The following is a 227,402-nucleotide window of genomic DNA, read 5'->3' on the forward strand; positions in this document are numbered from 1 at the left end:
GCCGCTGTTCCACCTGCTCGGCTTGCAGACCAACGTCAACGCGGCAATCTTCAACGGTGCCACCATCGTGCTGATGTCGCGTTGGGAGCGCGAAACCGCGGCGGAACTGATCGAGCGCCATGGCGTGACCTTCTGGGCGGCGCTACCGACCATGCTGGTGGACTTCTTCGCCCAGCCGGGCATCGAGCAGCGCGACCTGTCCAGCCTGAACATCATCACCGGTGGCGGCGCGGCAACGCCGCAGCACATCAACGACCTGTTGAAGCAGCGTTACGGGCTGGACTACATCGAGGGCTACGGCCTGACCGAGACTGCCTCGTTCCTCTGCACCAACCCGCTGTTCAAGCCCAAGCGTGGTTGCCTGGGCATTCCGACCTACGGCGTCGACCTGCGCCTGCTCGACCCGGAAACCCTGGAACCGGTGGCACCAGGTGAGGTCGGCGAAATCGTCGCCCACGCCGCGCAAGTGATGCTTGGCTACTGGAACAACCCCAAGGCCAATGCCGAGACCTTCATTGCCATCGACGGCAAGCGTTTCCTGCGTACCGGCGACCTGGCGAGCATGGATGAGGACGGTTATCTGTTCATGCGTGACCGCCTCAAACGCATGATCAACGCCTCTGGCTTCAAGGTCTGGCCGGCCGAGATCGAAGCCATGCTGCATGCTCACCCGGCCATCTCGGAAGCCTGTGTGATCGCCGCGCCTGATCCGCACCGGGGCGAAACCGTCAAGGCGGTAGTCACCCTCAAGCCAGGCGCAATGTTGGACAGCGAACAACTACTCGCCTGGTGCCGCGAACACATGGCCACCTACAAGGCTCCGCGCCTGGCGGAAATAGTCGAAAGCCTGCCGAAGAACGCTACCGGCAAGATCGCCTGGCGCGAACTGCAGGAGCAGGAGATGGCGCGCGCGTCCTGACGTCGCCGCCGTCGATTCCAGATAACAACAATTCCAAGGAGTTTCAGCATGTACCTCACTCAAGGACTGCAGCGCTCGCTGCAACAAACGCCTGACAAGATCGTCACTGTCTTCGGCGCTCGCCGCCGCACCTTCCGCGAATTCGGCGAACGCGTGGCGCGCCTGGCCGGTGCCTTGCAACAACTGGGCATGGTTGCCGACGACCGGGTCAGCATGCTCGCGTTGAACTCTGATCGTTACCTGGAATACATACAAGGCACCTGGTGGGGCGGCGGTGTGCTCAATCCGATCAATATCCGCTGGGCAGTACCGGAAGTGGTGTACTCCCTGGACGACTGCAATACCCGTTTCCTGCTGGTGGACGACTATTTCCTGCCGATGGTCGAGGGTATCCGCGCCCAGGTGCGCAATGCGCCGATATTCATTTACGCCGGCGAGAAAAGCGCACCCGAAGGCATGCTCGACTACGAGATACTGCTGGCAGCTGCCGAGCCGGTGGCCAATGCCGGTCGCGGCGGCGAAGACCTTGCCTGCATCATGTACACCGGCGGCACCACCGGCTTCCCCAAGGGGGTGATGCAGACTCATCTCAATCTGTGGTCCGGCTGCATCCAGCGCATGGCGGAAATCCATATGAGCGCCGATGAGCGCAATCTGCATGTGATGCCATTGTTCCATGTTGCCGGTCTGGCCCGGTCAATCTGCTGTTTCATCGCCGGAAGCACCCATGTGGTGACGTCCACCTTCGAGGCTGGCGAGATCCTGGCGTTGATGGAACGCGAAGTGATCACCGACAGCATTCTGGTCCCGACCATGATCCTGGCCCTGCTCAACCACCCGGACTTCCAGGTGCGCGACTTGAGCCAGTTCAAGCGGCTGAGCTATGGCGCATCGCCCACCGCCGGCGAGATGATCGAACAGGTCATGGCCAAGCTACCGCAACTGGAGTTATCGCACTCCTATGGTCTGACCGAGGCGTGCCCGATCGTCTCCACCAACCCGCCGGAGAACCATGGCCTGGAGGCCCGCAAGACAGGGCTGATCCGTTCCGTGGGCCGCGCCGGACTGGGGGTCAACGTGATGATCGTCGATGAGCAGGGGGTGGAAGTGCCGCGCGGCACCGTAGGTGAAATCATCGTGCGTGGCCCGAACATCATGCAGGGCTACTGGAACAAGCCGGAAGAGACTGCCAAGACACTGCGCAACGGCTGGCTGTATACCGGCGACGGCGCCTACATGGATGAACAGGGCTATCTGTTCATCGTAGACCGCCTGAAGGACATGATTGTCAGCGGTGGCGAGAACGTGTACTCGGCCGAAGTCGAGAACATCGTCGCTCGCCACCCTGAGGTGCTGATGTGCGCCGTGATCGGCATTCCTCACGCGCAATGGGGCGAAGCCGTGCACGCCATAGTGGTGCGCAAGCCGGGCGCCAAGGTGACCGAAGACGAACTGCGGGCCTACTGCCGGGAGTACATCGCTGGCTACAAGTGCCCGAAATCGCTGGAGTTCCGCGAGACTTTGCCGATGACCGGTGCGGGGAAAATCCTCAAGCGCGACCTGCGTGAGCCCTTCTGGGCAGGCAAGAGCCGGGCGGTCAACTGATGAGTGTCAGCCAAGCGATGAACTCGGCGGTTCCAGCCGGCTTTTCGGTGCTGCCGACGCCTCCGGGCTTCGTGCGCTACTGTGGTGGTTTCCACTTCCATGACGAACTGCCCATTGTCGGCGTGAGAGTGGAAGGGCATCTGCTCAACTCGGTGCGAATCGTTCACGGCGGCTTTCTCGCGACACTGGCGGACACTGCGTTCGGTGTGGTGTTCAAACGTCAGTTCGGCCTGGAGGTACCGCCGATCACGGTCAGCCTGCACCTGGATTATCTGGGGGCGGTACGCGAAGGCGATTGGCTGGAGGCGCACGTGCAGGTACTGAAATTCGGCAGCAGCTTCGCCAATGCCGATTGTCTGCTGAAGGTGGACGAGCGGACGGTACTGCGTGCCACCGGCATCTTCACCGTCTGGAAGGGCAAGAGCGGCACGTAGGACTGATTCCTTCCCGAAAATGACAACGCCCGCATCGGATATCCAATGCGGGCGTTGTCATTTTATGGAAGGTAAATTCCTCTGGGAGTCTCGCCTGAAATTTCCTGTGTTGCCCAGGCTAGACGCCTTCCTCTACAGCCGCTCAGCAGCGTATCGAATCGATGTAACCCTTGGTAACGCTACAGACGTAATGCCTTGGAGGGCAGAGTAAAGTCGATCTGAAAACGTCTGAAAGAATTACCCGATCGGGTGATAAGTCCTCGATGCAGCCTCGCTAGCATCAAGGTACCAACACACGCATCACGCCATCGGAGCGTCGAATGAAAACAACAAAAAAGCGCGGTGTCTTTCAGCCGCATCTACTGGCGGCAGCTGTCGCTGTCGGCGTCTGCGGACAGGCAGGCGCAGTGGATTTCAATATCGGGGAAATCGAGGGCAAGTTCGACTCCTCGCTGACTTTGGGGGGCAGTTGGGCGACCAAGAACCCGAGCAAGAAATTTATTTCCAATGGCAATAGCCAGGGAGTGGTCGGCGGCAAGGCGTCGTCGCGCACGGTCGACGACAACCGCTTGAACTTCAAGGCAGGCGAGAACTTCTCGACGCTGTTCAAGGGTATTCACGATCTTGAGCTGAAGTACGGTGACAGCGGCGCCTTCCTGCGCGGCAAGTACTGGTACGACTTCGAGCTCAAGGACGGCCACCAGCATTTCTACGACATCGACGACCATGGTCGTGAACAGGCCGCCAAATCCTCCGGCGCGATGTTCCTCGATGCCTTCGTCTATCACAACTACAACCTGGGCGACCTGCCGGGCAACGTACGCTTTGGCCGGCAGGTGGTGAGCTGGGGTGAGAGCACCTTCATCCAGAACGGCATCAACGTCGCCAACCCGATCGACGTGGCGGCGATTCGTCGTCCAGGCGCCGAGGTGAAGGAAGGCCTGATCCCGGTCAACATGTTCTACGTGTCCCAGGGTTTGGCGGACAACCTGACCGCCGAGGGCTTCTACCAGCTCGAATGGCGTAAATCCATCGTCGATAACTGCGGTACCTTCTTTGGTAACGATGGCATCCCGGCGGGTTGTTACGATCGTCTGGTTACATCCGGACCTGACTTTGCGCCTGGTGATCCGCGTGCTAATGCAGGCGGCATTCTCACTCCGGCGACTGCCCTTGCCGGCTTGACGGCGCTGCAGAGGGGGCAGAGCAATGCCTACATTCCCCGCGTAAAGGACAATGATGCCCGTGACAGTGGGCAATTCGGCTTGGCATTACGTTGGTTCCTGCCGGAGCTCAATGATACCGAGTTGGGTTTCTACACAATGAACTATCACAGTCGCAGCCCGTACCTGAGTACCTTGCGCTCGACCTCCGCACTGGCTCCGGCCACCGCTCCAGCAACGATGCAGACCCTGGCCCAGGTCAATGCGGTTCGTAACTCTCGCTACTTCATCGACTATCCGGAAGACATCCGGCTCTATGGCGTGAGCTTCCAGACCAACGTCGGTGGTACCTCGCTGGGTGGCGAACTCAGCTACCGTCCGAACATGCCCCTGCAGATCAACACTCCCGATCTGCAGAACGCGACTATCGGCAATCCTGCCTCGCCGTTGGTGGTTTCCGGTTACAGCACGGGTGTCGCGGGTGGGGATCCTATCAACGGTTATGTACGCATGCCGGTATTGCAAGCGCAGATGACCGCCACCAGCTTCTTTGATCAGGTCATGGGCGCTGAACGCCTGACCTTGGTGGGGGAGGTGGGCTACAACCGCATCAATGGACTGGGGAGTGCCCATGGCGATGACTTGCGCTTTGGCCGCAGCCCAGGATGGGGGCCGGGTATTTATGCTTCACCTTATGGGCTGAAGAGTTGCCAGGGCACCAACATAGGCTTGCCCAACGCCAGCAACCCGGCGCAGAAGTGCAATGCCGACGGCTTCTACACCAGCTCCTCCTGGGGCTACCGCGCCCGCGCCAAGCTGGACTACGCCGACGTCTTCGCCGGTGTGAACCTCTCGCCGAACCTGGCCTGGTCCCATGACGTACAGGGCTGGGGGCCGAACTTCGAGGAAGGCAACAAGGCGGTCAGCATCGGTCTGGATGCCGAGTACCGCAACACCTACACCGCAAGCCTCAGTTACACGGACTTCTTCGGTGGCAGCTACAACACCAATACCGACCGCGACTATGTGTCGCTCAGTGTCGGTGTGAACTTCTGATCGTCGACAGGAAAGAAGCAGCATGAAAACCAAACTGATTCTACAAACCGGAACTCTTGCCCTGTCGCTGCTGGCTGGCAGTGTCATGGCTGCGGTTTCCGCGGATGAAGCTGCCAAGCTGGGCGCTTCCCTGACGCCGCTGGGCGGCGAGAAAGCGGGTAATGCCGATGGCAGCATCCCTGCCTGGAACGGTGGCTTGAAGCCGGGTGCGGCGCCAGTGGATGCCAATGGTTTCCTGGGCAACCCGTATGCCAGTGACAAGCCTTTGTTCGTGATAACCAGTGCCAACGTCGATCAGTACAAGGACAAACTCAGCGCCGGCCAGCAGGCGATGTTCAAGCGGTATCCGGATACCTACAAGATTCCGGTGTACCCAACCCGCCGCAGTGCTTCGGCGCCGGATGTGGCCTACGAGGCGGCGAAAAAGAGCGCCACCACCACTCAGCTGATTAATGACGGCAATGGTCTGAGCAACTTCACCAGCCATTACTACGCTTTCCCGATTCCCAAGAGTGGCGTGGAAGTTGTGTGGAACCATGAAACACGCTATCGCGGTACCAACTACACCCAGGACATCGCTCAAGCCACACCGCAGGTGAATGGCGACTTCACCATCGTCGAAATGCGCCAGGATGCCGCGTTCCCACAGTACGTTTCAGACGCCAAGCTGGACATGAACAACTACCTGTTCTTCTTCAAGCAGGAGGTAACCGCTCCATCGCGTTTGGCCGGTAACGTACTGCTGGCCTACGAAACCCTGGACCAGCTCAAGGATCCACGCCAGGCCTGGTCCTACAACGCTGGGCAGCGCCGCGTGCGCCGTGCGCCGCAGGTAGCCTACGACGGCCCGGGCACTGCCGCCGACGGTCTGCGCGTCGCCGACAACTCGGATATGTACAACGGCTCGCCCGATCGCTACGACTGGAAGCTGATTGGCAAGAAGGAAATGTACATTCCCTACAACAACTACAAGTTATGGTCGCCGTCACTGAAGTACGCCGACATGCTCAAGCCAGGGCACATCAACCAGGACCTTGCGCGTTACGAACTGCACCGCGTGTGGGAAGTGGAGGGCACTCTGAAGCCAGGCCAGCGGCATATCTATGCCAAGCGTCATATGTATTTCGATGAGGATACCTGGGCGCTGGTTGAGGTCGATCATTACGATGGCCGCGGCCAATTCTGGCGCGTCGGTGAGGGCTACCAGGTCAGCGACTATCAGCACGGCGCCAGTACCTATGCGGTACAGGCACTGTACGACCTGATCGCGGGGCGTTACATCGCGCTGGGTATGACCAACGAGTCGAAGAAGGCTACCCAGTTCGACCAGAAGTTCAACATGAACGACTTCACTCCTGCGGCTCTGCGCAACGCCGGCATCCGCTGATATAGCCTCTCCAGGGCGGTGTGTGGTGGTCCATCGCCGCCCTTTTTGCCGGGGCAAATTGCTCCTGCCCCGGCCTTGTTTACCTCAGCCCCTTTCCATAGATCAATATCCCCTTGATGCCACCTGACTTGGGTGGTTCCTTTCTCCTCGGCCTTTTGCAGCATCGTTCCAGACTCAGCGAACTCCCGTGCGTCTGCACCGACCGCTGTCCCCGAAGTACCGTGGATCGAGGCTCATCATGCAAGGTCTGGGTGTCAGTTCGAACTGGGCGCATACGCCCATCGCCATTGCTCCTCGGTTACCGACGCACCATGTGGTACGCCCGCTGCTGGTGGCTGGTCTGCGGGACAGTCGGCAACGTCTGATATTGCTGTGCGCGCCGGCCGGATATGGCAAGAGCGTGCTGCTCGCCGAGAGTTTCGGTGCTCCTTTGCCGGGCGAAGAGTTGCTCTGGCTCAACTGCCGTGGGCAGGTGCCTACGCTGATAGATTTCTGTGCAAGGATTGCGACGGCCATCGGGGTTCCGGCCCAGGCCGCTCCGACAGCGCTGTTGCGCCAGTTCGGCGTGCCCGGTCGGCGGCTGCGCTTGGTGCTGGACGATCTGCCAGGTGAGCTATCCATTGAGTTGAACAACTGGTTCGAACAACTCCTCGTGCTGCCGCAAAGCCGTGTGCGTCTGGTGCTCAGTTGCCGCCAGCGGCCAGCCTGGGACTTGCCCTCGCTGCTGCTGCGCGGCGAGCTCCTGGAGTTGGGGCGCGCGCAGTTGGAGATGTCGCGCGGCGATCTTGAGCGGGTCTGCCTGCACTTTGGAGAGAACCCCAGGGCCGGATGGCTGGATGATATCTGGGACCAGGCCGGCGGCTGGTGGGGTGGCGCCTGCCTGCTACTCGCCGGCGGCGTGCAGGGGAAGGTACTGCTGCGCGACTACCTGGAACGCGAGGTGCTCGCTCGCATGACGGATGACGAGCGCCGGCTATTCCGAGGGATGTGCAATCTTCCGCGATTTTCCGCCGAGCTCTGCGCCCAGTTGTGGGAAGGTGGCACAGGTGCGCAGATGCTGCACGGGCTGTTACAGCAGCAAGCCTTTCTCCAGCCGCTGGACGGCGAGCCTGCCTGGTACCGTGTGCAGCCGCTGGTTGCCGGGCTGCTGCAGGACTCGGTGGAGCCGGCAGAGCTGGCGCGTTTGCGCCTGCATGCCTGTCGTCTGCTGAGTCTGGCCGGTCACCTACACGATGCCATCGACCAGGCACTGCGTGCTCATCAGCCGGAGGTGGCAGCCACCTATATCGAGCGCCTGAAACCTAGCTGGCAATTGGCCGACCGGCATTTGAAACAGGTGCTGGAATGGCGCCGACAATTGCCTTCACAGCTCATGGAGGGTACGCCACGATTAGTCTATCTCAGCACCCTCGCGTTGCTGCTCAGCGGCCGGGTTGGCGAGGCGCAGTGCAGTCTGCAGGGCCTGTCGCGCTTCCTGCCTGCGGGCGATGATTCGGGTAACCGCTTGCTGCTCGCACACTGGCAAGCCCTGAACGGTGCAATCAAGGCCTTTCGCGGAGAACTGCCGGAAGCTGAGCGGGACTGTTGCGAGGCGCTTGCCCATTTCGATGAGAGTCCCAGGGATTGGATATCGCAATTGCTTTGCTATTTCGTCCTTGGGCGGATACTGCTCTCCACCGGGCGCGCCGACGAAGCACAGACCCTCTGGTGCACTGCCTTGGAGCAGGCCCGTCGGCAAGGCTGCCAGGACAGCGAGGCGCTGCTGCAGAACGAGCGGCTGTATGCGCTGACGCTCGATGGTCGCGGCGAACTGGCTGACCTGCTGCTGGAGGATTGTCTCGGCAGGCGTGCTGCCAACGGTTTGGCGTGGGACCCGGTGCTGGGGCGGCTGATGCTGCTGCGGGCCGACCTTCTCATGCAACAGGGGAAGGCGGATGCCAGTGAGGCGGTCCTGCAGGCCGCGCAACCGCATCTGCGCGACTGCTCGGCTCCCTTTGTCCTGTCCGGCCATCTCGGACTTGCCGAGATAGCCGGCCGGCGCGGCAGTCAGGCGTTGGCTCAGGCCCAACTGCAGCGGGGCGAGCGTGCCATGCAGTGCGCGCAGGTCGACAAGGGTTGCTACCAACCGCTACTGGAGTTGCAGCAGTTGAAGTTGCTGGCGCATGCGGCGGACTGGAGCGCAGTGCTCGATGCAGCTCGTCGCCTGGCGCTCGATCATCCCGTTGGAGGAACTCTGTCGGTAGTGCTTCCGCCGGCCTTGCCGCACGAAGTGCAGTGGTTCATCGCTCAGGCGGAGTTCAACCTGGGGCGCCGTGAACAGGCTCGGGCGCGCCTGCTGATGCTTGTGGAGCATTGCGCGATCTTCGGTCTGCGCCACTTGCGCTCGGAGGTAATGGACTTCCTGCGTCGGCACGATGAACACGATGCGGAGGAGGTCGCTGCTGGCTCCAGCTATCAGGAAGGACTGACTTCCAGAGAGGCCGCGGTGCTCGAGCTGCTGGCCAAGGGGTTATCGAACCAGGGGATCGCCGATGCCTTGTTCCTTTCGGTGAACACCGTCAAGTACCACGCCAAGAACATTAACGCGAAGCTCGGCGCCAATCGGCGAACCGAAGCGATCGCCTGCGCCAAGGCGCGAGGTCTCCTTGCCTGATTCGCGGGGCGGGAAATGCCACCTGATCCGGGTGGCGTCTTCCTACAGAGCAAACCTCAACCATTGCAGGCACTCCCGGCGCTGGCCGCCGGCCAGATGACGAACAAGAGGAGCCTCTGCAATGAGCGTCACCCCGTATCAGGATGAAGCTGCAATTCGAGCGATCATCGAGCGCCAGCGTGCAGCATTTCTTGCCAGCGCGCCGCCGAGCGCCGAGCAGCGCGGCGAACTGATCGACCGCGCCATCGAGCTGCTGGTGCGCTATGAGCAGCCCCTGATCGAAGCGCTCAATGCCGACTTCGGCCAGCGCAGCCCGACCTTCTCCCGGCACAGCGACGTGTTGTCGCCCTTGGCGACCCTCAAACAGACCCGCGCCGAACTGGCCGGGTGGATGCAGCCCGAGCGCCGCCCGGCACCCCGTGGCGAGGCCTGGGTGGAATACCAGCCGTTGGGCGTGGTGGGTATCGTCACCGCCTGGAACGTACCGGCCAACATGGTCTTCAAGGGCCTCGCAGGCGCTCTGGCGGCGGGCAACCGGGTAATGATCAAACCGTCGGAACTCAACCCACAGACTTCGACGCTGATTGCGCAGATGATCGGTGAGGCCTACGCCCAGGACGAAGTGGCGGTCGTCACCGGCCCCGCGGAAGTCGGCCAGGCATTCTGCCGGCAACCCTTCGACCACCTGATGTTCACCGGGGCAGCGAGCATCGGCCGCCACGTGCTTCGGGCCGCGGCCGAAAACCTGGTTCCGGTGACCCTGGAGCTGGGCGGCAAGTCGCCGACCATCATTTCCCGTTCGGCGGACCTGAAGACCGCAGTGAGCAAGATCATCCTCGGCAAACTGATGAACGCCGGCCAGCTGTGCGTCGCACCGGACTACGTATTCGTCCCCGAAGAGTCGATGGATGCTTTCGTCGAGATCGCCCGTGCGGTAGTGGGCAAGGTGTTCCCCACCCTGGCCGGCAACCCCGAGTACACCGCGATCCTTAACGACCGCCACTATCAGCGCCTGCAAGGGTATCTGGATGAGGCGCGTGCCGCAGGCGTCGACGTGGTCGAGCTGAACCCGGCCGGCGAAGTGCTCGACCCTGCACGCCGCCTGATCGCTCCGACCCTGCTGCGCAATCCGGACGATCGATTGCAGGTCATGCAGAACGAGATATTCGGCCCGCTGCTGCCGATCAGGCTCTACCGCGACTTCGCCGAGGTCATTGCCTGCATCAACGCGGGCCCGCGCCCGCTCGGTCTGTATTGGTTCGGCAGCGATGCCGACGAGGAGCGCCAGGTGCTCGAGCGCACCTGCTCCGGTGGCGTGACGCTCAACGAGGTGATGCACCACGCCGGCCTGGAAAGCCTGCCCTTCGGTGGCGTCGGCCCCAGTGGCATGGGTGCCTATCACGGCATCGACGGCTTCCGCACCTTCAGCCATGCCAAGGCCATCTATCGCGCTGGCTGATGCCTGGCCGAACCTTTCACTGTCGAGAGTTCAATCATGAAAGCAGCTGTATTCCATCAGGTCGGCGCGCCGCTGAGCATCGAGGATATCGGCATCAGCAAACCCGGCCCACGCGAGGTGCTGATTCGCACTGCGGCAGTCGGTGTCTGCCATTCCGATCTTCACGTGATCGAGGGCTCCTATCCGTACCCGGGCCCGCTGGTATTGGGCCACGAGGCGGCCGGTATCGTCGAACAGGTGGGTTCCGAGGTCCGTACGGTCAAGCCAGGCGACCATGTGGTGACCTGCCTGACGGTGTTCTGCGGCCATTGCCCGCATTGTGTCACGGGGCATCTGTCGCTTTGCGTATCACCAGAAACCAGGCGTGGAAAAGGTGAAGAGTCTCGTTTGACCTACGCGCACAAGCCCATGCCGCAGTTTGTCAACCTCTCCGGCTTCGCCGAGCAGATGCTGGTGCACGAGAACGCTTGCGTGGCGATCCGCCGTGACATGCCGCTGGACCGTGCTGCGTTGCTGGGCTGCGCGGTTACTACCGGCACGGGCGCGGTATTCAATACCGCCAAGGTTCGGCCGGGTGAAACGGTTGCGGTGATCGGTTGCGGCGGCATCGGTCTTGCCGCCATCAACGGCGCGGCACTGGCTGGAGCAGGGCGGATCATCGCCATCGACATGCTCGATTCCAAGCTGGAGCTGGCCCGCCAGTTCGGCGCCACCGACGTGGTCAATGCGAAGTCGGGCGATGCGGTGAAACAGGTGCAGGAGCTTACCCGTGGCGGGGTCCAGCATTCCTTCGAGTGCATCGGCCTCAAGCAGACCGCCGAGCAGGCCTTCGCCATGCTGGCACGCGGCGGCACCGCCACCATCATCGGCATGATCAAGCCGGGGCTGAAGATCGAAGTCGACCCGTATCAGTTGCTCCATGAGCGGCGCTTGCAGGGCTCGCTGATGGGCTCGAACCGCTTCCCCGTCGACCTGCCGGCGCTGGTGGACTTCTACATGGCCGGCCGCCTCAAGCTCGACGAAATGATCTCCCAGCGTATCCGCCTGGAGCAGATCAACGACGCCTTCGACGAATTGCGGCGCGGCGAGCTGGCGCGCTCGGTGATCGTCTTCGACCAATGAGATCCACACGGGCCGCCCCAAGCGGGCGATCCCCTGCCAGGAGTTAGCTGATGGATATCCATTTCACGCCTGAAGAACAGGCTTTCCGCGAGGAGGCGCGAGCCTTCCTGCGTGCCGAGCTGCCCGAGCGGCTGGCGAGCCGCATCCTCCAGGGCAAGCGTCTGAGCAAGCAGGACCAGGTGCTGTGGATGCGCAAACTGAACGCACGTGGCTGGCTCGCGCCTGGCTGGCCGGCCGAGTACGGCGGCCCCGGCTGGAGTGCCGTGGAGAAGCATATCTTCGAGGAGGAGTGCTTCGCCGCCGGGGCGCCGCGAGTGGTCGCCTTCGGAGTGAAAATGGTGGCGCCGGTGCTGATTCGGTTCGGCACGCCCGAGCAGAAGGCGCGTTTCCTGCCGCGCATCCTCGACAGCTCCGACTGGTGGTGCCAGGGCTACTCCGAGCCGGGGGCAGGCTCCGACCTGGCATCGCTGAAGACTCGCGCGGTGCGTGAGGGTGACCACTATGTGGTGAACGGCCAGAAGATCTGGACCACCCTGGCGCATTACGCCGACTGGATGTTCTGCCTGGTGCGTACCGATCCGGATGCTGCGCAGCAACGCGGCATCAGCTTCCTGCTCATCGACATGAAGACGCCGGGCATCACCGTGCGGCCGATCATCACCCTGGATGGCGAGCACGAGGTCAACGAGGTGTTCTTCGACAATGTGCGCGTGCCGGCGGAAAACCTGGTGGGCCGCGAAAACGAAGGCTGGACCTGCGCCAAGTACCTGCTCACCCACGAGCGCACCAGCATCGGCGGCATCAACCAGACCAAGGTGTTGCTGCGCAAGCTCAAGCAGGTGGCCGGACAGGAGTTGCGCAATGGTCGGCCACTGATCGAGGACCCGCTGTTCCGAGCTCAGGTCGCTGCCGTGGAGATGCAACTGATGGCCGCTGATATGAGCAACCTGCGCGCGCTGGTAGCCGCCCGCGATGGCGGGGTGCCCGGTGCGGAAAGCTCGATCCTCAAGATCAAGGGCACCGAGGTGCGCCAGCAGATCGTCTATCTGCTGACCAAGGCGGTGGGCACCTATGCGCTGCCGTTCCTGGAGGATGAGCTGGGCTTCGAGGCATCGCAGGAACCGGTGCTGCACAGCGCCGACAGCGCCACTGCCACCTACCAGTACCTGGATTCGCGCAAGGCTTCGATCTATGGCGGCTCCAACGAAATCCAGAAGAACATCATCGCCAAGATGATCCTCGAGCTGTAAGGAGCCCACCGCATGGACTTCAAATTGACCGAAGAGCAGCAGATGCTGCAGGATACCGCAGCCCGCCTGGTGCGTGACAACTATGCTTTCGAGCAGCGCGAGGCCTATCGGCGCGAGCCTGGCGGTTTCAGCCGGGCATTCTGGGACCGGCTTGGCGAGCTGGGCTTGTGCGCGGTGCCGTTCGAGGAGGCCCATGGCGGCTTCGGCGGCCAGGGTGTGGAAATGGGCCTGATCTGCGCCGAGCTTGGTCGTGGCCTTTGCCTGGAGCCGTACCTGCAGTCGGTGATTTTCGGCGGCGGCCTGCTGGCGCAATTGGGCAGCGCCGCGCAGCGTGATGAGCTGCTGACTCGTGTGGCCGCAGGCGAGTTGCAACTGGCGGTCGCCCTGGAGGAGCCGCAAAGCCACTATCAGTTGCACGATGTTTGCTGCACCGCGAGCCCGGCCGCCGGCGGCTGGTTGCTGGAGGGGCGCAAGAGCGTGGTGTTCGGTGGCCAGAGCGCCGGGTTGATCCTGCTGTCCGCGCGCACCGCCGGCGGCGCCCGGGACGAGCAGGGCATCAGCCTGTTCCTGGTCGATCCGGCCAGCGCGGGCATCGTCCGGCGCGAATTTCCCACGCTCGACGGGCGCATGGCCTGCGAGCTTTACCTGGACCAGGTGTTCGTCCCGCGTGCCGCGCTGCTGTGCCTCGAGGGCGGGGCGCTGCCGGCGTTGCGCTACCAGCAGGGCCGGGCCATCGCGGCGCAGTGCGCCGAGGCGGTCGGCAGCATGGAAGCCGCCTGCGCGCTGACGCTCGATTATCTCAAGACCCGCCAGCAGTTCGGCAGCGTCATCGGCAAGTTCCAGGCGCTGCAGCATCGCATGGTGGATATGCGAATCGAACTGGACCAGGCCAGCTCCATGGCACTGCTCGCGGCCTGCATGGCGGACGAGCCCGACAGCGATGAGCGCAGCCGGGCGCTGGCCGCGGCGAAGTACATCGTCAGCCGCGCCGCGCGCCTGATCGCCGACGAAAGCGTGCAGCTGCACGGGGGCATCGGCCTGACCTGGGAGTACCAGCTATCGCACCACGCCAAGCACCTGTGGATGGTGGCGCGTCAGTTCGGCGACGATGATCATCACCTTCAGGTCTTCAGCGAACTGATGGCGCCGGCAGACTGAGGCAAGCGTCCAGACGTCCCTTCTCGGGCCACCGCGGGTGGCCCTTTTTTCAGGGTGTCGGGGTGGAGGTCATCGCCCAGGTGATGAAGCCGGCATTGAAGCCGGTGAACACCAGTGCGAACAGGAACACCGCATCGGCGATGTGCATCATTCGCCGGCCGCGCAGGGTACGGTGGGTGCGCAGGCTCCAGTAGGAGCAGAAGGCCGAGACCACATAGAACATCATGTTGACGGCCACCATGTCATCGATGATCAGGTCTTCCCGGCGCAGGGTGAGGATCACCCGTATGATCCCGATCACGGTCAGGCACACGCCCACCATGGTGGCCGAGACGGAGAAGATGTGGACGCAGATGTCGTCGTCCAGGGAGGGCGTTTCCGGCTCGTTCATGACGCGCGCTCGCTGTCGTGGAAGGTGTGGAAAGCGTAGTTCCGATTCAACCAGGGCTTGAGTCGCTCGCCCAAGGAGCCTACTGTCAGCGGCTGCCCCAGGCCCGGATATGAAACGCCCCATGATCGACTTCAACAACGTCACCGCCTACCAGCAGCAGACCCGCGTGCTCGATGGTTTTTCCCTGCATATCGGCGAAGGCGAGAAGGTCGCCATCCTCGGCCCCAACGGCGCCGGCAAGAGCACGCTGCTCAAACTGATCAGCCGCGAACTCTACCCGGTGGATCGCCCGGACAGCTCGCTGAACCTGTTCGGTCTGCAGAACGTCACCCTGTGGGACCTGCGCAGCCGCATCGGCTTCGTCTCCCAGGACCTGCAGGAAGACTACACACCCTTCACCCAGGCGCTGGACGTGGTGATCTCCGGTTTCTTCGGCGCCATCGGCAGCCACGGTCACCTGCAGCCAACGCCGGAACAGGCGGAGAAGGCGCGCGAGATGCTGGGCCAGGTGGAGATGGACGGCTACGCCGAGCGCATGTTCCAGCGCCTGTCGACCGGGCAGAAGCGCCGCCTGCTGCTGGCCCGCGCGCTTATCCACGAACCCCGCGCGCTGATTCTCGACGAGCCGGCCAATGGCCTGGACATGGGCGCCAGCCTGCAGATGCTCACCCTGCTTCGACGCTTCTGCGGCCCGGAGCACGCGATGATCATCACTACCCATCACCTCGACGAGATCATTCCGGAAATCGAACGGGTGGTGCTGCTCGCCAACGGCAAGGTCGTGGCCGACGGGCCGAAGGCGGAGATTCTCACCAGCGAAAACCTGTCGGCGCTGTACCAGGCTCCGCTGAAAGTGACCGAGCAGGATGGCTGGTATCGCTGCTGGCATGCGTGATTCGATGCTGGCCTTCTGAGCCAGACCAACCCTATCGCGGACGGAGTCCGCTCCCACGCTCATGGAGGCTCCTGTAGGAGCGGAAGCTGGCCGCGATGGATGCCCCGTGTGCCGATCGGTGATCGGACTATTTGTCCAGCGCCCGCCGCTGGGCCCGCATCGAGCGAATGCGCTCCTGCAACCGTGCCCGTTCGGCCTCCGGCAGGCCCGCCCACCATTGGCTCACCGCGCGGTTGCTGTAGGGCGTCAGCCAGTCGGCATACGGCGCCATTTGCGCCTGCGGGAAGTTGTTGTCGCGGCCGCGCAGGTAGTGGTCGAAGAAGCCCAGCACCAGCGTCGCGGGAGCTTCGATCAGCACGTCGGTGGGTGCGCTGCCGATCAGCCTGTCACGCAGTGGCCGGCGCAGGTACAGCGCATTGTCGGTGAGGCCGGCGTGCAACGCATCGCGCATGACCAGACGATGGATGCGCGGGTTCTGCCCGGCGTGCTCGATACGTTCGTAGGAGAAGTCGTTGAAGCTGCGAGGTTGTGCCGGTGGTGTGAGCCCCAGCATGCGATAGAACAGCGACAAGTCCGAATGCAGCATCAACAGCGGCACCGGCAGGTCTTCGTCGAACGGTGTGAAGTCGAAATCGCCGCCATCGAGGTTCACCGCCGCGGCGCAGCGCGTGTCGACCATACACACGGCGCCGGTGGTCGAGCCGCCGAAGGACATGCCCATCTCGCCGACGTGGCTGAAATCGCTGGCGGCTACCAGGTCGGCCACGTTTGGCGGCACTTCCCCGGCCTGCAGGCGATCGTGGACGAACAACCGGTCGGCCAGCCAGATCGGCGCGCTGAGGTGGATGGCGCGGTCCGCCGGTGGCTTGAGCTCGGTGGCGAAGCGCAACTGGCCGTCCAGGCGACGAGCCAGGTCGTCTTCGCCGTAGCCTTGTAGCAGGAGCGGGGAGAATCCGTGTTCGAAGGCATCGCGCAGGTGGTCGTAGAGTGCCGGGTCGGTCGGTGCCGCTTCACCGTTGGGGAACAGCGTGGGCGAGGCGTCGCCGGTGTGCTGCACGGAATAAACCGCATAACCGTGGCTGGCGAGTTCCTCCATGATCCGCCCGTTCATGCCGGCAAAGGAGCCATAGCCATGGCTGTAGAGCACGACCGGCAAGCGCCCTGGGGCGGGGCGCAGCGGGGCATTCTCATAGGAATTGGTGCGCAGGTGGCGGAGGTGCGTGAGCAACGGCGGGAAATGCAACAGCTCGCCGAAACCGCGTGCGGTGCTGCGGCTTTCGGCGTCGCTGAAGTAGTTGCGGGGCTGTGCGCCCATGGTCGGTCTGGCCGGGTACCAGGCGCGCACCAGGAGCCGGCGCGCCTTGCCGGCGGGGGCGCCGAGCAGGCCGGTGCGGCTGGGGTCGATCAGCTCGAAGTCACGCACGCCCACCGGATAGGGCCCGCTGGGCTTGGGCATCGGCGACACCGGGAAGAAATACAGGGCGGTGACGGCCACACCCACCAGCAGGGTGAAGAATATCCCTGACCAGACCGGTACCCGAACCGGGCGCTTTCTCCGCAACAGCAGCCCGAGAACCAGCAGCAGGGCGGTGGCGGCTGCCATGCCGGCTTGCCAGCGATCATCCCAGACGTCATAGAGCGCCACGAGTAGCGCCAGCAGGCCAGAGCCGAGCGCCAGCGGGCGGCGGCGCAGCCACCAACCCAGTAGGGCGACGGCGAGCAGCACCAGCAGCAGGCCGTCGGTGATCGTCATGCAACGGTGCCCTTGCGCGGCAGCACGGTCCAGGCCACGCCCAGGACCAGCAGCACGGCAATCAGCACATAAGGCGCGCGGCTATCGACCTGGTGCAGCAGAGTGCCCAGCAGCGGGCCGGTGATCATGCCCAGGCCGTGCACGGCGACCAGGCTGCCGGCGGCGGCGCCCTGTTCGTCGGCTTCCACGGCGTTGGCGTTGAGCGCCGAGACGGCGGGGAAGACCCAGCCCATGCCGGCAGCAGCGACGAAGCACGATGCGTAGAGCATCCACGGTGCGACGGCGATGCATACCGAGGCAAAGCCCAGTGCCGAAATCACGCCGCCCACGCCGATCAGCCGCAGCGGTGCCCAGTTCAGCTTGCGTACCAGCATCTGCGCGCAGATCAGCGCCACCCCCACCGAGGTCAAGGCGATGCCGGCGACGCGGGCGGCATCGGCGGGCGGCAGTTGCAGGCGGTCGAGGGCGAAGAAGCCGACGGTCATCTGCGCAACGGTGACGCAGACCATGGCGATGAAGCCCAGGGTCAGCGAGCGGCGCAGGCGCCGGTCGGTGATCGCCAGTGCCGGGCCCTTGCGCTCGCTGAGGCGTTGGCTGTCGGGCAGCCACTTCCACAGTACGGCCAGGGCCAGCAATGGCAGCAGGCAGGTGAGCAGCAGCGGCAGGGCCAGGCCGAGCATGGCCAGCAGGCCGGCGAAGCTCGGCCCGACCACCATGCCCACGGCGCTCGCCGCGCCAAGCCCGGCCATGGCGGAGGCGCGTTTGTCGGCGCTCACATGGTCAGCCACCAGTGCCGCCGAGCAGGCTGGCACGGCGGCGTAGAAACCGCCTGCCAACCCTCGCAGTGCAACGATGCCGATGAATGCTGGCAGCGGTGACATCGAGGTGTTCAGCGCCAGGGCCATGAAGGCGCAGAGCAGGGCGTAGGTCAGCGCAAAGCCGGCCAGGCCGCTGAGCAGCACGCGGCGGCGGCCCAGGCGATCACTGGCGATGCCCCAGACGCGGGCCATGAGCATCCAGGCGATGCCGCCGACGGTCACCGTCATGCCCGCCTGCCAGGGCGCCAGGCCCAGGGTGCGCGCCACCGGGCCGATCAGCGCGACGAAGGACATCACGGCCACCGTGCAGACGAAAGTCTCGAACATCAGCGGACGCAGGTTCAGGGGCGGCGCCTGGGGTGGCATGGCGGTCATTTCAGCGGGGCTCCTTGGGTCGACGGGGCATTCTCATCCCTACAAAGACGATCAGCAGCAGCGGAACACCAAGGGAAATCCACGACAGCACGTCGAAAACCCCATCGCCGAGCAGCGCGGAGAGCAGCCCGAAGGCGCTCAGCACGGCCAGCGCGAGGGGCCAGCGGAAGATCATCCAGAGTCCGCGTCTCATGCCTTGATCTCCGTGTTCAGGCCGCCGGAATCCAGTTCCGCCAGGCGTTTCTCGATGGGCGTGCGGCGCCGACCGAGCCACAGGTACAGGCCGCTGGCGAGGATGACGATGCTGACGATGTCCAGCAGCGCCCAGACGATCTTCAGCGGCATGCCGCCGTAGTCGCCGAAGTGCAGCGGCTGGGACAGCAGCAGCGTCTTCACGTACAGCGGCATCTCGCGCATGTCGGTCAGCTCGCCGGTTTCGGCATCCACCAGCGCGGGCTTGAGCAGGCGTTCGGTGAGCGGCGTGTTGCCGCGCATGAACACGGCGTAGTGGTGCTTGCTGCTGAACTGCGTGCCGGGGAAGCCGACGAAGCTGACCTCCATGTCCGGCGCGGCCTGGCGGGCGGTGTCGATGGCCTTGTGCAGCGAGCCGAGGCGTTCCAGCGGCGGCGCGTCCTTGTAGGGCGCGGTCATCTCGGCCAGCTGGCCGCCTTGCCAGAGCATCAGGATCGGCAGTGCGAGCGTGTTGATCACTCCGGTGACGCCGACCACCAGCACCCAGGCGAGGGTGACGATGCCCAGCACGTTGTGCAGGTCCAGCCACTTCAACCGCGAGCTGCGCTGGGAGCGCACGGTGGCGAAGTCCAGCTTGCGCATGAATGGCGTGTAGACCACCACGCCGGAGACCAGTGACGCCACCAGCAGCAAACCCATGAAGCCGAGGAACAGGTAGCCGGGCAAGCCCATGAACAGGTCGGTGTGCAGCTTCAACATGATGTGCATGAAGCCGCCCGGCGGCGGCAGCGGATCGAAGAACTCCCCGGTGCGGGCGTCGAAGGGCTGGATGTGGCCATCCTCCGGCGGCGGCACCAGCGTCGGAGCCGTGAGGACCGCGCCCAGCGGATCGTCCTGTTCCCAGAACACGAAGCGCACCACTTCGCCGGGCCGCTTCGCCAGGGCGCGGGCCACCACGTCGTCGTAGTCGATCTTCGGCGACTGCTCGGTGAGCGGCTTGAGCTCCGGGTGCGGTTCGAAGGTGTGCTCGATCTCTTCATGGAAGATCAGCGGCAATCCCGTGAGGCAGAGCATCAGCAGGAATACCGTGGAGATCAGGCTGGTCCACTTGTGCACCAGGTACCAGGTGCGAAGGGCTTTGGCGGTCATCGTCAGGCTCGTTCTTTTCGTTAGAAGTCCACGCTCGCGGACAACTGCAGGGTGCGCCCCTCGCCCAGGTACAGGTACCCGGCGGTGGAGGTGCCCCAGTAGTCCTTGTCGAACGCGTTATCCAGGTTGGCGCGCAGCACCACCGGCTTGCCGAGGGTCTCGAAGCGGTAGCGCGCGCCCAGATCCAGGCGCCACCAGTCGGGGATGCTCAGGCTGTTGGCCTGGTCCACGTACTGCTCGCTGGTGTAGATGGTCCGCGCGGTCACCGTCAGGCCCGGCACCTGGGCGATGTCGTACTCACCGCCGAGGTTCAGTTGCCGGCGCGGCACGCCAATGCCGTTGTTACCGTCGTACTGGCCGTCCTGGGTTCTGGTCAGCTTGGCCTGGGTGTAGGAGGCGCCACCGAGCAGGCGTGCCCCTTCGGCCAACTCGCCGAACAGGCTCAGCTCCAGGCCACGGTTGCGCTGCTCGCCACCCCGGGTGAAGCGGCCATTGTCGTTCACGCTGCTCGGGCGCTTGATCTCGAAGGCGGCGAAGGTGGCGCCGAAGCCGTCCCATTCGCCCTTGATGCCGACTTCCTTCTGCTTGGAGACATAGGGAGAGAGCATTTCCCCGGCGTTGGCAGTGCCGATGGGCGCGGTTTCGCCCGGGCTCAGGCCTTCGATGTAGTTGGCGTAGAGCGAGATGTTCTCCCACGGCTTGACCACGACGCCGGCCATCGGGGTGGTCTCTTCCTCGTCGTAGCCGGCGCTGGCCGGGGTGCCGACGTTCATCTCGTAGTTCTGCGACTCCACTCGCTGCTTGCGCGCACCGACGGTCAGTTCGACGCGGCCGTCGAGAATCGACAGGGTGTCGGCCAGCGCGTAGCTGGTGAGCGTGGCAGCGGTGTACTTCTGCACGTTCTTCGGATAGTCGTCGGTGCTCGGCGTGCCCGAGTAGATCGGGTTGTACAGGTTCGACGCCCGCGACGGGAAGGCGGTGTAGAGGAAGAAGATGTCCGAGTTCTGCACCACGCGGGTCGCGCCGAAATTCAGCTTGTGTTCTACCGGGCCAGTGTTGAAGGTGCTGCGCAGGCCGGCTTCGGCAGAGTGCGAACCGACGTCGTAGACCTGCCAGGCCGGGGAGGAGACAAAGTCGCCGTCGTTGTCCGTCAGCACCGGGTTGCCGGCCAGGGCGTCCATCTCGCTGCGGCGGTCGCCGTAACCGGCATAGCCAGTGAGCCAGTCGGCGATGTCGTATTCGCCGCGTACGACCAGGGTCCGATCGGTCATCTCCGAATCGCCGTAGCCGGGGTAGTTCAGGTCGTTGTCCGGGGCGTGGGGGATCTTCGTCACGCCAGGGCCTGCGGTGAACTGGCGCACGACGTTGGTGATGTCCTCGCGCTGGTGGATGTAGTCGGCAGACAGGCGCAGGCGCTCGCCGGTGTAGTCCAGGCCGAGGGAGCCAAGGCTGTCTTCGAGTTCCTGCTTGTCCACCGTGGTATCGCCGTTGCGGTAAACGCCGTTGAAGCGCACGCCGAACTCCTTGCCCTCGCCAATGCGGCGGCCGATGTCCAGGTGGGTGCCGAACACCGAGTCGGAGAGGTAGTCCACGGTCACGCGGTTCAGCGGCTCATCCCCAGCGCGCTTGGTCACCAGGTTCACCGCGCCGCCGACGTTGCCGCTGGGCGGCATACCGTTGAGCATGGTGCTGGGCCCCTTGACCACTTCCACGCGCTCGGCCATTTCCACCGGCACGCGGAAGAACGGCGCCAGGCCGTACATGCCGTTGAGCGCGACATCGGCGCTGACCACCGGGAAGCCGCGCAGGGAGAAGTCCTCGTTGAGATTGGTGCGGGCGCTGCCGATCTGCGCCGAAGGCTCGTTGCTCAGCACGTCGGCGACGCTGCGCGCCTGCTGGTCCCGGATGGTCTTCTCGGTGTAGCTGGTGATGCTGAAGGGCGCGTCCATCAGGTCGGTATTGCCCAGCAGGCCCAGGCGGCCACCGCGCGCCACCTGGCCGCCGGCGTACTCGGCCGGCAGGTCCTCCGGGCCGGCGGCCTGGCCGGTGATCAGCGAGGGCTGCATCTGCAACGCATCGGGGCTGGGCGAACGGATCAGGGTAAAGGTGCCGTCGCCGCGCTGCTCCAGTTCCAGGCCACTGCCTTGCAACAGGTGGTCCAGGGCTCCCTGGGTCGAGTAGTTGCCACTCAGGCCCGGGCTCTGCAGGCCGTCGGTGAGGGTCGGTTCGAAGGAGAGGCGCACGCCGGTCTCGGCAGCGAACGACGCGAGGGCGCGGCCGAGCGGGCCGGGGGCGATGCTGTAGCTGCGCACTTCACCGGGGGCTGGTGCGGCCATTACCGCCGGAGCGGCGACGGCAACCGCCAGGGAGAAGAGGGCGGTGCGCACCGCCAGGGAAAGCGAAGAGGGCTGGACGTGTCTGCTGCTGGACATGGACGGGGTACCTTCGGGCCTCTACGGGCTTCGTGTCGGGAGATGTTCCCCTGTTGCCAGTTGAAGTGAGAAAAAGTCTCACTTCTTTTTGAAAATATTTTGCATCAACGCCCGGCGCCTGTCTTCAGGCTGCTGCGAGGGTGATCCAGAAGTCCGTCACCCGGCGGATTCGCAGGGAGTAGGTGGACTGCAGCATCGATAGCGCGAGGTTGCTGTCCAGCAGCGGGAAAGCCCCGGAAACCGCCAAATGCGCCACCGCCGGATCACAGCGCAGCACGCCGCGGCGGTAGCGGCCCAATTCGCTCAGCAGCGCCTGCAAGGGCATGCGGTCGGCCATCAGCATGCCGTGGGTCCAGGCGTCCGGGGCCGGCGAGGGGGCGACCGAGGTGATGCCGAGTGCCGACAGCAGCACGGACTCCCCGGCGCCCAGCCATTGGCCGGCTCCGTGCGACGGCACTACTTCGACGCGGCCCCGGAGAACGGCAACGCGGGTCGCCCCCTCGTCCTGGCGCACATTGAAGCGCGCTTCGCGGGTGTGCATGCTGCCTTCGCGGCTAGTGACCAGGAAAGGTCGGCTGTCCACGCGCGCATCGAGGAAGATCTCCCCCCGCAACAGGCGCACCAGGCGCTGCGCCGGAGTGAAGGCGATGTCCACGGCGCTGTCGGTATTGAGCGTCAGCAGGCTGCCATCGGGCAGCGGCCATCTGCGCTGCTCGCCGACGCCGGTGTGTTGGTCCGCGCTCCAGTCCTGCCAGGGCTGCGTACGCCAGGCGGCCAGGCCGACCGGCGCGACGGCCAATAGCAGGGCAAGCTGCTTGAGCGCACGGCGGCGGTCGAACTGGCGTTCACGGCCCAGGGTCGGCATGGCCAGTGCTGGCGGCAGGCTGCCGAGATGCCCCATCAGGCGCTCGGCACGATCCCAGGCGCGGGCGTGCTGGGGGCTCTGGCGTTGCCAGTCGGCACAGGCGCGGCGGGTTTCCTCGCTGGTGTCCTGATGCAGGCGCACCAGCCAGTCGGCCGCTTCGTCGAGGATGCGCGGAGCGATGGGCTCTGCGGCGCTCATTCCATCAACTCCAGGCAATGGCGGAATGCCTGCTGCATATAGCGCTTCACCGATCCCAGGGAAACACCGAGGCGCTCGGCGATGGCCTCGTACTTCAGCCCCTCGACCTGTGCCAGCAGGAAGGCCTGGCGCACCGGGTCGGGCAAGCGCGAAAGCAGGGTGTCGATCTCGTGCAGGGTTTCCAGCACCAGGTAGCGCTGCTCCGGCGAAGGCGCGAGTTCTTCGGGGATGCTGGCGAGGGCTTCGAGGTAGGCGCGCTCCAGCGACTGGCGCTGGAACCAGTTGATCATCAGCCCCTTGGCCACCGTGGTGAGATAGGCTCGCGGCTCGCGAGCCTCCAGCACACGGCGTGAACCAAGCAGGCGGGTAAACGTGTCCTGGGCCAGGTCCGCCGCCTGTTCGTGGCAGCCCAGGCGGCGACGCAGCCAGCCCTGCAGCCAGCCGTGATGGTGCTGGTAGAGGTCACTGACAGCAGCGTGGAGCGGAGCGTCGACCGGGGACATGGCAGAACTTTTATCATTTGAGAATACTTCTCATGATAGAGGTTGCCAAGGCCTGCTCACAAGCCCCCGGAAGGAGGCGCGTTTGTGGCAGTTGCTCAGGATATTCGGCTGGCGAGGTCGAGCATTGCCAGGTGGGAGTCTGAAAGGCTCAGTCGGGTCGCTCGCACCAGACTGGCTAGCTGGTGTTCGCTGGTGGCGCTGGCGATGGGGGCGGTGATGCCCGGCTGTTGGCGCAGCCAGGCGAGGGCGACCTCGGCCGGCGACGAATGGGTTTCCTCGGAGACCTGGTCAAGCGTCGCGAGAATCTTCAATCCTCGAACATCGAAGTAGCCCTCCAGGTCTTCGCCACGAGCACTTCCAGTGAGGTCGCTGGGGGCGCGGTACTTACCGGTGAGAAAGCCCGAGGCGAGGCTGAAGTAGGTCACCACGACGTCTCCGTGCTCGGCGGCGAAGGTGGCGGTTTCCGTTTCGTGGCCCGTGCGGTCGTAGAGGTTGTACTGGACTTGCAGTGCGGAGTACGCGGGGAGGTCGTTACTGCGCGCAGTTTCCGCGGCCGCCTCCAGTTGGTTTCGGCTGAAATTGGACGCACCGATGGCGCGCACTTTTCCCGAGGCGATCAACTCTTCGTAGGTACGCAGGGTTTCCTCGTGGGGCGTGCTGTCATCCGGGTAATGACTGAAGTACAGGTCGATGTAGTCGGTGCCCAGGCGCCGAAGGGAGTCCTCGACTCCCTGCAGAATCCATCGGCGCGACAGGCCGCGCCGCTGTATCGAAAGTTCGGCGCCGATCTTGGTGCATAGCGTCACCTCGGTGCGCCGGCCTGGTTGGCTGGCGAGCCAGCGGCCGATGATGGCCTCCGACTCGCCACCCTCGTGACCCGGCACCCAGACTGAGTACATATCCGCGGTGTCGATACTGCTCAGCCCCGCGTCGAACGCCGCGTCCAGTAGGCGTCGAGAAATGGCTTCGTCCACCGTCCAGCCGAACACGTTGCCGCCCAGTATCAGTGGCGAAAGGTTGAGGTCACGAGCATGCATGGCTTTCTCCTCAGCACACCGCGATATGCGAATCCGCGCGCGGTTCAGTGCCGCCGCAGAGCACGCCGGTCTGCGGGTCGCGGACGATGATCTGGCCGCGGCCGTAGTCGGTGAGGTCGCAGGCAATCTCCACCTCGTGGCCGCGTCGCGCCAGGCCGAAGGCGAGATCGCGGTTGGCGTGCTGCTCGATGCCGACCTTCATGCCACCCAGCCATTGCCAGCGCGGGGCGTCCAGCGCAGCCTGCGGGTTGAGGCCGAAGTCGACCAGGTTCATCACCATCTGCACGTGGCCCTGGGGCTGCATGTAGCCGCCCATCACGCCGAACGGGCCGACGGCCACGCCATCCTTGCTGAGGAAGCCGGGGATGATGGTGTGGAAGGTCTTCTTGCCCGGCGCCAGGGCGTTGGAGTGCGCGGCGTCGAGGCTGAACTCCGAGCCACGGTTCTGCAGGCCGATGCCGCTGTCGGGCAGTACCACGCCGGAGCCGAAGCCGTGGTAGGCGCTCTGGATGAAGGAGACCATGTTGCCTTCGCCGTCGGCGGTGGCGATGTACACGGTGCCGCTGGAGTGCGGGTCACCATGCCTGGGTTCGGCGGCGTGCTCGCCAATCTCGGCGCGACGGCGTGCGGCATAGTCATCGGAGAGCAGCGCGGCGGTGCTGACCCGCATGTGCTCGGCGTCGGTGATGTAGTGCAGGCCGTCGGCGTAGGCCTTCTTCATCGCTTCGAGCTGACGGTGCCAGGTGAGCTGGCTGTCGCGCTGGTCGAAGTCATAGCCCTGGAGGATATTCAGGGTCATCAGGGCGATCAGGCCCTGGCCGGCGGGTGGGATTTCCCAGACGTCATAGCCGCGGTAGTTGGTCTTGATCGGCTCGACCCACTTGGGCTTGTAGCCGGCCAGGTCAGCGGCGCTCAGCTCGCCACCGGTGGCGGCAGAGTGCGCGGCCAGGTGCTGGGCGAGGGCGCCACGGTAGAAGCTTTCGCACTTCGTCTCGGCCAGCTCGGCGAGGGTTTTCGCCTGGGCCGGGTTGCGGAACAGCTGGCCGGCGCGCGGCGCTTCGCCGTTGACGGTGAAGGTGTCGAACCAGGCTTCCAGGGCCGGCACGGCGGCGCGGCTTTCCTGGTATTCGCGGCGGGCGATTTCCCATTGGTGGGCGACCACCGGGGACACCGGGAAACCGTCGCGGGCGAGGGCGATGGCCGGTTGCAGAAGGTCGGCGAAGGGCAGCTTGCCGAAGCGTGCGGACAGCTCGGCCCAGGCCGAGGGAATGCCCGGCACGGTGACTGGCAGCCAGCCGTGAACGGGCATCTTGTCGTGGCCGGCGGCTTTCACCTTGTCGATGGAAATGGACGCCGGCGCGTGGCCGCTGGCGTCCAGGCCGTGCAACTGGTCCTTGACCCAGACCAGGGCAAAGGCGTCGCCGCCGATGGCGCAACCGGTGGGTTCGACCACGGTCAGCGCGGCGGCGGTAGCGATGGCGGCGTCGATGGCGTTGCCGCCGGCACGCAGCATGGCGATGCCGGCCTCGGCAGCCAGGGGCTGCGAGGCGGCGACCATGCCGTTACGGGCGAACACGCTCTGGCGCTGGGAAGCGTAGGGGTACTCGTGGGCAGAGAAGCTCAGCATGGAAAACTCTCTTCGGTTCAGCGGTCAGTCTTGATACGGGTCCATTCGCGGGTGATCACGCGCTGGATTTTCGGCGGCAGGTCGGCGGAGACGTAGAGCTTTTCGATCACCGCATCGCTGGGGTAGATGCCGGGGTTGTCACGCACTTTCGGATCGAGCAGCGGTGTGGCGTCCGGGTTGGGGTTGGCGTAGCCGACGTAATCGCTCACCGGGGCGATCACTTCCGGGCGCAGCAGGTAGTTCACCAGCTCGTGGGCGCCCTTGGGGTTCTTCGAGTCTCGCGGGATGGCGAGCATGTCGAACCACAGGTTGGCGCCTTCCTTGGGAATCACGTAGCGCACGTCGATCTTCTTGCCGGCTTCCTGGGCGCGGGTCTGCGCCTGCATGACGTCGCCCGAGTAGCCGACGGCCACGCAGATGTCGCCGTTGGCGAGGTCGGTGGTGTACTTCGAGGAGTTGAAGTAGGTGATCGACGGGCGCAGCTTCTGCAGCAGCGCGGAGGCCTTGGTGTAGTCCTCGGGATTCGTGCTGTTCGGGTCCAGGCCCAGGTAGTGCAGGGCCTGCGGGATGATCTTCACCGGTGCGTCGAGGAAGGCCACGCCACAGCCGTGCAGCTTGGCGAGGTTTTCCGGCTTGAAGATCAGGTCCCAGGAATCCAGCGGCGCGTTGTCGCCGAGGGCGGCCTTGACCTTGTCATAGTTGTAGCCGATGCCCACGGTGCCCCACATGTAGGGCACGGCGTACTGGTTGCCCGGGTCGGCGGCTTCCAGGCGCTTCATCAGGCGCGGGTCGAGGTGCTTCCAGTTGGGCAACTGCGCGCGATCGAGCTTCTGGTAGACGCCGGCGTTGATCTGCTTGGTGAGGAACTGGCTGGACGGTACCACCAGATCGTAGCCCGAGTGCCCGGAGAGCAGCTTGGCCTCGAGCATCTCGTTGGTGTCGAAGACGTCGTACTGGACCTTGATGCCGGTGTCCTTCTCGAAGTTCTTCAGGGTGTCCGGGCCCATGTAGTCGGACCAGTTGTAGAAGCGCACCAGCTTGTCGTCGGCTTGCGCGGCGGTGGCGCAGGCGAGAAGGGTGAACAGCAGAACTCCATTACGCATGAGCTTTCCTTTCTTCATTAGTCAGAGAACACGGCTGAGGAATTCCCGCGTACGCGGGTGGTGCGGATTGCCGAAGACCTGCGCGGGCGGGCCTTCTTCGATGAGTTCGCCCTGGTGCAGGACCACCACGCGGTCGGCCACTTCGCGGGCGAAGCCCATTTCGTGGGTGACCACCACCATGGTCATGCCTTCGTCGGCCAGCTCCTTCATCACCTGCAGCACTTCGCCGACGGTTTCCGGGTCGAGGGCGCTGGTGGGTTCGTCGAAGAGCATCGCCTGGGGCTTCATCGCCAGGGCGCGGGCGATGGCCACGCGCTGCTGCTGGCCGCCGGAAAGCTGGCCGGGATAGTGCTCGGCCTTGTCCGACAGGCGCACGCGGGCGAGCAGCCGGCGCGCCTGCTCCAGCGCTTCGCCCCTGGACACGCCGAGCACCTGGGTCGGCGCCTCGATGATGTTTTCCAGCACGGTCATGTGCGGGAACAGGTTGAAGCGCTGGAACACCATGCCGATGTCGCGGCGACGGCGGGCGATGTTGCTTTCCGAGTCACGCACCAGCTTGCCGTCGGGACGCTCGCGGTAGCCCATCAGCTCGCCGTTGACGCGGATGCTGCCGCCCTGGATGTCTTCCAGGTGGTTCATGCAGCGGATGAAGGTGGTCTTGCCCGAGCCGGAGGCGCCGATCAGCACCACCACTTCGCCGCGGTGCACTTCCAGGGAAACACCCTTGAGGATTTCCAGCTCGCCGAAGGCCTTGTGCACGTCGCGGGCCTGGATCACCACGTCTTTCATGTCCGGGATCATCTCAACGCCCCCTCAGCAGTTTCATGGCCTGGCGGCCGAACATGCGGTTCGGTGCGGCGGCCTGGCCGTCGGATTTGCCGAAGCGCACTTCCAGCCAGCGCTGGAAGAAGCCCCACAGGGTGGTCAGGGCGAGGAAGTAGATCGCCACGACCAGGTACAGCTCGAACACGCGGAAGGTCGCGGAGGTGACCATCTGGGTGCTCAGCAGCAGTTCCTGCACACCGATCACGCTGACCAGCGTGGTGTTCTTCAGCATCACGTTGAACTCGTTGCCCAGCGGCGGAACGATCACCCGGAAGGCCTGGGGCAGCACGATGCGACGCATCAGCCTGGGGAAGGTCATGCCGAGGGATTTGCCGGCTTCGTACTGGCCCTTGTCCACCGCGCCGATGCCGGCGCGGATGATCTCGGCCATGTACGCGCCTTCGTTGAGGCCCAGAGCGATGATCGCCGCCTGGATGTTGCCGGGCAGGATGAACAATCCCAGGTCCAGGTCCTCGAAGCGGAAGAGGCCGCCGGCGGCCAGCGCGGTGTAGAGGAAGACGATCTGCACCAGCAGCGGCGTACCGCGCATCAGCCACACGTAGAAGCGCACCGGGTATTGCAGTAGCGGGTTGGTCGACAGGCGCATCAGCGCCGCCAGCAGCCCGAGCACGCAGCCCAGGAGCATGGCGCTGACGGCAATCGCGCAGGTCAGCCAGAGGCCGTAGAGGTAGATGTCGCTCGGCCGCAGCAGGTACTGCCAGAACACGTCCCAGCTGAAGTTCATATCTCGTTACCTCAGTCCAGTTTGTCGCCTTCGATGTGCCACTTGGCCAGGAGCGCGGCGTAGCTGCCGTCGGCCTGCATGTCCTCGATGATCTGGCTGACGGCTTCGCTGAGCTGCTTGTCTTCCTTGCGGATGCCCAGGCCGGTGAGGATGCGCGCGAAGGCCGGTACGCCGATCTCGAACAGGTCCGGGGCCATGCTCTGGTAGTAGCCGGCGGTTTCCACGGTGGTGCCGTAGGCGTCGGTCTGGCGGATACGCAGGGACTGGAAGGCGTCGGTGTCGGTGTTGTAGACCACCACCTTCATCGGCGGCTTGCCGGCCTTGGCCAGTTTCTCGTTGTGGGCGTCGAGCAGGGTGCGGATGGTCGAGCCATTGAGCACGGCGACCTTCTTGCCGGAGAGGTCGTCCAGGCTGCGGATGCCTTCGGGGTTGCCCTTGCCGACGACCACGGCCTGGCTGGAATACATGTAGTTGACCATGTCGATCACTTCGCGCCGCTCGGGCTTGTCGAACAGCTGGTCCACCAGCATGTCGCACTGGCCGGCGAGCAGCGCCGGGATCAGCCCGGAGAAGGGCGTGATGCGCCAGTCGATCTTCTTGTCGCCCAGGCGCTTGGCGATGGCTTCGCCGAGGTCGATGGTGACGCCGGTGAGTTTCTGGTTGGCGTCATAGAAGCCCATGGGCGGGGAGTCCATGCCGCCGCAGAAAGTGACTTTGCTGGCGTTCTGCAAGCGGTCGGGAATCTTCACTTCGGCCTGCGCCAGCGGGGCGGCCAGGCAAAGGGCGAGAAGGCACTGCGGGATCCTGCGTTCGAACATGTTGCTCTCCGGGGTGGGGTTGCCAGGGGCAGTTCAGGGACACAGAAGTACGGGTCTAGGCGCCCGTTGCTTCAAAGGACTTGCGCTTGCTCAGGAGGATTGCGCCTCAGGAGGCTTGTGCTTCAAGGAAATGGGCCAGGGAGGGGATGGTTCCCTCGATGTGGTCGCAGATCACCCGCTCGGCTTCGCGGGCATCGCCCGAGCGCAGGGCGTCGAGGATCACGGCGTGCTCCTCGCGGGCGCTCATGGGCTTGTCGACGTGCTGCAGCCACAGGCGCATGTGCGGCTCGATCACCGAATACAGGGCGGTGATCTGGCGCAGCAGGCGAGGGCGCCCGGCGAGGCTGCAGAGGTATTCATGGAAGGCGCGGTGGCGGCTGACCCACTGCGCGCTGTCGTCGCGGTAGTCGTCCATCTCGTCGAGCATGCGCTCCAGGCGAGAGATGTCGCGGTCGCTCAGTTGCGGCACGGCAATGCGGATGGCCAAGCCTTCCAGGGCGCTGCGCATTTCGAAGACTTCACGCATCTCCTCGATGTTCAGGCCGCTGACGATGGCGCCCCGATTGGGCCGCAGGGTGACCAGACCTTCGGCGTCCAGGCGCTTGAAGGCACCGCGCACGGGCATGCGGCTCATGCCGATCTCACCGGCGATGTCCTCGGCCACCAGGCGGTCGCCGGTCTTGTAGCGACCGGTGCAGATGGCCTGGAGTAGATAGTCGTAGGCCTCGTCTTCGGCGCTCATAGGCGGGCGGGCAGCGGGTACCAGGCGCATGGGATGTTTCCTTGTGGATTTTTGGATCCAATTATCCATGAATGCAAATAAGCAGATGCCGTGCCAAGGATGGCGAAGTGATTGGAAGTCGGCGGGGTAGAGCGGCGGGCGCCGGAAAGTGGCGTAGGAGTCATGGAGGGAGAAGGGGCGAAACGGTAACGGATGGGGTTGTTGGTGCGCGTTCGCGGTGCGCTTCGGTAACGTTGTGGTGCAGGGTCGAGGCAGCAAGGGCGTCGCATTTTGCAGGAGCAAGCTTGCTCGCGAAGGATTACCCGGCGGTACCGACGCTGAGGGCGGTTCGCGAGCAGGCTCGCTCCTACAGCTTCGGGTCGTGCTCCCCGTGCAACTTAAGAACACACCTACATACAAACCGGTTGGTCGATAGTTGACCAAGACGCTTGGTGAATGGTTGCGGCTTTCTATAGAATGCACAAACGTTTCAGCAGACCATGCATCCCTCCCACAACAAAAGCCAAAGCCGAAGGCTTTGCGTGTCTCTCTGCGCAGGACGTCCCTCATTCCATCAAGCAGGCCTCAGAGCCGGCGGAGGAGGGAACTGAGTCCCGACTCATCCTCGTCATCTGTCGCCTTGCCCATCGCTCGCACGCTGTGCGCCGGGGCCGGCCTTCACGCTGAATGACGCCGGTGGGGAAGGCCAAGCCCTAACGACGAGAAACCTTTCGATGATCAAGAAAGTTAGCGGGGCGCTGCTGGGCCTCGCTCTGGCAGTGAATTGCGCGCCCGCCTTTGCGGATACCAAGAAAGTCGACGTGCTGCTGATCGGCGGCGGCATCATGAGCACCACCCTGGGCGTCTGGCTCAATGAGCTGGAACCGGGTTGGTCGATGGAAATGGTCGAACGCCTCGACGGCGTCGCCCAGGAAAGCTCCAACGGCTGGAACAACGCCGGCACCGGCCATTCGGCCCTGGCCGAGCTGAACTACACGCCGGAAGACAAGGACGGCAACGTCACCATCGCCAAGGCCGTGGAGATCAACGAGTCGTTCCAGATCTCCCGTCAGTTCTGGGCCTGGCAGGTGCAGAACGGCGTGCTGAAGAACCCGCGCTCGTTCATCAACTCCACCCCGCACATGAGCTTCGTCTGGGGCGACGACAACATCGCCTTCCTCAAGAAGCGCTACGAAGCGCTGCAGGCCAGCCCGCTGTTCCGCGGCATGCAGTACTCCGAAGACCCGGCGCAGATCGCCAAGTGGGTGCCGCTGATGATGCAGGGCCGCGATCCTTCGCAGAAGATTGCCGCCACCTGGACACCCATCGGCACCGATGTGAACTTCGGCGAGATCACCCGCCAGTTCGCCGGCTACCTGCAGACCAGGCCGAACTTCAGCCTGAAGCTCTCCAGCGAAGTCGAGAACATCACCCGTAACGACGATGGCACCTGGCGCGTCGAGTACAAGAACCTCAAGGACGGCAGCGTTACCGAGACCGACGCCAAGTTCGTCTTCATCGGTGCTGGCGGCGGCGCGCTGCGTCTGTTGCAGAAGTCCGGTATCGAGGAAGCCAAGGACTACGCGGGCTTCCCGGTGGGCGGTTCGTTCCTGGTCACCGAGAACCCGACCATCGCCCAGCAGCACCTGGCCAAGGCTTACGGCAAGGCGTCGGTTGGCGCACCGCCGATGTCCGTGCCGCACCTGGACACCCGCGTGCTCGACGGCAAGCGCGTGATCCTGTTCGGGCCGTTCGCCACCTTCTCCACCAAGTTCCTCAAGGAAGGCTCGTACCTCGACCTGCTGGGCAGCACCAACGTGCATAACGTCTGGCCGATGACCCGCGTGGGCATCGACGAGTACCCGCTGGTGGAATACCTCGCCGGCCAGCTGATGCTCTCCGATGACGACCGCCTCGCCGCGCTGCGCGAATACTTCCCGGAAGCCAAGGCCGAGGACTGGCGCCTGTGGCAGGCCGGCCAGCGCGTGCAGATCATCAAGCGTGACGCGGACAAGGGCGGTGTGCTGAAGCTCGGCACCGAGATCGTCGCTTCCGCCGACGGCAGCATCGCCGGCCTGCTCGGCGCTTCGCCGGGTGCATCCACTGCGGCGCCGATCATGCTCAACGTGCTGGAGAAGGTGTTCAAGGACAAGCTCGCCACGCCCGAGTGGCAGGCCAAGGTCCACCAGATCGTCCCGAGTTACGGCACCAAGCTCAACGACAGCGCGGAGAAGACCTACGCCGAATGGAGCTACACCGCCAAGGTCCTGCAACTGGACCCGCCGCCGGCGATCGACCAGGCACCGGCCGTGCAGCCGACCGACGCCGCCCCGGCTGCGGAAAAAGCGGCCAGCGACATGGCGCTCTGACCCCCGCAAAAGAAAACCGGAGCTGATGCTCCGGTTTTCTTTTCTGCGCCTGGAAATTAGCCGCGCGAAGCTTTCCAGCGGCGGATCACCAGTTTCTCCAGTTCCACCGCGAAGAACACCGCGATGCCTATCCCCAGCGAGATCAGCCAGCCGCTGAAGGGCAGGGCGACGGTGTGGAAGGCGGTCTGCATGAAGGGCACGTAGATCACGAAGCACTGCAGCAGGATCAGCGCCAGGGTCACCGTGAGCAGAGCGCCGTTGCGCAGCAGCGCCCAGTTCAGCGAGAACTCCTCCTGCAGGCGGCAGTTGAACAGGTACGCCCACTGCGCGGTGACCAGGGTGTGCAGGATCATGGTGCGGATGTAGTCGGTATCGTGGCCGTTGCTGACCAGCCAGGCTTCCAGCAGGAAGGCCGCGGCGGTGAGCAGGCCGCCGACGTAGAGCACCCGCCAGACGGCGAAGCCGTTGAGGATCGACTCCTTCGCGTTGCGCGGCGGCCGGCGCATCATCCCCGGCTCGCCGGGCTCGAAGGCCAGGGCGAAGGACAGGGTGGTGGAGGTCGCCATGTTCATCCAGAGGATCTGCAGCGGCGCCAGCGGGATCACCGCGCCGGCGAGGATCGCCATGACGATCAGCAGGCCCTGGGCCATGTTGGTCGGCAGGATGAACAGCACGGTCTTCTTCAGGTTGTCGTAGACCCGGCGGCCCTCGCGCACGGCGCCGGCGATGGTAGAGAAGTTGTCGTCGGTGAGCACCATGTCGGCGGCTTCCTTGGTCACCTCGGTGCCCTTGATGCCCATGGCGATACCGACGTCGGCCTGCTTCAGCGCCGGGGCGTCGTTGACCCCGTCGCCGGTCATGCCGACCACTTCCTCGTTGGCCTGCAGCGCGCGCACCAGGCGCAGCTTGTGTTCGGGGCTGGTGCGGGCGAACACCGAGTACTGCAGGGCGAGGGATTTCAGCTGGGTGTCGTCGGCCTGCTCCAGTTCCTGGCCGGTCATGGCGCGCAGGTCGTTGCCCATGCCGAGCATGCCGGCGATGGCGACGGCGGTGTCCGGGTGGTCGCCGGTGATCATCTTCACCTGGATGCCGGCGCGCTTGCACAGGGCGATGGCTTCGATGGCCTCCGGGCGCGGCGGGTCGAGCAGGCCGGCGACGCCGAGGAAGATCATGCCGTCCTGCACGTCCTCATGATCGATCACGCCGTCATCGGGCTGCACCGGCTTGTAGGCGGCGGCGAGCATGCGCAGGCCTTGCCCTGCGATGAAGCCCATCTCGCGCTCCCAGTACTCGCGGTCCAGCGGCTCGGCGCCGTTGGCGCCCAGTTGCTGGTTGCACATGCGCAGCAGCACGTCCGGCGCGCCCTTGAGGTAGATCAGGCTCTGCCCGGCGACGTCACAGCGGCGCGCCATGTACTTGTAGGCGGAGTCGAAGGGGATCTTGCCGAATTTCTGGAACTCGATCTCCGGCAGGGTCGCCTTGCGTGCCAGGACCTTCAGTGCGCCCTCGGTGGGGCCGCCGACCACGCCCCAGCGGCCTTCTTCATTGAGCTGCAGGCTGCTGTCGTTGCAGATGTCCACCGCGCGGATGAAGGCTTCCAGCGAGCCGTGTTGCGACCAGTCCAGCTCGTCACTGGTGCCGCCGAAGGTGATACGGCCCTTGGGCTCGTAGCTCTGGCCCTCGACGCTGTAGAGACCCTTGGCGAGCAGCACGCTCTTCACGGTCATCTCGTTCATGGTCAGGGTGCCGGTCTTGTCCGAGCAGATCACGCTCATGGCGCCCAGCGTTTCCACGGTCGGCAGCTTGCGGATGATCGCCTTGTTCTGCGCCATGCGCTGTACGCCCAGGGAAAGGATGATCGAGACGATGGCCGGCAGGCCCTCCGGCACCGAGGCCACGGCCAGGCTGATCAGCGACAGCAGCAGCTCGCCGAACGGATAGTCATGCCAGAAGAAGCCGATGATGAAGAGCACCACCATCATGCCGACGATCAGCTGGAAGATGCGCTTGCCCAGCTCGGCGATCTGCCGCAGCAGCGGCGTTTCGCTTTCATCGACGTTGGCGATCAGTTTGTTGATGCGGCCCAGCTCGGTGTTCGCTCCGGTCTCGATTACCACGCCGCGCGCATTGCCGGCGCTGACGTTGGTGCCGGAGAACCCGAGGTTCAGGCGGTCGGCCAGCAGCGCCTCCTTGTCCAGCGCGTCGGCCTGCTTGCCGACGGTGAGGGATTCGCCGGTGAGCATGGATTCCTCGACCTGCAGGTGGTGCACGTCGAACAGGCGCACGTCGGCGGGAATCTTGTCGCCGGGGCGCAGGATGACGATGTCGCCGGGTACCAGCTGGGCGGCGTCCATCTCGATCTTCTTGCCATTGCGCACCACGTGGGCGGTGCTGCTGAGCATGCCGCGCAGCGCGGCGAGGGATTTCTCCGCCTTGTTCTCCTGGAAGAAGCCGATACCGGCGTTGATCACCGCCACCAGCAGGATGACGATGGTGTCCGTCCAGTGGCCCATCAGCGCGGTAGCCACGGCGGCGGCCAGGAGGATGTAGATCAGCACGTCGTTGAAGTGCCGGGCGAAGCGCAGCCAGAGCGGATCGACGTCCTTGGCCGGCAGCGCGTTGGGACCGACGCGCAGCAGCCGTGCGCCGGCATCGTCAGGGGAAAGGCCTTCCGCGCTGGTTTGTAGGTCGGCCATGGTCTGCTCGACGCTCTTGCGGTACCAGTCGGTGGCTTGCGGTTTGTGGTCGGTGGTTTGCGGTGCAGTCATGCTCTGACTCTCGGCTCCTGCCTGTTGGGAAAGTGGGACTGCACCCAGATTAGACGGTGGGGATTGCACCGGGCCTGTCATATCTCAAGGTTCGGCGGATCCTCGCTGAACCGTTGCTGAATAGCGTGGGATTTGTCATCAGAGGTAGGGATTGGCGTAGCAATGGGCTCAGTGCGTGTTCGGGGCAGCGTCGCTCCGGGCCGGGGTGAGGTGGGCGAAACCCTCGCGAACGGAGTCCGTTCCTGCAAGGTCGATGGCTCCAGTTCCCGCGTTCCGCCCACCCGGCTGGCTTGCCGCCAGCGGTTCGGCGTGCAGCCCACGAGCTTGCGGAAGCTGCGGCAGAAGTGCGACTGATCAGCGAAGCCGCATTCCTGCCCGACCTGGGAAATCGGCGCGTCGCCGCTGGCCAGCAGCTCGCGGGCGCGGTCGATGCGCAGGCGCAGCGCCCATTCCCGCGGCGCGAAACCGGTGGCCTGCTTGAACGCACGGGAGAAATGGCTGCGCGACAGGCCGCATTGCTCGGCGACATCGGCGATGTACAGACGGCTGAGCAGGCAGCCGGCGAGGATTTCCTTGGCCTTGCGCTCCTGCCAGGGGGCGAGGGCGAGGCGTTCGCCATCGCTGCGCGCGTCGTTGCACGGATCCGGCATGCGGTAGTGCTCCAGCAGATGCCGGCAGAGGCGCTGGCTGGCTTCGTGCACGCCTTCACCGGGGGACTGCAGTTGCTCCATGAGCTGCAGGACCAGGCGGTGTGTCGCAGGGGCGAGCATGGTCGCTACCTGGTGGGCAGGTGCGGGCATGATGTCTCTCTTCTCGTCGGCTTCCAGTGGCGGCAAAAGCCGCCTGATAAAAAGGAAAATTCAAGGTAAATCAAGGTGATCCGATGCTCAATCGAATTCGCCGGAGGCAGCGCTTTCAAGCACATCCGTCCAAGAAAAACCTCGTGGGGCATGGTCGACTGGCGCGACCCTCGTCTTGTGCCAAGATGCCCAATTACACAGCCCCGAGCGACCAGCCATGAACCGAAACGACCTGCGCCGCCTGGACATGAACCTGCTGGTGATCTTCGAATCCCTGATGCTGGAGCGGAATTTGACCCGCGTCGGCGAGAAACTGTTCATCACCCAGTCCACTGTCAGTGCTGCGCTGGCGCGCCTGCGCGACCTGTTCGACGACCCGCTGCTGGTGCGCGCCGGCCGCGCCATGGAGCCCACCAGCCGGGCGCTGCACATCTTCGAGGAGCTGCGGCCGGCGATGGATGTGATCTCCGCCGCGGTCAGCCGCGCCAAGTCCTTCGAGCCCCAGAGCAGCTGCAATATCTTCCGCCTGGGCCTGTCCGACGATGCCGAGTTCGGCCTGTTTCCCGCGCTGCTGGCGCGCTTGCAGCAGGAGGCGCCGAACATCACGGTGGTGGTGCGCCGGGCCAATTTTCTGCTGATGCCGGCACTGCTCTCGTCCGGCGAGATCACCGTTGGCGTCAGCTACACCACCGACCTGCCGGCCAACGCCAAGCGCCGCAAGCTGCGCGATATCGGCGTGAAGGTGCTGCGCGGCGACGACCGCCCCGGCCCGCTGACCCTGGACGAATACTGCTCGCGGCCGCACGTGATGGTGTCCTTCTCCGGCGACCTCAACGGCGCCATCGACCTGGACCTGGAGCGTATCGAGCGCCGCCGTCGGGTGGTGCTTGCCGTGCCGCAGTTCGGCAGCCTGCGCGCGCTGCTGCGCAACACCGAGATGATCGCCACCGTGCCGGACTACGCCGCCTGCGCCCTGGTGGAGGACAGTTGCCTGCGCGCCGAGGAGCCACCCCTGGAGATCAAGCCGGCGGAGCTGTCGATGGTCTGGAGCGCCGCCCACGACAACGACCCGGCCGAGCGCTGGTTGCGCGAGCGGATGGTGGAATACATGAGCGCGGCGGTACCCTGAATCCCGCTATCCGCTATCCGCTATCCGCTATCCGCTATCCGCTATCGGTATGCTTCCGACACAGGCGTCCAAGAATCGGGCGGGCAAAACGGAGCAGCATGGCGCCATCATCTTCCAAGGAGGCGCCCGCCATGCCGGCATCCCGCAGCAACCCTTGCTTGACGCTTTTGGCCAGCACACTGCTGGTCTCCACCGTTGCCTGGGCCGAGCCGCCGGCCGCGCCGAAGACCCAGGCGCCGGGCTATTTCCGCCTGGCCGTGGGCGATTACGAAGTCACCGCGCTGTACGACGGGTACAACGATCTGTCGCCGGGCCTGTTGCTGGGCCTGAGTCGCGAGCGCATCGGTGCTCTGCTGGCGCGCAGCGCCATGGGTGACGAGCGTGTGCAGACCAACTTCAATGCCTTCCTGGTCAATACCGGCAAGCACCTGGTGCTGGTGGACAGCGGTGCCGGCCAGTGCATCGGCGGCACCGCCGGGCACCTGCCGGAGAACATGAAGGCCGCTGGCTACGCGCCTGAACAGGTGGACAGCATCCTGCTCACCCATATGCACCTGGACCATGTCTGCGGCCTGGTGGACGGGCAGGGCCGGGCGCTGTTCGCCAACGCCACCGTCTACGCGACCCAGGCCGAGGCGGATTACTGGCTGGACGAGAAGCGCCGAGACCAGGCGCCGGAAAAGGCCCGCGAGTTCTTCCAGGTGGCGCAACAGTCGCTCGCGCCATACCGAGCCACCAATCGCCTGCGGACGTTCGTGCCACCGGCCTCGCCTTTGCCCGAGCTGCAGACCGAGGCCACCAGTGGCCATACGCCGGGCAGCACCAGCTACCGCTTCGAGTCCGGTGGAGAGGCTATCGTCTTCATCGGCGACCTGATCCACAACGTCGCCGTGCAGTTCGCCCACCCGGAGGTGGCGATCCGTTTCGACACCGACCCGAAGCAGGCGGTGAAGGCTCGCGAGGCGGAGTTCGGCGCGCTGGCGAAAAACGGCGCCTGGGTGGCCGCCGCGCACCTGCCGTTCCCTGGCATCGGCCATATCACCCGCGACGGCAAGGCGTTCAACTGGGCACCGGCGGTTTACGGCCCGTACCAGCGTGCGCAGGAGGTGCCGTTCATCCAGTGACGGGCAGGGCGAAAGCCTGTGCGATGGCATCGATCACTGCCCGCACCCGCGCCGTATGGCGCACGTCCTTGTGGGTGACCAACCACACGTCATAGGGCAAGGGCGGGCGCTCCGGCCACAGGCGGACCAGGCCGCCCGCCTCACCCATTGGCAGCGGCAGTTCGCCCACGCCGAGGCCGCAGGCCAGCGCGCGGCGGACCATGAAGCCGGAGGTGCAGGTCATGGCGATGCGCCCGCGGATGATCGGCTCGGAGGCGAGGAGCAGGTCCTTGCCGGCATCCAGATATGGCTGGTAGACCACCAGGTCGTGCCCGGCAAAGGCGGTTCCCGGCTCGGGTATGCCGCGCTCCTCGATGTACTGCGCGGAGGCGAACAGCCCGCTGCCCCAGCGCGCCAGGCGCCGTACGATCAGGTCGGGGTTCTCCGGCTGGTGGGTGCGCACGGCAATGTCGGCCTCGCGCTTGCTCAGGTTGAGCATCTGCGTGGAAGTCTGCAGCTGCACCTCGATCCCCGGCTCCTCGCGGTGCAGGGCGGCCACGGCGGGGATGATGTAGTCCGTGGCGAAGGAGTCGGTGGTGGTGACCCGCACCACGCCACTCATGCGCTCGTCCATGCCGAGGATCTGCCGTTGCAGGTCGGCGGCGGAGGACTCCATGGCCTGCGCCGCGGCCATGGCGATCTCGCCCGCGGCGGTCAGACTGTAGCCGGCCGAGGTACGCAGGAAGAGCGTTGCCTCCAGCGAGCGTTCCAGCGAGGCCAGGCGCCGGCCCACCGTCGCCTGGTCCACCGCGAGCAGACGGGCGGCGCCGCGCAGGGTCTGTTCGCGGCACAGGGCGAGAAACACCCGGGCGTCGTCCCAGTTCATCATGGTGATTTTCCTTTGATGCAGAAATGCAAACCTGGAAAGAAAACTCGCTGCATTATTTCATCTTCTCGCGACTTTATGATCTCCCCATTGTCAAGCAACGGCGCCGCCCCGACGGCGCGATAGGGGTTGTCATGAATACCGATGCTTCCCGCCTCGCCAGCCGAGGCTCCCTCTGGTTGCCGATCTGGGCCGGCCTGTGCGCCAGTCTGGTCGGCATCGGCCTGGCGCGTTTCGCCTACACGCCACTGATTCCGGCGCTGATCGAGGCGCACTGGTTCTCGGCCTCGGCCGTGGTCTACCTGGGGGCCGCCAATCTCGCCGGCTACCTGGTCGGCGCCCTGGCCGGGCGCCCGCTGGCGGCGCGTTGGTCGAGCGCCGTGGTGCTGCGCGGCATGATGCTGCTGGTCACGCTGTCGTTCTTCGCCTGCGCCTGGCCGCTGAACCAGGCGTGGTTCTTCTGCTGGCGACTGGTCTCGGGGATTTCCGGCGGGGTGATCATGGTGCTGGCCGCCAGCACCATCCTGCCGCAGGTGGTCGCCAGTCGTCGTGGATTGGCCAGCGGAGCGATCTTCCTCGGCATCGGCCTGGGCATTGCCGCCTCCGGCACGCTGGTGCCTTTGTTGCTGGCGCTGGGGCTGGTGCAGGCCTGGCTGGGCCTCGGCGCCCTGGCCCTGGCGCTCAGCCTGAGCAGTTGGTTCGGTTGGCCACGGGAGCACGCCCACGCCCAGGCGCACAATGTCGCGGCGCCGCGGGCCTCGGCAGGCGTCTACGTGCTGTTCGCCCAGTACGCATTGATGGCGTCTGCGCTGGTGGCGCCGATGATGTTCCTGGTGGACTACGTCGCCCGCGGGCTGGGCGCCGGCACTCACAGCGGCGCACTGATCTGGACACTGTATGGCGTCGGTGCCATCGTCGGGCCGGTGGTCTACGGCTTCCTTGCCGATCATCTCGGGGCGCGGGCAGCGATCCGCCTGGTGCTGGTGGCGCAATTCATCGCCCTCGGCCTGTTGCTGGAAACCGGCGACCTGCGCCTGCTGGGCGTCGCCAGTCTGGTGATCGGTTCGTTCCCGCCGGGCATTGTGCCGCTGGCCCTGGCGCGGGTGCATCAACTGGTGCCTGGCCACGCTGCGCAGAATGCCACCTGGAGCCGTGCGACCGTCTCCTTCGCCAGCTTCCAGGCCATTGCCGGCTACGCCTACTCGGCGCTCTTCACTGCGAGCCACGGGCACTACGCGTTGCTGTTCGCGGTGGCCGCCGGAGCCATCGTCCTGGCGCTGCTGATGGAATTGGCGCTGCTGTTCAAGGCATCGTCCGCAGTGGCTGAAACCGCCCATGGCTGAGTCAGAACGCGCCCTTGAGCGGATACTCGATGATCACGTAGAGGCGGTCGATATCCGCTCCGCCCTGGGCGTCGTTGGCGCGGTGCGAGACTTGCGCGAAGCTCAGGGCCAGGTCTTTGGCCGGACCGGACTGGACCACGTAGCGCAGGTCCAGGTCGCGTTCCCAGTGGCGCCCGCCGTCGCCGTAGGTCGGCTGGCAGGTGGCGCCATCCAGGGGGTTGTAGGCACCCCCGCACGGGGCATGGGTGCCGTCGATGCCACTGCCGCGTACGTAGCGCGCGGACAGAGTCAGGCCGGCAAGCCCGGCGCTGGCGCCGTCCCACTGGTAACGCGCTTGCCAGGAGTGCTCACCGGGGCCGTTGAAGTCGGCGTACTTGATGGAGTTGGCGAGGTAGATGGAGTCGCCGCCGACGAAGTCGAAGGGTGTGTCGCCGTTGACTTTCTGGTAGGCAAGGCTCAGTGCGTGGCTGCCCAGGGCGACCTTGCCCAGCAGGCTCCACGCCAGGGTGTCGATGTTGCCGGCGCGGGCGCTGCCGGTGTCGCCGGTCTTGTACAGGTTGGCGTCCACCGACCAGCGACCGACTCGGCCATTGAGGTTGGCGTAGCCCTGGCGCCAGACGTCGTCCAGTTGGCTGGCATAGAGTGCACCTCCCCAGTTCGCATCGGGTGCGCTCCAGGTGGCGCCGGCCAGGCTCAGGCCGCCGAAGCGGGTACTGGCGCCGTAGCCTTCGAATTCGCCGTGGCTGGAGCTGGAATTCTGGTTCTTGAAGGCGGTGAAGCGCCCGGCTTGCAGGCGCAGGCCCGGCAGGCTCCTGTCGTCGAGAAACCAGCCGGTGGCGTACTCGGGTTGCAGGCGCTTGTCGCCGGTGTCGAATACCGGCGTCTCCACTTCCATTTCGCCCCAGGCCAGGCTGGTTTTTTCGTGCACCAGACGCAGCGCGGCACCCGCATCGGAGTAATCGCTCTCGCTGCGGCCGTCGCTGTCCAGCGGTAGCAGGCCGGTGCCGGCGTGGCCGCGCCCGCCATCGAGCTTCAGGCCGAGGAAGGCATGGGCATCGACGCCCAGGCCGATGGTACCGGGCGTGACGTCGCTGCTGAACTTGCCGATGAAACCCTGCGCCCATTCGCGGCGCAGGCTCTGGCCGTTGGGGCCGGGGCTGCGGTAGTCGTTGTCGAGGAAGTAATTGCGCGACAGAAGCGACCAGTCGGCGGCGTGGACCGGAACGCAGGCGAACGCCAGGGCGCAGGGAAGCAGGGCGTTTCTCACGGTCCGGGCTCCGTGTGGAGGGCGCTAGGGCGGGGCAGGGCGAGGCGATAGCTTCCCGGCCCGGCAATCGCCAGACCGGCGAAAAGAATCAGCATCCACCAGGCGAACTGGCCTTCCTCCAGCGACCACTGCGGGTGCACGAACACCAGTGCCACCAGCAGCACGGCGATCACCGGCAGGCAGGCGAGGCGGGCGAACACGCCGAGGATCAGCAGGATCGGGCAGAGCACTTCGGCGAACACCGCCAGCACCAGGGTTGGCGCCGCGCCGAGGCCGAAGGGGTCTTCGATGTGCTGCAGCTCGCTTTGCCAGTGCAGCAGCTTGGGCAGCCCGTGCACCTGGAGCAGCAGCAGGGCGGCGGCAACGCGCATGAACAGCAGCGCTAGCGCGCCGGAGCGGTCGGGGGTCGGCATGGTGTCGTCAATCCTGCAAATGAAAAAGGGGCAGCAATGCCGCCCCTATCCGGTGCCCGGGCTCAGTGGCCTTCGCTGGCGTTGAACATGGTCTTGGCGTAGATCAGGCCCAGGCCGTAGGCGCCGCCATGCTCGATGGAGGTCTTCACGGTGGCATCGTAGGTCTCGCCGCGGGCCCAGTCGCGTTGCAGCTCCAGCAGGTACTGCAGGGAGGTCATCGGGCGGGCACCCAGCTGGATCATTCGTTGCAGGGCCATTTCGTGGGCCTCGGTGGAGACGTCGCCACAGGCGTCGGCGATGACGTAGACCTCGAAGCCCTGGTCAATGGCCGACAGGGCCGGGCCGACGATGCACACGGAGGTCCAGAGGCCGGCCAGGACGATCTTCTGCTTGCCGAACTTGTTCACTTCCACGGCGATGCGCGGGTCTTCCCAGGTGTTCATGCTGGTGCGGTCGATGACGTTGTGCTCGGGGAAGACCGACTTGATCTCATCGAAGATCGGGCCGGAGAAGCTCTTCTCGGCGACGGTGGTGAGGATGGTGGAAACGTCGAACTCCTTGGCCGCCTTGGCCACCAGGGCGGCGTTGTTGCGCAGGGTCACGGCGTCGATGGACTTGGTCGCGAAGGACATCTGCGACTGGTGGTCGATCATGATCAGGGTGTGGTCGGTGGGGTTGAGCAGGGTCTTGCCGGGAACGGCTTTGGCGATGGCGGTCATGGCGATGGTCCTTGTGGATGGCGTGGGTGGATGAGGTTCGAGTGATCGATGGGCCCGGACTGCCGTAGCCGGTGCCGAACCGTGGACGCATCTTTGCCGATCGGCGAAAGGCGCGGAACAGACAGCCTTGCACGGCCACTTTGCAGTTCTGCAAGGCCCGCCCGAGGGCGTTGATGGGCAGACTATGGTTCCGCCGCCCCGCCAATTATTGGACCTGTGTGCTCGGCCCACCTGGCGGAGAATGATGCAAACGTGCGATTCGCCGTCGTGGCGAATGGGTACAGTGGTTTTTTCCATACCGGGGCACGCGAGACCGCCAAGCCCCGCTTGCGTGCGAGTAGAAGAATGAAAACAGTGGCCATGGTGCTGTACGACGATGTGCTGGCGCTGGATGTAACGGGGCCGATGGAGGTGTTCTCCATGGCGAACCGCTACCTGCCGCCGGAGCAGCACTACCGGTTGCTGACGGTGGCGGCGAAGCCCGAGGCCGTGCGCGCCTCCAGCGGCCTGAAGATGAGCGCGGACCTGCCGCTGGAAGCACTGCTGGCGGGCGTCGACCTGCTGCTGGTGCCCGGCGGGCCGGGCGCCTACAACGGCCGCAACGAGGCGCTCACTGCCGGGCTGCCGGCAGCGGCGCGCGCGGCGAAACGCTATGGCGCGGTGTGCACCGGAGCCTTCCTGCTCGGCGCGGCCGGGTTGCTTGACGGCTACCGTTGCACCACCCACTGGAATTACCTGGAGCGCCTGGCACAGCTGTACCCGCGCACCCAGGTGCAGGCCGAGCGTATCTACGTCATCGACCGCAACCTGATCACTTCCGGCGGGGTCACCGCCGGCATCGACATGGCGCTGGCCGTCGTCGCCGAGGACCACGGCAAGGACATCGCGCTGGAAGTCGCCAAGGTGCTGCTGGTGGTGCTCAAGCGCCAGGGCGGGCAGACGCCGTTCGGCCCGCTGCTGGTGTCGGTGGTGCGCGACGGCTCGGTGATCGCCCGCGCACAGGCCTTCGTGGTGGACCACATCGACGAGCCGCTGACGGTGAATCGCCTGGCCGAGCAGGTGGCCATGAGCCCGCGCAACTTCGCCCGTGCCTTCCAGCGCGAGACCAGCATGACGCCCATGCAGTACGTGCAGAGCGCGCGCATCGACCACGCGCGCAAGCTGCTGGAAAGCAGCGACCTGCCACTCAAGCAGGTGGCTTGTCGCAGCGGCTTCGGCAGCCCCCGGCACATGCGCACGGTCTTCGGCGAACGCATCGGCATGACGCCGAGCCAGTACCGCGAGCAGTTCGGCTTCGCCTGATGGCAGTGCGCCGCATTTCATGCCGGTTGACCGTCCGGCGCACCCTAGTTGGCCGAATCCTTCCCCCTGCGGGAATTGCGCTGTCACACGAGGACGGGAAAATACCCTGACCACCAATCAGGGGCGCGTCACCTCGGTTCTGACCAGATCGCCTGGAGGCCTTGTTGTAGAGCGATCCGTCGGACTAAAGACGTGAGCAGGACATGAGCGAAAGCACGGAAAACCGCACCGAGACCATCCTGCAGTTCGGTCGCTTCCAGTTTCATCCCTACAAGCGCCAGCTGCTGCAGGGGGACCGCCCGGTGCGCATCGGCAGCCGGGCGCTGGACATTCTCCAGGTGCTGATCCGCCAGCCCGGTGAGATCATCGGCAAGGATACGATCATCGCCCAGGTGTGGGGCAACACCGTGGTCGAAGAGATCAACCTGCGCGTACACATCGCCGCCCTGCGTCGCGCCCTCGGCGAAGGCCGCACCGGCGAACGCTACATCGCCAACGTGCCGCTGCGTGGTTATGGCTTCGTCGGTGTGGTGGAAACCGTCACCGCCCCGGTACAGGCTGTCGCACTGCCTTGCGAGGTGCGCGCCAGCAACCTGCCGGTGCTGCTGATGGGCCTGGTCGGCCGCCAGGCGCTGCTGGAACGGGTGGTGAGGCAGCTGCCCGCGACGCGCCTGCTGACCCTGGTCGGCCCTGGGGGCATGGGCAAGACCTCGCTGGCGATCCACTGCGCCGAGTCGCTGCACAAGCATTTCAGCCAGGTGCGCTTCCTCGATCTGTCCATCGACCCGGATGGCATCTCCCTCAGCCAGAACCTCGCCGTCCTCCTGCGCGAGCCGGTGCAGGAGCCGACCCTGCTGTTGCTGGATAACTGCGAGCACCTTGCCGAGCGCTGCGCCGAGGCGGTGGAGTACCTGTTGCGCCTGCATCCGGCGCTGAGCATTCTTGCCACCAGCCGCGAGCCGTTGCGCGCGGAAGGCGAACATGTGTTGCGCCTGCCGCCGCTGGAGGTGCCCGCGCAGGACGACGCGCCCCTGGCACTGGCCATGTGCAGTTCGGCGGTTCAGCTGTTCGTGATGCGTGCGCGGGAAGTCTGCGACCGCTTCGAACTCAAGCCGGGCCAGGTGCGCGCGATCATCGATATCTGCCGGCGCCTGGACGGCATACCCCTGGCCATCGAGATGGCGGCGCGGCAGGTGGGCATCCTCGGTCTCACCGGGCTGCCGGCCCTGCTGGATACGCCCATGCAACTGCTGATGCCCGGCCGCCGTACCGCGCCGGCGCGGCAGCAGAGCCTGCGGGCGACCTATGACTGGAGCTACGGGTTGCTGGATGTTGCCGAGCAACGCTGCCTTCGCCTGCTCGCGCAACTGGACGAGGACTTCACGCTCGACGCGGCCGTGGCCTCGCTCGATGGCAATCCCCTGTGCCGCGAATGTGCATTCGCGGCGGTGCGCCAACTGGCGGACAAGTCGCTGCTATGGGTGGAGCAGGGCGAGTGCGAGGTACGCTACCGGTTGCCCCACACGGCGCGGGCGTATATGCGGCAGGTCGATGTGACCGAATTGGCTATCAGCGCCGCTTAATCGCACCTTCGATTACCCAAGCGCGGGGGCGGACTCGAAAACTCTGTCACCGCAAGGTAGCCCGCCCTGTCGGCGATAGCCCGTTCCGGGTTCGTCACCCTGGAAAAGCAAAAGCCCAACCCAGCACATGCGTCCAATAGGCCAGCCGCGACCGCAGCCATAGTGACCGGACCTCAACCCCGAGCCCGGAACACCCATGAGCGCCGAAGCCATCGATCTGAACAGCGTGGTGACGCTGGTGGTCCACCACAAGGTGCGCTGCGAAGCCCTGCCCAGCTATGAAGCCTGGCTGCGCCGCACCGTTGCCGCTGCGCGCCAGCAGCCCGGCCACCTGGGCGTGAACGTGATCCGCCCCGACGGCGAAGGCGCGATGTTCACCACCGTGGTGCGTTTCGCCCGGGCCGGCCAGCTGCAAGCCTGGATCGACTCCCGCGAGCGTGCCGAGCTGGTCGCCGAGGTCCTGCCGCTGCTGGAGGAGGGTGACCACCCGCTGATCCACAACGACGCCGAATTCTGGTTCACCCCCGAGCACGGCAACGTTCGCCAGCCACCGAAATGGAAGCAGGCGCTGCTCACCTACCTGGTGATCAGCCCGCTGACCATGGTCATTCCGCCGCTCTGGGGGCCCGCGTTCGAGCGCTTCCCTGTGCTGGCCGGCGTGGTGCCGAGCAACCTGCTGGTAACCCTGTGCATCGTCCTCCCGGTGGTCTATCTGATCATGCCCTGGGTGACCCGGCATTGCGCCGGCTGGCTCAACGCCGACTGATCTTTCCCCTGACTTTCCCCTCACGGGGCGCCCTGGCGCCCGTCCCCACATCGTCCTGCATGGCAGGCAGAGGAGTTTCCATGAGCACTTTCGTCACCCGCGACGGCACCGAGATCTATTACAAGGATTGGGGCAGCGGCAAACCCGTGCTGTTCAGCCACGGCTGGCCACTGGACGGCGACATGTGGGAATACCAGATGCAGTACCTGAGCAGCCGCGGCTACCGCACCATCGCCTTCGACCGCCGCGGTTTCGGTCGTTCCAGCCAGCCGTGGGACGGCTACGACTACGACACCTTCGCCGACGACATCGCCGGCCTGATCGAGCACCTTGACCTGCGCGAGGTCACGCTGGTGGGCTTCTCCATGGGCGGCGGCGACGTCAGCCGCTACATTGGCCGCCACGGCACCTCGCGCGTCGCCGGCCTGGTGCTGCTGGGCGCGGTTACCCCGATCTTCGGCAAGGCCGCCGACTTCCCACAGGGGGTCGACGGGGCTGTATTCGACGGTATCAAGGCCGGCCTGCTGCAGGATCGCGCGCAGTTCATCGCCGACTTCGCCGCGCCGTTCTACGGCACCAACCATGGCCAGAAAGTCTCCGACGGCGTGCTCGCCCAGACGCTGAACATCGCGCTGCTGGCCTCGCTCAAGGGCACCATCGATTGCGTCGGCGCCTTCTCCGAGACCGACTTCCGTGCCGACCTGGCCAAGGTCGACGTGCCGACCCTGGTGATCCATGGCGATGATGACCAGATCGTGCCGTTCGAGACTACCGGAAAGCTGGCTGCCGAACAGATCCAGGGTGCTGAACTGAAAGTCTACGCCGGTGCTCCCCATGGGTTCGCCGTCACTCACACGCAACAACTCAACGAAGACCTGCTGGCCTTCCTGCAACGCTGAGGGTCACGAACATGAGTAACGCAGAGCGCAATGCAGACCTGATCCTGTTCAACGGCAAGCTGCACACCGTCGATCCCGAGCGCCCGCACGCCACCGCCGTGGCCATCGCTGACGGCAAGTTTCTCGTCGTGGGCACCGACGCCCAGGCGATGGCCTATCGCGACGCCTCGACGAAACTGGTCGACCTCAATCGCCGTACCGTCATCCCCGGCCTCAACGACTCGCACCTGCACCTGATCCGCGGCGGCCTGAACTACAACCTGGAGCTGCGCTGGGAAGGCGTGCCGTCGCTGCACGACGCCCTGGAAATGCTGCGCCTGCAGGCACAGCGCACGCCGTCGCCGCAATGGGTGAGGGTGGTCGGCGGCTGGAACGAGTTCCAGTTCGCCGAGAAGCGCATGCCGACCCTCTCGGAGCTGAACCAGGCGGCGCCGGACACCCCGGTGTTCGTCCTGCACCTCTATGACCGCGCGCTGCTCAACCGCGCCGCGCTGCGCGTCGTCGGCTATACGAAGGACACGCCGAACCCGCCCGGCGGCGAGATCGTCCGCGACAGCAACGGCGAGCCCACCGGCATGCTGATTGCCCGCCCCAACGCGATGATTCTCTACGCGACCCTGGCCAAGGGGCCGAAGCTGCCGCTGGAGTACCAGGTCAACTCGACCCGCCAGTTCATGCGCGAGCTGAACCGCCTGGGCCTGACCAGCGTGATCGATGCCGGCGGCGGCTTCCAGAACTACCCGGACGACTACCAGGTGATCCAGCAGCTGGCCGACGCCGACCAGCTCACCGTACGCATCGCCTACAACCTGTTCACCCAGAAGCCCAAGGAAGAGCTGGCGGACTTCCGGAACTGGACCTCCAGCGTGACCTACGGCCAGGGCACCGACTTCCTGCGCCATAACGGTGCGGGCGAGATGCTGGTGTTCTCGGCGGCCGACTTCGAGGACTTCCTCGAACCGCGCCCGGACCTGCCCGGCACCATGGAAGCCGAGCTGGAGCCGGTGGTGCGCCACCTGGTGGAGCAGCGCTGGCCGTTCCGCCTGCATGCCACCTATGACGAGTCCATTTCGCGCATGCTCGACGTGTTCGAGAAGGTCGACCGCGATATCCCGTTCAATGGCCTGCCGTGGTTCTTCGACCATGCCGAGACCATCACGCCGAAGAACATCGAGCGGGTGAGGGCGCTGGGTGGCGGCATCGCCATCCAGGACCGCATGGCCTTCCAGGGCGAGTATTTCGTCGACCGTTATGGCAAGCAGGCCGCCGAGGCCACGCCGCCGATCAAGCGCATGCTCGCCGAAGGCGTTCCCGTCGGCGCCGGCACCGACGCCACCCGTGTCTCCAGCTACAACCCCTGGACCTCGCTGTACTGGATGGTCAGCGGCAAGACCGTGGGCGGCCTGAGCCTGTACCCGGAAGGGCTGTCGCGCGAAGTGGCGATCCAGCTGTTCACCCACGGCAGCGCCTGGTTCTCCAGCGAGCAGGGCAAGAAGGGCATGCTCAAGGCTGGCCAGCTGGCTGACCTGGCGGTGCTGTCGGAGGACTTCTTCAGCGTCGAGGAAGAGGCGATCAAGACCATCGAGTCCGTGCTCACCGTCGTCGGCGGCAAGATCGTCCATGGCGACCGCGAGTTCGACAAGCTGGCTCCGCCGAGCATCCCGGTGGTGCCGGAGTGGTCCCCGGTGGCCACGGTCCCTGGCCACTGGCGCCCGCAGGCCCCGTTGCAGCAGGCCGTGCACCAGTGCGTCGGTTCCTGCGGCGTGCATGGGCACAGCCACGAGCGTGCGCGCACGAAAGACGTGCCGGTGAGCGACTTCGCCGGCTTCTGGGGCGCGTTCGGCTGTTCCTGCTTCGCATTCTGACGGTGTGAGAGTCCGGCCCGCGAGGGCCGGATTGTAATCGTTCATCCAATGGGCGAGGTTCTTTGTAGGAGCGAGCTTGCTCGCGAGTCGCCCTGGAGCGTCACGCCTACGTGAAGCGGGTTCGCGAGCAAGCTCGCTCCTGCACCATCGATGACAACTGCGTCCGTTAACGTCTCCCGCGATGAGGCCTTTGGCCACCCTTCATCGATAGCCTTTTACCGCTTCCGCCAATCGAAAACTGCAATAGCAGCCCGCCCCGTTTGATCTATCTTCTGATGGGTTGTGCGAATACAAGGCGCCAACGATAGGCGCCCCCAAGGAGCCTGCAATGAGTGAAGAAAAGAAAGGTAGCTGCCCGTTCCACCAGACCGCTGGTGGTGGTACTTCCAACCGTGACTGGTGGCCCAACCAGCTGAGGCTGGACCTGCTGCACCAGCATTCTTCCAAGTCCAACCCCATGGGCGAGGACTTCAACTATGCCGAGGCCTTCAAGACGCTCGACCTGGAAGCGGTGAAGGCCGACCTGCGCGCCGTGATGACCGACTCCCAGGACTGGTGGCCCGCCGACTTCGGCCACTACGGCCCACTGTTCATCCGCATGGCCTGGCATGCCGCCGGCACCTACCGCATCGGCGATGGCCGTGGCGGCGCCGGTCGTGGCCAGCAACGCTTCGCTCCGCTCAACAGCTGGCCGGACAACGTCAGCCTGGACAAGGCCCGTCGGCTGATCTGGCCGATCAAGCAGAAGTACGGCGCCAAGCTGTCCTGGGCCGACCTGATCGTCCTCACCGGCAACGTCGCCCTGGAGTCCATGGGCTTCAAGACCTTCGGCTTCGCCGGCGGCCGTGAGGACGTCTGGGAACCGGACCAGGACGTGTACTGGGGCGAAGAGACCACCTGGCTGGGTGGCGACAAGCGCTACACCGGCGACCGCGACCTTGAGAACCCGCTGGCCGCGGTGCAGATGGGCCTGATCTACGTGAACCCGGAAGGCCCCAACGGCAACCCCGACCCGGTGGCTGCCGCCCGAGACATCCGCGAGACCTTCGCCCGCATGGCCATGGACGACGAGGAAACCGTCGCCCTGATCGCCGGCGGCCACACTTTCGGCAAGACCCACGGCGCGGGCCCGGCGGACAACGTCGGGGTCGACCCGGAAGCCGGCGGCCTGGAGAACCAGGGGCTGGGCTGGGTCAGCACATTCGGCACCGGCTCCGGCGGCGACGCCATCACCAGCGGCCTGGAAGTCACCTGGACGTCGACGCCGACGCGCTGGAGCAACAACTTCTTCTGGAACCTGTTCGGCTATGAGTGGGAACTGACCAAGAGCCCGGCCGGCGCGCACCAGTGGCAGCCGAAGAACGGCGCCGGCGCCGGCAGCATTCCCGATGCGCACGACAAGTCCAAGCGTCGTGCGCCGTCGATGCTCACCACCGACATCTCCCTGCGCGTGGACCCGGTCTACGAGAAGATTGCCCGGCGCTTCTACGAAGATCCCGAGGCGTTCGCCGACGCTTTCGCCCGCGCCTGGTTCAAGCTGACCCATCGCGACATGGGCCCGCTGGCCCGCTACCTGGGGCCGGAAGTACCGAAAGAGGAACTGATCTGGCAGGATCCGATCCCGCCGGTCGACCATCCGCTGGTGGACGAGAAGGACATCACTGCGCTCAAGGCCAAGGTACTGGCCTCGGGCCTGTCGATTTCCGAGCTGGTCTCCACGGCCTGGGCCTCGGCCTCCACCTTCCGTGGTTCGGACAAGCGCGGCGGCGCCAACGGCGCGCGCATTCGCCTGGCGCCGCAGAAGGACTGGCCGGTGAACCAGCCGGAGCAGCTGGCCAAGGTGCTCGGCGTGCTGGGCGAAATCCAGGCGGAATTCAACGCCTCCGCTACTGGCGGCAAGAAGATCTCCCTGGCCGACCTGATCGTGCTGGCCGGTGATGCCGCCGTGGAAGAGGCCGCGCGCAAAGGGGGGCACTCCGTCAGCGTACCCTTTGCGCCGGGCCGCATGGACGCCAGCCAGGAGCAGACCGACGTGCACTCGGTGGGCATGCTGGAACCGGTGGCCGACGGCTTCCGCAACTTCCTCAAGTCGAAGTTCGCGGTGCCGGCGGAGGCGTTGCTGATCGACAAGGCGCAACTGCTGACCCTGACCGCGCCGGAAGTCACCGTACTGATCGGCGGCCTGCGGGTGCTCGGCGCCAACACCGGCGGCTCGCAGAACGGCGTGTTCACCACGCGTCCCGGCACCCTGAGCAATGACTTCTTCGTCAACCTGCTGGACATGGCCACGGTCTGGAAACCGACCTCGGACGCCAATGAGCAGTTCGAAGGCCGTGATCGCAAGACCGGCGAAGCGAAGTGGACCGGCAGCCGCATCGACCTGCTATTGGGATCAAACTCCCAGCTGCGGGCGCTGTCGGAGGTCTATGGTTGCTCGGACGGCGAACGCAAGTTCGTCCATGACTTCGTCAAGGCCTGGACCAAGGTGATGAACCTCGACCGCTTCGACCTGCCGCGCTGATCGGGCAGCAACGAGCACAAGGCCCGCGGACGAGCGATCGTTCGCGGGCCTTGTCGTTGTTGCGGGTGCCGGCCGTCGCAAGAGTTTCACAGGCCGGCGGCAGACTGGGCCGCTAATCCGTTACCCAGCCAATGGGGGTTCGCACATGCGCCGTCGCATCATCGCTGTACTGGGCACCTTCGCGCTGGCTGCCGCCAGCTTCACCGCCAGCGCCGCGGAGTCGCCCGGCCGCGCCCTGAGCGAGGCCGCCGGCATTCCGTGGCCGACGGTGATCGCCCACCGCGGCGCCTCCCACGATGCTCCGGAGGAAACCGCACCGGCCTATCTCGCCGCCCGTGATCTGGGCGCGGACTACCTGGAAGCGGACCTGCAGCGCACCAAGGACGGGGTGCTGGTGGCGGTGCACGACGACACCCTGGAACGCACCACCAACATTGCCAAGGTATTCCCTGGCCGCGAAAAGGATCCGGTGAGCCGATTCACCCTGGCCGAACTCAAGCGCCTGGACGCCGGTAGTTGGTTCAACATGGCCTATCCCGAGCGTGCCCGCTCCAAGTACGCGGGTGCGCGCATCCTCACGCTCGATGAATTGATCGATATTGCCGAAGGCGGCGGTGAGACCCCGGGCCTTTACCTGGAAACCAAGGCACCAGGCCAGTTCCCCGGCATCGAGGAGGATCTGCGCAAGGTCCTGGAGAACCGTGGCTGGCTCAATGCTGACGGCGAGCCCCAGGGCAGAATCGTGCTGCAGACCTTCGAGAAGAGCAGCCTGGAACTGCTGCAAAAGAGCATGCCGAAGGTGCCGAAAGTGTTGTTGTTGTGGGTCGGCGACGGCTACATGGCGGCAAAGCAGTCGACCACCTTTGCCCAGTCCGGCGAGAAGATCAAAGCGGACTTCTATGCCAGGCAGGAAGTGAAGTCCAAGGAAGAGCTCTTCGCCTGGCTCGACTGGGCCAAGACCAACGGCGCCCTGGGCACCGGCCCGTCGGCGACCCTTACCGCTCGCGGCGACCAGAGCTACATGGACCTGGTGCAACCCTGGATGAACCAGGCCGCCCATGAGCGAGGCCTGTTTGTGCATGCCTACGCCGTCGACGACGCGGTGGACTTCGACAAGCTGAGCAAGGCTGGCGTGGATGGCTTCTTCACCAACCGCACCGACCAGTTGCTGATGTTCCTCGGCCGGCCACCGAGCCAGGGCGTGGACGAGGTGCTGAAGTCGGTGGGCTATTGAAAGAGGTATTGCGGGAGGGGGACTACACTCGCAGTGGTCTTTCACTTCGTGTCCTTCGTCAGGAGATTCCCATGACTACCCGCAAACTGATTCCCGCGGTCCTCGCTGTCGCACTGCTGCCCTGGTCGCTGGCCCAGGCCGCGTCCCTGGGCGATGTCGCCGGCAGCCTTGGCGGCCTGGGCAACCTTTCCTCGGTCTCTTCCAGCAGCAGTAGCAACGTCGCCGGGGTCCTGGAATTCTGTGCGAAGAACAATTACCTCAATGCCGATGCTGCGACCCAGGTGAAGGACAAACTGCTCGGCAAGCTGCCCGGCAACACCACCACCAGCGACAGCGGCTACAAGGACGGCGCCAAGGGCATACTCACCGGCAAGGACGGCAAGAGCCTCGACCTGTCCGGCAGCGGTATCAAGGAAAAGGTGACCAGGCAGGTGTGCGACAAGGTGCTCAGCCAGGGCAAGTCGCTGCTTTGAGCCGAGCGCCGAATCAGTGAGTCCGCTTCCTTAGAGGGCGACCCTTTCTAGAAGCGGACGTCGTCCGCGATCGGATCACCGGTCACCCCGCGCCTTTGCGCCGAGCGCGTTTTTTCATAACGCACATCGCGCTCATCCAGGCGCGCGGCCAACTGCCAGCCGTGCTTGCGGTAGAAGGCATTGGCGCGAATACCGTCGCCGCCATCGGTCACCAGCCAGATGTTCTCGTGTTCACGGAACAGCTGGTACTCGGCCATGCCCAGCAGTTGGCGGCCTGCGCCGTGGCCCTCGTATTCCGGGCGCACGAACAGCGCGAAGAGTTCTCCTGACGCGATATCCACCATGGCGAAGCCGACGGCCATGCCGTCGATTTCCGCGATCCAAGCACAGGCTGCTGACTGGATGGCCTCGGCCAGCACCGCCGGCGTGATACCCAGCACCGCCATCTGCTCGCGGCTCAAGTGGTTTTCCCGCACGCTGGTGCGAATGTCGAAGAGGCTGTCGATGTCGGCAACGCTGGCGAGGCGGATCGATAGGGGCATGAGGCGCAGTTCCGGATTCAGGAGGCAGAAAAACCGCTGTGGTAGGCGACCTCGCCATTGGCTTTGGAACCGTCCAGCGACAGGGCCATGAAGTACTCCGGCGGCACGCCTTGATAGTGGATCGCCGGGTCCTGACGAAAGCCGAATCGCCGGTAGTAGGCTGGTTCGCCCAGCACCACGCAGCCTTTCGCACCGAGCTTTTCAAGACGCTCCAGTCCGGCGCTGATCAGCGCCGCTCCAAGTCCCAGGCCGTGCAGGTCAGGCCGCACGGAAACCGGCCCGAGCCCGTACCAGCCGATGTCCGCGCCATCCAGGGTGACGGGAGAGAAAGCCACATGGCCTACCACTTGGTCTTCCTCCGTCGCAACCAGGGAAATCCTCAGCGCCCCCGCCGCGCGCAGGGCGTCGACGATGGCGCCTTCGGTGCCGCTGCTGTGCTCGGCCATGGCGAACGCGGCGGTGGTCACCTCGCGAATGATCGCGACGTCTTCGGGGCGTTCAGGGCGAATGGCGTAATCCATGGGACGTGTTCTCGAGTGTTCGTCGGTGGACACTGTAGCGCGTCCCGCACCACGGGATACGGTAAGCTGCGCAGTTTTCCCCAGCGTTCCATGCGGAGAACGATCCATGGAAGACCTCAACACCCTCTATTATTTCACCCAGGTGGTGGAGCAGGGTGGTTTCGCCGCCGCCGGCCGCGCGCTGGACATTCCCAAGTCCAAGCTCAGCCGGCGCATCGCCCAACTGGAGGAGCGTCTGGGCGTGCGCCTGCTGCACCGCACCAGCCGGCTCTGCTCGCTGACCGAGATCGGCCAGGAGTATTACCAGCGCTGCGTGGCCATGCGCATCGAGGCGGAAGGCGCTTCGGAGGTGATCGAGCGCAACCGTGCGGAGCCGCGCGGGCTCGTTCGGCTGGCCTGTCCGACGACGCTGCTCAACTCCTGGGTTGGCCCGATGCTCACCCGCTATATGCTCAAGTACCCGTTGGTGGAACTGTTCATCGAGAGCACCAACCGCCGCGTCGATCTGCTCCACGAGGGCTTCGACATCGCGTTGCGCGTGCGTTTCCCGCCGCTGGAGAACACCGACATGGTGATGAAGGTACTGGGCAACAGTACCCAGTGCCTGGTGGGGCGTCCGGACTTCCTCGAACGCATGGCCGGTGACAGCTCGCCCCTGGGCTTTGGGCAATTGCCCAGCCTGCACTGGGGCGGCATGCAGCGCGAGTACCAGTGGGAACTGTTCAACGACGAGGGTGAGCGCCTGCTCATCTCGCACAGGCCGCGCATGGTTACCGACGACCTGCCGGCCCTGCGCAACGCCGTCCTCGCGGGTGTCGGCATCGCCCATGTGCCGCGGGTAGCGGTGCGCGAGGACCTGTCTGCCGGCAGGCTGGTTGAACTGCTGCCGGGCTGGTCGCCCAAGTGCGGCATCGTCCATGCGATCTTCCCTTCGCGCCGTGGCCTGTTGCCCTCGGTGCGCACGCTGATCGACTTCCTGGCCGAGGAATTCAGCAACAGCGATATGGCCTGAAGCGCCGCGTCGGTGGACAGCGTTGCGTATTGCGCACCGCTGTGTTGCCGTCCCGACCGATTCTGCCCGGAAGGTTGCCGGCATAGTCTGGGGGCACTGTTTCCCGTTCAAGGATTGGTCATGAACTCCGCTTCGACTTCCCACCCGGCTGACCATGCACAGCCGACCCTCTCCTCGGCGATGGTCGCGCTGCTCGCGTTCTGCTGTGGCGCCGTGGTCGCCAACCTCTACTACGCGCAACCCATCGTCGAGCTGATCGCCCCGGCCATCGGCCTCTCCACCCAGCACGCCAGCCTGATCGTCTCGCTGACCCAGTTCGGCTACGCCATCGGCCTGCTGTTCCTGGTGCCGCTGGCGGACCTGTTGGAGAACCGCAAGCTGGTGATCGGTTTCACCCTGGCGGTGGCGCTGTGCCTGGCCGGCGCCGGGTTGGCGAGTGCGCCGTCGGTGCTGCTGGCCTGCGCCCTGCTGATCGGCCTGACCTCCGTGGCGGTGCAGATTCTCGTACCGTTGGCCGCGCATCTGGCGCCGGAGGAGGCCCGTGGCCGGGTGGTGGGCAACATCATGGGCGGCCTGCTGCTGGGTATCCTGCTGTCGCGGCCGGTGTCGAGCCTGGTGGCGGAGGTCTTCGGCTGGCGCGGGGTGTTCCTTGCCGCGTCGCTGCTGATGCTGCTGATCGCCCTGGTGATGGCGATAGCGCTGCCGCGCCGCTTGCCGGCGCACAGCGCCACCTATCCGCAACTGATCGGCTCGGTGTTCTCGCTGGCCCGGCGCTACGCCGTGCTGCGCGAACGCGCGCTCTATCAGGGGCTGCTGTTCGCTGCATTCAGCGCGTTCTGGACCATCGCGCCCATCGAACTGATCCGCCACCACGGCTTCAGCCAGACCCAGGTCGCGCTGTTTGCCCTGGTCGGTGCCGTGGGCGCCGTGGCTGCGCCCATCGCCGGGCGGCTGGCGGATGCCGGCCACACGTTCAAGGGCACCCTGGTGGCCTTGCTGCTGGCGCCATTGGCCTTGTTGCTCGGGGCGCTGCCCGGTGCCGGATGCCTCTGGCTGGTGGTCTGTGCTGTGCTGCTGGATTTCGCCGTGCAGTTGAACATGGTGCTCGGCCAGCGCGAGGTGTACGCACTCGACCCGCATAGCCGCGCACGCCTGAATGCGGTGTACATGACCAGCATCTTCGTCGGTGGCGCGCTCGGTTCGCTGGTCGCCAGCCCGCTGTACGAAACCATCAGCTGGACGCCGTTCGCCATTGGCGTGGCAGTCGTTCCGGCCGTCGCCACCTTGCTCTTCCTGCTCCGCGGCGAGCGCCACGCCTGAGAGCACAGGCGTGCAAGGCGAAGGCGGGGGCGATTGGGTAAACTCCGGGATTTCCCGTTTCCGGAGTCCCGCCATGGACAAACTGCAGGCCCTGTCGATGTTCGTCGAGACCGTCCGTTGCGGCGGCTACTCGGCGGCGGCCCGCAAGCTGGGCGTGGCGACATCCTCAGTGACTCGCCAGGTGGCGGCGCTGGAAGCGGAACTGGGTGCCGCGCTGCTCAATCGCACCACCCGTCACAGCAGCCCGACCCTTGCCGGGCAGGCCTATTACGACAAGGCCGTGGCGATCATCGAGGCGCTGGTGGAGGCCGACGGCCTGGTCAGTGACCGCGGCCGCGAGGCGAAAGGGCGACTGCGGGTCAGCGTACCGGTGGAGTTCGGCCGGCGTGTCATTGCCCCACACCTGGGGCGCCTGCTGGCGCAGTACCCGGAACTGGAGATCAGCCTGTCGCTGAACGACCAGCTCGTCGATCTCCCCAAACAGCAGATCGACCTGTCCGTGCGCCTGGGAGCGACGCTGATCAGCGACGACATCATCAGCCGGCCCATCGGCCGGTTCGATCGCTGGCTGGTGGCGAGCCCCGACTACCTGCGCGGCGCGGGCATGCCCCGGCATCCGCTGGAACTCATGGAGCATTCGTGCCTGCGCTTCGACTACGGCGGCCCGCACGCGACCTGGTCCTGCAGTGACGGCCGGGAAACCTGGGCACTGAATGTGCAGGGGCGGTTGCAGAGCAACAATGCTGACGTTCTCCGGGAAGCCGCCCTGGCCGGCGGCGGTATCGCATTGCTATCCGACTGGCTGGTCGCCGAGGACGTGCGCAGTGGCCGGCTGACGCGGCTGCTGACGGACTACAAAACCTACCCCGGCAGCACGGTGAGCAGCATCAACGCGCTCTACCCGCCGAGCCTGCGCGACTCCAGCCGCATCCGCGTGTTCGTTGCGTTCCTCGAGGAGATCCTCGCGGCTCAGTGAGCGTCCGCACTGGGCTGCGTGGGCGGGGCGATCTTGCGCATCAGCGGCACCAGCAGCAGCGTCACCGCAAAACAAGCGCCCACCAGCAGGAAGGCATCGGCGAAGGTCAGTGTCTGCGCCTCGCGCCAAGTCAGGTCCCACAGGTGTTTCAGCGCCTGTTGCGAGGGTTCGCCATTGAGGTCCATGGACGGTGCCAGCCACTGGTTGAGCGCCTCGTTGCTGCTGTTCAGGTGCTCCGCCAGGCGCAGGAAGTGCAGGTTGGCGCGGTCGTTGAGCACCGTGGCGCAGGCAGCGATGCCGATGGCGCCACCGAGGTTGCGCATCAGGTTGAACAGCCCGGAAGCGAGCTTCAGGCGTTCCGGGGGCAGCGAACCGAGCGCCAGTGTCACCGTGGGCGCCACGCAGAACTGCTGGGCCATACCGCGCAGGGCCTGCGGGAACATCAGCTGCGCCGCGCCCCAGTCGTGGGTCAGCGGGGCGAATTCGTACATCGATAGCGTGAACATCACCATCCCCAGCAGCAGGATCCAGCGCAGGTCGACGCGCCGCGCAAGGGCGGCGTAGAGCGGGATGCTCATGATCTGGAAGATCCCGGTGGAGAAGATCGCCAGGCCGATGTCCAGCGCGCCGTAGCCGCGCACACGGCCGAGGAACAGCGGCGTGAGGTAGATGGTGGCGAAGATGCCGATGCCAGTGACGAAGCTGAACAGGCAGCCGAGGGCGAAGTTGCGTTCCTTCAGGGCGCGCAGGTCGACGATGGGGTGCGCTGCGGTCAGGCTGCGGTAGATGAAGGCGATGCCGCACAGTGCGGAGATCCAGGCGGTGGCGCGGATGGTGTCGTCGCTGAACCAGTTCCAGCGCGGACCTTCCTCCATGGTGTATTCCAGGCAGCCGAGGAACAGCGCCATCAGCAGGATCGCCGGGTAGTCGGCGCCCTTGAGCAGCGACAGGTCGGGCTTGTCGATGCGCACCATGATCGGCACCACGATGGCGACGAACAACCCTGGCACCAGATTGATGTAGAACAGCCAGGGCCAGGAGGAAATATCAGTGATCCAGCCGCCGACCACCGGGCCGAGGGTCGGCGCGAGGGAGGCGATGGCGCCGATGGTGGCAGCGACAATCACCCGCTGCTTGCCGTCGAAGTAAAGGAAACCGGTGGTGAACACCATGGGGATCATCGAGCCACCGAGGAAGCCCTGCAGTGCGCGGAAGGCGATCATGCTCTGGATATTCCAGGCCATGGCGCAGAGCAGGCTGGTGAGGGTGAAGCCCAGCGCCGACGCGGCGAACAGCCAGCGTGTGGACAGCACCTTGGACAGCCAGCCGGAGAGCGGGATGACGATGATCTCGGCGATCAGGTAGCTGGTCTGCACCCAGGCCAGTTCATCGGCGCCGGCCGATAGTCCGCCACCGATGTCGCGCAGCGAAGCGGAGACGATCTGGATGTCCAGCAGGGCGATGAACATGCCCAGGCACATGCAGGCGAAGGAGATCACCTTGCGCCCGGTGGAAAGACTTTCCACCGGCACCACCTCGTTGCTCCAGAGGCTCACGGCCGGTTGCTCTGGGCGACGCGCTGGTCGGCATCGCCATGGTCATGGGCACGGGTATCCACTTCCACCAGCACGGAAAGGCCGGGGCGCAGGTTGCCGAGGCGACCGTCGGCGTCGTCCAGGTGCACGCGTACCGGCACGCGCTGGACGATCTTGGTGAAGTTGCCGGTGGCGTTCTCCGGCGGCAGGATGCTGAACTGCGCGCCAGTGGCCGGAGCGAGACTGTCCAGGTGGCCATGGAAGACCTTGCCGGGAAGGATGTCGGCCTCGATGGCCACCGCCTGGCCAGGCTGCATGCGGGCCAGTTGGTCCTCCTTGAAATTGGCATCCACCCACAGGCCCTGCGCGGGGACGACGGCCAGCAGTTGCGTACCGGCGGCGACATAGCTGCCGACCCGTGCGCGGCGGTTGCCGATGTAGCCGTCCACCGGGGCGCGCAGCTCGGTGTAGCTCAGGTTCAGGCGTGCCAGGTCGCGGGCGGCGATGGCTTGCTCCAGGGCGGCCTGGGCCTGCTGCCGCTGGCTCTGGATCACGTCGAGCTGACGGCGTGCGGCGAGCAGGCTGGCGCGAGCCTTGTCGCTGTTGGCGCGGGCGGATTTGAAGCTGGCGTCGGCGCGTTGCGCGGCTTCCACCGACACGGCATTGGTGCGCACCAGGGTGGCGTAGCGGTGCTGGTCGTCGCGGGTGCGCACTTCCTCGGCAGCGGCCGCGTCGATCTCCGCCTGGCTCTGGCGGATCAGCGCGTCCTGCAGCGAGGCCCGGGCATCGACATTGGTCAGCGCCGCTTCCTCGGCATGCACGGCGCCGTCCGCCTTGGCCAGCGCGGCGCGGTAATCGCGATCATCGATGCGCGCCAGCAGATCGCCGGCATGCACCAACTGGTTGTCGCTCACCTTCAGCTCGGCGATGTAGCCGGCGACGCGTGGGCTGATCACCGTTACGTCGCCGCCGACATAGGCATCGTCGGTTTTTTCCAGGAAGCGACCGTCGAGCCACCAGTGTCCGGCGTACGCGCCCGCGCCGAGGATGGCAGCCGCTGCGACAGCGAGCTTGAGGGCCTTGCGCGACTTCGGTCTTGCCGTGTCGACGGCCGGCGTGGCGGGAATTGTGACGGGCTGGTTCATGGCGGCCTCGCTCAGGCGTGATCGGCTTGTGGGATGTGGGCAGGGACGAGTTGGTCGCCGTCGCGGCGATGGATCTGGTGCTGCGGGCCGATGGCTTCGCCGCTGTCGGCGTCCACCAGGGCGATACGCACTGGCCGGCCCGTGCGGGTGTCCACCAGTTCGGCGGCGCTGGCCTTGCCGGCGTGGCGCTTGCCCCACTGCAACAGGGTGAGCAGCACCGGGCGCAGGTCGCGGCCACGATCGGTGAGCAGGTATTCGAAGCGCGGCGGATGGTCGTTGTACTGGCGGCGCTGCAGCAGGCCGCTGTCCACCAGTGCGCGCAGCCGACGGGTGAGGACGTTGCTGGCGATGCCCAATCGTGCGAGGAACTGGTCGAAGCGCGTGGAGCCGTAGAAGGCTTCGCGAAGGATCAGCACGTTCCAGCTGTCACCGATCAGGTCCAGCGCCTGGGCCACGGGGCAGGGGAGGTTTTCGAAGCTGGATCTGCGCATGTCGGCCTCTCTTTACATGAATATCGTCATCTAATCGGGCCGCCTTGCTACGGGCCTGGCAGGGCGTCAGGCCAAAGGCGGCTAGAAAGATTATGGTTGTAATCTAATGGGGTCGCTTGCTTTGCGCAAGTGACTTATCGACGGGAAAGGGGCGCGGGGATGAGCGGTACGCCGAGGAGATATCACCGCTGCGGAAAGAGTTGCCCAATTCTGCGGAAGTTGCCCGGAGAAATCTTGGGAAGTTGCCCTGAAACCATCTTTGGAAGAGTTTGAAATTGGCCAGGAGAATTATCCGGGAATGGCCTGGAACACTTGTTCCATAACTTTCCTGCAGGCAAAAAAAAGGCCGCCTGGGGAGGCGGCCAAACCAAAGGATGATGAAGTGGAGCAATCCTCCGGACGCTCTGGAGCGGGCATCCGGGACTCATGTTCTTCATCGGGGCGCAAGCTTAATAGCGATAGCGACAAATGCTTAATCATTCGTCTCGATATCGACTATCGACAAGGCTGGTTGGAGGGCGAGGCGGCGGATTGTTATCTCTTCGCTCGCTCTGCCTATGGCGGGGAAACATAAGAAAGTTATTCAGGATTCAATCGATACGCCTGCCAAGACAAGTCCAACAAAGGGGTAGAAGATGTCTGCTTTCCGTCTTTCCATGCTGGGGGCGATCGTCGCCGGCATTCCGTTCCAGCTGGCGCATGCCGCCGCCGTTGCCGATCAGTCCGAAGCCACCGGCTTCATCGAAGGCAGCACCGCCTCGCTGCTGATGCGCAACTACTACTACAACAGCGACCGCAAGTCCGGAGACCGGGACCGCAAGGACTGGACCCAGGGCTTCACGCTGAACTACAGCTCGGGATTCACCCAGGGTACCGTCGGTTTCGGCGTGGAAGCCTTCGGCAACTGGGGTATCCGCCTGGATGGCGGCGCCGGCACCTCCGGCACCGGCAACCTGCCAGTGCGTGACGATGATTCGCCGGAAGGCGAATACGGCCGTGCCGGGGGCGCCGTGAAGCTGCGCGTGTCCAAGACCGAGTTGCGCTGGGGCGACCTGCAGCCCACCGCGCCGGTATTCGCCGCCGGCGGCACGCGCCTGTTCCCGCAGACCGCTACCGGTTTCAACGTGCTCAGTAGCGAGATCGAGGGGCTGGACCTGGACGGCGGCCACTTCACCGGCGGCAATGGCCCGGTGACCACCAACGGCGACCATGGCATCTGGGCCTCCTATGCCAACGTCGAGGCCAGCAGCATCGACTACGTGGGCGGCAAGTACGCGGTCAACGACGCGCTGAATTTCTCGCTCTACGCCTCCAAGCTGGAGGATGTGTGGCGTCAGTACTACGGTAACGCCAACTACACGCTGCCGCTGACGGACGATCAGTCGCTGAACTTCGATTTCAACATCTACCGCACCAACGACGACGGTAGCGCCAAGGCCGGCGAGATCAGCAACACCACCTGGTCAGCCGCCGCCGCATATACATTCCTTACCGCACACACCCTGACGCTGGCTTACCAGAAGGTCCACGGCGACACGCCGTTCGACTACGTGGCCTTTGGGGTCAACGGCCCGGGCGACACCGGTGACTCGATCTTCCTCGCCAACTCCATCCAGTACTCGGACTTCAACGGTCCGGAGGAGAAGTCCTGGCAGCTGCGCTATGACCTGGCGATGGCCACCTACGGCATTCCCGGCCTGAGCTTCATGGCCCGTTACGTCAACGGCCACGGTATCGACGGCACGAAAATGGCTGCCGATAGCCAGTACCGCGGTTATGGCTACGGCGAGGATGGCAAGCACCACGAGACCAACCTGGAAGCCAGGTACGTGGTGCAGTCCGGGCCGGCGAAGGACCTGTCCCTGCGCCTGCGCGAGGCGATCCACCGTGGTAATGCCGACCAGGTGGAAGGCGACGTCAATGAGTTCCGCCTGATCGTCGACTACCCGCTGTCGATCCTGTAACGCCAGTGCGCACCTTGGAGGACACCGCGGAACATCCGTAGGGCCGCATAACGCGCCAGCGTTATCCGCCGTTAGTTGGCTGGCGGCGGATAACCTGTTCCAGGTTATGTGCCCTTCGAGTGCGGCCCACTGCAAGGCTGTGGTGCTGAAGTGAGCGGGCGGGGCGCTACAATCGGCGCTCCGTTCCCGTCCCGCGAGAAGAGTCGATGTCCGAAGAAGAGCGCCGCATGCAACTGATCGATGGCCTGGTGGGCAAGCTGCAATTGCTGATCGACCGGCCGGGTGTGCCGCCGCAGGGCATCGCGCTGATCAGCCATCCGCAGCCTTTGCTCGGTGGCAGCCCGAGGCACCGTGTGCCGCTGACCCTTTCGCGCAAGCTCTGCGGCGCCGGCTGGCTGACCGTGCGGCCGAGCTTCCGTGGCGTGGATGGCAGTGAAGGCGAGTACGCCGAAGGCATCGGCGAGGCGCAGGACATGCTGGCGGTGATCGCGCACCTGCGTGGCGAATACCCCGGCCTGCCGTTGGCGCTGGTGGGCTTTTCCTTCGGTGCCTATGTGTTCGCCCGCGTTGCCAGCGAACTGTCACCGCCTGCGCAGGCCATCGCGCTGATGGGCTTGCCGGTGGGAACGGTCCCCGGCGGCCGCGACTACGAAGCACAGGCGCTGCCGGCCGACTGCCTGCTGCTGCACGGCGAGGCGGACGAAATGGCGCCGCTGGCCAACCTGCTGGACTGGGCGCGGCCGCAGCAGCGCGAAGTGGTGCTCTATACCGGCGCCGACCATTTCTTCAAGGGCTGCCTGGAGCGCGCTGTGGAGCGGGTACTGGAGCACCTGACCCGAGCCATCAGCTGAGTGCGGACCGCCCCAGTTCACGCAGATACGACCACGGGTAGATCCCGCGGTCATGGCCGTCGTCGAACACCAATTGCACGCCGTAGCCCTGCAGGTTCAGCTGTTGCAGGACAACGCCGGCCTTCACCAGCTCGATGCGACCTTGCAGCCGCGCGGCCCGGCATTGCGAACAGGGGCAGGCGCCGCGCAGGCGGGTGAAGGCAATGCACTGCTCGACGCCGTCGTCCCAGCGGATGCGCAGTTCGCCGTCTGCGCTGGAGCGATGCAGCGCGACCGGCGTGTTCATGTGTTCTGTCCCAGTTGAGCGAGGGCGATGCGCACGGCCTTGCGGACTTCCGGATCGCCGTCCTGCTCGGCGTTGCGCAGTGCCTCGATCGCATCGCCGCTGCCCAGTTCGCCCAGGGCCAGCGCGGCTTCCTTGCGCAGGTTGCTGATGCCGTGGCCGAGCACGACCTTCAACCCTTCCAGCGCCGGCAGGTAGCGCAGCTTGCCCAGCGAACGGGCAGCGCGCAGGCGAACCTGCCAGAAGTCGTCTTCGAGTGCCTGCACCAGCGCTTCGCCGGCTTCGGGCAGGGCGAGTTTGCCGAGGGTGCCGGCGGCTTCCTCGCGCACTTGCCACGCCGGATCGGCCAGGGCGGCCTGCAAGGCCGGCAGCACGCTGGCGTCGATGGCCAGGCCAAGGGCGCCGGCGGCGGCGCGGCGGACCTCGGCGTCCGGGTCGTCGCGGGTCAGCCGGGCCAGGTGCGGCAGGGCGTCGGTGCGTTTGAGCCAGCCGAGGATGCCCACGGCTTCGCGGCGCACGCCGGCATCGCAGTCCTGCAGCGCGGCGCGTGCCGGTTCTGCAGCCGCTTCCAGGCGCAGCTCGCGCAAGGCGCGCAGGGCGCTGCGGCGGACGAAGATTTCGCTGTGCGCTGCCCAGGGCAGCAGGCGTACGCCGGCCTCGGCGGTCTTCAGCTCGCTGAGGCTCTGGGCGGCGGCTTCGCGCACGTCCTCGGCGCGGTCGGCAAGGGCCTGGCAGAGCGCGTCCACCACGTCGGGCTCTTCCCAGGCTTCCAGCAGGCGCGCGGCTTCGGCACGCACGTTGGCGGCGGCGTCATGGGTCAGCGCATGGGCGAGCCAGGGGAGGCCGTCAGGGTCTTCAAGGTCGGCCAGTTCGATCAGGGCAATGCGGCGCACGCCGGCGTCGGCATCCTGGAGACGCGGTTGCAGGTCGAGGATGTCGGGATTATCGGTAGTCAGGCTGAAGTCGGTCATATGGCGAATCGCGGTATCCGTTGTGGAGTGGGCAGCCCCAGCGGCGTCAGGCGCGGCAGCTGGCGGCCGTCTTCGTGGCGCAGCAGTTCCAGGCAGTGACGCTTGAGGCGGGAGAATTCCGGGCTGGTGAGCAGGTCGGCGTGGCGTGGGCGCGGGAAGTCGAGGCGGATGTCTTCGAGGATGCGCCCGGGGCGCGGGGTCATCACCAGGATGCGGTCGGCGAGGAACAGCGCCTCGTCGATGTCGTGGGTGATGAACAGCACGCTGGTGCGCAGGCGCGTCCAGATGTCCAGCAGCAGTTCCTGCATCATCATCCGCGTCTGCGCGTCGAGGGCGCCGAAGGGTTCGTCCATCAGCAGCAGGCGTGGCTGGTTGATCAGCACGCGGGCGATTTCCACGCGTTGCTGCATGCCGCCGGAGAGCTGCGACGGCCAGCGATTGGCGAAGCCGTTCAGACCGACCAGCTGGAGCATCTCGTCGGCCTGGCGATGGCGTTCCGCACGGGGCACGCCGCGCATCTTCAGGCCGAAGGCGACGTTGTCGCGCACGCGCCGCCAGGGCAGCAGGGTGTGGTGCTGGAACACCATGCCGCGCTCGGGCGAGGGGCCGGCGACAGGACCAGCGTCCACTTCCAGTTTGCCGGCGCTGGGCGCCAGGTGGCCGGCAAGGGCACCGAGCAGGGTGGACTTGCCGCAGCCGGACGGGCCGAGTACGCAGACGAATTCGCCGGGTTCGATGGAGAAGCTCAGGGAGTGCACGGCCTCGAAGGCGTCGCGGCCGCTGCCGAGGTGGATCGACAGGCCGTCGACGCGCACGCGCCCCGGTGCGCTGGCGGGCAGGGTCATGGCTTGCCTCCGGCCTGGCGCTGCCAGGGTGTGACGAGGCTGCCGAGCTGGCGCACCAGCAGGCTGGTGGCCATGCCGAGCACGCCGATCAGCAGCATGCCGACGACGATGTCGGGGTAGTTCTGCAAGGTGTAGGACTCCCAGGTGTAGTAGCCGATGCCCCATTGGCCGGAGATCATTTCGGCGGTCACCAGGCAGAACCACGAGGTGCCCATGCCGATGGCAAGACCGGTGACGATGCTCGGCGCGGCACCCGGCAGCACCACCTCGCGCAGCAGCGCCAGGCGTCCGGCACCGAGGCTGCGGGCGGAGGCGAGCAGGCGCGGGTCCACCGCTTCCACGCCGTGGATGGTGTTGAGCAGGATGGGGAACAGTGCGCCGGTGAAGGTGATGAAGATCATCGACAGCTCGGAGCTGGGGAACATCAGGATCGCCAGCGGAATCCACGCCACCGCGGGGATCGGCCGCAGCATTTCCAGCGGCGGCAGCAGGCTGTCGCGCGCCCAGCGGCCACGGCCGATGAGCAACCCCAGGGCGATGCCGGCGAAAGCCGCCAGCAGGTAGCCGGCGAGTACCCGCAGCAGGCTGCTGCCCAGGTGGCGGCCGAGCTTGCTCGATTGCGCCAGGTTCCAGGCCGCTTCCAGCACATCACGCGGGCCGGGCACGTTGGCGAAGGTGACCACGCCGAGGTTCACGTGGCGCGCGCTGAGCACCTGCCACAGCGCCAGGCAGACCAGCAGCGAGGCCAGGCGCAGGCTCCAGCGGGTGAGGGTGGTGGTGTTCATCATCGTTCTCCGTCGAGCCCCGGTGCGCGCGGCACCGGGGCTGCACCTCAGCGGCTGGCGACCGCCTGCTGGCTGGCAGCGGCGAAGTCGGCGACCTCCCCGCCGTGTTGGCGGGCGAAGGCGTCGGCCTGTTCGCGCAGCAGGAAGGCGTCCAGCGCGCCGTCCTTGCCACGCACGAACCAGGCCTGGCTGGCCAGCAGCTTGATGCCGCTGTCGCTGGCCTGGGCGTAGACGGCGCGGATGTCCTTGCCTTGCTGCTTCAGCTCGGCGAGTTGCCCCAGCGCTTCACTGGCGGTCGCGTAGCTGCGCACCTTCGGTTCGCCGCGCACCCAGATCTGCGCGACCTTGCGCGTATCGCTGATCGGCTTGTCGGTCAGAACGTCGTTACCCAGCAACGGCTGCTGCGCGTAGTTCTTCAGCGCGGCGTCGTAGTCGGCGCCGGAGGCCTTGAAGGCGGCGCGGATGTAGCGGTCGTCGACGAACTGCTCGACGTTCAGGCCGCGGTCGGCCTTCTTCAGCAGCTTCAGGGTGTCGATGGCGGTGGTGACGGCCTGGCGGTATTCGGGCTTCCAGGTCAGGTCGCGGGTCTGCAGGCCGAGCGGGCCGTGGAACAGGTAGTTCACTTCGGCGGGAATGCCGGCGACCTTCTCGATCAGTTCGCTGTATTTCTCCGGGTCTTTCGCCAGCAGTTGGTTGGCTTCATAGGTGGCGCGCAGGTAGGCCTCGACGATTTCCGGGTACCGCTGCGCGTAGTCGGCTTCCACCAGCGCACCGTGGAAGGTCGGCGCCTTGGCCTGGGAGCCGTCGTAGATCTTGCGGGCGATGCCACGGCTCTCGAACAACTCGGCGAAGGGCACGAAGTCGGCATGGGCGGCGATCTTGTTGGCCTGTAGCGCGGAGCCGGCGACTTCTGGCGGTTGCGCGATGATGGTGACGTCCTTCTCCGGGTCCCAGCCCTGCGCGGCGATGGCGCGCAGCAGCAGGCCGTGGGCGGTGGAGGCGAAGGGCACGGAGATGGTCTGGCCCTTGAGTTCGGCCAGCGACTGCACCTTGGACGAGGCGGGCACGACGATGCCGTTGCCGCTGCCCTCGATGCTCCCCGAGAGCACGCTGATGAACAGGCTGCGCTTTCCGGCCGCCTCGTGGGCGACGCCGTTGAGCGAGCCGGGGAAGTCGGCCATGGCGCCGAAGTCGAGCTTGCCGGCGAGCATCTCGTTGGTCAGCGGCGCGCCGCTGGTGAAGTTCTTCCACTGCACGTCGTACTGCGCGTCCTTGTACTTGCCGTCGTGCGGCAGGTACTTGTCGAGCAGGCCGAGTTCGCGGATCAACAGGCCGCCGGCGGCGCAGTTGATGGTGGTGTCCTGGGTGCCGATGGCGACGCGGATGGTCTCGCCGTGGGCGGTGATACTGGCAATGGCGAGCGCGAGGCCGGCCAGGGTAGTGCGCAAGGTCATGGGTGTTCCCCTCGAATCATGAGTGTTGGAATCGTCTCCGCCGCAGGCCTTGCGGTGGGAAACGAGGGGCGGTGCATCAGGCGTCCGGCGGTGGGGCCGGATGGCGTTTCTTATGGCTTTTGTGTAGGAGCGAGCTTGCTCGCGAACAGCCCCGCTGCAGGAGTTGGTTCGCGAGCAAGCTCGCTCCTACAGGGGAACTTCGTTGCGGGAGCTCAACGCAGGAGGTACGGAATCTCCACGCGCACCGCACCGGTCGGGCAGTCCTTCTCGCAGGGCATGCAGTACCAGCATTCGTCGAAGGCCATGTAGGCCTTCTGGGTGGCGGGGTTGATCGCCAGCAGGTCCATCGGGCAGACCTCGACGCAGACGGTGCAGCCCTTGTCGGCGATGCACTTGTCCTCGTCCACCGTCACCGGGGCGCTGGAGCGGAAGAAGATTTCCTGGGGCTGGTAGGCCATGGCACGCGGTCCTCATCGTGTTGCTTGCCGGCCGTCGTGGCGGCGGGCTGGTTATTCGGTCGAAGGTTCGGCGCGGGGCTCGGGACCCGCTCCCCAGCCCTCCCCCTGAAGGGAGAGGGGGCTTGATCATGCCGGCGGTTAGCGCTGAGCCCGCCGGGCTGCTCTTTTTCCGTTTGGTGTGGCGCAGGCTCCTGTGCGCGCAGGCTGAATCCCCAGTTGCCGCTCGCGCCGGACAGCTTCCTCTACCGCTTGCGGGAGAGGGCGGGGGGAGAGGGGCTCTGCGAGCAGCCGAAACCCCTCAAGCCGCCTCGCTCTTCACCCGTAGTTTCTCGTAAGCCTGCTGCTCGTCCTCATCGAGCGCGATCACATAGCGCTCGATGGGCTTCTTGAAGCTGGTCATCTCGCCGTCGTCGCCCTTCTTCAGGTGCGCATGGCAGAACCAGTCGGCGTCGTTGCGCAGCGGGTAGTCGACGCGGTGGTGGTACAGGCCCCAGCGGCTCTCGGTACGGAACAGCGAGGCGCGGGCGGCCATCTCGGCGCAGTCGCGGATCACGCTGACTTCCATGGCGCGCATCAGCTCGTGGGGGTTGTTGGCCTTGAGCTGGTCGAGGTCGCGGGCGATCTCGGCGAAGCGCTGCAGGCCGATCTCCATCTTCCTGGTCACCTTGGGCGGCTGCAGGTAGTCGTTGACCATGCGCCGCAGCTTGTACTCCACCTGTGCTGGCGGCAGGCCGTGCTCGCGCTTCAAAGGGGCGAAGACGCGTTCACGCTCGCGCTCCACCTGGGCGCTATCGACCTCGCTGAACTCGCGGTCGGCCACGTATTGCGCGGCATTGGCCCCGGCGAACCAGCCGTAGGTGAAGGCGCCGAGCATGTAGTTGTGCGGCACGGCAGCCATGTCGCCGGCCGAGTACAGGCCCTTGACGCTGGTCTCGGCCTTCTCGTTGACCCATACGCCCGAGGCCGAATGGCCGGAGCAGAAACCGATCTCGGAGATATGCATCTCCACCATCTGCTGGCGGTAGTCGGTGCCACGGTTGGCGTGGAACTGGCCGCGGCTGGGGCGTTCGTTGCTGTGGAGGATTTCCTCGATGGCCTGGATGGTTTCCTCGGCCAGGTGGTCGAGCTTGAGGAATACCGGGCCGTTGCCGCCTTCGAGCTCCTGGTGGAACTCCCACATCATCTGGCCGCTCCAGTAGTCGCACTCGATGAAGCGCTCGCCCTTGCTGTTGGCCGTATAGCCACCCAGCGGGCCGGTGACGTAGGCGCAGGCCGGGCCGTTGTAGTCCTTGATCAGCGGGTTGATCTGGAAGCACTCCAGGTTCGAGAGCTCCGCGCCCGCGTGATAGGCCATGGCGTAGCCGTCGCCGGCATTGGTGGGGTTCTCGTAGGTGCCCATCAGGTAGCCGGACGAGGGCAGGCCCAGGCGGCCGGCGGCGCCGCAGGCGAGGACCACGGCCTTGGCGCGGATCACCTGGAACTGCGCGGTACGGCAGTCGAAGCCGAGCAGGCCGTTGACCGCGCCTTCTTCGTCGGTGAGCAGGCGGGTCACCACCAGGCGGTTGGTGATCTCGATGCGGGCGCGCTTGAGCTGGCGGTACAGCACCTTCTTGATGTCGTGGCCCTCGGGCATGGGCAGCACGTAGGCGCCCATGTGGTGGACCTTCTTCACCGCGTAGTCGCCGACCTCGTCCTTCTCGAACTTCACGCCCCAGCGGTCCAGTTGCTGCAGGGTCTCGAAGCTGTGGGTGGCATAGGCGTAGACCGCCGCCTGGTTGACGATGCCATCGTTGGCGACGGTGATTTCCTTGGTGTACTGCTCAGGCGTGGCGTGGCCGGGAATGATGGCGTTGTTCAGCCCGTCCATGCCCATGCTGATGGCGCCGCTGCGCTTGACGTTGGCCTTGTCCACCAGCAGCACGCGCAGCTCGCGGTTGGCTTCCTTGGCCTTGATCGCCGCCATGGGGCCGGCGGTGCCGCCGCCGATCACCACGATGTCGTAGGCGAGTTCCTTGTCCTCGGGGATCTGGGAGAGATCGAACTGGGTCATTGGTGCTGTCCCTTGTGGCGGTCGATGCGCAGGCGGTACTGGAAGGCGTCGCCGCGGTAGTAAAGGTGTTCGTAGTCCAGCGGTGCGCCATCGGCGGTGTGGGTCAGGCGTTCGATGCGCATCACCGGCGAGCCTTCTTCCACCTCCAGCGCGCGGGCCAGTTCGGCATCGGCGAGGATGGCGTCGATGGCGAGGTCGGCATGGCCCAGGGGCAGGGCGCAGTCGTTTTCCAGGATCAGGAAGATGTCGCGGCTGACCAGGTCGGCCTTTTCCAGCCGCTTGCCAACGGCCTCCGGCAGCCAGGTGATTTCCAGCGACACCAGCTCGCGGTTGACCAGGCGGGCACGCTTGATCTGCACCACGTTCTCGCCCTCGGCGACTTGCAGACGGGCGGCAACCTGGGCGTTGGCGGGCACGGTCTTGAAGCTGCGCAGGCGGTTGATCACCTCGTAGCCGCGCTGGGTCATGGATTCGCCCAGGCCTTGCAGGGTGCTGACGTTCTGGAAGGCCTTGGGCTTGGCGACGAAGGTGCCCTTGCCGTGAATCTTGAAGATCAGCCCTTCCTTCTGCAGGTCGCCCAGCGCCTGGCGCACGGTAATCCGGCTGACCTCGAAGGCCTTGCCAAGCTCGGCCTCGGACGGCATGCGGCTGAGCGGCGGATAGGTGCCGTCGAGGATGCGCGTGCGGAGGATTTCCTTCAGCTGGCTGTACAGGGGAACGGGGGAGAGGGGGAGTAGTTCGGCCATAGTTCATAACTTGTTATGACGAGTTGCCGAAACTATAAAAGGAATAGCTGATTCAGGACAAGAAACGATTTCGCATAAGCATAGAAAGCGCCGTCAGCAGGGGCATCTCAGGTTATTTTGTAGGAGCGAGCTTGCTCGCGAACTGCCTGATGCCAGAGCGCCCGGGTAATCCGTTCGCGAGCAAGCTCGCTCCTACAGGGTCAAAAGCCCTTGCGCGAGATTTCCGCCCCATAGGGCGGACATAACCTCAGAACGGCCGGCTGCCAGACAGGCTGATGCGCTTCAAACGGCGCTTCTCGCTTGCCGGGAAGGCGTTGCGACCATGCAGCACGGCCTGGTTGTCCCACCAGACGATGTCGCCCACCGACCATTTGTGGCTGTAGATCAACTCGGGCTTCTGCAGGTGTTCGCGCAGCCGCTCGACCAGTGCGGCCCCTTGCACGGGATCGGCACCGGGGATTTCCACCTCGGTGTGCACGGAGAGGAACAGCACGCGCTTGCCGTTTTCCGGATGGGTGCGCACCAGTGGATGCTCGGTGCCCTGGATGGGCTCGATGTCCGGGGTGCGATAGCGCACGAAGGTGCCGTTGTAGCCGCCGCTCTTCAGGCGGATGAACGGGTTGTAGTTGATCAGGCGCAATGGGTCGATCTCGGCGCGGGTCGCCTCATCCAGTGTCTCGTAGGCGCGGGCGAGGTTGGTGAACTGGGTTTCTCCGCCGGCCCTGGGTACCTCCAGGGCGTAGAGGAAGGAGCCGGAGGAGGGCACCGGCGTCCATTGGTGGTCGACGTGGGCCGGCAGGGCGAAGTTGCCCAGTTCACCGTCCTCGGTGTTGGCCACCTTGACGATGTCCGGGGCCTTGCCGTCTGCACCGGAGGACAGCACGGGCACATCTGCCGGCGGCTGGAACACCGCGCCGAACAGCGTGGCGAAGCGCAGGTATTGCTGATCGTCCAGGTCCTGGTTCTTGAAGATCAGGATGTGGTGCTCGCGGTGGGCCTGCCTGATTGCCAGGATCTGTTCCGGGGTCAGCGGCTCGCGGGCGTCTAGACCACGCACTTCGGCGCCCAGCGGGGCATCGAGGGGGACGATGGCGAAGGGTTCGGGGGTGGGTTGTTGTACGGCGTTGGATTGGGTCATCTCGAGAATCCTGAGTTTGGGGCTTCCCTCACCCCAACCCTCTCCCGGAGGGAGAGGGGGCAGTCCGATGCAGCGGGTCATCCCGTTGCGCCGATCTACTCCCTCTCCCCCTGGGAGAGGGCGGGGGTGAGGGGCTTTGGGGAAAGGCTCAAACCTTCTTGATTGTCCGGCTGCGTTGCCCATCGATACCCACCGGCACTTCGCCGCTGAGCGTCACGCGGCGCACGATGCGCGGCTGGGTGCCGTAGTCGTCGACGGCATAGTGCTGGGTCGCGCGGTTGTCCCAGATGGCCACGTCGCCCGGCTGCCAGCGCCAGCGCACGGTGTTTTCCAGGCGGGTGACGTGGCTCTGCAGCACGGCGAACAGGTGCGCCGAGTCGTGCTGCGAGAGGCCCTTCAGGCGCTTGACGAAGTGCCCGAGCAGCAGCGTCTTCTCGCCGCTGATGGGATGCACGCGCACTACCGGGTGCTCGGTCTCGTAGACGGTGGAGGTGAACACCTTGCGGTATTCCTCCAGGCGCGCCGGGTCGACGTTCGGGCGCACGCTGGCATAGTCGTATTCGTTGCTGTGCACGGCCCAGAGCGAGTCGGCCAGCGCCTTCAGCTCCGGCGTCAGGTCGTCGTAGGCGGTGGCGGTATTGGCCCAGACGGTATCGCCGCCAGACTCCGGTGCCACCACGTTGCGCAGGATCGACGCCTTGGGATAAGCGTCGACGAAGGTCACGTCGGTGTGCCAGGAGTTGGCGCGGCGGCCCTGGGCGCCGTCCAGCTCCAGCAGGTAATGGGTGCCTTCCTGCACCGGCACGGTGGGGTGCGCCACCGGCTCGCCGAGCAGCTTGGCGAAGGCTTCCTGGCCCTGGTCGTCGAGCTGGGTCTGGCCACGGAAGAAGATCACCTTGTGCTGCACCAGCGCAGCCTGGATGGCCTCGATGGTGGCGGCGTCGAGATCGCCGGAAAGCGTCACGCCGCGAATTTCCGCGCCGATGCGGCCGGCTACCGGGTGGATGTCCAGGTGTACCAGGTCTTGCTGAATGGCTTGTGCTGCAGTGCTCATCTCATCGTCCTCTTGCTGTGGCAATAGCGCCGCGCCTGGGAGCGCGGCGGATGGGGATCAGAAGTCGTAACGGACCGACGCGCCCAGAGTCCGCGGCTGCCCCACCGAGGCGGTGTAGGAGCCGTTGATGCTGGCGAAGGCGGCCAGGTAGTAGTCCTTGTCGAAGGCGTTCTTCAGCCAGACCGAGGCGTCCAGCTGGCCGTCGCCGAGGTCCTTGCGCAGGCCGACGGAGAAGTTCGCCAGGCCGTAGCCGTCGATCTTCGAGAGGTCGGAGTTGTCCAGCGTGCCCTCGGCCTCGGAGCGGTAGGAGTAGCTGCCGGTCACGTACGGGCGGATGCCGTCGTCGAGGTTCCAGGCGTATTCGCCATTGAGGTTGGCGATCCATTTCGAGGCGCCGACCACGCGTTGCCCGGTGAGGTCGCAAGTGGCGGGCGCGCCGGGCTGGGTGGAGATTTCCGCCGGGCACGGTGCGTCCTTGAACGACAGGTAGGTGACGTCGTTGTAGGAACCGTTGAAGTTCAGCGTCAGGCCGCGAATGGGCAGTGCGGTGGCCTCGAATTCCAGGCCGCGCGAACGCACGCTGCCGGCGTTGGAGAGCACCGAGACCAGCTGGGTCGAACCCGGCGGCTGGTACAGCGTGGTCGCCTGGTAGCCATGGATGCCGGTCCAGAAGAGGTTGGTGTTGAGTTGCAGGCGGTTGTCGAACAGGGTGGTCTTGATCCCCAGTTCGGCGTCGTTGGCGCGCTCCGGGCCGACCAGCAGGGAGTCGGCGCCGGCCGTTGGCGCACTGGCCACGGCCAGGTTCACGCCCCCGGACTTCTCGCCGTGGGACAGCGAGGCATAACCGAGCAGGTCATCGGTGAACTGGTAGCTCAGGCTCAGCAGGGCCGAGGGCGCGAAGCTGTAGAGGCTGAGGTCGCCCGAGTCGTAAGCGCCCAACTGGTTGCGCCGAACCACAGCGCCGACGCCGGTTACCGGCGCGCCACCGACCGGGTCGAAGCGCTCGACCTTGGCGTCCTTCTCCTCGTAGGTGCCGCGCAGGCCGGCGGTGAAGTCCAGCTTGTCGGTGAGGTGCCAGGTGCCCTGGGCGAACAGCGCAAAGCTGTCGGTCTCGATCTTGCCGTTGGCCTTGGAGTAGGTGTTGTTCAGGGCGTTGAGGTTCGCCCCCAGCAGGTACGGGTCGGCCAGCGGGCCGTAGTCGGTGAAGGTCTTGTTGCCCAGGTTCTGGTTGAAGGCATAGGCGCCCAGCACGTAGTCGAAGAAGCCGCCGGTGGGCGAGGCCAGGCGGATTTCCTGGGAGAACTGGCGGTCGTGGACTTCCACGCCGGTGTTGTTGATCGCCGAGACGTTGAGCTGCTCGTCGTTGGCCGGGGTGAAGTGCCAGTAGCGATAGGCGCTGATGGAGGTCAGCTTGTAGCCGCCGTTGAGGTTCCAGTTGGCCTCCACCGAGCTGCCGCCCTGGTGCACGCTGACGTGCTGGCGGCTGTTGATGTTGACCTTGTGCCGGTCCGGATCGCGGATCGGCGAAGCGCCTACCGCGGCAGCGCGCTGCCAGAAGCGGTCGGCGGCGCCATAGACCACCATGCTGCCGTTGCTCGAATCCTCCTCGTTGTAGTCGTTGATCCAGCGCAGGTCGAAGTCCTCGTTGGGCTTGAACAGCAGTTGCCCGCGGATGCCCTGGCGCTCGCCGCCGTTCAGGTAGTTGTCGTCGTGGACGTTCTTGATGTAGCCGTCGTCGCGGGTGCGGTAGGCGGACACGCGCCCGGCCAGGGTGTCGGTCAGCGCGCCGGAGACGGTGCCCTTGCCCTGGAAGTAGCCGTCCTGGCCACCGGAGACCTCGACGCTGCGCTCGGGGCTGAAGGTCGGGGCGCGGGTGCTGATGTTCAGCACGCCGGCCGTGGTGTTCTTGCCGAACAGGGTGCCTTGCGGGCCGCGCAGCAGTTCCAACTGCTCGATGTCCAGCAGGTCGAACACCGCCATGCCTGGGCGGCCCAGGTAGACGTTGTCCAGGTAGACCCCCGCGCTGCCTTCCAGGCCGTCGCTGGCCGGGTTGTTGCCGATGCCGCGCACGGCGATGCTCGACTGCCGCGCGTGGATGAAGGCGACGTTCACACTGGGCAGGATCTGCTGCAGGTCCTGCACCTTGTAGACGCGCTGGGTTTCCAGGGTTTCGCCGCCGACCACGGTGATCGGCGTGGGCACCTTCTGCGAATCCTCCTCGCGGCGGCGGGCGGTGACTGTCACCTTGCCCAGGGTGGCATCGGCCTTGGCCGGCGCGGCGCTGACGGGCTTGCTGGTTTCGCCGGTGGTGCTGCCGTCCTCGGCTTCCTCGGCGAATGCCGGTAGCGCGCCGCCCAGGGCCAGCAGGACGATGGCGTAGCGCAGCCGGTGGAGTTTGAAGGGGAAGGGCAAATGTCTCGAAATCATGCTGTGTCCTTATCTGCCGGCGCCAATCGCGGGCAAAACGGGGCCGCGCCACGCAGCAGTGGCGAACGACGTTTTCGGTGGGGTTGAAGCGGCTTCTGCTGTCAGCGACAGCGGGACAGGCACATTCGCGAAGAAAGGAGGGGCAAGGCTGACATCGGGCGACTCCTGGTCTGAGCTATATTCTTAGTTCATAAAAGAATAGATGTTTGCTTTATTCTTCGTTGACGGAATAAGAGCTTGCATTTAAAACCAGCGCATAACGAGCGGCAAATGCCTTTGCCCACTATTTTCAATGCCGGAAATGCATCATGGATCTGCGCCAACTCCGCTACTTCATCGCCCTCAACGAACACCGCAGCTTCGTTCGCGCGGCCGACGCCATGGGCATTACCCAGCCGGCGTTCAGCCGCAGTATCCAGGGCCTGGAGCAGGAGCTGGGCTGCCGCCTGGTGGACCGAGGCAGCAAGGACCTGCGGCCGACTCCCGAAGGCCAGGTGGTGCTGCAGCACGCGCTGAGCCTGGTGCAGGGCGCGAACAACCTGAGCCATGCGGTCGCGAGGCTGAACAAGCTGGATTCGGGCGAGTTGCGCTTCGGCAGCGGGCCGGCGCCTGCACAGAAGCTGGTGTCCGACGCGGTGTCGCGCTTCGTCCAGCGCTACCCGCGCATCCACATCCAGTTCGGCGTGGACAACTGGGAGCGCCTGGCGCGCAGCCTGAGCCGCGAGGAGATCGAATTCTTCGTCGCCGACATCCGCCATTTCGAAGCCGACCCGAACTTCCAGACCCGCGCGCTGAAGCCGCGCAGCGGCCTGTTCTTCTGCCGCCAGGGGCATCCGCTGCTGGCCAAGGAAAGTCTCTCCACCAACGACATGTTTGCCTACCCGCTGGCTGCCACGCTGATCCCCCCCAGCGCGCGGAAGATGCTCGCCAACCTCAGCGGGAAGATCGACATCACCACCAATGTGCAGTGCGAGGACATGGCCTCGCTGGTGCGCATCGTCAGCCAGACCGACGCCATCGGCATCGCCGTGGAGGAGGCGCTGAGCGAGCCCATGGCGCGCGGCGAACTGGTGCGCCTGCACTTCCGCAACCTGCCCATCAATGTCGATATTCTCCAGGCCCGTTGCGGCATCGTCACCCGCAGCGGCGACCGCCTCTCGGCAGCGGCGCGGGCAATGATCGAATTGCTGGTGGACCTCGACGCAGGAGTGGAGAGCGCGGTGGCGTGAGGCGGTTTGTCATGGGAACAAAACGATCCGGTAGGGCCAGCAGCTAAGATAGGCTGACCGCACTGTCCATGGCTGCCTGCACTGAACCTCTCCTTCCGCCCCGCCCGGATCACCGATGTCCCCTACGTCCAGCGCGGCGAAGAGGCCTATATCCGTCAGTGGGAGCCCGCCCATGAGGCACGCTGGAGGGAAGGCTTCGACCGGCATCTGGCGCGCTGGCTCGAACACTTCGAGCATCTGACCATTGCCGAGCACGCCGGCGAAAGCGTGGGCTATAGCTTTTGGATGCCGGAAGATGGCAACGCGGAACTTTGCACCCTGGGCGTCAGCACGGCGTGGCGGGGCAGGGGTGTCGGTGCAGCGTTGTTGCAGCGCTACATCGAGGATGCCCGGCAGGAAGGCTACACGCGACTCAAACTCAGTGTGCGCCCCGACAACCCGGCGCGGCGCCTGTATGAGCGCGCCGGGTTCCAGCCACGGGGTAGCGACGCCCTGGGCTATCGGCAGTACGAATTGCTGATCGACTGAGGCGTCAGACCCACTCGGTGCTGCGCTTGCGCCGCACGCGCAGCATGGTCGGCAGGATCAGCCCGGCGAGCAGGCCGGCGCCGGCGATGCTGCCGCCGTAGGCCATGTAGCGCATCAGCACCTGCTTGTTCTCGTCGCCCAGTTGCGCCTGGGCATCGCGCAGTTGCGAGCGGGCTTCGTTCAGCTCGCTATCCAGCGCGGTGCGTGCGGCCTGAAGTTCGTCGATGAGCTTCTTGCGCGCATCCAGGGTTTCCTGCATGCCCTGGACACGGTTCTTCCAGCTGTCGTCGATGGTCTGCAATTGCGTGGTCAGCTCGGTGACCTTCTGCTCCAGCGCCGGCAGGCGTTCGGCCTGGCCGGGCTTTTCCTGTAGGTCCTTGCTGGCGATCCACACGCTGTTGCCGCTGTCGCTGCGCACCTGGCTGTAGTCGCCGGAGGTGCTGAGCAATTGGACCTTCTGCCCGGAGGTGAGGGTGCCAACGATGCGATAACCATCGGTGGGGCCGCTGCGCACATAGGTGCTCAGGCTGTCGTTCACCCAGCGCGCGTTGCTGGCGGGCTCCTCGGCCTGGGCCGGAGCACCGGCTGCCAGCAGGCCGGCAAACAGGCAGGCACCGAGGGCGCGGGTCTGGAGGGGAGAAACTCGTGCGGGGAAGCGACGCGATAGGGACATGGGCAATCTTCACATGACTTGGAACGAAACCCGCCTTGCGGGAGCGAAAACGCCGGCCGGGCAATTTATTCAGAACTGGCCGGGTGGCCAATGGCCAGGAAACCCACCCGGGGGGCCGACAGCACACAGACAGTCGTCGGATGCCGAGAGTTCACCGCTGGGAAAATGCACGGATGAGTGGTGGGAAAATGCCTGCACTGCCGGGGCAGTCCGTGCGCCGGATAACCGAATCGTCATCCTTGCCTCAGCTTCCCGTTAGCGGCGGCTTCGTAAGGTGGAGTCACTTTCAACCACCCATGAGGTGACTGCCATGCAACTCTCCCGCTTCTTCCTGACCGCCGCCCTGCTGGGCACTTCCTCCCTGGCGCTGGCCGACGGTGGCGGTGACATCACTTTCGCCCGCATGGAACAGGCCCGCCAGCAGGCCATGCAGGCTCGCGAGGGCGCCCCGTCGCCGATGCAGATCGCCGAAGCAAAGCAGTACACCTACGGGATGAACCTGGACATCGCCGAAGTCGTGGCGGTGACGCCAATGAGCACCGACTGCGGCGTGGTCCCGGTGCAACTGCGCTACAAGGATTCCTCCGGCGAGGAGCAGGCCATCGAGTACCGCACCGAGCGCGTCGCCTGCCGCGCTACCCGCTGATTCAGTCCGGCGAGGCGGGGAATTTCAGGAGGAAGCGCGTCGGCCCTTCCTCCGAACTCTGCGCGCTGGCGGCACCCAGGTGCAGCTCCATGATCGAGCGCACGATGGCCAGCCCCAGGCCCGTGCCGCCCTGCGCTCGCGAGCGGCCCTTGTCCACCCGGTAGAAGCGCTCGAACAGGTGCGGCAGGTGCTCGGCGGCAATGCCCGTTCCGGGGTTCTGCACCGCTAGCGTCACGGTTGCGCCATCGTCCCGCACTTGCACGCTGATGCATTCGCCCTCGGGCGTGTGGCGGATCGCGTTGGAGAGCAGGTTGGAAATGGCGCGCTGGATCATCAGGCGATCGCCCACGACCTGCCCATGCCCCTCGATGGCGATGCGCAACGACCTTTCCTCCGCGCTGAAATCGAACAGCTCGGCGACCTTCGCCGCTTCCTCCTCCAGCTGCACCGCCTCCTGCGGCAGCAGCGCGCGCGGGTGGCTGACCTGGGCGAGGAACAGCATGTCGCTGACGATCCGTCCGACCCGTTCCAGCTCTTCGGTACTGGCGGCCAGCACCGCTTCGTACTCGTCCTTTTCCCGCGGCCGCGACAGCGTCACCTGTGCCTTGCCCAGCAGGTTGCCGATGGGCGAGCGCAGCTCGTGGGCGATGTCGTCGGAGAACTGGGTGAGCTGCTGCACGCCGCCATCCAGCCGATGCAGCATCAGGTTCAGCGCCCGCGCAGCCTTGCCCAGCTCCCGTGGCAGGTCCTGCACGGGAATGCGGTGGCTGAGGTCCTGGGTGGTGATCAGCGAGGCCACCTGGCCGAACTGCCGCAAGGGCTGCAGGCCGCGCTTGGCCACCAGGCGCGCACCCAGGGCAATGAGCAGCAGCAGCGGTGGTACCGCCAGCCAGGCCGAGCGCAGGAGGGCGCCGAGCAGGGCATCGTCGTCACGCCGATCCAGGGTCAGGAACACCCGCAGGGTATTGCCGTCGCGCAAGCGGACCAGGCCCCGCTCGGTCAGCAGGCGGCGACCGTCCGCCGAGGTCCAGCCGAAGGCGCGGCCACTGCCGGCGAACTCATCGAGCGCCGCTGCGTCGCGGGGCGGCCCGCTGCTGAATCGCGGCGGCTGCCCGCGTTGCTCGTCGAGCAGCGCGGCGCTCAGGTTGTCGTGGCCCATCAGCTGGTCCTGCAGGGCATGGCCGCGCAAGGGCAGGGCAGCGAGGCCGGGGTCTGCGTCCAGCGCGTGACGCAACTGCCCGAGCTTGTCTTCCAGCTCACGGTGGGCGCGCTGGTCCAATTGGTGGTCGAGGGCGAGGTAGGCCAGGGTAAGCAGCAGGACCATCAGCACCGAACCCAGTACGCCGACCCACAGGCCGATGCGCAGCGACAGGCTGGCCGGCTTCATGCGCGCGCTTCCAGCACGTAGCCGACCCCGCGCAGGGTGTGGATCAGCTTGTCGGCGAAGGGATCGTCGATCTTTGCCCGCAGGCGGCGGATGGTGACTTCCACCACGTTGGTATCGCAGTCGAAGTTCATGTCCCAGACCAGCGAGATGATCTGCGTGCGCGAGAGCACCTCGCCGCTGCGGCTCATCAGCAGGTGCAGCAGGGCGAACTCCTTGCTGGTCAGGTCTATTCGGCGGCTGTCGCGGTAGGCGCGGTGGCGGCCGGGGTCAAGCTCCAGCCCGCCGATCTCCAGCACCTGGGGCTGGTCGATGCGTTCGCTGCGGCGCATCAGCGAGCGCACGCGGGCGAGCAGTTCGGGGAATTCGAAGGGCTTGAGCAGGTAGTCGTCGGCGCCCAGGTCGAAGCCTTTCACCCGTTCGGTGAGGCGACCGCGGGCGGTGAGCATCATCACGCGGATATCGCTGTGCTGGCGCAGGCTGGCGAGTACGTCCCAGCCATCCATCTGCGGCAGGTTCACATCGAGGATGACCAGGTCGTAGGCGCACTGCCGCGCCAGGTGCAGGCCATCGACGCCGTTATCGGCACGGTCGACCACATAGCCGCTTTCGCTCAGCCCCTGTTGCAGATAATCGGCCGTCTTGTGGTCGTCCTCGATGAGCAGGATTTTCATCAATAGTTACTCGGTAATTGCGTGAGAAATAATGCCAGGGACACAGGAAAGTTCGCCGAGCCCTGTAAAGCGCGCGCAGTCTAGAAGCTGTAGCGACTTCAGGGTCAATCGCGACGATGTTGTATTCGGCGTTGTTCAGAAAACCGGGGAAGTTCTGCAGGTGACTGCTCTTGAAGGGTTTTCTGGGGAATGCAGGGCTGCCGGGAATTTCGCGAATTGTTTCCTGAAGTTACCTGGAAGAGGTGCGAGGCCTTTTTAAATACATACAACGAGAACTCCCCGGCTGACCAATTACATGTTTGTAATTATCCAGTCACCTTGTCGCTAGAGAGGCGCCCCTAGATTCGCCGATGGAAATGACGGCATGCCGTCGAAGTTGACTCCATCGTGCGAGGTTCGCCGTGTTTGCAAGACGTACTGGGTTCGTTCCATGGGCGGGGTTGCTCGCCTTGTTGCTCTGGCAGTCGCCTGCCTGGGCGCAAAGCCGAGAGATCGGCATCGAGGAGGCGCTGCAGGCTGCGGCCAATGGCAATCCCGAACTGTCTGCCAGCGCCCGTGAGATCGGCATTGCCCAGGGCTTGCGCGAGCAGGCCGGCCTGCTGCGCAACCCGACGCTGTCCTGGGAGCAGGAAGGCACCGAATCGCGCAATCGCACCACCACGGTGGGCATCAGCCAGCCGCTGGAGCTGGGCGGCAAGCGGGGCGCGCGGGTGGAACTCGCGGAGCGCGGCCAGGCCGTCGCCGCGCTGAGCCTGGAGGCGCGGCGCAACCAGCTGCGCGGCGAGGTGATCGCAGCGTTCTTCACGGCCTTGCGCGCCCAGGAGCGTGAACGGCTGGCACAGCAGTCCGTCGAGCTGGCGCGGCGTGGCGTGGCCGCGGCTGACGGGCGTGTCCGCGCCGGCAAGGCCCCACCGCTCGAGGCCGATCGTGCGCAGGTACAGCTGGCCGAAGTGCGCCTGGAGCAGGATCGCGCCCGCCGCGACCGCGCCGACGCCAACCAGGCGCTGGCCAGCCTGATGGGGCTTGCCTCGCCGGACTTCACCGGCGTGCGCAGCGAGACAGCCCGTTCACTGCCCGGCCTGCCCTCCAGCGAAGAGCTGTTGCGCCGTCTGGCCGACAGCGCCGAGATGCGCCTGGCGCAGAGTCGCATCGATGTAGGCGAGGCCGCCGTGCGTCTGGCGAAGACCCAGCGGATTCCCGACCTCGATGTCAGCCTGGGCAGCCAGGAGGCCATCGAGGACGGCAACCGCGACCGCATCGCGGTGATTGGCCTGAGCCTGCCCTTGCCGCTGTTCGACCGCAACCAGGGCAACATCCTCGCCGAGTCGCGCCGGGCCGATCAGGCTCGCGACCAGCGCAACGCCGTCGAGCTGCGTCTGCGCCAGGAGACCCAGCAGGCCTGGCAGCAGTGGAGCACCGCCCAGGGCGAGGTCAATGCCTTCCGCCAGACCATCCTGCCCACCGCCCAGACCGCCGTGGAAAGCGCCACTCGCGGTTTCGAGATGGGCAAGTTCGGCTTCCTCGAAGTACTCGACGCCCAACGCACCCTGATCGCCGCGCGCGACCAGTACCTGCGCGCGCTGGCCCAGGTCAGCGATGCCTGGGGCCGTATCGAACGGGTCTACGGCGATGTCGGCGCGGCCCGCTAAGGCTCGCCGCGCCTGGCTCGCCCTGCTGCTGGTGACCCTGACGCCGTCTGCCGCGGCGCCGACGGCGGGCCTGCCGGTGCATTGGTGCGTCCACGACCTCTTCAGCAACCTCCATCACCTTGCGGTGCCAGCGTCACAGCGCGGTGCCGGCGGATACTTCCCGGAGCTTCCATGATCAACAAAACCCCTCTCGCCGCCGCCGTGCTGCTCGCCTCTGCGCTGGGTGTCAGCGCCTATGCCTGGATGGGCAGCGAACAGGCCGGCGGCAACCACCACGACGATGCGACCCACGCGGACGGCGAGCACCACAATAGCGTGGCGCCGACCCTTCATGCCGAAGCGGCGAGCCATGCCGACGGTGAGCATCACGCCACCCAGGAAGCCGAAACCGAAGAGCAAGGCCTGCATCTGACCCCGGCACAGATCGAGGCAGCCGGCATCCAACTGGTCACAGCCGGGCCGCAGGCGCTGGACGAGGCATTCAGCCTGCCCGGCGAGATCGGCTTCGACCAGGACCGCACTGCCCACGTCGTACCGCGCACGCCGGGCGTGGTGGAGTCGGTGGCGGTTGAGCTCGGGCAGAACGTGAAGAAGGGCGAGCTGCTGGCCGTGATCGCCAGCCAGCAGGTGTCCGAGTTGCGCAGCGAGCTGGCCGCCGCCCAGCGCCGGGCGAGCCTGGCGAACAAGACCTTCGAACGCGAACGCGAGCTGTGGCAGGAGAAGATCTCCGCCGAGCAGGATTATCTCCAGGCCCGCCAGGACCTGGAGGAAGCCCGCATCGCCCTGGCCAATGCGCAGCAGAAGACCAACGCCCTGAGCGGCGTGTCGGCCAGCGCCGGCGGCAACCGCTACGAGCTGCGGGCGCCGTTCGACGGCGTGGTGGTGGAGAAGCACCTGGTGCCCGGCGAGGTGGTCAGCGAGACCACGGCGGCGTTCACGCTGTCCGACCTGTCGCGGGTCTGGGCCAGTTTCAGTGTCGCACCGCAGGACCTCGCGCGGGTTCAGGTGGGCAAGCCGGCACGGGTTGAAGCGGCGGACCTGGGCATGCAGGTCGACGGTCGCGTGAGTTACGTCGGCAACCTGCTCGGCGAGCAGACCCGCAGCGCGGTGGCCCGCGTGACCCTGGCCAATCCCGATGGCGCCTGGCGCCCGGGCCTGTTCGTCAACGTGCGGGTCAGCAGTTCGGCACGCCAGGTGCCGGTCGCGGTGCCGGAGCAGGCCGTCCAGGAGGTGGAAGGCCAGCCGAGCGTATTCGTGCGCAACGCCGAAGGCTTCGACCCGCGCCCGGTCAACCTTGGGCTGCGCAGCGCCGGCCAGGTGGAAGTGCTGGCGGGACTCTCGGCGGGTGATCAGGTGGCGGCCGAAGGCAGCTTCATTCTCAAGTCGGAGCTGGGCAAGAGCTCGGCGTCCCACGCTCACTGACGGGGCGCCAGCATGTTCGAACGCATCATTCGTTTTGCCATCGAGCAGCGCTACCTGGTGCTGCTCGCCGTCCTCGGCATGGCCGGCCTGGGTATCGCCAGCTACCAGAAACTGCCCATCGACGCGGTGCCCGACATCACCAACGTACAGGTGCAGGTCAACACGTCTGCTCCGGGCTTCACGCCGCTGGAGACCGAGCAGCGCATCACCTACCCGGTGGAAACCGCCATGGCCGGCTTGCCGGGCCTGCAGCAGACGCGCTCGATTTCGCGCTCGGGGCTGTCGCAGGTGACGGTGATCTTCAAGGAAGGTACCGACCTGTTCTTCGCCCGCCAACTGGTCAACGAACGCCTGCAGCAGGCGCGCGAGCAGCTCCCAGAGGGTGTCGAGTCGGCCATGGGGCCGATCTCCACCGGCCTGGGCGAGATCTTCCTGTGGACCATCGAGGCCGAGCCGGGCGCGCGCAAGGAGGACGGCAGCGAGTACACGCCGACCGACCTGCGGGTGATCCAGGACTGGGTGATCAAGCCGCAACTGCGCAACGTGCCGGGTGTGGCCGAGGTGAACACCATCGGCGGCTTCGCCAAGCAGTTCCAGGTTGCCCCGGATACCCGCCGGCTGGCGGCCTACCGGCTGACCCTGGCGGACGTGATCGCTGCGCTGGAGCGCAACAACGCCAACGTCGGCGCCGGCTACATCGAGCGCAACGGCGAGCAGTTGCTGGTGCGTGCGCCGGGGCAGGTGGGCAGCCTGGAGGACATCGCCAACATAGTCGTGGCCAATGTCGACGGCACACCGATCCGCCTGCGCAATGTCGCCGAGGTCGGCCTGGGGCGCGAGCTGCGCACCGGCGCCGCCACCGAGGACGGCCGCGAAGTGGTGCTCGGCACGGTGTTCATGCTGATCGGCGAGAACAGCCGCACCGTCGCCAAGGCTGCCGCGGCCAAGCTGGACGAGATCAACCGCACGCTGCCGGCCGGCGTCAAGGCGGTGACCGTCTATGACCGTACACAACTGGTCGACAAGGCCATCGCCACGGTCAAGCGCAACCTCACCGAGGGGGCGATCCTGGTGGTGGCGGTACTCTTCCTGTTCCTGGGCAATATCCGCGCGGCGTTGATCACCGCCATGGTGATCCCGCTGGCGATGCTGTTCACCTTCACCGGCATGTTCAGCAACCGCATCAGCGCCAACCTGATGAGCCTCGGCGCGCTGGACTTCGGCATCATCGTCGATGGCGCCGTGGTGATCGTCGAGAACGCCATCCGCCGCCTGGCCCACGCACAGCAGCACCACGGCCGCCTGCTGACCCGCCGCGAGCGGATGCACGAGGTCTTCGCCGCATCGAAGGAGGCGCGCCGCGCGCTGATCTACGGGCAGTTGATCATCATGGTGGTGTACCTGCCGATCTTCGCCCTCACCGGCGTCGAGGGGAAAATGTTCCACCCGATGGCCTTCACCGTGGTGCTGGCGTTGCTGGGCGCAATGATCCTCTCGGTGACCTTCGTGCCGGCGGCCATCGCGCTGTTCATCAGCGGCAAGGTGAAGGAAGAGGAAAACCTGCTCATGCGTGGCGCGCGCCGCGCCTATGAACCGGTGCTGGACTGGGTGATGGCGCGGCGCGCGCTGGTGTTCGCCTGCGCCGCGGTGCTGGTGCTGCTCTCCGGCCTGCTGGCCAGCCGCATGGGCAGCGAGTTCGTGCCCAGCCTGGGCGAGGGCGACTTCGCCCTGCAATCGCTGCGCACGCCGGGCACCAGCTTGTCGCAATCGGTGGCCATGCAGGAGGCCCTGGAGCGCCAGGTGCTGGTCAAGGTGCCGGAGGTGCAACGCATGTTCAGCCGCACCGGCACCGCGGAGATCGCCTCGGACCCGATGCCGCCGAATATCTCCGACGCCTACGTGATGTTGAAACCCAAGGAGCAGTGGCCCGATCCGAAGAAGAGCCGCGCGCAGCTGGAAGCGGAAATCCAGGAAGCAGCCAATGGCGTGCCGGGCAGCGCCTATGAGCTGTCGCAACCGATCCAGCTGCGCTTCAACGAGCTGATTTCCGGGGTGCGCAGCGACGTGGCGGTGAAGGTCTTCGGCGACGACATGGCGGTCCTGAACCAGACCGCCGAGCAGATTGCCGGCGTGCTGCGCCAGGTGCAGGGCTCGTCCGAGGTGAAGGTCGAGCAGACCAGCGGCCTGCCGGTGCTCACCGTGAACATCGACCGCCAGCGTGCCGCGCGTTACGGGCTGAATGTCGGCGACATCCAGGACAACGTCTCCGTGGCCATCGGTGGCCGCGAGGCGGGCACGCTGTTCGAGGGCGACCGCCGCTTCGACCTGATCGTGCGCCTGCCGGAAAGCCTGCGCAGCGACATCGACGCCCTGTCACGCATGCTCATCCCGGTGCCGGCCCCGGCCAATGCCACGGATTCGCGCATCGGCTTCATTACCCTGGGCGAAGTGGCACGCCTGGAACTGGTGCAGGGGCCGAACCAGGTCAGCCGCGAGAACGGCAAGCGCCTGGTGGTCGTGAGCGCCAACGTGCGCGGGCGGGATATCGGTTCGTTCGTCGCCGAGGCGAGCGGCAACATCGAGCAGCAGGTGAAGCTGCAGGCCGGCTACTGGACGACCTGGGGCGGCCAGTTCGAGCAGTTGCAGTCGGCGGCGCAGCGTTTGCAGATCGTGGTGCCGGTGGCGCTGTTGCTGGTATTCACGTTGCTGCTGATGATGTTCAACAACGTGCGCGACGGGCTGGTGGTCTTCACCGGGATTCCCTTTGCCCTCACCGGTGGCGTGGTCGCGCTGTGGCTGCGGGATATCCCGCTGTCGATCTCGGCAGGCGTCGGTTTCATCGCGCTGTCCGGCGTGGCGGTACTCAATGGCCTGGTGATGATCTCCTTCATCCGCAGCCTGCGGGAGGAGGGGCGTGGCCTCGACGCGGCGATCCGCGAGGGCGCATTGACCCGCTTGCGCCCGGTGCTGATGACCGCGCTGGTGGCCTCGCTGGGCTTCGTGCCCATGGCCCTGGCCACCGGCACGGGTGCGGAAGTGCAGCGGCCGCTGGCGACCGTGGTGATCGGCGGCATCCTCTCGTCGACCACGCTGACGCTGCTGGTGCTGCCGGCGTTGTATCGGTGGATGCATCGGCGGGATGAGGATGCCCGGGGGCAGCGGGAGGGAACTGGCCTCGGCCGCTGGCGAGCCGGGCAGATGTACGGTCGGGAAATGCTCTGAACTATCCCGGCCGGGATGTTTCCATCGATGGAGCGTCCGCCACTCCGACGCTCTGTCCGGCACAGGGGTGGCAGCGGCTCTGGCCGCCTGCCTGTGCCCCGAGCCACCAGCGTACAGGGGCAGTACTGTCCCGGGAGATGCAGCGTGAAAGAGGAAATTGTACCCGAGCCGCGGCCGGGGCCGATCGCCGAGCACGACAAGCCGGGCGAAAGACCGCCCAGGACACCGGTGCGCAAGGACGAGCCTGATCCTGCGCGTCCAGGCCCCGTGATCGAAGAGCCCCATGAGAAAAACGACCGCCCGGAGGGCGATTCGAAAGATCGGCGGTAACCGTGGTGGATGCCTGGTGTGGGGCCCTGGAAATGCCCGCCCCAGGCATCGCACGGATCGATCCCCCTGTGTCGCCCCGCCAGCGCTCGGAGGTCACTTGCAGCGCTGCCGCTCGCTCCTGGCCGTAGCAGTCGGAGACGTGCTCTCTGTCGGTTGTCCGCCCGTGCACCCGGCTGCCGAGGCGACTGACAGTCTTCCCGCCTATTCATCGCTCCAAAGGGAACGACGAACTCCGCGCAGCGATTCCGGCCCATTTCTGGGCGATTGCCTCTATTGACCTCAGGCTAGGTTGAGGTTTTAGAGTCCGGCCCGAACCTTTGCGCAGTGGCGAATTCGCCCCTGCGCAAAAGCACACTGGACAGGCAGGCGCCGGGGAGACGTTCGATGAACATCATGATTGTGGGCGCGAGTCGGGGGCTGGGCCGCGCGCTGGCCGAAGGCCTGGGACGGGCGGGCGATAGCGTGGTGGGCGTATCGCGCAGGCGGCCGGATGCATTGGCGGCCGTTGAAGGCGTCCAGCTCGAGTGGATCGAAGCCGACCTGTCGGTCGCCGGAGAGGCCGCGTCAGCCATCGAAGCGCAGGCGCCTGCCGAGCTGGATGTATTGATCTGCAATGTCGGCATCTGGGAGGAGGAGGCCTTCAGCGAAGGCTATTGCTTCCTCAGCGATTCCGACGAGTCCATCGGCAGGCTGGTCGACGTGAACATCACCGCCACGCTGTTCCTGCTCAGGCGCCTGGTTCCCAGGCTGCTGGACTCGCCACGGCCGCAACTGATCCTGACCGGGTCGACATCCGGCTTGCGCCAGAGCGGACGTCCCGAGGTGACCTTCGGTGCTTCCAAGTTTGCTCTCAATGGCATGGCCGATGCGCTGCGCGAGGGCTTCAGGGACAGCAGGCTGGCGGTGAGCGTGCTCCAGCTGGGTTACCTGAACACCGAGGATCCGCTGACCACGCCCCTGGCGGATGCCGCTCGCCGAGGAGGAGGCCATCAGGTTCCAGTGCATGATGTGGTGCGAATGGTCGATGCGTTGTTGCAGCTTTCGGGAGCTTCGTTCGTCCGCGAGCTGGTCCTGCCGGCGATTCGAGACGAGCGCTTCTGACATCGCACCTTCCAGGCTCCACGAAAAAAAGGCGCCCTGGCGGGCGCCGAGGGTTCCTCTTCCTCCAAAGGGGCACGTGGAGCGCCAGGAAGTGGAGCAGTCTTGCGGGGGAAAACATCACCAGAAGCCTTGGGGGGCGGTGATGCCTTCCGTTATACCCAGGGGCGCCTAACGGCAGGCTGATGCGCAGCTGACAATTCCGTCATCCGCCTGCCAGGCGCCGGCCTTACAGCACGGCCAGCGGGTATTCGATGATCAGCCGCACTTCGTCCAGGTCCGATTCGAAGGCGGTGGCGCGAGTCGTCGCCTGGCGCACGCGCAGCGACAGGTCCTTGAGCTGGCCTTCCTGGAATACGTACTTGGCCTCGATGTCGCGCTCCCAGCGCTTCTGGTCGGTCAGCGGGTCGCCGTTGTCGTCGCGGCGCATGTACACGGCGTTGGCATTGGAGTAGTCGGCGTCGGTACCGCGGGCGTAGCGGGTCATGAAGCTCAGGCCGGGCACGCCGTAGGTGGCCATGTCGAGGTCGTAGCGGACCATCCAGGAGCGCTCCTTCGGCGAGTTGAAGTCGCTGTACTGGATGGAGTTGTCGAGGTAGATCGAGTCGGCCTGGCGCAGGTAGTCGAAGTCGTTGTTGCCGTTGTTGCGCTGGTGGCTGACGGCGATGCGGTGCGCGCCGAAATGCACGCCGGCGCTGGCGCTCCAGATGTTGGTGTTGAACTCGCCGAGCAGCTCGCGCCCCTCGTCCTGCGACTTGTAGTAGTTGAACCCGCCGAACAGCTCCACTGCCTCGCTGAGCGGGAAGTTCAACGCAGTGCCGAAGTAGTACTGGTTCCAGGCGTCCTTCAGGCGGCTGCTGTAGAGGCTGACGCTGGCATTGTCATTGATCGCGTAGTCACCGCCGCCGTAGGCAAGCCAGGACGAATCCACCGGGCCGGCGTAGAAGGTGGCGAAGCCGTCGTCCATCTGCCGTGATTGCGGCTGGCTCATGGAGTGCAGGCGGCCACCCTGCAGGGTCAGGCCTTCCAGGCTGGTGTTCTGCAGGGTGAAGCCGCGGAAGGACTCGGGCAGCAGGCGCGAGTCGCCGTAGTGCACCACGGGTGTCTCCGGGAACACGTCGCCGACCTTCAGCACCGTGTCCCACAGGCGCACCTTGGCCGCGCCGCCGGCCTTGGAGTAGTCGCTTTCGGTGCGGCCGTCGTTGTCGGTGGGCAATACGTCCACCGAACTGCCCGCGCCGTTGCGGCCATCTCCGGTATCGAGCTGGAAGCCGAGCATGGCGAAGGCGTCCACCCCGACGCCGAGCGTGCCCTGGGTGAAGCCGGATTCGAACCTGCCGATGATCCCGTGGGCCCAGACTTCCGAGTAGCCGTTGCCGCGCGGCGGTACGGACTGGCCATGGCGGGCGTCGCGGTTGAAGTAGAGGTTGCGGTTGAGGATTTCCAGGCTGGCGCCTTCGATGAAGCCTTCGGGCTTCTCTTCGGTTGTCGCTTCGGCGAAGACGGTCGGCGATGCGATGCCCAGTGCCAGCAGCGAAGCCGCCAGCGGGAATTTGCGTCGGTATTTTCGAGGCGTGCGATACATGAATGTGCTCCTAAGGGCAGGATGGTCGGTTACCGCCTGCTGTTGTTGTTTTCGCCCAGGCGTGGCGAGGGCCACGGGCATCGTGTAGGAGCGTGGATAACGAGCCGGTGAGCGGCGGATGACAAATCTGTCAGGCAGCGGCGGGGCAGCGCTGGCAGGCAAACCGATGTCGGAACCAGGCAATCGTTCCCGGCGGTCGATGCCTAGGGTGGCGAACCCTCACCGAAACGATCTGGAGCCGACATGTCCGATTTCATTACCGTGCTGCGCGACACCTGCCCGACGCCCGTGCTGGATGCCACCAAGTGGCAGCGCATCGGCGGCGACCCGCACACCGTCAACCTCAATGCCTACCTGTCGGCGGACGGCAGCAAGATCATGGGCACCTGGATCTGCACCCCCGGCAAGTTCCAGGTGAACTACGAGAAGTGGGAGTACTGCCATTTCCTCGACGGCTACTGCGTCATCACCCCCGAGGGCGAGCAGCCGATCCATCTGCGCGCCGGCGATGTATTCGTCATCGAGCCGGGCATGAAGGGCACCTGGGAAGTGGTGGAGACGGTGCGCAAGTACTTCGTCTTCGCCTGACCAGACGGGTATGAAAAAGGGAGCCGACAGGCTCCCTTTCTGCGTTCCGGGCGGCTCACTGCGGGCCGTCGCTGACCGACCAGCTGGCCGCCGATACATAGGGCGCCAGTGCCAGTTCGCCGACCAGGGCTTCCAGCAGGCTGTCCTTGTCGCTGGGGGCCAATACCAGCGCGGCCACTTCCACTTCGCCGCCGGTCTTGCGCGCGTGGCTCTCCAGGCTTTGCAGGGCCAGGCCGTTGGCACTCAGGCGGCGCAGCAGGGTGGAGCGCACCAGCGCTTCCTGGTGGGCCTCGGTGACGGCCTCGACCGTGTAGTAGCGCTCGCTGCTCGGTTCCATCGGCGCGTGACGCTGGATCCAGCGTGTCACCGAGGGCAGCGTCAGGTTGCACAGCACGATCAGCAATGTGGCGACCAGCGCTGCCGCGAGGAAGCCGCTGCCGGCCAGCACGCCTACCGCCCCGGTGCACCAGACCGTCGCCGCGGTGCTCAGGCCGCGCACGCTGAGGCCGTCGCGCATGATCACGCCGGCACCGAGGAAGCCGATGCCGGTGACCACCTGCGCCGACATGCGCACTACCTGGTCCTCCGCGCCCATGAGGAAGGGCAGGGTGGCGAAGGTAGCGGCGCCGAGGGAGACCAGCCCGTGGGTGGCGACCCCGGTGAAGCGCTGGCGCCACTGGCGCTCCATGCCGATCAGCGCGCCGAAGCAGAGCGCTGCGAAGAGGTCGAGGATGATGTCGAAGTACATGCCGTGGTGCTCCGCGCCGGCCTTGCGCCGGCGCCCGTGGGAGGGCGCGTGCCCCGCTATGGTTGAAGATGCGGCCAGTCTAGCGGGCCGCGCAGTGTTGCAGGCGGATGTTGCACAGGGGAGCGCAGCCTGCAGGAGCGAGCAGGCTGCGCTCCCACGAGTTCTGCCTGCGTGGGGCAAGGCAGGTTTGGGTGTTCCCGCGAGGAATAGGTACAGTGGCGTCCCTTTCACCGGACGAGAGTTGGCAAGATGGTCACCTGTTACCTGCGCTACGTGCTGGACCCCTACAAGCTCAAGGAATTCGAACACTACGGCCGACTGTGGATCCCGCTGGTGGAACGCTTCGGCGGCCAGCACCACGGCTACTTCCTGCCCTCCGAGGGGGCGAACGACATTGCCCTGGCGATGTTCACCTTCCCCAGCCTGGCCGACTACGAGCGCTACCGGCAGCGGTCCATGGACGACCCCGAGTGCCAGGCCGCGTTCCGCTACGCCGAGGAAACCCGCTGCATCCTCAGCTATGAGCGGAGTTTCTTCCGACCGGTGTTCGGCGACTGATCAGCGCTGCGCCGTCGCTTCCCCATTCCAGCCACCGCCGAGGGCTCGGAACAGGTCCACCAGCGCAATCTGCCGCTGGGTGCTGGTCTCGATGTAGGCCGACTCGTTGACGAAGTTGCTGCGCTGCGCGTCGAGGTAGCGCAGGTGGCTGTCCACGCCGCCTTCGTAGCGCGCCTTGGCCAGCTTCAGCGTCTCGTTGGTGGTGTTGGCCAGCGCGCGGCGCGCCGCTTCCTCGCGGCGCAGGGTGTCGGTCGCCGCGAGCGCGTCGGCGACTTCGCGGAACGCCGTCTGGATGGTGCCTTCGTAGGCGGCCACGGCGGAGTCCTTGCGCACCTTGGCCAGGTCGAGGTTGGCGCTGTTGCGGCCGGCATCGAAGATCGGCAGCGACAGCGTCGGCACGAAGCTCCACGACCGCGAGCCGCCGTCGAACAACCCGGACATTTCCGCACTGGACGTGCCGAAGCTGCCGGTCAGGCTGATGCGCGGGAAGAACGCCGCGCGGGCCGCGCCGATGTCGGCGTTGCGCGCCTTGAGCACGTGCTCCGCGGCGAGGATGTCCGGGCGCCGCTCGATCAGTTCCGAGGGGGTGCCGGGGGCGATGTCCTGGATCAGCATGGGCTTGTCCTGGGGCAGCTGCGGGATGCGCTTGGCCGCATCGGCGGTACCGAGCAGCAGCACCAGGGCATTGAGCGCCTGCTGCTTCTGCCGGGCATTGCTTTCCAGCTCGGCGCGGGACTGCTCGACCAGCCCCAGCGCCTCCTGGTAGTCCAGCGCGGTGGCCGCACCCGCCGAGCGCCGCTGGCTGATCAGGCCGAGGGAATCCTCGCGGCTGGCCAGGGTCTGCTCGGTGAGCTGCAGGCGGCGTTGCGCACCGTCATAGGTGAGATAGGCCTGGCTGACCTCGGCGATCAGTGCGATGCGCGCGCTGCGGGCGGCCGCCTCGGTGGAGAGGTATTGCTCCAGCGCGGCGTCGGTCAGGCTCTTCACCCGGCCGAACAGGTCCAGCTCGTACTCGGGCAGCGCGAGGCCGACCTGATAGCTGCTGCTCACCGCCGAACTGCCGGTGTTGGACAGATCACCCGGCAGCCGCTGGCGATTGCCGTTGGCCGCGGCGTTCAGCCCCGGCACGCGGTCGGCGCGCTGGATGCGGTATTGCGCACGGGCCTGTTCGATGTCCAGCAGGGTCTGGCGCAGCGAGCGGTTGTTGTCCAGGGCGACGCCCACCAGATTGCGCAGCTCGCTGTCGACGATGAAGGTCTGCCAGTCGAGGTTGCTGGCGGCCTGGCCGGTCTTCGCGGCGGGGCTGTTCCAGCTCGACGCCACCGGTGCTTCGGGGCGTTCGTAGGTGGTCGCCATCGAGCAGCCGGCCAGGCTCAGCGCCAGCAGCAAGGTGCAGGCGGGTTTATGCAGGGCGGTCATTGCGCGACCTCCGACGGTTGTTGCGCAGGTTTGGGTTGGCGACGCAGCAGCGACAGCAGCCAGACGAAGCAGATGGGCACGAAGATCACCCCCAGCAGCGTGGCGCTGAGCATTCCGCCGATCACCCCGGTGCCGATGGCGCGCTGGCTGGCGGCGCCGGCTCCGCTGGCGAGTACCAGCGGCACCACGCCGAGGATGAAGGCCATGGAGGTCATGATGATCGGGCGGAAGCGCAGGCGCGCGGCCTGGATGGCGGCGTCGCGCAGGCTGTGGCCCTGTTCCCAGAGCTCCTTGGCGAATTCGACGATGAGGATCGCGTTCTTCGCCGCGAGGCCGATAACAGTGATCAGGCCGACCTTGAAGTACACGTCGTTGGGCAACCCGGTGACCGTCACCGCCAATACCGCGCCGAGGGCGCCGATGGGCACGATGAGCATCACCGACAGCGGGATCGCCCAGCTCTCGTAGAGCGCCACCAGCAGCAGGAACACGACGAGGATGGCGAGGGCGAACAGCTGGCTGGCCTGGCCGCTGGCGACCTTCTCCTGATAGGACAGGCCGGTCCACTCGTAGCCGATGCCGGCCGGCAGCTCGGAGGCCAGGCGTTGCATCTCGGCCATGGCTTCGCCGGTACTCACCCCCGGTGCGGCGTCGCCGGCGATACGGATCGACGGGTAACCGTTGTAGCGCGCCAGCTGCACCGGGCCTTCTTCCCAGCGGGTGCTGACGAAGGCGGACAGCGGCACCAGCTCGCCGCTGGTATTGGGCACATAGAGTTTGAGCACGGCTTCCGGGGTCATCCGGTCACCCTGTTCGGCCTGCACCACCACGCGTTGCTGGCGGCCGGCGTTGGCGAAGTCGTTGATCACCGAGGAGCCGAAGGCGGTGGACAGCGCACTGCTGATGGACTCGAAGCTGACGCCCAGGGTGCGTGCCTTCTCGCGGTCGATTTCGACGCGCAGCTGGGGTGCCTCGGCGAGGCCTTCCATCATCGCGTAGAGGATCTTCGGGTTGCCGTTGGCCTGTCCGAGCAACTGGTCGCGGGCCGCCAGCAGTGCCTCGCGGCCGAGGCCGGCGCGGTCCTGCAGGCGCAGCGAGAAGCCACCGGAGTTGCCCAGGCCGTCGATCGGCGGCGGCGTCACGGCCATGATCGTGCCGTCGCTGATACCGGCGAAGCGCTCGTTCACCGCGGCGGTTTCCGCTTCGGCGGACTGCGACTTGTCGCGCACGGACCAGTCCTTCAGGGTCGGGAAGGCCAGCGCGGCGTTCTCGCCCATGCCGGAGAAGCTGAAGCCCATCACCAGGAAGGACGAGGCCACGGCCTCACGCGAAGCGAGGAACTTCTCCAGCTCCTGGCCGGTGACGTCGGCCCGCGCGCGGGTGGCGCCCGGCGGCAGCTGGATGTCGACGATCATGTAGCCCTGGTCTTCCACCGGCACGAAGGATTCCGGCAGGCGCAGGTAGCTGTAGCCGAGCAGGGCGAGGATGCCGGCGTAGATCAGCATGTAGCGCCCGGCGCGTTTCACCAGCGCACTGTTGAGCCGCGTGTAGCGCTCGGTCAGGCGCGTGAAGCCACGGTTGAAGGCGCCGAAGAAGCCGCGCTTCTCGTGATGGCCCGCCGGAATCGGCTTGAGCAGCGTGGCGCACAGCGCCGGGGTGAAGGTCAGGGCGAGGAAGCCGGAGAACAGGATCGACACCGCCAGCGACAGGGAGAACTGCTGGTAGATGACGCCCACCGAGCCGCCCATGAAGGCCAGTGGCAGGAACACCGCCGAGAGCACCAGGGTGATGCCGATGATCGCGCCGGAGACCTGGCCCATCGCCTTGACCGTGGCCTTCGCCGGGGACAGGCCTTCCTCGGCCATGATCCGCTCGACGTTCTCCACCACCACAATGGCGTCGTCCACCAGGATGCCGATGGCCAGCACCATGCCGAACATGGTCATCATGTTCACCGAGAAGCCCAGCAGGTACATCATCGTCAGCGTGCCCAGCAGGCACACCGGCACGACGATGGCCGGGATCAGCGTGTAGCGCACGTTCTGCAGGAACAGGAACATCACCAGGAACACCAGCACCATGGCTTCGAGCAGGGTGTGGATGACCTTCTCGATGGCCACGTCGACGAAGCGCGAGGTGTCGTAGGGCACCGAGTACTCGACGTCGTCGGGGAAGTTCGCCGACAGCTCGGCCAGGCGCTCCTTCACCAGGGCGGCGGTCTGCAGGGCGTTGGCGCCGGGGGAGAGCTGGATGGCGCCGGCCACGGTGGGTTTGCCGTCCAGGCGAGCGGTGAAGTTGTAGCTTTCGCTGCCGACTTCCAGGCGCGCCACGTCGGCCAGCTTCACGCTGGAGCCGTCCGGATTGGCGCGCAGGACGATGCGGCCGAACTCCGCCGGGTCGTCCAGGGTGCCTTTCACGGCGAGGGTGGCGGTCAGCTCCTGCTCGGTGCTGCCGGGGGAAGCGCCGAAGCTGCCGGCCGGTACCTGCACGTTCTGCCCGCGAATGGCGTTGCCCACGTCATCGATGGACAGGCCGTAGCCGACCAGCTTCTGCGGGTCGATCCACACGCGCATGGCGGCTTCGGAGGAGAAGAACTGCAGCTTGCCGACGCCCTGGACGCGACGCAGCTCGTTGTTGATGTTGCGCGCGGCGTAGTCGCCCAGGGCGGTGGTATCGGTGCGCTGCGAGCCTTCCTTGTAATTCAGCGCGTAGATCAGCAGGAAGCCGGCGCTGGTCTGCTCGACCTCCAGCCCCTGTGTGAGCACGGCCTGGGGCATGCGTGCCTCGGCCTTCTTCAGGCGGTTCTGCACGTCGACCTGGGCCAGCTCGGGATTAGTGCCGGGCTGGAAGGTGACCACCACTTCGGCCATGCCGTTGGAGTTGCTGGTGGATTCGAAGTAGAGCAGGCCCTTGGCGCCGTTGAGCTCCTCCTCGATCACGCTGGTGACCGAGTCCACCAGCACCTGCGCCGAGGCGCCGGGGTAGGTGGCGGTGACGGTGATCTGCGGCGGCGCCACGCTGGGGTATTGCGCTACCGGCAGCAGCGGAATCGCCAGCAGGCCGGCCAGGGAAATGAACAGCGCCACCACCCACGCGAAGTTGGGGCGCTTGATGAAGAACAGTGACATGGGGAGTTCCTCGGCGCTGCCTTACTGGCGCGACGCCTGCTGTTGCTCAGGGGCGTGACGGGCCTCGACCTTGGCGCCGGGCTGCAGGCCGGTCAGGCCGCCGACTATCACCTGGTCGCCGCTGGCCAGGCCCTGGCTGATCTGCCATCGCGCGCCCTGCATGGCGCCGGTCTGTACCGGGCGCGTCTCGACACGGTTCTCGGCGCCGATCACCAGCACGTGGGCGGTACCATCGGTGGCGCGCTGCACGGCGCGCTGCGGCACGAGAATGGCCTTGGCGTCGGTACCCTGTGGGGCGGTGACGCGCACGTACATGCCGGGCAGCAGCAGGCCGTCGGCGTTGTCGAACTTGCCGCGCAGCGAAACCTGGCCGGTGCCGCGATCCACCGAGATATCGGTGAACAGCAGTTCGCCCTGGCGCTCGTACTGCGTGCCTTCCACGCGCAGGCTCAGCGCCTGGCTCTGGCCGGCGGGGAGGTTGCCGCTCTTCAGCGCTTCACGCAGGCGCAGGGCGTCGGCCACCGGCTGGGTGAAGTCGGCATAGATCGGGTCGAGTTGCTGGATACGCGCCATCAGCGTGGCGTCACCCTGGCCGACCAGCGCCCCTTCGGTCACCAGCGCGCGGCCGATACGCCCGGAGATCGGCGCCTTGACCGAGGCATAGCCCAGGTTCAAGCGCGCGGTTTCCAGGTCGGCCTGGGCCGAGCACACGGACGCCTGGGCACTGCGCAGGTCGGCGGTGGCGGTGTCGAAGTCCTGCTGGCTGACCGCTTCGATCTTCACCAGCGGCTCGTAGCGCTTCACCCGTGCCTGGGCTTCCTGCTGCGCGGCCTGGGCTCGCGCCAGTTCGCCTTCGGCGCGGGACACAGCGGCCTTCAGCGGCGCCGGGTCGATCTGGAACAGCAGGTCACCGGCCTTGACGTCGGCGCCTTCCTCGAAGCGCTTCTGCACCACGATGCCCGCCACCCGCGCCCGCACTTCAGCAACGCGCATCGGTTCGATGCGCCCGGGCAATTCGGCCGTCAGGGTGAGGGCTTCGGGCGCGACTGCCACCACGTCCACTGGCCTTGCCGTCTCGGCGGCCGCCTGAGGTTCGCCGGATTGTCCGCAACCCGCCAGCGCCAGCGCTGCCACCAACGCACTGATTGTCCCTACTGCACGCAACCTGCCCATGATTCACCCGGGTCTGTCTATCTGGAAGGTGCGTATGATCCTTTTAAACTCAAAATGAGTCAATAATGTCTCATTTGCTTCTGTGGTGTATAAAATGTGTCATGACCTTTCAAAAGAGAGGTCTTTTTCTGCACAATGAGACGATCCGCCACCTGACAAGAGGCCCCGAATGACTCTCTCCGCCCACGATGAACGTCTGCTCAAGGCGCTGGCTGTTGCCATCGTCGACCGCCCCAGGGCGACGCTGAAGGAGCTGGCGGAGTCGGCGGGGGTGAGCAAGGCGACGCTGCATCGCTTCTGCGGCACCCGCGACGGGCTGATGGAAATGCTCGAGGACTATGGGCACGTGGTGATCCGGCAGATTCTCGAAGCTGCCCAGCTGCAGCAGGCCGAACCCCTGGAGGCGCTGCGGCAGTTGATCGCCGAGCACCTCAAACATCGCGATATGCTCAACTTCCTGCTGTTCCAGTACCGCGCGGAAAACCTCGACATGCAGGCGACGACCGAACGCTGGAGCTACTACACGGAGGCGGTGGACGCCTTCTTCCTGCGCGGTCAGCAGAGTGGCAGGTTCCGTATCGACATCACTGCGGCGGTGTTCACCGAACTCTTCCTCTCCATGCTCTACGGCATGGTCGACGCTGAGCGCTACGGCCGCGCGGCCAGCTCGAGTTCCGCCCAGGTACTGGAGCAACTGTTCCTCAATGGCGCCTTGGTGAAGCCATGAACTGAGGCCGCACCGCGGCCGGAAGAGCGCGGGAGCGGTGGCCGGGCAGGGCGGTTTTCCGTACCATTGCCGGCCCTTCGAAGTCCCCGTTCCGAGTAGATAAATGAAACCCGCCCGCCTGCGTGCCGATGTCCTGGCCGGACTCACCACGTCCTTCGCGCTGGTGCCCGAGTGCATCGCCTTTGCCCTGGTCGCCCACCTCAACCCGCTGATGGGGCTGTACGGCGCCTTCATCCTCTGCACCCTGACCGCGCTGTTCGGCGGCCGTCCCGGCATGGTCTCCGGCGCTGCGGGCTCGATGGCGGTGGTAATCGTTGCGCTGGTAGTGCAGCACGGCGTGCAGTACCTGCTGGCCACGGTGCTGCTGGGCGGGGTGATCATGATCCTGTTCGGAGCGCTGCGCCTGGGCAAGCTGGTGCGCATGGTGCCGCACCCGGTCATGCTCGGCTTCGTCAACGGCCTGGCCATCGTCATCGCCCTGGCGCAACTGGAGCATTTCAAGGACGGCGAGCATTGGCTGAGCGGTAATCCGCTCTACGTGATGCTGGGCCTGGTGGTGCTGACCATGGCGGTGGTCTATCTGCTGCCGAAGCTGACCCGCGCTGTGCCGCCGGCGCTGGTGGCGATCCTCGGCGTGGGCCTGCTGGTCTACCTGCTTGGCCTGCCGACGCGCACCCTGGGCGACATGGCGCACATCGCCGGCGGCCTGCCGACGTTCGCGCTGCCGGACATCCCCTGGAACCTGGAAACCCTCCGGATCATCGCGCCCTATGCCTTCCTGATGGCCATGGTCGGCATCCTGGAAACGCTGCTGACCCTCAACCTCACCGACGAGATCACCGAGAGCCGCGGCTTCCCGGACCGCGAGTGTGTGGCGCTCGGCGGCGCCAATATCGTTTCCGGGTTGTTCGGCGGCATGGGCGGCTGCGCCATGATCGGCCAGACGGTGATCAACCTCAGCTCCGGTGGTCGTGGCCGGCTCTCCGGCGTGGTTGCCGGGGGTATGATCCTGCTGTTCGTGCTGTTCCTCTCGCCGCTGATCGAGCGGATTCCGCTGGCGGCGCTGGTGGGCGTGATGTTCGTGGTGTCCCAGCAGACCTTCGCCTGGGCCTCGCTGCGGGTACTGAACAAGGTGCCGCTGAGCGATGTGCTGGTGATCATCGCGGTGACCGCGATCACCGTGGCAACGGACCTCGCCATGGCGGTGTTCTGCGGCATCATCCTGGCGGCGCTGGACTTCGCCTGGAAGCATGCCCGCGAGCTGTACGCGGATATCCATGACGAATCGGATGGCAGCAAGCTGTACCGCGTCCACGGCACGCTGTTCTTTGCCTCCACCACGCCCTTCCTCAACCAGTTCGACCCGGCGGGCGACCCGCAGCAGGTCACCCTGGACTGCGCGCACCTGAGCTTCGTCGACTACTCGGCCATCGCGGCGCTGATGACCCTGCGCGAGCGCTACGCCAAGGCCGGCAAGCAATTGCGCGTGGTGCACCTGTCCGAGCGCTGCAAGCAACTGCTCAAGCGGGCGGGTCTGCAGGCCGCCTGAGTGCAGGGGGAACAGGCTGTTCGCTGTGCATGTGCTGTGGGGGGATTGCCGTGGAAGGCAGCTTCGCGCTGAATCGGTGATCCAGGAGGTGTAGGACCGCGCTCGCTGCGGCAAGGAGCGTCAGGCGGATCCGCCGCTGAGCTTTTCCCAGACGTATTCGAGCGTGTCGGCATCCAGCATGAGCTGGCGGGCGGCGCACCGGATGCGTCTTGCCTGCTCGGCGCTGACGCTGCAGCTGCTCAATTCGCAGAGCAACTCGGCGGCGACTTCATTGTTGAAGGCGGTGGTGCGTACGGCGCGCAGCACGTCGCAGTTCAGGTTTCGCATGGGGGCTCCGATAGGTGGTGGGTCAGTGTCGGGGAGCGCTTCACCCGCAGGGGGCTCGGTTCAGCGTTTCACCTCGATGACGAGGATGCCTTCGGAGCTGCGGACTTCGCCATCGAAGGATTTCGGACCTGTGACGACTGCTGCGGGGGCTGATCAGCTGCTGCACATGAATGTGGCAAGCAGGCGAGCCGCCAGGTACAGGCCGAGCCCGAAGATCAGGTGAGTCAGCAAACTGTGCAGGCGGGCTTTGGCAGGATTGGAACTGTTAGCCGCGGCGATACCCAGGCCGAGTGCTGGCTGCATCAGCAGGAATGGCATGAGCACCGTCACCAGACCGAACAGCAGGGCGGGCATCAACACAGGTTCACAAATCCAGGGGGTGTCGAGGATGACGAGGGCCAGTGCGAAAAGGATGCCGGTCAGGTAGTGGGTGATCCATCCCAGCGCCCGCTCACCGCGCACGGGGGCCGCCCTGCCGATGGCGGCGTGGCGGAACTGCCCGCGCGGCATATGGCCGACCCAGCGGCCGACCAGCGCATAGTCCAGCGACGGTATGCCCAGCAGGCGCTTGCGCAGGATGCTCCAGCCGTCCATCAGCAGGGTGGCGCCGATGCCGATGGCGGCGATGTGCAGCAGGGTAAAGAGGGAGTAAGGCATGCGGGGCTCCTTGAGCGAGTCGATGGAGCCCAGCATCCCGGTTCAAGTGGACTTGAGGTCAAGGGCCGGCGGTGGGGCGATTGCCCAGCGAAGATCCGATCACGTAGAACACCCCGCCGCCAATGATGAAGGCGCCGAGCATGACGAACACCCAGTGCGGGGCGAACAGTGCCAGGAACCAGCCCACCAGGATCGGCCCGAAGGCGCCGCCGAGGTTGGCCAGGTTCTGCGTACCGTAGTAGATGCCGCGCAGGTGCGGCGGGGCGATGCGGTCGATGAACATGTACTCGGCGGGGATCACGATGATTTCGCCCAGGGTGAACACCACCATCGCCAGCCCCCAGTGCCAGAGGCTGTGGGAAAGACCAAAGCCGATGATGCCGAGCACGAACAATCCCAGGCCGACGATCAGCCAGCGCTGCAGGTGCTCGTTGCCGATGCGCTTGCCCAGCAGGTACTGCAGGGCGATCACCGTCACCGCGTTCACCCCGAGCAGGGTCTGGATCACCTGGTAGGCGTATTCCGCCGTTCCGGTGGCCACCAGGTACTGGGACAGGTAGGCGGAGAACTGGCCGAACACCACGGCGGTGAGCACGCCGCCGATGGTGAACGACATCAGCCGCTGGTCCTTCGCCAGCACCCCCATCACGGCAATGAAGGACGGCGGCGCCGTCCCTTGCGCCGGGCGCATGCTGCGGTCGCCGTAGCGCAGGAAGGCCAGCAGGAAAAGGCCGCCCAGGGCTGCGGAGACGACGAAGGGAACATGCGTGTGCCACTGCGCCAGTGCCGCGCCGATGAAGGGGCCTATGGCATAGGCGAGGTTGATCAGCGTGTAGCGGACGGAGAAGGCGCGGCCTTGTTCTCCGGCTGGCAGCAGGCGGCCGAAGAGGGTCTTCACCACCACGTCGGTGACCGAGTAGGCGAAGTTGAAGCCCAGCAGGAACAGGAAGAACAGCCACAGCTGGCTGGTCAGCAGCATGCCGGCGAAGGCGGCGACGAAACAGCTGCCGAAGCCGAGGATCAGGCGAAAGCCGGGCATCCGGTCGATCAGGAAGCCGCCATAGAGGCTGAGCAGCGAGCCGCCGAATAATGCGCCACCCATGATCAGGCCGATGCGGTTGACCGGCAGGCCGAACTGGGTGGAGAGATAGATGACCAGGTAGGGCAGGGTGATGGCCCGGCCCATGGTCAGCAGGAAGGTGCCGCCGAGCAGCAGGTTGATCTGTAGCGGGTAACGCTTGAGGGCGACGAGCATTCCATGCCTCGGCTGTCGATAGGGGCGGGTGGGCTCCCGATCCTATCAGCACCAGCTTGGTGCATGGCAAGCGCCGGCGGCTCTGGCGAGCCCCCGGCGTGCCCGCTGGGTCAGCTGCTGCCCTTCTGCCTGGCGCGCAGTGCCTTGACTGTCTCGCCACCCACGCCCCAGCTGTCGGTGGGGATTTCCTGGATCACCACGAAGGTGCTCGCGGCCGGCTTGCGCAGCACGCGTTCCAGCAGTTCGGTGACGCCTTCGATGAGTTGGCGACGTTCATCGGCGGTCACGCCTTCGTCGGTTACCTGGATATTCACATAGGGCATGTTGGTTCTCCGTTGTTGTTCGCGACGGGGCTGCTTACCAGACCCCAGTGGTGGAGCCGCCATCGACGTTGAGCACGGCGCCGCTGACGAAGGTCGAGTCGGTGAGGTAGAGCACCGCTTCGACGATATCCTGCGGATTGCCGATCTGGCCACTGGGCGACAGGCTGCGCAGGAAGGCGTGGGTGCCTTCATCGCTGGCGTGCAGCGGCGTCTCGATGATCCCCGGCGCCACGGCGTTGACCTGCACCCGGGACGCCGCCAGCTCAAGAGCCAGGCCGCGCACCGCGCTGTTCAGGCCACCCTTGATCAATACCGGCAGCAAGGCCGGGACCTTCACGTTGGGCTGCATGGCGATGGACGCGGTGATGGTGACGATGTGCCCGGAACCATTGGCCGACATATGCCGGGCGGCCGCCTGGGAAGGGTAGAAGAAGCCCATCAGGTTGGTGCCGACGATGGCGTTGACCTCTTCCTCAGTGTAATCAATGACGGGTTTGGGGATGAAGATGCCGGCGTTGTTGATCAGGATGTCCACTCGGCCGAAGGCTTCGATAGCCTGGGCGAACAGGCGGCTGGCGGTTTCCGGCCGGGCGATGTCGCCGGCCACAGCGAGGAAGTTGTGCGGGTTGCCCAGCTTCGCCGCGGCTTCCTCCAGGCGCGCCTGGGTGCGGGCGTTGCCGACCACGTTGTAGCCGCGTTCCAGGTAGGCGCGGGCGATAGCGAAGCCGAGGCCGCTGGAGGCGCCGGTGACGATGACGGTCTTGCTCATGGGGGAATCTCCGAGAGTGGGGCGGGGCGGAGTGCCCGCGTCTTGGAGGCCAATCTAGGCGGCATTCGCTACTTGAAAAATGAGGCCCATGGCATTTGAATTGATACTTCATGTAATCAATTGGGCAGGCCATGACTCGCCACTTCGACGATCTGCAACTGGGCAGCATCGAGCTGTTCTGCCTCGCCGCGGAAACCGGCAGCTTCACTGCCGCCGCCAACGAGGCGGGAATCACCCCGGCGGCGGTCAGCCGCTCGGTGGCGCGACTGGAGGAACGCCTGGGCGCGCGGCTGTTCGTGCGTACCACGCGGCAGATGCGCCTGACCGATGACGGCCGCAACTACTTCGAGCAATGCCGCCAGGCGCTGACCCAACTGGTGGACGCCGAGCGCGCTGTCAGCGGTGGCCAGAGCGTCGTGTCCGGGCGTCTGCGCATCAGCGTGCCCACGCCCTATGCGCACTACCGGCTGTTTCCGTTGCTGCCCGAGTTCCGCCGACGCTTCCCACAGGTGCAGGTGGATGTGCATGTCAGCAACCGCAACATCGACTTCGCCAACGAGGGCTATGACCTGGCCATCCGTGGTCGCGACCCGGCGGATTCCACCCTGGTGGCGCGGCGCCTGGAGGACGCGGAGAACGTGATCGTCGCTACGCCCGAGTACCTGGCGCACGCCGGTACGCCGCAGACACCGGAGGAACTGGTTCATCACGAGTGCATCCAGTTCGAGTTGCCCAGTACCGGGCGGCGCGTGCCCTGGTCGTTCCGGGTCGACGGCAAGCCGGTCGAGATCGAGACGTCCGGCAGTCTCACGGTGCTGGAGGATTACCTGGCTACCGCCAGCCTGGCCAAGTGCGGGGGAGGGCTGATGCAGGCCTACCGCTTCACCGTGGAGGAGGAGTTGAAGCGGGGCGAGCTGGTGGAAGTGCTGAAGGACTACGGCCGGACCACACGGCCATTCCTGCTGATCTACCCCCACGCGCGCCATGTCCCGTCGCGGGTGCGTGCATTCATCGAGTTCATGCTGGAAACGCGCCGCCGGTGAGCGCTGGAGAAACGGACGATGTGGCCGCGCCAGCGGTTGTAGTAGTCGTTTGTACGACGCATTCGCATTTACAAGTAATTTACATCTGCATACACTTTGGCTCCCCGCTGGCGCTCCACCACGCTGGCATTTGCCAACCCGAGTCATTGCGCCTTCAGAGCGCAAACCTCGCACCGAAGGATCCTTTAGCAGATGAAAGACGTAGCGTCGGGAGCGCTCCTGCTCGGTCTCTCCACCTTTGCTCTCTCCGCGGTCGCCGCCCCCGTGGTCATCGACCTGCCCAAGCAGCCCCTGGCCGCTGCCCTGGAGCAACTGCAGTCCGCAAGCGGAATGCGGATTTCCTATGATCGTGCCCAGGTCGCCAAGGTTGGCGCGCCGGCACTCAAGGGCAACATGGAGGCGGGCGAGGCGCTCGACCGTCTGCTCGCGGACAGCGGCCTGCAAGGCACGGTCGACGGCAACAGCGCCCAGGTCAGCGGCACCGTGCGCAGCAAGGCAGCGGGCAACGACAGCGTCGACCTGGGCGCGACCGAAATCGTCGGCGCCGCCAGTGTGGCGCCCGGCACCACCGAAGGTACCGGCTCCTACACCACCGGTGTGATGCAGACTTCCACCAAGCTGAACATGACCGTCCGCGAGACGCCGCAGTCGGTCAGCGTGGTCACCCGCCAGCAGATGGAAGACCAGAACATGCAGGACCTCGACGACGCGATCCGCGGCGTCACCGGGATGACCGTGCAGCAGTACGGCCCGGCGCGGGTGAGCTACGCCGCACGCGGTTTCGACGTCGACAACATCATGTACGACGGCCTGGCAACCAGCATTTCCACCTACACACAGGACGTGATTTCCGCGGCGGACCTTGCGATGTTCGACCGTGTCGAAGTGGTGCGCGGCGCCACCGGCCTGATGCAGGGCGCCGGCAACCCGGCCGCTGCCGTCAACATGGTGCGCAAGCGCCCGACCCGGGACTTCCACATGAGCCTGGAAGGCAGCGCCGGAACCTGGGACCGCTACCGCAGCCAGGTCGACGTCTCCGGCCCGCTGAACAGCGAAGGCACCCTGCGCGGCCGCGCGGTGGCCGCCTACGAGACCCGCGACAGCTTCCAGGACGTGGTCAGCGGCGAGCGCGGCGTGCTCTACGGCATCACCGAAGCCGACCTGAACCCGGACACCACCCTCACCCTGGGCGCTTCCTACCAGAACGACAACAAGAACGACAACTGGGTGGGCCTGCCGGCGCCGCTCGGCGGCCGCCACCTGGATCTCAAGCGCTCCGATTACTACGGCGCCGACTGGTCCTACTGGGATACCACTACGACCCACCTGTTCGGCGACGTGGTGCACCGCTTCGACAACGGCTGGCAGATGAAGGTCGCCGCCGACAAGTTGTGGGCGCGCATCGACATGCTCGGCCTGTACAACAGCTGCTACTACACCGAAGGCTGCCCGACCATGACCATGGGGCCGGGAAAATACGCCTACACCGACGACCACCAGAGCTACGACGCCTTCGCCAACGGCCCGTTCCAGGCTTTTGGCCGCGAGCACGAACTGGTGTTCGGCGGCAGCTACCGCGAAGAACGCTTCGACGGCCACGGCGGCTGGGGTGACCTGACCTACAACGATGGCTCGCCAATGACCCCGTTCGACCCGACGAAGTGGGACCCGGGCTCGGTGCAGAAGCCGAACATCGACATGAGCCTCTGGAACATGAAGCTCGACCAGGAGCAGAAGGGCGCCTATGTCACCACCCGCCTGAACGTCGCCGACCCACTGAAGGTCATCCTCGGCGGGCGCCTGGACTGGTACGAGGCGGACCCGCACAACGACACCGGCACCCAGAAGGTCACCCGCAACGTCACCCGCTACGCCGGCGTGGTCTACGACCTGAACGACGTGTACTCGGTCTATGCCAGCTACACCGACATCTTCAAGCCGCAGAGCAACTTCGACGCCAGCGGCAGCCTGCTCGACCCGATCACCGGCAAGAACTACGAGATCGGCCTGAAGGGCGAGCACTTCGGCGGTGCGCTGAATACCCAGCTCGCGATCTTCCAGATCGACCAGGAAAACCGCGCCACCGACGACACCAGCGGCCCCTCGCCGTGCCCCAGTTCGCCAACCTCGATCTACTGCTCGCGCGCCTCCGGCAAGGTGCGCAGCCAGGGCGTGGACATGGAAGTGAGCGGTGCCATCACCGAGAACTGGCAGGCCATGGCCGGCTACACCTACGTCGACGCCAAGTACAAGCACGACAGCAACGAGGACAACGTCGGCAAACAGTTCGACCCGAGCAAGCCGCGCCACCTGTTCAAGCTCGCCACCAGCTACACCCTGCCGGGTGAACTGCACCAATGGCGCGTCGGCGGCAACCTGGTGACCCAGAGCCAGACCGAGGACACCACCACCGGCTTCCAGCAGGGCGGCTACACGGTGACCAACGCCATGCTTGGCTACAAGGTCAACGAGAACATCGACACCCGGGTCAACTTCAACAACATCTTCGACAAGTACTATTACAGCGGGATCAGCTTCGGCAACCTGAACTACGGCGAGCCGCGCAACCTGATGTTCACGGTGAAGTACTCGATGTGATCCGCCTGGCCTGAACGGAAAAGCCCCGCATTGCGGGGCTTTTTCTTGCTTTCGGCTTACAGGCCTTCGGTGCCTTTGCAGGATGGCGTGGAGCGAAGCGATACCCATCGATTGGCCGGCAACTCCGTTGATGGGTATCGCTTCGCTCCACCCATCCTACGATTGCCTTTCCGGCAGCTCCGTAGGGCGCATAACGCGCCAGCGTTATCCGCCGCAAAGTGCCGGCGGATGACCTGTTCCAGGTTGTGCGCCCTACCTATCTGCAAGCAGGGGGTCAGGCGCGGCCTTCGGCTTTTTCGAACAGATCGAGCAGGTCGCGCAGCGTGCTCTCCAGATACTCGCCCGCGCGGTAGGCCGGCTTGAGTGCATCGCCACCGGCCACCACTTCCAGCGGCCGTTCGATGAAGCGCCCGACTGGCTGGAAACTGCTATCCAGCACCAGAACGACGGGAATCAGGATACGGTCCAGCGCCATGCGCTCGCGCAGATCGTCCTCGGCGCGGCCCTTGGTGATCACGGCCAGTTCCACGCGCGGTTGCAGGCGCTGCAGATGGTCCATCACGGTGACGTTGATCTGGCAGTCCGGGCACCACATCTCGCCGGCGATCAGCAGGCGGTAATGGCCCTCTATGGCCTGGATGCGGTGCAGGGTTTCGGCGCTGATCGAACCGGGCTCGGCCAGCTGCTGCTGGACCTTGCGGACGCCAGCGATCTCGGCGGGCAGGCCGTGGGCGACGAAGGCGTCGAAGCCCTCGCCGATGGCGAACAGTTCCTCATAGGAGGCCATGGGGATTTCCTTGAAACGGGTGATGGGCTCATCCCAGCAGAAATCCCCGTGGCCGGCAATCCGTCCGTCAGGCTTTCGCGGCCTGCGCCTTGGCTGCCGCCAGGTAGGGTGCCAGGCGCCGGCCCATTTCCTCGCCCAGGGCCTGCAGGCCGCTGAGCGGGCGGACCATTACCTCGAACTCGACGATCTTGCCGGCTTCGTCGAAGCGGATCATGTCGATGCCCTTGAGCTCCTTGCCGCTGACGGTAGCGCTGAACTCCAGCACGACGTTCAGGCCGTCGCCGGTGGCGAGTTCGCGGTGGTAGGTGAAGTCCTCGAACACCTGCAGCACGGTGTTGAGGATGGTCGAGACCACCGGGGCGCCGGGGTAGGGCGTGTGCGCCATGGGCGAGCGGAACACCGCGTTGGGCGCCAGCAGTTGCGGCAGGTTGGACAGGTTCTTGGCAGCCACCATCTGGTGCCAGCTGGCCAGGGAAGCGGCGGCCTGGGGATGCAGGTTCAGTGCGGTCACGGGAATACCTCCTGAGGGTTCTTGTTGTTCACTCAGGACGATACGGCCGGGTTGGCGAGTCGCTCAATGATCGGAAATGACAGAAGACTGATCCTGGCGTACAGCCCATCAGTGCGTGGCCGGGTTGATCAGGTAGCTCATCAACTGCGGATCGTCTCCTGGCTCGACGTTCTGCACCGGGCGCGGCAGGTCGGCGAATACGGCCTTCCAGAAAGCTGCCGCGACCTCGTCCTGTGCGTAGAAACGCACCAGCCAGGGCCCCGGATTGCCCAGCAGCACCTGGTTGGCCAGCGCGCGGCCGATACCGAGGCGGCGGTACTTCTTCAGGACGAACAGGTCCGATAGCTCCAGCGCATCGATGCCGGGCAGCTCGCTGCCTTCCACCAGCAGGAAGCCGGCGATGAAGCCGTCGGCGAGGATCAGGTTGGCGCTCCACTCCGGCTCGCTCCAGTAGCGCGCCAGGTGCTCTTCGTGGATGTAGAAGCGGCCGTCGACCTCGACGTCCTCGTCTTCCCAGTCCGATGACTCGTAGGCGTAGTACTGGTAGAGATTGCGGATCAGGTCCTGGTGCTCGGGGCCGGCCTGCACCAGCTGGATGGAAAGATCGTTCATGGTCGGGAGGCTCGCGGCGAGTCGGAGGAGGGCGCGTGGCCGCCATTGTCGCCCATTCCCATCGCAATGCCAGTGGCCGAGGGGTTTGAAGCTTGCAGTGGCGCGATGCGATGATGCTGTCGCATTTCCCTTCGAGATTCCGCAGTGAGAACCGACAGCCGCCTCTCGCGCATGCTCCACGTGCTGCTGCACATGGCCCGTGACGACCAGCCCATGACCTCCGAGCACATCGCCCGGATGCTCGGCACCAACCCGGCCGTGGTACGGCGGACTATGGGCGGCCTGCGCGAGGCCGGCTACGTGCGCTCGGAGAAGGGCCACGGCGGCGGCTGGACGCTGGACTGCGACCTGGCCCGGGTCACGCTGCTGGACGTCTACCGCGCGGTGGGCAGCGAACGCCTGTTCGCCATGGGTTTCGACAACGCGCACCCGGGCTGCCTGGTGGAAAAGGTGGTCAACGCCGCGCTGCAGGACGCCATGGAGCAGGCCACGGCGATCCTCCTGGAACGCCTGGGCGCCGTGTCGCTGGCCGATCTCGCCGAGCGTTTCAGCACGCTTTACCCGCAGGACCGCTGACCCTCCCTCGATGAACATCGCTCGATACCGAGCGTTGACCCTGTGTGTTCAATCACGATACTTTAAAAGTAACGAAAGAATCCGAACCCACCAGGAACCCTCCCATGATCGACCTCCTGAACTCGCCACTGGCCGGTGCGCTGTGGACCTGCCTGGCGCTGGCCATCGCCGCATCCGCCCTGTCCATGACCGTCACCCAGACCGAACTCTTCGCACCCCTGCGCGCGCTGGCCTGGAAGATCCACCCGCAGGTCGGCCACCTGTTCCAGTGCTTCTACTGCTTCAGCCATTGGGTGGTGATCGCCGGCACCCTGGTCTACCGTCCGGTAGTGATCGCCAGCGGCTGGGCGGCGGTCGACTGGCTGGTGGCGACCTTCTTCACCGTCGCCTTGACCGCTCTGTTCTGCGGCCTGCTGTTCAAGGTGTTCCTCACCGCCATGGCCAAGGCCGTCCGCGAGCGGGAACTGAAAAAGCTGTTCGCCTCCGAATGACGTCGAAAGGACTCGCCGTGAACCACTCCGAACTGATGGCCCCGTTCCACGATCCTGATGCCGCCGCGCGCTATGCGGAAAATCCGCCACGTTTCGTCCCCGGCCTGTTTGACCTGCACCGCATGGCCGCCATCCTGCTGGCCGAGAATGCGCCGCCCGACGGCCACCTGCTGGTGCTCGGCGCGGGCGGCGGCATGGAGCTGCGGGCCTTCGCCGAGGCCCGGCCGTCCTGGCGCTTCACTGGCGTCGACCCTTCCGCCGAGATGCTTGCGGTGGCCGCCCAGATGCTGGGGCCGGATGCTCGCCGGGCCGACCTGCTGCAGGGCTATATCGAGGACGCACCGCCAGGCCCGTTCGACGGTGGCGCCTGCCTGCTGACGCTGCACTTTCTGCCCGAGGCGGAGCGCCTGCGCACGCTGCGCGAGATCCACTCCCGGCTCAAGCTCGGCTCTGCCTTCGTCATGGCGCATCTGTGCGTACCGCAAGGCGCTGGCGAGCGGGCGCGCTGGCTGTCGCGCTATGCCGATTTCGTCGTCAGCTCGGGGATGGAACCGGCCAACGCCCAGCAGGCTCGCAGCGCCGTGGATGCGCACCTGAACATCCTCACTCCCGAGCAGGACGAAGCGCTGCTCTGGGAAGCCGGCTTCAGCCGCATCGAGGCCTTCTACGTCGGTTTCGCCTTCCGCGGCTGGGTCGCGCTCGCCTGAGCGCCCTTGCAAGAGCTGTGTCTGCTAGATTGGCGTCCCGTTTCGCCGGACGCCAGTCGATGCAGATTCCTTCCTCCCACGTCATCCACCAGACCGGGCACTGGCTGCTCAACCACCATCTGGCGTCCGCCCTGCCGGGTTACCTGATGCTCGGTTCGAAGCAGCCGGTGGGCTCCCTGGCCGACCTGCCGGAAGCCGCGCTGGCTGAAATGGGCGGACTGATGGCGAAGGTCCAGCGCATCCTCGAACAGACGCTGCAACCCAAATGGCTGTACATCGGCCGCTTCGGTCACTCGCCAGGCTTCCCGATCCACTTCCATTTCATCCCGGTGTACGCCTGGGTGGAGGAACTGTTCTGGGCCGATGAGCGCTATCGCACGCTGAGCCGGTTCGCCCATATCGAGGATGCCGCCACCCAGGCCGACGGCGCCGAGCTGACCCTGTTCGTCTGGCGCGAGTTCGGCGAGGCACCCGTACCCCCAGCGGTGCAGGGGCCGTCGATCGGGCAGGTGATCGAGTTGCTACGCGGTCGCTTCACTCAGGCCCAGTGATGCGAGCAGCCAGTCATGGAACAGCTGCGCGGCCGGCGACAGTTCTCGATGGCGTAGCGACACCAGGTATTCGCCGCGCTCGGTGACCATGGCCAGGTCGGTCACCCGTTGCATCTCGCCGCTGGCCACCGCTTCGTCGGCCATGAAGCCCCAGGCCAGGCCGATGCCCATGCCCTGCTGCACGGCGCGGTAGGCGAGGGTGAGCTGGTTGAACACCGGGTCGCTTTCCGCCGGCTGGTAATCCTTGCCGAAGTGGCCGAACCAGTCGTGCCAGTCCAGGCAGCTCCAGGCCGAGGTATCCAGTTGCACCAGCGGCGCGGCGGCGAGCTGGTCGAGGTTGATGATGCGCGAAGCGTCGAAATCCGGGCGGGCGACGGGATAGACCACTTCCGGCAGCACGAAGCGGCTGTCCAGCGTGGTCCAGTCGCCTGCGCCGTAGAGGATGCCCAGGTCGAAATCCACCAGGCTGGCTTCGTCCATCTCGTTGATCGCGTGCACATGCACGGCAATGCCGGGATGCGCCTTGTTGAACTCGATCAGCCTGGGGAACAGCCAGAACTGCGCCATCGCGTGGGTCGCCAGTACCGACACGGCGTTGCTCTGATGCACGTTGCGGATGCGTCGCACGCTGTGCTGCAGGCGCTCCAGCAGCATGTCCACGGTGCTCAGCAGCTCCGCGCCGGCAGCGGTGAGGGTGACGCCACGCGGTTTGCGCTCGAACAGCGGCACCTTGAGGCTGCTTTCCAGCGCCCGCATCTGCTTGCTCACTGCGCTCTGCGTGAGGAACAGCTCGGTGGCGGCCTGGGTGAAGCTGCCGCAACGGCCAACGGCCTCGAAGGTGATGAGGGTTTCCAGCGGCGGCAGGGTGCGCAGATATCGGCTGATGACGGGGCTCCAGTGAAAGCGTCTGGCATTCCTCTGGGGAATGCCTCGGTGCGGATTTATCCTTGGTCAGAAGCTAGCACAGCCGCTACCGTGGCGGCACTTTCTAGGCATTCATTGCAGTATCGAGGTCGTTGGAGATGAAACGCGGGGTGGTCTACGCAGGCATGGCAGGCGCAATCTGGGGCGGCGTGATCCTGGCGCCGTCGCTGGTGCCGGAATTCAACCCGCTGCTGATCAGCTCCGTGCGTTTCGCGCTGTATGGCGCCATCTCGTTGCTGATCGCCTTGCCGGTGGCCCTCGGCCTGTTGCGCCGGGTCAGCCGCGAAGACCTTTCGATGCTGGTGCGCCTGTCCCTGGCCGGCAACCTGCTGTACTTCGCGTTGCTCTCGGCGGCGGTGCAGTTCGCCGGAGTGGCGGCGGCCTCGCTGATCAACGGCATCATGCCGCTGGCGATCGCCTACCAGAGCCGTTCGGAACATGATTCGCTGCCGCTGTCGCGGATGAAGCTGCCGCTGGCGCTGGTGGCGCTGGGCATCCTCTGCATCAACCTCGACCCCTCGGCCCTGATGGCGTCCGGCAGTACCTCGGGCGAGCGCATTCTCGGCATTGTCTGCGGCTTCTGCGGCGTAGCCTGCTGGTCCTGGTATGCCAGCGCCAACGCGCGCTACCTGAAGGCCAGCCACTTCAACAGTCATGAATGGTCGACGCTGATCGGCGTGGTGACGGGCGTGATGGCCGTGATACTGGCGGGCGTTGGCGTGCTGATTGCGCCGCAGGCAGTGCCCAGTGGCATTTCCACGGAGCGCTGGATGGCGTTCCTCTGGGTGTCGCTGTTCCTCGCCGTGTTTGGTTCCTGGGTCGCCAATGGCCTGTGGAACGCGGCGACGCGCCGCTTGCCGATGAGCCTGGGCGGGCAGTTGATCGTCTTCGAAACGTTGTTCGCCTGCGCCTATGCCTACATCAACGAGCAGCGCTTGCCCGGTCCGGTGGAAGCGCTGGCAATTGTTCTGCTCACCGTTGGCGTGCTCTGGGCCATCGGCCTGCACCGCGCGCCGGCGCAGGTTCCGGCTCGCGCCGTGGAGTCCTGAGTCAGGCTCTCGGCGCGCCTTCCAGTCGCGGGCTCCAGTCTTCCACCGCGCCGTTCTCCAGGCGCCGCGACAGGGTGCGGCGCCAGTTCGGCGGCAGCGGCAGTTCCAGGCATTCGCGCAGGATATCGGCATCCACGCGCTTGTCGAACAGCACCGCGGAGAGCCGTTGCAGCGACCAGTCGGGATACGGACGCTCGACCACTTCCAGCGTCGCACCGGCGGCCACGGTGCCTTCCTCCAGCACCCGGTAGTACCAGCCGGTACGTCCCGACTCCTGCACCCGCAGGGCCATTTGCATCACGTCGAAGCGGTCGTTGAGCTTCCAGCAGGGCATGCGTCCCTGCGACACCTCCAGTAACGCCGTGCCGGCGCGTATGCGGTCGCCCAGGCAGAGATCGCGTTCGGTCCAGCCGGTGCTGCTGAAGTTCTCGCCGAATGCGCCGGGCTGGCTCAGCAGCGGGTGTTCGCCCAGTTCGGCGGACCAGTCGGCGTAGTGCTCGCGGGGGTAGTGGTGAATGGCCTTTTCCACCCCGCCGTGCACACGCAGATCACCTTGCTCGTCGCTTTCCAGGCCCAGCCTGGTCACCCTCAGTGCCGCCTGGCGCGGCAGCTTGGCAATGGCGCTGCGCGAGCCTGGCCGGGTGAAAGGCACGGCGCGGCCAGTGAGCAGGGCATCGAGGCGGGTGGAGGGCAGGTTCATCGCGGAACTCTCCTGGCGAAGCGAGTGGGTATGGTGTCGATCAAAAACTACATGGACAAAATCGGCCAGATCGGTAGGCTCTGTCAATGTTTCGATTCGATACCAGGATTCATTCCAGTCCGATTCTTCGTCGAGAGATTTCCATGCAGAAGTACCGTCTGATCATTCAGCGCCATGGCCGGTTGCTCGGCCATTTCGATTCCGACCTGCCGTGGGCGAAGGAGGCCGTGAGCAGCATTGCCTGTTGTCTGGGCGAGCTGGGTTATGGCCTGGAACTGCTGGTGGCCGACAGCGAGCGTCGCCTGTTGGAGAGTTCTCCCGAGGGCATCAAGGTGCTGAGCAGCGAGCCGCTGTATCGACCCCTGGCGTTGGACAAGCTGTAGGCCAAGAGCCCGGCAGAGCTGGCCCGTCAGCCCAGCTTCTGCGCCAGTTCGCCGATGAACTGCCGCAGCCACTGGTGGTGCGGCTTGTTGTGCCGGGCAATGTCCCAGACCATGAAGCAGCGGAAGGACGGCACAGGGAAGGGCACCGGGCTCACACTCAGGTCGGCCATCGCCGCGTAGCTTTCGGCAGCGAAGCTGGGGATGGTGGCGATCACGTCGCTGCTCATCAGCGTCGTCAGCGCGCCACTGAAGTGCGTGAAGGAGGCGGTGACGCGCCGTGCGTAGCCTGCCGCTTCGAACATGTCGTCGATGAAGCCGCGCCGGCCGTCGTAGGAGACCCGTACGTGATTCGCGGCGAAGTATTCCTCCAGGGCAATCGGCTCGACCGCCGCACGGTCACGGGAGCGGAACAGGCACGAGTAGGACGACGAAAACAACACCTGCGACGAGTAACTGGTGTTGAAGTCCTTGGGCTCGCTGCAGATCACCAGGTCCATGTCCGGGTCCTGCAGGGACTGCTTCCACAGCGAGCTGTTGCTTTGGTGGAAGGCGAAGCTCACACCCAGGCCTTCCGCGGCTGCGGCATTGACGATGCGCGGGGCGAGGTAGGCCTCGATGTCGTCGGACAGGCCGATATTGAACACGTAGCTGGAGTCGCGCGGCGAGAAATCCGGCTCGGCGCCCAGCACCCCGGAAATAGACGTCAACGCCTCGGCGATCTTCGGTGCCAGCTCCATCGCCTTGCGCGTGGGCTGCATGCCGGAAGCCGTGCGGATGAACAGCTCATCGCCGAAATGCTCGCGCAGCCGGCGCAGGGCCGAGCTCACCGCGCCCTGGGTTACGTGCAGCATGGCCGAGGCGCGGGTGGCGCTGCGCTCGGTCATCAGGCAGTGGAAGGTGAGCAGCAGGTTCAGGTCGATCCGCGCGATATTACGTACGTTAATCCGGCTCATATTTCCTAATCGTTTGCCCTGCGGTCGTGGGGCTTCCTAGTCTGGCGTCCACACAAACATAACAAGGGATGGAGAGTCCTGTGGACGCGATTTCGCAAAGCGTGGGTGCTAGCAGTATCCATACCAGCAAAGGGCAGTCGGATATCCGCAAGCGGGCCATGGCGGTCGGCATCGGCAACTTCATGGAGTGGTTCGACTTCGCCATCTACGGCTACTTCGCCGCCGTGATCGGTATGCTGTTCTTCCCCTCCAGCGCGCCGGGCGTGTCGCTGCTGTCATCGCTGGCAGTGTTCGCCGTCGGCTTTCTTTCACGGCCCTTCGGCGCGCTGATCCTCGGCCCTGTCGGCGACCGCTTCGGCCGCCGCGCGGTGCTGATCATCACCGTCTTCGGCATGGGCGTGTGCACCACCATCATCGGCCTGTTGCCCTCCTATGAGGCAATCGGCATCGCCGCGCCGATCCTGCTGATCGTCATGCGCTTCATCCAGGGCATGATGGTCGGCGGCGAGTGGTCCAGCGCCGGCATCTATATCGTCGAGAGCGCGCCGTCGAACCGCCGCGCCACCGCCGCCAGCGTGATCACCGGCACGGCGGGGCTGGCCTTCCTGTTCGGCACCTTCACCGCGGCGAGCATTTCCTCGGCGCTGGACGATGCGCAACTGGCGGCCTGGGGTTGGCGCCTGCCGTTCGTGGCGTCCATCGTGATGACCGGTATCGCCGTGTTCATCCGTCGCAAACTGGGCGATACGCCGGTCTACGAGGAAATGGTGCGCCAGCGTGATTCGCACCAGGTCCACGCGCCGAGCAAGGCCGTGCGCCGCCGCGCCTTCATCACCACCTTCGCCTTCTCCGCGCTGTTCGGTGTCTCGCTGTACTACTTCATCACCTACGCCAACAACCACCTGGTCAGCACCGTCGGCCTGCCGCGCAGCAGCGCGCTGTGGCTGTGCAGCATCGCGCTGGTGGTCTACGTCATCGTCAACCCGCTGATCGGCCGCCTCAGCGACAGCATCGGCCGGCGCAAGCTGCTGCTCGGCGCGGCTGCCGCGCTGACGGTGCTCGCCTATCCGATCTTCCTGCTGCTCAACACCGGCAACCCGCTGGCGATCCTGGTCGGGCTCACGGTGATGGGCGTGCTGGTGGCGATCACCGCGGTAATGGACGTGGTGTTGCTGGTGGAAGTCTTCCCGGCCTCGATCCGCTCCACCGGGGCTGCGCTGGGCCACAACCTGGCACTGGCGATTCTCGCCGGCCCCGGTCCCTTCATCGCCGCGGCGCTGATCCGCCAGACCGGCGACGCGAATCTGCCTGCGGCTTATCTCGCCGTGGTATCCCTGGTGTGCCTGCTGGTGCTGTGGAAGACCCTGCCGGAAACCCGCGACAACGACATCAACCGCTTCTAGTTCCTTATCACCCGCAGTCAGGAGTCCCCATGACCCGTGTAGCAATCATCCAGGCCGCCGCCGTTCCCTACGAGCCGATGGCCAGCGTCGAGAAGGCCGGCGGCATCCTGCGCCGCGTGGCGGAGCAGGGCGCCAGGCTGGCGGTCTTTCCCGAGGCATACATCGGCGGCTATCCCAAGGGCGCCAGTTTCGGCAGCGTGATCGGCAACCGCAGCGGCGCCGGGCGCGAGTTGTACCAGCGCTACGTCGAAGGCGCCGTGGCGCTGGACGGCCCCGAGCTGGCCGCGCTGGCCGAGTTCGTCGAACAGACCGGCGTGATCACCGTGGTCGGCATCATCGAGCGCTTCGGCCGCACCCTGTATTGCACCGCCGTTACTTTGGTGCCGGGGCGTGGGATCGCCGGCTACCACCGCAAGCTCATGCCGACGGGCCAGGAGCGGCTGGTGTGGGGCTTCGGCGACGGTTCGACGATCGAGCCGGTGAACAGCGAGATCGGCGTGCTGGGCAGCGTCATCTGCTGGGAGAACTACATGCCGGCGCTGCGCCAGGCCATGTTCGCCCAGGGCGTTGAGCTGTATTGCGCGCCGACCGCCGATGATCGGCCGTCCTGGGCCAGTTCCATGCAGCACATTGCCCTTGAGGGGCGGGTGTTCGTGCTCTCCGCGTGCCAGGCCATCCGCCTGGGCGAGTATCCGCAGCAGCACCGCGAGGCGTTCGGCCTGGACTTCAAGGAAGACGATTACGTGATGCGTGGCGGCAGCATGATCGTCAGCCCGCTGGGCGAGGTGCTGGCCGGGCCGGTGTTCGACTGCGAGACGGAGCTCTATGCCGACCTCGACATGGGCCAGCTCAACCAGGGCAACCTCGATTTCGACGTGTGCGGCCACTACGCGCGGCCGGACGTGTTCGAGCTGAAGGTGAATACCGCGCCCTTGCGCCCGGTCACTTTCGAGGGTTGATCGCCAATGCCCGGTGCCATCCGGCACCGGGCTTTCCCTGCCTCAGCGATCCACCCGTTGCTGCAGATGTGCCGGATGGTGCTCGCCGACGCTCTCGATCTGCCGCAGCGCGGCTTCGATGGCAGCCAGGTCGGTGGAGTCCAGTTCCAGCGTTGCCGCGCCGAGGTTTTCCTCCAGGCGATGCCTTGGTGGTGCCGGGAACCGGCACGATCCAGAGATGCCGCGCCAACGGCCAGGCGATGGCGATCTACGCGCGCATCACGAGCAGGAAGGACAGAATTGCCCTGCGAAACGTCTGGAATGGGCTTTACTCAAGGACTTTCAACATGATTGGACGGCGGCACGCCGGGCCATTCATGAGAGTCCTTCATGATTCCAAACGCGTTTCCCCCCTTAAACGATGGCGCGCGTCAACCTACTGCATTTCCACCTGGCCAAGGCGCTGGACAATGGCCTGGCCCGCGAGGAACTGACCCATCACTCACCTGGCTTCCTATTCCGGCGGGCTTTCGACCTCTACCGCAGAGGGCTTCGCCCGCCCAGTGTTTGCCGAGCGCGATGCCGCCTGAGGAGTACTGCATGGAATACCGTTATCTGGGCCGCAGCGCCCTGAAAGTCTCGCCCCTGTGCCTGGGCGCCATGATGTTCGGCGGCGAGACCGACGAGCCGACCTCGCGGCGCATCATCGACAAGGCCCGGGAGCAGGGCGTCAACTTCATCGATACCGCCGACGTCTACCACAAGGGCCGTTCCGAAGAGGTGGTCGGCCGCGCGGTCGCCGCCCGCCGGGATGACTGGGTGATCGCCAGCAAGTTCGGCAATGCCCTGGGCGATGGCCCGAACCAGCGCGGCCAGTCGCGCAAGTGGATCTACCAGTCGGTGGAGGACAGCCTGCGCCGCCTGGGCACCGACTACCTGGACATCCTCTACTTCCATCGCACCGACGTCGCCGCGCCGCTGGAAGAGGGCCTGCGCGCGGTGGGCGAGCTGATCCGCCAGGGCAAGGTGCGCTACTACGGCCTGTCCAACTTCCGCGGCTGGCGCATCGCCGAGGTGGTGCGCCTGACCGACCAGTTGGGGATGGATCGGCCGATCTGCAGCGAGCCGCTGTACAACCTGGTGGACCGCACCGCCGAGGTCGAGCAGCTGCCGGTCGCCGGCCACTTCGGCATCGGCGTGGTGCCCTACAGCCCATTGGCCCGCGGCATACTCACCGGCAAGTACCGGCCCGGCGCCGAACCGCCAGTGGACTCCCGCGTTGGCCGTGGCGATAAACGCATTCACCAGACCGAATGGCGTCCCGAATCCCTGCAGATCGCCCAGCGCATCGCCGAGCACGCGGTGGCCCGCGGTACCACGCCGGCCGCGTTCGCCCTGGCCTGGGTGCTGAACAACCCGTTGGTCAGCTCGATCATCGCCGGCCCGCGTACCGACGCGCACTGGGACGGCTACCTGCCGGCACTGGACCTGCAACTGACCGCCGAAGACGAGGCCCTGGTGGACAGCCTGGTGCCGCCCGGCCACGCCTCCACTCCCGGCTACAGCGATCCTGCCTATCCCGTGGAAGGCCGCTCGGCCCGTTGAATCACCTTGAGGAGCAATGCCGATGAAGACCCTTGGATATGCTGCGCAGAACCCGCAGGACCCGCTCGCTCCCTTTACTTTCGAACGCCGCTCGCTGCGCGACAATGACGTGGCGATGGACGTCCTTTACTGCGGCGTCTGCCACTCCGACCTGCACCAGGCGCGCAACGACTGGGGCTTCAGCCGCTACCCGATGGTGCCGGGCCACGAGATCGTCGGCCGGGTCAGCGCCGTCGGCTCGAAGGTCACCCGCTACCGGGGCGGCGACGCCGTGGCGGTGGGCTGCATGGTGGATTCCTGTCAGGTGTGCGATCAGTGCCGCAAGGGCGAGGAACAGCTGTGCCGCGAAGGCAACACCCAAACCTACAACGACCGTGACCGCGTGACCCGCGAGGCGACCCAGGGCGGCTACTCCAAGCAGCTTGTGGTGCGCGAGGAATTTGTCCTGCGCGTGCCGGACGGCCTGGACCTCAGCAGGGCCGCGCCGTTGCTGTGTGCCGGTATCACCACCTATTCGCCGCTGCGCACCTGGCACGTCGGGCCGGGCAGTCGTGTCGGCGTGGTCGGTCTCGGCGGGCTGGGACACATGGCGGTGAAGCTGGCGGTCGGCCTGGGCGCCAGCGTCACCGTGGTCAGCCGCACCGCGGACAAGCGCCAGGATGCCCTGGAGCTGGGCGCGGATGCGCTGCTGGCGTCCTCCGACGCCGCTGCGATGAAGGCCGCCGCCAACGGCTTCGACCTGATCATCGATACCGTGCCGGTAAAGCATGACCTCAAGCCCTACCTGCCGCTGCTGGACGTGGATGGCACCCTGGTGCTGGTCGGCCAGGTCGGCCCGCTGGACGAGATCAGCACCGTACCGCTGCTGCTCGGCCGGCGGCGCATCGCCGGCTCGCCCATCGGCGGCATTGCCGAAACCCAGGAGATGCTCGATTTCTGCGCCAGGAAGAACATCCTGCCGGAGTGCGAGATGATCCGCATGGACGAGATCAATCAGGCCTACGAGCGCATGGAGCGCTCCGACGTGCGCTACCGCTTCGTCATCGATCTCGCGACGTTGGCCTGAAGCGCCGCGCCGGGCGTTTTCGGTGAGCATGTCGACGGGGAGATAGGCAGGCCGAAACCTCCAGGACGGCGCGTAGAATGTGCGGGCCGCTGTTGAGGGGCAGTTGCCCCTCGACGCGGGCCTTGCCCGTGACCGTCGTTGCTGAATCCCAGGCCGTCAGCCCGCCGTAGGCCGGTAGCCGCAGGTTCAGTCAATCATGCCCGGCGAGCGACGGCACATCGGCTGGCCGCCTGCTGCGCCTACAGCGTGACCACCACCTTGCCGAACTGCTGGTTGGATTCCAGGTAGCGGTAGGCCTCGACGATCTCGTCGAAGGCGAAGGTGCGGGCGATCACCGGGCGCAGCGAGCCATCGGCCAGGCCGGCGAGAATGTAATCCTCGGCCTCCTGCAGGCGCAGCGGATCTTCGAGTACCTCGTAGACCCGGTAGCCGCGCAGGACCAGCGAGCGACTGAGTACCTCGAAGAGGGGGAAGGGCGTGGGCTCGGGGCTCAGGCCGCCGTACTCGATGAGGATGCCGCCTTCGGCCATGGCCGCGGTCAGCGGTTCGAAGATGGGGCCGCCCACCGGGTCGAACACCACCCGTACGCCGGCCTTGCCGGAAATATCGAGCAGGCGTGAGCGCAGGTTCTCCTCCTCGCTGGCGATGACCTCGGCGGCGCCGGCCTGCAGCAGGGCTTCGCGTTTGGCCGACGTGCGGGTCACCGCAATGGGCACCGCGCCTGCGCGACGGGCGATCTGGATGGCGGCCAGGCCGACGCTGCTCGACGCGGCGGTGATGACGACGAAATCTCCCTCGCGCAGCCCGGCTACCTGGATCAGCGCGCCATAGGCGGTGAGGTACTGCATCCAGGTGGCCGCGGCGTCGCTCCAGGCCTGCCCCGGCGGGTTCTTCACCAGGCGGGCTTGCGGGACCACCAGGCGCTCGGCGTGGGTCGGGTCCTGCTGCATCGAGGTCGGCGGCAGAACACTCACCGCGTCGCCCGGCGCGAACCCGCGCACCGCGCTGCCCACCCCCTCGACCACGCCCGTGGCTTCCAGCCCTAGCCCGGAGGGGAACTGCGGGCTCTCGATGTAGCGATCAGTGCGCAGCAGCGCTTCGGCGCGGTTCAGTCCCAGGGCTTTGACCCGGATGCTGACTTCGTTCACGCCGGGTTGGCGACCCTCCACCGGCTCGATGCGCAGGACCTCCGGGCCGCCGAACTGGTGGAAACGCACGGCGCGGGTCTTGATGCTTTCCATGTGATGCTCCCATACGAAATTGATTTGACGTAAAGCGACTATCAGCCATGGGTTTCGCCCGATAAATGGCGTATAGAAACACTCAGCCGAAATCAGGAGTTTCGAATGGATCGACTGACCAGCATGGAAGTCTTCGTTCGCGCGGTGGACCTCGGGTCCTTCGCTGCGGCGGCGGATGCCCTGGAAATGTCCGCGCCCATGGTGGGCAAGCATGTGCGCTTTCTCGAAGAGCGCCTGGGTGCCCAGTTGCTGCTGCGCAGCACGCGCCGGCAGAGCCTGACCGAGGCCGGGCGGATCTACTACGAACGCTGTCGCGCGCTGCTGGCCGATGCCGAGGCGGCGGACATCCTTGCCACCGGTGAGGTGGCCGAGCCGCGCGGCAGGCTGCGGGTGGCCATGCCGGTGCATTTCGGCCGGCGCTGCGTGGCGCCGGTCCTGCTGGAGCTGGCGCAGCGCTACCTGCAACTGGAGCTGGACCTGCGTTTCAGCGACCGTCTGACGGACCTGGCGGAAGAGCAGATCGACCTGGCGATCCGCACCGGCGAGCCGCAGCCCAGGGATGGCATCATCGCACGCCGCATCGGCCGGCAGCGCATGGTGGTCTGCGCGGCGCCAGCGTATCTGGCGGTCCATGGACGGCCGGAAGGCATCGCCGAGCTGGCGGCTCACCGCCTGCTGGTCTACCACCGCTCCGGGCGGATCAACCCCTGGCTGTTCCCTCGTGAGGGGCAGGCGCCGGAAGAGTTCGCGCCGAGCTCCCGGTTGCGCTTCGACGACCTGGCCGCCATAGCCGATGCGGCTGCCCGCGGCATGGGGCTGGCGTGGCTGCCTTACTGGCTAGTGCGGGAAGTCATCGCGCAGGGCGCGCTGGAGGAGTTGCTGCCAGGGCAGCCGGGTTTTCTCTACGACGTGCACGCGACGTGGCTGCAGACTACTCAGCTGCCGCGCAAGGTGCGCCTGGCGATCGATGCGCTGGTCGACGTGATACCGGGCCTGGTCAAGCCGGCGGGGCAGGAATAGGGCGGCCCTGGAGACCGCCCGGCGGCGTCATCTGCCCGGCGTGAGTTGCAGGACGCGGTCGCGGCCGCCTTCGGCGAGCAGGTAGCCGCCCTTGCCGTCCGGCACGATGGATTGCGGGGCCTTGAGGAACGACAGGATGGTGTGCGGTTCCCCCTTGCCGTCCCATAGCAGCAGGCGGGCACGGTGGGTGGCGTCTTCGCTGATCCACAGGCCGCGGGCGTCGCACATCAGAAAGGTCGGCTGGTTCAGGCCCGAGAGCAGGATGGGGTCCTTGCCGTCATCGCTGAACTGGTGCACCACACCTTTCTTCTTCTCGGTGTAGAGCAGTTTGCCGTCGGTGCAGCGGGTGACGGATTCGGTCTCCTGCAGCTTGTTGCGCAGCACGGTCAGCTCGCCGTCGCTCCAGCGGTAGCGCAGCAGGCGGCCATCCTCGCGGCGGTCCTCGATGGCGTAGAGATTCTCGCCGTCGTCCCACAGGCCCTGTACCGACTGGCCCATGAACAGGTCGGTGATCTTGCCATCCTTGAGCAGTTGCACCGGCCTGCCGTTGGACTCCTGGCTGAACACCCAGCCGCCCTGCGCGGCGATCATGCCGTCAGGCTTGGATAGCCCGTCGACCATGATCCGGCGCTGGCCATCGGCGGCGATGCGCAGGATGTTGCCCTTGTCCTTCTTCAGCTCCTGGCTGACCAGCAGGCCGCCATCGGCAAGCGGCACCAGGGATGCGGCCTTCTGCACGTTCCGGTGCAGAACCGCGACGGACCAGCCATTGGCTGCCTGCACAGGGTAGAAGTCCTGCCAGGCGAAGAAGGCCAGGGCGGCGGCGATGACGAAACTGGTACCGGTCAGCGCCAGGCGGAATAGCGGGCGACGGGACGGGCGCGGGGAGGTCTGGGACATGTATCGGCTGCCACTACAGGGGTGGGCGACACTGGGGCGTTCCTTGTGGTTTTGTGCCTTCCTGGCGTCCAGTGTGCGGGCCGGCATGGTAACCAGACAGTTCATCGGCGGGCTAGGGCGAAAGGCAGTGATGCTCGTCACGCCGTTGAAGATGCGGACACAGAAGCAATTGTGGTCCGGCCGGCCCTATTGGGACGAATGTGCCGCGAATGGGTGGCTATCGCTGGGGTAATTGCGGCTGTTTGCCGCGTTTGTGGCTATTTGCCGGCCATGCGGGAGAACTGGGAAGACGGCTTGATGGCCAATGGCCTACAATTCCCCCGTCCTTTGCTGAGGACAATCCAGACGGCTGTTGCGGACAGGAAGTCCGCAACAGCCGTTTTCTTTTCTGCGCTTCACTGCGCCGGACGCATCGCCGGCACCGCTTCCAGCTTCTGCAGCCGCAGCGGCGCGCCGCGCAGGAAGGTGCTGATCTGGCTGGCATCCATCGGCTTGCCGAACAGATGGCCCTGCGCACAATCGCATTCCAGCTGCTGCAACTGGCGAAGCTGGACGGCGTTCTCGACGCCCTCGGCGATTACCTTCAGCCCCAGTTCGCGGCCCAGCGCCAGCGCATTGCGCAGTACGATCAGGCGGCGCGGGTCGCCATTGTTCACATCGGCCACCAGGTGGCGGTCGAGTTTCATCTCGGTGAAGGGCAGCTCCATCAGGCGCTGCAGGGTGGAGTGTCCGCAACCGAAGTCATCGATGGCCAGGCCGCAACCCAGCAGGCGCAGGCGCAGCACGTTCTCCAGGCTCAGCGGCGGAGCATGCAGTGGCGAGGATTCGGTCAGCTCGAAGGTGATCCGCTGGGGCTCGATGTCCAGCCCGCGCAGATTCCTCTCGACGGTGGCGGCAAATTCGATCTGGGCGATCTGCTCGGCTTCCAGGTTGAAGGACAGCTTCAGCTCGTTGCTGCCCTGTGCGCGCAGCGCTTCGACGGCCTGGGTCATCAGCTCGAAGAGCATGCCATCGAGCTTGCCAGCGCGGCGCAGGGAGGGCAGGAATTCAGCGGGCAGCAGGACGGCGCCGTCTTCCAGCTGCCAGCGCGCGAGCACTTCGAATCCATAGACCTGGGCAGTAGCGACATTGACCTTGGGTTGCAGGTAGGCGCGCAATTTTCCCCGCGCCGGCAGGCCTGATGGTTCGCCATCGTCCGTCGTGCCGTTCTCCGCCAGCGGCAGGCCGAGCTGGCCACTGCCTGGCTGGAAGTCGCTGAGCAACGCCCGCAGGCGCTCCAGAGTGGCGGCGTCGTTGCCCAGCCAGAAGACCTTCATGCCCTGCAATTGCAGGAGGTGCGAGAGGGCGCTCCAGGTGCCAGGGGCCATTTCCCCGCTGACCACCACGCCATGGGCCAGTCGCTCGCGGGCAACCGTCTGAAGGAATTCCAGACGGGCCACCGGATCGATGCGCACATCGCAGATCAGCAGGTGGACGCCCCCTTGGCTGCGCAGCCGATCCAGTGCGAATGCGTTGCTGGAAACTTCGGACAGGAAGCTGTAGCCCAGATGATGCAGAGCGGTAACGGCGGTCGAACGGTGCAGGCCGGAAGCCTGGAGTACCAGCGCAGAGAGCGGAGGCATGGATTTTTCTCATGGAAGATTGGCCCTGTGCATTCTCACGAACGTCGCCATCGATGTGAGGCGGAGGATTCCAGTTCTTCTGTCAGGGAAATCTCATCGGAACTGCTACCGGTTTGTCAGCTCCTTCCATGGTCCTCGCGGAAGAGGTTCGCTGCCACGTTCGCCGGGCGTTGTCATGCAGCACCGACTTCGAGGGGGCGAATGCCCGCTGGCACATCCTCGTCTCCCGATCATCGAGGCCAGCCTCTGACCGAGTCCGCCCAGCAGCTTCGGCAAGGCCGGCCGCGATTGGATGTGGCGCAGGTGCCGCCAGTTCTGGCCTGAGCCTTCCCGACAGGGACTTCAGGGGAAAATCCGAGGTCGACCCTCGTGGCCTCCCATGTTAGGGTCCCTGTGCTCCCTTTCACGTCCGCACCGGCTGCCCACGGCTGCGCGGCACGCCCTGAACAAGGAGAAATGGCTCATGTCACGTCCCGCCTCGAGGGGACCTGTCGACACGGCCATGGCCCCGCAAAGCGAGGCCTCAGCCACTGCGCTGCTGAACCTGTGGCTCAGCCGACCTCAGCAGACCGCAGTGTTCCTGGATGTCGACGGAACCCTTCTGGACATCGCCGAATCACCCGGCGCGGTCGTCGTACCGCCCGGGCTGCTCGATGCACTCACGCACCTGCAGCGCCGACTCGATGGTGCCCTGGCCCTGATCAGCGGCCGCCCGGTCGAAGAACTCGACCGGCTCTTCCAACCCCTGCGCCTCGCCGCCAGCGGCGGTCATGGCGCCCACTGGCGCGAGAGCGGCGACAGCCCGTTGCGTCGTACCACCAGGGACCTGCCCGCCAGCGTGCGAGTGCAATTGAACGCCCTGGCGAACCGGCATGTCGGAATCCATGTCGAGGACAAGGGCAGCAGCTTTGCACTGCACTACCGCTCCGTACCCTCGCTGGCCACCGATCTGCGCGTCGAGTTGCAGTCGTTGTTGCGCTCGCCGGCAGGTAGCGGATTGCGGCTGCTCAATGGCAAGCAGGTTTACGAAGTCGTCAGCGAGGGCGTCGACAAGGCCCGCGCCGTCCAGCGGCTGCTGGAAGTGCCGGGCTTCGCCGGCCGCCTGCCGCTGTACATCGGCGACGACGTCACCGACGAGCCCGCCATCGCGCTGATGCCGACGCTGGGCGGCCTCGGGCTGTCCGTCGGGCGCGCGTTGCCCGGCGCCAGCGCCGTATTCAGCGATGCGCAGCAAGTCCGTCACGCACTGATGCAAGCAGGAGGAACCCCCACATGACGAACCGGCACGAAGGTGCTCTGGAAGTGGGCCTGATCGGCAACTGCCGGGTGGCCGCCCTGGTCAACCCGCAGGCGCGGCTGGTCTGGTGGTGCTACCCGAATTTCGACAGCGACCCGGTCTTTTCCCGGCTGCTGGCCGGGGACGACGAAAAGGGTTTCGCCGATGTGGTGCTGGATAATCAGGTCAGCAGCACGTCCGATTACCAGCGCAACACGGCGATCATCACCACCGTGCTGCGCGATGACAGCGGTGGTGCGGTACGCATTACCGATTTCGCCCCACGCTTCCTCGAGCACGGCCACGTCTATCGCCCGGCACAGCTGTGCCGGCTGATCGAACCCATCGAAGGCGTGCCGAAAGTCACCCTGCGCGTGCGTCCGACCCACGGCTACGGCAAGCCCAGCCAGGGCGTCACAGGCTCCAGCCATATCCGCTACCTGGAGGGCGAAGAGCCGCTGCGCCTGACCACCGATGCACCGCTGGCCTACATCCAGCACGAAACACCGTTCGCCCTGCGTCACCCGGTGAGCCTGGTGATCGGCCTCGACGAGCCGCTGGACAATGCTCCCGGCGAAGTCGTCCGCGACTACCTCAAGCGCACCCAGAACCACTGGCATGACTGGGTACGTGGCCTGGCGATCTGCTTCGAGTGGCAGGCCGTGGTGATCCGCTCGGCGATCACCCTGAAACTGTGCAACTTCGAGGACACCGGCGCGATCATCGCGGCCGCCACCACCTCCATCCCGGAGGCACCGGACTCCCAGCGCAACTGGGACTACCGCTACTGCTGGCTGCGCGACGCCTACTTCGTGATCCTCGCCCTCAACCGCCTGGGCGCGACGCGGACCATGGAGGGCTACATCGACTTCATCACCACCGTGGCCAGCGGCAACGCCGAACTCAAGCCGCTGTACGGGATCATTCCCAACCAGGACACCACCGAACGCGTCGAGCCGGACCTTGCCGGTTTCCTCAATCACGCGCCAGTGCGTGTCGGCAACCAGGCGGTGGAACAGAACCAGCATGACGTGTTCGGCTCGGTTGCCCTGGCGGTCCTGCAGAGCTTCGTCGACGAGCGCCTGCCCAATCCGAGCAGCGAGGGCATGCTGCAACTGCTGGAAAACCTCGCCTCCAAGGCAGTGCACGCCGCCTTCGAGCCGGATGCCGGCATCTGGGAGTACCGCGGCCGCCAGCGCGTCCATACGCATTCCGCGCTGCTCTGCTGGGTCGCCTGCGACCGCGTCGGGCGCATCGCCAGGCGCCTGGGCCGCAGCGAGGAAGCCAGTGGCTGGATGGACAAGGCGGCCAACCTGCGCGAACAGGTCCTCGCCAAGGCCTGGAGCGAGAAGAAACAGTGCTTCACCGGCGCCTTCGGCCACGACGACCTCGACGCCAGCGTGCTGCTGATGAACGAGCTGGGGATCATCGAAGCCGACGATCCGCGCTTTGTCGCGACCGTCGAGTGCATCGGCCGCGAGCTCAACGTCAACGGCCAGATGCTGCGCTACGCCGCGGCGGACGATTTCGGCGTGCCGGAAACCGCCTTCCTCGTGGTGAAGTTCTGGTACCTCGACGCGCTGGCCGCCATCGGCCGTACCGAGGAGGCACGCCAGCTGTTCGAACAGCTCATCGCCGCGCGCAACCGCTACGGGCTGCTCTCCGAAGACCTGCACCCGCATACCGGCGAACTCTGGGGGAACATTCCACAGACCTATTCCATGGCGGGGCTGATCAACTCGGCCATGCGTCTTTCCATGGGCTGGGAGGAAGGCCTATGCCGCGCCTCGTGGTGATATCCAACCGGGTCGCGATCCCCGATGAGAACGGCCCGGCGCCGGGCGGGCTGGCCGTGGCGGTGGAGGCCGCCATGCGCAACCGCGAGGGCATCTGGTTCGGTTGGAGCGGCGAGAAGGCCGAGGAGCCGGGCCCGGCGACCGTGGTCCAGCGCGACAACCTGCAGTACATCCTCACCGACCTGCATCCGCAGGATTTCGACGAGTACTACAACGGCTTCGCCAATCGCGTGCTCTGGCCGATCCTGCATTACCGGGTGGACCTCGCCGAGTTCAACGAGGCCGAATTCGGCGGTTATCAGCGCGTCAACGAATTCTTCGCCGAACGGCTGAGCCCGCTGCTGGAGGAGGACGACGTCCTCTGGGTCCACGACTACCACCTGATCCCCCTGGCCTCGGCCCTGAGGCAGCGCGGGCACGGCAACCGCATCGGCTTCTTCCTGCACATCCCGATGCCGCCGGCCGACCTCATCACCGCGTTGCCGCACCACGACGAACTGCTCCGCGCGCTCACCGAATACAACCTGATCGGCTTCCAGACCGAGAACGACGCCAGCAACTTCGCCCGTTACCTCACGCGCGTGGTCGGCGCGGCGACCCCCGATGGCCGGCGCTACCACCTGGAGGACCAGCATTTTCGCGTCGGCGTGTTCCCGGTGGGCGTGGATGCCGCCGGTTTCCGCCACCTCGCCGAGGAAGCATCGCAGAGCCAGGCCGCCGAAGACCTGCGCGAGAGCCTGGGCGGTCGTGCGCTGATGGTGGGGGTGGACCGGCTCGACTATTCCAAGGGCATCGTCAACCGGCTGGACGGCTACGAGCGCTTCCTCGAACTCAACCCGGACTGGCACAACCGCGTGACCTGCCTGCAGATATCACCCGGCAGCCGCCAGGACATTCCCGAGTACGCCGATATCGACGCCGCCGTCAGCGCGCGGGTAGGGCATATCAACGGGCGATTCGGCGCGGTGTCCTGGGTGCCGCTTCGCTATGTGGCGCGCAACCACCAGCGAGCGGACATCGCCATGGTCATGCGCCACGCGCGGATCGGCCTGGTGACGCCGCTGCGCGATGGAATGAACCTGGTGGCCAAGGAATTTGTCGCCGCCCAGGACCCGGATGATCCTGGCGTGCTGATTCTTTCCCAGTTCGCCGGCGCAGCCGCCGAACTGGGAGGCGCGCTGATCATCAATCCCCATGATCGCGGCGCCCTGGCCGATGCCATGGCGCAGGCACTGCGCATGCCGTTGAAGGAGCGCCAGGCGCGCCACCGCGACATGTACGCGGTGCTGGAAGCCAACGACATCCGTTTCTGGGGGCCCAGCTTCATCGATGCGCTGACCCGGCCGGGAAGGGCGCTGAACTGGCTGTCCAATCACTACCTGAGTCACTGACCCAAACAACAAGCCCCGCTTCGGCGGGGCTTTCTTCGAGCGGGCGCTTGCGCTCAGGCGGCTGGTTTCTTGCTGTCGGACTTCGCCCACTGCGACTTCTTCTCGACCTTCACCGCCAGTTGGCCAACGGGGATTTCCTGGATTTCACCGCCCTGGGAGAGGAAGGCAGCAATCTTTTCATCAAGCTCCGAACGTTCGCGAATCAGCTGTGAATCAGTCATGAAGTCACCTATGCGTTGGGGCGCCAAACCGGCACCGGCAGACTACACCTGTTTTGTCGAAAGCGCCGCGTTAGCTCGACCATTTGTCAAAATCACCACTGGTCGTGAAAAAAAGCTATGAATTAGCGCCAAACCTTGTATTCTGCATGGGCTGCCTGCCCAGTAACGAGTTCCGCGACTTGATGTTCTTCTACAAGATGCTCCATCTCCTCGGCACCTCTTCACTACGCATTCAGCTCATCGCCGGTCGGCTTTCGGCCGGCCTTTAGCATTTTTTTAGGAGACAACATCATGTCCGATCGTCAAAATGGCATCGTCAAGTGGTTCAACGCTGAGAAGGGCTTCGGCTTCATCACCCCGGAAAGCGGCCCGGACGTATTCGTTCACTTCCGCCAGATCGAAGGCAACGGCTACAAGTCCCTCGACGAAGGCCAGAAGGTCAGCTTCGTTGTGACTGCCGGCCAGAAAGGCCCGCAAGCTGAACAAGTTCGCGCTGTCTAATCGACATCGCTGACGAAGAAAGCCCCGCTTAGGCGGGGCTTTTTTTTGCCTGTTCGATTTGCTCCGTGCCATTCGACAGCGCAATAAAAAACGCCCGGTGCAGTGCACCGGGCGTTTTTGTTTTGAAGGGGGGTGGGCCGGCCGAAGCGGGCTCACTGGTTCCCGATCATTCCTGTTGCGGGTCGAACTGCTTGTCGCGGATCAGCAGGGCGGGGATCACCCCGCAGATGAAGTAGGCCGCGCCCATCACCAGGAAGCCCACGCCGATGGACATCTGCGTGGCGAGGAAGCCGATCACCGCCGGCGCAATGGCCGCGCCGATGCGACCGATGTTGTAGGCGCCGCCCACGGCCGTACCGCGGAACGCCGCAGCGAAGCTTTCGGTCATGTAGGTCGCGTTCACGCCATACGGAATGCCGTAGAGGAAGCCGAACACCACCAGCATCCACAGAATGTTCTCGGGGCTGTGGAACAGCACGATCACCGGCAGGAACACCGCAGTGCCCAGGGCGCCGAAGGAGAACACGGTGCGGCGGCCGAACCAGTCGGCGGCGACGCCGGCCAGTACCTTGCCGAGGATCATCGCGGCATAGGTGCCGACCAGGTAGGCGGTCATGGCCTTGAAGTTCATGCCCATCTCGGTTTCCAGGTACGACGGCATCCAGTTGTTCACGCCGTAGTAGCCGAACTGCAGGAAGCCGGCGGTCAGCGCCCAGAACAGGAACATGCGGCTGGCCTTCGGGTCGGCGAAGATCTGGCGGAAGGCGTTCTGCCGTGGAGCGGCAACCGTTCCGGCAGGAGCGTCGGCCTTGCGCTGCTGGCGTTCGGCCTGCGCCTGGACCCAGGCGGCAGGCTCGGGAATCAGCTTGCGCATGGCGATGGCCAGCACCACCGGGATGATGGCGATGTAGAACAGGTAGCGCCAACCGTGGTCCGGCAGGATCCAGCCGGCCAGCAGGGTGGCGACGATGTAGCCGACCGACCAGCCTGCCTGCAGGGTGCCCAGCACGGTGGTGCGGTATTTGGTGGGCACGTACTCGGCCATCAGCGTATTGCAGGCCACGTAAAGGGCGCCGAGGCCGAGCGACGCGACGAAGCGTGCCGCGGCGAACTGCCAGTAGTTGTGGGTCAGACCAAGGACAGCGGTGCCGACGGAGAACAGCACAATGGTCCAGACCACCGTCTTGACCCGGCCGAAGCGATCGCACGCCCAGCCGCCGTAGATTCCACCGAAGGCCATGCCGGCCAGGGTGACGCTGCCCAGGCTGCCGGCCTGGAGGTTGCTCAGGCCGAACTCGGCCTTGAGGCTGGTGAGGCTGTAGGAGAGCAGCATCAGGTCCGCGCCATCGATCAGCAGGCCGATGAAGCAGAAGGCGAAGACGAGCACCCAGGTCTTGTCCTGGGTGGCGGCGGTTGCCGCCGGAGCGGAAGCAGTGTTTTCCATGAACGAATTACCTGTTGTAGTTGTTGGCGGACCGGCGTGCCGGTCCTCGGTAAGCGTGTGGCAGGTGCTTTGGGGTGGCAGGCGCGGGGGCGTGGCCCCGCGCCGCCTGAGGGGTCAGGCCTGGGCTTCGCGGATCATGTTGCGGGCGATGATCACCTGCTGGATCTGCGTGGTGCCCTCGTAGAGCCGGAACAGGCGGACGTCGCGGTAGAAACGCTCGATGGCGTACTCGCTGACGTAGCCGGCGCCGCCGTGGATCTGCACGCAGCGATCGGCAACGCGGCCGCACATCTCGGTGGCGAACATCTTGGCGCAGGAGGCCTCGGTGCTGACGTTGCGGCCCTCGTCGCGCTTGCGCGCGGCGTCCAGCACCATGCAGCGGGCGGCGTAGATCTCGGCCTTGCTGTCGGCGAGCATCGCCTGGATCAGCTGGAACTCGGCAATCGGCTGGCCGAACTGCTTGCGCTCCAGGGCGTACTGCAACGCATCGGCGAGCATGCGCTCGGCGGCGCCGACGCTCAGCGCGGCGATGTGCAGGCGGCCCTTGTCGAGCACCTTCATGGCGGTCTTGAAGCCGACGCCCTCGACGCCGCCGATCAGCTGGCTGGCCGGGATGCGCACGTTTTCGAAGATCACGTCGCTGGTGTGCGCGCCTTTCTGGCCCATCTTGTGGTCCGGCTTGCCGAGGGAAATGCCCGGCGTGCCGCGCTCGACGATGAACGCGCTGATGCCGCCGGAACCCTTGACCGCCGGGTTGGTGCGGGCCATCACGGTATAGATGCCGGCGTGCGGGGCGTTGGTGATGAAGCGCTTGGTGCCGTTGAGCACGTAGAAGTCGCCATCGCGCACGGCGGTGGTCTTCAGCGAGGCGGCGTCGGAGCCCGAGTCCGGCTCGGTCAGGCAGAAGGCGCTGAGCAGTTCGCCGCTGGCGAGCTTGGGCAGGTAGTGGGCTTTCTGTTCCGGCGTGCCGTCGATCAGGATGCCGATGGAGCCGATGCCGTTGTTGGTGCCGATGTAGGAGCGGAAGGCGGGGGAGGTGCGGCCGAGTTCGAAGGTGATGTTCACCTCTTCTTCCATGGTCACGCCCAGGCCGCCGAACTCTTCGGGGATGGTCAGGCCGAACAGGCCCATCTCGCGCATCTGCTGGATGATGTCCTGCGGGATCGCGTCGGTTTCGGCAACCTCGTTTTCCCGCGGGATCAGCACTTCGCCGACGAACTGGTGGATGGAGTCCAGAAGTATCTGCAGCGTTTCTGGGTCTCGGATCATGTGCACTCCTCACAAGGCCCGCGAGCGGGCCAGTCTGGCGAGGCACCGTCACCCGAGATTCAGCGAGCGGCGGCACCTATGTTGTTGACCATGTTGATCAGGCGGGGCCCGATGTCGTCCTCGAGCTTCTCGCGGGTCAGCTGGAAGCTCGGTCCGCCGCAGTTGAAGGCCAGCAGGCCGTACTGCGGGTGTACCAAGGGCACGGCGACGGAGTTGACGTCGCGGTGCCATTCACCGATCGACAGGCAGTAGCCGTAGTCGGTGTAGTCCCTGAAGGCGCGGTCCAGACCCTTGCGGATGGCCGGCCAGTTGTCCGGTTCGCGTTCGCGAACGTGGTCGAGCAGGAATTCCCGTTCGTTCTCCGGCATCGCCGCGAGGCACGCGCGGCCTACCGAACTCACCGCCAGCGGCAGGTAACTGCCGATCTGCCGGCGCATCGTCATGTTTCCCTGTCCCTGGACCACGTCCAGGTAGACCATCTGCAGGCGGTCGCGGGCGGCCATGGCCACCGCCGCCTGGGCGTGGTTGGCCAGTTCCTCCATCAGCGGATGGGCCACCGCGCGGATCGACAGGTTCGACAGCATCGCGTAGCCGAAACCCAGCACGCCGACATCCAGCTGGTACTTGCCCGAATGCACCTCGCGCTTGAGGCAACCCAGGCGCATCAGGGTGTTGGTCAGGCGCGTCACCGTCGGCTTGGGCAGGTCGGTCTTGCGGGCCAGGTCCTGGTTGCTCAGCACGTTTTCCCGTGGCGTGAAGCAACGCAGGATCTCCAGGCCGCGAGCCAGCGCCGTGACGAACTGGCCGCTGTTTTCCTCTTCGCTCAGTGCCGTGGCCGGGTCGTACAGGCCGCGTTCCAGCAGGCCGATTTCACCTTCGTTTTTCGTCGGCGCAGCCGAGTCCATCTCCGTCTTGTTGCGGCGCATGGTAGAACCCCTATTCACGGAAAATCAATAAAATAAAATGCAGTTTCGTCAGACGAAATTGTAATGGGTCTGAACTGGTTAGTACAGGCGTGCCGCTAAAAATATATCGGGCTCAGGTTTTAAAGGGCTTTCAAGGCTATTTGGCTCAGCACCGTTTACAGCGCCGATCCAGGATCACTATGATGAAATCGAAATACGGAATGTAGTTTCGTCAGACGAAACAAAGTGAGGTCACAGCTTTCATGAGTACCAGCGTGGTTCATCTCGATATCCAGGCCAACGGCGTGGCGGTTGTCCGCATCGACCGCCCGGAAGCCAAAAACGCCCTCAATGCTGCGGTGCGCCAGCAACTGGCCGAGCACTTCCGCGCCCTGAGCGATAACCCTGAGGTTCGCGCGCTGGTGCTAACCGGGGGAGAGGAGTGCTTCGTCGCCGGCGCTGACATCCGTGAATTCGCCCAGGCCAGCCCCATCGAGATGTACCGTCGCCACACCGAACTGCTGTGGGAAGCGATTTCCCGTTGCCCCAAGCCGGTGATCGCTGCGGTGAACGGTTTTGCCCTGGGCGGCGGCTGCGAGTTGGCAATGCACTGCGACATCATCGTCGCCGGCGAGTCGGCATGCTTTGGTCAGCCGGAAGTGAAACTCGGCCTGATGCCCGGCGCCGGCGGCACCCAGCGGTTGATCCGCGCCGTGGGCAAGTTCCAGGCAATGCGCATCGCCCTGACCGGCTGCCTGGTCAAGGCGCCCGAAGCCCTGGCCATCGGCATGCTCAGTGAAGTGGTGGAAGACTCGCGCACGCTGCCACGCGCGCTGGAACTGGCCGCTGAGATCGCCGCGCTGCCGCCGCTGGCCGTGGCACAGATCAAGGAAGTGATGCTCGCCGGTGCCGATCTGCCGCTGGACAGTGCGTTGACGCTTGAGCGCAAGGCCTTCCAGTTGCTGTTCGACTCGAAAGACCAGAAAGAGGGCGCCGCCGCCTTCCTCGAAAAACGCAAAGCCAGTTTCCTGGGGGAATGAGCATGACCCTTTCTTTCGGTATTGAACGTATGGCCATCGTCGGTACGGGAGTCATGGGCAGCGGTATCGCCCAGATCGCCGCCCAGGCCGGCATCCAGGTGAAACTCTTCGATGCCCGTGACGGTGCGGCCCAAACCGCGCGTGAAAACCTCGGTCGCACCCTCGCCAAGCTGGCGGAGAAGGGCAAGATCACTTCTGCCGAAGCCGACGCCACCCTGGCTCGTTTGCTGGTTGCCGGTTCCCTGGGCGAGCTGGCCGATTCTGATCTGGTGGTCGAGGCGATCATCGAGCGTCTCGATGCCAAGCAGGCGCTGCTGGCCGATCTGGAAGCCGTGGTCAGCGCCGACTGCATCCTCGCCACCAACACCTCGTCGCTGTCGGTCACCAGCATCGCCCGTGGTTGCCAGCATCCGGAGCGGGTGGCGGGCTTCCACTTCTTCAACCCGGTGCCGCTGATGAAGGTGGTCGAGGTGATCGACGGCCTGGCCAGCGACCCGCTGGTCGGCGACAGACTGGTGGCGCTGGCCGCGCGCATGGGCCATCGCGGCATCCGCGCCAAGGACACCCCCGGCTTCATCATCAACCACGCCGGCCGGGCCTATAGCACCGAAGCCCTGCAGATGCTCAAGGAAGCCATCGCCGAACCGGCCGATATCGACCGCATCCTGCGCGAAGGCCTGGGCTTCCGCATGGGGCCGCTGGAGCTGTTCGACCTCACCGCGTTGGACGTTTCCCACCCGGTGATCGAGTCCATCTACAACCAGTTCTACCAGGAGCCGCGCTATCGCCCGGCGGCGCTGACCCGACAGATGCTCGAGGCCGGCTTCGTCGGTCGCAAGGTCGGCCGCGGCTTCTATCGCTATGCAGACGGCAAGATGATCGACCCGCCGGCACCGCAACCGGTGCCGAGCGTGGCCGCGCTGCCGCCGGTGTGGATCGGTGCGGAGAACGACCAGGACCGCGAGTTGCTCGGCGAACTGCTGAAGAAACTCGGTGCGACCCTGGAGCAGGGCGGCCACCCCAGTAGCGAGGCGCTGTGCCTGCTCGCCCCTTATGGTGTGGACGCAACCACGGCCTGCCAGAACTTCGGCACCGACCCGGCACGCACCGTCTGCATCGACCTGCTGCTGGACCTGCAGCGCCACCGCTGCCTGATGCAGAACCCGGCGACTGCCCCGGCCATGCGCGATGCCGCCCATGCGCTGCTGGCGGCGGACGGTGCAGGTGTCACGCTCATCAATGACAGCGTCGGCTTCGTCGCCCAGCGCGTACTGGCGCTGATCGTCAACCTGGCCGGCGATATCGTCCAGCAGCGCATCGCCAGCGTCGACGACCTCGACGAAGGCGTGCGCCGCGGCCTGGGCTACCCGCAAGGTCCGCTGGCCTGGGGCGACAGCGTCGGCCCGGCGCGCCTGCTGACCATTCTCGAACGCATGACCGACCTGACCGGCGATGCCCGCTACCGCCCCGGTCCGTGGCTGCGCCGCCGCGCTGCGCTGGGACTGTCGCTGCGCCACGCCGAGCCTGCGCTGGGCTGAAGCCCGGCGCCTACCGATTCAAGGAGATACCGATGCTCAATGCTTATATCTACGCCGGCCTGCGCACGCCCTTCGGTCGCCATGGCGGCGCCCTGGCGCCGGTGCGCCCGGACGATCTGATCGCCCAGGTGATCCGCGAGCTGCTGGCCAGCACCAAGGTGCCGGGCGAAGCCATCGAGGACGTGATCCTCGGCAACACCAACCAGGCCGGTGAAGACAGCCGCAATATCGCCCGCCATGCCGCACTGCTCGCCGGCCTGCCGGTGACCGTGCCGGGCCAGACGGTGAACCGCCTGTGCGCCAGCGGCCTGGCGGCGGTAATCGATGCAGCGCGCGCCGTGACCTGTGGTGAAGGCGAGCTGTTCGTCGCTGGCGGTGTGGAAAGCATGTCCCGCGCGCCCTTCGTCATGGCCAAGGCCGAGGCGGCGTACAGCCGTGACCTGACAGTATTCGACAGCACCATCGGTGCGCGCTTCCCCAACCCGAAGATCGTTGCCGGGTTCGGCAACGACAGCATGCCGGAGACTGGCGACAACGTAGCCCGCGAATTCGGCATCAGCCGCGAGCAGGCCGACCGCTTCGCTGCCCGTTCCCAGGCCAACTTTGAAGCCGCCCGCCAGGCCGGTTTCTTCGCCGGGGAAATCCTTCCGGTCAGCGTGCCGACCGGGCGCAAGACGCCGCCGAATGTGGTCGAGCAGGACGAGCATCCGCGTCCGTCTTCCGATGAGTCCGCGTTGGCGCGCCTCAAGCCGCTGTCCGAGGGCGGGGTGGTCACCGCGGGCAACGCTTCCGGCGTCAACGACGGCGCCGCCGCATTGCTGATCGGCTCGGCAGCGGCGGGCGAACGCCACGGCCTCAAGCCGCTGGCGCGGATTCTTTCGGCGGCGGCGGTCGGCGTCGAGCCGCGCATCATGGGTGTCGGCCCGGTCGAGGCGATCAACAAGGCGCTGGCCCGCGCCAACCTGACCCTGGCCGACATGGACATCATCGAGATCAACGAGGCTTTCGCTTCCCAGGTGCTCGGTTGCCTGCACGGTCTGGGTGTCGATTTCGACGATGCGCGGGTCAACCCCAATGGCGGCGCCATCGCCGTCGGCCACCCGCTGGGCGCTTCCGGCGCGCGGCTGGCGCTGAGCGTGGCGCGCCAACTGCAGCGCAGCGGTCAACGCTATGCGGTGATCAGCCTGTGCATCGGCGTGGGCCAGGGGCTCGCCATGGTTATCGAGCGCGCCTGAGCGCCAGAGAGGAATTGAAGATGGGTGCTTTGAGCGGATACCGCGTACTCGACCTCAGCCGCGTGCTGGCCGGGCCCTGGTGCGGCCAGGTGCTGGCCGACCTGGGCGCGGAAGTGATCAAGATCGAACGGCCCGGCGTGGGGGACGACACCCGCGGCTGGGGCCCGCCCTACATGAAAGCCGCCGACGGCTCGGACAGCTCCGAGGCGGCGTACTACCAGTCCACCAACCGCAACAAGCTGTCGGTGGCGCTGAACCTGGCCACCGAAGAAGGGCAGGCGCTGGTGCGCGCCCTGGCCTGCGAGTGCGACGTGCTGATCGAGAACTACAAGGCCGGTTCGCTGGCCAAGTACGGGCTTGACTACGAGAGCCTGTCGAAAGTGAATCCGCGCCTGGTCTACTGCTCCATCACCGGTTTCGGCCAGACCGGCCCGCGCGCCGAGGAGCCCGGCTACGACTTCATCATCCAGGGCATGGGCGGCTTGATGAGCATCACCGGCGAGAAGGACGGCGTGCCCGGCGCGGGCCCGCAGAAAGTCGGTGTCGCCGTATCCGACGTGATGACCGGCCTGTATTCGGTGGTCGCCATCCAGGCCGCGCTGCTGGCCCGCGAGAAGACCGGCCGCGGCCAGCACTGCGACATGGCGCTGCTGGACGTGCAGGTCGCCATGCTCGGCAACCAGAGCCAGAACTACCTCGCCACCGGGCGCTCGCCGGGCCGCCAGGGCAATGCCCACGTCAACATCGTGCCGTACCAGGTGTTCAGCGCGAAGGACATGGACTTCATCATCGCCTGCGGCAACGACAGCCAGTTCGTCTCGCTGTGCGACGCCATCGGCCTGCCGGAATTGCCGAAAGACCCGCGCTTCACCCGCAATGCCGACCGCGTGCGCAACCGCGACATCATCGTCGGCAAGCTCGCCGAGCACTTCCAGGGCGACACCGCCGATAACTGGGTGAAACGCATCCACGCGATGAAGGTGCCGGTCGGCGTGATCAACGACATCGGCCGCGCGCTGGACGAGCCGCAGGTGGTCGCCCGCGACATGCTGGTGGAGATTCCCCACGCGCAGAACCCGGCGTTCCGCATGGTCGGCAGCCCGCTGAAATTGTCCGAGACGCCGGTGGAATACCAGCGCCCGGCGCCCATGCTCGGCGAGCACACCGACGAGGTGCTCAAGCGCCGCCTGGGGATCGATGACGCACGCCTGGCGCAGTTGAAGGCCGAGGGTGTGATCGAGCAGTTGGGAGAATCCTGAGGCCTTCACCCGAACCACCCCCAACCGCAGCGCCGATACAAACCGGCGTCAGCCAAGGAAACAACTGATGAAAGTACTGGTCGCGGTAAAACGCGTGGTTGATTACAACGTCAAGGTCCGCGTCAAGGCGGACAACTCCGGCGTCGATCTCGCCAACGTCAAGATGTCCATGAACCCCTTCTGCGAAATCGCCGTGGAAGAGGCCGTACGCCTGAAAGAGAAGGGCGTCGCCAGCGAGATCGTGGTGGTCTCGGTCGGCCCGAGTGGCGCGCAGGAACAATTGCGCACTGCTCTGGCGCTGGGTGCCGACCGTGCGGTGCTGGTCGAGAGCAACGAAGAACTGAACTCCCTGGCTGTCGCCAAGGCCCTTAAAGCTCTGGTCGACAAAGAGCAGCCGCAGCTGGTCATCCTCGGCAAGCAGGCCATCGACAGCGACAACAACCAGACCGGCCAGATGCTGGCTGCGCTGACCGGCTACGCGCAAGGCACCTTCGCCTCCAAGGTCGAAGTCGCTGGCGACAAGGTCAACGTCACCCGTGAAATCGACGGCGGCCTGCAGACCGTTGCCCTGAACCTGCCGGCCATCGTCACCACCGACCTGCGCCTGAACGAGCCGCGCTACGCGTCGCTGCCTAACATCATGAAGGCGAAGAAGAAGCCGCTGGAATTCCTCCCCCCTGACGCGCTGGGTGTCTCCACGGCCTCGACCGTGAAGACTCTCAAGGTCGAAGCGCCTGCCGCGCGCAGCGCCGGCATCAAGGTGAAATCGGTGGCCGAACTGGTCGAAAAACTGAAGAACGAAGCGAAGGTGATCTGATGACTGTGCTGGTTGTTGCAGAGCATTCCAATGGCGCGCTGGGCGCCGCGACGCTGAATACCGTTGCCGCCGCGCAGAAGATCGGGGGCGACATCGCCGTCCTGGTCGCTGGCCAGAACGTCGGTGGCGTGGCTGAAGCCGCTGGCAGGATCGCTGGTGTTGCCAAGGTGCTGGTCGCCGACAACGCCGCCTACGCTCACCAGCTGCCGGAGAATGTGGCTCCGCTGATCGCAGCTCTCGTGAAAGAGAGTGGGGGCAACGGCTACAGCCACGTGCTGGCCGCAGCCACCACCAACGGCAAGAACTTCCTGCCGCGCGTTGCCGCCGTGCTGGACGTCGACCAGATCTCCGAGATCATCGAAGTCGTCAGCGCCGATACCTTCAAGCGGCCGATCTACGCCGGTAACGCCATCGCTACCGTGCAGTCCTCGGCTGCCGTCAAGGTCATCACCGTGCGTGGCACCGGCTTCGACGCCGTTGCTGCCGAAGGTGGCTCCGCCGCTGTTGAAGCCGTTTCCGGCCCGGCCGATGCCGGCAAGTCCGCCTTCGTTGGCGAAGAACTGGCCAAGTCCGACCGTCCGGAACTGACCGCTGCCAAGATCGTCGTATCCGGCGGCCGTGGCATGGGCAATGGCGACAACTTCAGCATTCTTTATTCCCTGGCCGACAAGCTGGGCGCTGCCGTTGGTGCTTCCCGCGCCGCCGTCGACGCCGGCTTCGTGCCGAACGACATGCAGGTCGGCCAGACCGGCAAGATCGTTGCTCCGCAGCTGTACGTGGCCGTCGGCATTTCCGGCGCCATCCAGCACCTGGCGGGCATGAAGGATTCGAAAGTGATCGTGGCGATCAACAAGGACGAAGAGGCACCGATTTTCCAGGTCGCCGACTACGGCCTGGTCGCCGACCTGTTCGAAGCCGTACCGGAGCTGGAAAAGACCCTCTGATCCTGCTCATTCCCCTGGCCGGGCCAGCTGTCATCGGCCCGGCGTTTTGCCAACACCCCAGTAGAAAGAAACAAGAACAATGAAAAATCGTCGTACCCCTGTGCTGGTCTCCGGACTGGCGCTGCTGCCCTCGTTCGCCCATGCGGATTTCCTCGCCGACAGCAAGGCCAGCATCGAAGCACGCAACTTCTACTTCAACCGCGATTACCGCCAGAGCGGTGCCGCGCAGTCCAAATCCGAAGAATGGGCCCAGGGCTTCCTGCTGCGCTACGAGTCGGGCTACACCGAGGGCACCGTCGGCGTGGGCGTCGATGCCCTCGGCCTGCTGGGCCTGAAACTGGATTCCAGCCCGGACCGTTCCGGCTCCGGCCTGCTGCCGTACTCGGCCAGCGACAAGCGCGCCGCCGACGACTACAGCGACCTCGGCCTGACCGCCAAGCTGCGCCTGTCCAAGAGCACGCTGAAGGTCGGCACGCTGCTGCCCAAGCTGCCGGTGGTGCAGTACAACGACACCCGCCTGCTGCCGCAGACCTTCCAGGGCGCGCTGGTGGAGTCGAAGGAACTCGACGACCTCGACCTGCAACTCGGCCAGCTGCGCGAGGTGAAGCAGCGCGATTCGTCCAACAACGAAGACCTGTCGATGACCCGCGGCAACAAGCGCAACATCGTCGCCGGCAGCCACCTCACCAGCGACCGCTTCAACATCGCCGGCGGCACCTACCGCTGGAACAGCCAGCTGAGCACCAGCTACCACTATGCCAACCTAGAAGACCTCTATCGTCAGCACTACGTGAGCCTGGTGCACACGCTGCCGATTGCCGAGGGCCAATCGCTGAAGTCCGACATCCGCTGGGCACGTTCCACCGACGATGGCGGCAGCAACGTCGACAATCGCGCGCTCAACGCTATGTTCACCTACAAGCTGGGCAACCAGGCGTTCGGCCTGGGCCTGCAGCGCATGTCCGGCGACACCGGCTTCGCCTACCTGTCGGGCACCGATCCGTACCTGGTCAACTACGTGCAGATCGGCGACTTCGCCAACAAGGACGAACGCTCCTGGCAGCTGCGCTACGACTTCAACTTCGCCTCCTACGGGCTGCCCGGCCTGAGCCTGATGACCCGCTACCTGCGCGGCGACAACATCGACCTGCTGAACGGCCAGGGCAACGGCAAGGAATGGGAGCGCGACACCGACGTCGGCTACCTCGTGCAGAGCGGCCCGCTGAAGAACGTCGGCTTCAAGCTGCGCAACAGCACCTTCCGCAGCAGCTTCGGCAATGACATGGACGAGACCCGCTTCATCGTCAGCTACACCTTGCCGATCTGGTAACGCGCCAGGCAGCACCGAAAAGCCCCGCTCAGGCGGGGCTTTTTTATGCGTTCGAGCTGGGCCTTACCACTTGCTGACGTCGACGACGGCCTTGGCGAATGCCACCGGTGCTTCCTGCGGCAGGTTGTGGCCGATGCCTCCGGTCAGCGTGCGATGCTCGTAGTGGCCGGTGAATTTGGCCGCGTAGGCCTTGGGTGGCGGATGGAACGCGCCGTTGGCGTCGCCTTCCAGGGTGATGGTCGGCACGCTGATCGGCGGGGCCTTGGCGAGCTTCTGTTCCAGCTCGTCATACTGCGCTTCGCCTGCCGCCAGGTTCTGCCGCCAGCGGTAATTGTGGAGGGTGATGGCGACGTGGTCGGGATTTTCGAACGCCTTGGCGCTGCGCTCGAAGGTGGCTTCATCGAAGTCCCACTTGGGTGAGGCCTGCTTCCAGATCAGCCGGGTGAAGTCGCGGGTGTTCTTCGCGTAGCCGGCGGCGCCGCGCTCGGTGGCGAAGTAGAACTGGTACCACCAGAGAAACTCGGCTTCCGGCGGTAGCGGTTGCTGGCCGGCCGCCTGGTTGCCGATCAGGTAGCCGCTGACTGCTACCAGCGCCTTGCAGCGTTCGGGCCAGAGGGCGGCGATGATATCGGCGGTGCGCGCGCCCCAGTCGAAGCCGGCGAGCACGGCCTTGTCGATCTTCAGCGCATCCATCAGCGCGATGATGTCGCTGGCTACCGCGGCGGGTTGGCCGTTGCGCATCGTCTGCTCCGAGAGGAAATGCGTGCTGCCATAGCCGCGCAGCCACGGAACGATCACCCGGAAGCCTTGTGCGGCCAGCGCCGGCGCTACGTCGACGAAGCTGTAGATGTCGTACGGCCAGCCATGCAGCAGGATCACCGCCGGGCCATCCGCCGGGCCATCTTCGGCATAGCCGACATTGAGCAGGCCTGCATCGATCTGCTTGAGCGCCTTGAAGGTGGTGTGTGTGCCGGCCTTCAGCGACGCGGTGGTCTTGCTCTTCTCGCTGGCAGCCAGGGCGACGGCTGGCAATTGGGTGGCGGCGAGTGCCACCGCTGCCAGGCGCATCAGGTCGCGGCGGCTGCTATCGAAATACTCCGACATGTCTTTTCCTTGTTGGGGTGGGCCGAACAAAGCGTAGGCGAGGATGAATCGACTGCTGGGAAAACTCCGGGACGAATGGTGCGAAAGTGCGTGCTTGAGCGTGTTATTGGCGATTCTTCCCGTGTCGAACCTCTCACCGAGCAAGGAAAAGTCTGGTCAGGGTGCGGGCCCTCGGCTTATAAAACCCCTTCGCCGCTGTAGACCCGCAGGGATGGCGGCCCCACGAGATCAAGGAACGATGATGCGACGAATCACGATGATTCTGCTCGCCGCCACCCTGTTGCAGGGCTGCGCGCACCAGAAGACCGGCAACCAGTGCGAAGACAACTTCAACACCGAGGGCGGCTTCATCGCCGGCAAGACCTTCACGTCCAACGTCCAGCTCGACATGCCCTACGCCAAGGTGTTCGACCGGGCGCAGAAGACCCTGGTGAAGGAGGGCTTCACCATCCAGACCGCCGACGAGAAGAGCGGCACCATCTCCGCCTACCAGGGCGTCATCCTGAGCAGCCGGAACGCACCGTTGAACATCGTGGTGGAAAAGGCGGGCTCCGGCTCCAAGGTAAGCTACGTCTTCGTCACCCTGGGGGGGATGTACACCACCGAAGGCGCGGTGCGTGACGGCTTCTGCCGGTTCACTGACGGGATTCGGCAGTAAGCCGGCAGGGATTCCTGGCTGGACTTCTGCGGGCGGATGTCGAGCACAGACGGAGTCCGCCCCTAAGCGCGAACCAGCTTCTCCACGAGGCGGCGCGTCAGCGGGGCGATGACCAACACCAGCGGGAAGGCAATGCTCCAACTGGTGAGCCAGGCGCCGAGCCAGAGATGGGCGAAGCCTGGTGCGAGGCCGACGGCGCGCCCGGTGGCAAGGCCGGAGACCAGCAGGCTCATCACCCCGGACAGAATCAGCGCGAACAGCAGCGGAGCGTATCGGCGCGCGATCATGCTTGAGCCTCCTGTTCGAGCTGGGGCTGGTGAAGGCGGCTGAGGGTTTCGGCAAAGTGTTGGCCGAACAAGCGCGCGGTCTTCAGATCGCCGGGGCAGAAGTCCGGCGCGGTCTTGTCGGCCTGGACCATCAGGCCGGACCAGGAGCCCAGGCGGTTGGCCGCCTCTTCCGGAGGCACGCCCAGATGCTGTTCGGGGAGGATCGGGTTGCCGGCCCAGAGCATCCCGTGCTGCATGCAGAAGGTGAACAGCGAGATCAGCGTGGACTGCTTGTCGCCCGCCGGCAGCGCGGAAACGGTGAAGCCGGCGGCGAGGCGGCCGCGCAGCTTCTGTTGGCGCCACAACGGTCCGGTGGCGTCCATCAGAGCTTTCAGCGATGCCGAGACGCCGCCCAGATAGGTGGGGGAGCCAAAGATCAGGCCGTGGTAGGCGAGGAGGGCGTCCGGGCGCCCGATCAGCTCCTGGGTCCTGAGCAGCTGCACGTCGCAGCGGGAGACAAGGCGCGCTCCGCTGGCGATGGTCTGGGCGATGCGCTCGGTACGGCCGCTGGCGCTGTGGTAGACGATGGCAATGGTTTTCATGGCTTCTCCGTGGGTGCACGCAAGGTGAAAGCCCAATCCTGGGTTGACCGGGATGGGCTTTGGCGTGACCCTACAAGTTCAAGTGAACTTGAAGTCAAGAGGTGATCCATGGACATCTCCGATGTGGCGAAACGCTCCGGCGTGCCGGCATCTACCCTGCGTTTCTACGAGGAGAAGGGGTTGATCGTCTCCCTGGCGAAGCCCGGCGCGCGCCGCCAGTTCGCCTCGCAGATTCTCGACCAGCTGGCGCTGATCACCCTGGGGCAGTCGGCGGGGTTCAGCCTGGAGGAGATCCGCTCGATGTTTTCCGGCGGCGGCGGAACGAACATCGACCGGACTATGCTGGCTGCCAAGGCGGACGAACTGGACGCCACGATCAGGCGCCTGCGGGCGATGAGTCGGGGATTGCGCCACGCGGCGGCCTGTCCGGCACCCAGCCACGCCGAGTGCCCGACCTTCCAGCGCCTGGTGAAGGCGGCGGCGAAGAGTGCGCTGGAGGGGAAGAAGGCGCGGGGGCGGTTGAGGAAGGGGAAGGGTGCTGTCTGATGGGGCTGGAGCGGGGCCTGCCCTCTCCCTAACCCTCTCCCTGAAGGGAGAGGGGACTGTTCGGAGCGCTCTGATAACACGGTGCTTGCCGGCTGACTATGTACGTCGCACCCTACCATGTGGCTCCCTCTCCCTTCAGGGAGAGGGCTGGGGAGAGGGTGGTATCGGTTGGCACAGAGCTAGGGGGCGTCTGATTCTTGCTTGAGTCCCGTCCGGCGCCGGCCCTGCCAGCGGATCGCGGACATGGCCCGCCCCTACAAGGAAACGCCAAGTGCGGCCGACAGCCACTCGCAGAACCCCTGCGCCTGCGCATTCCGCTCGCTCTGCTGATGCACCAGCAGCGACCAGTTCGGCCCGCGCACAGTCTGCTCGCTGAGTGGGGCCAGCAAGCCATTCTGCCGTGCATCCCCCGCCAGCAACTGGCTCACCAGCGCGATGCCCAGGCCCTGGCTCGCCGCATCCAGCAGCAATCCGGGATCGGAGAAGTTCAGCCCCTCGCTGCGCTGGCCGACATCCGCGCCGCCCTGCACCTGCCAGTGCGCCCAGTCCATCTCCCGTTCACCGTGCAGGGTGGTGCGCGACGGCTCCGCCTGTGCCAGTACGGATGGATGGCAGGCCGGGTAGAGACGATCCTCCAGCAGCACGCGGAAGCGGCATTCGGCCTGGGCGGTGAGGTCGTCGCGCACGGCGATGTCGATGGTCTGGGAGGCCATGTCCGGGGTTTCGTCGGTGGTCAGCAGCCACAGGTCGATCTGCGGATGGCGCGCGTGGAAGTCGGCCAGGCGCGGCACGAGCCAGTGGCGGGCGAAGGCCGGGGTGGTGTTGACCACCAGCTGGTTGGGCTTGCGGTACTGGTCCAGGCGGCGGATGCCCACCGCCAGTTGCTGCAGCATGGATTGCGTGGTGCTCAGCAGGTCGGCGCCGGCGTCGGTCAGCGCCACCTTGCGCCCGGAGCGGTAGAACAGCGGCTGCTCGACGAAGCTTTCCAGGCTGCGGATCTGCTGGCTGATGGCCGACTGGGTGAGGTGCAGCTCCTCGGCGGCCTTGTGGAAGCTGCCCAGGCGCGCGGCGGCTTCAAAGCCGCGCAGGGCATTCAGGGGTGGCCAGTGCTTGAGCATGATCGATAAGTTCGCCTAATCAGATTTGCGCAAAATCTATCGTTTGTTGTCGCGTTTTTACAGGCCTAGCATGGTCATCAGGCGCCGCTTAATCCTTTTCTTCCGATAAAAATCCCTTACCAAAGGTTTGAATATGCATCGCAATGACGATAGGCAGAACGGCTGGCGCATGCCTGCCGAATGGGTCAACCACGCGGCGACCTGGATGGCTTTCCCGCACAACCGTCCGCTCTGGGAGGGTGGCTGGCGCGTGACGCTGGAGCAGGTGCAGGAAGACTTTGCTCGCGTCGCCAATGCCATTGCCCGCTTCGAGCCGGTGAAGCTGGTGGTGGACCCGTCCGCCGTCGCCCGCGCCGCCGAACTCTGCGGGCCGAACGTCGAGCTGGTGCCGCTGCCCATCGACGACAGCTGGTGCCGCGACTCCGGGCCGACCTTCGTCTGCCATCCGCAGCATGGCGTGGCCGGTGTGAGCTGGCGCTTCAACGCCTGGGGCGGCAAGTCCGAGCATACCCTGGACGAAGGCCTGGGCCGGCGCATCCTCAACCACCTCGGCCTGGACTGCTTCGGCACGCCACTGGCCAACGAGGGCGGGGCGATTCATGTGGACGGCGAGGGCACGCTGATCACCACCGAGTCGGTGCTGCTCAACCCCAACCGCAACGCCGGCGTGAGCAAGCGCGAGATGGAGGAAATCTTCTCCCGCCTGCTGGGCGTGACCAAGACCATCTGGCTGCCGGGCGACCCGCAGTACGTTACCGGGGACATGACCGACGGCCACGTCGACGGTGTGTGCGCCTTCGCCCGCCCCGGCGTGCTGCTGGTGGATGCTACCCACGACGCTTTCGGCACCTACGCCGAAGTCGCCCGCGAGAACCGCCGCGCGCTGGAACTGGCCAGCGACGCCAAGGGTCGTTCCTTCGAGCTGATCGAGCTGTTCGAGGCCAGCGCGGCGGTGGACCCGGAGGCCGAGGTGTTCTGCGCGTCCTACACCAACTTCTACCTGGCCAACGGCGCGGTGATCATGCCGGCCTATGGCATCGCTGCCGACGACGAAGCCGCTGCCGTGCTGGCCCGCGCCTTCCCCGGTCGCGAAGTGGTGCCGGTGCGCATCAATAACCTGGCCCACGGTGGCGGCGGCGTGCACTGCATTACCCAGCAGCAGCCGGCCTGGCCGCTGGGAGGCCTGTGATGAGCAAGCTGACCGTCGCCGTGCTGCAGTTCTCCTGCAGTTGGGACCTGCCGCGTAACCTTGCCGAAGCCGAGCGCCACGTGCGCGCGGCGGCGGCGGCCGGGGCAAGGTTGATCCTCCTGCCCGAGCTGTTCGCCACCCCGTACTTCTGCATCGAGCAGGACCACGCCCACCTCGCGCTGGCCCAGCCTTACGACGACAGCCCACTGCTGCAACGCTTCGCCAGCCTGGCGGCGGAGCTGAACGTGGTGCTGCCGATCAGCTGGTTCGAGCGCGCCGGAAACGCCTACTTCAACTCGCTGACCGTGGCCGATGCCGACGGCAGCCTGCTCGGCGTGTACCGCAAGACGCACATCCCCAACGCCATCGGCTACCAGGAGAAGGAGTACTTCAGCCCCGGCGATACCGGTTTCCGCGTCTGGGGCACCGCCGTTGGGCGCATCGGCGTGGGCATCTGCTGGGACCAGTGGTTCCCCGAGACCGCCCGCTGCCTGGCACTGCAGGGCGCGGAGCTGCTGCTGTTCCCCACCGCCATCGGCTCCGAGCCGGGCGCGGAACAACTGGATTCTCGCGATCACTGGCAGACCGCCCAGCGCGGCCACGCCGCCGCCAACCTGCTGCCGGTGCTGGCCGCCAATCGTATCGGCGAGGAAGTGGCGCCCAGCGATGACGCGCTGCGCATGCGCTTCTACGGTTCGTCCTTCATCACTGACCACAAAGGCGCGCTGCTGGCCGAGGCCGGGCGCAACGAGGCCGCCGTTCTGGTGCTGGAGCTGGACCTGGACCTGGCCCGCGAAGAGCGCCTGACCTGGGGCGTGTACCGCGACCGCCGCCCGGAAATGTACGGCCCTCTGCTCGGCCTCGATGGCCGCCACCTGCACCCACGCTGGCAAGGAGTCTGACCATGAACAAGCACCTGTTGATCGGCGCGTTGGGGTTGTCCCTGGCGTGCGTCCTGCAACCGGCCGTGGCGGAGGAGGAGAAGGTCCTGCGCCTGTTCAACTGGGCGGACTACTTCGCCCCCGACACGCTGGCGAATTTCACCAGGGAAACCGGCATCCGCGTCATCTACGACGTGATGGACAGCAGCGAGACGCTGGAAGCCAAGATGATGGCCGGGCACAGCGGCTACGACCTGGTCTTCCCCGGCGACACCGTGGCCGAGCGGCTGATGCGCGCCGGCGCCCTGCAGAAGCTCGACGACAGCAAGCTGACGCAGCTGGCCGATATCGAGCCGGGCCTGCAGACGCTGCAGACCCAGTACCCGTACTCGCGCCACGCGGTGGTGCCCTATACCTGGGGCAGCATCGGCCTGACCTACAACCAGGCGAAGATCGAACAGCGCATGCCCGGCGCGCCGGTGAACAGCCTGGACATGCTGTTCAAGCCGGAAGTGGCCAAGCGCTTCGCCGATTGCGGCATCTCCATGATCGACTCGCCGGACGAAGTGCTGGCCGTGGTGCTCAACTACCTCGGCCGCGACCCGCGCAGCGGCAAGCCGCAGGACCTGGCGGACGCACTGGCGCTGCTCAACGGCATCCGCCCGTACATCCGCAAGTTCCAGTCGCAGCCGGTCACCCAGCTGGTCAATGGCGACCTGTGCCTGTCGCTGGGCTACAGCGGCGACGTCACCCAGTCGCAACGGGCGGCCATTGATGCGAAGAAGCCCGAGCGCTTCGAGTATCGCGTCCCGCGCGAAGGCACCTCGGTGTGGATGGACACCATGGCCATTCCCGTCGACGCGCCGCACCCGGAATACGCCTATGCGCTGATCAACTACCTGATGCGTCCGGAGGTGATGGCCGCAATCAGCAACGCCACCGGTTACCCGACCTCCAACGCCAAGGCGCGGCCGATGGTCGAGGCGAGCATGCGCGACAACCCGGACATCTATCTTGATGAGAAGGCCTACGCGCGGCTGTTCCCCGGCAAGGACATCCCCCAGCGCGACATGCGCGCTCGGATGCGTACCTGGACCAGTTTCAAGACCGGCACCGGCGGTTGAGGAGGCGAGGATGATGACACGCAGAAACCTGCTCGGCACCGGCATCACGCTGGCCGCCGGGCTCGGCCTGGGGTTGGGGCGCGTCGCCCTGGCCGCGGGCAAGTGGACCATGCCCGACGAACACCGCAAGCAGGAGCGGGTGTACGTCGCTTACGCGGCGAGCGCTGACGTCTGGGAAGACATTGCCCCCGACGTCAACGCCACCGTGGCGCGGCTGGCCCGCGCCATTGCCGAGTTTCAGCCGGTGACCGTGCTCTGCCGGCCGGAGCAGCAGGCCGAGGCCAAGCGTGCCTGCGGTGGGCAGAATGTCGACTTCCTGCCGGTGCCGGTGGATGACATCTGGGTGCGCGACTACGGCGGTTGCTTCCTTGTCGACGGCACCTCGGGCGGCCTGGCGCTGGCCGACTTCAACTTCAACGGCTGGGGCGGCAAGCAGCACGCCGAGCGCGACCGTGAAGTGTCGGCGGCACTGGCCGAAGACCTGGAGGCCAAGGCCATCGTCAGCGAGCTGTGCGGGGAGGGCGGCGGCATCGAGGTGGATGGCCACGGCACGGCGATCTTCACCGAAAGCTGCTGGGTCAACGACAACCGCAATCCTGGCTGGTCGCGCCCTCGAATCGAGGCGGAACTCAAGCGCATGCTGGGGCTGCGCAAGGTGATCTGGCTGCCGGGCATCCGTGGCAAGGACATCACCGATGCGCACGTGGACTTCTACGCGCGCTTCGTCGAGCCGGGCGTGGTGGTGGTCAACCTGGACAACGATCCGCAGTCCTATGACCACGCTGTCACCCGCCGCCACCTGGACATCCTCAAGACCGCTACGGATGCCGATGGCCGTCCGCTGAAGCTGCACACGCTGCCGCCGCCGATGAAGCCCAAGCCCAGCGCCTACAGCCGCGACAACCCGGATTTCGCAGCCGGTTACATCAACTACCTGCCGGTGAATGGCGGGGTGATTGCGCCGAAGTTTGGCGATGCGGCGGCGGACGAGCATTGCCATGCCTTGCTCAGCGAGCTGTACCCGGACCGGGAGATCGTGCAGTTGAACATCGACCCGATCGCCGCCGGTGGCGGCGGCATCCATTGCGTGACGTTGCAGATGCCGGCGGTGTAAGCCGCGTCGTGCTGCCGGGCTCTTCGTCGCGCGATCAGCGCTCGGCGAAAGCCTCGTTGAGCAAAGCTGGCAGGGCCGTGCCCGCCGCGCTGGCGAGGGCGAAGTCGCGTTCGCCATGCAGCGGGCCCGGTGCGGGGTTGATGTGCAGGACGGTGGCCCCGGCGCGCCAGGCGATCTGCGGGACTTCGGCCGCCGGGTAGACCACGCCGGAGGTGCCCACGGAGATCAGCAGGTCGCAGTCTTCGGCGGCCTGGAAGGCGTGGTTGAGGGCATTCATCGGCAGGCCTTCGCCGAACCACACCACGCCGGGGCGCAGCGGGCCGCCGCAATGGGCGCAGGCCGGCGGCGGTACGCGGCGCCCTGCCTCAGGCTCATCCGGAACCGGCAGCGCTGCGTCGGGTTCGCGCTGGCAGTCGAAACAGCGAGGGCGTTCCAATTGGCCGTGCAGGTGGGTGACGTCGTGGCTGCCGGCGCGCTCGTGGAGATCGTCGACGTTCTGGGTGATCAGCGTGAACTTCGGCACCTTGCCCGCCAGCGCTGCGATGGCCAGGTGAGCGGGATTGGGCTGCGCGCGATGGACGACGCTGCGTCGCCATTCATACCAGCCCCAGACCAGCGGCGGGTCGGCACGGAAGGCCTGGGCGGTGGCCAGGGATGCGGCGTCGAAACGCTGCCACAGCCCGCTGAGGCGGTCGCGGAAGGTGGGGACACCACTCTCGGCGGAAACACCAGCACCGGTGAATACCACCACGTGATGGGCGTTGCGCAGGGCGTCGAGCAGGGCGGGTTCGAATATCACGGTGCGGTTCCCGGCAGCGTGGGGGCATTTTCCAGGCGATTGCGGCCAGCCGCCTTGGCACGGTACAACGCGCGGTCGGCGGCTTCGATAAGCGCCTGCGGGCTACTGTCGCTGCCGCCGGGCAGGGTGGCGATGCCGATGCTGGCGGTGATTCGGCCCAGCGGGCTGCCGGCGTGGGTGAGGTTGGCCGTCTGCAGGCGCTGCATGAACTGCTCGGCCACGGCCTGGGCGCCATCGGGGCCGGTATGGGGCAGGATCACGGCGAGTTCCTCGCCGCCATAGCGCGCCGCAAGATCAGCGGGGCGGCGGACGCTGTCGGCGAGGACGCGACCGATGCGACGCAAACAGTCGTCGCCGGCGGGGTGACCGTAGGTGTCGTTGAAGCGCTTGAAGTGGTCGACGTCGATCAGCAGCAGTCCCAGCGGCGTGCGCTCCCGGTGGGCGCGGCGCAGTTCGGCGATCAGGTGGTCGTCGAAGCTGCGGCGGTTCTCCAGGCCGGTCAGGGGGTCGCGGGAGGCGAGGACTTCCAGCTGGCGGTTGGCCTTGATCAGGTCTTCGCGGGCGTCGCGCAGCAGGCGTTCGGTGCCGATGCGGCGCTGGATGGCGAGGATCAGCAGGCTGCCGATCACCACGATGACCATCAGCAGGCCGAAGGCGATGGCGACCGTGCGCCAGGCGTCGGCGCGCCAGGCGGCCAGGGCCTCGTCCTTGCCCAGGGCGACGGAAGTCACCAGTGGGTAGCGCTCGTTCTTGCGGAAGGCATAGATGCGCTCGACGCCATCGAGGGAGGACGCGAAGGTGGCGCTGCCGACCGTGGTTTCATCCAGGTACTGGGTGAAGATCGGCGAGCGCGAGAGCACGCGGCCCATGTCGCTCTCGCGGAAGGGATAGCGCACCAGCACCTGGCCGCTGCTGGTGGCAACACCGATGGCGCCGGTCCTGCCGATATCGATCTTGCCGAACAGGCGCAGGAAGTCCTGCACGCCGAGCGCCGCCACTATCACCCCGGCAAAGTTGCCCTGGGCGTCGTTGTAGCGGCGGCTGACGGTGATTACCCAGACGCCGGTGGAGCGGCTGTGGATCGGTCCGTCGATGTAGGCCTCCAGCGAAGGGTTGTCGCGATGGTGGATGAAGTACGCACGGTCGGCGCTGTTGGAGCCGCGCGGGAAGGGGCCGGTGGAGGTCATCAGCCAGTTGCCCTGGGCGTCGTAGATGCCGACGCCATTGAGCTGCACGAGCAGGTGCTGCTGGCGCTGCACCAGTTCGTTGAGGCGTTGCAGCTGCGGAGCGTCGAGGCCTTCGTGTTCCAGGCGTTCGGCAATGCCGAGCAGCAGCATGGAGCTCTGCGTGACAATACCCTCGACGTAGGTGTCCAGCGCCTGGGTGAGGTTGAGGTTGTGCGTGGTGGTTTCCGCCAGCGTGCGCTCGCGGGCCGACCACAGCTCCCAGGCCGTGGCGATGGCGACGGCCAGGCTGATGATCGACAGCAGGAGGATGGCAAGGCGGATGTCGCGTTTCACACTGGCCTCGTAGGGACGTTCCCTGTGGTGGTCGTCACGCAGGGCGGGCATCGCCCGGCGCAGTCCTGGGAGACGCCGGCAGCACGTGCCGGGTTGGCTATGGTGGTCAGACGCCTGGCATGCCGCTGAGTTGCACACGGTTGCGACCTTTCTGCTTGGCGATATACAGATGCCGGTCGCAGCGGGCGAGCAGCTCGCGCGGTTCGTGCAGTCCGCCCTCGTTGGCCATTGCCGCACCGAGGCTGATCGTCAACTGGCGCAGGCTGTCGGGCCGGTGCAGGTGCTCGATGCCCAGGCTCGCCACCTGTTCGCGCAGTCGTTCGGCGATGCAGCGCAGGTCTTCGGCACTGGTCGCTTCCAGCACGATGGCGAATTCCTCACCGCCATAACGATAGACGTTGGCCTGCCCGCCGCGCAGAGTGCCGGCGAGATTCTCGGCCACCTGGCACAAGCAGCGGTCACCGGCCTGGTGCCCGTAATGGTCGTTGTACGGCTTGAAGTAGTCGATGTCGGCCATCAGCAGGGCGAAGGGGCGTCCGTGGGCGCGCATGCCGTGCCAGCTTTCATTGAGTTGCAGGTCCAGCGCACGGCGGTTGCCCACGCCGGTGAGACCGTCGGTGGTGGCCAGCTCCTGCAGGCGCAGGTTGAGGGCGGCGAGCTCCGTGCGCTGGCGGCGCTCCTCGAGATCGGCGAGGAATGCCTGGCGCACGCCCTTGATGTTGGTCCAGCTGATGAACAGGCTGAACAGCGCGATGGGCAGGTACACCAGGGTGAAGATCAGCAGCGGCTTGGTCGCCCCGTCATGGATCAGCCAGACGTTGTAGAGAATGATCGCCGAAATGATCGCCGACACCACGGCGATGCCCTTGAACGAGTAGCGCACGCCGAGGTTGCCCAACAAGATGAACACCACCGAGGCATAGAGGAAGAACGGCACGTCCGGCGAGGCACTGCGCTTGAGCAGCTCGAACCAGGCGACGGTGGAGATGATGTCGTGCACCGGCATCAGCATGTCCATCACCAGCACGCTGCGGCTGAAGCGGAACACCAGGAAGATATTGAGCAGGCCGATCAGGCTCAGGCCACTGCGCAGAAGCAGGGACTCCTTGGCCATGTCCGGGATCAGCAGCGCGTCGGCCAGCACGTAGGAGTCGTAGGCGGCCATGGCGATGAAGTTGATCGCCAGCAGGAAACGCCGGTAATGCTGGACCACGTACGCCTTGTAGGCATCGTGCAGGCGCGGCGGAATTCTCCCCTGGGATTGCCGGGGAGGAGCGGCGGGAAACTCGGGTGCGGTCATGGAGAGTGGGAGCCTGTGTCTGCCGTCCGGGGCGAATGCTGGCCAAGGGCTAGAGTAGGGGGCGGCACCATTGCCGTCCAGCGGGGTGATGCATAGGGTGTACCAAATCTTCGGTCGCCGGGGATTGGCTCTGTCGCCAGGGTCGGCAATGGATCTTTATAAGGTGCCAATACCGCGGCATGATGATCGCTGTCACCTGCTGTCGAGGCCTTTCATGTACGTACCCGCGCATTTCGAGGAAACCCGGACGGACGAGTTGCACCGGCTGATCCGCGAGTATCCCCTGGGCATCCTGGTCACCGATCATGGCGGCCTGCTGGACGCCAATCATCTGCCCTTCGAACTGGAACTCTCCACCGAGCGGCCGCTGCTGCGCGCCCACGTCGCCCGCAACAACCCCGTGTGGCAGGAATCCGACGGTGAGGAAGTGCTGGTGATCTTTCGCGGCCAGCACGCCTATGTGTCGCCCAACTGGTACCCGAGCAAGCACGAAGCACACCGCCAGGTGCCGACCTGGAACTACCAGGTGGTGCACGTGCGCGGTCGCCTGAAAGTGATGGACGAGGAGCGCTTCGTGCGCGGCGTGGTCGGCCGCCTGACCCGCACCCACGAGGCCAGTGAAGCGAAGCCCTGGAAGATGAGCGATTCCACCCCGGAGTTCATCAGCGGCATGCTGGCCAACATCGTCGGCATCGAGGTGGAAATCAGCGAGATCGTCGGCAAGTCCAAACTCAGCCAGAACAAGGAAGAACGTGATCGCCTGGGCGCCGCCGAGCGGTTGGAACAGCTTGGCAGCAGCGAACTTTCCGCCGCGATGCAGCGCGCCATGGAATGAGGCCCGCGGGTGCGGATGGCCGTCGTAGACATGTCTGCATGTTTTAAGGGGTTGGCAGGTCGGCTGCCTGAAATGTAATAATATTACAATTCAATCGCAGTCGATTCCCTCAATGACCTCCGCCATCACGCCTCCCTCAGCTGTCATCACCAAAGCCACTACCCGACTCCACTCCATCGATGCCCTGCGCGGGCTGGTGATTCTCTTCATGCTGCTGGACCACGTCCGTGAGACGTTTTACCTGCACCTGCAGGTGAGCGATCCGATGGACGTGACCCAGACCGACCCCGCGCTGTTCTTCAGTCGCACCCTGGCGCACCTCTGCGCGCCGGTTTTCGTCTTCCTCACCGGGCTTTCCGCCTTCCTCTATGGCGAGAGGCACGAGGGCCGCGTGGCGGTCTCGGCCTTCCTGCTCAAGCGCGGGCTGTTCCTGGTGCTGCTGGAGGTGACCCTGGTGAACTTCGCCTGGACTTTCCAGTTGCCGCCCAAGGTGATCTACCTGCAGGTAATCTGGGCCATCGGCCTGAGCATGCTGGCGCTCTCCGCGCTGGTCTGGTTGCCGCGTGCTGCCCTGGTGGGGCTTGGGCTGGTGCTGGTGGCGGGACACAACCTGCTGGATGGGGTGCACTTTGCACCCGAGCACTGGGCCCATGTGCCCTGGGCGGTGTTGCATGATCGCGGCTGGATCGGACTGGGCGATGCGCTGCGCCTGCGGACGTCCTATCCGCTGCTGCCGTGGATCGGCGTGATTGCCTTGGGTTATGCAGCCGGGCCCTGGTTCGGACGTTCGGCCAATGCCGCCCGGCGCACGCGCAACCTGCTGCTGACGGCGGCCATCGCACTGGGCGGTTTCATCGTCCTGCGCCTGAACAACGGCTACGGCGAGAAGCCTTGGGGCGACGGCGACAATGGCCTGCAACTGCTGATGAGCTTCTTCAACATCACCAAGTACCCGCCGTCGCTGCTGTTCCTTGTCCTGACCCTGGGGATCGGCCTGCTCCTGCTGGTGTTCTTCGAGCGCCGCGGGCAGGGCGCCCTGGCCCGCCGGCTGGCGGTGTTCGGCGCGGCGCCGATGTTCTTCTACCTGCTGCACCTCTATGTGCTGAAGCTGCTTTATCTGGTCGCGGTGGCAATCTGGGGGCTGAACCACGGGCAGTACTTCGGCTTCGATTCGGTGTGGGCGGTCTGGGGTGGCGCGCTGTTGCTGATCGTCGTGCTTTATCCGCCGGTGCACTGGTTCGCCCGCCTCAAGGCCCGCCGCCGCGATATCGCCTGGCTGAAGTACCTGTGAGGCTGCGCAGCTCCGCCGTGTTGCTGGCGTTCTCCGTACCGGCATTTGGCGCGGGGCAGGAGGAATCCAATGGTTTTGTTGAGGATAGCCGCTGGAGCCTGCTAAACCGCACGCTGTTCGACCAGCGCGAATACCGCCACGGTGATCGCAACAGCGCCGCGCGCAACGCCTACAAGCCCCGCAATGAACGCAATGGCTATGCGCAGGAATGGGCCTACGGGCTGATGGGCAGCCTGCAGTCCGGATTTACTCGAGGCAGCGTCGGGCTGGGGCTGGACGCGCATCTGTACCAGGGCGTGCTGCTGGACAGTGGCGGCGGTCGCGCCGGTAAGGCACGGTTGGTCGGCCTGGACAATGACGGCCATCCCAAGGATAGCTTTGCCCGTGGCGGTGCGGCGCTGAAGGCGCGGGTGTCTTCGACGACACTGTGGTGGGGCGAACAGCGGGTGAAAACCCCGGTATTCAGCTCCTCCGACAGTCGCCTGCTGCCGGAAACGGCCAGCGGTTTCTTTCTCTCCAGCGAGGAGCTTTCCGCGCTGCGGCTGGTGGCTGGGCACTTCACCGAAAGCACCGACCGCAACGCTTCCAGCCATGATCGCGGCTTCGTGGTGAATTATTCCAATGGTCGCCAGGGCACTGTTTTCGACCTGGCGGGCTTCACCTATTCGCCCACAAAGGGCACAAATCTCAGCCTGTTCACCTCGCGCTACGAGGATACCTGGCGCCAGGATTACCTGGGCGGCACCTTCAGCCAGCCGTTGGGCGAGGGACAGGACCTGTCGCTGAACCTCAATCTCTATCGCAGTCGAGATACCGGGCGGGCGTTCTCCGGGCGGATCGACAACACCACCTGGAGCCTGCTTGGCGTCTACGGCTTCGGCGCGCACCGACTGAGCGTCGGTTACCAGCAGGTCGACGGTGATACGCCGTTCGACTACGTGACCCGCGGAGCGATCTTCCTCACCAACGCAGTGCAACTGTCGGACTTCAATGCGCCCAACGAGCGTTCCTGGCAACTGCGCTATGACCTGGACCTGGCGGCGCTCGGAGTGCCGGGGCTGTCGATGGCGGCGGCCTACGTGCGCGGCACCGGCATCGATGGCAGCCATGTCGACCCGCGTGGCGGTTACGCGTACCTGGGTTATGGCGAGGGTGGCCAGCACTGGGAGCGCGACCTGATGCTGCAATACCGTGTGCCGGAAGGCCCGGTCAAGGGGCTGCGGCTGATACTGATGCACAACAGCCATCGCGCCAACGCCGCGCAGACGGAACTCAATACCGACCAGTTGCGGGTTGCCGTGGAATACCCGCTGGAAGGCGGCTTCTGATCAGAGCCCGCCGAGCAGGTCGTGGGCGTCCAGCAGCCGCCAGGCGATTTCCGGGTTCTTCTCCAGGCCCCGGCGGATCGCGGCGGGAATGGCCTGGCGGGTCTTGCGGCAGAGGCCAGGCTGCTCCCCGAAGGCAAACTCGATGCCGCGCATGGTGCGCACTTCGTTGAAGCCGGGGGCGATGTGCAGGCGAATGCCGAGCTGATCGAAGAGCCTGTGCTGCAGGTGCTCCAGGTCCGCCAGGTCCTTGAGATTTTCCAGGCGCTCGAGCAGGCGCTGCTCCTCGTGCCGGGTCAGCAGCAGGATTCGCAGGTCGGCGTTGGGTGTCTCCAATAGCCGCTCCCGGTCGCAGTTGCAGGCGCCGGGTGGGCATTGCTGGCGGAGCGGGGGCGTGGTGGGCATGCACCGATCATAGCGGGGGATCGGGAAGTTGCGCAGGGGGGAGAGCTGCAGGAGCGAGCGAATGCGCCCCTGCAGGTTCAGGTCTGCCTCAGTGCGCCGGCTTGCGAATGGTCTTGAGCAGGTCTTCCGGGCTGATCTGCCCGACGATGGTGTTCACGCCTTCGCTGCCCGGCTGCGGCAGGCCGAGGATGTGGCCCTTGATCTTGCCGATCACGTGCATTTCGCACGGCTTGCAGTCGAACTTCAGGGTCAGCACTTCATCGCCGTGGATCAGCTGCATCGGCTGCACCTTGGTGCGCACGCCGGTGACGCCCTTGGCCTGTTTCGGGCACAGGTTGAAGGAGAAGCGCAGGCAGTGCTTGGTGATCATCACCGGCACTTCGCCGGTTTCCTCGTGGGCTTCGTACGCGGCATCGATCAGCTGCACGCCGTGGCGATGGTAAAACGCGCGGGCCTTCTCGTTGTACACGTTGTACAGGAACGACAGATGCGACTCCGGGTACACCGGCGGCGGGTTGGTCTCGGCCTTGCGGCCGCCACGCGGGTGGGCCTGCACGCGGGCTTCGGTGAGCGCCTCGATGGCCTCGCGGCGCAGCGACTTGAGCTGGGAGTTGGGGATGAAGAACGCCTGCGGGGCGTCCAGCTCGATGGCGTCGGCGTGATACTGGGTGGTGCCCAACTGGCCGAGCAGGTCGTGCAACTGGTCCAGCGCCTGTTCGGGCTTGTTGGCGACACCGAACGGGCCGTCCAGGGCGACGCTGGCGCTGACGCCTTCTTCGCTGGTGGCGGTCAGTTCCAGGCGCTCTTCACGCAGCTTGGCGACCCACGACAGGCCGACGCGGCGCTCGGCGGACGTCTTCTGCAGCGCCTGCTGCCAGTTGTGGTCGAGGTTGCGCGACAGCGGGTGGTTCGGGCGCAGGCGGTAGAGGCCTTCGGGCATCTCGTTGGGCTCGACGCGGTAGCGGTAGCGCTTCTCGCCGTCTTCCTCGAACTCGCCCTTCGGCTCGGCAATGTTGGCGCGGAAACCGACCACTTCGCGCTTGACCAGCACGTTGAGGCCGTCGCCGTTGGACAGCGGGTCCTTGGTCACCACCAGCAGGTCGCGCTTGCCGACCTTTTCCACGGTGCCCACCGGCAGGCCGGTGAAGGTCGGCGAGTCGAAGGCGCCGATGTCGATCTTGCGGTCGCTGACGAAGTAGTCGGTGCTGCCGCGGTGGAAGGTCTTGTCCGGGTCCGGCACGAAGAAGTGGTCGGTGCGGCCGCTGGAGGCGCGGGCCAGGTCCGGGCGCTCGGCGAGGATGCCGTCCAGGCGCTGGCGGTAGTAGGCAGTGATGTTCTTCACGTAGCCCATGTCCTTGTAGCGCCCTTCGATCTTGAAGGAGCGCACGCCGGCGTCCACCAGGGCGCTGAGGTTGGCGCTCTGGTTGTTGTCCTTCATCGACAGCAGGTGCTTCTCGAAGGCCACCACGCGGCCCTGGTCATCCTTCAGGGTGTAGGGCAGGCGGCAGGCCTGGGAGCAGTCGCCGCGGTTGGCGCTGCGGCCGGTCTGGGCGTGGGAGATGTTGCACTGGCCGGAGAAGGCCACGCAGAGCGCGCCGTGGATGAAGAACTCGATGGCCGCGTCGGTCTCGTCGGCGATGGCGCGGATTTCCTGCAGGTTCAGCTCGCGGGCCAGTACCAGCTGGGAGAAGCCGGCCTGGTCGAGGAACTTCGCCCGGCCCAGGGTACGGATGTCGGTCTGGGTGCTGGCGTGCAGCTCGATCGGCGGGATGTCCAGTTCCATGATGCCCAGGTCCTGCACGATCAGCGCGTCGACACCGGCGTCGTAGAGCTGGTGGATCAGCGCGCGCGCCGGCTCCAGCTCGTTGTCGTGGAGGATGGTGTTGATCGTGGTGAACACCCGCGCGTGGTAGCGATGGGCGAACTCCACCAGCTGGGCGATATCGCTCACCTCGTTGCAGGCATTGTGCCGCGCGCCGAAGCTCGGGCCGCCGATGTAGACGGCGTCGGCGCCATGCAGGATGGCCTCGCGGGCGATGTGGACATCGCGGGCAGGGCTGAGCAGTTCCAGATGGTGTTTGGGCAAGGACATGGTTTCTTCTTTATCAGGCGTGCTTATCAGGTATGGAACGGGCAATCGCGCATTGTACCGGTCAAACGCCGCGCCGGCATCCGTGGCGTGCCGGACGGTGCGCAGGGGGCGCCTGTAAAGAACGGGGCGGCCGTTACCAGCCGCCCCGGGTGGCTCAGTATTCGAACCGGTAGCCGACGTTGGCGTGGTTCTGGTCGAAGTTGTCGCCGTCGCGGTAACCCACTTCCATGAACAGGCTGTGGCCGTCGGTCAGGCGCGTGGAGACGCCCACGGCCGCCTCGCGCCAGCCGCCACTGAAGTCCGAACTCTGCTTGGGCGTGCCGTTGATCCGGTAGCCGATGTTGTCGGCCATCAGCTCGCGAACGTAACCGCCCTTCAGGTACACCTCGGACTTGTGTTTAGCGTTGCTCAGCTCGTAGCCGACGATGCTGCCGGCGCGAGCCAGCAGTGAGTCGTAGTCGTCGTAGTGGATCTTCAGGCCGTTGCTGGCGCGCGAGGAGAAGCCGCCCTGGTCGGTGTAGACCAGTTGCGCCTGGGGCTCGACGAACCACTGGCTGTCCTTCTCGCGGTGCAGGGTGAAGCGTTTGCCGGTTTCCACCGAGGCGGAGTAGCCGTTGCTGCTGCCGGAGCTCTTCACGCGATTGCCCTGGGTGTCGTTGACGCTGAAGTTGTTCTTCAGGTGCGCAGCCTTGAGCACGGTGTCGATGTAGAAGCCGTTCTCGTGCAGCCAGGTGCCGTAGATGCCGACGTGGGTGTTGCGCGCGCCGCCGCTGCCTTCGTCGAAGCTCTGGTCGGCCTCGGTATGGCCGATCATGGCGCCGACGAACAGGTCGCCGCTGGACACCGGCACGCGGCGGTCCACGCCCAGCTGGATGCCCTGGTAGCTCAGGCGGTAGCCGTCGAAGTTGCTGCCGGCGAAGGAGTGCAGGCGGCCGCCGTTGGTGCGCAACCAGACGTTGCCGTCGGTATCGCGCTCGGTGTAGCGCAGCTCACCCATGCGTTGCAGCAGGGTCTGCATGTCCAGGTAGGACAGCAGGTAGTTGGTGTGCACCTGGGCGTGGAAGGCGCGGGTAGTCGAGGTGCCGGGGCCCGGAGCCGGGCCGGGCGGCGTCGGCGCTACAGGGTCGCCGGGTTCGACCGGGCCAGGCGGTGTGGGGTCGACAGGCGGTGTCGGGTCTACTGGCGGTATAGGGTCAACCGGAGGCTTTGGATCGACCGGGTCGGTCGGGCCCGGGTCAACCGGCGGCGCGGTATAGCCATACAGCTCCCAGTTATCGTCCTCGTTCTTGCGCAGGGCATAGGTGTTGCCGCCCAGCTCCACCAGCGCGCCTTCGTAGAGGCCGAACTGGCCGCTGCCGCCGTTGGTTTCGATGATCTCGATGCGCTCGTCCCCCAGGGTGCTCTGCGAGCCGTCGTTGGCCACCAGGACCGAATGGTTGCCGGTGCTGCCGTCGGTACCCGTGATGGTCAGCTTGTCGGTCAGCTGGTTGACGATGTCGGTGTAGAAGTGGAACGCCCCGGCGCCGCTCAGCGAGCCCAGTTGCAGGCTGCCGTAGTGCTCCGGCTGGTGGGCGGCAAAGCCGTTCTGCCAGGACTCGCGGCTGTTGAGGTAGACCTGCGAGTCGTCCTGCAGGTCCAGCGCCGTGAGGTTCGAGGTGGCGTAGTGGCTGGCCTCGCTGCTGTTCTTGTCCAGCAGGAACCAGCGCGAGCCCTTGAGGTTGAGCGTGGCGCTACTGACGCTGCCATCGCCGGCAACGGTGCTGTCGGTCACCGCGCGGCCCACCAGTTCGCTGTTCTCGGTGTTGAGCGTGAAGCTGCTGGCGAACACGCCGTCGGCGCTGTTCTGGCTGGCGTTGACGTTGAGCAGGCTGCGCCCGTCCTGGGCGGTAGCTCTGCTGTTGGCGAGGTTCAGGGTGGCGTCCTTCACCGCATCGGCGACATTCATGATGCCGCTGTTCTGCCCGTCACTGGTGCGCCCGGCGAGGCCGCCGACTTCGATCAGCCCGGCGGTGCCGGTGGCGCCATCGAGGTGCGCCATGTCGGTGTCGGTGAGGTCGATCACCTGGCCGCCTTCGAGGCGGTCGCCGTTGCTGGCGAGGCTGTAGCCGTTGGCGAAGGAGTAGCGGATCGCGCTGGCGGCGGAGGTGATGCTGTTGCGCACGCCAGCCACCAGCGGTGTGAGCGTGATCTTCGCGCCGTCACCCATCACCCGCAGGCCGGCGGAGTCCTTGCCTTCGGTAGTGATATCGGTCTTGCCGTACACCGTGACTTCGGAGTTGCCGTACTGCGCGCCGGCGTGGCCGCTGTCGACGGGGGCGCTGGCACTGCCGCCGCCCAGCGAGCCTGCGGCCAGACCATGGGATTGCCCGGTGCCGGTGGTATGGATCACCGTCTGGAAGTCCTGATGCTTCTCGCTGTTGATGGTCACCTGAGAGTTGCCGGTGGCCCAGGCGCCGATTTCGTTGAGGCCGCCGGTCTTGATCCGCAGGTGGCCGCCGTCATAGCCGGTGGCGGTGACGCTCGAATGGTTGAGGGCAAACAGCGCGTTGGCGCCCGGGCGGCTGGTGGTCTGGTTGAAGTCGCCACCCATGAAGCTGATGGAAGAGTTCTTGGTGGCGTACAGGCCCACGCCGTTGCTCAGGTAGGAGGTACCGTTCATGTCCACCAGGTCGAGGGTCACGGTGCCGCCATTGTTGGCTTCCACCGAACGCTGGCTGGACTTGTTGGTGACCGTCAGCACATAGGGCGTGCCGTCTTTCGAGGTCATGTCGATGGTCCCGCCATTGGCGGCGAACAGACCCTTGCCGCCGGCGATGGTCAGGTTGGCGTTGCCGTTGATTTCCGCGCTGGATGTCGTGCCATCCACATACATCGCGCTTTTCGGGCTGCTGTAGCCGGAGTTGGTCGAGGTGGCAGTGAGGTTGCCGTTGATCACGAAGCGGCCGCCGCCGGTGACGGCGATGCCGTTGTAGACGTACTTGCCGGCGGGGTTGGTGTTGCTGCCGTAGTTATAAGTCAGGTCGCCGTTGACGGTGACCAGGCTGCCAGCGCCCTTGATGTCGAGGGTGTTGCCGGCGTCGGTTCTGACGGTCTGCCCGGTGAGCACCAGGGGCGAGCCGCTCGGCCCGGTCATGGTGATGATGGCGCCGCCGCTGACGTTGAACGTCTTGATGGTGCCAACCTGAGTGAAATCCTCGTAAAGGCCGCTCTGGTTGGCGGTGTAGCTCTGGTTGCTTTCGGTGACGCTATTGGCCGCCATCGCGGTGGCCATGGCCAGCGGGCTGGCCAGGAAGAGCATCAATGGGGTGTTCTTCATCACGGTTTCCTACCGCCTCTCGGCGGGATGGGTGAAGAGAACCCGGTTGCGCAGTTTCCGTGTGCCGCACCAGGGGTTGCCTGGCGTGAAGGGGTGGGGCGGTGGGTTTCAGTGGTGGTGTCCTGGCACTGTGAGTCACTCACGGGAGTTGGTAGCGGCGGTGATTGTCGGCTACACGGCCTGGGCACGCCCTTGAGTTATGTCAGAAGGTTTTCGAATCCGACATGGGTATTGAGAAACGTCATGGCCAGGCGGATTTGCGCCTGACCTGAATCAATACGCACCCGCACTGGAGCTGAGCAATGCGGCGTCCATGCGGCATTGCAGAGGGCAGGGCGGTGCCCTTGCAAAACTGCAAAGCGACCCTGCAAGCCTGTCTATTCCGCGCTTTGCGGGCATGGATCAAGATTCGTTCGTCCTCTCGGAATACCTCCCCCACTTTCAAGGAACCGAATCATGAACGCCAAGCAATCCCTGCTCGCCGCCTCCCTCGCCCTGGCCATCGGCAACGTCTTCGCCGCCGGCAACCTGACTGTCGAACACAACACCCAGGCCTTCCTCGAAGCCCTGGAGGCCGGCAAGGGCCAACCGCTGGAAACCCTGTCGCCCAAGGATGCCCGCGCCGTGCTGACCGGAGCCCAGGCCTCGGTGAAGGTCGATCTGTCCGGCACCCAGGTCAGCGAGAAGACCGTGCAGACCGAGGTCGGTCCGGTGAAGCTGACCATCGTCCGCCCGGCCGGCGTGAAAGGAACGCTGCCGGCGTTCATGTACTTCCATGGCGGCGGCTGGGTGCTGGGCGACTACCCGACCCACGCCCGCCTGATCCGCGACCTGGTGGTGAACTCCGGCGCGGTGGCGGTCTACGTCGACTACACCCCGTCCCCCGAGGCGCATTACCCGGTGGCGATCAATCAGGCCTACGCCGCGACGAAGTGGGTCGCCGAACACGGCAAGGAGATCAACGTCGACGGCAAGCGCCTGGCCGTGGCCGGTAACAGCGTTGGCGGCAACATGGCGGCGGTGGTCGCTCTGATGGCCAAGGACAAGGGCGCACCCAAGCTGCGCTTCCAGGCGCTGCTGTGGCCGGTGACCGATGCCAGCTTCGAGACCGGCTCGTACAACCAGTTCGCCCAGGGGCACTTCCTCACCAAGCCGATGATGCAGTGGTTCTGGGACAGCTACACCACCGACCCGAAACAGCGCGCCGAGATCTACGCTTCTCCGTTACGCGCGACCACCGACCAGCTCAAGGGCCTGCCGCCCACGCTGATCCAGACCGCCGAATCCGACGTACTGCGTGACGAGGGCGAAGCCTACGGTCGCAAACTCGACGCCGCCGGTGTGGCGGTCACTTCGGTGCGCTACAACGGAATGATCCACGACTACGGTCTGCTCAACGTGATCAGCCAGGTCCCGGCGGTACAGTCCGCCATGCGCCAGGCCGGTGAAGAGCTGAAAGCTCATCTGCAGTAAGCCGTCTGTCGAACGAGCCGCTTGCCTCCCCCACCAAGGGGAGGCCACTTTTCCGGAGGGAACCTGCATGACCCAGCCGACCCAGCAAGAGTCCGTCACTCTGATCATCCGCCACCGCGCCCGCCCCGACAGCGTCGCCGCCTATGAAACCATCCTGCGCGAGCTGACCCGCGCTGCCAGCGAGTTCCCCGGCCACCTGGGCGTGGACGTGATGCGCCAGGGCGACCACTTCACCTCGGTCCTGCGCTTCGCCAGCGCCGATGAACTGCAGGCCTGGCTCGACTCGCCGCAGCGCCGCGAGCTGATCGAGCGTGCCGACCCGCACCTGATCGACGGCGAGCAGAAGGAACTGCACCGCGCCCACGAGTTCTGGTTCACCGCCCCGGACAACCCGCAGAAGCAGCCGCCGCGCTGGAAACAGGCGGCCGTCTCCTACCTGGTGATCCTGCCGCTGGTGATGCTGGTGCCGCAGCTCTGGCGCCCGCTGTTCACGCAAGTCCCGCTGCTGGGTGGCTTCGTGCCGGCCAACATGCTCATCGTCGCGACCATCGTCCTGCTGGTGGTCTACGTTTTCATGCCACGGGCCACGCGCCTGTTCTCCGCCTGGCTCAACGCCCGCTGATCGAAAGAGGAACATAGCCATGTACGCCGATCTGATCCTGACCAACGGCCGCTTCCACACCGTCGACCGCGAGAAACCCGAGGCCACCGCCGTGGCCATCGCCGACGGCAAATTCATCGCCGTGGGTACCGAGGCGGAGGCCATGGCCTTGCGCGCCGGCGCGACCCGCGTCATCGACCTCAAGGGACGCACCGCGATTCCCGGCCTCAACGACTCGCACCTGCACCTGATCCGCGGCGGGCTGAACTACAACCTCGAACTGCGCTGGGAAGGCGTGCCGTCCCTGGCCGACGCCCTGCGCATGCTCAAGGAGCAGGCCCTGCGCACGCCGTCGCCGCAGTGGGTGCGCGTCGTCGGCGGCTGGAACGAATTCCAGTTCGCCGAGAAGCGCATGCCGACTATCGAAGAGCTGAACCAGGCGGCGCCGGACACTCCGGTGTTCGTCCTGCACCTGTACGACCGCGCGTTGCTCAACCGCGCCGCGCTGCGCGTCGTCGGCTACTCCAAGGACACCCCGAACCCGCCCGGCGGCGAGATCGTCCGCGACAGCAAGGGCGAGCCCACCGGCATGCTGGTGGCCCGGCCGAACGCGATGATCCTCTACGCAACCCTGGCGAAGGGGCCGAAGCTGCCCTTCGAGTACCAGGTCAACTCCACCCGCCAGTTCATGCGCGAGCTGAACCGCCTGGGCGTGACCAGCGCCATCGATGCCGGCGGCGGCTTCCAGAATTACCCGGACGACTACCAGGTGATCGAGCAACTGGAAAAAGAAAACCAGCTCACCGTGCGCATCGCCTACAACCTGTTCACCCAGAAACCCAAGGAAGAGCTGGCCGATTTCAAGAACTGGACCAGCAGCGTGAAATACGGGCAGGGCAGCGACTTCCTGCGGCACAACGGTGCCGGTGAGATGCTGGTGTTCTCCGCCGCCGACTTCGAGGACTTCCTCGAACCGCGTCCGGACCTGCCCGGCAGCATGGAAGCCGAGCTGGAGCCGGTGGTGCGCCATCTCGTCGAACAGCGCTGGCCGTTCCGTCTGCACGCCACCTACGATGAATCCATCTCGCGCATGCTCGACGTGTTCGAGAAGGTCAACCTGGACATTCCGTTCAACGGCCTGCACTGGTTCTTCGACCATTGCGAGACCATCTCGCCGAAGAACATCGAGCGGGTGAGGGCGCTGGGCGGCGGCATCGCCATTCAGGACCGCATGGCCTTCCAGGGCGAATACTTCGTCGACCGCTACGGCAGGCAGGCCGCAGAGGCGACCCCGCCGATCAAGCGCATGCTGGCCGAAGGCGTCCCCGTCGGCGCCGGTACCGACGCCACCCGTGTGTCCAGCTACAACCCCTGGACCTCGCTGTACTGGATGGTCAGCGGCAAGACCGTCGGCGGCATGGAGCTGTACCCCGAGGGCCTGTCCCGTGCCACCGCGCTGCAGCTGTACACCCACGGCAGCGCCTGGTTCTCCAACGAGCAGGGCAAGAAAGGGATGATCAAGGTCGGACAGATGGCCGATGTGGCCGTGCTTTCGGCGGACTACTTCAACGTGCCGGAGGAGGAAATCAAGACCATCGAATCGGTGCTGACCGTGGTGGACGGCCGCGTGGTGTTCGGCAGCGGCGACTTCGAGCGCCAGGCGCCGACGGCCATTCCGGTACTGCCGGACTGGTCTCCCGTGGCCAAGGTCCCCGGCCACTGGCGTCCGCAGGCCCCCCTGCAGCAGGCCGTGCACCAGTGCGCCGGCTCCTGCGGCGTGCATGGCCACAGCCACGAGCGCGCCCGCCAGTCGAGCGTGCCGGTGAGTGACTTCCAGGGCTTCTGGGGCGCTTTCGGTTGTTCGTGCTTCGCGTTCTGACGCTGGCGCTGCGGCCTCCGACCTCAATGGCCGGAGGCCGCTCTTAAGCCCTTCTGTAGGTGCCTCGGTGCGCTCCTTGTTCGTGAATCACGGAGCGCGCCTTAACCTTGTCTCTTCCGCTAGAACCCCACCAACTGCCCCACGGCCTGCGCCTGCGGATCATCGCTGCGGCTGACCAGCGCGTAGTTGTAGCCACCCTGGCTCCAGTAACGTGCCAGCAGGTCTCCATCCGTGCGCTGCCCCTGCGGCAACATCTCATGGCGCGGGCCCGGCGGACGGATGAAGAAGGTCAGCCGGCGGCCCTGGCCATCTTCGTAGATCACCAGCGCTGCCGCCCCCTGTTCCGTCGCCAGCAGACGCGCCCCGACGGTCTTCAAGCCAACCTGCTCCAGCGCCGGCGGCGGCACCGCGTTCTTCAGGTAACGCGCCAGCCAGCCGTTCAGGTCGCCGCCATCGCGCAGGTCGAGCCCGCTCTGGCCGGCATCGGCGAACAACCGGTAAGCCTGTACGGCGTCCTGCATCGGCACCATGCCGCGCATCATTGCGTCGCCGCGCATCTGCCAGCCGCCCATGCCGCCCACGCCCAGCGCCACCAGCAGCGCCGCCGCCGTGGCCAGCCGGGTTCGCCGGCGTTGCTGGAGCTGACGGCGAATCCGCGCCGGGTCCAGTTGTTCGGGAATGGCTCCGCGCGCCTGGCCGGCAAAGGCCGCGCGCAGTTGCTGCGCATCCTGTCGCCAGCCTTCGACGCGACGGGCGTCGTCCGGGTGCGTGGCGAGCCAGGCTTCCACCCACTGGCGGCGCGCCGGGTCGAGCTGGTCGTCGATATGGGCGTGCAGATCGTGCTCATCGGGAATGCGTTCGTTCATTTCAGTACCCGCAGAGAAGGTGTCGCCGCCTGTCCTTCGCTCAGCGCGCGCAGCGCCGTGCGGGCGCGCGACAGGCGGGACATGACGGTGCCCATGGGAATGTCCAGTGCCTCGGCTACTTCGCGGTAGCTCAGGCCTTCCACGCTGACCAGCGTCAGCAGCGCGCGCTGCTCGGCGGGTAGGCGCTCAAAGGCCTCCAGGGTCGAGCGTGCGCTGACGATGTCCTCGGGCGATGCGCTGACCGCGCTGTCCGCGCCGAACAGGCTGAGCAGGCGCGCGTAGCGCTTCGCGCGGCGCTGCCCGTCGATGAAGTGCCGGTAAAGGATCGAGAACAGCCAGGCGCGCAGGTCGCCGTCGTCGCGGCGGCCGGTCCAGGCCGACAGCGCCTTCTCCAGGGTGGCCTGCACCAGGTCGTCGGCGCTGCTCGCGCTGCGGGTCAGCGACAGGGCGAAGCGCCGCAGCCGGGGCAGCAGTTCGCGCAGTGAATGGTCGTCCAGTGAATGCATCGGGGCGCCGGGAGTGGGTGGGTTCGAGCGAGAAAGACGAACGCGGCGGCGATCTATTCCCGGCCTGCAAAAAAATAATTCTTTGGCAGTGGTCGGGAATAACCCGGCGCACGGTGCGTCGTACCGGCTCAACGCATTCAGCCTAAGCCTGAGGAGCTGGAAATGACAGAAACACCCACACCCAACGTGCCCCTGCGCCTGGCCGCCATCGGCGCCGTGGTGCTCGGCGTGGCCGCCGTCTTCGCCTATGTCGCCGGCTGGCTCGACCCGCAGCGCCTCACCCCGGACAAGGTCATCAACACCCTGGAGCACAACGGCGGCGTCTATCCCGGCTATCGGCGCAACCACGCCAAGGGCCTGTGCGTGATCGGCCACTTCGACAGCAACGGCGGGCTCGCCGATCTGTCCCGCGCCAGCCTGTTCTCGGTCGGCCGCGTGCCGGTAGTGGGGCGCCTGGCCATTCCCGGCGGCAACCCCAAGGCCAGCGACGGTGCGGCTCCGATCCGCAGCCTGGCGCTGCGCTTCCTGCCCAAGGATGGCCAGGAATGGCGGACCGGCATGAACGCCATGCCGGTCTTCGTCGTCCGCGACGTCGCCAGCTTCTTTGCCCTGCAACAGGCCACCGCACCGCAACCGGGCACCGGCAAGCCCGACCCGGAAAAAGCCGGTGCCTTCTTCAAGGCGCACCCCGAGACCGGGCCCTTCCTGCAATGGGTGAAGTCCTCCACGCCATCCTCCAGCTACGCCAACAGCGCCTACTACGGCCTCAACGCCTTCTACCTGGTGAACAAGGACGGCCAGGAGCAGCCCGTGCGCTGGTCCGTGCAGCCTGAAGCGCCGGTCGAGCCGCTGGCCGCCGACAAGCGCGGCGACGCCGACTTCCTCGCCGACGAACTGGCCCAGCGTATTTCCGCCGGCCCGTTGCGCTGGCGCCTGCAATTCACCCTCGGCGAGCCCGGCGACAGCACCAGCGACGCCACCCAGGCCTGGCCTGCCAGCCGTCGCACGGTGGATGCCGGCGAACTGGTGATCGAGCGCCTGCAGCCGGAGATCGGCGGCGACTGCCGCGACGTCAACTACGACCCGCTGATCCTCCCCGACGGCATCCGCGCGTCCGACGACCCGCTGCTCAGCGCGCGCTCGGCCGCCTACTCGGAATCCTTCAACCGCCGCACCCGTGAGCAGGCCCAGGAGACCCACTGATGAAACCGACCTACTTCCCGCTCTCCCTGCGCGTGCTGCACTGGCTCATGGCGGTGCTGGTACTCGCCATGCTGCTGATCGGCCTGGGCATGGTCGCCAGCGTCTCCCCGCGCCACGCCGTGCTGGTCGCCATCCACAAACCCCTGGGCGCCGCGCTGCTGGTACTGGTGCTGCTGCGTATTCTGGTGCGCCTGACCCATCGCATCCCCGCGCTGCCCAGCGACATGCCCGGCTGGCAACGCAGCGCCGCACACCTCTCGCACCTCGCGCTCTATGGCCTGCTGTTGGCCCAGCCGCTGGTGGGCTGGACCATGCAATCGGCCGGTGGTTACCCAGTGCTGCTGTGGGGTGGCTTCGAACTGCCCGCGCTGGTCTCGCCTTCGGTGCAGCTCCACGCCACCCTGCGCAGCGCGCACACCGTCATCGCCTACGCCTTGCTGGCGACCATCCTCCTGCACCTGGCCGCCGCGCTGTTCCACGGGCTCATTCGTCGCGATGAAGTGCTCCCGAGCATGACTGGCGCCCCCATGCCGCGTACCACTTCCTCGGGAGAACGGCCATGAAGCGATTGCTCGCCGTGGCTTGCCTCTTCACCTCCTGCGCGGCTCTCGCCGCGCAGGACGCACCACCCGCCGAGGACTATCACTTCGGCCAGAAGCTCGACATCAAGCGCGTGGTGCAGGCACCGGAGCTGGATTTCTGCGGGATTCGCGAGGTGGAGATGATCTACGAGGACAGCGCCGGGCAACGGCATATGCTGCGGTATCCGGTGTGGGGGCAGGGGTGTGGGAATGAGAACTGAAGATTAATTGGGCAGGTATTTAGAGAACTGGGCGCAGTTGGCCGGACTTGCCTTCTAGAATGACAATGCCTAGTTCATTCGGCTATCTTGCCCGCTTGGTCAATTCGCAGGCTGCTTGAAAAGTGTCCAGCATTATTTCCGGTTTCATTCATTGCTTTCTCCACGAACATGATGTGGAGCGCCTCAATCGGCAGGTAATAGAAGACTTGCCCAATAGCGGGAAGCTGATTGTTCGGCCGATGTTCAATCTGATTCCGAATTCGCACGGGCATTGTTATTACGGTCACCTGATTAGTTTTGCTGCGTATTACAAAGAGTGCTGGTGTTTCGGTGATGACTGGCTTCTGCAGTACGAAAACCTGCTCGAGCGTCTCATCTGGGATAGCTCCGAAGTAGTCCACAGCTATTCCGGAGAGCGCAGAACATGGGCCTCCGACAAGCCGCTCATAGAGACAGAGCGCTGCCCCTCATTAGTTGCCTCTCGGTGCGTGTACACCTCCCTCCATGATCTGCCATTGGTGCAGGAATAAATTGACATGTGCGCAACACTTATATCTATGTAGTTTCGTCTAGCGCTTTCCCTGACTGACCTTTACTACTGGTCTGAAGATGGCGCCGATCCCGCTTTACTGCGTGAATGGAGAGAAATAATCGGACTGCTTCGACTTGATGAGAGCCGTATTGCGACGTTGTACGACCGTACTTTGATCGAACGCCGACGGGGCAGGGTGATGTGTATGCATTCGTCAGCAGCCATCAACCGGAGAGTTTGCTGGTGTTTGATCTGTATAGGGACCTTACGGATCAACTCGACATCGTCACCGTTGGTGTCTGCGCACCCGCTGATGCAGTTCTTCAAGTCAAACCACTGCTACGAAGTGCATTTGACCAGGCGTCCTGCCAGATTCTTTACGAGGAAGGAAACATTCTGCAGCGTGTCCAACAAATGATTGATCCCCGCAGTTATCCGAAAAGTTTCGGAAACGGAGCATTCCTTCAGCAGCTACTGTTCAACGAATGAGGCCAGGCTGGCCACAGAATTGACCTTCATCCGTGACGAATCCGTGCGGGGCGATCGGAGGGCCTTATTCTCTGGTTCCTCGTCATTGTTACCTGCCGCACCGTCTCGACGAACGGCGTCACGATCAGGCTCCACAGCGAAGAATACTTGGCATCGTCCTGCTCTCCCGCGCCGAACTGGATCGGCTCCGGCGCGCGCTGGGTGACGTAGAGCGTGCCGAACATCCAGTCCCATAGCGACAGGTTGATGCCGAAGTTCCGGTTGAAGTGCCGGGGCGCGTCGCTGTGGTGGATCTGGTGCTGGGCGGGGCTGTTCACCACATGTTCGATCACCGGCCCGAACGATAGCCACACATGGCTGTGGCGCAGGTTGGTTGCCAGCACGTTGAACAGCAGGATCATCCAGGTCACGCCGAACAGCGTATAGGCGCTGACCTGTCCACCACAGACGTACCAGAAGATGCCGGCGTAGGCGCCCAGCAGCACGGTCCCAGCCAGGTTCGCCGCCAGCTTCTCGACGAAGTGCACGCGGCTCGCCGTGATCGGCGTCAGCACCGCCGCGGAGTGGTGCACCTTGTGGAATGCCCACAGCCAGCGCGAGTGGAAGGCGCGGTGCACCCAGTAGTTCTTGAAGTCGCTGACCAGGAACACGCCCAGCCCATAGAGCAGCGACAGACCAAGATTCTGGCCCACCTGCGGTCGCGCGCCCCAGAGCTTGGTAAAGAAGGCGATGTAATCGCCCGAGCGCAGGATGTAAGGATCGACCAGCCCAATGATGGGTACCAACACCACCACATTGAGGATGCCGCGTACCAGGTAGTAGCGGTAATCCAGCAACGCCGAACGATGGAAATTCACCCGCGCCCCACCGATGAACTGCCAGAACGAGGCTGCCTGCGTCAGTCCGCGCTGCTGGCGGAAACGAAACAGGGCGTAAGCGACCGCATAGGACAGCAGCAGGAACAACACACCCACACGCCCACTCAGGTCGAAGAGGCCGGAGACCTGGTGAGCCACCGGCTCGATGAGGAGGGTGGTCAGGTGCTGGTGGAGATGCGAGAGATCAGGCATGGAGAGTTACGCATCGTTAGCTCGGCAACCAGCATAATTCGTGCTGTGGCAGTTGCAAAAGGGGCAGGGCAGCTTGATTGGACAGGAAGGCTGCGGGCGCTCGCCGAAGATCCCTGTTGAGGCGCATGCAATCGGCCACTGGCAGCCACTGGGCCAGGAGCGTTTGATGACGCTTGGCTGAATCCGGTCGCCTCGATTCGGTAGCCTTTCAGAAGGATAAAGCGGTGCAATGGAAGACCTTTGCCCTCTGGATATTCGCTGGCATGCTTGTTCCAACGGTGGTTTGCATTCAGGCGAGATACCCCGTAACCCCATCCCACAACAGCTTCCCGGCTGTCACCACCAGCAGCCCATAACAAGCGCGGTACATCTGGCGCTGATCCAGCCGCTCATGCAGCCGCCATCCCAGCCAGACCCCGCTGGGCACCGCCATCAGACAAATCCCCATCAGGCCGAGCACGCTCCCCGTCGGTTTGGCCAGCAGCAACCAGGGTACGGCCTTTATCAAATTTCCCACCGTGAAGAACATGCTGGTGGTACCGGCATAGAGTTGTTTGCTCAAGCCCAGCGGCAGCAGGTAAATCGCCAGGGGCGGTCCACCCGAGTGCGCAACCATTGTCGTGATACCCGAGGTAAAGCCCGCCGCCACTGCCTTGGGCGATGAGCGCGGTCTAACCTTGACTTCCCCGCCAGCCTTGAACCAAAGGCCGACAAACACCAGGGTGATCGCTGCCATGACGATGGCGACCATGCGATGGTCCACCACGCGGAAGAACAGGTAGCCGATGCCGATGCCGACCAGCAGTCCGGGAATCAGCAACTTCAGATCCGCTGTCGACCAGGTGGAGGGCTTCCAGTAGCGCAGGCCGAACAGGTCCATGGCGATGAACAGGGGCGCGAGCAGGCCGCCGGCAGTGATCGGGTCCATCACCAGCGACAGCAGCGGAATGCCGACGATGGCGAAACCGCCGCCGAACGCACCTTTCATGAAGCAGATCAGAAAGACTCCGGCGAAGGTCACGAGGATCGTGGTGGGGGTCAGGTCCAAAACGCAGTTTCCTGTGACGGGGGATTTCATTCCCCAAGGCTGGGTACCCATAATGTCGGTCACAACCTGCACCACAAAAAGTGCCAGTTTCGAGGTTTTTTCATGGGCCAGTTTTCCAGCCAGTCCGAGCCATCCGGGCGCGGGGCCGAACGCCGGATCTACGCTAGGCTGCGGGCGCAGATAGAACAGGGCACGTTGGCTGCCGGCACGAAATTGGTGTCGACGCGGGTCCTGGCGGCCGAGCTGGGCGTATCGCGAACCACCGTGACTGCGGCCTACGAACAACTGGCCGCCGAAGGTTTTGTAGTCACCGCCAAGGGCAAGGTCGCCACCGTAGCCAGCGTCATCAATGGCCCAGCGGAACGCGCCAGGGAGAACCCGGCACTGCTGCCGCCGGTGCTTTCCGACTATGGCCAGCGCGTTGCGGCGATGAAGCCCTACAGCATGGCCACGCCCCATGCGCGTATCGACTTCCGCTACGGTTCGGTGGCTACCAAGGATTTCCCGGCCCTGGGCTGGCAGCGCGCTTATCGTGCTGAACTGGTCAGGCGCCAGCCCACACTTTCCTACGGCCAGCCCGAAGGAGAGTCGCGCCTGCGCACGGCGCTGCAGGGCTATCTGCGCCGGGCGCGCGGCCTGACCTGCGAAGCCGAGCAGATTCTCGTGGTGCATGGTTCGCAGCAGGGGCTGGACCTGTGCGCTCGGCTTCTTCTGAACCCGAACGATGGGTTCGTCTTCGAAGACCCCGGCTATCGCATGGCCCGATACAGCTTCGAAGCTACGGGTGCGACAGCGCTGCCGATCAATGTCGACAGTTCGGGATTGGATACTGGCGCGTTGCCCGAAGATGGTCGTGCGCGCCTGGCCTACGTGACGCCTTCGCACCAGTTCCCCATGGGCGCGGTGCTTCCCGTCGCGCGTCGCCTGGAACTGCTGGAATGGGCGCGTCGTCATCGTGCCTGGGTCATCGAAGACGATTACGGCGGCGAGTTTCGTTACGGCCAACGCCCCATCGATGCGCTGCAATCGATGGATACCCAGGCGCGGGTCATTTATGTGGGGACGTTTTCCAAGGCACTTTCACCGCAGCTCAGGCTGGGTTATCTAGTGCTTCCGAAGGAACTGGTCCACGTGTTCCGCGAAGCCAAGCGCCTGACGGATCGCCACTCGCCAAGCTGGGAGCAGAACGTCCTCGCATCGTTGATCGAAAGTGGCACATACGAGCGGCACGTTCGCCGCCTGCGCCGGGATAATGAGCAACGGCGAAAGGCGATGCTGGAGGCTTTCGAGCAGCATCTGGCGGGGTACGGGGAACTGGTCGGAATGGCGGCGGGGCTGCACGGCGTACTGCTATTGCCAAGGCTTCGCGCCGAAGAGGAAACAAGAGTGCAGGCAATGGCACTTGAGCGCGGCATAGGGGTATATCCCTTGTCCCCGCTGTATGCAGGTCTTACATCGGCGAAAATGGAAAGATCCGCAGCCCTGATCCTGGGCTATGCGGGCCTGTCGGCTAAAGAAATTCATGAGGGCATAGCCGTTCTTGGAGGAATCATTCGTTTCCTGACGCCTGCCCTCCCTCGATAGTTTCGGGACACCTTGCGAGTAATCCTGACCTAGTGGCGTTGACGTCAGCCATGTGCTGCACCAGTTTCGCGACCCGGAGCATCGGGAGTTGCGCCGGTGGATCACCGGCATCTGTTGCCGGTATTGAGGGACCAGGAGCTTGGCAGGGCGGGATACCCCTAGCGCATGCAGGCAAAAGGGGACGGCCGGGCACTGGCTGTGCTGGATTGGCAGGGAACGTTGTGAGTGCCGATGGGGGAGGTGCTGCGGGTGATGCGGGAGGACCGGCGTGGGAAGTGCTGCAGTCGGAAGCGATTGTCGGCGCGGTGCGGGGGCCTTTCGCGAGCGAGCCTGCTTCGGCAGGATCAAGAGCCCCCTGTCCCTCTCCCGCCAGCGGGAGAGGGCACCGTTTGGCGTGAGTCATGCCTCGGCGTTAGCCGGACAGGGCATGACTCGTTGTACGCCAATCAAGCAGCCGGCGGCGTACCTTCTGCGTTGGCGACCACGGCGTCGATCTGGATCGAGGCGCCTTTGGGCAGGGCCGAGACACCCACGGTGCGGCGTGCCGGCGTGCCGCCAGGGAAGTAGCTGGCGTACACCTCATCCACTGCGGCGATATCGTCGATGTTGGTCAGGAAGAGGTTGACCTTCACCACATCCGCCAGGGCGTGGTCGATGCTTTCGACGATGGCCTTGAGGTGCTTGAAGCACTGGGCGGCCTGTTCCTTCACGCCGCCTGCCACCAGTTCGCCGGTCCGGACGTCCAGCGGCAGCTGGGCGGAGATGTGGTTGTAGTGGGAGAAGGCGACAGTCTGGGTGGAGTAGGGGCAACGCGGCGCGGCGTCGGTGTTGTGGGCCTTGATGACGATGCCGTGGCGGTCTTCCACCGCTTGCGGCGGGGTGCCGTCACCGTGGGAGACCACGGCTTCGATCTGCACCAGGGCGTCCAGCGGCAGGGCTTTTGCCGCTACCACGGTGCGCGCGGGGAAGTAGCCGACGGCACGGGCGATGGCTGAATCGGGGAAGAAGGTGGTGTAGACCTGGTTCACTGCTTCGGCATCGGCGAGGTTCCTCACGAAGACGGTGATCCGCACGATGTCGTCGAAGGGCACGTCGATGCCTTCGAGGATGTTCTTGATGTTGCGCAGGCACTGCGCGGTCTGTTCCTTGATGCCGCCGGAGACCAGCTTGCCGGTGCGCGGGTCGATGGGCAGCTGCGCGGACAGGTTGTTGTAGTGGGAGAAGGCAACCGACTGGGTCGAGAGCGGGTTCAGCGGCGCATTTTCGGTGCTGCCTTCCACCTTGATCAGGTCGCCGGCCTGCGGGGCGTTGGGGATGGTGCCTTCACCGCAGGTGATGAGGGCTTCGACCTGCACCTGGGCGCCCAGCGGCAGCGCTGCCACGCCAACGGTGGTCAGGGTCGGGACGTAGTCCGGGAAGAAGCTGGCGTGGACTTTGCCGACGGCTTCGGCGTCCGCGATGTTGGTCAGGAAGATCGAGATGCGGACGCTGTCGTCCAGTTTGTGGCCGATGCTTTCCACCACGGCCTTGAGGTTCCTGTAGCACTGCTCGGCCTGCTCTTTCACGCCGCCGGCGACCAGCTTGCCGCTGGCAGGGTCGATGGGCAGTTGCGCCGACAGGTTGTTGTAGTGGGAGAAGGCGACGGTTTGCGAGTAAGGGCCGGTGCCCTGGGGTGCCTTGTCGGTATTTCTCGCCAGTACTGCGTTGTAGCCACTCATAGGGTGCTCCCTGGTTTGCTGGGAATCCGTGGGTTTCGTGGCAAAGGCTCAGTCCGGTTCGTTATCGGTCGTTGCCACTGTTCATTCAGACGACGGATATCGAACTCGTCGAGAGGCGCGCAGACTATCGAGTCTCCAGGGGGGACCCCTTTGACTTAAGGCAAGCGTAGTGGGGTCTTCTTACCGGGTTGTTTCAATTGGCGATGAGCGTTAGTCGGGATGGTTTGCAGGGGGCTGGGAGGGCTTGAAGCGGAGTCAGTGCATTTCATGGGAATGCCGTGCCGGGGCGCTTCCCTCTCCCCAACCAGGGTCAGGGAGAGGGGCTCTGCGCAACCGAGTGTCAGAAGATGTAATCCGTTGTCAGGAAGCTGGAATCGCGGTCACGGATGATCTGGCTGATCAGTTCCTTGTTGGCGTCGGTGAACCGCGTGGCCACCAGGGTGCGGATGGAGAAGGTGCGCAGGGCGTCATGGACGGAAAGGGTGCCTTCGGCGGAGTTCTTGCGGCCGTTGAAGGGATAACTGTCCGGGCCGCGCTGGCACTGGGCGTTGATGTTGATACGGCCCACCTGGTTGACGAAGGCATCCACCAGCGGGCCGATCTGCGCCGGGTCGTTGCCGAACAGGCTGAGCTGCTGGCCATAGTCGGATTGCAGGACGTAGTCGATCACTTCGTCCAACTCGCGGTAGGGGACCACGGGCACCAGCGGACCGAACTGTTCCTCGTTGTACAGGCGCATGTCTGCGCGCACCGGGCTGAGCAGCGCGGGGTAGAAGAAGCTTTCACGGCTCTCGCCACCGCCGGCGTTGATGATCTTGGCGCCCTTGGCCTGCGCGTCCTGCAGCAGGCCGTTGAGGTAATCGACCTTGCCCGGCTCGGGCAGCGGCGTCAGCGCCACGCCGGGCTCCCAGGGCATGCCGGGCTTGAGTTCGGCGAGCTTGGCGCTGAACTTGTCGAGGAAAGTCTCCAGCACGTCTTCGTGGACGAAGAGGATCTTCAGCGCGGTGCAGCGCTGGCCGTTGAAGGAGAGGGCGCCGGTGATGGCTTCGCTGACGGCGTTGTCGAGGTCGACGCTGGGCAGGACGATGCCGGGGTTCTTGGCGTCCAGCCCGAGGGCGGCGCGCAGGCGGTGCGGGCGCGGGTGGAGCTTCTTCAGGTCGGCGGCGCCCGAGTGAGTGCCGATGAAGGCGAAGACGTCGACCTTGCCGCTGGCCATGAGCGCGCTGACGGTCTCGCGGCCGCGCCCGTAGATGACGTTGATGACGCCTGGCGGGAAGCTGTCGCGGAAGGCTTCGAGCAGCGGGCGGATCAGCAGCACACCGAACTTGGCGGGCTTGAAGACCACGGTGTTGCCCATGATCAGCGCCGGGATCAGGGTGGTGAAGGTTTCATTCAGCGGATAGTTGTACGGGCCCATGCACAGCGCCACGCCTAGCGGTACACGGCGGATCTGCCCGAGGGTGCCCTGTTCCAGCTCGAAGCGGCTGGAGCGGCGATCCAGCGCCTTGAGCGCCTCGATGGTGTCGACGATGTAGTCGCAGGTGCGGTCGAACTCCTTCTCCGAGTCCTTGAGGTTCTTGCCGATCTCCCACATCAGCAGTTTGACCACGGCGGTGCGCTGCTCGCGCATGCGGGCAAGGAAGCGTTCGACGTGGGCAATCCGTTCGGCCACGCGCAGGTTGGGCCATTCGCCCTGTCCGTTGTCATAGGCGGCCACGGCGGCGTCCAGCGCGGCGAGGGCGGCGTCGGCATCCAGCAGCGGGGTGCTGCCGAGGATGACCTGTTCATCGCCCTGCTCGGTGGCGAGGAAGATCGGGCTGCGCACCGGGGCCAGCGGGCCGTCCCAGCGGCGCAGTTCGCCGTTGACCAGGTAGTCGCGCTGTTCGACGGGGGCGTCGGGGCGCCAGGCGTCGGGGATGTCGGTGAGGCGGGGGAACAGATGGTCGAGTTTGTTGTGGTCGGGCATGACTCATCCCTCGGAGGAAGGTGGGCGACTGGTCTGTTTTAGATCGTAGCTGTATTTAGGTAAATCGATTCAGCTTTGAGAGTACAGGGCGCGCCTATGTAGTGCGAATAACCGTTCGAGGTTATCTGCTGTTGGGTTTGCGTGTGTAGAGGCTGGCGGATAACGCGTGCCGCGTTATGCGCCCTACGGATCAGGGTGCCGCTTCCAAGAGCACCCTCACCCTTGCCCTCTCCCAGAGGGAGAGGGGACTGGCCGGTGCAGGATGGAACATTTGCGTCAGCCGGCACGAAGGGCTCCCTCTCCCTGAGGGAGAGGGCTGGGGTGAGGGGGATTCGCGGGCACAATCTTGCCTGCCGGCAAGGAGGTATCAATCGATCAGGACATCAGACAAACAGTGACAGCAGCAGGATGAAGCCCAGACCGACCACCGAGAGGATGGTTTCCATCGCCGTCCAGGTCTTGAAGGTCTCCATCACGCTCATGTTGAAGTACTGCTTTACCAGCCAGAAACCTGCGTCGTTGACGTGGGAGAGGATCAGCGATCCGGCGCCGGTGGCCAGGACCAGCAGTTCGCGATTCACGCCGGGGATCAGGTCGATCACCGGCACCACGATGCCTGCGCCGGTGATGGTGGCGACGGTGGCGGAGCCGGTGGCGATGCGGATCACCGCGGCGACCAGCCAGGCGAGGAGGATCGGCGAGATCTGCGCGTGCACCGCCATGTGGCCGATCACGTCGCCTACGCCGCTGGCCACCAGCATCTGTTTGAAGCCGCCGCCGGCGCCGATGATCATCACGATGGCCGCAGTGGGCGCGAGGCTCTGGTCGAGCAGCTTGAGGATCTTCTTCGAGTCGAAGCCGCGGGCGTGGCCGAAGGTGTAGAGCGACAGCAGCAGGGCCAGGAGCAGGGCGGTGATCGGGTGGCCGATCATGTCCAGCCAGGCGCGCACCACATGGCCGTCGGCGAGCATGACGTCGGCGAAGGTCTTCAGCAGCATCAGGAACACCGGCAGCAGCACGGTGAACAGGGTGACGCCGAAGCTGGGCAGGTTGCTGGTGTCCGGCTCGTGGGCAATCTGCGCCACCAGCTCTTCATTGGGCTGGCCGGGGATCATTTTCGAGATCCAGGCACCGAAGATCGGCCCGGCAATGGCGGCGGTGGGCAGGGCGACCAGCAGGCCATAGAAAATGGTCTTGCCGATATCCGCGCCGAACACGCCGATGGCCAGCAGCGGACCCGGGTGCGGCGGCACCAGGCCGTGCACGGCGGAGAGGCCGGCGAGTAGCGGGATGCCGATCTTGATCAGCGAGACACCGCTGCGCCGGGCGACGATGAACACCAGCGGCACCAGCAGGATGAAGCCGATCTCGAAGAACAGCGGGATGCCGACCAGGAAGGCGGCGAACATCATCGCCCAGTGCACGCGCTGCTTGCCGAAGGCCTGGATCAGCGTGCGGGCGATCTGATCGGCACCGCCGGACTCGGCCATCATCTTGCCGAGCATGGTGCCCAGCGCAAGGATGATGCCGACGAAGCCGAGCACGCCGCCAAAACCGTCCTGGAAGGATTTGACGATGGTCGCCACGGGCATGCCGGAGGTCAGGCCGAGGAAGCCGGCGGCGATGATCAGGGCGACGAAGGGATGGATCTTGAAGCGGGTGATCAGCAGGATCAGGCCGATGATGGTGACCACCGCATCCAGCAGCAGATAGGTCTCGTGGGACATGCCGAGCATGGGGCTCTCCTGTTGTTGTCGTTGTGTGCCGGAGCGGCTCTTCTCTGGGTGCAGAGAGTTTGGTGAGTTGAGATAGCGCTATCTTTAGCGGGCAGGCACTATCAAGGTCAGTCGCTGGAATGCTGTCGCCACCACAGGTGCGCGGCTTCGGCCAGGTCGTCGACCGGGCGGGTGGCATCCAGGTGCAGGGTCAGCGGTTCGCTCAGCGGCGGTTCGAGGGCGGCGAACTGGCTGTCGATCAGGCTGGCCGGCATGAAGTGACCGGGCCGGGTGGCGACGCGTTCGGCGGCGGCGTCACGGGTCAGTTCCAGGAACACCACGCCCAGGCCGGGCACCGCGCGGCGCAGGCGCTCGCGGTAGATCAGCTTGAGTGCGGAGCAGGTGAGTACCGGGCGCTGGCCGGCGGCGATGGCCTTCTGCAGTTCGGCGGCGAGGGTATCGAGCCAGCCGGCGCGGTCTTCGTCGGTGAGCGGGATGCCGGCGCTCATCTTCTCGATGTTGGCGGCGGGGTGGAAGGAATCGCCTTCGATGGCGAACGCGCCGTTGCGCAGGCAAAGCGCCTCACCGACGCTGGATTTGCCGCATCCGGAGACGCCCATGATGAGGACGGCATCGATGGAAGGGGTCATGGAAAGCCTCATTGCTGAGACAGCGCTGTCTTTATTGGGCGTAACGAAAAGCATCGGCTGCCTCCGTATTCTTGTCATTCTAGTCGGTCTGTCCTGGCGGCTTCGACAGCGGTGCTCTGATGAAGAGCAAGGGGCCGGCGGGCGAGGGGCCAGCGGGAGCTGGTCTCAGGCAATTGCCCTGGTCGCAAGACAGCGCTACCTTAGTGCCTCGATTTTTGTTTGGCAATACGCCCGATGACCGCCAAGAAGAATGACAAGAAGAACGACAAAAGCTCCCGAACCACCGGCCGACCGACACTGGATGAAGTAGCGCGCCGCGCCGGAGTGAGCCCGATCACCGCTTCGCGGGCCTTGCGAGGGGTGAGCACGGTGGCCGAGGAGCTGGCGGAAAAAGTCCGACAGGCGGCCAGCGAACTGGGCTACGTCGCCAACCCGGCCGCCCGCGCGCTGGCCTCCAAGCAGAGCCACAACATCGTGGTGCTGGTGCCGTCGCTGGCGAACCAGCTGTTCATCGAAACCCTCGAAGCCATCCATGCGGTGATGCACCCGCGCGGCCTCGAAGTGCTGATCGGCAACTACCACTATTCCCGTGACGAAGAAGAGAACCTGCTGCGCAACTACCTCTCCTATCAGCCGCGCGGCCTCCTGCTGACCGGCTTCGATCGCACGGAAAGCGCACGACGGATGATCGAGGCGAGCGGCGTGCCGAGTGTCTACATGATGGACCTCGACCCTGGCGCCGGCCTGCACTGCGTGGGCTTCTCGCAGATTCGCGCGGGAGAGGCGGCGGCCAAACATCTGCTCAAGAGCGGCCGCAAGCGCCTGGCCTACATCGGCGCGCAGCTGGACCAGCGCACGCTGCTGCGCGGCGAGGGCTATCGCCGCGCGCTGCAGCAGGCTGGCTGCTACGACCCCGCGCTGGAATTCCTTACTCCGCGCCCATCTTCGGTGGGCCTTGGCGGTGAGCTGTTCCGGCAGTTGCTGGCCAGCCAGCCGCAGGTGGAAGGCATCTTCTTCGGCAACGACGACCTGGCCCACGGCGCCTTGCTGGAAGCCATGCGTCACGGCATCCGCATTCCCGAGCAGGTGGCGGTGCTGGGCTTCAACGACCTGCCCAGCTCGGAGTTCATGGTGCCGCGCCTCTCCAGCATCCGCACCCCGCGCAAGGCCATAGGCACCCATGCGGCGGAACGGTTGCTCGACTTGATCAACGACAAGCCGGTGAGTGAGCCGGTGATGGACCTGGGGTTCGAGTTGATGGTGCGCGAGAGCAGTTGACTCCAGCGCTTTCGTAGGGCGCATAACGCGCCAGCGTTATCCGCCGTGAGGCATCCGGCGGATAACCTGTTCCAGGTTATTCGCCCTACGGAAAATGGCGGCGCGCGGGTGCTTTGTAGGAGCGGGCTTGCTCGCGAACAGGTCCCCTGGAGCACAGGCGTCAATCGGTTCGCGAGCAAGCTCGCTCCTGCAAAAAAGCGGGTCTCTGCGTGAACATGCCGGGCATAAAAAAGCCCGCTGGAGCGGCGGGCTGAATGCGGAGGCAAAACAATCCGGCGGGCAAGCCGCCGGAGCAATCACTCAATACGCATCGCTCATCCCATCGGTGATGGTGATGCCCTGCTTGCGCATTTCCTGGATCAGCCCGGCACGGGTGCCGGGCAGGTTCATCAGGGCCTGGTAGCGCGTGGCTTTGACTTCTTCGGCGGTGTAGGGCTTGAACTCGGCGGGCATGCTGTCGCCCGCCATGCCGTCCTTGCGCAGCAGCCAGTTGAGCAGGTCGGCCAGTTGCGCGTCGTTGAGCGCGGACTGCGACATGCCCGGCACGCGCACGAGGAATTGCCGGCCACCGTCCACCTTCAGGAAGTTGCCGACGAAGCCGTGCAGGCGCGGCGTGTCGTTGGCCTTGCTGCCGCTGCCTTCGGTGAGATGGCAGCCGGCGCATTGCAACTGGTAGTTGGTGGCTGGGGTATAGCTGAGCTGGGAGATCGGCTTCTGCACCGCCTCGTTGCCGGGCGCCGGGCGCTGGTGCGGATCGGGGATCGCACGGGCCTGGGCGAGGGGAGCGACCAGGCTGCAGAGCAGGGCGCCGACAACGAGACTACGCATGGGACTTCTCCGGACTCAGACCGCGACGCCGCGGATGATGGTGACGGTGCAGTTGTAGATGCGCGATTCCGCGCCCAGGCACCAGTTGACGTCGTTGTTGTTGAACGGACGGTACAGCGGTTCTTCGCTCTCGTTGCGGGTACAGGCGCACTGGGAGCAGCTGTGCTTACCGCAGCAGTCGTTGTAGGAAATGATGTAGTCCTTGCCGTCCGCCGGGTTGCGGCAGGTGCCGATCCAGGTCACCTGGGAAGCATCGGTGCCGGGCGGGCAGGAGGTGGTGGTACCGCCGCAGCAGGAGCAGAGGAAGCCGTCGATGGAGCAGTAGCGCCAGTAGTCGCAGCTGTTAGGATCACCCGGGTCGCCGGCCTTCGGCGCCTCGGCGGCCAGGGCCTTGGACGTGCGGTCGATCGGCAGGATGATCGGCAGCGCCGCGCCGGCCACCAGCAGCGAGCCGAAGCGGCCCAGCAGCTTGCGCCGCGAAGTGACGTTGGCCACCTGGCGGGAGGAGCGCTCGAACAGGTTGTCGAGGAATTTCATTCTTGTTCTCTCCGTGATCAGTGGCTGTGGCCGTGGCTGGCGTCGTGGGTGTGCACGCCGTTGTGGCTGTGGCCATTCATGTACTGCTGCAGGGTGGCGCTGCCCAGGTGCTCGACCTCGAACAGGCTGTCCAGGTGCTCGCGGGAGTTCACCAGGCCCTTGGCGCGCAGCACGCCCTTGCTGTCGATCAGCGCGGCGTAGGGCAGCTTGCCGATCTGGTAGGTCATGCCGACTTCCGGGCCGACCACGTAGGCGGCTTTCTCCAGGCCGTGCTCGGCGATCAGCGCCTGCTGGGCGGCCATGTCGCCGTCGCTGACGTAGATCACGTCCAGCTCGCCGGCCTTGTCCTTGGCGATGGATTTGATCGCCGGCAGCAGCGATTTGCAGATCGGGCAGGTCGGCGAGAGGAAGAACAGCAGCTGGCCGCGCTCGCCTTCATAGCCGAAGTTGACCGGGCGACCGTGGCGGTCGGCGGCGGTGACTTTCGGCGCGGGCTCGTTGACGGCCACGCCCTTGTCGACCATCAGCGCGCCGGCCGGAGCGATGCGGCCATGCAGGACGCCGATCTGGCGCACCAGCGCCATCACGGTGAAGGCGAGGGCGATGAGCAGCACCCAGAGAAGAATGTTGGAAACGATCAGGCCTTCCATTTGTTCACCTTCCGATGAGTTTGAGCAGACGGGGATGGTTCGCCAGCAGGCTGTCGGCCGCGGCGTACAGGAGCAGGGTGACGGCGCTGGCCGCGAGGATCACGAAGGCGTCGAACACGCCCAGCTCGCGAGCCTGCGGAGCGCTGGCGGCGAGCAGGGCGAGCGCCGCGATGATCGCGTTGCGCAGCAGCAGCACCGGGCGCAGCGGTTGCATCTGGCCGGGGCCGGAGCAGCCGCAGTCGATGTCACGACGACCGCGCCAGAGGTTGATGCCGATGGCGCCGGCATAGAACAGGATCAGCGCCGTGGCGGCCAGGGCCGCCACATGACGGCTCGCCGGCACCAGCAGGGCGAAGGCAATGACGCCCTCGACCAGCGGCAGCACGCGGGCCACCGGGCCGACCAGCGAGGCTGGCAGCAGGCCGTAGTCTTCGACCTGGCGGGCGAAGCGCATCGGCGCGCGCAGCTTGTGGCTGGCGGCGCTGGCGAGCAGCACCGCAACGGCCACCGCACTGGCGATGATCAGGATCGGATCGGAAAACATATCCGTACCTCTCGGGGATGACTTGCTAAAAAGGCTTAATGGCTCAGGACCAGGATCGGGGTCTTGGCGATCTTGTCCATGCTGCCGTTGTACTTGCCGGTCTTCAGGTCGAAGATCTGCAGGCCGCCTTCGATGTCGGTGCCCAGCAGCAGCGGCTTGTCGTCGGTGGTGGCGTGCAGGCTCCACACCGGCTTGGGCGCTTCCAGGGTGCCGATCTTCTTCTGCGTCTTCAGGTCGTAGACCCAGATGAACGGGCTCGGGTCTTCCCATTTGCCGGCGCTGTGCTCTTCATGCATCAGCACGTACAGGCGGTTCAGCTTGGGCGCTACGGCCATCAACTGCCAGCCGCCGGTGCCCCAGCCCTTCTTGCGTTCTTCGTCGGTGGTCAGCGACCAGCTCGGCAGCATCTTCGGCTTGTCGCCGGAAACGTCCACCGGCTTGACCATGCCGTCGGTGGTCACGAAGAAGTAGGTCTCGCCCACGGCCAGGCCGCGTTCGTTGAGCTTTTCCTTGTTCGGGTCGAAGAAGGGGGTCTGGCTGCGGCCGACTTCCTTGCCGTCATCACCGATCCTGGTGATCTGCAGTTGGCCGTCACCGCACAGCGAGGCGAAGCTGCGCTTGCCCACCGGGTAGTTGAGCACGCAGCCGCTGATGGCGATTTCGCTGGCGACCTTTTTCTCTTGCGTGTCGACCACGGTGACCGAGGTGGACGGGGTGAAGTTGTAGATGTAGACGAAGCGGTCGTCGGAGCTCGCGCCCAGGGCGTACTTCTGGGTCAGGATCGAGGCGCGCTTGGCCGGGATTTCCACTTCCCACTTCGGACGCAGGTTCGAGGTGTCCCAGGCGGTCAGCACGTCGGTGCGCACGCCGCGGGTGCCGCGCGAGTAGAAGGTGTCGGCGGAGTACAGGGTCTTCTCGTCGTGGCTCAGGGTGGACGGAGCGACGAAGCCGGTGCTGACCATGCCGAGCATCTTCTTCTGCTCGGGGTCGACCACGGTGACGCGGCCGGCGATGAAGTTCTCGAACTCCACGTCGACGATGTATGCACGGTGTGGCGAGGGCGGGAACGGCAAGACGGTCTCACCGATGCTCTCGGTCGGCAGCTCGGCGTGGGCTGCGCTCATCGCGAGGCAAGTTGCCAGCGCGAGGACCGATGGAGCGAGGAACCTGGCGACGCTCATTGGGTTACTCCCTATTCTTGTGTTGGCGGGCTTTTCGTGGCTTGTCCGCCATCTGCGGGGAGCGGATGACGGACGGAGGATTGAGGAGAGTCTGCCTGTGTCGGTGTGCGCCGGACTTGTTGTCCGTGCCATTTCCTTGTCTGGGGGTGACAGGGTGTCGCAGGGAGAAAGTGCAGACTGCCGTGGCGTTTGGAAGGAGAAAATCCGCCGAACGGCACAGACATGGATCAAGGCTTTCGTCAGTTTTGGTGCGAAAAAGCTGCATCGTGCCCCGAAAATCCGCACAATGCACATTTGAGCTATCTTGAAACGCCGTTACACCCACCGGAAGTGTGCATTGTGAACAGTTCACAATGTTCGACATGCTCAAAATTTCCGCGTCGTTCCTGATTGGCTTTTCCGGCCCGCTATTTGCGTTGTGCCGGGAGTCCTCAACCAATCCTCGCGGAGACCCCTCTCGATGAGTTCCCCCAGTGAGTTCCCCCTGAGCGCCACGCCCAGGGAAGGGCGCAAAGGCCTGCTGCCCATCGCCATGGTCCTGTTCAGCTTTACCTTCTTCACCGGCACCATGTTCGCCGGCGGCAAGATCGGCATGGCCTTCGACTTCGTCGACATGCTCTGGGTCGCCTTCATCGGTAACGTGCTGCTCGCCATCTACGCCGCCTCCCTGGGCCTGATCGCCTCGCGCAGCGGCCTGAACACCGTGCTGATGGGGCGCTTCTGCTTCGGCGAGCGTGGCAGCAAGCTGTCCGACTTTCTCCTCGGCTTCGCCGAACTGGGCTGGTACGCCTGGGGCACTGCCACCGTGGCCATCGTGCTGGTGAGGATGCTGGGCCTGCCGCCTGAGCTGCAGACTCCGCTGATGGTGGTGTTCGGTCTGCTGTTCTCGATCACCGCGATCATTGGCTTCAAGGGCCTGGACATCATGTCCCGCGTTTCGGTGCCGCTGATGTTCATCCTGCTGGTGGCGTCCATGGTCATCGCCACCGACAAGGCCGGCGGCTGGAGTGGCCTGCTGAGTGTGGAACCGAGCCAGACCCTGACCTTCTCCGCCGCCGTGACCATGGTCTTCGGCACCTTCGCCAGCGGCGCGACCCAGGCCACCAACTGGACGCGCATGGCCCGCAGCGGGCGCATCGCGGTGATCGCCAGCGTGGTCGCCTTCCTCATCGGCAACGGTTTGATGATCGTCGCCGGCGCCTGGTGCGCCATCGTCTACCAGAACGCCGACATCGTCGAAGTGATGGTGCTGCAGGGCCTGTCCTTCGCCGCGGTGATCATGCTCTGCCTGAACCTGTGGACCATCCAGGGCCCGACCATCTACAACGTTTCCGCCGCCGCCTGCCACCTGGTGCGCAGCGAGCGCCGCCGCAGCATGACCCTGCTGGCCGCCGGTATCGGCATCATCCTCGCCATCGGCGGCATGTACGAATGGCTGATCCCGTTCCTGGTGCTGCTGGGCTCGATCATCCCGCCGCTGGGCGGCGTGATCATGGCGGACTACTGGTACCGCAACCGCGGTGAGTACCCGGCACTGGTGGGCACCCACATCCCGGCGTTCAACGTCTCGGGTCTGGTGTCCTACGCGGTCGGCGCGGGGCTGGCCTACGCCTCGCCGTGGATCGCACCGCTGGTGGGGATCGCCGCGTCGGCCCTCTGCTACATCGTCCTCACCGAAGTCACCCGCGCCCGTGCGCCGGTGGCCGAGCCGCGCGCTTGAGCCTGAGCGTCGAGGAAATCCTCCGTCTGCCGGGGCTGGAAAGCCTCGCGCTGCGGGCCGGCGCGCGCAACCTGCATCGCAGCGTGCGCTGGTCCTACGTGGCGGAAAACGTCGGCATTGCCGACTGGGTGATGGGCGGTGAGCTGGTGTTCGTTACCGGCATCAACCACAGCCGTGACGAAGCCAACCTGCTGCAACTGGTGCGCGAAGGCGTTGCCAGCGGCATCGCCGGCATTGTCATCCTCACCGGCGACGAGTTCATCCGGCGCATTCCCGAGTCCGTGATTCATTTGGCCGAAGCCGAGGGCCTGCCGCTGATCGAGCAGCCCTACGCGCTGAAGATGGTCATCGTCACCCACCTGATCGGCACGGCGCTGGTGCAGATGACCCAGGTGAAGACTTCGCGCCGCGACATTCTCGGCCAACTGCTGAGCGGCGACTTCCCCAGCCTGGAGATCGTCCGTCGTCGTGCGCAATACCTGGAATTGCCGCTGGAGGTCCCGCGTCGTCTGGTGGCGCTGCGGCTGTCCGGCGTCGACAGACTATTCCAGCAGCACGAACCGGAAGAGGCCGAGCGCGCACTGCAGCTCACCCGCCAGCGCCTGCTCGACCATCTGGAAAGCTGGCAGCAGGAGCGCCGCGAGCGCCTGCCGGTGGTGATCCAGGGCGACCTGTTCGTCCTGCTGCTGGCCGACATTGAGCGCGCCGAACTGCACGCGCTGGCCGCCGAGCTGCAGCAGGAGCTGGCTCCGCTGCGCGCCTACCTCGGGCTTTCTGCCTGCGCCGCTTCCTGCGCGGATTATCCCCGCGCGCTGCTCGAAGCGCGCCAGGCGCTGGATGTCGCCGAAGGCATGCAGGCGCCGGGCGGCGTCTGCGACTACCGTGAGCTGGGCGTGCTGCGCCTGCTGCGGGCGATCCCCGATCGTGCGGTGATCGAGCAGTTCATGAAGGACACTCTCGGCCCGCTCAACGAGGCGGGCCGCAAACAGCCGCACCTGCTGATCGAGACGCTCGACGCGCTGGTCCAGGAAGGCGGCAACGCGCTCAAGGCGGCACAGCGCCTGGGCATCCATCGCAACACCCTGAACCAGCGGATCGCGCGCATCGAGGCCCTCAGCGGCCAGTCTCTGGACGACGCGCAATTCCGCCTGAATACCTCCGTGGCGCTGCTCATCTGGCGCATGTCCAGCGCGCCGCGCCACGAATAGCCTGAAGAGGACCTTTGATCCCATGAAAATCATCAACGCCTCCCTGCGCAAGCAGACCGGCCTGTTCACCATCCGCTGCGAAGGCGACGTGATCGCCGAAGTCGTCCAGCAAGCCGGCACCCTGGCCGCCAGCGGCGACGACATCGACGCCCGTGGCAACCTGGCCATCGCCCCGCTGGTGGAGCCGCACATCCACCTCGACGCCACCCTGACCGCCGGCGAGCCGGAGTGGAACATGAGCGGCACGCTGTTCGAGGGCATCGAGCGCTGGGCCCAGCGCAAGGAAACCATTACGCACGAGGACACCAAGTCCCGCGCCCACACCACCCTCCGCATGCTGGCCGCCCATGGCATCCAGCACGTGCGCACCCACGTCGACGTGACCGATCCGACCCTGGCCGCGCTCAAGGCCATGGTGGAGGTCCGCGAAGAGGCGCGGCACCTGGTGGACCTGCAGATCGTCGCTTTCCCGCAGGAAGGCATCGAGTCCTACGAGGGCGGCCGCGAGCTGATGGAAGAGGCGATCCGCCTCGGCGCCGACGTGGTCGGTGGCATCCCGCACTTCGAGAACACCCGCGAGCAAGGCGTCAGCTCGATCAAGTTCCTCATGGACCTGGCCGAGCGCACCGGTTGCCTGGTCGACGTGCATTGCGACGAGACTGACGACCCGAACTCGCGCTTCCTCGAAGTGCTCGCCGAGGAAGCTCGCGTGCGCGGCATGGGCGGCCGCGTCACCGCCAGCCACACCACGGCCATGGGTTCCTACGACAACGCCTACTGCTCCAAGCTGTTCCGCCTGCTCAAGCGCTCGGGCATCAACTTCGTCTCCTGCCCGACCGAGAGCATCCACCTGCAGGGCCGCTTCGACACCTTCCCGAAACGTCGCGGCGTGACCCGAGTGGCCGAGATCGACCGCGCCGGCATGAATGTCTGCTTCGGCCAGGATTCGATCAAGGACCCGTGGTACCCGCTGGGCAACGGCAACATCCTGCGCGTGCTGGATGCCGGCCTGCACATCTGCCACATGATGGGCTTCGATGACCTGCAGCGCGCGCTCGACCTGGTCACCGACAACAGCGCCCGCGCGCTGAACCTGGGGGCGCGCTACGGCATCGCCGCCGGCCGTCCGGCCAACCTGCTGGTACTGGGCGTGGACAGTGATTACGAGGCGGTGCGCCAGCAGACCAAGGCGCTGTACTCGATCCGCAATGGCCGCGTGCTGATGAAGCGCGAGCCGGAGCAGGTTGAGCTGATCGAAGGCTGAAACCGGCGTAGGGCGCATAACGCCGGAGGCGTTATGCGCCATTTGGCGGATAACCCGTGCCGGGTTATCCGCCCTACGGGAGTCACAGATGCAATTCGCAGGATGGCGTGGAGCAGATCGCTCTGCTCAGGGCACCATCGCCATGCCCACGCCGAAGCGGTTCCAGGCGTTGATGGTGGCGATGGCCAGGGTCAGGTTGGCGATCTCGGCGTCGCTGAAGTGCTCGCGCAGGGCGTCGAACTGGTGCTGCGGGGCGTGCTTCTCCGGCAGGCGGGTGAGGCTTTCCACCCAGGCCAGCGCGGCGCGTTCGCGCTCGCTGAAGAAGCGGGTTTCCTCCCACACGCTCAGGGTCTGCAGCCGCGCCTCGGTCTCGCCGGCCTTGCGGGCGTCGTTGGCGTGCATGTTCACGCAGTAGGCGCAGCCGTTGATCTGCGAGGCGCGCAGGCGGATCAGTTCCAGCAGCGGCGTCTCCAGACCGGACTTGGCCAGTGCCTGTTCCAGGCCGAGCATGGCCTTGTAGGCGTCGGGGGCGGCCTTGGCCCATTCGAGTCGTGCGCTCATGGTGGTCTCCAGTGGGGCCCGCGGTAGTGCGGGAATGGAGCTAAGGTAACGCCGACTCCCCGGCGTTCGAATAGCCAATTCCCGGCAATACCGGCAGACCAATGGGACCAATTCGAGGCTCCATGCCGGGAGTCAGTCCCACCCCCCCGGGCACCCCTTGCAGCCCGCCATGTTGCTGCCCTGGAAGTTGCCGAAGCGCTGGCGGCTGCCACGCAGGTCGGCATCTTCCAGATTCGCTTCGGCCAGCTTCACTTCCTGCAGGTTGGCGTTGCGCAGGTCGGCGCCCTTGAGGTCGGCGCGGGACAGCCAGGTCATTTCCAGGTCGGCCGCACGCAAATTGGCCTGGTGCAGCTTGCCGCCGCTCAGACGGGCGAATTCCAGGTAGGCGGCGGTGAGGTCGGCGCCTTGCCACTGCGCGCCCTGGGCGAACAGGCCCCAGGCCTGGATGGCGACCAGCTTGGCGCCACTCAGGTCGGCACCACGCAGGTTGGACTGCTGCAGGCTGGCGCGGGTGAGATCTGCACCGTTCAGCTGCGCCTGTTGCAGGTTCGCCAGGTCCAGCTTGGCGTGGCGCAGGTCGGCTCCGGCAAGGTTGGCGCCGGAGAGGTTCATCCGCGTCAGGTCCTGGTTACGGAGGTCGGCACCGCGCAGGTCGGCGTTGGGACATTGGCTGTCCGGCTCGATGCGGCAGCCGGCGATGACGGTGGCCGCATCGTCGTCCACTTCCGGCGCAGGCTGGCTGGTGGCGAAGGCGAGGGCGGAGAGGGGGAAGAGCAGGCAGGCGAGCAGGCGCATGGCGATCTCCTGGCAAAAAGAAAAAGGCCCGCACCGGATTCGGCGCGGGCCAGTGCATCAACGGCTGGCGGTCTTGTTGTCCCAGCTGGGCAGCTTGAACACCCAGAAGGAGCCGCCCTGGGCCACCGGCTTGGTCAGCTCGGCCATGTCGCCGCCCCACAGCGGCACCGCGCCGCCATAGCCGACGGTCACACCGATGTACTGCTCGCCGTCCTGTTCCCAGGTGATGGGCGGGGAGACGATGCCGCTGCCGGTCTGGAACTGCCACAGCTCCTTGCCGGTCTTGGCATCGAAGGCCTTGAGGAAGCCCTCGCCGGTGCCGGTGAACACCAGGTTGCCGGCGGTGGCCAGCACACCGGCCCAGAGCGGCAGGTGGTCCTTGTATTCCCATTCCACCTTGCCGGTGGTGGGGTTCATCGCGCGCAGCGTGCCGACGTGGTCGTCATACATGCGCTTGATGCGGAAGCCCATGCCCAGGTAGGCGCTGCCCTTGGCGTAGTTCACTTCCTCGGTCCAGTAGTCCTCCTTCCAGTGGTTGGCCGGGACGTAGAACAGGCCGGTGTCCTGGCTGTAGGCCATGGGGTTCCAGTTCTTGCCGCCGAGGAACGGCGGCGAGACTTCCACAGCCTTGCCGTGCTTCTGCCCAGGCTCCGGCAGCGGCGGGCGCTGGCCTTCGTTCTCCACCGGGCGGCCGGTCTTCAGGTCGATGTGGCTGGCCCAGGTGATGTTGTCGACGAAGGGGAAGGCGTTCTGCAGCTTGCCGTTGGTCCGGTCGACCACATAGAAGAAGCCGTTGCGGTCGGCGTGGGCGGTGGCCTTGACGATCTTGCCGTCCTGGGCCTTGTAGTCGAACAGCACCAGTTCGTTGTTGCCGGAGAAGTCCCAGGCGTCGTTGGGCGTGTGCTGGTAGAACCATTTCACCTCGCCGGTGCTCGGGTCGACACCGACCTGGCCGGAGGTGTAGAGGCTGTCGTAATCGTGCGGGTTGCCGCCCTTGGCGGTGCGCGCCCAGGTATTCCACGGGCCGGGGTTGCCGGCGCCGACGATGATGGTGTTGGTCTCGGCGTCGAAACTCGCGCTCTGCCACGGGGCGCCGCCGCCATGGCTCCAGGCTTCCACCTTGCCGGTGGGGGAGTTCTTGTCCTCCGGCCAGGAGGGTGCCTTCACGTCGCCCGTGGGAGTGCTGTCCTTGCCATTGAGGCGGCCCATGTGGCCCTCGACGAAGGGCCGCATCCACACCTCTTCGCCGGTGTCCGGGTCGCGGGCGAACAGGCGGCCTACCACGCCGAACTCGTCGCCCGAGCTGCCGTGGATCAGCAGCACCTTGCCGGTCTTGCCGTCCTTCACGATGGTCGGCGCGCCGGTCATGGTGTAGCCGGCGCCGTGGTCGCCGAACTTCTTCTTCCAGACCACCTTGCCGGTCTTCTTGTTCAGCGCCACGACCGAGGCGTCGAGGGTGCCGAAGTAGATCTTGTCGCCATAGATGGCAGCGCCGCGGTTGACCACGTCGCAGCACGGGCGGATGTCGTCGGGCAGGCGGTGGTTGTAGGTCCACAGGCGCTTGCCGGTCTTCGCGTCGAGGGCGAACAGCCGCGAGTAGGAGGCGGTCACGTAGACCACGCCGTCGCTGACGATGGCCTGGGACTCCTGGCCGCGCTGCTTCTCGTCGCCGAAGGAGTAGGACCAGGCCGGGGTCAGCTTGAACACGTTGTCGGCATTGACCTGCTTGAGCGGGCTCCAGCGCTGGGCATTGGTGCCCATGCCGTACTGCAGCACGTCGCCGGTGGTCTTGTGGTCGTTGGCGATGTCGTCCCAGGTCACATCCTTGGCCAGGGCGGAACCGCCGGCGGTGAGGGCGATGGCGCAGGCGAGGCTGCTGAGGACGAGGTGCAGGGGGGCTGTTGTTGTTCTCATGGTGGGTTTCCCGTGATGGATGGCGGCAGGCCGCTGCACGTGCCGCGGCGAATCCATGGTGGGAGGAGGGCGTGGTGGCGGGGAACGGAAAAGCTCCCGGCGATGCCGGGACTATTTCCCGGTCCGGGCATGACTTGGGCTTGCTGCCAAAGCGCCGGCAGTGGCCGACCGGCGTTCTAGTACGAAGGGAGTAGACGGGAGCATCCAAAGCAGGATTCGGCCGTCGGTCGCGCGTTCTTACCATCGTCGTCACTGGCGTCTTTCCGGGCGCTGTGCCTTGCCAAGCATCTCGATGAGAGGATGAAGTGATGAACAACAAGAACGTGCTGTGCGGCCTGCTGTTGCTGGCCGGCCTGGGTGTCTCGGGCCTGGCCCTGTCCCACGGCAATGTGACGCCCCAGGCAGTGGATACCACGGGGCTGGAACCATTGGGCAAGGAATGGCGCGACACCAACCCCTACCGCGAGCCCTACGCCAACCACGCCAAGGCGGTGGAGATCGGCGCCTCGGCCTACAACCAGAACTGCGCGCGCTGCCATGGCCTGGAGGCCAAGTCCGGCGGCATCGCCCCCGACCTGCGCATGCTCGACGTGGGCGCCGAGGGTGACGAGTGGTTCAAGGAGCGGGTGATCAACGGCGCGGTACGCGACGGTGCGGTGTACATGCCGAAGATGGCCGACTTCATCAGCCAGGAAGGCCTCTGGGCAATCCGTACCTACCTGGACAGCGTGCACGTGGACGAGTGATTACCATGCGCCTGTTCGCCTGGTTGTTCGGCCTCTGCCTGCTGTTTGGGCAAGCGCAGGCTGGGGTACGCCCCTATGAGGACATGGTCGCCAGCGGCGTGCTGCGGGTGGCGGTGTACGAGAACTTCCCGCCCTACAGCTTCATGCAGGACGGGCAGCCGCGCGGGGTCGATATCGATCTCGCGCAGCACCTGGCCAGCGGCCTGGGCATGCGCGCGGAGTTCCTCTGGGTAACCCCCGGCGAACGCCTGGACGACGACCTGCGCAACTTCATCTGGAAAGGCCACTACCTGCGCCCCGGCGTGGTTGCCGACGTGATGCTGCGCGTGCCCTACGACCGCCAGTACGCCAACCGGCGCAACGATGTCGGCGAGTTCGCCAACGAGCAGGTGGTGATGTTCGGCCCCTACCAGCGAGAGCGCTGGCAGGTGGTCAGCGATGACCGTCGGCTGGCGGAAGTGGACACCATCGCGGCGTTCCGCGAACACCCCATCGGCGTCGAACTGGACAGCGTGCCGTCGTTCTACCTGACCTCGGTGCTGGGCGGCCAGCTCAGCCGCATGACCATCCACTTCCCCAGCACCCAGGCGGCCTTCGACGGCATGCGCGCGGGCAAGGTGGACGCGGTGATGGCCCTGCGTGGCGAGTTGGACTGGATGCGCGGGCAAGCCGCCGACGAGCACCTGAAGAACGCCGAGAACACCTACCCCAACCTCGGCCAGCCCGAGTGGGACATCGGCATGGCGGTGCATGAAAGCAATCGCCAGCTCTCCAATGCCCTGGACGGCGAACTGGAGGAACTGGTGCGCAGCGGCGAGATGGAGAAGCTCTATGCGGCCTACGGCGTGCGTTACGAGCTGCCGGGGCTCTACCAGGACGTGCAATGAGGGAGACATGATGCGCAGGCGCCAGATGTTGCTCGGGCTGTGCGGCTTGCCGCTGCTGGCCGCGGCGGTGGAGGGCGATCCGATGCCCTCGGTGATGTGGGAGTACCACCACAAGCGCCTGCTCAATGGTGAGCCCTACGTCTTCGACGAGCGGGTCAGGCTGGGTGTGCCGCCGTTCGCCGAGGACTCTCGCCAGGTCCCGGTGGAGGTCGACGCCCGCGCCTTGCCGGGGCGCTTCGACCGACTGCTGCTATGGGCCGAGCTGAACCCGATTCCCCATGTGCTGACGCTTTACCCCGGCGTGCACCTGGAGCCGCTGCTGGCGGTGCGCATCCGTATCGAACAGGCCACACCGATCCGTGCTGCGCTGCGGGACGAGCAGGGAGTCTGGCATGTCGGCTCGGCGTGGATCGATGCGGCCGGTGGCGGCTGCACAGCGCCCAGCGTGGTACGTGCGCAACCGGGCTGGGAGGACCGGCTCGGCCAGGTCCATGGCGAGTCCTACCCCAAAGGAGAGTACAGCCGCGTGCGCCTGTCGGTCTCGCACCCGATGGACAACGGCCTGATCGGCGGCATCCCCGAGTTCTACCTCGACCACGCCGAATTGCGTGGGCCGGAAGGCGAGGTCTTCGCCCGTCTGGACCTGTTCCCCGCGGTCAGCGAGAACCCGACCTTCACCTTCGAAGTGCGTGGCCACCCGCATACCGAGCTCTGGCTGCACGACAACAACGGCAACGAATTCCAGGCCGCTCTGCGCTGACGCCGCACTGCGCCAACGAGGTGCCCATGCGTTTCCTCCTGATCGCCCTCGCGTGCCTGTGCCTGCCGGCACTGGCCGACCTGCAGTACCACCTTCAGCCCCGGCAGATCGCCGAGGGCACCTGGGTGGTGGAAGGCAGCACCGACAACTTTGCCAAGGACAACGGTGGCGCCATCGTCAACGTCGCCTTCATCGATACCGGCGACGGCGTGCTGGTGATCGACAGCGGTCCGTCAAAGCGCTACGGCGAAACCCTGCGTGCGCTGATCCAGCAGACCACCGGCAAGCCGGTGAAACGCGTGCTGCTGACCCACCATCACCCTGACCACGTGCTGGGCAACCAGGCCTTCACTGATGTGCCCATCGGCGCGCTGGCCGGCACCAGCAAGTTGCTGAAAGAGCAGGGCAACGCCATGGCGGAGAACATGTACCGCCTGGTCGGCGACTGGATGCGTGGCACCGAGGTCGTGTTGCCCACCGAGACGGTGGAGCCCGGTGAATGGCAGATGGGCAGCCACCGCTTCCGCCTGCTGGGCTTGCGCGGGCACACTGGCGCGGACCTGGCGATTCTCGACGAAACCACCGGCGTGCTGTTCGCCGGGGATATCGTCTTCTATCAGCGCGCACTGACCACGCCGAACAGCCCCGGCCTGGATGTGTGGCTCGGTGACCTCGATACCCTGCAGCAGCTGCCGTGGAAACAGATCGTCCCCGGCCATGGCCCCATCGCCACGGATGCGGCGCCGTTTGCGCAGATGCGCGATTACCTCGGCTGGCTCGACACTGTGATGCGTGACGGCATCGCCCAGGGCGCGGACATGAACGACCTGCTGCGCACGCCGATTCCGGACCGTTTCGCCGGCATCAGCCTGACGCGCTATGAGCTGATCCGCAGCGTCAGCCATCTTTATCCGCGCTATGAGCAGAAGGCTCTGCCGCGCGTCGATGAGCAATAGCGATTTCTGCGGAGGTTTCGGTGCGCGGACAGGCCCTCACCCCAGCCCTCTCCCGGAGGGAGAGGGGGCTGTCTGGAGCGGCTTTGCTGCTCGTCGCTCCGATCTGCTCTTCCTGTAGGAGCGAGCTTGCTCGCGAACCTTCCAGCAGGATGCATTCCTGTTTTCGCCCCTCGCGCCGAACGGCTCCCTCTCCCCCTGGGAGAGGGCTGGGGTGAGGGGCTCGGAACCCCGTTCAGACAACGCAGTGGCCGGGGAATCCGCTTCGCGAGCAAGCTCGCTCCTACAGGGGCAAGGCTCTCCCATCCAGCCCGTAAATGCCTCGAATTTCGCGGCTCGGCAGCCCGGTATTGCTACCAAGGAACTAGGAAATTCGGCACTGCGTTCAATTGTTGGCCTGCCGTGCCAAACCAAGAATCTGCGACAGACCGGGAAATTTTCCCGGGTACAACAACAATCGCAGAGGCGCACCGCCATGAGACAGCTTCAACCTTTCGCCCGCACCGTGCTGTTCACCGCCATCGGCCTGGCCAGCCTGGGCGCCCACGCCGGCGTCACCGACCAGGACATCAGTGATGCCGCCAAGCGCACCGACCAGATCGTGGTCAACGGCATCAACCAGCAGGGCCAGCGCTTCAGTCCGTTGAACACGCTGAACAGCGATAACGTGAAGGAGCTGCGGCCGGTGTGGGCGCTGTCTTTCGGCGGCGAGAAACAACGCGGCCAGCAGGCGCAGCCGCTGATCAAGGACGGCGTGATGTACGTCACCGCCTCCTACTCGCGGGTGTTCGCCGCCGATGCGCGCACCGGGCGCAAGCTCTGGCAGTACGACGCACGCCTGCCCGACGGCATCATGCCGTGCTGTGACGTGATCAACCGTGGTGTGGCCCTGTATGGCGACCTGGTGATCTTCGGCACCCTCGACGCCAAACTGGTCGCCCTGAACAAGGACACCGGCAAGGTGGTATGGAAGAAGACCGTGGCCGACTACAAGGCCGGCTACTCCATCTCCGCGGCGCCGCTGATCGCCAAGGGCAAGCTGATCACCGGCGTGGCCGGCGGCGAGTTCGGCGTGGTCGGCAAGATCGAGGCCTACAACCCCACCAACGGCGAGCTGCTGTGGAGCCGTCCGACCGTGGAAGGCCACATGGGCTACGTCTACAAGGACGGCAAGCCGGTGGAGAACGGCATCTCCGGCGGCGAAGCGGGCAAGACCTGGCCGGGCGACCTGTGGAAGACCGGCGGCGCGGCGCCGTGGCTGGGCGGCTACTACGACCCGAGCACCGACTCGCTGTTCATCGGCACCGGCAACCCGTCGCCGTGGAACTCGCACCTGCGCCCTGGCGACAACCTGTTCTCCTCCTCGCGCCTGGCGCTGAACCCGGAAGACGGCTCGATCAAGTGGCACTTCCAGACCACCCCGCACGACGGCTGGGACTTCGACGGCGTGAACGAGCTGGTGTCCTTCGACTACAAGGACGGCGGCAAGACCGTGCAGGCCGCCGCCACCGCCGACCGTAACGGCTTCTTCTATGTGCTCGACCGCACCAACGGCAAGTTCATCCGTGGCTTCCCCTTCGTCGACAAGGTGACCTGGGCCAAGGGCCTGGACGAGAACGGCCGGCCGATCTACGACGACGCCCACCGCCCGGGCGCGCCGGGCGAGGGTGGCGAGAAGGGCAGCTCGGTGTTCGTCGCGCCGTCCTTCCTCGGCGGCAAGAACTGGATGCCCATGGCCTACAGCCAGGACACCGGTCTGTTCTACGTGCCGTCCAACGAATGGGGCATGGACATGTGGAACGAGAATATCGCCTACAAGAAGGGCGCGGCCTACCTCGGCGCGGGCTTCACCATCAAGCCGCTGAACGAGAAGTACATCGGCGTGCTGCGCGCCATCGATCCGAAGACCGGCAAGCAGGTGTGGCGCTACGAGAACTACGCGCCGCTGTGGGGTGGCGTGCTGGCCACCCACGGCAACCTGGTGTTCACCGGCAACCCCGAGGGTTACCTGATGGCCTTCGACGCCAGGACCGGCAAGAAGCTCTACCAGTTCAACACCGGCTCGGGCGTGATCGCCTCGCCGATCACCTGGGAAATGGACGGCGAGCAGTACGTCACCGTCCTCTCCGGCTGGGGCGGCGCGGTGCCGCTGTGGGGCGGCGAGGTGGCCAAGCGCATCAAGGACCTGGACCAGGGCGGGATGATCTGGACCTTCAAGCTGCCGAAGGACCTGGTGGCGAAGAAATGATGTTCGCGTGATCCGAACAGGGGGCTGGCCATTGTGCCGGCCTTTTGTTTTTGACGTCGTCTGTCGACGCCGTTTGCGGGCATGGCCTGCTCCTGCACTCAAGCGCCGCAGCCGGCTCCGGTTCTGTTTTTGGCTTTGGCTCGCCAGGACTTCCAGAGAAACAGCCGCACGCTCCGATGTGCCCCTTTCAGAAGGCCTCGTTGGATTGGAGTTTCAGGGGTTGAGCGGCATGGATGCCGCGAGAGCCGCGATGGGCCAGGGATGGCCCTTCGCGGCGTGCCCCTGAAACTTCGATCCAACGAGGGAATTTTTCGCCTAAGCGAAAAACCGGATGGAGGGGCGAGACCTTTTGGTTCCTTTTGTGGCGTTTGACAAAAGGGACTCGCCCGAGGGGGCGAAACAAAGCATCTCAGCGCACGCTGAAGCGGCGCAGAAACTCCAAAGCCAAAGCGGCATAGGACATTCAGCTCCGTGCCTTGCGGTTCGCGAGCAAGCTCGCTCCTACAGGCCTGTGCATTCCCAGGCGACGTTGAAACGCCCAAGCACGAACAAGAGCATCGCGGAGAAGCTCCGCTCCTACGAGAGCTCAAGCGCCAGGGTAAGCCAGCAGGAGCACTCTGCGGGCGCGATCGCGGGCATGGCACGTTCCTGCAGAGTTACCGATGGCCTAGGGCGCAGGTCAGCCCGGCGCATCTACTACCAAATGAGTAACCCACCGCTCCCATGGGGGCATTCCGAGCCGGGAAGGGCGCTGCCTAAGATCGCTCCATGACCTGGCCGATGGAGGCCGGGACCCGACAGGAGAGCATCCCCATGATCTACGCCGCACCCGGAACCCCCGGCGCCGTCGTCACCCTCAAGCCGCGCTACGGCAACTACATCGGTGGCGAGTTCGTCGCGCCGGTGCTGGGCCAGTATTTCAGCAACACCTCGCCGGTGAACGGCGAGGTCATCGCCGAGTTCCCACGCTCCACCGCCGAAGACATCGACAAGGCGCTGGACGCCGCCCACGCCGCCGCTGGCAGCTGGGGCCGCACGTCGGTGCAGGACCGCGCGCTGATCCTACTGAAGATTGCCGACCGCATCGAACTGAACCTGGAACAACTGGCCGTCGCCGAGACCTGGGACAACGGCAAGGCCGTGCGCGAAACCCTCAACGCCGACGTACCGCTGGCCGCCGACCACTTCCGCTACTACGCCGGCTGCATCCGCGCGCAGGAAGGCGGCGCCGCCGAGATCAACGAGAACACCGTCGCCTACCACATCCACGAACCACTGGGCGTGGTCGGGCAGATCATCCCGTGGAACTTCCCGTTGCTGATGGCTGCCTGGAAACTCGCGCCGGCCCTGGCCGCCGGCAACTGCGTGGTGATCAAGCCGGCCGAGCAGACGCCGCTGTCGATCATGCTGCTGGCCGAGATCATCGGCGACCTGCTGCCGCCGGGCGTGCTGAACATCGTCCAGGGCTTCGGCAAGGAAGCCGGCCAGGCGCTGGCCACCAGCAAGCGCATCGCCAAGATCGCCTTCACCGGCTCGACCCCGGTCGGCTCGCACATCCTCCACTGCGCGGCGGAGAACATCATCCCGTCCACCGTGGAACTGGGCGGCAAGAGCCCGAACATCTTCTTCGAGGACATCATGAACGCCGAGCCGGCGTTCATCGAGAAGGCCGCCGAGGGCCTGGTGCTGGCGTTCTTCAACCAGGGCGAGGTCTGCACCTGCCCGTCACGGGCGCTGGTGCAGGAGTCGATCTTCGAGCCGTTCATGGCCGAGGTGCTGAAGAAGATCAAGGCAATCAAGCGCGGTAACCCGCTGGACACCGACACCATGGTCGGCGCCCAGGCTTCGCAGCAACAGTACGAGAAGATCCTCTCCTACCTCGACATCGCCCAAAGCGAAGGCGCCGAGCTGCTCACCGGCGGCTCCAGCGAGCGCCTGGAGGGCGACCTGGCCAGCGGTTACTACATCCAGCCGACCCTGCTCAAGGGGCACAACGGCATGCGCGTGTTCCAGGAGGAGATCTTCGGCCCGGTGGTGGGCGTGACCACCTTCAAGGACGAGGCGGAAGCCCTGGCGATCGCCAACGATACCGAGTTCGGCCTCGGCGCCGGCGTCTGGACCCGCGACATCAACCGCGCCTGGCGCATGGGGCGTGGCATCCAGTCCGGCCGCGTGTGGACCAACTGCTACCACCTGTACCCGGCCCACGCCGCATTCGGCGGCTACAAGAAGTCCGGCGTCGGCCGCGAAACCCACAAGATGATGCTAGACCACTACCAGCAGACCAAGAACCTGCTGGTGAGCTACGACATCAATCCGCTGGGCTTCTTCTAACCCTTGCAATAACCCGGCGGACCTTCCCCCATCAGGTCCGCCGGCCCTTTGCGCTGTACCCCGCCTGGCACTCCACCGGGCATCCCTTGTGTCGACGCGCCCGATCGGGCGGCCGTCCGCTTCCGTACCCATTCCACGGGTGACGGCCTTCGTCGAACGCGGCTCCGGCCGCGTTTTCTTTTTTTCTCTGGCCGCGGCCCGCTACCAAATCAGGGGGGAATCTCCTTCGAAAGTATCATTCGGGGAGCCTGACCCTGGTGTTTTACTCGACCTTGCCGGTTCTTCCGGTGCCTTCCAACAAGAAAGAGGACAGACCCATGTGGACCAAGCCTAGCTTCACCGACCTGCGCCTTGGCTTCGAAGTGACCCTGTACTTCGCCAACCGCTGATCCACTGCGCCCCGGTCCGCCGGGGCCCCTGCCCACGGGGCACTGTCATGCACATCCGAATTCTCGGGTCGGCCGCCGGTGGCGGCTTTCCCCAGTGGAACTGCAATTGCCGCAACTGTCGCGGTGTACGCGACGGCAGCGTGATCGCGCAACCACGCACGCAATCCTCCATCGCGCTATCCGACGACGGCGAGAGCTGGATTCTCTGCAACGCATCCCCCGACATCCGCGCCCAGCTGGCGTCCTTCCCGGCCCTGCAGCCGGCGCGGCGCCTGCGCGATTCGGCGATTGCCGCCATCGTCCTGCTGGACAGCCAGATCGACCACACCACCGGCCTGCTCAGCCTGCGCGAAGGCTGCCCGCACGAGGTGTGGTGTACGGAGATGGTCCACCAGGACCTGTCCACCGGCTTCCCGCTGTTCCCCATGCTGTCGCACTGGAACGGCGGGCTGAAGCACAACCTCATCGAGCTGGATGCCGAGCCCTTCGTCATCCCGGCCTGCCCGGGCCTGCGCATCACCGCCATCGCCCTGCGCAGCAGCGCACCGCCGTACTCGCCGCACCGGGGCAACCCGCATCCGGGCGACAACATCGGCCTGTTCGTCGAAGACACCGCTACCGGCGGCAAGCTGTTCTACGCGCCCGGTCTGGGCCAGGTGGACGACGGCTTGCTGGCCTGGATGCGCCGTGCCGACTGCCTGCTGGTGGACGGCACGCTCTGGCGCGACGACGAAATGCGCGTCTGCGAGGTGGGCGACAAGCTCGGCAGCGAGATGGGCCACCTGGCCCAGAGCGGCCCCGGCGGCATAATAGAGGTGCTCGACGGCATCGACGGGCCGCGCAAGGTGCTCATCCATATCAACAACACCAATCCCATCCTCGACATCGCCTCGCCCGAACGCGCCGAACTGGACGCGCGCGGCATCGAGGTGGCATTCGACGGGATGGGGATTTTCCTTTGATGGCTCTTTTTCCAGAAGGAACCTCGCGATGACCCGCGAAGCCATGAGCCCCGCCGAATTCGAGCTGGCACTGCGCGCCAGGGGCGCCTGCTACCACATCTTCCACCCGTACCACGTGGCCATGTACGAAGGCCGCGCGACCCGTGAGCAGATCCAGGGCTGGGTGGCGAACCGCTTCTACTACCAGGTGAACATCCCGCTCAAGGATGCGGCGATCCTCGCCAACTGCCCGGACCGCGACGTACGCCGCGAATGGCTGCAGCGCATCCTCGACCACGACGGCGCGCCCGGCGAAGAGGGTGGCATCGAGGCCTGGCTGCGCCTGGCCGAATCCGTGGGGCTGGACCGCCAGCAGGTGCTGTCCCAGGAACTGGTGCTGCCCGGCGTGCGCTTCGCCGTGGACGCCTACGTCAACTTCGCCCGCCGCGCCAGCTGGCAGGAAGCGGCCAGCAGTTCGCTGACCGAACTGTTCGCCCCGCAGATCCACCAGTCGCGCCTGGACAGCTGGCCGCAGCACTACCCGTGGATCGATGCCTGCGGCTACGACTACTTCCGCAAGCGCCTGTCGCAGGCGCGCCGCGACGTCGAGCACGGCCTGCGCATCACCCTGGAGCACTACCGGACCCGCGAGGCCCAGGAGCGCATGCTGGAAATCCTGCAATTCAAGCTCGATGTGCTCTGGAGCATGCTCGACGCCATGAGCATGGCCTATGAACTGCAGCGCCCGCCGTACCACACGGTAACGGCCGAGCGCGTATGGCACAGGGGGTTGCTGTGATGAGTCTGCCTTCGCTGGACAGCATCCCGGCGCTGCGCCGGGGTTTCCGCCTGCAGTTCGAGCCGGCCCAGGGTTGCCACGTGCTGCTCTATCCTGAAGGGATGGTGAAGCTCAACGACAGCGCCGGGGCGATTCTCGGTCGGGTCGACGGGCAGGCCGACGTCGCTGGCATCATCGATGGTCTGCGTGCCGATTTCCCCGGCGTGCCGGGCATCGACGAAGACATCCTGGCATTCCTCGAGGTGGCCCATGCGCAATTCTGGATCGAACTGCGCTGAGGCGCCGGTAGGCCCGCCGCTCTGGCTGCTGGCCGAGCTGACCTACCGTTGCCCGCTGCAGTGCCCGTACTGTTCCAACCCGCTGGACTTCGCCAGGGGCGGCGAAGAGCTGTCCACCGAACAATGGATCGAGGTATTCCGCCAGGCCCGCGAGATGGGCGCGGCGCAGCTGGGCTTCTCCGGCGGTGAACCGCTGGTGCGCCAGGACCTCGCCGAGCTGATCGCCGCTGCGCGTGGGCTGGGTTTCTACACCAACCTGATCACCTCCGGCATCGGCCTCAACGAGAAGCGCCTGAAGGAGTTCGCCGACGCCGGGCTCGACCATATCCAGATCAGCTTCCAGGCCGCCGACGAGGAGGTGAACAACCTGCTCGCCGGCTCGCGCAAGGCGTTCGCCCAGAAGCTCGCCATGGCCCGCGCGGTAAAGGCCCACGGCTACCCGATGGTGCTGAACTTCGTCACCCACCGGCACAACATCGACAGCATCGACCGCATCATCGAGCTGTGCATCGAGCTGGAGGCGGACTTCGTCGAGCTCGCCACCTGCCAGTTCTACGGCTGGGCCGAGCTGAACCGCGCCGGCCTGCTGCCGACCCGCGAACAGCTGCAGCGGGCCGAACGCGTCACCGCCGAATACCGCGAGCGCCTGGCCGCCGCCGGCAACCCGTGCAAGCTGATCTTCGTGGTGCCGGACTACTACGAGGAGCGCCCCAAGGCCTGCATGGGCGGCTGGGGCAGCGTGTTCCTCGACGTCACTCCGGACGGCACCGCGCTGCCGTGCCACAGCGCGCGACAACTGCCGGTCAAGTTCCCCAACGTGCGCGAGCACAGCCTGCAGCACATCTGGTACGAGTCATTCGGCTTCAACCGCTTCCGCGGTGATGCGTGGATGCCCGAGCCGTGCCGGTCCTGCGACGAGAAGGAACGCGACTTCGGTGGCTGCCGCTGCCAGGCCTTCCTGCTTACCGGCGATGCCGAAGCCACCGATCCGGTGTGCGCCAAGTCTGCCCGCCACGGGATCATCCTCGATGCCCGCCGCGAGGCGGAAACCGCCGCCATGCCACTCAGCGCGCTGACCCTGCGCAACGAGCGGGCCTCGCAGCTGATCTGCAAGGCCTGAGGATGCACGACAGCGACTGGAGCGCCGAGCGCGCGGTAGCCGCCGCGGGGGACTTTGCCGAGCTGCACGTGGCCCACGGCGGATTGCTGTGGGCCGCGTTCGACCCTGTCAGTGCGCGTTGCCGACTGTTCCTGCGCCGCGAAGGACAGAGCCGCGAACTGACGCCACCGGGCGCTTCGGTACGCAGTCGCGTCTACGAGTACGGCGGCGGCTCCTGCTGCCCAACTGCCGACGGCGTAGCCTGGGTGGAGGAGGGCGACCAGCAGGTGTATTGGTTGCGCCTGGGCGGCCCGCCAAGGCCGATTACCCACCGCGAAGATTGCCGCTACGGCGACCTCCACTTCGTTCCAGCATGGAATGCACTCCTGGCGGTGGAAGAGGAGAACGGTAGCGCCGGGGTGAGCCATCGTATTGTTCGTCTCGACGCCGATGGCCGGCGCCGGGTGATGGCCTTCGGCGCGGACTTCTACGCATCGCCGGTGGCGGAGCGCAATGGCGAGCGTATCGCCTGGGTGGAGTGGGATCGCCCGCACCAGCCCTGGACGCGCACCCGCCTGTGCGAGTCCTTCGCCGGCGAAGAGCGCTGCCTGGCCGGGCAGGCCCGCCACGAGTCCATCCAGCAGCCGCGCTTTGCCGAGGATGGGCGCCTGCACTGGCTGAGCGACTGTGCCGGCTACTGGCAGCCGTACCACGAGGTACTGGGTGCCTTGCCGTGCGCCGCCGCCGATCACGCCGGCGCGCCCTGGCAACTGGGCGGGCACACCTTCCTGCCGTTGTCGCGTGGGCAACTGCTGGCGACGCGCTACGAAGAAGGACGCGGCGTGCTGGTGCTTTACGACGGACGCGGTGGCGAGCGCCGGCTCGCGCCGGAGTACAGCCGTTTTCGCGCGCTGGCGGCGGATGAGCTCCACTTCTATTGCATCGCCGCCGCACCGGATCGCTTGCCGACGCTGCTGGCCATCCGCCGGGTGGATGGCTCCACCCAGGTGTTATCCGGTGGTGAGAAGCCGCTACCCGAGGCAGAGCTGTCCCGTGGCGAGGCCTTCCATTACCCGGTGGGCGAAGACGAATGTGGTCACGGTTTCTTCTATCCAGCCCACGGCAACCCGGAAACGCCTCCGCTGGTGGTCTTCTTGCATGGCGGGCCGACCTCGGCCAGCTACCCGGTGTTCGACGGGCGCATCCAGTTCTGGACACGCCGCGGCTTTGCCGTCGCGGATATCAACTATCGCGGCAGCAGCGGCTACGGCCGTGCCTATCGCGAACGCCTGCACCTGGGCTGGGGCCGGGTGGAAGTGGAAGACATTGGCGCAGCATTGGATTACCTCGGCAACGCCGGGCGCATCGATCGCCAGCGTGTCTTCGTGCGTGGCGCCAGTGCCGGCGGCTATAGCGCACTGATGGCGCTGGCGCGGCTGGAGGGACTGCGCGGGGGCGCCAGCCTGTATGGCGTCAGCGATCCGCAGGCACTGGCGCGGGTGACCCACAAGTTCGAGGCGGACTACCTGGACTGGCTGATCGGCGATCCGCAGCAGGACGCCGGGCGTTACCGCGAGCGCACCCCGGTGCTGCTGGCCGGGCAGATCAAGGCACCGGTGATCTTCTTCCAGGGTGAACTGGACGCGGTGGTGGTGCCGGCGCAGACCGATGCCATGGTCGAGTCGCTGCGTCGGCGCGGCCTGCCGGTGGCGGTGCACCGCTATGCCGGAGAACGTCATGGGTTCCGCCAGGCCGCCAACCTCGCCCACGCGCTGGAGGCCGAGTGGCGCTTTTACCAGGCGCTACTGGACGTCTGAATCGTCTGCCAAGGTCGCATTGCAATACCTGACGGATACAGTAGGCTGCCGGAAATATCCCATAACAATAACGACAGAGCCCCCGATGTCCCACGAGCTCAGCCAGCTGCGCAAATTCGTCTCGCCAGAGATCATTTTCGGTGCCGGATGCCGGCACAATGTCGCCAATTACGTGAAAACCTTCGGCGCCCGCAAGGTGCTGGTGGTGTCAGACCCGGGCGTGGTTGCCGCCGGCTGGGTCGCCGATATCGAAGCCAGCCTGGCCGCCCAGGACATTCCCTTCTGCCGCTACACCGAGGTCTCGCCCAATCCGCGTGTCGAAGAAGTGATGCGCGGCGCCGAGGTCTACCGCAGCGAAGGCTGCAACGTGATAGTCGCGGTCGGCGGCGGCAGCCCGATGGACTGCGCCAAGGGCATTGGCATCGTCGCCGCCCACGGCCGCAATATCCTCGAGTTCGAGGGCGTGGACACCCTGCGTGTGCCCAGCCCGCCGCTGATCCTGATTCCCACTACCGCCGGCACCTCGGCGGACGTCTCGCAGTTCGTGATCATCTCCAACCAGGACGAGCGGATGAAGTTCTCCATCGTCAGCAAGGCAGTGGTGCCCGACGTGTCGCTGATCGACCCGGAAACCACCCTGACCATGGACCCGTTCCTCTCTGCCTGCACCGGCATCGACGCCCTGGTGCATGCCATCGAGGCCTTCGTCTCCACCGGCCATGGCCCCCTCACCGACCCCCACGCGCTGGAGGCGATGCGGCTGATCAACGGTAATCTGGTGCAGATGATCGCCAATCCGGCGGACATCGTCCTGCGCGAGAAGATCATGCTGGGCAGCATGCAGGCCGGGCTGGCGTTCTCCAACGCGATCCTCGGCGCGGTGCACGCCATGTCCCATAGCCTGGGCGGCTACCTCGACCTGCCGCACGGGCTGTGCAATGCCGTGCTGGTGGAACACGTGGTGGCCTTCAATTACAGCGCCGCTCCCGAGCGCTTCAAGGTGATTGCCGAGACCTTCGGCATCGACTGCCGCGGCATGAACCACGCACAGATCCGCCAGCGCCTGGTGGAACACCTGATCGCCCTGAAGAACGCCGTGGGCTTCCACGAAAGCCTCGGCCTGCATGGCGTTGGCAGTTCGGATATTCCGTTCCTCTCGCGCCATGCCATGCAGGACCCGTGCATCCTCACCAATCCTCGCGAATCCAGTCTGCGCGATGTCGAGGTGGTATATGGCGAGGCCCTCTGACGAGCAGCAACAACAAGCCCTGGCCGGGTTGCTCGGGCTGGGCAGCCATTCCGCACGCAAGAGCCATTACCCGGAACTGGTGGCGCGCCTGGACGAGCTGGAAACCGAGCGCAACCGCTACAAATGGCTGTTCGAGCACGCCGTCCATGGCATCTTCCAGGCCAGCCTGAGCCAGGGCCTGCGCGCCGCCAACCCGGCGCTGGCGCGGATGCTTGGCTACGACGATCCGCAGCAGGTCTTGTGGAGCCTCCCGGACATGGCCAGCCAACTGTTCGTCGAGGGCGAAGCGGAGATGCGCCGCATCCTGACGCTGTTGCGCGAGCGCGATGGCCTGTTCGGTTATGAGACGCGCCTGCGTCGCCGCGATGGTAGCCACGTCATCGTGCTGATGAACCTGCTGATCAAGCCCGATGAAGAAGGACTGGTGGAAGGCTTCGTCGCCGACATCACCGAACGCGTCCAGGCCCAGCAGCGCCTGCAGAGCCTCAACGAGGAACTGGAGCAGCGCGTCGCCGCACGCACCCGCGAGCTGGAAGGCCTGAACCAGCAGTTGCGCGAGGCGCGCGACGCCGCCGAGGCGGCCAACAACAGCAAGGACAAGTACCTGGCCGCCGCCAGCCACGATCTGCTGCAACCGCTCAATGCCGCGCGTCTGCTGGTCTCCACTCTGCGCGAACGCAAGCTGCCAAACGCCGAGCAGGTGCTGGTGGAGCGCACGCACCAGGCGCTGGAAGGTGCCGAGGATCTGCTCACTGATCTGCTGGAGATTGCCCGGCTGGACCAGAGCGCGATCCGCCCGGACCTGGACGTTTACCCGCTGGGCGAGCTGCTCGGCCCATTGGTTTCCGAATTCGACGAGGTGGCGCGAGCCGCCGGCCTGCGCCTGCGCTCACGGATTCCCGTGGTGGCCGTGCGCACTGATCACCGCCTGCTGTCACGTATCCTGCGCAACCTTCTCAGCAACGCCTGCCGCTACACCGAGCGGGGCAGCGTGATGCTGGCGGCGCGTCGACGCGGCGATAACCTGCGTCTGGAAGTCTGGGACACCGGGCGCGGGATTCCGGCGGGCCAGCTGCAAGCGATCTTCCTCGAATTCAACCAGCTCGATGCCGGCCGCGCGGCGAACCGCAGGGGGGTCGGGCTGGGGCTGGCCATTGTCGATCGCATCGCCGGCATCCTCGGTTGTCGCGTGCAGGTACGCTCGGTGCCTGGGCGTGGTTCGGTGTTTGCCATCGAAGTGCCGCTCGCGCGCGACCTGCAGCACCCGGGCCGGGTCGAGAGCGGCCCGCGTCCGGTCACCGGCGACCCGCTGCCGGGACGGCGCCTGCTGGTCATCGACAACGAAGAGGCAATCCTCGCCAGCATGGCCGCGTTGCTTGGGCAGTGGGGGTGCCAGGTGCTGTCGGCGACGAACTACGAGGAAGCGCTGAAGGCGCTGGATGGCAAGGCGCCGGAGGTGATCCTGGCCGACTACCACCTCGACCATGGAGGCACCGGCTGCGAGGCGGTACGCGGGTTGCGCGAGTATTTCCAGCGTGAACTGCCGGCGGTGATGATCACCGCCGACCGCAGCGACGACTGCCGCCGCGCCCTGCAAAGGCTGGGCATGCCGCTGCTGAACAAACCGGTAAAGCCGGGCAAGCTCCGCGCGGCGCTGAGCCTTTTGCTCAGCAACTGAACTCAACCGTCCTTGCGCCCCAGCATGCCGTTGACCTTGTCGCGCAGCGCGTCGATGGAGAAGGGTTTGGCGATCATCGACATGCGCGTGGCCAGCTCGCTGCCGTCGATGTGGACGATCTCGGCGAAGCCGGTGGCGAACAGGATCGGTAGCTCCGGTCGGGCCTGCCGCGCGGCGGCGGCCAGCTCTTCGCCATTCATGCCCGGCAGGCCGACATCGGTGAGCAGCAGGTCGATGGCAGTGTCGCCCTGCAGGACCGGCAGCGCCTCTTCGGCATCCTCGGCCTGCAGCACCTGATAGCCGATTTCCTCCAGTACCTCCACGGTGAGCATGCGTACCAGGTCGTTGTCTTCGACGACCAGGACACAGAGTTGCTGGTTGGCGGTTGCGGCGGGAGTTGCAGGAATCTGGGGGATGTCGACCACGGTGGAGCCTCTCGGGAAATAGAGTGTGACGCAGGTGCCCTGGCCGGGCTCGCTGCGCAGGCGGATATGCCCGCCGGACTGTTTGATGAAGCCGTAGACCATCGACAGGCCCAGGCCACTGTTGGGGCCGATGCCCTTGGTGGTGAAGAAGGGGTCGAAAACGTGGGTGCGGGTCGCTTCGCTCATGCCCAGGCCATTGTCCTGCAGGGCGAGGGCGAGGTAGTCGCCGGCCGGCAGGTCATGGTCGCCACTGCTGAACGTGTGCCGCTGCAGGACGATGTCCAGGCGTCCGCCGCCCGGCATGGCGTCGCGGGCATTGTCCACGAGGTGGAGCATGGCCTTGTGCAACTGGTCGCGGTCGGTCAGCACGCTGTGCGTCTCTTTCAGGCTCAGCTCCACTGCGACATCCGGGCCGGCGCGCTCGCTCAGTTCGTCCTGCCACTGGCGCAACTGCTGGCCGAGGTCCACCGGGTGCATGGCCAGCGCCTGGCGGCGCGCGAAGGCGAGCAGGTTGTGGGTCAGCTCGGCGGCGCGCTCGGTGGCCTGGGTGGCGGCATGCAGGATGTGGTCAAGCTCGGGTTGAGCGCTGGCCGGCGCGCGGCGGGTGATCAGGTCGAGGCTGAAGCGGATGCTCGCCAGCAGGTTGTTGAAGTCGTGGGCGATGCCGCCGGTGAGCTGGCCGACCGCCTCCATGCGCTGGGCATTGGCCAGGGCGGACTGCGCCTGTTCGAGCAGTTCAGCGGCGCGACGTTGTTCGGTGACGTCGCGGCCGCAGCCGTAGATCAGACCGTTGTCTTCGCTGGCATGCCAGGAAATCCAGCGGTAGCTGCCATCGGCGTGGCGCATGCGGTTCTCGAAGTGCTGCAGGCGCTCGCCGCGGGCGAGGGTGGCGCGGGTGCCGATGCTGGGCGCCAGGTCGTCGGGATGCACGAGCTCCTCGCTGTTGCGGCCGCTGAGCTGCTCTTCACTCCAGCCCAGCAGGCTGCTCCACGCCGGGTTGACACTGCGCAGCACGCCCCGGTGATCGAGCACGCAGAGCAGGTCCTGGCTCATGGCCCACACGCGGTCGCGCTCCTGGGTGCGTTGGCGCGCTTCCTCCTGCACCGCTTCCTTGATCCGCCGCTCCTCGGCGCGCTGGCGGGCAGCGGCCAGGGCATGGCCGAGCAGGGCGGCCAGATCGTTGAAGAAGCTGGCGTAGCTTTCGTCCAGCCGCCGGCGCGGGCTGATGCCGAACACCGCAAGGCTGTCGGCATGGCCGTCCAAGGGGGTGGCGTAGGTGCTGTCGAGCACTTCCGGCCAGGGCGCGAACGCGCGCGCGTACTGACTGCCCAGCGGCGACTGCTGCGGCTGCTGCAGGCCGTTGAACAGGTGCAGCGGGTCATCGTCGGCCGTCAGCCGCGCCGGGACGAAGCGGTCGCTGGCATCGGTGCCGCAGGCGCCGAGCAGAGTGCCGGCGTGGTAGAGCAGGCAGAACGGCACGTCATGGGCGGCTTCGGCGAGCAGGGCAAGGGCCTGGGCGCAGACCTGGGTGATCTCATCGGCCTGGCCAAGACGCTCGGCGAGGCGGGTCAACAGGCGCTGACGGCGTTGCTGGATGACGTTGCCGGTGGTCTCCACGGCGGTATTGAACAGGCCGACGGGCTTGCCGTCCGGCCCGAAGATAGGGCTGACGTTGTAGGTGAAGTAGGCTTCTTCGACATAGCCGAAACGCACCATGGGCAGCAGGCGGTCTTCCTCATGGGCGGCGACACCGGTCTGCAGGATGCCGTTGTACATGGGGTCGAGGATCGACCAGATGTCCGACCAGGCGACCCGCGCCGGCTGCCCCAGGCAGGCGGGGTGCTTGTCGCCGGGTATGACGCTCCAGGCGTCGTTGTACAGCAGGACGAATTCCGGGCCCCAGTAGATGCACACCGGCAGGCGCGAGTTGAGGCCTACCTCGAGGATGCCCTTGAGCGTGGCCGGCCACTGGTCCATCGGGCCGAGCGGCGTTGCCGCCCAGTCGTGCTGGCGGATCAGCGGCGCCATGGCGCTGCTGTTGAGGAGGTCACCGGTGAACGGCGCGGGTGACCTTGAGGTTTCCCCGGGAGAGCTTGGCATCGAGCAGACCCTGCGTCTGATCCTTCGTACAGTGTTGATCAACAATTCCCTATCAGGGGTTGGAAACGCCCGGCGGAAGAAAATTCCACTTTTTTGCGCTCCGGCGGCGAGCCCTGTCGAAAATAGATCGAACGTCCCACAAGAACGCGTGTCAATTCGCCAGCTGGGTAGGTAGCCTACAACTCTTCGCGTTATTATTTCTGCTGTTTTACGAATGTTCTTACAATAACTTCAAGTACTTACCTGGCCTCTGTCGCAGGCGCCACTCCGGTGGCGGACCGCATCCAGGAAGGGCAGCCAACAGGGAATTCGTCTGTATGAACCAGAAACCCGTCGCCGACGAAAGCGCCTTCCGCCGCATCCTTGCGCGCAACATGGCCCTGCCGTTGGGCATCTGCCTGTTGGGCGCGGTGCTGTTCATCGGGCTGATCCTGTACATGCTGAATGTGCTCGGTTGGGTCGAGCACACCGACCGGGTGATCTCCAGCGCCAACGAGATGCAGCGGCTGAGCGTCGACCAGGAGAGCGGCCTGCGCGGCTTCCTGATCACGGGCGATCCGCGCTTCCTCGAACCGCTGGAACAGGCACGGCCACGGATCAACGCCGGGCTGAAGAGCCTCTCGGAGCTGGTCGCCGACAACCCGCCACAGGTCGAGCGGGTCTCGCGCCTGACCTCGATGCAGGACGAGTGGATGACCTTCGCCCAGCAGATGATCGAGCAGCGCCGCCAGGGCGAGGATACCTCCGACGCGATCAAGGCCGGGCGCGGCAAGAGCATGATGGACGCGATCCGCGCCCAGTACGCCTCGTTGATCAACACCGAGCAGCAACTGCGCCACGACCGCAACCAGTTCGCCACCAGCCTGTCGACCGGGGTGGTTGTACTGTACCTGGTGTTCAGCATCGTGGTCGGCACGCTGCTGGCGTACTTCGGGCGCCGGCAGTTGGTCAGCCTGTCCGATTCCTACGCCGAATCCCTGCGTCGCCAGGTGCTGCACAACGAACAACTGCAGCGTCAAGCCTGGCTGCGCGACGGTCAGAGTCGTCTGGGCGAGCAACTGATCGGTCAGCAGTCGCTGCCGAATCTGGGACGCAGTCTGATGGACTTCCTGGGTGAATTCGTCGCGTCCCCGGTGGGGGCGCTGTACGTGCGTGATGATCACGGCGGGCTGCGCTTGACCGGCACCTTCGGGTTCGCCGCCCATGCGCTGGGCGAGGACTATTTCGCCCCGGGCGAAAGCCTGATCGCCCAAACCGCTCGTCAGCGCAAGCTGCGTATGGTAGACGGCCTGCCGCCGGATTACCTGAAGGTCAATTCGGCATTGGGCAATGGCCAGCCGGTGAGCGTGGCGATGCTGCCGCTGCTTAACGATGGCGGCGTTGTCGGTGTATTGGAGCTGGGTTTTCTGCGCCAGTTGGAGGAGCGCGACCAGGCCTTCCTGCAGAACGTCGCCGAGCCCCTGGGGAGCGCCATCGCCTCGGCTCAGTACCGCCAGCGCCAGCAGGATCTACTGGCGGAGACCCAGCAGCTCAATGAAGAGCTGCAAGTCCAGCAGGAAGAGCTGAAGACGGCTAACGAGGAGCTGGAAGAACAGTCGCGGGTGCTCAAGGAGTCCCAGGCGCACCTCGAGGCGCAACAGGCCGAGCTGGAGCAGACCAACGAGCGCCTCGCCGAGCAGGCCCAGGAGCTGGCCGCGCAGCGCGATGACCTCGATGGCAAGAACACCGAGCTGAACCAGGCACGCCTGGACCTGCAGCGGCGTGCCGACGAATTGCAGCGCGCCAGCCGCTACAAGTCCGAGTTCCTCGCCAACATGTCCCACGAGCTGCGCACCCCGCTCAACAGCTCGCTGATCCTGGCGCGCCTGCTGGCGGACAATGAGGACGGCAATCTCAACGACGAGCAGGTGAAGTTCGCCGAGTCGATCTATGGCGCCGGCAATGACCTGCTCAACCTGATCAATGACATCCTCGACATCTCCAAGGTCGAGGCCGGCAAGCTGGAGGTGCGCCCGGAGAATGCCAGCGTGCGACGCCTGGTCGAAGCGGTGGAGGGGCTGTTCCGCCCGCAGGCCGACGACAAGGGCCTGCGCTTCGTCGCCGAAGTCGCCGAAGATACTCCGGCACTGCTGTTCAGCGACCGTCAGCGGGTCGAGCAGATCCTCAAGAACCTGCTGTCCAACGCCTTCAAGTTCACCGATGCCGGCGAAGTCTCGCTGCGTGTCAGCGCCGCGCCCGAGGGGCTGCGCTTCGATGTTCGCGATAGCGGCATTGGCATCGCCGAAGACCAGCTGCAGCGCATCTTCGAGGCCTTCCAGCAGGCGGACGGCGCCACCACCCGCCGTTACGGCGGCACCGGCCTGGGCCTGTCGATTTCCCGCGACCTGGCGCACCTGCTGGGCGGCAGCATCATCGTCAGCAGCCAACCGGGCGAAGGCAGCGTGTTCAGCCTGTTGCTGCCGTTGAACTACGAGGCGCCGGTCGAAACCGATGTGGCCAGCACACCCGCGCCGGTCGTCCCCGCAGCGCCAGTCCCGATGACCCCGCCGGTGGTCCATGCGCCCGTCGCCGCTGCCTTTGCCGATGACCGCGAGCAGCTCAATATCGGTCAGCGCTGCGTGCTGGTGGTGGAGGACGAACCGAAATTCGCCCGCATCCTCTACGACCTGGCCCACGAGCTGGGCTATCGCTGCCTGGTGGCGATGGGCGCCGAGGAGGGCCTGCGCCTGGCCGACGAGCACGGTCCCGACGCCATCCTGCTGGACATGCACCTGCCCGACGAATCCGGCCTCGCCGTGCTGCAACGCCTGAAGGCCAACCCGCGTACCCGCCATGTGCCGGTGCACGTCGTCTCGGTGGAAGACCGCAGCGAAGCGGCCCTGCACCTGGGCGCCATCGGCTATGCCCTCAAACCCACCACCCGCGAGCAACTGCGCGAGGTGTTCGGCAAGCTGGAGGCGAAGCTGACCCAGGAGGTCAAGCGCATCCTGCTGGTGGAGGACGACCCGCTGCAGCGCGACAGCGTCTCGCGACTGATCGGCGACGACGACATCGAGATCACCGCGGTGGAGCAGGGCGAGCAGGCCCTGGAGCTGCTGCGCAGGAATATCTACGACTGCATGATCATCGACCTGAAGCTGCCGGACATGCAGGGCAACGAGTTGCTGCGGCGCATGGGCGAGGAGGACATCTGCTCCTTCCCGCCGGTGATCGTCTACACCGGGCGCAACCTGACCCGCGACGAGGAGGCCGAGCTGCTCAAGTACTCGCGCTCGATCATCATCAAGGGCGCGCGCTCGCCAGAGCGCCTGCTGGACGAGGTGACGCTGTTCCTGCACAAGGTCGAGTCGCAACTCTCCAGCGAGCGCCAGCGCATGCTGCGCACCTCGCGCAATCGCGACCGGGCCTTCGAGGAGCGGCGCATCCTGTTGGTGGACGACGACGTGCGCAATATCTTCGCCCTCACCAGTGCCCTGGAGCACAAGGGCGCCCGCGTGGAAGTGGCGCGCAACGGCCGCGAGGCCATCGAGAAACTCGCTGAGGTCGGCGACATCGACCTGGTGCTGATGGACGTGATGATGCCGGAGATGGACGGCTACGAAGCGACGCGCCTGATCCGCCAGGACGCGCGCTGGAACAAGCTGCCGATCCTCGCCGTGACCGCCAAGGCGATGAAGGACGACCACGAGCTGTGCCTGCGCGCCGGCGCCAACGACTACCTGGCCAAGCCCATCGACCTCGACCGTCTGTTCTCCCTGATCCGTGTCTGGTTACCGAAGCTGGAGCGCATCTGACATGCCTGATCGCAGCCAGGACATCGAGCTGCGCCTCCTCATCGAGGCGATCTACCTGAAGTACAGCTACGACTTCCGGGACTACTCCGGCACCTCGCTCAAGCGCCGGGTGCTGCATGCCACCCAACTGTTCGAGTGCCGCAGTATCTCGGCGTTGCAGGAGCGCATCCTGCACGACCCGCATGCGTTCCACGAGCTGCTGCAGTACCTCACCATCTCGGTGAGCGAGATGTTCCGCGACCCCAGCTACTTCCTCGCGCTGCGCCAGGAGGTGGTGCCGGTGCTGCGCACCTATCCGTCGCTGCGCCTGTGGGTGGCCGGTTGCAGCACGGGTGAGGAGGTCCATTCGCTGGCCATCCTCCTGCATGAAGAGGGGCTGCTGGAGCGCACGCTGATCTACGCCACCGACATCAATCCGCGCTCGCTGGAGCAGGCGCGGCGGGGTATCTACTCAGTGGACGACCTGGCGCAGGCCAGCGCGAACTATCGCGCCGCCGGCGGCAAGGGCTCGCTCTCGGACTACTACACGGCGGCCTACGACGGCGCGCTGTTCGACAAGATGCTGCGGGCCAACGTGACCTTCGCCGACCACAGCCTGGCGACCGACAGCGTGTTCTCCGAGACGCACCTGATTTCCTGCCGCAACGTGCTGATCTATTTCAACCGGCAGTTGCAGAACCGCGCCATCGGCCTGTTCCACGAATCGCTGTGCCACCGCGGCTTCCTCGGCCTGGGCAGCAAGGAAAGCCTGGACTTCACCGACTTCGCCTCGGAGTTCGAGGTGGTGAACCGCCGCGAACGGGTGTTCCGCAAGCGATGAACAGGCAACGAGCTGTGCGGGCCGTGGTCATCGGTGCCTCCGCGGGCGGCGTGGATGCCTTGTTCCAGTTGTTTGACGGGTTGCCGGCGGACTTTGCCCTACCCATGGTGGTGGTTCTGCACTTGCCCGAGAGCCACGAGAGCCAGTTGGTCGAGCTGTTCGCCCGGCGCCTGGAGATTCCGGTGCGCGAGGCACACGACAAGGCACCGATTGAGGCGGGCACGCTGTACTTCGCCGCGGCGGGTTACCACCTGTCCATCGAGCGGGATTTCACCTTTGCCCTGAGCCGAGAGGCGCCGCGGAACTTCTCCCGGCCCTCGATCGACATCCTCTTCGACTCGGCGGCGGATGCCTACCGCGGCGCGCTGGCCGGCATCCTGCTGACCGGCGCCAACCAGGATGGCGCCGAAGGCCTTGCGCACATCCACCGCGAGGGCGGTCTCAGCATCGTCCAGGACCCGGCCGAAGCCGCCGTGTCCACCATGCCGGAAGCGGCCATTGCACTGCACGCCCCGGACTACATTCTCCCTTTGCGCGAGATTCACGCGCTCCTGCTCCGAATGGGCCCCCGACATGCTGCGTAACCAGGGAAGCAAACTGCTGATCGTTGACGACCTGCCGGAGAATCTGCTGGCACTGGAAGCGTTGATCAAGGGCGAGGGCCGTGAGGTGTTCAAGGCCTCCTCGGCGGACGAGGCGCTGTCGCTGCTGCTGGAACATGAGTTCGCCCTGGCGCTGCTGGACGTGCAGATGCCCGGCATGGACGGCTTCGCCCTGGCCGAGCTGATGCGGGGCACCGAGCGCACCAAGAACATTCCCATCGTCTTCGTCACTGCCGCCGGGCGCGAGCTGAACTACGCCTTCAAGGGCTATGAAAGCGGCGCGGTGGACTTCCTCTACAAGCCGCTGGACAACCATGCGGTGCGCAGCAAGGTGAACGTCTTCGTCGACCTCTACCGCCAGCGCAAGGTACTGGAGCAGGCACGTGCCGAACAGGACGCGCTGCTTGCGGAGCTGCGCGAGACCCAGGTGGAGCTGCAGCGCGCGGTGAAGATGCGCGATGACTTCATGTCCATCGTCTCCCACGAGCTGCGCACGCCGCTCAATGGTCTGATGCTGGATACCCAGCTGCGCCGGTTGCAGCTGGCCAAGGGCAAGCTGGAGCACTTCGCCCAGGATCGCCTGGGTGTGCTCTTCGAGCGCGACGAGCGCCAACTGGTCGGCCTGACCCGGCTGATCGAGGACATGCTCGACGTCTCGCGCATTCGCACCGGCAAGCTGTCGATCCGCCCGGAAGCGGCTGATCTCGCCGACATTGCCCGCCGCGTGCTGGGCAATTTTGCCATCCAGGCCCAGGCTGTCGGCTGCGATTTGAGCCTGAGCGCGCTGGAGCGGGTAGAGGGTGTGTGGGACGCGTACCGTATCGAGCAGGTGATCAGCAATCTGGTCAGCAATGCCCTGCGTTATGGCCCCGGCCAGCCGGTCGAGGTGACGGTTGCGGTATACGGGGGCCAGGCACAGCTTTGCGTACGCGACCACGGCGATGGCATCAGCGCCGAGGAGCAGCGTCGCATCTTCCAGCAGTTCGAGCGCGGCGCCGGCGCAACCCGCGTCGCCGGATTGGGGCTTGGGCTCTTCATTTCCGAACAGATCGTCCAGGCCCACGGCGGCCGCATCGAGGTGCGCAGCGAGCCGGGGCAGGGGGCGGAGTTCTGCGTCTACCTGCCGTTGGATTGAGCGCCGTCCGGCGGCATTCGAAGTGACGTGCCTGAGCCTATGCTTTGCTCCAATGAGCCAAGAGAGCAGATTTCATGCCCGAAAAGACTGCCAGCACCGCCCAACTCGTCGAAGACGCACGCTACCGCCTACTGGTCGAGGCGGTAACCGACTATGCCATCTATATGCTCGACCCCGATGGTCGGGTCAGTAGCTGGAGCTCCGGTGCTCAGCGGCTGAAGGGCTACGCCGCCGATGAAATCCTCGGCGAGCATTTCTCGCGGTTCTATACGCCCACCGATCGCGAGGCCGGCCTGCCCGAGCGGGCACTGGGCGAAGCGGCGCGGGTCGGTCGTTACGAGAGCGAAGGTTGGCGCCTGCATCGCGATGGCAGTTCGTTCTGGGCCCACGTCGTGATCGACGCCATCCGCAGCAGCGAAGGCGAGTTGCTGGGCTTTGCCAAGATCACCCGTGACCGCACCGAACAGCATGAGACGGAGCTGGCCCTGCGGCGCAGCGAGCAGCAGTTCCGCCTGCTGGTCAATGGCGTGACCGACTATGCCCTGTACATGCTCGATGCCGAGGGCAATGTCACCAGCTGGAACTCCGGAGCCGAACGAATCAAGGGCTACCATCCGGAGGAAATCATCGGCCGCCGCTTCGATTGCTTCTACTGCGACGAGGACCGCCAGGCCGGCGTCCCGCGGGCCAGCCTGGATACTGCACTGGCCGAGGGGCGCTACGAGGAAGAGCGCTTGCAGATGCGCAAGGACGGCTCGCGCTTCTGGGCCAATATCGTCATTGATCCGGTGTTCGACGACACCGGCAAGCTGCTGGGGTATGCCAAGATCACCCGCGACATCACCGACAAGCGCCGCGCCCAGGAAGAGCTGGAGCGCGCTCGCGATGAGCTGATCCAGTCGCAGAAGATGGAGTCCCTGGGCCAGCTTACCGGTGGCGTCGCCCACGACTTTAATAACCTGCTGACGGTGATCCTCGGCGGTCTTCAACTGCTCGAACGGCAGTTACCGAAGGATAATGAGAAGATCCAGACCATCTGGCGCAATGCCCTGGAGGCGACTCGCCGTGGCGCCCAGCTGACGCAGCGGATGCTGGCGTTCGCCCGCAAGCAGCGGCTGTTCCCGCAGCCGATCCAACTGCCGGCGCTGCTGCAGGACATGAGCGAACTGCTGGTCAGCTCCCTGGGCCCGACCATCAGCCTGGAGACCCGCTTTCCGCTTCAGCTGGACTGCGTGATGAGCGACCAGAACCAGCTGGAGCTGGCGATCATCAACCTGGCCACCAACGCTCGGGACGCCATGCCAGGCGGTGGCCGCATCACCTTTTCGGCACGCAACGCCCAGGTCGGGCCGCAGCAGAGCGGCAAGCTGGCGCCGGGGGAGTACGTGTGCCTGGCTGTGACCGACTCGGGACAGGGCATGGACGAGGATACCCTGCGTCGCGCCGCCGAGCCTTTCTTCACCACCAAGCCCACCGGCAAGGGCACCGGGCTGGGGTTGTCCATCGTCCACGGCCTGGCGCAGCAGCAGGGTGGAGCGCTACTGCTGCGCAGTACGCCGGGGCAGGGCACTACGGCGGAAATCTGGTTGCCGGCGGTGAAGCCGACGGCGGGGCTGGAGGTGGCGGAGGACCCGCAAACGGTCGTGCGGGCCGAACCGAACGAACCATTGGCGCTGCGAGTGCTGGTGGTGGATGACGATGCGCTGGTCCTGGCCGGCACCAGCGCGTTATTGGCCGACCTCGGCTGCATGGCGGCGCGAACCGACTCGGCGCGAGCGGCCCTGCAGTTGCTGGAGCAATCGGCGTTCGATTTGATGATCACCGACTTCGCCATGCCGGACATGGACGGCATGCTGCTGATACAGCAGGTGCGCCAGTCCTATCCAGAGCTGACCTGCGTGCTCACCACTGGCTACGCCGGACGGGTGGATACCCTGGCCGACTCGTTGCTGAGCCTGCCCAAGCCGTTCGATCGCGATCAGTTGCTGGCACTGCTGTTGCGAGTGAAAAGCGGCGGGTAGAAAAAGCGAACCTCCCAGTCCCGGGCGCAGCCCAATAGGGACTGCCAATGCTCAGGAGGTTCTGTCATGCACGCCCACTCGTATGCCCAGCGACCGGAGCCACAGGAAGCTCCGCCCGACCGTGAGAGCCAGATTCCCGAGGACTTTCCCGAGGAGGTGCCGATGCAGCAGCCTCCGGAGGAGCCGGTACCCCGGCCGGAGCAATAGCCGCCTGCTGCGCCCCTACGGGAGCGCGCCATACCTGTGCGCATGGCGCGCTTCTTCTGCTCAGGTGCTCAGGACGATAGCTGTGTGCGTAATCGAGGTCAGTGCCGTGTCGGCCGGCGTTTCGGACGCAGGCCTTCGGCGACCTCCACCTCGATCAGCGAGCCGGGGTCTTCATTGCCCGGGTCATTGATGCCGGGCTCGGCCATGGCAGAGTCCAGGCTGCCCTGGGGCATCAGGCCTTCGCTGCGGTCGCGGAGGTCGAGCAGCGGCAGCAGATCGTCGTGGAATTCCTGCTGCTGCGTCTCGGAAAGCGCGGCGAAACCGTGGTTGAGGATATAGCGGGCGAGAACTTCCTGACGGCTGTCAGCCACCAGCGCGCCTTCGTCGAGCAGGCGACGAAGGCGCTCTGTGCGCTCAAGATCGCGGTGTTCGTTGCAGCCCATCGTTCGCACCTCCCAGATCGGTTCCAGCGCGGGTGGTTAAGCGTGTGCGGCTCGGTATGAGCACTGGCAGTCGGCGATATCTTTGTGGCCGCCTGATCGGAAGACCGGCGCCGCGCGCGGCCGTTCGCGGCGAGGGACGAACGGTCCCGGTCCTGCACGCCAGACTGCCATCGCATTCCGGCATGGCCGGCATCGACCTATGGTATTGGCCGGACGCGGCGCGCGGCTCTTAGCATCTCGGATGTCTTCCCCGACAACGAGAACAACAAGTGGACCTGGGTAAAATCCTGCGCCGTAGCGCGCTTTACTGGCCTGACCGCGAAGCCGTGGTCGATTCCCGCCAACGCATCACCTTCGCCGACCTCGAACGCCGCACCAACCGACTGGCCTCGGGCCTGCTGGCGCTGGGGCTGGAGTCGGGCGCCCATGTGGCGATCCTGGCGCTCAACCGTGTCGAACTGGTGGAGGCGGAGATCGCCTTCTACAAGACCGCCATGGTCAAGGTGCCGATCAATGCGCGCCTGGCTGCCGATGAAGTCCTCAGCGTGCTGAAGGATTCGCGCAGCCAGGCGGTGATCGCCGATGCGACCTTCGCCCGGCTGATCGACCAGCGACGCGCCGAGCTGCCGGACCTGCAACTGATAGTTCCGCTGGCGGACGAGGGGGGCGACGTGCCCTACGAGCAGGTCCTCGAGCGAGGCTCGGAGGCTCCCATCAGCTGCGACCCCGCCGACGACGCCCTGGCCGTGCTGCACTACACCTCCGGCAGCTCCGGCGTGCTCAAGGCCGCCATGCTCAGCGTCGGCAACCGCAAGGCGCTGGTGCGCAAGAGCATCGCCAGCCCCACCGGTCGCTCCGGCCCTGGTGACGTGATGGCCCACGTCGGCCCGATCACCCACGCCAGCGGCATGCAGATCCTGCCGCTGCTGGCCGCCGGTGCCTGCAACCTGCTGGTGGAGCGTTACGACGACCGCCTGCTGCTGGAGACCATTGAGCGCGAACGGGTTACCCGTCTGTTCCTGGTGCCGGCAATGATCAACCGCCTGGTGAACTTCCCTGCTGTGGAAACCTATGACCTGAGCAGCCTGCGCCTGGTGATGTACGGCGCTGCTCCTATGGCGCCGGCGTTGGTGCGACGTGCCATGCAGGTGTTCGGGCCGATCCTCGCCCAGGGCTACGGCGCTGGCGAGACCTGCTCACTGGTTACCGTGCTCACCGAACAGGACCACATCGCCGCGCTGGATGACCCCAAACGTCTGGCTTCCTGCGGACGCTGTTACTTCGACACCGACCTGCGGGTGGTCAACGAGGACTTCGAGGACGTGAAGGCCGGCGAGATCGGCGAGATCGTCGTGCGCGGGCCGGACATCATGCAGGGCTACTGGCAGGCGCCGGAGCTGACCGCCGAGGTCATGCGCGACGGCTACTACCTCACCGGCGATCTCGCCACGGTGGATGAGCACGGCTACGTGTTCATCGTCGACCGCAAGAAGGAAATGATCATCTCCGGCGGCTTCAACATCTACCCGACCGAAGTGGAGCAGGTGCTCTACAGCCTGCCGGAAATCTTCGAGGCGGCGGTGGTTGGCGTACCTGATGAGCAATGGGGCGAGGCGATCAAGGCGGTGGTGGTGCTCAAGCCTGGCATGCAGCTGGACGAGGCACGGATCATCGAGCTGTGCGCCGCGCAGCTGGCCGGCTTCAAGAAGCCGCGCAGCGTGGACTTCGTCGGCGAACTGCCGAAGAACCCCAACGGCAAGATCGTGCGCCGCCTGGTGCGCGAGCCCTACTGGCAGAACCAGGATCGGCGGATCTGAGGAAAATGACCATGCAAGCTGACTCTCTGCAAACGAGCTCCGTGCACGCGAGCTATCCGGGTATTCAGCCCAGCGCCAAAGCGCAGGCGATCATCGACGATCTGCGCGGCTTCCTGCGCGAAGAGCTGCAGCCGCTGGAGCAGCGCGAAGGCATCCGCTTTGGCGAAAAGCACTCCCGCGAGCTGCTGCGCAATCTGTGGAAGCGCTCCTGCGAGCGCGGCTTTTACAACATCATGCTGCCCGAAGAGCTTGGCGGCGCCGGCCTGGGTATCGCCGACCTGTGCGCAGTGAAGGAAGCCGCTGCCAGCAGCGGCGCGGTGCTGGCCGCCCATGTGCTGGGCGAGCTGAGCGGCCCGCCGCGAGTCGGCCACCTGTTCCGCGTGGCCAGCGAGGAGCAGATCGAGCACTTCCTGCGCCCGGTGTGCCGTGCCGAGAAGGCCGTGTGTTTCGCCCTGACCGAGGCTGAGGCTGGCTCCGACGCCACGGCGATCAGGACCAGCGCGCGTCTGGAGGGTGATCACTACGTACTGGATGGCGCCAAGCGCTACATCTCCGGCGCGCCCTACGCGGACTTCGCCGTGCTGCTGGCGGTGACCGGGCCGGGCAAAGGCGCGGAAGGCATCTCGGCATTCTTTGTCGATCTGTCGGCGCCGGGGGCGAAGGTGGTTTCCGACTATCAGGCGATGTCCGGCCCCGGTACCCACGGTGACATCCTCCTCGAAGGGGTGAAGGTGCCGGTGGCGCACCGCATCGGCGCGGAGGGCAAGGGCTTCAAGCTGGCCATGGGGCGCATCACCCTGAACCGCCTGCTGCATTGCGCGACCATGCTCGGCATGGCCGAGCTGGCGCTGAACCTGTCGGTGGATTACGCGCGCTCGCGGGTGCAGTTCGGCCGACCGATCGGCATGTTCCAGGCGGTCAGCCACATGATCGCTGACATGGCCACAGAGCTGTATGCCGCGCGCAGCATGATGTACGCCACGGCGGCCTGCTACGACGGGGGCGGTGACATCCGCACCCAGTCGTCGATGTGCAAGGTGTTCAGCTCGGAAACCGCCTTCCGCATTGCCGACCGCGCAGTGCAGGTGCATGGCGGAGCCGGGTTGATCAATGGCCATCCGGTGGAGTGGCTGTTCCGCGCGACCCGTATGATGCGCATCCTCACCGGCACCAGTGAAATCCAGCGCAACACCATCGCCAAGGGCATCCTGATGCCCGACTGATCGGCGGGACACTCAGGCACTGCACCCGACAAGAACAAGAGAGATAAGCGACATGCAAGATTCTTCTGCTAAAGAGCATGCCTACCAGCCCCGCCGGGCCTGGACGGTCGCCTTCCTGCTGGCGGCAATGATGCTGGTGAACTTTCTCGACAAGGTGGTCACCGGCCTGGTGGCGGTGCCGATGATGAAGGAGCTGGACCTGACGCCAGCGGAGTTCGGCCTGGTCGGCGGCAGCCTGCACTGGCTGTTCTCCCTCTCCGCGGTGGTCGGTGGCTTCCTCGCCAACCGCCGCTCCACCCGCTGGCTGTTGCTGGGCATGGGCGCCTTCTGGGCGCTGGTGCAGTTGCCGATGCTCTATGCCACTTCGCTATGGACGCTGGTGGCCTGCCGGGTGCTGCTCGGTGTGGGCGAGGGGCCGGCTTCGCCGGTCGCCACCCATGCGCTGTACAAGTGGTTCCCGGACGAGCGCCGCAGCCTGCCGGTCGCGCTGCTGCACTCGGGCAGCGCCATGGGCCTGCTGATCGCCGGGCTGATGATCCCGTGGGTCAGCAGCCATTACGGCTGGCGCAGCAACTTCGCCGTGCTGGCGGTGCTCGGGCTGGCGTGGTGTGTGGCCTGGCTCCTGCTCGGTAGCGAAGGTCAATTGGCCGATGGGAAACGCAGCGGGCAGGGCGCCGAACGCTTGCCCTACCGCCGTCTGCTGGGCGACAGCACGGTGCTGGCCAACTATTTCTGCCACTTCGCCGCCAACTGGTCGCTGGCGCTGACACTGACCTGGGTGCCGGCCTACCTGGAGAGCGGCCTGGGCCTGAGCGCGATGAACGCCGGGCGGCTGTTTGGCCTGTTCGTGCTGGTGACCATGCCGCTGAGCCTGTTCATGGCGTGGCTGTCGCAGCGCCTGTTGCGCGCCGGGTTGTCGTCGCGGGTGGCCAGGGGCGTATTCGTCTCGGCTTGCCTGATGGCCAGCGGCGTGCTGTCCATCAGCCTGCTGGCGGACCTGCCGGTGGCGCTGCGCATGACCTACATGACCCTCAGCGGCGGCCTGGCGCTGGTAATGTACTCCGTGGGCCCGGCGATGCTTGCCGAAGTCACGCCCACCGCGCAGCGCGGCAGCATCCTGGCTATCGGCAATGCCTTCGCCTCGCTGGCGGGGCTGAGCGCGCCCATCGTCACCGGCTTCCTGGTACAACGCTCCGGTGGCCTGGATGGAGCAGGTTACGCCCACGGTTTTGCGGTCAGCGGCGTGCTGCTGGTGGTGGCGGGACTGGTCGGCCTGGCCTGGCTGCGCCCGCAGCGTTCGCGGGCGCAGTTGTCGATGGCGTTGCTCAGCCCCAGCTGAGCTTCCCCGCGTATCGCGGTCAATCGAGGAGATTGACCACCGGCAGAGGCGAGCGCGCGATCAGCTCGCCTTTCCACGCTCCGCTGGCCACCGCTTCCACCAGCAGCTCGCGCACCAGGTCATGCACGCAGGACGCCGCGAAGCTCAGCGGCTTGTGCGCCGAGTGGGCGATGGAAACGGTGCGCTCGATCTGCGGCTCGACGATGCGCCGAGCCAGCGGCTGCGAAGCCACCTCGATGGGCGGCCAGTTGCTGATGGTCGCC

The 227,402-nt window shown here is 65.7% G+C and carries 200 protein-coding genes (2 of these 200 only partly in view); 107 read left to right on the forward strand and 93 right to left on the reverse strand.

What is annotated here, in order from left to right:
• The 10 genes from GJV37_RS11015 to GJV37_RS11060 form a co-directional block, all read left to right on the forward strand.
• Positions 1-919 carry the 3' portion of a long-chain fatty acid--CoA ligase gene (locus GJV37_RS11015; RefSeq protein WP_193452461.1) on the forward strand. It extends 806 nt beyond the left edge of the window, so only the last 919 of its 1,725 coding nucleotides appear in the window; its start codon lies off the left edge, out of view; its stop codon occupies positions 917-919.
• Positions 920-967: 48 nt separating this feature from the next.
• Positions 968-2,524, forward strand: coding sequence for a long-chain-fatty-acid--CoA ligase (locus GJV37_RS11020; protein ID WP_193452462.1), 1,557 nt, complete (start codon positions 968-970; stop codon positions 2,522-2,524).
• Entirely contained in the window at positions 2,524-2,958 is a 435-nt protein-coding gene (locus tag GJV37_RS11025; RefSeq protein WP_246228294.1) for a PaaI family thioesterase, read from the forward strand. Before GJV37_RS11020 ends, GJV37_RS11025 begins: the two co-directional genes overlap by 1 nt.
• 320 nt (positions 2,959-3,278) lie before the next feature.
• Entirely contained in the window at positions 3,279-5,177 is a 1,899-nt protein-coding gene (locus GJV37_RS11030; RefSeq protein ID WP_037009484.1) for a DUF1302 domain-containing protein, read from the forward strand.
• Between the two features lie 22 nt (positions 5,178-5,199).
• A complete protein-coding gene (locus GJV37_RS11035) occupies positions 5,200-6,564 on the forward strand; it encodes a DUF1329 domain-containing protein (protein WP_193452463.1) in 1,365 nt (454 codons plus the stop codon).
• A gap of 238 nt (positions 6,565-6,802) precedes the next feature.
• Positions 6,803-9,217 (forward strand): winged helix-turn-helix domain-containing protein, encoded by a 2,415-nt coding sequence (locus GJV37_RS11040; RefSeq protein WP_193452464.1) that lies wholly within the window; start codon positions 6,803-6,805, stop codon positions 9,215-9,217.
• 121 nt (positions 9,218-9,338) lie between these two features.
• Positions 9,339-10,676 carry a coniferyl aldehyde dehydrogenase gene (locus GJV37_RS11045; protein WP_193452465.1) on the forward strand — a complete coding sequence of 446 codons (1,338 nt, stop codon included), beginning with the start codon at positions 9,339-9,341 and terminating at the stop codon, positions 10,674-10,676.
• Between the two features lie 36 nt (positions 10,677-10,712).
• Positions 10,713-11,798, forward strand: coding sequence for a Zn-dependent alcohol dehydrogenase (locus tag GJV37_RS11050; RefSeq protein ID WP_193452466.1), 1,086 nt, complete (start codon positions 10,713-10,715; stop codon positions 11,796-11,798).
• A gap of 50 nt (positions 11,799-11,848) precedes the next feature.
• On the forward strand, positions 11,849-13,048 hold the full coding sequence (locus tag GJV37_RS11055; RefSeq protein WP_170858662.1) for an acyl-CoA dehydrogenase family protein: 1,200 nt from the start codon (positions 11,849-11,851) through the stop codon (positions 13,046-13,048).
• Positions 13,049-13,060: 12 nt separating this feature from the next.
• A complete protein-coding gene (locus GJV37_RS11060; RefSeq protein ID WP_193452467.1) occupies positions 13,061-14,206 on the forward strand; it encodes an acyl-CoA dehydrogenase family protein in 1,146 nt (381 codons plus the stop codon).
• A gap of 49 nt (positions 14,207-14,255) precedes the next feature.
• Here the strand turns inward: GJV37_RS11060 and GJV37_RS11065 are convergent, their stop codons facing one another.
• Entirely contained in the window at positions 14,256-14,597 is a 342-nt protein-coding gene (locus tag GJV37_RS11065; RefSeq protein WP_024762824.1) for a hypothetical protein, read from the reverse strand.
• A gap of 121 nt (positions 14,598-14,718) precedes the next feature.
• Here GJV37_RS11065 and GJV37_RS11070 point away from each other — a divergent pair, with 121 nt between their 5' ends.
• On the forward strand, positions 14,719-15,492 hold the full coding sequence (locus GJV37_RS11070; protein WP_193452468.1) for an ABC transporter ATP-binding protein: 774 nt from the start codon (positions 14,719-14,721) through the stop codon (positions 15,490-15,492).
• Positions 15,493-15,619: 127 nt separating this feature from the next.
• Here the strand turns inward: GJV37_RS11070 and GJV37_RS11075 are convergent, their stop codons facing one another.
• From GJV37_RS11075 to GJV37_RS11140, 14 genes are all read right to left on the reverse strand, one after another.
• A complete protein-coding gene (locus GJV37_RS11075; protein WP_170858664.1) occupies positions 15,620-17,245 on the reverse strand; it encodes an alpha/beta hydrolase family protein in 1,626 nt (541 codons plus the stop codon).
• Positions 17,242-18,438 carry an MFS transporter gene (locus GJV37_RS11080; protein ID WP_170858665.1) on the reverse strand — a complete coding sequence of 399 codons (1,197 nt, stop codon included), beginning with the start codon at positions 18,436-18,438 and terminating at the stop codon, positions 17,242-17,244. The genes GJV37_RS11075 and GJV37_RS11080 overlap by 4 nt, the downstream gene beginning before the upstream one ends.
• 1 nt (position 18,439) lies before the next feature.
• On the reverse strand, positions 18,440-18,631 hold the full coding sequence (locus GJV37_RS11085; protein WP_193452469.1) for a hypothetical protein: 192 nt from the start codon (positions 18,629-18,631) through the stop codon (positions 18,440-18,442).
• Positions 18,628-19,779: a PepSY-associated TM helix domain-containing protein gene (locus tag GJV37_RS11090; protein ID WP_170858666.1), complete on the reverse strand. Its 1,152-nt coding sequence runs from the start codon at positions 19,777-19,779 to the stop codon at positions 18,628-18,630. Before GJV37_RS11090 ends, GJV37_RS11085 begins: the two co-directional genes overlap by 4 nt.
• Before the next feature lie 20 nt (positions 19,780-19,799).
• The gene (locus GJV37_RS11095) at positions 19,800-22,211 is read right to left on the reverse strand and encodes a TonB-dependent receptor (protein ID WP_246228296.1); all 2,412 of its coding nucleotides are present in this window, start codon (positions 22,209-22,211) and stop codon (positions 19,800-19,802) included.
• A gap of 124 nt (positions 22,212-22,335) precedes the next feature.
• A complete protein-coding gene (locus tag GJV37_RS11100; protein WP_170858667.1) occupies positions 22,336-23,274 on the reverse strand; it encodes a FecR domain-containing protein in 939 nt (312 codons plus the stop codon).
• Complete coding sequence (locus GJV37_RS11105) at positions 23,271-23,777, reverse strand: sigma-70 family RNA polymerase sigma factor (protein WP_170858668.1); 507 nt, start codon at positions 23,775-23,777, stop codon at positions 23,271-23,273. The genes GJV37_RS11100 and GJV37_RS11105 overlap by 4 nt, the downstream gene beginning before the upstream one ends.
• Before the next feature lie 95 nt (positions 23,778-23,872).
• Positions 23,873-24,814: an aldo/keto reductase gene (locus GJV37_RS11110; protein ID WP_065084798.1), complete on the reverse strand. Its 942-nt coding sequence runs from the start codon at positions 24,812-24,814 to the stop codon at positions 23,873-23,875.
• Between the two features lie 10 nt (positions 24,815-24,824).
• Positions 24,825-26,441, reverse strand: coding sequence for a gamma-glutamyltransferase family protein (locus tag GJV37_RS11115; RefSeq protein ID WP_170858669.1), 1,617 nt, complete (start codon positions 26,439-26,441; stop codon positions 24,825-24,827).
• 17 nt (positions 26,442-26,458) lie between these two features.
• Positions 26,459-27,544: a polyamine ABC transporter substrate-binding protein gene (locus tag GJV37_RS11120; RefSeq protein ID WP_065084800.1), complete on the reverse strand. Its 1,086-nt coding sequence runs from the start codon at positions 27,542-27,544 to the stop codon at positions 26,459-26,461.
• Between the two features lie 21 nt (positions 27,545-27,565).
• The gene (locus GJV37_RS11125) at positions 27,566-28,345 is read right to left on the reverse strand and encodes an amino acid ABC transporter ATP-binding protein (protein WP_038803185.1); all 780 of its coding nucleotides are present in this window, start codon (positions 28,343-28,345) and stop codon (positions 27,566-27,568) included.
• Position 28,346: 1 nt separating this feature from the next.
• Positions 28,347-29,114 (reverse strand): amino acid ABC transporter permease, encoded by a 768-nt coding sequence (locus GJV37_RS11130; RefSeq protein WP_193452470.1) that lies wholly within the window; start codon positions 29,112-29,114, stop codon positions 28,347-28,349.
• Positions 29,115-29,125: 11 nt separating this feature from the next.
• Complete coding sequence (locus GJV37_RS11135) at positions 29,126-29,932, reverse strand: ABC transporter substrate-binding protein (RefSeq protein WP_170858670.1); 807 nt, start codon at positions 29,930-29,932, stop codon at positions 29,126-29,128.
• Positions 29,933-30,038: 106 nt separating this feature from the next.
• Positions 30,039-30,704, reverse strand: a complete 666-nt coding sequence (locus tag GJV37_RS11140) for a GntR family transcriptional regulator (protein ID WP_170858671.1) — start codon at positions 30,702-30,704, stop codon at positions 30,039-30,041.
• Positions 30,705-31,387: 683 nt separating this feature from the next.
• Here GJV37_RS11140 and mqo point away from each other — a divergent pair.
• Entirely contained in the window at positions 31,388-33,022 is a 1,635-nt protein-coding gene (mqo, locus tag GJV37_RS11145) for a malate dehydrogenase (quinone) (protein WP_065084802.1), read from the forward strand.
• A 56-nt stretch (positions 33,023-33,078) separates the two neighbouring features.
• Here mqo and GJV37_RS11150 read toward each other — a convergent pair whose 3' ends face one another.
• Positions 33,079-35,790, reverse strand: a complete 2,712-nt coding sequence (locus GJV37_RS11150) for a cation-transporting P-type ATPase (RefSeq protein ID WP_193452471.1) — start codon at positions 35,788-35,790, stop codon at positions 33,079-33,081.
• 77 nt (positions 35,791-35,867) lie between these two features.
• Positions 35,868-36,590 carry a helix-turn-helix transcriptional regulator gene (locus GJV37_RS11155; RefSeq protein WP_193452472.1) on the reverse strand — a complete coding sequence of 241 codons (723 nt, stop codon included), beginning with the start codon at positions 36,588-36,590 and terminating at the stop codon, positions 35,868-35,870.
• A 217-nt stretch (positions 36,591-36,807) separates the two neighbouring features.
• On the opposite strand from GJV37_RS11155, the gene GJV37_RS11160 reads away from it, so the two are divergent.
• A complete protein-coding gene (locus GJV37_RS11160; RefSeq protein ID WP_024762838.1) occupies positions 36,808-37,719 on the forward strand; it encodes a LysR substrate-binding domain-containing protein in 912 nt (303 codons plus the stop codon).
• A gap of 131 nt (positions 37,720-37,850) precedes the next feature.
• Positions 37,851-38,843 carry an MBL fold metallo-hydrolase gene (locus GJV37_RS11165; protein WP_193452473.1) on the forward strand — a complete coding sequence of 331 codons (993 nt, stop codon included), beginning with the start codon at positions 37,851-37,853 and terminating at the stop codon, positions 38,841-38,843.
• Here GJV37_RS11165 and GJV37_RS11170 read toward each other — a convergent pair.
• The gene (locus tag GJV37_RS11170) at positions 38,833-39,708 is read right to left on the reverse strand and encodes a LysR family transcriptional regulator (protein WP_193452629.1); all 876 of its coding nucleotides are present in this window, start codon (positions 39,706-39,708) and stop codon (positions 38,833-38,835) included. The genes GJV37_RS11165 and GJV37_RS11170 overlap by 11 nt on opposite strands.
• A gap of 134 nt (positions 39,709-39,842) precedes the next feature.
• Between GJV37_RS11170 and GJV37_RS11175 the strand changes: the two genes are divergently transcribed.
• The gene (locus GJV37_RS11175) at positions 39,843-41,051 is read left to right on the forward strand and encodes a YbfB/YjiJ family MFS transporter (protein WP_193452474.1); all 1,209 of its coding nucleotides are present in this window, start codon (positions 39,843-39,845) and stop codon (positions 41,049-41,051) included.
• A 1-nt stretch (position 41,052) separates the two neighbouring features.
• On the opposite strand, the gene GJV37_RS11180 is transcribed toward GJV37_RS11175, so the two are convergent.
• From GJV37_RS11180 to GJV37_RS11190, 3 genes are all read right to left on the reverse strand, one after another.
• Complete coding sequence (locus GJV37_RS11180; RefSeq protein WP_037009679.1) at positions 41,053-42,318, reverse strand: OprD family porin; 1,266 nt, start codon at positions 42,316-42,318, stop codon at positions 41,053-41,055.
• Positions 42,315-42,731 carry a DoxX family protein gene (locus tag GJV37_RS11185; protein WP_193452475.1) on the reverse strand — a complete coding sequence of 139 codons (417 nt, stop codon included), beginning with the start codon at positions 42,729-42,731 and terminating at the stop codon, positions 42,315-42,317. Before GJV37_RS11185 ends, GJV37_RS11180 begins: the two co-directional genes overlap by 4 nt.
• Positions 42,732-42,793: 62 nt before the next feature.
• The gene (locus GJV37_RS11190) at positions 42,794-43,450 is read right to left on the reverse strand and encodes a hydrolase (protein WP_024762844.1); all 657 of its coding nucleotides are present in this window, start codon (positions 43,448-43,450) and stop codon (positions 42,794-42,796) included.
• A 345-nt stretch (positions 43,451-43,795) separates the two neighbouring features.
• Here GJV37_RS11190 and GJV37_RS11195 point away from each other — a divergent pair, with 345 nt between their 5' ends.
• The 8 genes from GJV37_RS11195 (at position 43,796) to GJV37_RS11230 (ending at position 54,093) form a co-directional block, all read left to right on the forward strand.
• Positions 43,796-44,752: a GlxA family transcriptional regulator gene (locus tag GJV37_RS11195; protein ID WP_164488255.1), complete on the forward strand. Its 957-nt coding sequence runs from the start codon at positions 43,796-43,798 to the stop codon at positions 44,750-44,752.
• A gap of 203 nt (positions 44,753-44,955) precedes the next feature.
• Entirely contained in the window at positions 44,956-46,335 is a 1,380-nt protein-coding gene (locus GJV37_RS11200) for an ATP-binding protein (protein WP_170858679.1), read from the forward strand.
• Positions 46,336-46,531: 196 nt separating this feature from the next.
• Positions 46,532-47,101, forward strand: coding sequence for a putative antibiotic biosynthesis monooxygenase (locus tag GJV37_RS11205; protein WP_024762847.1), 570 nt, complete (start codon positions 46,532-46,534; stop codon positions 47,099-47,101).
• Between the two features lie 80 nt (positions 47,102-47,181).
• Positions 47,182-48,000: an alpha/beta fold hydrolase gene (locus tag GJV37_RS11210; protein ID WP_037009685.1), complete on the forward strand. Its 819-nt coding sequence runs from the start codon at positions 47,182-47,184 to the stop codon at positions 47,998-48,000.
• A gap of 11 nt (positions 48,001-48,011) precedes the next feature.
• The gene (locus GJV37_RS11215; RefSeq protein WP_193452476.1) at positions 48,012-49,865 is read left to right on the forward strand and encodes an amidohydrolase; all 1,854 of its coding nucleotides are present in this window, start codon (positions 48,012-48,014) and stop codon (positions 49,863-49,865) included.
• Between the two features lie 328 nt (positions 49,866-50,193).
• Positions 50,194-52,386, forward strand: a complete 2,193-nt coding sequence (gene katG, locus GJV37_RS11220) for a catalase/peroxidase HPI (RefSeq protein WP_065084812.1) — start codon at positions 50,194-50,196, stop codon at positions 52,384-52,386.
• A 145-nt stretch (positions 52,387-52,531) separates the two neighbouring features.
• The gene (locus GJV37_RS11225) at positions 52,532-53,620 is read left to right on the forward strand and encodes a glycerophosphodiester phosphodiesterase (protein ID WP_170858682.1); all 1,089 of its coding nucleotides are present in this window, start codon (positions 52,532-52,534) and stop codon (positions 53,618-53,620) included.
• Positions 53,621-53,691: 71 nt separating this feature from the next.
• Positions 53,692-54,093, forward strand: coding sequence for a YjjA family protein (locus tag GJV37_RS11230; protein ID WP_024762852.1), 402 nt, complete (start codon positions 53,692-53,694; stop codon positions 54,091-54,093).
• A 47-nt stretch (positions 54,094-54,140) separates the two neighbouring features.
• On the opposite strand, the gene GJV37_RS11235 is transcribed toward GJV37_RS11230, so the two are convergent.
• The gene (locus GJV37_RS11235) at positions 54,141-54,635 is read right to left on the reverse strand and encodes a GNAT family N-acetyltransferase (RefSeq protein ID WP_170858683.1); all 495 of its coding nucleotides are present in this window, start codon (positions 54,633-54,635) and stop codon (positions 54,141-54,143) included.
• A gap of 17 nt (positions 54,636-54,652) precedes the next feature.
• Positions 54,653-55,156, reverse strand: a complete 504-nt coding sequence (locus GJV37_RS11240) for a GNAT family N-acetyltransferase (protein WP_170858684.1) — start codon at positions 55,154-55,156, stop codon at positions 54,653-54,655.
• A gap of 106 nt (positions 55,157-55,262) precedes the next feature.
• On the opposite strand from GJV37_RS11240, the gene GJV37_RS11245 reads away from it, so the two are divergent.
• From GJV37_RS11245 to GJV37_RS11255, 3 genes are all read left to right on the forward strand, one after another.
• Complete coding sequence (locus GJV37_RS11245; protein ID WP_170858685.1) at positions 55,263-56,168, forward strand: LysR substrate-binding domain-containing protein; 906 nt, start codon at positions 55,263-55,265, stop codon at positions 56,166-56,168.
• A gap of 120 nt (positions 56,169-56,288) precedes the next feature.
• Positions 56,289-57,488 carry an MFS transporter gene (locus GJV37_RS11250; RefSeq protein WP_084357749.1) on the forward strand — a complete coding sequence of 400 codons (1,200 nt, stop codon included), beginning with the start codon at positions 56,289-56,291 and terminating at the stop codon, positions 57,486-57,488.
• Positions 57,489-57,561: 73 nt separating this feature from the next.
• On the forward strand, positions 57,562-58,464 hold the full coding sequence (locus GJV37_RS11255) for a LysR family transcriptional regulator (protein WP_037010157.1): 903 nt from the start codon (positions 57,562-57,564) through the stop codon (positions 58,462-58,464).
• On the opposite strand, the gene GJV37_RS11260 is transcribed toward GJV37_RS11255, so the two are convergent.
• From GJV37_RS11260 to GJV37_RS11270, 3 genes are all read right to left on the reverse strand, one after another.
• Positions 58,458-59,945: a DHA2 family efflux MFS transporter permease subunit gene (locus tag GJV37_RS11260; RefSeq protein WP_205345940.1), complete on the reverse strand. Its 1,488-nt coding sequence runs from the start codon at positions 59,943-59,945 to the stop codon at positions 58,458-58,460. The genes GJV37_RS11255 and GJV37_RS11260 overlap by 7 nt on opposite strands.
• Before the next feature lie 71 nt (positions 59,946-60,016).
• On the reverse strand, positions 60,017-61,144 hold the full coding sequence (locus GJV37_RS11265) for an HlyD family secretion protein (RefSeq protein WP_193452477.1): 1,128 nt from the start codon (positions 61,142-61,144) through the stop codon (positions 60,017-60,019).
• An 11-nt stretch (positions 61,145-61,155) separates the two neighbouring features.
• Positions 61,156-61,635, reverse strand: coding sequence for a winged helix-turn-helix transcriptional regulator (locus GJV37_RS11270; RefSeq protein WP_065084818.1), 480 nt, complete (start codon positions 61,633-61,635; stop codon positions 61,156-61,158).
• 259 nt (positions 61,636-61,894) lie between these two features.
• Here GJV37_RS11270 and GJV37_RS11275 point away from each other — a divergent pair, with 259 nt between their 5' ends.
• The 3 genes from GJV37_RS11275 (at position 61,895) to GJV37_RS11285 (ending at position 64,450) form a co-directional block, all read left to right on the forward strand.
• A complete protein-coding gene (locus GJV37_RS11275; RefSeq protein WP_193452478.1) occupies positions 61,895-62,209 on the forward strand; it encodes a hypothetical protein in 315 nt (104 codons plus the stop codon).
• Between the two features lie 61 nt (positions 62,210-62,270).
• The gene (locus GJV37_RS11280; protein ID WP_193452479.1) at positions 62,271-63,599 is read left to right on the forward strand and encodes an OprD family porin; all 1,329 of its coding nucleotides are present in this window, start codon (positions 62,271-62,273) and stop codon (positions 63,597-63,599) included.
• Between the two features lie 206 nt (positions 63,600-63,805).
• A complete protein-coding gene (locus GJV37_RS11285; protein WP_170858689.1) occupies positions 63,806-64,450 on the forward strand; it encodes an alpha/beta hydrolase in 645 nt (214 codons plus the stop codon).
• On the opposite strand, the gene GJV37_RS11290 is transcribed toward GJV37_RS11285, so the two are convergent.
• From GJV37_RS11290 to GJV37_RS11340, 11 genes are all read right to left on the reverse strand, one after another.
• Positions 64,443-64,736, reverse strand: coding sequence for a gamma-butyrobetaine hydroxylase-like domain-containing protein (locus GJV37_RS11290; protein WP_037010165.1), 294 nt, complete (start codon positions 64,734-64,736; stop codon positions 64,443-64,445). The two genes, GJV37_RS11285 and GJV37_RS11290, sit on opposite strands and share 8 nt — an antisense overlap.
• Positions 64,733-65,704, reverse strand: coding sequence for a HEAT repeat domain-containing protein (locus GJV37_RS11295; protein ID WP_193452480.1), 972 nt, complete (start codon positions 65,702-65,704; stop codon positions 64,733-64,735). The genes GJV37_RS11290 and GJV37_RS11295 overlap by 4 nt, the downstream gene beginning before the upstream one ends.
• Positions 65,701-66,549: an ABC transporter ATP-binding protein gene (locus tag GJV37_RS11300; protein ID WP_170858691.1), complete on the reverse strand. Its 849-nt coding sequence runs from the start codon at positions 66,547-66,549 to the stop codon at positions 65,701-65,703. Before GJV37_RS11300 ends, GJV37_RS11295 begins: the two co-directional genes overlap by 4 nt.
• Positions 66,546-67,334, reverse strand: a complete 789-nt coding sequence (locus GJV37_RS11305; RefSeq protein ID WP_170858692.1) for an ABC transporter permease — start codon at positions 67,332-67,334, stop codon at positions 66,546-66,548. Before GJV37_RS11305 ends, GJV37_RS11300 begins: the two co-directional genes overlap by 4 nt.
• A gap of 47 nt (positions 67,335-67,381) precedes the next feature.
• Positions 67,382-68,788, reverse strand: a complete 1,407-nt coding sequence (locus GJV37_RS11310) for an ABC transporter substrate-binding protein (RefSeq protein ID WP_170858693.1) — start codon at positions 68,786-68,788, stop codon at positions 67,382-67,384.
• A gap of 212 nt (positions 68,789-69,000) precedes the next feature.
• A complete protein-coding gene (locus tag GJV37_RS11315; protein WP_024767017.1) occupies positions 69,001-69,246 on the reverse strand; it encodes a 4Fe-4S dicluster domain-containing protein in 246 nt (81 codons plus the stop codon).
• Between the two features lie 298 nt (positions 69,247-69,544).
• Positions 69,545-71,296, reverse strand: coding sequence for a fumarate reductase/succinate dehydrogenase flavoprotein subunit (locus GJV37_RS11320; RefSeq protein WP_170858694.1), 1,752 nt, complete (start codon positions 71,294-71,296; stop codon positions 69,545-69,547).
• Positions 71,293-72,042 carry a GntR family transcriptional regulator gene (locus GJV37_RS11325; protein ID WP_038803188.1) on the reverse strand — a complete coding sequence of 250 codons (750 nt, stop codon included), beginning with the start codon at positions 72,040-72,042 and terminating at the stop codon, positions 71,293-71,295. Before GJV37_RS11325 ends, GJV37_RS11320 begins: the two co-directional genes overlap by 4 nt.
• Before the next feature lie 247 nt (positions 72,043-72,289).
• Entirely contained in the window at positions 72,290-73,180 is an 891-nt protein-coding gene (locus GJV37_RS11330) for a TauD/TfdA dioxygenase family protein (RefSeq protein ID WP_193452481.1), read from the reverse strand.
• 148 nt (positions 73,181-73,328) lie between these two features.
• Positions 73,329-74,234 carry a TauD/TfdA dioxygenase family protein gene (locus tag GJV37_RS11335; RefSeq protein ID WP_024767020.1) on the reverse strand — a complete coding sequence of 302 codons (906 nt, stop codon included), beginning with the start codon at positions 74,232-74,234 and terminating at the stop codon, positions 73,329-73,331.
• Between the two features lie 57 nt (positions 74,235-74,291).
• The gene (locus tag GJV37_RS11340; RefSeq protein ID WP_193452482.1) at positions 74,292-76,661 is read right to left on the reverse strand and encodes a TonB-dependent receptor; all 2,370 of its coding nucleotides are present in this window, start codon (positions 76,659-76,661) and stop codon (positions 74,292-74,294) included.
• Between the two features lie 308 nt (positions 76,662-76,969).
• On the opposite strand from GJV37_RS11340, the gene GJV37_RS11345 reads away from it, so the two are divergent.
• Together GJV37_RS11345 and GJV37_RS11350 are read left to right on the forward strand one after the other, a co-directional pair.
• Positions 76,970-77,890, forward strand: coding sequence for a LysR family transcriptional regulator (locus GJV37_RS11345; RefSeq protein WP_193452483.1), 921 nt, complete (start codon positions 76,970-76,972; stop codon positions 77,888-77,890).
• Positions 77,891-78,040: 150 nt separating this feature from the next.
• Positions 78,041-78,418, forward strand: coding sequence for a GNAT family N-acetyltransferase (locus tag GJV37_RS11350; RefSeq protein WP_246228323.1), 378 nt, complete (start codon positions 78,041-78,043; stop codon positions 78,416-78,418).
• Positions 78,419-78,422: 4 nt separating this feature from the next.
• Here the strand turns inward: GJV37_RS11350 and GJV37_RS11355 are convergent, their stop codons facing one another.
• On the reverse strand, positions 78,423-79,091 hold the full coding sequence (locus GJV37_RS11355; RefSeq protein ID WP_084357761.1) for a TIGR04211 family SH3 domain-containing protein: 669 nt from the start codon (positions 79,089-79,091) through the stop codon (positions 78,423-78,425).
• A gap of 310 nt (positions 79,092-79,401) precedes the next feature.
• On the opposite strand from GJV37_RS11355, the gene GJV37_RS11360 reads away from it, so the two are divergent.
• Positions 79,402-79,737, forward strand: a complete 336-nt coding sequence (locus GJV37_RS11360; protein WP_024767026.1) for a DUF2790 domain-containing protein — start codon at positions 79,402-79,404, stop codon at positions 79,735-79,737.
• A gap of 1 nt (position 79,738) precedes the next feature.
• On the opposite strand, the gene GJV37_RS11365 is transcribed toward GJV37_RS11360, so the two are convergent.
• On the reverse strand, positions 79,739-81,124 hold the full coding sequence (locus GJV37_RS11365) for a heavy metal sensor histidine kinase (protein ID WP_193452484.1): 1,386 nt from the start codon (positions 81,122-81,124) through the stop codon (positions 79,739-79,741).
• Positions 81,121-81,795, reverse strand: coding sequence for a heavy metal response regulator transcription factor (locus tag GJV37_RS11370; protein ID WP_054909263.1), 675 nt, complete (start codon positions 81,793-81,795; stop codon positions 81,121-81,123). The genes GJV37_RS11365 and GJV37_RS11370 overlap by 4 nt, the downstream gene beginning before the upstream one ends.
• A gap of 440 nt (positions 81,796-82,235) precedes the next feature.
• Between GJV37_RS11370 and GJV37_RS11375 the strand changes: the two genes are divergently transcribed.
• From GJV37_RS11375 to GJV37_RS11390, 4 genes are all read left to right on the forward strand, one after another.
• Positions 82,236-83,444, forward strand: coding sequence for a TolC family protein (locus tag GJV37_RS11375; RefSeq protein ID WP_170858701.1), 1,209 nt, complete (start codon positions 82,236-82,238; stop codon positions 83,442-83,444).
• Positions 83,445-83,615: 171 nt separating this feature from the next.
• A complete protein-coding gene (locus tag GJV37_RS11380; protein ID WP_170858702.1) occupies positions 83,616-84,866 on the forward strand; it encodes an efflux RND transporter periplasmic adaptor subunit in 1,251 nt (416 codons plus the stop codon).
• Positions 84,867-84,878: 12 nt separating this feature from the next.
• The gene (locus tag GJV37_RS11385) at positions 84,879-88,088 is read left to right on the forward strand and encodes a CusA/CzcA family heavy metal efflux RND transporter (protein WP_193452485.1); all 3,210 of its coding nucleotides are present in this window, start codon (positions 84,879-84,881) and stop codon (positions 88,086-88,088) included.
• A gap of 714 nt (positions 88,089-88,802) precedes the next feature.
• Complete coding sequence (locus GJV37_RS11390) at positions 88,803-89,519, forward strand: SDR family NAD(P)-dependent oxidoreductase (protein ID WP_169887618.1); 717 nt, start codon at positions 88,803-88,805, stop codon at positions 89,517-89,519.
• Between the two features lie 226 nt (positions 89,520-89,745).
• On the opposite strand, the gene GJV37_RS11395 is transcribed toward GJV37_RS11390, so the two are convergent.
• Positions 89,746-91,101, reverse strand: coding sequence for an OprD family porin (locus GJV37_RS11395; protein ID WP_024765775.1), 1,356 nt, complete (start codon positions 91,099-91,101; stop codon positions 89,746-89,748).
• 243 nt (positions 91,102-91,344) lie between these two features.
• Here GJV37_RS11395 and GJV37_RS11400 point away from each other — a divergent pair, with 243 nt between their 5' ends.
• Positions 91,345-91,689 (forward strand): cupin domain-containing protein, encoded by a 345-nt coding sequence (locus GJV37_RS11400; RefSeq protein ID WP_037014773.1) that lies wholly within the window; start codon positions 91,345-91,347, stop codon positions 91,687-91,689.
• A 55-nt stretch (positions 91,690-91,744) separates the two neighbouring features.
• On the opposite strand, the gene GJV37_RS11405 is transcribed toward GJV37_RS11400, so the two are convergent.
• Positions 91,745-92,437 carry an MgtC/SapB family protein gene (locus GJV37_RS11405; RefSeq protein WP_037014770.1) on the reverse strand — a complete coding sequence of 231 codons (693 nt, stop codon included), beginning with the start codon at positions 92,435-92,437 and terminating at the stop codon, positions 91,745-91,747.
• 249 nt (positions 92,438-92,686) lie between these two features.
• Between GJV37_RS11405 and GJV37_RS11410 the strand changes: the two genes are divergently transcribed.
• Positions 92,687-92,995 carry an NIPSNAP family protein gene (locus tag GJV37_RS11410; RefSeq protein ID WP_024765778.1) on the forward strand — a complete coding sequence of 103 codons (309 nt, stop codon included), beginning with the start codon at positions 92,687-92,689 and terminating at the stop codon, positions 92,993-92,995.
• On the opposite strand, the gene GJV37_RS11415 is transcribed toward GJV37_RS11410, so the two are convergent.
• The 3 genes from GJV37_RS11415 to GJV37_RS11425 are packed head-to-tail and all read right to left on the reverse strand — an operon-like array spanning position 92,996 to position 98,715.
• The gene (locus tag GJV37_RS11415) at positions 92,996-94,414 is read right to left on the reverse strand and encodes an efflux transporter outer membrane subunit (RefSeq protein ID WP_193452486.1); all 1,419 of its coding nucleotides are present in this window, start codon (positions 94,412-94,414) and stop codon (positions 92,996-92,998) included.
• Positions 94,411-97,542 carry an efflux RND transporter permease subunit gene (locus GJV37_RS11420; RefSeq protein WP_193452487.1) on the reverse strand — a complete coding sequence of 1,044 codons (3,132 nt, stop codon included), beginning with the start codon at positions 97,540-97,542 and terminating at the stop codon, positions 94,411-94,413. The genes GJV37_RS11415 and GJV37_RS11420 overlap by 4 nt, the downstream gene beginning before the upstream one ends.
• Positions 97,543-97,563: 21 nt before the next feature.
• Complete coding sequence (locus tag GJV37_RS11425) at positions 97,564-98,715, reverse strand: MexC family multidrug efflux RND transporter periplasmic adaptor subunit (protein WP_193452488.1); 1,152 nt, start codon at positions 98,713-98,715, stop codon at positions 97,564-97,566.
• A gap of 169 nt (positions 98,716-98,884) precedes the next feature.
• Between GJV37_RS11425 and GJV37_RS11430 the strand changes: the two genes are divergently transcribed.
• On the forward strand, positions 98,885-99,442 hold the full coding sequence (locus tag GJV37_RS11430) for a TetR/AcrR family transcriptional regulator (protein ID WP_024765782.1): 558 nt from the start codon (positions 98,885-98,887) through the stop codon (positions 99,440-99,442).
• 103 nt (positions 99,443-99,545) lie between these two features.
• A complete protein-coding gene (locus GJV37_RS11435; protein ID WP_084357773.1) occupies positions 99,546-100,991 on the forward strand; it encodes a SulP family inorganic anion transporter in 1,446 nt (481 codons plus the stop codon).
• Positions 100,992-101,111: 120 nt separating this feature from the next.
• Here the strand turns inward: GJV37_RS11435 and GJV37_RS11440 are convergent, their stop codons facing one another.
• The 5 genes from GJV37_RS11440 to GJV37_RS11460 all read right to left on the reverse strand — a co-directional run bounded on the left by GJV37_RS11440 (position 101,112) and on the right by GJV37_RS11460 (position 104,322).
• Complete coding sequence (locus GJV37_RS11440) at positions 101,112-101,318, reverse strand: hypothetical protein (RefSeq protein ID WP_065084062.1); 207 nt, start codon at positions 101,316-101,318, stop codon at positions 101,112-101,114.
• Positions 101,319-101,471: 153 nt separating this feature from the next.
• Positions 101,472-101,975 (reverse strand): DUF2938 domain-containing protein, encoded by a 504-nt coding sequence (locus tag GJV37_RS11445; RefSeq protein ID WP_193452489.1) that lies wholly within the window; start codon positions 101,973-101,975, stop codon positions 101,472-101,474.
• Positions 101,976-102,033: 58 nt separating this feature from the next.
• A complete protein-coding gene (locus tag GJV37_RS11450; RefSeq protein WP_024765786.1) occupies positions 102,034-103,230 on the reverse strand; it encodes an MFS transporter in 1,197 nt (398 codons plus the stop codon).
• A 110-nt stretch (positions 103,231-103,340) separates the two neighbouring features.
• Positions 103,341-103,553 carry a tautomerase family protein gene (locus tag GJV37_RS11455; protein WP_024765787.1) on the reverse strand — a complete coding sequence of 71 codons (213 nt, stop codon included), beginning with the start codon at positions 103,551-103,553 and terminating at the stop codon, positions 103,341-103,343.
• Positions 103,554-103,587: 34 nt separating this feature from the next.
• Positions 103,588-104,322 carry an SDR family NAD(P)-dependent oxidoreductase gene (locus GJV37_RS11460; protein WP_024765788.1) on the reverse strand — a complete coding sequence of 245 codons (735 nt, stop codon included), beginning with the start codon at positions 104,320-104,322 and terminating at the stop codon, positions 103,588-103,590.
• A gap of 131 nt (positions 104,323-104,453) precedes the next feature.
• Here GJV37_RS11460 and GJV37_RS11465 point away from each other — a divergent pair, with 131 nt between their 5' ends.
• Positions 104,454-105,365 carry a LysR family transcriptional regulator gene (locus GJV37_RS11465; RefSeq protein ID WP_084357776.1) on the forward strand — a complete coding sequence of 304 codons (912 nt, stop codon included), beginning with the start codon at positions 104,454-104,456 and terminating at the stop codon, positions 105,363-105,365.
• 192 nt (positions 105,366-105,557) lie between these two features.
• Positions 105,558-107,963: a TonB-dependent siderophore receptor gene (locus tag GJV37_RS11470; protein ID WP_193452490.1), complete on the forward strand. Its 2,406-nt coding sequence runs from the start codon at positions 105,558-105,560 to the stop codon at positions 107,961-107,963.
• Between the two features lie 274 nt (positions 107,964-108,237).
• Here the strand turns inward: GJV37_RS11470 and GJV37_RS11475 are convergent, their stop codons facing one another.
• The 3 genes from GJV37_RS11475 to GJV37_RS11485 all read right to left on the reverse strand — a co-directional run bounded on the left by GJV37_RS11475 (position 108,238) and on the right by GJV37_RS11485 (position 109,873).
• Positions 108,238-108,750 (reverse strand): thioredoxin family protein, encoded by a 513-nt coding sequence (locus tag GJV37_RS11475; RefSeq protein WP_193452491.1) that lies wholly within the window; start codon positions 108,748-108,750, stop codon positions 108,238-108,240.
• 67 nt (positions 108,751-108,817) lie between these two features.
• Entirely contained in the window at positions 108,818-109,261 is a 444-nt protein-coding gene (locus GJV37_RS11480) for a nuclear transport factor 2 family protein (protein ID WP_024765792.1), read from the reverse strand.
• Between the two features lie 108 nt (positions 109,262-109,369).
• Positions 109,370-109,873 carry a GNAT family N-acetyltransferase gene (locus GJV37_RS11485; protein WP_054909242.1) on the reverse strand — a complete coding sequence of 168 codons (504 nt, stop codon included), beginning with the start codon at positions 109,871-109,873 and terminating at the stop codon, positions 109,370-109,372.
• 144 nt (positions 109,874-110,017) lie between these two features.
• Between GJV37_RS11485 and GJV37_RS11490 the strand changes: the two genes are divergently transcribed.
• The 4 genes from GJV37_RS11490 to GJV37_RS11505 all read left to right on the forward strand — a co-directional run bounded on the left by GJV37_RS11490 (position 110,018) and on the right by GJV37_RS11505 (position 112,198).
• On the forward strand, positions 110,018-110,449 hold the full coding sequence (locus tag GJV37_RS11490) for an Rrf2 family transcriptional regulator (RefSeq protein WP_193452492.1): 432 nt from the start codon (positions 110,018-110,020) through the stop codon (positions 110,447-110,449).
• Positions 110,450-110,553: 104 nt separating this feature from the next.
• A complete protein-coding gene (locus GJV37_RS11495) occupies positions 110,554-110,940 on the forward strand; it encodes a hypothetical protein (RefSeq protein WP_024765795.1) in 387 nt (128 codons plus the stop codon).
• Between the two features lie 17 nt (positions 110,941-110,957).
• On the forward strand, positions 110,958-111,647 hold the full coding sequence (locus GJV37_RS11500; RefSeq protein WP_425326835.1) for a class I SAM-dependent methyltransferase: 690 nt from the start codon (positions 110,958-110,960) through the stop codon (positions 111,645-111,647).
• A gap of 59 nt (positions 111,648-111,706) precedes the next feature.
• Positions 111,707-112,198, forward strand: a complete 492-nt coding sequence (locus GJV37_RS11505; RefSeq protein ID WP_037017653.1) for an HIT family protein — start codon at positions 111,707-111,709, stop codon at positions 112,196-112,198.
• Here the strand turns inward: GJV37_RS11505 and GJV37_RS11510 are convergent.
• Entirely contained in the window at positions 112,169-113,083 is a 915-nt protein-coding gene (locus GJV37_RS11510) for a LysR substrate-binding domain-containing protein (RefSeq protein ID WP_193452632.1), read from the reverse strand. The genes GJV37_RS11505 and GJV37_RS11510 overlap by 30 nt on opposite strands.
• 137 nt (positions 113,084-113,220) lie before the next feature.
• On the opposite strand from GJV37_RS11510, the gene GJV37_RS11515 reads away from it, so the two are divergent.
• Positions 113,221-114,171, forward strand: a complete 951-nt coding sequence (locus GJV37_RS11515; protein ID WP_024765798.1) for a DMT family transporter — start codon at positions 113,221-113,223, stop codon at positions 114,169-114,171.
• Between the two features lies 1 nt (position 114,172).
• On the opposite strand, the gene GJV37_RS11520 is transcribed toward GJV37_RS11515, so the two are convergent.
• Positions 114,173-114,871, reverse strand: coding sequence for an MOSC domain-containing protein (locus GJV37_RS11520; protein ID WP_084357783.1), 699 nt, complete (start codon positions 114,869-114,871; stop codon positions 114,173-114,175).
• A gap of 143 nt (positions 114,872-115,014) precedes the next feature.
• Here GJV37_RS11520 and GJV37_RS11525 point away from each other — a divergent pair, with 143 nt between their 5' ends.
• The gene (locus tag GJV37_RS11525; RefSeq protein ID WP_024765800.1) at positions 115,015-115,254 is read left to right on the forward strand and encodes a hypothetical protein; all 240 of its coding nucleotides are present in this window, start codon (positions 115,015-115,017) and stop codon (positions 115,252-115,254) included.
• Positions 115,255-115,280: 26 nt separating this feature from the next.
• On the opposite strand, the gene GJV37_RS11530 is transcribed toward GJV37_RS11525, so the two are convergent.
• Positions 115,281-116,207 (reverse strand): LysR family transcriptional regulator, encoded by a 927-nt coding sequence (locus GJV37_RS11530; protein ID WP_024765801.1) that lies wholly within the window; start codon positions 116,205-116,207, stop codon positions 115,281-115,283.
• An 80-nt stretch (positions 116,208-116,287) separates the two neighbouring features.
• Here GJV37_RS11530 and GJV37_RS11535 point away from each other — a divergent pair, with 80 nt between their 5' ends.
• The 4 genes from GJV37_RS11535 to GJV37_RS11550 all read left to right on the forward strand — a co-directional run bounded on the left by GJV37_RS11535 (position 116,288) and on the right by GJV37_RS11550 (position 121,219).
• Complete coding sequence (locus GJV37_RS11535) at positions 116,288-117,610, forward strand: MFS transporter (protein ID WP_024765802.1); 1,323 nt, start codon at positions 116,288-116,290, stop codon at positions 117,608-117,610.
• A gap of 29 nt (positions 117,611-117,639) precedes the next feature.
• Positions 117,640-118,569 (forward strand): carbon-nitrogen hydrolase family protein, encoded by a 930-nt coding sequence (locus tag GJV37_RS11540; protein ID WP_084357784.1) that lies wholly within the window; start codon positions 117,640-117,642, stop codon positions 118,567-118,569.
• A 579-nt stretch (positions 118,570-119,148) separates the two neighbouring features.
• On the forward strand, positions 119,149-120,153 hold the full coding sequence (locus GJV37_RS11545) for an aldo/keto reductase (protein WP_193452493.1): 1,005 nt from the start codon (positions 119,149-119,151) through the stop codon (positions 120,151-120,153).
• Between the two features lie 22 nt (positions 120,154-120,175).
• Positions 120,176-121,219, forward strand: a complete 1,044-nt coding sequence (locus tag GJV37_RS11550) for an NAD(P)-dependent alcohol dehydrogenase (RefSeq protein WP_193452494.1) — start codon at positions 120,176-120,178, stop codon at positions 121,217-121,219.
• Positions 121,220-121,458: 239 nt separating this feature from the next.
• Here the strand turns inward: GJV37_RS11550 and GJV37_RS11555 are convergent, their stop codons facing one another.
• Positions 121,459-122,460 (reverse strand): zinc-dependent alcohol dehydrogenase family protein, encoded by a 1,002-nt coding sequence (locus GJV37_RS11555; RefSeq protein WP_193452495.1) that lies wholly within the window; start codon positions 122,458-122,460, stop codon positions 121,459-121,461.
• A gap of 105 nt (positions 122,461-122,565) precedes the next feature.
• Between GJV37_RS11555 and GJV37_RS11560 the strand changes: the two genes are divergently transcribed.
• Positions 122,566-123,480, forward strand: coding sequence for a LysR family transcriptional regulator (locus GJV37_RS11560; RefSeq protein ID WP_193452496.1), 915 nt, complete (start codon positions 122,566-122,568; stop codon positions 123,478-123,480).
• 27 nt (positions 123,481-123,507) lie between these two features.
• Here the strand turns inward: GJV37_RS11560 and GJV37_RS11565 are convergent, their stop codons facing one another.
• Complete coding sequence (locus GJV37_RS11565) at positions 123,508-124,380, reverse strand: SMP-30/gluconolactonase/LRE family protein (RefSeq protein ID WP_193452497.1); 873 nt, start codon at positions 124,378-124,380, stop codon at positions 123,508-123,510.
• 395 nt (positions 124,381-124,775) lie between these two features.
• Complete coding sequence (locus tag GJV37_RS11570; protein WP_193452498.1) at positions 124,776-126,002, reverse strand: EAL domain-containing response regulator; 1,227 nt, start codon at positions 126,000-126,002, stop codon at positions 124,776-124,778.
• 463 nt (positions 126,003-126,465) lie between these two features.
• On the opposite strand from GJV37_RS11570, the gene otsB reads away from it, so the two are divergent.
• Genes otsB through otsA form a run of 3 tightly spaced genes read left to right on the forward strand, consistent with a single transcriptional unit; the run spans position 126,466 to position 130,465 of the window.
• Positions 126,466-127,278: a trehalose-phosphatase gene (otsB, locus tag GJV37_RS11575; protein ID WP_246228298.1), complete on the forward strand. Its 813-nt coding sequence runs from the start codon at positions 126,466-126,468 to the stop codon at positions 127,276-127,278.
• Positions 127,275-129,074, forward strand: coding sequence for a glycoside hydrolase family 15 protein (locus GJV37_RS11580; RefSeq protein ID WP_193452499.1), 1,800 nt, complete (start codon positions 127,275-127,277; stop codon positions 129,072-129,074). The genes otsB and GJV37_RS11580 overlap by 4 nt, the downstream gene beginning before the upstream one ends.
• Positions 129,056-130,465, forward strand: a complete 1,410-nt coding sequence (otsA, locus tag GJV37_RS11585) for an alpha,alpha-trehalose-phosphate synthase (UDP-forming) (RefSeq protein WP_193452500.1) — start codon at positions 129,056-129,058, stop codon at positions 130,463-130,465. The genes GJV37_RS11580 and otsA overlap by 19 nt, the downstream gene beginning before the upstream one ends.
• Before the next feature lie 53 nt (positions 130,466-130,518).
• On the opposite strand, the gene GJV37_RS11590 is transcribed toward otsA, so the two are convergent.
• Positions 130,519-130,686, reverse strand: coding sequence for a hypothetical protein (locus GJV37_RS11590; RefSeq protein WP_164488257.1), 168 nt, complete (start codon positions 130,684-130,686; stop codon positions 130,519-130,521).
• A 291-nt stretch (positions 130,687-130,977) separates the two neighbouring features.
• Here GJV37_RS11590 and GJV37_RS11595 point away from each other — a divergent pair, with 291 nt between their 5' ends.
• A complete protein-coding gene (locus GJV37_RS11595) occupies positions 130,978-131,187 on the forward strand; it encodes a cold-shock protein (protein ID WP_017518411.1) in 210 nt (69 codons plus the stop codon).
• Between the two features lie 166 nt (positions 131,188-131,353).
• On the opposite strand, the gene GJV37_RS11600 is transcribed toward GJV37_RS11595, so the two are convergent.
• From GJV37_RS11600 to GJV37_RS11610, 3 genes are all read right to left on the reverse strand, one after another.
• Complete coding sequence (locus GJV37_RS11600) at positions 131,354-132,631, reverse strand: MFS transporter (protein WP_037014284.1); 1,278 nt, start codon at positions 132,629-132,631, stop codon at positions 131,354-131,356.
• A 114-nt stretch (positions 132,632-132,745) separates the two neighbouring features.
• On the reverse strand, positions 132,746-133,900 hold the full coding sequence (locus tag GJV37_RS11605) for an acyl-CoA dehydrogenase family protein (RefSeq protein ID WP_193452501.1): 1,155 nt from the start codon (positions 133,898-133,900) through the stop codon (positions 132,746-132,748).
• A gap of 59 nt (positions 133,901-133,959) precedes the next feature.
• A complete protein-coding gene (locus GJV37_RS11610) occupies positions 133,960-134,826 on the reverse strand; it encodes an IclR family transcriptional regulator (RefSeq protein WP_064979828.1) in 867 nt (288 codons plus the stop codon).
• Positions 134,827-135,068: 242 nt separating this feature from the next.
• On the opposite strand from GJV37_RS11610, the gene GJV37_RS11615 reads away from it, so the two are divergent.
• The 7 genes from GJV37_RS11615 (at position 135,069) to GJV37_RS11645 (ending at position 142,968) form a co-directional block, all read left to right on the forward strand.
• Positions 135,069-135,845, forward strand: a complete 777-nt coding sequence (locus GJV37_RS11615; RefSeq protein WP_193452502.1) for an enoyl-CoA hydratase — start codon at positions 135,069-135,071, stop codon at positions 135,843-135,845.
• Positions 135,842-137,383: a 3-hydroxyacyl-CoA dehydrogenase gene (locus GJV37_RS11620; RefSeq protein ID WP_049874863.1), complete on the forward strand. Its 1,542-nt coding sequence runs from the start codon at positions 135,842-135,844 to the stop codon at positions 137,381-137,383. The genes GJV37_RS11615 and GJV37_RS11620 overlap by 4 nt, the downstream gene beginning before the upstream one ends.
• A 32-nt stretch (positions 137,384-137,415) precedes the next feature.
• Complete coding sequence (locus GJV37_RS11625) at positions 137,416-138,618, forward strand: 3-oxoadipyl-CoA thiolase (RefSeq protein ID WP_169887597.1); 1,203 nt, start codon at positions 137,416-137,418, stop codon at positions 138,616-138,618.
• 20 nt (positions 138,619-138,638) lie between these two features.
• Positions 138,639-139,877 (forward strand): CaiB/BaiF CoA transferase family protein, encoded by a 1,239-nt coding sequence (locus tag GJV37_RS11630; RefSeq protein ID WP_037014291.1) that lies wholly within the window; start codon positions 138,639-138,641, stop codon positions 139,875-139,877.
• A 67-nt stretch (positions 139,878-139,944) separates the two neighbouring features.
• The gene (locus GJV37_RS11635) at positions 139,945-140,694 is read left to right on the forward strand and encodes an electron transfer flavoprotein subunit beta/FixA family protein (protein WP_023102394.1); all 750 of its coding nucleotides are present in this window, start codon (positions 139,945-139,947) and stop codon (positions 140,692-140,694) included.
• Entirely contained in the window at positions 140,694-141,638 is a 945-nt protein-coding gene (locus GJV37_RS11640; protein ID WP_193452503.1) for an electron transfer flavoprotein subunit alpha/FixB family protein, read from the forward strand. The genes GJV37_RS11635 and GJV37_RS11640 overlap by 1 nt, the downstream gene beginning before the upstream one ends.
• Before the next feature lie 79 nt (positions 141,639-141,717).
• Complete coding sequence (locus GJV37_RS11645; protein ID WP_193452504.1) at positions 141,718-142,968, forward strand: OprD family porin; 1,251 nt, start codon at positions 141,718-141,720, stop codon at positions 142,966-142,968.
• A 63-nt stretch (positions 142,969-143,031) separates the two neighbouring features.
• Here GJV37_RS11645 and GJV37_RS11650 read toward each other — a convergent pair whose 3' ends face one another.
• Positions 143,032-144,072, reverse strand: coding sequence for an alpha/beta fold hydrolase (locus GJV37_RS11650; protein WP_193452505.1), 1,041 nt, complete (start codon positions 144,070-144,072; stop codon positions 143,032-143,034).
• A gap of 241 nt (positions 144,073-144,313) precedes the next feature.
• Here GJV37_RS11650 and GJV37_RS11655 point away from each other — a divergent pair, with 241 nt between their 5' ends.
• Positions 144,314-144,730 carry a hypothetical protein gene (locus tag GJV37_RS11655; RefSeq protein WP_128082465.1) on the forward strand — a complete coding sequence of 139 codons (417 nt, stop codon included), beginning with the start codon at positions 144,314-144,316 and terminating at the stop codon, positions 144,728-144,730.
• Positions 144,731-144,792: 62 nt separating this feature from the next.
• Here the strand turns inward: GJV37_RS11655 and GJV37_RS11660 are convergent, their stop codons facing one another.
• The gene (locus tag GJV37_RS11660; RefSeq protein ID WP_023102399.1) at positions 144,793-145,017 is read right to left on the reverse strand and encodes a DUF2798 domain-containing protein; all 225 of its coding nucleotides are present in this window, start codon (positions 145,015-145,017) and stop codon (positions 144,793-144,795) included.
• Positions 145,014-145,598 carry a flavodoxin family protein gene (locus GJV37_RS11665; RefSeq protein ID WP_193452506.1) on the reverse strand — a complete coding sequence of 195 codons (585 nt, stop codon included), beginning with the start codon at positions 145,596-145,598 and terminating at the stop codon, positions 145,014-145,016. Before GJV37_RS11665 ends, GJV37_RS11660 begins: the two co-directional genes overlap by 4 nt.
• Before the next feature lie 108 nt (positions 145,599-145,706).
• Between GJV37_RS11665 and GJV37_RS11670 the strand changes: the two genes are divergently transcribed.
• Entirely contained in the window at positions 145,707-146,144 is a 438-nt protein-coding gene (locus tag GJV37_RS11670; protein WP_193452507.1) for a helix-turn-helix domain-containing protein, read from the forward strand.
• A gap of 254 nt (positions 146,145-146,398) precedes the next feature.
• Here GJV37_RS11670 and GJV37_RS11675 read toward each other — a convergent pair whose 3' ends face one another.
• Positions 146,399-147,262, reverse strand: a complete 864-nt coding sequence (locus GJV37_RS11675; protein WP_193452508.1) for a LysR substrate-binding domain-containing protein — start codon at positions 147,260-147,262, stop codon at positions 146,399-146,401.
• 133 nt (positions 147,263-147,395) lie between these two features.
• Between GJV37_RS11675 and GJV37_RS11680 the strand changes: the two genes are divergently transcribed.
• The 4 genes from GJV37_RS11680 to GJV37_RS11695 are packed head-to-tail and all read left to right on the forward strand — an operon-like array spanning position 147,396 to position 151,570.
• Positions 147,396-148,451 carry an agmatine deiminase family protein gene (locus tag GJV37_RS11680; protein ID WP_084357796.1) on the forward strand — a complete coding sequence of 352 codons (1,056 nt, stop codon included), beginning with the start codon at positions 147,396-147,398 and terminating at the stop codon, positions 148,449-148,451.
• The gene (gene aguB / locus GJV37_RS11685) at positions 148,451-149,353 is read left to right on the forward strand and encodes an N-carbamoylputrescine amidase (protein WP_193452509.1); all 903 of its coding nucleotides are present in this window, start codon (positions 148,451-148,453) and stop codon (positions 149,351-149,353) included. Before GJV37_RS11680 ends, aguB begins: the two co-directional genes overlap by 1 nt.
• 2 nt (positions 149,354-149,355) lie before the next feature.
• The gene (locus GJV37_RS11690) at positions 149,356-150,456 is read left to right on the forward strand and encodes an extracellular solute-binding protein (RefSeq protein WP_141678331.1); all 1,101 of its coding nucleotides are present in this window, start codon (positions 149,356-149,358) and stop codon (positions 150,454-150,456) included.
• A 10-nt stretch (positions 150,457-150,466) separates the two neighbouring features.
• Positions 150,467-151,570, forward strand: coding sequence for an agmatine deiminase family protein (locus tag GJV37_RS11695; RefSeq protein ID WP_193452510.1), 1,104 nt, complete (start codon positions 150,467-150,469; stop codon positions 151,568-151,570).
• Positions 151,571-151,604: 34 nt separating this feature from the next.
• Here the strand turns inward: GJV37_RS11695 and GJV37_RS11700 are convergent, their stop codons facing one another.
• From GJV37_RS11700 to GJV37_RS11710, 3 genes are all read right to left on the reverse strand, one after another.
• Positions 151,605-152,366, reverse strand: a complete 762-nt coding sequence (locus GJV37_RS11700; protein ID WP_089285780.1) for an SIR2 family NAD-dependent protein deacylase — start codon at positions 152,364-152,366, stop codon at positions 151,605-151,607.
• Positions 152,366-153,889 (reverse strand): sensor domain-containing diguanylate cyclase, encoded by a 1,524-nt coding sequence (locus GJV37_RS11705; RefSeq protein WP_193452634.1) that lies wholly within the window; start codon positions 153,887-153,889, stop codon positions 152,366-152,368. Before GJV37_RS11705 ends, GJV37_RS11700 begins: the two co-directional genes overlap by 1 nt.
• 106 nt (positions 153,890-153,995) lie before the next feature.
• Positions 153,996-155,189 carry a GGDEF domain-containing protein gene (locus GJV37_RS11710; RefSeq protein WP_065084028.1) on the reverse strand — a complete coding sequence of 398 codons (1,194 nt, stop codon included), beginning with the start codon at positions 155,187-155,189 and terminating at the stop codon, positions 153,996-153,998.
• Between the two features lie 214 nt (positions 155,190-155,403).
• Between GJV37_RS11710 and GJV37_RS11715 the strand changes: the two genes are divergently transcribed.
• From GJV37_RS11715 to GJV37_RS11725, 3 genes are all read left to right on the forward strand, one after another.
• Positions 155,404-156,024 carry an FMN-binding negative transcriptional regulator gene (locus GJV37_RS11715; RefSeq protein WP_024762458.1) on the forward strand — a complete coding sequence of 207 codons (621 nt, stop codon included), beginning with the start codon at positions 155,404-155,406 and terminating at the stop codon, positions 156,022-156,024.
• A 112-nt stretch (positions 156,025-156,136) separates the two neighbouring features.
• On the forward strand, positions 156,137-157,315 hold the full coding sequence (locus GJV37_RS11720; protein WP_193452511.1) for an acetyltransferase domain-containing protein: 1,179 nt from the start codon (positions 156,137-156,139) through the stop codon (positions 157,313-157,315).
• The gene (locus GJV37_RS11725) at positions 157,312-158,643 is read left to right on the forward strand and encodes an OprD family porin (protein ID WP_425326836.1); all 1,332 of its coding nucleotides are present in this window, start codon (positions 157,312-157,314) and stop codon (positions 158,641-158,643) included. Before GJV37_RS11720 ends, GJV37_RS11725 begins: the two co-directional genes overlap by 4 nt.
• Here GJV37_RS11725 and GJV37_RS11730 read toward each other — a convergent pair whose 3' ends face one another.
• The 3 genes from GJV37_RS11730 to GJV37_RS11740 all read right to left on the reverse strand — a co-directional run bounded on the left by GJV37_RS11730 (position 158,644) and on the right by GJV37_RS11740 (position 164,453).
• Entirely contained in the window at positions 158,644-159,045 is a 402-nt protein-coding gene (locus GJV37_RS11730) for a hypothetical protein (RefSeq protein WP_193452512.1), read from the reverse strand.
• Positions 159,046-159,133: 88 nt separating this feature from the next.
• The gene (locus tag GJV37_RS11735; RefSeq protein WP_024762461.1) at positions 159,134-161,137 is read right to left on the reverse strand and encodes a peptidase U32 family protein; all 2,004 of its coding nucleotides are present in this window, start codon (positions 161,135-161,137) and stop codon (positions 159,134-159,136) included.
• A gap of 154 nt (positions 161,138-161,291) precedes the next feature.
• On the reverse strand, positions 161,292-164,453 hold the full coding sequence (locus GJV37_RS11740) for an autotransporter outer membrane beta-barrel domain-containing protein (RefSeq protein ID WP_193452513.1): 3,162 nt from the start codon (positions 164,451-164,453) through the stop codon (positions 161,292-161,294).
• Between the two features lie 456 nt (positions 164,454-164,909).
• On the opposite strand from GJV37_RS11740, the gene GJV37_RS11745 reads away from it, so the two are divergent.
• The 3 genes from GJV37_RS11745 (at position 164,910) to GJV37_RS11755 (ending at position 168,406) form a co-directional block, all read left to right on the forward strand.
• Positions 164,910-165,926 (forward strand): alpha/beta hydrolase, encoded by a 1,017-nt coding sequence (locus GJV37_RS11745; RefSeq protein WP_193452514.1) that lies wholly within the window; start codon positions 164,910-164,912, stop codon positions 165,924-165,926.
• Positions 165,927-165,993: 67 nt separating this feature from the next.
• Positions 165,994-166,548 carry an antibiotic biosynthesis monooxygenase gene (locus GJV37_RS11750; RefSeq protein WP_193452515.1) on the forward strand — a complete coding sequence of 185 codons (555 nt, stop codon included), beginning with the start codon at positions 165,994-165,996 and terminating at the stop codon, positions 166,546-166,548.
• A gap of 19 nt (positions 166,549-166,567) precedes the next feature.
• A complete protein-coding gene (locus GJV37_RS11755) occupies positions 166,568-168,406 on the forward strand; it encodes an amidohydrolase (protein WP_193452516.1) in 1,839 nt (612 codons plus the stop codon).
• A 119-nt stretch (positions 168,407-168,525) separates the two neighbouring features.
• Here GJV37_RS11755 and GJV37_RS11760 read toward each other — a convergent pair whose 3' ends face one another.
• Both GJV37_RS11760 and GJV37_RS11765 read right to left on the reverse strand, forming a co-directional pair.
• Positions 168,526-169,272, reverse strand: a complete 747-nt coding sequence (locus GJV37_RS11760; RefSeq protein WP_193452517.1) for an anti-sigma factor family protein — start codon at positions 169,270-169,272, stop codon at positions 168,526-168,528.
• Positions 169,269-169,778 (reverse strand): sigma-70 family RNA polymerase sigma factor, encoded by a 510-nt coding sequence (locus GJV37_RS11765; protein ID WP_017520898.1) that lies wholly within the window; start codon positions 169,776-169,778, stop codon positions 169,269-169,271. Before GJV37_RS11765 ends, GJV37_RS11760 begins: the two co-directional genes overlap by 4 nt.
• A 162-nt stretch (positions 169,779-169,940) precedes the next feature.
• Here GJV37_RS11765 and GJV37_RS11770 point away from each other — a divergent pair, with 162 nt between their 5' ends.
• Genes GJV37_RS11770 through GJV37_RS11780 form a run of 3 tightly spaced genes read left to right on the forward strand, consistent with a single transcriptional unit; the run spans position 169,941 to position 171,783 of the window.
• Positions 169,941-170,981, forward strand: coding sequence for a catalase family peroxidase (locus GJV37_RS11770; protein WP_065084019.1), 1,041 nt, complete (start codon positions 169,941-169,943; stop codon positions 170,979-170,981).
• Positions 170,981-171,544, forward strand: a complete 564-nt coding sequence (locus GJV37_RS11775; protein WP_193452518.1) for a cytochrome b — start codon at positions 170,981-170,983, stop codon at positions 171,542-171,544. Before GJV37_RS11770 ends, GJV37_RS11775 begins: the two co-directional genes overlap by 1 nt.
• The gene (locus GJV37_RS11780) at positions 171,541-171,783 is read left to right on the forward strand and encodes a DUF2790 domain-containing protein (protein ID WP_193452519.1); all 243 of its coding nucleotides are present in this window, start codon (positions 171,541-171,543) and stop codon (positions 171,781-171,783) included. Before GJV37_RS11775 ends, GJV37_RS11780 begins: the two co-directional genes overlap by 4 nt.
• 74 nt (positions 171,784-171,857) lie before the next feature.
• Here the strand turns inward: GJV37_RS11780 and GJV37_RS11785 are convergent, their stop codons facing one another.
• Complete coding sequence (locus GJV37_RS11785) at positions 171,858-172,184, reverse strand: hypothetical protein (RefSeq protein ID WP_193452520.1); 327 nt, start codon at positions 172,182-172,184, stop codon at positions 171,858-171,860.
• Positions 172,185-172,516: 332 nt separating this feature from the next.
• Here GJV37_RS11785 and GJV37_RS11790 point away from each other — a divergent pair, with 332 nt between their 5' ends.
• Positions 172,517-172,804 (forward strand): hypothetical protein, encoded by a 288-nt coding sequence (locus tag GJV37_RS11790; protein ID WP_193452521.1) that lies wholly within the window; start codon positions 172,517-172,519, stop codon positions 172,802-172,804.
• A 26-nt stretch (positions 172,805-172,830) separates the two neighbouring features.
• Here the strand turns inward: GJV37_RS11790 and GJV37_RS11795 are convergent, their stop codons facing one another.
• Both GJV37_RS11795 and GJV37_RS11800 read right to left on the reverse strand, forming a co-directional pair.
• A complete protein-coding gene (locus GJV37_RS11795) occupies positions 172,831-173,874 on the reverse strand; it encodes a sterol desaturase family protein (protein WP_193452522.1) in 1,044 nt (347 codons plus the stop codon).
• 289 nt (positions 173,875-174,163) lie between these two features.
• Positions 174,164-174,922 (reverse strand): sulfite exporter TauE/SafE family protein, encoded by a 759-nt coding sequence (locus tag GJV37_RS11800; protein WP_226046542.1) that lies wholly within the window; start codon positions 174,920-174,922, stop codon positions 174,164-174,166.
• Positions 174,923-175,024: 102 nt separating this feature from the next.
• Between GJV37_RS11800 and pdxR the strand changes: the two genes are divergently transcribed.
• Entirely contained in the window at positions 175,025-176,506 is a 1,482-nt protein-coding gene (gene pdxR / locus GJV37_RS11805) for a MocR-like pyridoxine biosynthesis transcription factor PdxR (protein ID WP_193452523.1), read from the forward strand.
• Between the two features lie 446 nt (positions 176,507-176,952).
• On the opposite strand, the gene GJV37_RS11810 is transcribed toward pdxR, so the two are convergent.
• The 4 genes from GJV37_RS11810 to GJV37_RS11825 form a co-directional block, all read right to left on the reverse strand.
• Positions 176,953-178,224, reverse strand: coding sequence for a RidA family protein (locus GJV37_RS11810; protein ID WP_193452524.1), 1,272 nt, complete (start codon positions 178,222-178,224; stop codon positions 176,953-176,955).
• Between the two features lie 340 nt (positions 178,225-178,564).
• Complete coding sequence (locus GJV37_RS11815) at positions 178,565-180,190, reverse strand: NADP-dependent glyceraldehyde-3-phosphate dehydrogenase (protein WP_193452525.1); 1,626 nt, start codon at positions 180,188-180,190, stop codon at positions 178,565-178,567.
• Positions 180,191-180,573: 383 nt separating this feature from the next.
• Complete coding sequence (locus tag GJV37_RS11820; RefSeq protein ID WP_024762473.1) at positions 180,574-181,926, reverse strand: GntP family permease; 1,353 nt, start codon at positions 181,924-181,926, stop codon at positions 180,574-180,576.
• A 107-nt stretch (positions 181,927-182,033) separates the two neighbouring features.
• Positions 182,034-182,555, reverse strand: coding sequence for a gluconokinase (locus GJV37_RS11825; RefSeq protein WP_024762474.1), 522 nt, complete (start codon positions 182,553-182,555; stop codon positions 182,034-182,036).
• A gap of 234 nt (positions 182,556-182,789) precedes the next feature.
• Between GJV37_RS11825 and gntR the strand changes: the two genes are divergently transcribed.
• Positions 182,790-183,833 carry an HTH-type transcriptional regulator GntR gene (gntR, locus tag GJV37_RS11830; protein ID WP_024762475.1) on the forward strand — a complete coding sequence of 348 codons (1,044 nt, stop codon included), beginning with the start codon at positions 182,790-182,792 and terminating at the stop codon, positions 183,831-183,833.
• 300 nt (positions 183,834-184,133) lie between these two features.
• Here gntR and GJV37_RS11835 read toward each other — a convergent pair whose 3' ends face one another.
• The 5 genes from GJV37_RS11835 to GJV37_RS11855 are packed head-to-tail and all read right to left on the reverse strand — an operon-like array spanning position 184,134 to position 187,573.
• Positions 184,134-184,661 carry a c-type cytochrome gene (locus GJV37_RS11835; protein ID WP_024762476.1) on the reverse strand — a complete coding sequence of 176 codons (528 nt, stop codon included), beginning with the start codon at positions 184,659-184,661 and terminating at the stop codon, positions 184,134-184,136.
• Positions 184,662-184,676: 15 nt separating this feature from the next.
• Complete coding sequence (locus tag GJV37_RS11840) at positions 184,677-185,198, reverse strand: methylamine dehydrogenase light chain (protein ID WP_017518360.1); 522 nt, start codon at positions 185,196-185,198, stop codon at positions 184,677-184,679.
• A 17-nt stretch (positions 185,199-185,215) separates the two neighbouring features.
• Complete coding sequence (mauD, locus tag GJV37_RS11845) at positions 185,216-185,848, reverse strand: methylamine dehydrogenase accessory protein MauD (protein WP_193452526.1); 633 nt, start codon at positions 185,846-185,848, stop codon at positions 185,216-185,218.
• Between the two features lie 4 nt (positions 185,849-185,852).
• Positions 185,853-186,392, reverse strand: a complete 540-nt coding sequence (locus GJV37_RS11850; RefSeq protein ID WP_024762478.1) for a MauE/DoxX family redox-associated membrane protein — start codon at positions 186,390-186,392, stop codon at positions 185,853-185,855.
• A 35-nt stretch (positions 186,393-186,427) separates the two neighbouring features.
• Positions 186,428-187,573, reverse strand: a complete 1,146-nt coding sequence (locus GJV37_RS11855; RefSeq protein ID WP_193452527.1) for an amine dehydrogenase large subunit — start codon at positions 187,571-187,573, stop codon at positions 186,428-186,430.
• 460 nt (positions 187,574-188,033) lie between these two features.
• Here GJV37_RS11855 and codB point away from each other — a divergent pair, with 460 nt between their 5' ends.
• Genes codB through codA form a run of 3 tightly spaced genes read left to right on the forward strand, consistent with a single transcriptional unit; the run spans position 188,034 to position 191,765 of the window.
• The gene (gene codB / locus GJV37_RS11860) at positions 188,034-189,293 is read left to right on the forward strand and encodes a cytosine permease (RefSeq protein WP_193452528.1); all 1,260 of its coding nucleotides are present in this window, start codon (positions 188,034-188,036) and stop codon (positions 189,291-189,293) included.
• Positions 189,290-190,501, forward strand: coding sequence for a PucR family transcriptional regulator (locus GJV37_RS11865; RefSeq protein ID WP_193452529.1), 1,212 nt, complete (start codon positions 189,290-189,292; stop codon positions 190,499-190,501). The genes codB and GJV37_RS11865 overlap by 4 nt, the downstream gene beginning before the upstream one ends.
• Before the next feature lie 22 nt (positions 190,502-190,523).
• Complete coding sequence (codA, locus tag GJV37_RS11870; RefSeq protein WP_169887587.1) at positions 190,524-191,765, forward strand: cytosine deaminase; 1,242 nt, start codon at positions 190,524-190,526, stop codon at positions 191,763-191,765.
• A gap of 126 nt (positions 191,766-191,891) precedes the next feature.
• On the opposite strand, the gene GJV37_RS11875 is transcribed toward codA, so the two are convergent.
• The 3 genes from GJV37_RS11875 to exaA form a co-directional block, all read right to left on the reverse strand.
• Positions 191,892-192,326 (reverse strand): carboxymuconolactone decarboxylase family protein, encoded by a 435-nt coding sequence (locus GJV37_RS11875; protein ID WP_193452530.1) that lies wholly within the window; start codon positions 192,324-192,326, stop codon positions 191,892-191,894.
• A 132-nt stretch (positions 192,327-192,458) separates the two neighbouring features.
• Positions 192,459-193,121, reverse strand: a complete 663-nt coding sequence (locus GJV37_RS11880) for a pentapeptide repeat-containing protein (RefSeq protein WP_193452531.1) — start codon at positions 193,119-193,121, stop codon at positions 192,459-192,461.
• 57 nt (positions 193,122-193,178) lie between these two features.
• The gene (exaA, locus tag GJV37_RS11885) at positions 193,179-195,035 is read right to left on the reverse strand and encodes a quinoprotein ethanol dehydrogenase (protein ID WP_024762483.1); all 1,857 of its coding nucleotides are present in this window, start codon (positions 195,033-195,035) and stop codon (positions 193,179-193,181) included.
• 308 nt (positions 195,036-195,343) lie between these two features.
• On the opposite strand from exaA, the gene pedF reads away from it, so the two are divergent.
• The 14 genes from pedF (at position 195,344) to GJV37_RS11955 (ending at position 211,213) form a co-directional block, all read left to right on the forward strand.
• Positions 195,344-195,781 carry a cytochrome c-550 PedF gene (gene pedF / locus GJV37_RS11890; protein WP_037013308.1) on the forward strand — a complete coding sequence of 146 codons (438 nt, stop codon included), beginning with the start codon at positions 195,344-195,346 and terminating at the stop codon, positions 195,779-195,781.
• A gap of 5 nt (positions 195,782-195,786) precedes the next feature.
• Positions 195,787-196,668: a substrate-binding periplasmic protein gene (locus GJV37_RS11895; protein WP_084357811.1), complete on the forward strand. Its 882-nt coding sequence runs from the start codon at positions 195,787-195,789 to the stop codon at positions 196,666-196,668.
• 10 nt (positions 196,669-196,678) lie between these two features.
• Positions 196,679-197,428 (forward strand): quinoprotein dehydrogenase-associated SoxYZ-like carrier, encoded by a 750-nt coding sequence (locus GJV37_RS11900; RefSeq protein WP_169887585.1) that lies wholly within the window; start codon positions 196,679-196,681, stop codon positions 197,426-197,428.
• 26 nt (positions 197,429-197,454) lie between these two features.
• Complete coding sequence (locus GJV37_RS11905; RefSeq protein WP_193452532.1) at positions 197,455-198,384, forward strand: quinoprotein relay system zinc metallohydrolase 1; 930 nt, start codon at positions 197,455-197,457, stop codon at positions 198,382-198,384.
• Between the two features lie 472 nt (positions 198,385-198,856).
• Positions 198,857-200,629, forward strand: coding sequence for a methanol/ethanol family PQQ-dependent dehydrogenase (locus GJV37_RS11910; protein ID WP_193452533.1), 1,773 nt, complete (start codon positions 198,857-198,859; stop codon positions 200,627-200,629).
• Between the two features lie 813 nt (positions 200,630-201,442).
• A complete protein-coding gene (gene exaC, locus GJV37_RS11915; RefSeq protein ID WP_038803202.1) occupies positions 201,443-202,963 on the forward strand; it encodes an acetaldehyde dehydrogenase ExaC in 1,521 nt (506 codons plus the stop codon).
• A 317-nt stretch (positions 202,964-203,280) separates the two neighbouring features.
• Positions 203,281-203,352, forward strand: a complete 72-nt coding sequence (gene pqqA, locus GJV37_RS11920) for a pyrroloquinoline quinone precursor peptide PqqA (protein ID WP_003106462.1) — start codon at positions 203,281-203,283, stop codon at positions 203,350-203,352.
• Positions 203,353-203,399: 47 nt separating this feature from the next.
• Positions 203,400-204,314 carry a pyrroloquinoline quinone biosynthesis protein PqqB gene (gene pqqB / locus GJV37_RS11925; protein WP_193452534.1) on the forward strand — a complete coding sequence of 305 codons (915 nt, stop codon included), beginning with the start codon at positions 203,400-203,402 and terminating at the stop codon, positions 204,312-204,314.
• 28 nt (positions 204,315-204,342) lie between these two features.
• Complete coding sequence (gene pqqC / locus GJV37_RS11930; RefSeq protein ID WP_193452535.1) at positions 204,343-205,092, forward strand: pyrroloquinoline-quinone synthase PqqC; 750 nt, start codon at positions 204,343-204,345, stop codon at positions 205,090-205,092.
• Positions 205,092-205,370: a pyrroloquinoline quinone biosynthesis peptide chaperone PqqD gene (gene pqqD / locus GJV37_RS11935; protein WP_024762490.1), complete on the forward strand. Its 279-nt coding sequence runs from the start codon at positions 205,092-205,094 to the stop codon at positions 205,368-205,370. The genes pqqC and pqqD overlap by 1 nt, the downstream gene beginning before the upstream one ends.
• The gene (pqqE, locus tag GJV37_RS11940; RefSeq protein ID WP_193452536.1) at positions 205,342-206,490 is read left to right on the forward strand and encodes a pyrroloquinoline quinone biosynthesis protein PqqE; all 1,149 of its coding nucleotides are present in this window, start codon (positions 205,342-205,344) and stop codon (positions 206,488-206,490) included. Before pqqD ends, pqqE begins: the two co-directional genes overlap by 29 nt.
• A gap of 2 nt (positions 206,491-206,492) precedes the next feature.
• A complete protein-coding gene (locus GJV37_RS11945) occupies positions 206,493-208,286 on the forward strand; it encodes a S9 family peptidase (RefSeq protein WP_193452537.1) in 1,794 nt (597 codons plus the stop codon).
• A gap of 85 nt (positions 208,287-208,371) precedes the next feature.
• On the forward strand, positions 208,372-209,535 hold the full coding sequence (gene ercA / locus GJV37_RS11950; protein WP_024762493.1) for an alcohol dehydrogenase-like regulatory protein ErcA: 1,164 nt from the start codon (positions 208,372-208,374) through the stop codon (positions 209,533-209,535).
• Entirely contained in the window at positions 209,519-211,213 is a 1,695-nt protein-coding gene (locus GJV37_RS11955; RefSeq protein WP_193452538.1) for a PAS domain-containing hybrid sensor histidine kinase/response regulator, read from the forward strand. The genes ercA and GJV37_RS11955 overlap by 17 nt, the downstream gene beginning before the upstream one ends.
• Positions 211,214-211,215: 2 nt before the next feature.
• On the opposite strand, the gene GJV37_RS11960 is transcribed toward GJV37_RS11955, so the two are convergent.
• Entirely contained in the window at positions 211,216-213,738 is a 2,523-nt protein-coding gene (locus tag GJV37_RS11960; RefSeq protein WP_193452539.1) for an ATP-binding protein, read from the reverse strand.
• Positions 213,739-214,055: 317 nt separating this feature from the next.
• Here GJV37_RS11960 and GJV37_RS11965 point away from each other — a divergent pair, with 317 nt between their 5' ends.
• From GJV37_RS11965 to GJV37_RS11985, 5 genes are all read left to right on the forward strand, one after another.
• Positions 214,056-217,532: a response regulator gene (locus GJV37_RS11965; RefSeq protein ID WP_193452540.1), complete on the forward strand. Its 3,477-nt coding sequence runs from the start codon at positions 214,056-214,058 to the stop codon at positions 217,530-217,532.
• Position 217,533: 1 nt separating this feature from the next.
• A complete protein-coding gene (locus tag GJV37_RS11970) occupies positions 217,534-218,352 on the forward strand; it encodes a CheR family methyltransferase (RefSeq protein ID WP_024762497.1) in 819 nt (272 codons plus the stop codon).
• Positions 218,349-218,936, forward strand: a complete 588-nt coding sequence (locus GJV37_RS11975) for a chemotaxis protein CheB (RefSeq protein WP_037013542.1) — start codon at positions 218,349-218,351, stop codon at positions 218,934-218,936. Before GJV37_RS11970 ends, GJV37_RS11975 begins: the two co-directional genes overlap by 4 nt.
• Entirely contained in the window at positions 218,926-220,089 is a 1,164-nt protein-coding gene (locus tag GJV37_RS11980) for a hybrid sensor histidine kinase/response regulator (RefSeq protein ID WP_065083822.1), read from the forward strand. The genes GJV37_RS11975 and GJV37_RS11980 overlap by 11 nt, the downstream gene beginning before the upstream one ends.
• Before the next feature lie 74 nt (positions 220,090-220,163).
• The gene (locus GJV37_RS11985; protein ID WP_193452541.1) at positions 220,164-222,110 is read left to right on the forward strand and encodes a hybrid sensor histidine kinase/response regulator; all 1,947 of its coding nucleotides are present in this window, start codon (positions 220,164-220,166) and stop codon (positions 222,108-222,110) included.
• Positions 222,111-222,415: 305 nt separating this feature from the next.
• On the opposite strand, the gene GJV37_RS11990 is transcribed toward GJV37_RS11985, so the two are convergent.
• A complete protein-coding gene (locus GJV37_RS11990) occupies positions 222,416-222,760 on the reverse strand; it encodes a hypothetical protein (protein ID WP_193452542.1) in 345 nt (114 codons plus the stop codon).
• Positions 222,761-223,029: 269 nt separating this feature from the next.
• Here GJV37_RS11990 and GJV37_RS11995 point away from each other — a divergent pair, with 269 nt between their 5' ends.
• From GJV37_RS11995 to GJV37_RS12005, 3 genes are read left to right on the forward strand one after another with little or no spacing between them, the layout of a single operon-like run.
• The gene (locus tag GJV37_RS11995; RefSeq protein ID WP_037013556.1) at positions 223,030-224,577 is read left to right on the forward strand and encodes an AMP-binding protein; all 1,548 of its coding nucleotides are present in this window, start codon (positions 223,030-223,032) and stop codon (positions 224,575-224,577) included.
• Between the two features lie 5 nt (positions 224,578-224,582).
• Positions 224,583-225,800 carry an acyl-CoA dehydrogenase family protein gene (locus tag GJV37_RS12000; RefSeq protein WP_223121863.1) on the forward strand — a complete coding sequence of 406 codons (1,218 nt, stop codon included), beginning with the start codon at positions 224,583-224,585 and terminating at the stop codon, positions 225,798-225,800.
• Between the two features lie 52 nt (positions 225,801-225,852).
• Entirely contained in the window at positions 225,853-227,139 is a 1,287-nt protein-coding gene (locus GJV37_RS12005) for an MFS transporter (protein WP_193452544.1), read from the forward strand.
• 19 nt (positions 227,140-227,158) lie between these two features.
• Here the strand turns inward: GJV37_RS12005 and GJV37_RS12010 are convergent, their stop codons facing one another.
• On the reverse strand, positions 227,159-227,402 hold the final stretch of the coding sequence (locus tag GJV37_RS12010; protein WP_193452545.1) for a LysR family transcriptional regulator. It continues 704 nt past the right edge of the window; only the last 244 of its 948 coding nucleotides appear in the window; the start codon falls outside the window, past its right edge; the stop codon is at positions 227,159-227,161.

The organism is Pseudomonas nitroreducens (assembly GCF_010994165.1).
GTDB classification, from domain to species: Bacteria; Pseudomonadota; Gammaproteobacteria; order Pseudomonadales; family Pseudomonadaceae; genus Pseudomonas; species Pseudomonas nitroreducens.

Bases quoted from the DNA above. Each gene is read 5' to 3' on its own strand.
- GJV37_RS11135 (WP_170858670.1), bottom strand. From the start codon at position 29,932: ATGTTCGAACGCAGGATCCCGCAGTGCCTTCTCGCCCTTTGCCTGGCC.
- GJV37_RS11450 (WP_024765786.1), bottom strand. From the start codon at position 103,230: ATGCTCGTCGCCCTCAAGCGTTACCCGCTACAGATCAACCTGCTGCTC.
- GJV37_RS11895 (WP_084357811.1), top strand. From the start codon at position 195,787: ATGCGCCTGTTCGCCTGGTTGTTCGGCCTCTGCCTGCTGTTTGGGCAA.
- GJV37_RS11085 (WP_193452469.1), bottom strand. From the start codon at position 18,631: ATGAGACGCGGACTCTGGATGATCTTCCGCTGGCCCCTCGCGCTGGCC.
- GJV37_RS11040 (WP_193452464.1), top strand. From the start codon at position 6,803: ATGCAAGGTCTGGGTGTCAGTTCGAACTGGGCGCATACGCCCATCGCC.
- codA (WP_169887587.1), top strand. From the start codon at position 190,524: ATGAAAATCATCAACGCCTCCCTGCGCAAGCAGACCGGCCTGTTCACC.
- GJV37_RS11710 (WP_065084028.1), bottom strand. From the start codon at position 155,189: ATGACCGCACCCGAGTTTCCCGCCGCTCCTCCCCGGCAATCCCAGGGG.
- GJV37_RS11580 (WP_193452499.1), top strand. From the start codon at position 127,275: ATGACGAACCGGCACGAAGGTGCTCTGGAAGTGGGCCTGATCGGCAAC.
- GJV37_RS11330 (WP_193452481.1), bottom strand. From the start codon at position 73,180: ATGACCCAATCCAACGCCGTACAACAACCCACCCCCGAACCCTTCGCC.
- GJV37_RS11075 (WP_170858664.1), bottom strand. From the start codon at position 17,245: ATGACGATCACCGACGGCCTGCTGCTGGTGCTGCTCGCCGTCGCCCTA.
- GJV37_RS11640 (WP_193452503.1), top strand. From the start codon at position 140,694: ATGACTGTGCTGGTTGTTGCAGAGCATTCCAATGGCGCGCTGGGCGCC.
- GJV37_RS11065 (WP_024762824.1), bottom strand. From the start codon at position 14,597: ATGAACGAGCCGGAAACGCCCTCCCTGGACGACGACATCTGCGTCCAC.
- ercA (WP_024762493.1), top strand. From the start codon at position 208,372: ATGTCCCACGAGCTCAGCCAGCTGCGCAAATTCGTCTCGCCAGAGATC.
- GJV37_RS11090 (WP_170858666.1), bottom strand. From the start codon at position 19,779: ATGACCGCCAAAGCCCTTCGCACCTGGTACCTGGTGCACAAGTGGACC.
- GJV37_RS11475 (WP_193452491.1), bottom strand. From the start codon at position 108,750: ATGGCCTCCTATGAGGAACTGTTCGCCATCGGCGAGGGCTTCGACGCC.
- GJV37_RS11750 (WP_193452515.1), top strand. From the start codon at position 165,994: ATGACCCAGCCGACCCAGCAAGAGTCCGTCACTCTGATCATCCGCCAC.
- GJV37_RS11445 (WP_193452489.1), bottom strand. From the start codon at position 101,975: ATGCCTTACTCCCTCTTTACCCTGCTGCACATCGCCGCCATCGGCATC.
- GJV37_RS11560 (WP_193452496.1), top strand. From the start codon at position 122,566: ATGGATCGACTGACCAGCATGGAAGTCTTCGTTCGCGCGGTGGACCTC.
- GJV37_RS11070 (WP_193452468.1), top strand. From the start codon at position 14,719: ATGATCGACTTCAACAACGTCACCGCCTACCAGCAGCAGACCCGCGTG.
- GJV37_RS11465 (WP_084357776.1), top strand. From the start codon at position 104,454: ATGACTCGCCACTTCGACGATCTGCAACTGGGCAGCATCGAGCTGTTC.
- GJV37_RS11985 (WP_193452541.1), top strand. From the start codon at position 220,164: ATGCCCGAAAAGACTGCCAGCACCGCCCAACTCGTCGAAGACGCACGC.
- GJV37_RS11245 (WP_170858685.1), top strand. From the start codon at position 55,263: ATGGAAGACCTCAACACCCTCTATTATTTCACCCAGGTGGTGGAGCAG.
- GJV37_RS12005 (WP_193452544.1), top strand. From the start codon at position 225,853: ATGCAAGATTCTTCTGCTAAAGAGCATGCCTACCAGCCCCGCCGGGCC.
- GJV37_RS11395 (WP_024765775.1), bottom strand. From the start codon at position 91,101: ATGTATCGCACGCCTCGAAAATACCGACGCAAATTCCCGCTGGCGGCT.
- GJV37_RS11400 (WP_037014773.1), top strand. From the start codon at position 91,345: ATGTCCGATTTCATTACCGTGCTGCGCGACACCTGCCCGACGCCCGTG.
- mqo (WP_065084802.1), top strand. From the start codon at position 31,388: ATGATCAAGAAAGTTAGCGGGGCGCTGCTGGGCCTCGCTCTGGCAGTG.
- GJV37_RS11130 (WP_193452470.1), bottom strand. From the start codon at position 29,114: ATGAACTTCAGCTGGGACGTGTTCTGGCAGTACCTGCTGCGGCCGAGC.
- GJV37_RS11690 (WP_141678331.1), top strand. From the start codon at position 149,356: ATGAACAAGCACCTGTTGATCGGCGCGTTGGGGTTGTCCCTGGCGTGC.
- GJV37_RS11650 (WP_193452505.1), bottom strand. From the start codon at position 144,072: ATGTCGGAGTATTTCGATAGCAGCCGCCGCGACCTGATGCGCCTGGCA.
- GJV37_RS11645 (WP_193452504.1), top strand. From the start codon at position 141,718: ATGAAAAATCGTCGTACCCCTGTGCTGGTCTCCGGACTGGCGCTGCTG.
- GJV37_RS11990 (WP_193452542.1), bottom strand. From the start codon at position 222,760: ATGGGCTGCAACGAACACCGCGATCTTGAGCGCACAGAGCGCCTTCGT.
- GJV37_RS11550 (WP_193452494.1), top strand. From the start codon at position 120,176: ATGAAGACCCTTGGATATGCTGCGCAGAACCCGCAGGACCCGCTCGCT.
- GJV37_RS11810 (WP_193452524.1), bottom strand. From the start codon at position 178,224: ATGAGTGGCTACAACGCAGTACTGGCGAGAAATACCGACAAGGCACCC.
- gntR (WP_024762475.1), top strand. From the start codon at position 182,790: ATGACCGCCAAGAAGAATGACAAGAAGAACGACAAAAGCTCCCGAACC.
- GJV37_RS11035 (WP_193452463.1), top strand. From the start codon at position 5,200: ATGAAAACCAAACTGATTCTACAAACCGGAACTCTTGCCCTGTCGCTG.
- GJV37_RS11225 (WP_170858682.1), top strand. From the start codon at position 52,532: ATGCGCCGTCGCATCATCGCTGTACTGGGCACCTTCGCGCTGGCTGCC.
- GJV37_RS11770 (WP_065084019.1), top strand. From the start codon at position 169,941: ATGACAGAAACACCCACACCCAACGTGCCCCTGCGCCTGGCCGCCATC.
- GJV37_RS11185 (WP_193452475.1), bottom strand. From the start codon at position 42,731: ATGCCGACCCCCGACCGCTCCGGCGCGCTAGCGCTGCTGTTCATGCGC.
- GJV37_RS11295 (WP_193452480.1), bottom strand. From the start codon at position 65,704: ATGACCGACTTCAGCCTGACTACCGATAATCCCGACATCCTCGACCTG.
- GJV37_RS11115 (WP_170858669.1), bottom strand. From the start codon at position 26,441: ATGCTGAGCTTCTCTGCCCACGAGTACCCCTACGCTTCCCAGCGCCAG.
- GJV37_RS11440 (WP_065084062.1), bottom strand. From the start codon at position 101,318: ATGCGAAACCTGAACTGCGACGTGCTGCGCGCCGTACGCACCACCGCC.
- GJV37_RS11760 (WP_193452517.1), bottom strand. From the start codon at position 169,272: ATGAACGAACGCATTCCCGATGAGCACGATCTGCACGCCCATATCGAC.
- GJV37_RS11625 (WP_169887597.1), top strand. From the start codon at position 137,416: ATGCTCAATGCTTATATCTACGCCGGCCTGCGCACGCCCTTCGGTCGC.
- GJV37_RS11080 (WP_170858665.1), bottom strand. From the start codon at position 18,438: ATGACCGCCATGCCACCCCAGGCGCCGCCCCTGAACCTGCGTCCGCTG.
- GJV37_RS11280 (WP_193452479.1), top strand. From the start codon at position 62,271: ATGTCTGCTTTCCGTCTTTCCATGCTGGGGGCGATCGTCGCCGGCATT.
- GJV37_RS11665 (WP_193452506.1), bottom strand. From the start codon at position 145,598: ATGAAAACCATTGCCATCGTCTACCACAGCGCCAGCGGCCGTACCGAG.
- GJV37_RS11525 (WP_024765800.1), top strand. From the start codon at position 115,015: ATGCAGAAGTACCGTCTGATCATTCAGCGCCATGGCCGGTTGCTCGGC.
- GJV37_RS11110 (WP_065084798.1), bottom strand. From the start codon at position 24,814: ATGCATGCTCGTGACCTCAACCTTTCGCCACTGATACTGGGCGGCAAC.
- GJV37_RS11880 (WP_193452531.1), bottom strand. From the start codon at position 193,121: ATGCGCCTGCTCGCCTGCCTGCTCTTCCCCCTCTCCGCCCTCGCCTTC.
- GJV37_RS11410 (WP_024765778.1), top strand. From the start codon at position 92,687: ATGGTCACCTGTTACCTGCGCTACGTGCTGGACCCCTACAAGCTCAAG.
- GJV37_RS11515 (WP_024765798.1), top strand. From the start codon at position 113,221: ATGAAACGCGGGGTGGTCTACGCAGGCATGGCAGGCGCAATCTGGGGC.
- GJV37_RS11955 (WP_193452538.1), top strand. From the start codon at position 209,519: ATGGCGAGGCCCTCTGACGAGCAGCAACAACAAGCCCTGGCCGGGTTG.
- pqqB (WP_193452534.1), top strand. From the start codon at position 203,400: ATGCACATCCGAATTCTCGGGTCGGCCGCCGGTGGCGGCTTTCCCCAG.
- otsB (WP_246228298.1), top strand. From the start codon at position 126,466: ATGTCACGTCCCGCCTCGAGGGGACCTGTCGACACGGCCATGGCCCCG.
- GJV37_RS11530 (WP_024765801.1), bottom strand. From the start codon at position 116,207: ATGAGCCGGATTAACGTACGTAATATCGCGCGGATCGACCTGAACCTG.
- GJV37_RS11905 (WP_193452532.1), top strand. From the start codon at position 197,455: ATGCGTTTCCTCCTGATCGCCCTCGCGTGCCTGTGCCTGCCGGCACTG.
- GJV37_RS11505 (WP_037017653.1), top strand. From the start codon at position 111,707: ATGCAGATTCCTTCCTCCCACGTCATCCACCAGACCGGGCACTGGCTG.
- GJV37_RS11340 (WP_193452482.1), bottom strand. From the start codon at position 76,661: ATGATTTCGAGACATTTGCCCTTCCCCTTCAAACTCCACCGGCTGCGC.
- GJV37_RS11045 (WP_193452465.1), top strand. From the start codon at position 9,339: ATGAGCGTCACCCCGTATCAGGATGAAGCTGCAATTCGAGCGATCATC.
- GJV37_RS11050 (WP_193452466.1), top strand. From the start codon at position 10,713: ATGAAAGCAGCTGTATTCCATCAGGTCGGCGCGCCGCTGAGCATCGAG.
- GJV37_RS11230 (WP_024762852.1), top strand. From the start codon at position 53,692: ATGACTACCCGCAAACTGATTCCCGCGGTCCTCGCTGTCGCACTGCTG.
- aguB (WP_193452509.1), top strand. From the start codon at position 148,451: ATGAGCAAGCTGACCGTCGCCGTGCTGCAGTTCTCCTGCAGTTGGGAC.
- GJV37_RS11195 (WP_164488255.1), top strand. From the start codon at position 43,796: ATGAAAACAGTGGCCATGGTGCTGTACGACGATGTGCTGGCGCTGGAT.
- GJV37_RS11680 (WP_084357796.1), top strand. From the start codon at position 147,396: ATGCATCGCAATGACGATAGGCAGAACGGCTGGCGCATGCCTGCCGAA.
- GJV37_RS11385 (WP_193452485.1), top strand. From the start codon at position 84,879: ATGTTCGAACGCATCATTCGTTTTGCCATCGAGCAGCGCTACCTGGTG.
- GJV37_RS11095 (WP_246228296.1), bottom strand. From the start codon at position 22,211: ATGTCCAGCAGCAGACACGTCCAGCCCTCTTCGCTTTCCCTGGCGGTG.
- GJV37_RS11595 (WP_017518411.1), top strand. From the start codon at position 130,978: ATGTCCGATCGTCAAAATGGCATCGTCAAGTGGTTCAACGCTGAGAAG.
- GJV37_RS11470 (WP_193452490.1), top strand. From the start codon at position 105,558: ATGAAAGACGTAGCGTCGGGAGCGCTCCTGCTCGGTCTCTCCACCTTT.
- pqqD (WP_024762490.1), top strand. From the start codon at position 205,092: ATGAGTCTGCCTTCGCTGGACAGCATCCCGGCGCTGCGCCGGGGTTTC.
- GJV37_RS11205 (WP_024762847.1), top strand. From the start codon at position 46,532: ATGAGCGCCGAAGCCATCGATCTGAACAGCGTGGTGACGCTGGTGGTC.
- GJV37_RS11775 (WP_193452518.1), top strand. From the start codon at position 170,981: ATGAAACCGACCTACTTCCCGCTCTCCCTGCGCGTGCTGCACTGGCTC.
- GJV37_RS11190 (WP_024762844.1), bottom strand. From the start codon at position 43,450: ATGACCGCCATCGCCAAAGCCGTTCCCGGCAAGACCCTGCTCAACCCC.
- GJV37_RS11620 (WP_049874863.1), top strand. From the start codon at position 135,842: ATGAGCATGACCCTTTCTTTCGGTATTGAACGTATGGCCATCGTCGGT.
- GJV37_RS11590 (WP_164488257.1), bottom strand. From the start codon at position 130,686: ATGACTGATTCACAGCTGATTCGCGAACGTTCGGAGCTTGATGAAAAG.
- GJV37_RS11635 (WP_023102394.1), top strand. From the start codon at position 139,945: ATGAAAGTACTGGTCGCGGTAAAACGCGTGGTTGATTACAACGTCAAG.
- GJV37_RS11125 (WP_038803185.1), bottom strand. From the start codon at position 28,345: ATGATCCCGGACATGAAAGACGTGGTGATCCAGGCCCGCGACGTGCAC.
- GJV37_RS11310 (WP_170858693.1), bottom strand. From the start codon at position 68,788: ATGACCTTGCGCACTACCCTGGCCGGCCTCGCGCTCGCCATTGCCAGT.
- GJV37_RS11660 (WP_023102399.1), bottom strand. From the start codon at position 145,017: ATGATCGCGCGCCGATACGCTCCGCTGCTGTTCGCGCTGATTCTGTCC.
- GJV37_RS11600 (WP_037014284.1), bottom strand. From the start codon at position 132,631: ATGGAAAACACTGCTTCCGCTCCGGCGGCAACCGCCGCCACCCAGGAC.
- exaC (WP_038803202.1), top strand. From the start codon at position 201,443: ATGATCTACGCCGCACCCGGAACCCCCGGCGCCGTCGTCACCCTCAAG.
- GJV37_RS11260 (WP_205345940.1), bottom strand. From the start codon at position 59,945: ATGTGCCTGGGCATGTTCATCGCCCTGCTGGACATCCAGATCGTCTCC.
- GJV37_RS11910 (WP_193452533.1), top strand. From the start codon at position 198,857: ATGAGACAGCTTCAACCTTTCGCCCGCACCGTGCTGTTCACCGCCATC.
- GJV37_RS11055 (WP_170858662.1), top strand. From the start codon at position 11,849: ATGGATATCCATTTCACGCCTGAAGAACAGGCTTTCCGCGAGGAGGCG.
- GJV37_RS11265 (WP_193452477.1), bottom strand. From the start codon at position 61,144: ATGAACCAGCCCGTCACAATTCCCGCCACGCCGGCCGTCGACACGGCA.
- GJV37_RS11980 (WP_065083822.1), top strand. From the start codon at position 218,926: ATGCTGCGTAACCAGGGAAGCAAACTGCTGATCGTTGACGACCTGCCG.
- GJV37_RS11615 (WP_193452502.1), top strand. From the start codon at position 135,069: ATGAGTACCAGCGTGGTTCATCTCGATATCCAGGCCAACGGCGTGGCG.
- GJV37_RS11520 (WP_084357783.1), bottom strand. From the start codon at position 114,871: ATGAACCTGCCCTCCACCCGCCTCGATGCCCTGCTCACTGGCCGCGCC.
- GJV37_RS11570 (WP_193452498.1), bottom strand. From the start codon at position 126,002: ATGCCTCCGCTCTCTGCGCTGGTACTCCAGGCTTCCGGCCTGCACCGT.
- GJV37_RS11200 (WP_170858679.1), top strand. From the start codon at position 44,956: ATGAGCGAAAGCACGGAAAACCGCACCGAGACCATCCTGCAGTTCGGT.
- exaA (WP_024762483.1), bottom strand. From the start codon at position 195,035: ATGAGAACAACAACAGCCCCCCTGCACCTCGTCCTCAGCAGCCTCGCC.
- GJV37_RS11100 (WP_170858667.1), bottom strand. From the start codon at position 23,274: ATGAGCGCCGCAGAGCCCATCGCTCCGCGCATCCTCGACGAAGCGGCC.
- GJV37_RS11390 (WP_169887618.1), top strand. From the start codon at position 88,803: ATGAACATCATGATTGTGGGCGCGAGTCGGGGGCTGGGCCGCGCGCTG.
- GJV37_RS11975 (WP_037013542.1), top strand. From the start codon at position 218,349: ATGAACAGGCAACGAGCTGTGCGGGCCGTGGTCATCGGTGCCTCCGCG.
- GJV37_RS11360 (WP_024767026.1), top strand. From the start codon at position 79,402: ATGCAACTCTCCCGCTTCTTCCTGACCGCCGCCCTGCTGGGCACTTCC.
- GJV37_RS11305 (WP_170858692.1), bottom strand. From the start codon at position 67,334: ATGAACACCACCACCCTCACCCGCTGGAGCCTGCGCCTGGCCTCGCTG.
- GJV37_RS11215 (WP_193452476.1), top strand. From the start codon at position 48,012: ATGAGTAACGCAGAGCGCAATGCAGACCTGATCCTGTTCAACGGCAAG.
- GJV37_RS11945 (WP_193452537.1), top strand. From the start codon at position 206,493: ATGCACGACAGCGACTGGAGCGCCGAGCGCGCGGTAGCCGCCGCGGGG.
- GJV37_RS11455 (WP_024765787.1), bottom strand. From the start codon at position 103,553: ATGCCCTATGTGAATATCCAGGTAACCGACGAAGGCGTGACCGCCGAT.
- GJV37_RS11740 (WP_193452513.1), bottom strand. From the start codon at position 164,453: ATGAAGAACACCCCATTGATGCTCTTCCTGGCCAGCCCGCTGGCCATG.
- GJV37_RS11675 (WP_193452508.1), bottom strand. From the start codon at position 147,262: ATGCTCAAGCACTGGCCACCCCTGAATGCCCTGCGCGGCTTTGAAGCC.
- GJV37_RS11540 (WP_084357784.1), top strand. From the start codon at position 117,640: ATGACCCGTGTAGCAATCATCCAGGCCGCCGCCGTTCCCTACGAGCCG.
- pqqC (WP_193452535.1), top strand. From the start codon at position 204,343: ATGACCCGCGAAGCCATGAGCCCCGCCGAATTCGAGCTGGCACTGCGC.
- pqqE (WP_193452536.1), top strand. From the start codon at position 205,342: ATGCGCAATTCTGGATCGAACTGCGCTGAGGCGCCGGTAGGCCCGCCG.
- GJV37_RS11210 (WP_037009685.1), top strand. From the start codon at position 47,182: ATGAGCACTTTCGTCACCCGCGACGGCACCGAGATCTATTACAAGGAT.
- GJV37_RS11755 (WP_193452516.1), top strand. From the start codon at position 166,568: ATGTACGCCGATCTGATCCTGACCAACGGCCGCTTCCACACCGTCGAC.
- GJV37_RS11285 (WP_170858689.1), top strand. From the start codon at position 63,806: ATGTCCGAAGAAGAGCGCCGCATGCAACTGATCGATGGCCTGGTGGGC.
- mauD (WP_193452526.1), bottom strand. From the start codon at position 185,848: ATGGAAGGCCTGATCGTTTCCAACATTCTTCTCTGGGTGCTGCTCATC.
- GJV37_RS11485 (WP_054909242.1), bottom strand. From the start codon at position 109,873: ATGAACGATCTTTCCATCCAGCTGGTGCAGGCCGGCCCCGAGCACCAG.
- GJV37_RS11960 (WP_193452539.1), bottom strand. From the start codon at position 213,738: ATGCCAAGCTCTCCCGGGGAAACCTCAAGGTCACCCGCGCCGTTCACC.
- otsA (WP_193452500.1), top strand. From the start codon at position 129,056: ATGCCGCGCCTCGTGGTGATATCCAACCGGGTCGCGATCCCCGATGAG.
- GJV37_RS11420 (WP_193452487.1), bottom strand. From the start codon at position 97,542: ATGTCACTGTTCTTCATCAAGCGCCCCAACTTCGCGTGGGTGGTGGCG.
- GJV37_RS11460 (WP_024765788.1), bottom strand. From the start codon at position 104,322: ATGAGCAAGACCGTCATCGTCACCGGCGCCTCCAGCGGCCTCGGCTTC.
- GJV37_RS12000 (WP_223121863.1), top strand. From the start codon at position 224,583: ATGACCATGCAAGCTGACTCTCTGCAAACGAGCTCCGTGCACGCGAGC.
- GJV37_RS11300 (WP_170858691.1), bottom strand. From the start codon at position 66,549: ATGACCCTGCCCGCCAGCGCACCGGGGCGCGTGCGCGTCGACGGCCTG.
- GJV37_RS11175 (WP_193452474.1), top strand. From the start codon at position 39,843: ATGAATACCGATGCTTCCCGCCTCGCCAGCCGAGGCTCCCTCTGGTTG.
- GJV37_RS11795 (WP_193452522.1), bottom strand. From the start codon at position 173,874: ATGCCTGATCTCTCGCATCTCCACCAGCACCTGACCACCCTCCTCATC.
- GJV37_RS11730 (WP_193452512.1), bottom strand. From the start codon at position 159,045: ATGCCCACCACGCCCCCGCTCCGCCAGCAATGCCCACCCGGCGCCTGC.
- GJV37_RS11250 (WP_084357749.1), top strand. From the start codon at position 56,289: ATGAACTCCGCTTCGACTTCCCACCCGGCTGACCATGCACAGCCGACC.
- GJV37_RS11405 (WP_037014770.1), bottom strand. From the start codon at position 92,437: ATGTACTTCGACATCATCCTCGACCTCTTCGCAGCGCTCTGCTTCGGC.
- GJV37_RS11695 (WP_193452510.1), top strand. From the start codon at position 150,467: ATGATGACACGCAGAAACCTGCTCGGCACCGGCATCACGCTGGCCGCC.
- GJV37_RS11855 (WP_193452527.1), bottom strand. From the start codon at position 187,573: ATGAGCGTCGCCAGGTTCCTCGCTCCATCGGTCCTCGCGCTGGCAACT.
- GJV37_RS11655 (WP_128082465.1), top strand. From the start codon at position 144,314: ATGCGACGAATCACGATGATTCTGCTCGCCGCCACCCTGTTGCAGGGC.
- GJV37_RS11745 (WP_193452514.1), top strand. From the start codon at position 164,910: ATGAACGCCAAGCAATCCCTGCTCGCCGCCTCCCTCGCCCTGGCCATC.
- GJV37_RS11965 (WP_193452540.1), top strand. From the start codon at position 214,056: ATGAACCAGAAACCCGTCGCCGACGAAAGCGCCTTCCGCCGCATCCTT.
- GJV37_RS11850 (WP_024762478.1), bottom strand. From the start codon at position 186,392: ATGTTTTCCGATCCGATCCTGATCATCGCCAGTGCGGTGGCCGTTGCG.
- GJV37_RS11105 (WP_170858668.1), bottom strand. From the start codon at position 23,777: ATGTCCCCGGTCGACGCTCCGCTCCACGCTGCTGTCAGTGACCTCTAC.
- GJV37_RS11155 (WP_193452472.1), bottom strand. From the start codon at position 36,590: ATGCCCGCACCTGCCCACCAGGTAGCGACCATGCTCGCCCCTGCGACA.
- GJV37_RS11380 (WP_170858702.1), top strand. From the start codon at position 83,616: ATGATCAACAAAACCCCTCTCGCCGCCGCCGTGCTGCTCGCCTCTGCG.
- GJV37_RS11670 (WP_193452507.1), top strand. From the start codon at position 145,707: ATGGACATCTCCGATGTGGCGAAACGCTCCGGCGTGCCGGCATCTACC.
- GJV37_RS11235 (WP_170858683.1), bottom strand. From the start codon at position 54,635: ATGCCCCTATCGATCCGCCTCGCCAGCGTTGCCGACATCGACAGCCTC.
- GJV37_RS11020 (WP_193452462.1), top strand. From the start codon at position 968: ATGTACCTCACTCAAGGACTGCAGCGCTCGCTGCAACAAACGCCTGAC.
- GJV37_RS11765 (WP_017520898.1), bottom strand. From the start codon at position 169,778: ATGCATTCACTGGACGACCATTCACTGCGCGAACTGCTGCCCCGGCTG.
- GJV37_RS11430 (WP_024765782.1), top strand. From the start codon at position 98,885: ATGACTCTCTCCGCCCACGATGAACGTCTGCTCAAGGCGCTGGCTGTT.
- GJV37_RS11120 (WP_065084800.1), bottom strand. From the start codon at position 27,544: ATGCGTAATGGAGTTCTGCTGTTCACCCTTCTCGCCTGCGCCACCGCC.
- GJV37_RS11150 (WP_193452471.1), bottom strand. From the start codon at position 35,790: ATGACTGCACCGCAAACCACCGACCACAAACCGCAAGCCACCGACTGG.
- GJV37_RS11780 (WP_193452519.1), top strand. From the start codon at position 171,541: ATGAAGCGATTGCTCGCCGTGGCTTGCCTCTTCACCTCCTGCGCGGCT.
- GJV37_RS11270 (WP_065084818.1), bottom strand. From the start codon at position 61,635: ATGCGCAGATCCAGCTTCGAAAACCTCCCCTGCCCCGTGGCCCAGGCG.
- GJV37_RS11545 (WP_193452493.1), top strand. From the start codon at position 119,149: ATGGAATACCGTTATCTGGGCCGCAGCGCCCTGAAAGTCTCGCCCCTG.
- pdxR (WP_193452523.1), top strand. From the start codon at position 175,025: ATGGGCCAGTTTTCCAGCCAGTCCGAGCCATCCGGGCGCGGGGCCGAA.
- katG (WP_065084812.1), top strand. From the start codon at position 50,194: ATGAGTGAAGAAAAGAAAGGTAGCTGCCCGTTCCACCAGACCGCTGGT.
- GJV37_RS11320 (WP_170858694.1), bottom strand. From the start codon at position 71,296: ATGACCCAGTTCGATCTCTCCCAGATCCCCGAGGACAAGGAACTCGCC.
- GJV37_RS11370 (WP_054909263.1), bottom strand. From the start codon at position 81,795: ATGAAAATCCTGCTCATCGAGGACGACCACAAGACGGCCGATTATCTG.
- GJV37_RS11835 (WP_024762476.1), bottom strand. From the start codon at position 184,661: ATGCGTAGTCTCGTTGTCGGCGCCCTGCTCTGCAGCCTGGTCGCTCCC.
- GJV37_RS11825 (WP_024762474.1), bottom strand. From the start codon at position 182,555: ATGACCCCTTCCATCGATGCCGTCCTCATCATGGGCGTCTCCGGATGC.
- GJV37_RS11025 (WP_246228294.1), top strand. From the start codon at position 2,524: ATGAGTGTCAGCCAAGCGATGAACTCGGCGGTTCCAGCCGGCTTTTCG.
- GJV37_RS11820 (WP_024762473.1), bottom strand. From the start codon at position 181,926: ATGCTCGGCATGTCCCACGAGACCTATCTGCTGCTGGATGCGGTGGTC.
- GJV37_RS11565 (WP_193452497.1), bottom strand. From the start codon at position 124,380: ATGTCCCAGACCTCCCCGCGCCCGTCCCGTCGCCCGCTATTCCGCCTG.
- codB (WP_193452528.1), top strand. From the start codon at position 188,034: ATGAGTTCCCCCAGTGAGTTCCCCCTGAGCGCCACGCCCAGGGAAGGG.
- pedF (WP_037013308.1), top strand. From the start codon at position 195,344: ATGAACAACAAGAACGTGCTGTGCGGCCTGCTGTTGCTGGCCGGCCTG.
- GJV37_RS11030 (WP_037009484.1), top strand. From the start codon at position 3,279: ATGAAAACAACAAAAAAGCGCGGTGTCTTTCAGCCGCATCTACTGGCG.
- GJV37_RS11630 (WP_037014291.1), top strand. From the start codon at position 138,639: ATGGGTGCTTTGAGCGGATACCGCGTACTCGACCTCAGCCGCGTGCTG.
- GJV37_RS11735 (WP_024762461.1), bottom strand. From the start codon at position 161,137: ATGTCCTTGCCCAAACACCATCTGGAACTGCTCAGCCCTGCCCGCGAT.
- GJV37_RS11415 (WP_193452486.1), bottom strand. From the start codon at position 94,414: ATGACCGCCCTGCATAAACCCGCCTGCACCTTGCTGCTGGCGCTGAGC.
- GJV37_RS11060 (WP_193452467.1), top strand. From the start codon at position 13,061: ATGGACTTCAAATTGACCGAAGAGCAGCAGATGCTGCAGGATACCGCA.
- GJV37_RS11315 (WP_024767017.1), bottom strand. From the start codon at position 69,246: ATGGCCTACCAGCCCCAGGAAATCTTCTTCCGCTCCAGCGCCCCGGTG.
- GJV37_RS11355 (WP_084357761.1), bottom strand. From the start codon at position 79,091: ATGTCCCTATCGCGTCGCTTCCCCGCACGAGTTTCTCCCCTCCAGACC.
- GJV37_RS11345 (WP_193452483.1), top strand. From the start codon at position 76,970: ATGGATCTGCGCCAACTCCGCTACTTCATCGCCCTCAACGAACACCGC.
- GJV37_RS11900 (WP_169887585.1), top strand. From the start codon at position 196,679: ATGCGCAGGCGCCAGATGTTGCTCGGGCTGTGCGGCTTGCCGCTGCTG.
- GJV37_RS11720 (WP_193452511.1), top strand. From the start codon at position 156,137: ATGACCTCCGCCATCACGCCTCCCTCAGCTGTCATCACCAAAGCCACT.
- GJV37_RS11255 (WP_037010157.1), top strand. From the start codon at position 57,562: ATGGACAAACTGCAGGCCCTGTCGATGTTCGTCGAGACCGTCCGTTGC.
- GJV37_RS11815 (WP_193452525.1), bottom strand. From the start codon at position 180,190: ATGCCCGACCACAACAAACTCGACCATCTGTTCCCCCGCCTCACCGAC.
- GJV37_RS11335 (WP_024767020.1), bottom strand. From the start codon at position 74,234: ATGAGCACTGCAGCACAAGCCATTCAGCAAGACCTGGTACACCTGGAC.
- GJV37_RS11240 (WP_170858684.1), bottom strand. From the start codon at position 55,156: ATGGATTACGCCATTCGCCCTGAACGCCCCGAAGACGTCGCGATCATT.
- GJV37_RS11165 (WP_193452473.1), top strand. From the start codon at position 37,851: ATGCCGGCATCCCGCAGCAACCCTTGCTTGACGCTTTTGGCCAGCACA.
- GJV37_RS11605 (WP_193452501.1), bottom strand. From the start codon at position 133,900: ATGATCCGAGACCCAGAAACGCTGCAGATACTTCTGGACTCCATCCAC.
- GJV37_RS11435 (WP_084357773.1), top strand. From the start codon at position 99,546: ATGAAACCCGCCCGCCTGCGTGCCGATGTCCTGGCCGGACTCACCACG.
- GJV37_RS11365 (WP_193452484.1), bottom strand. From the start codon at position 81,124: ATGAAGCCGGCCAGCCTGTCGCTGCGCATCGGCCTGTGGGTCGGCGTA.
- GJV37_RS11970 (WP_024762497.1), top strand. From the start codon at position 217,534: ATGCCTGATCGCAGCCAGGACATCGAGCTGCGCCTCCTCATCGAGGCG.
- GJV37_RS11715 (WP_024762458.1), top strand. From the start codon at position 155,404: ATGTACGTACCCGCGCATTTCGAGGAAACCCGGACGGACGAGTTGCAC.
- GJV37_RS11840 (WP_017518360.1), bottom strand. From the start codon at position 185,198: ATGAAATTCCTCGACAACCTGTTCGAGCGCTCCTCCCGCCAGGTGGCC.
- GJV37_RS11555 (WP_193452495.1), bottom strand. From the start codon at position 122,460: ATGGAAAGCATCAAGACCCGCGCCGTGCGTTTCCACCAGTTCGGCGGC.
- GJV37_RS11610 (WP_064979828.1), bottom strand. From the start codon at position 134,826: ATGCGCCGCAACAAGACGGAGATGGACTCGGCTGCGCCGACGAAAAAC.
- GJV37_RS11325 (WP_038803188.1), bottom strand. From the start codon at position 72,042: ATGGCCGAACTACTCCCCCTCTCCCCCGTTCCCCTGTACAGCCAGCTG.
- GJV37_RS11170 (WP_193452629.1), bottom strand. From the start codon at position 39,708: ATGAACTGGGACGACGCCCGGGTGTTTCTCGCCCTGTGCCGCGAACAG.
- GJV37_RS11425 (WP_193452488.1), bottom strand. From the start codon at position 98,715: ATGGGCAGGTTGCGTGCAGTAGGGACAATCAGTGCGTTGGTGGCAGCG.
- GJV37_RS11495 (WP_024765795.1), top strand. From the start codon at position 110,554: ATGATCGACCTCCTGAACTCGCCACTGGCCGGTGCGCTGTGGACCTGC.
- GJV37_RS11160 (WP_024762838.1), top strand. From the start codon at position 36,808: ATGAACCGAAACGACCTGCGCCGCCTGGACATGAACCTGCTGGTGATC.
- GJV37_RS11290 (WP_037010165.1), bottom strand. From the start codon at position 64,736: ATGAACACGCCGGTCGCGCTGCATCGCTCCAGCGCAGACGGCGAACTG.
- GJV37_RS11140 (WP_170858671.1), bottom strand. From the start codon at position 30,704: ATGCGCCTGGTACCCGCTGCCCGCCCGCCTATGAGCGCCGAAGACGAG.
- GJV37_RS11875 (WP_193452530.1), bottom strand. From the start codon at position 192,326: ATGAGCGCACGACTCGAATGGGCCAAGGCCGCCCCCGACGCCTACAAG.